Below are 230,686 nucleotides of genomic sequence, written 5' to 3'. Positions count from 1 at the left end.
GCATCTCCAACAGCGGCGAGTACATCCACAGCGCCCCGTGGTCGGTCGGCTCCCAGGGCAACTCCAACGTCAGCCACGGCTGCGTCAACGTGAGCCCGAGCAACGCCAAGTGGTTCCTCGACAACACCCTGATCGGGGACCCGATCATCATCACCGGCTCGCCTCGCCCGCTGGAACCCATGAACGGGTGGGGCCACTGGCAGGAGAGCTGGCGGCAGTGGCTCAAGTGGAGCAGCCTCAAGCACTTCAACACCGACGACGTCTGACCGGGGGCTGACCGGGGGGCGAACGGGGACTGACGGGGGGCGCCTGACGTCCCCCGGAGGCGCCGGGGGTGTGGGGTGAGCCCCTTTGTGGCCTCGGCACACGAAAGGCCCGCAGCGGCCTCCTGAGGGCTTCCTGGGGGCATCGTGCCAGCTCAGAGGCGTTTTCGGTACGGGCCGACGACGCGTGAGGCCGTGTGTAAGGCCGTATGTGAGGTCGTCGTCCGGCGACGTGCGGAGCCGTGTGTGAGACCGTCGTCCGGCGATATGCGAAGCCGTGCGTGAAACCGTAACCGGCACGACGCGCCAAGCCGTATGTGACCGTCGTCCGGCGACACGCGAAGCCACCACCCGGATCCGACGACGTGCGAGGTCGGCCTACAGGTCCGGTGACCCGCGAAGTCCGGTGACGCGCAAAACGGAGGGCCCGGACACCGTGCGGTGTCCGGGCCCTCCGGTGGCGTCAGCCGTGGCGGATCAGCGGGTCAGCGGGTCAGCGGGTCAGGGACTTGTCGTCCCCGGCCTTGCCGACCGCCGCGTGCTCCTCGTGCTCCCCGTGACCCGCGCCGATGGCGTCGTGGTCCTCGCCGTGGCCGTGACCGTGGCCCTCGTCGAGCGGGATCTTCTCGCCGCCGTACGCCGCGCTCATCCTGGCGCGGAGCCTGCCGAGCGGGCCGCGCATCCCCTTGGAGGGGATGTCGTCGCGGTTCTTCGGGCCCGCGTCGCCTCCGGAGACGATCGGTATCGCCTCCTTGCCCCGCATGTGGGCCTCGATGGCCTCGTGCGGCGGGACGTGGACCTCGATGTACTCGCCGTGCGGCAGCCGCTTGATCACACCGGACTCCACGCCGTGGCTGATGATCGCCGCGTCGCCGCGCTGCAGGCCCAGGCAGATCCGGTAGGTGATGATGTACGCCAGCACGGGACCGGCGATGATCAGGAACCGGCCCGCGTAGGTCGTCCAGTTCAGCGAGATGTGGAAGAACGCGGAGATCTCGTCGTTGGCGCCCAGCAGCCACAGGACACCGTAGAACGTGACCGCCGAGATGCCGATCGAGGTGCGGTGCGGGTTGTTGCGGGGACGCTCGGCGACGTGGTGCTCGCGGCGGTCCCCGGTGACCCACTGCTCGATGAACGGGTACAGCGCCAGGCCCGTCATGACGATGCCCATCGGCACCAGGGCCGGGATCAGCACGCTCATCGCGAGCGTGCCCCCCGCGCCGCCGAAGAGATTGATCTCCCAGGCGGGCATCAGGCGCAGCGAGCCTTCGAGGAAGCCCATGTAGAAGTCGGGCTGCGAGCCCGCCGAGATGTCGGCGGGGGTGTAGGGACCGAACAGCCAGATCGGGTTGATCTGGGCGAAGGTGCCCAGCAGCGCGATCACGCCGAAGGTGAACATGAAGTAGGCGCCGGCCTTGATCATGAAGGCCGGGTAGAACGGCGCGCCCACCACGTTCTCGTTCGTGCGGCCCTTGCCCGGCATCTGCGTGTGCTTCTGGACCCACATCAGGATCATGTGAGCCGAGATGAGCGCGAGCAGGATGCCCGGGATGAGCAGGATGTGCAGCGAGTAGAAGCGCGCGATGACGTCCTCGCCCGGATACTCGCCGCCGAAGAGGAAGAACGTGATCCAGGTGCCGACCAGCGGCAGCGAGATCGCCACGCCCTCGGTGATCCGCAGACCGGCGCCGGAGAGCAGGTCGTCGGGGAGGGAGTAACCGGTCAGGCCCTCGGCCAGCGCCAGCGTGAGCAGCAGCACGCCGATCAGCCAGTTGAGCTCGCGGGGCTTGCGGTAGGCGCCGGTGAAGAACACCCGCAGCGCGTGCACCATCATGCCGCCGATGAACAGCAGGGCCGCCCAGTGGTGCATCTGCCGCATGAGCAGGCCGCCGCGCACGTCGAAGCTGATGCTCAGCGACGAGGCGTACGCCTCGGACATGGTGACGCCCTGCAGCGGGCCGTACGAGCCGGCGTACTCGACGTGGCCCATGCCGGGCTTGAAGAAGAACGTCAGGAACGTACCGGTCAGCAGCAGGATGATGAACGAGTAGAGCGCGATCTCACCCAGCAGGAACGACCAGTGGTCGGGGAAGATCTTCCGCAGGTTGCGCCTCAGGAAGTTTCCCGCGCCGATGCGGTCGTCGACGAAGGCGCTCGCGCCCTCGACGGGCTTGGGAACGGTCTCGATGCTCATTACTGTTGGGCTCCGTTCTCACGGACCTCGGCCTCGGCGTCGCCGCGCTCCCAGAAGCTGGGACCGACAGGGACCGCGAAATCCGCCGTTGCGACGAGATATCCCTCACTGTCGACGGCGATCGGCAGCTGAGGCAGGGGCCTGGCCGCCGGGCCGAAGATGACCTTGGCGCCGTCGGCGGCGTCGAAGGTCGACTGGTGACACGGGCACAGGATGTGGTGGGTGGTCTGCTCGTACAGGGCCGCGGGGCAGCCGACGTGCGTGCAGATCTTGGAGTACGCCACGATCCCGTCGTGTGTCCAGTTCAGGTTAGTCCCGGATTTGAGCTCCTCGGGACGGAACTTGATCAGGATCAGTGTGGCCTTGGCCAGCGCGTTCAGGTCGTGCTCGTACCCCTCGGGCACCACGGAGAGGATGCCGCCGGGGGAGTTGAAGTCGGCGGCCCTGATCGGCGAGCCGCTTCCCTCGACGATGAGCTTGAGGGGCTTGCCGTCCTTGGTCTTCTCGCCCCAGACGGTGTGCCGCAGCTTGGCGGGGAAGTTCGTGTGGCTCGGGCCGAGGTCGCGCAGCAGGACCAGCGGGGCCAGGCCGAGCGGCGCGGCGGCGGCCAGCAGGGTGCGGCGCAGCAGCGGGCGCTTGGCGATGCCGCTCTCGTTCGCCCCCTGCAGGAAGGTCTCGGCCACGTAGGACCTGGTCTCGGGGTCGGAGGCCATCGTGTGGCGCTCCTGGACCAGGTTGTACTTCGGCATGACCAGGCGGACCCAGGTCGTCAGGCCCGCGGCCAGCCCGAGCAGGGCCAGCGTGAGCGTGCCGCCCAGCGCGAGGTTGGAGACCTGGGTCTTCTCGATGTCGCCGACCTGGAAGACGACGTACGACACCACGAAGCCGATGCCGCCCAGGAAGGCGACGAGGAAGCAGAGGGCGGCGTACCGCTCGCCCTTCCTCGCGGTCGCCTCGTCCTGCGGGACCACTCCGGGAACCTGGACGACGTCCGTCTTCCTCGGCTCCTCGCGGCCGAGGAGCGAGGTGCTCGTCGCCGGGGAGGGGGTGCCGATCACGCGCTTCGGCGCGCGCTCCTCCGGCTGTTCGATGTCGTGATTGTTGTCAGTCATTTGGCCTGTCGCCTCTTCGCGGTGATCCAGATGGCGGCCAGGGAGAGGAGGCTGAGCCCGACGACCCAGGCCACCAGACCCTCCGTGACCGGGCCGATGCGGCCGAGACCGGCGCCGCCCGGGTTGGGCTCCTCGCGCACGCCCACGATGTAGGCGATCATGTCCCGCTTCTGCTCGGGGGTGATCATGCTGTCGTTGAACACCGGCATCGCCTGCGGGCCGGTGATCATCGCCTCGTAGATCTGCCTGTCGGTGGCCTCGTGGAGCGGCGGTGCGTACTTGCCCTGGGTCAGGGCGCCGCCGGAGCCGACGAAGTTGTGGCACTGGATGCAGTTGGCGCGGAACAGCTCGCCGCCCTTGGACTTGTCGCCCTTGGAGGCGTCGACCTGCTCGGCGGTCGGGACGGTCGGGCCGCCGCCGAGCGACTGGATGTAGGCGCCGAGCTGCCGGACGGTGTCCTCGTTGACCCAGGGCGCCGGAGGCTTGCGCGGTGCCTGCGCGCTGGGGTTGGCCAGGGGCATGCGGCCGCTGCCGACCTGGAAGTCCACGGAGGCCGCGCCGACGCCGATCAGGGTCGGACCCTGGGCGGTGCCCTCGGCGTTGAGGCCGTGGCAGCTGGAGCAGCTCTGCTCGAAGAGTTTCTTGCCCTCGGCCACGTCGTCGGCCCTGCCGGACGCGATGGCGGCGTCGGCCTGCCGGCTGGGGGAGACCGCGAGCGCGACGGTGTAGACCCCGCCGATCAGGCCCAGGGCCAGGAGCAGGACGGCGTATCTCGCGAGGGGATGCCGCCGCCCAGCGGTGATCCTATTCACAGAGATCCCCGATTCCTTAGTGAATGCCATAGATGGTTACGAAAAGGCCAATCCAGACCACGTCCACGAAGTGCCAGTAGTAGGACACGACGATCGCGCTGGTCGCCTGCTCACGGGTGAAGCGCTTCGCGGCGTACGTGCGTCCCAGCATGAACAGGAACGCGATCAGTCCACCGGTCACGTGCAGGCCGTGAAAGCCCGTGGTCAGGTAGAACACGGAGTCGTACGCGGAGTGCGACAGCGTGTGCCCCTCGTGGACCAGCTGGCTGTACTCGTACAGCTGGCCGCCCACGAACACGGCGCCCATCAGGAAGCTGACGACGTACCAGAAGCGCAGCTTGGCGACCTGGCCCTTCTCCGCCGCCCACACGCCCAGCTGGCAGGTCACACTCGACAGGACCAGGATGATCGTGTTGGCCAGCGCGAACGGGATGTTCAGATGGGCCTCGGGCCAGGGCAGGCCCTGGCCGATGCTCACCGACCGGATGGTGAAGTACATCGCGAACAGCGCCGCGAAGAACATGAGCTCGGAGGACAGCCAGACAATCGTCCCCACGCTGACCAGGTCGGGTCTGCGGGACGAGTGCGCTGTCGTCGTCGTTGAAATTGCGGATGCTGTCGCCACGGGCAGCATTATTGCGGCTCTCCTGCTCGGGTCGCCGCACGACCCCCCGATAGCGGGTGCTCACGTCCCCCCAAAGTGGACGTATAGGGCAATTCGCTCGGGGCTGGCTCCGGCCTGGGTCTCCGGACCGGCTGACCGGTAGCATCCCAGGTGACCATACATCGACGAGGGATAGTGAGCGCGACCGTGAGCACCGACGACAAGATGAGGGTCCTCGTCTACAGCGACGACGCGAGCACCCGCGAGAAGGTGCGGCAGGCGATCGGCCGCCGCCCCGCAGGCGACGTGCCCCTCGTGGAGATCGTGGAGTGCGCCACCCACGCCAAGGTCGTCCAGCACTTCGACTCCGGCGAGATCGACGTCGCCGTGCTCGACGCCGAGGCCCAGCCCGCCGGTGGCATGGGCGTGGCCCGCCAGGCCAAGGACGAGGTCCACGACTGCCCGCCGATCTGCCTGCTGATCGCCCGCCGCGACGACCGCTGGCTGGCCGAGTGGTCGCGCGCCGAGGCCGTCGTGCCGCAGCCGATCGACCCGATCGTGCTCGCCGAGACCGTCGCCGACCTGATGCGCCGCCGCCTGTCCACCCGCCTGTCCGCCCGGTAGATTCCCCCGGAACCCCCCTGGAGACCTTCATGGACGCGCGCACCACCTGGCCCGCGCTGTTGTCCGCCCTGATCGCGGGCGAGCACCTGACGGCCGACGAGGCCGCCTGGGCGATGAACCAGATCATGTCCGGCTCCGCCACGTCCGCCCAGATCGCGGGCTTCGCGGTGGCGATGAGGGCGAAGGGCGAGACGGTCGCGGAGGTGACCGGCCTGGCGCGCACGATGCTGGAGCGGGCCACCCCGCTGTCGGTCGAGGGTCCCGTCGTCGACGTGGTCGGCACCGGCGGCGACCGGGCCCACACCGTCAACGTCTCCACCATGGCCGCGATCGTGGCCGCCGCGGCGGGCGCGAGGGTCGTCAAGCACGGCAACCGGGCCGCCTCCTCCTCCTGCGGCGCCGCCGACGTCCTGGAGCACCTCGGGATCGTGCTCGACCTGGCCCCGGCCGACACCGCCAGGGTCGCCGTCGAGGCCGGGATCGCCTTCTGCTTCGCGCCGGTCTACCACCCGGCGCTGCGCTTCGTGGGCCCCACGCGCAAGGAGCTCGGCGTCCCCACGATCTTCAACTTCCTCGGCCCGCTGACCAACCCGGCCAGGCCCGCGGCCCAGGCGATCGGCATCTTCGACACGGGGATGCTCTCCACCGTCGCGGGCGTCTTCGCCGAGCGCGGGGTCTCCGCGCTGGTCTTCAGGGGCGACGACGGGCTGGACGAGCTCACCATCGCCACGACCTCCACGGTCTGGGTGGTGCGCCAGGGCGCCCTGGAGAAGGTCGTCTTCGACCCGGCGGCCCTCGACATCCCCAGGGCGGCGCCCGACGCGCTGCGCGGCGGGGACGTGGTGTTCAACGCCCAGGCCGTCCGCGACCTGGTCGGCGGCAAGACGGGGCCGGTCCGCGACGCGGTGCTGCTGAACGCCGCCGCCGCGCTGGTCGCCCTCGACGGCGCGGGCGAGGGCGAGCGCGACGGTGCCGGTGACGACCTGAACGCCGCGATGGCCGTGGGCTACGAGCGCGCGACGAAGGCCGTCGACTCCGGCGCCGCCGCCGAGACCCTCGACCGCTGGATCGAGGTCAGCCGGGCACTGAAGTCGTCCTGACCTTCGCCGGGATTCCTTGACCGCCGGGGATCGAGGTCGGCCGGGCCCCGCGGGTGTCCCGGTCCTCGTCGGGGATCCTCGGCCGGATCGAGGTCGGCCGGGCCCGAAGGCGTCCTGACCTCAGTCGGGAAGCCGTTCCGGCGTCGGCGGTCCTCCTCTCGTGGGCGGACGCAAGATCAGCCCACGAGAGGATGCGTCACCCTCGGTAGCCGTTCTAGATTGCGCCCATGTGGCGTGCTGACCTCCTGCTGACCGAGCAGATGTTCCCCATCCTGCTGTCGTGCGCGGCGCTCCTGCTGTGCGCGGCCGTGGCGAGCCTGGTGTGGGAGCGCAGGCTCCTGCTGCTGAGGCTCAGGTCCCTGGAGGCCGGGTTCGCCGACCAGGGGGAGGCGCTGGCCGGTGCCCAGCTCGCCGAGCGGCGGGCGCGCATCGCCCGCGAGCTGCACGACGTCGTCGCCCACGGGATCAGCATGATGACGCTCGGGGTGGGCGCCGGACGGATGATCATGGACAAGGACCCGGAGCGGGCCAGGGAGACCCTGAGGGTGGCCGAGGAGTCGGGGCGCCAGGCGCTCGTCGAGCTCCAGCGCACCCTGGCGCTGCTCGACCTCGACGGTCTCTCCGCGGGCAGGACGCCCCAGCCCAGGCTGTCCGACCTCCGCGACCTGCTCGCCGAGGTGAGGGGGCGGGGCCTGCGGGTGGACGTGGTCGAGGACGGCAGGCCCGCCGAGGTCGGGCTCGCCCTCGAACTGGTGGCCTACCGCATCGTCCAGGAGGCGCTCGACAACACCGTGCGGCACTCCGGTGCCCGCTCGGCCCGCGTCACGCTGCGCTGGCGGCCGGGCTTCCTCGACGTTCTCGTACGGGACGACGGCAGGACCGTCCCCGCGGCGGCCGCGGGTCACGGCCTGCTCGGCATGCGCGAACGGGCCACCCTCTTCGGCGGGACGCTGGCGGCCGGAACCCTGCCCGGAGGGGGTTTCGAGGTGCGGGCACGGCTGCCCACCACGGGTGAGGCCGGCGGCCGTACCGGCGAGGGCGACGTCACCGCCACCTTCGCGCCGCGTCCGGGCTCCGCGGGCGCGGGTGAGGCGGCCCTCGTCGGATCCGCCGAGCCGCGTCCGGGCTCCGCGGGCGTGGGTGAGGGGGTCTCCGTCCGGCCCGCCGGGCCGCGCTCGGACGGGTGAGGGTCAGTCGGAGTCGCCGAGGCCGATCGAGAAGGCGGCCTCCAGGTCGTGCCGCGAGTAGGCGCGGAAGGCGACGTGGGTCTCGGTGTGCAGCACCCCGTCCACCTTGTTGATCCGGCCGGGGACGACCTCGGCGATCTGCTCGTAGGAGGGGACGCGGACCATGGCCATCAGGTCGTACTCCCCGGTTATGGAGTAGACCTCGCTCACCCCGTCGATCTCGGCGACCGTCTGGGCGACCTCGGAGATCCGGTCCACCTCGGCGTTGATGTGAACGATCGCGGTGACCACGAGCTTCCTCCTCGTTGAGTGCGTTGAGTGCGTTGAGTGCGGCATTCCGCCTCAGAAGCTATCAGCGCGGGCGTCAGCGCAGCGGGCGGCCCTCGCGCGCGCGACGCGGCTCGGCCGTCTGGTAGGCGCGGTCGATGCGGGCCTTGAGCCGTGCGGCGCCCGAGACGGGCAGGCTCCAGGTGCCCTCGACCTGCACCAGCCGCACCCCCGGGGACTCCAGCCAGCGCAGGACGCACTCGGTCTCCTCGGCGCTGGCCGCGTGGACCGGCCCGGGGCCAGGCGGCACCGTCTCCGCGGTGGCGGTCAGCGCCTCGACGAACGGGGTGGGGTGGGCGCCCTTCGGCATCACCCCGGCCGAGGCGAGCCGTCCGTACCGGATGACGTGGATCTCCCAGCCGCCGCCGGGCAGGGGGGCGGCGGCGACCATCTGGGAGATCGCGGTCAGCGACCGCAGCCGCTGCATGCGGGCCGAGGCGCGGACGTAGGAGGCGAGCCGGTCGCGGTCGGCCGCGGCCTCCTCGTAGCGCTGGTCGAGGGCGAGCCGCTCCATCCTGGCCTCGATCGCGGAGAAGACCGGGGCCGCGTCCAGCTCCATCGCCCGGCGGGCCGCCACGACGTGCACGGCGTACTCGCCGGGACCCTGGCGGCCCTCGCACGGCGCCCCGCACTTCCCGATCTCGGCGAGGGCGCAGGCGGAACGCCTGGTGCGCGGGGTGATCCGCTCGGTGCACTGCCGCAGCGGGACCGTCTCGTGCAGGGCCGTGCGGGCGTCCTCTGCGGCGCGGGTGCTGTTGAAAGGGCCCAGGTAGGAGGCGTCGTCGTCCTTGACCTCGCGGACGACCGACAGGCGGGGGAAGAACTCGTCGGTCAGCTTGAGCCAGAACATCTTCTCGGGGAAGCGCGACCTGCGGTTGTAACGGGGCTTGGCCGAGCCGATCAGCCGCAGCTCCCTGACCTCGGCCTCCAGCGAGGTCGCGCAGGCGATCGACCTGACCCGCGCGGCGACGCCGATCATCTCGCGGACGCGCGGCCTGGTCTCGCTCGCGGTGAAGTAACTGCGCACGCGGTTGCGCAGGTTGGTGCTCTTGCCGACGTAGAGGGGGTCGCCGCCCTCGTCCTCGAACACGTAGACGCCGGGACCCGCGGGCACCGAGTCGGCCAGGTGCCGCTTGCGGCGCTGCTCTGGGGTGGGCGCGCGGACGAAGCCCTTGAGCTCCTCCAGCGTGTGCACCCCGAAGGAGCCCGCCCGCTCCAGCAGGGCGTGCAGCACGTCGACGGTGGCCCGCGCGTCGGCGAGCGCCCGGTGGCAGGGCTCGGTGTGGCTGAAGATCCTGGCGAGCGTGGACAGCTTGCAGTTGGGCGCCTCGTCGCGGGTGAGCAGCTTGCGGGCCAGGTCGACGGTGTCGACCACCTGGTGGGCCGGAGGGGGATACCCGTGCGCGGCGCAGGCCGCCCTGACGAAGCCCAGGTCGAACCCCGCGTTGTGCGCCACCAGGGTGGAACCCGCCGCGAACTCCAGGAAGGACGGCAGCACCGACTCGATCCTCGGCGCCGCCACCACCATGCTGTCGGTGATGCCGGTCAGCACCGAGATGAACGGCGGGATCGGTGATCCGGGGTCGACCAGGGTGGCGAACTCGCCGAGCACCTCGCCGCCCCTGACCTTGACCGCCCCGATCTCGGTGATCGCGTGCTCGCCCGCCGAGACGCCGGTGGTCTCCAGGTCGAACACGACGAAGGTGATCTGGCTGAGCGGGGTGCCCAGCTCGTCGAGTGTTCCCTGCACGGCGTAGTCCACGATTCACGACCATAGAAGCCCCGACCGACATTTACCGCACCGGGCCCTCCCCGGCTTGGTGCGCGCCGCGCCGGGGGAACCCCCGCTTTCCCCGGGCCCGGGAGGGGCTCCGGAGGGCCTCGTTCCAGGGGGTTCGCGGGTCCTCGGGTCCTCGGTTCCGGGTGAGTTCGCGGAGGTCCCCGGGGGCTTCGAGCATCGGCGGGCTCGCGGGGGTCCCCGGACGTCCTCGGAGCTCCCCGGACGTCTCCGGACGTCTCCGGTGGGCTCGTCTCCGGTGGGCTCGCGAAGGTCTCCGAGGACCTCAGCCCCAGTGGCTCCCGTCCAGCATCCGTTCGAGGAGAGCCCGGTGCATCACCAGGTCGTCGGGGTCGTCGGGCATGGGCTTCTCGCCGAAGTGGATCTGGCGGTGCTCGACGCGGGCCATGATGATGCCGTGCCTGACGGCGGCGTACGTCTCGTAGAACTCCATGTCCCGAGGCTTGTATCCCGTTATTTCGTGGTACGTCTGGCAGACGTCCTCGCGCCGCAGGAAGTCGGGCATCCCCGGGCACTCCATGAACACGGTGATGTCCTGGAAGAAGGTGTGCAGGAAGATCATCCAGGAGATGTCCAGCTCCCGGGGGGCGATCGTGGCCATCTCCCAGTCGAGCACCGCCACCGGGGTGAAGTCGCGGTACATCACGTTCCCGATGCGGGCGTCACCCCAGTTCAGCACGTCGGGCCCCGGATCGGCCGGCCAGTGCTCGTCCAGCCAGCCGAACGCCCGTTCCAGCAGCGGGATGGGCATCGTCGAGCCGTGCGCCCACTCGTAGTAGGCCCGCTGGTTCTCGACGTGCCCGCGCAGCGCCGTCCCGCCCGTCCCGGGGATCTCCAGGGGGCGCAGCTCCTCGGCGGTGAACGGGGTGTCGTGCAGTCTGGCCAGGATCTCGACGCTGTTGCGCTGCAGCCGCTCGCGGTCGGCGGGGGAGGCGTCCAGCAGCCAGCTCCCGAAGGTGTAGGGCATCACGTCCGGCGGCACGTCGCCGGCGAGCCTCTCCATCACGAAGAACGGGGCGCCCAGCGGCCCGGGGTCGGGCTCGTACCACAGGGTCCTGGGCGCGAGCACTCCCGCGCGCTCCCTGACCAGCCGCATGACCTCGTACTGCCTGCCGAGGTCGTAGCCGGGGAAGACCGGCACCGCCTCGCTCGCCGGGGCCATCCTGGCGACGCACGGGACGTCGTGCCCGCCCTCGGCGGAGGTCCAGGAGGCGTCGAAGAGCAGGGTCTCGCTGGACATGCCGTTGCCCGAGGGGCGCGACAGCGGGGAGACCGCGACGGGGGACCCCACCCTCCCGGCGAGCCACGAGCGCATCCGCTCCCGTAACGCCCCGAGGTCGCGGGTCGATGTCCGCATGGTCTTCCCGGCCTGCCGGCCGGGCTCGTTCGTCGGCTCGTCCATCGCGCTCTCCCGGGTGGCGTGCGTCACAAGGTGATCCGCACAGTCGTAACCCAGCGGCAAGCGCTTGTCCATAAAGCGTTCACGACCTCGTCGGCCACCGGTCGATCCTCGGTCAGGTCGGGGTCAGGGTGCGGTAGCCGTACCCTTGACGTGAAGACCGATCCGAGTAGGGGCCGTGATGAGTTCAGCCGGAGAGGGCCTGTCTCGTCCGTTACCCGAGCAGGTCCGCTTACATGTCGTGGAGCTGGCCTCCCAGATTCTCGGTTCGATGCCCGCGGCCTCGGTTCCGCTGCCCCTGAAGGGGATCGCCAGGTTCGACCCCCGCAAGCGGGCCAGGCTGGGCGGGGCGCCGATCGCGGCGCAGCTGGAGACCGACAAGAAGTTCCGCGAGCTCGTCGCGGAGACGCTGACCGAGGGCTGGCCCGAGCTGATCGCGAGCCTCGCCGAGGGCACGGTCCCGCCGGCGGCCGAGCCCGTCATGGTGGCCGCGGCCGCCTACCTGACCCGGCCGCCCGGCTGGGCGGAGATGGTCGAGACGGCCCGCGCCGACCTGGAGCGGTCGGCCGCCGTGGCCGAGGGCTCCGCGCAGGAGCAGACGGTCTCCCGGCTGCGCGAGCAACTGGCCACCCAGAAGACGGCGGCCAAGGAGGAGTCCGAGCGGCTGCGCGAGCAGCTCAAGACCTCGCGCTCGGAGGTCTCCGACCTGCGCCGCAGGCTGCACGACGCCCGTGAGCGGACCAGGGCGGCCGAGGCGCGCGCCGCCGCCGCCCAGGAGGTGGCCGACGAGGCGCGCGCCGCCGCGCTCTCGGCCGGGAGCACGGTGGAGAGCGAGCTGCGCCGCCTGCGCGAGCGGCTGGCCGACGCCGAGCGGCAGCTGGAGTCGACGCGCAGGGCCGCCCGCGAGGGCCGCAGCGTGGAGGACACCAAGGTGCGCATGCTGCTCGACGCCCTGCAGGACGCCGCCGCCGGGCTGCGCAGGGAGCTCGCCCTGCCCTCGGGCATCCACCGCCCCGCCGACTCGGTGGCCTCGGTGGCGCCCGGCAGGCAGGGGGTCCAGGCGGTCCCCGCGCGGGCGCTCGCCGACGACGACCCCGCCCTGCTGGACCAGCTGCTCGCGCTGCCGCAGATCCACCTGATCGTCGACGGTTACAACGTGACCAAGACCGGTTACGGCACGTTCACCCTGGCCGACCAGCGCAGCCGCCTCCTCACCGGTCTCGGCGCGCTCTACGCGCAGACCCGCACCGAGCTGACCTGCGTCTTCGACGGCGCCGAGCTGAACGGCCCGGTGCCGGTGTCGGCACCCAGGGGGGTGCGCGTGATGTTCAGCGCCCCCAACCAGATCGCCGACGACCTGATCCGCCAGCTGGTCCGCGCCGAGCCCGCGGGGCGCGCGGTCGCGGTGGTCTCCTCGGACCGCGAGGTCGCCGAGTCGGTCCGCAGGATGGGCGCCAGGCCGGTTCCCTCGGTGCTTCTGCTCAGACGTCTGGGGCGCGCGTAAACCTTTCGTGGTCGCCGGGCATCGGATCACCCAGGAGGATTGATTCGATGAAGAAGATCATAACGCTCGCCCTCACCCTCGCGGTCCTGGCCGCCGGGGCGACCGTCACCACACCCGCGGCGGCCACGACGGCCGCCATCCCCAGGGGCTTCCTGCTGTACGAGAAGGACGCCGCCAAGAAGGACGACGACCCCGAGACCAATTGGAAGGTCGGCAACTCGGCGAGGGCCAGGCTGGCCGTGAACCCGTGCGACAGGAGCACGCTGGCCGCGACCGGCCGGGTGGCCGCGCGGACGGTGACCTTCACCGGCGTACCGGACTTCATGAAGGTCGAGCAGGTGATCCTGTACGGCTCGCGCGCCTCGGCCGTCTCGGCCGTCGCCCAGGTGCGCGCCGCCCTGACCAGGTGCGGGGCCAGGACCGACTCGGGCTCCTCCTACCGCTACGCCTCCTCGCGCCTGACCGGGGTCGGCGACGAGGCGCTGCGGATCTCCGGGCAGGTCTACTACGGCAGGAAGGCGGGGGTGGGCGGCGACCGGAGCGTGCTGGTCAGGAAGGGCAACGCCGTCCTGGTCTACCTCTGGGCGGGCGAGTACGCCAAGCCGACCAAGAGCGACTGGACCGTCCAGTTGCGCGACGCCAGGAAGATGACCGCCAAGATCTGCGACGTCGCCACCTGCGGGTAGCGCGATCGGGACTCGGGCCGGGCCGCCTCCCGTGACGGGGGCGGGCCGGGCCCGTCTCCCCCGGGGCCGGGTCCGGGTCAAGGTTTCCACCTGCGATTAAGGAGCAAACCCGGCAAAAAGGTGAGTCAATCATTACTTCTTCTGTACTATTCGCCGCAGGTCTGGTGCAGTCGGGAGGCGTTGACGTGGCCGTGGCGGGTTTGCCGGTTGGACTGATTCGGATGCCGGTGGCGGCCGGGCTCGCGCTCGCGTTGCTGATGCTGCCGGTGAGCGGAGCGTTCGCCGAGCCGAAGCCGACACTCGCCCAGGCCAAGAAGAAGCTGGAGAAGCTCAACGAGCAGGCCGACCAGGTCGTCGAGAAGTACAACCAGGCCTCGGAGAAGTGGAAGCGGGCCAGGAAGAAGTACCGCACGCTCAACGAGAACCTGACCCGCCAGAACGACCAGGTCGCCGGGCTGCGCAAGGAGCTCGTCACGATGGCCGTCAGCACCTACCAGGTCGGCGTGGTCAACGGCTGGGAAGGCATGATCTACCAGACCGACCCCGGCGCCCTGCTGAGCGGCCTGGCCGCCGCCGACCAGATGTCCACCTCCCGCGCCCAGTCCCTGAGCGCCTTCGACGAGGCCACCAAGGCGCTGCGGACCAGCCGGGACCAGGCCAAGGACGCGCTCGCCGAGGCCGACGAGACGCGTGACGACCTGGCCGAGGAGAAGACCAAGGCCGACAAGATGGTCAGGGCCCAGACGAAGATCCTGCGCGAGCTCAACGTCTTCAAGACGGGCAACCCCGAGAGCTCCGGGATCCAGTACAGCGGTTCCGCCTCGGGCAACGCCCGCGCCGCCCTGCAGTTCGCCTTCGCCCAGGTCGGCAAGCCCTACCAGTACGGTGGCACGGGCCCCGGCGGCTGGGACTGCTCCGGCCTGGTCCAGGGCGCCTGGCGCAGCGGGGGGGTCAGCCTCCCCCGCACGACCTGGGAGCAGTGGAGCTGGGGCGCGAGCCGCAAGGTCTCGCTGAGCGAGCTCCAGCCGGGCGACCTCATCTTCAGCGAGGGTCTCGGCCACGTCAGCATGTACGCGGGCAACGGCCAGATCGTGCACGCCCCGCAGACCGGCGACGTCGTCAAGGTCGTCCCGCTGTCCGCCTACGGCCGTCGCATCGTCGGAGCCGTCCGCCCCTGACCCCGTGTGGCGGGCCCCGGCCTTCCCGGGCCGTCCCGGCCCGCCTCGCGCCGGAGGGGCGCATCTCGCGAGGACGGGCTCTCCGCCCTTGAGCGCTTCCTGTCCTGCGAGCACGCGCGACGACCACGCCGAGCATCCGCGCACCGGGTACGGCACCTTCGGGTGGCTGCTCGAACCGATGCCCGACGCCGCCGGGTTCGAGATCACCGAGGTGGATTTCCGGCAGTCGATCTACGGCGCCTGCACGCGTGTCAGGCGCTGAGACCGCCCGGCCGGGTCGCCCTGGATCGGTCCATCCGCGAGGTTCAAACCTCGATCGGGAAGATGTGATGAATATTACAAAAATTGCTATTTGTCGGAGTGGTTCCGTTCGTGTGACGAGAGTCATATCTCAATAGCATAAATAGCCATTAAGCAGGGGTAACGGGAAGATCAATAGGACTGGCCGGGCATCCGATTTGGCGAATGCTTTGCCGAAAGTTGGAGATCGGGGTAACTTCTGGCGTCGCGACGTGCAAGCCACGCCGTCGCGGCGAATGTCGGTCTTCGGGCCGGTGTCCCTATAGAAATCCAATCGGCCGCCGTGCCCCCAGCCGGGGGCAGGGCTCATCACGGCGGCCCGCCGAATCCATGCAGCCAGGAGGCATGGAACCGGGGACCCAAAAGGCCCAGCACAGCGTGGCCAGGGGTGAATCGGCGCATTTGCGCCGTAGGGCATCTTCCAAGCCCGAACCCGTCAGCTAACCCGGTAGGCATCAGTGGAAGTCCCAAGGAGAAATCCTGTCTACCACCCCGCACAACCCCCGTCTGTCACGCCTTTTCCGCCTTTCCCTCGGCGGCATCGCCCTCACCCTGACCGCCTCAGCCGGAGCGGTCACCCTGGGGCCCACGGCGGCGCAGGCGGCGGCTGACGGCCCCCCGGAGATACTGGTCAACAGCGCGGCCGGTGTTTCCGAGAAGGCCGAGAGCACCACGAAGACCGCCCCTCAGGCCGGGACCGTGTCCAAGACCGTGTCCAAGACCAAGGCCAAGAGCAAGACCAGGGCGGCACTGCAGAAGGTCCGGGCCGGCAAGGCGGTCTCGGCGGCCAAGAAGCAGATCGGCGATCCGTACCGGTGGGGAGCCTCCGGCCCCGGAGCGTTCGACTGCTCGGGGCTCGTCCGATACGCCTGGCGGAAGGCGGGCGTGTCCCTTCCCAGGATCACGCACAGCCAGTACAGGTCGATCAGGAAGAAGGTCTCGTGGAGCAAGTTGCACCCCGGTGACCTGCTGTTCTTCAGTGGAAAGGGCCATGTCGGCATGTACGTCGGCAAGGGCAGGATGGTCCACTCACCGAGCAGCGGCAAGACGGTCCGTGTCGTGAGGCTGGCGGGCTACTACAGGTCCGCCTTCGCCGGAGCGGTACGGCCCGGGGCCTGAGCCCCGCCCGGAACCCGGGACCCGCGCGTGAGCCAAGGCTCCGTACGGGCCCGGGTTCCGTGCGTGAGTCCTGGGTTCCGGGCGTGAGTACGGCATCCGGGATCCGGGATCCGCGCGTGAGCACCTGTCCAAGCCCCGAGCGCCTGTCTGAGCACGGAAAAGCGGCCCCGGCCCTCCCGCGGGAGGGCCGGGGCCGTTCCATGTCGTTCGAGTACCATCGGCTCGTATGTCCGTCCCGAAAGGGCGCCGCGCCGTGCTCGCCGGGATGCTGGCGCTGATGAGCGCCGGTCCGTTCGCCGGGACGGGACCCCTCCTGGCCGGAGCCGCACCGCTCCCGCCCACCCCCGCCTCCCACCTCTCGTACGGCGCCAGGACGTCCCCTCGCGACCTGTGGCCGGGCGCCGCGGTCATCGTCGGGGGCGAGCACTCCCTCGTGGTCGGGCACGGCGTCCCCGCCGCCGTCCTGCGGGATCTGGCGGCGAGGGCCGACCGGGCCCGCGCGACGATCGCGGCGATCTGGGGGCCGGTCCCCGCGGTGATCCTCTTCCCCGCCACCGACGCCGAGGCCGCGACGCTCGCCGGGGCCGGGAGCACCCACGGACTGGCCGCGATGGCGATCGCGGACCGGGTGATCGTCCTGCCGTCGGGGTACGCCAGGCTCACCGAGACCGGCAGGGACGTGGTGATCACCCACGAGCTCGCCCACGTGGCCACCGGCGCGACCCGCGGCGGCCGGGTGCCGATGTGGCTGTCGGAGGGCTTCGCCGACTACGCGGGCTACCGCGACGCCGGGATCGCGGTGCGCACGGCCGCCGCCGAGCTGGCCGCCGAGGTGCGCTCGGGCGTCCTGCCCGCCAGGCTCCCCGGCCCGGCCGACTTCGCCCCCGGCGCGCCGAGGCTCGCGCAGGCGTACGAGGAGGCGTGGCTCGCCTGCAGGTTCGTCGCGGAGCGCTTCGGGGAGAAGGCGCTGGTGAGGCTCTACGGTAGCGATGTCGGGAGCACGCTCGGCCTGACGGTGGCCGAGTTCACCGGAGCCTGGCGCGACTACCTCAGGAAGGAACTCACGTGACGCTGAGCACGACGGACACGCCCTCGGGCGTGCGGTCGGCGGGGTGGGCGCTGGCCGTGCTGGGGGTGGTCACGCTGGCGGTCGTGGCGTTCACCACGCCCTGGAGGGCGCTGCCCGAGGGGGCCCCGGCCGTCGTTCCCGATCCGGCCCGCGACTTCACCGCCGAGCAGATCACCAGGTCCGAGACGTTCGACGCGCTGGTCAGCCTTCCCGGTTACCTGTCGCTCGGCCTGACGCTGCTCGTGGCGGGGGTGCTGGTGGCCACCCCGCTGGGCGCGCGGCTCGCCGACCGGCTGCCGGGGCCGTGGTGGCTGCGGGCGCTCCTCGGCGTGCTGGCGCTGTCGGTGGCCGTGGCGATCCTGCGGTGGCCCCTGGGGATGTGGTCGGAGGGCTACCTGCGCGAGTTCGGGCTGTCCACCCAGGCCTGGCCCGCCTGGGCGGCCGACCGGGCGAAGAGCACCGGCATCGGCACCGCGCTGAACGCGATCATGGTGCTGGCGGTGATCGCGCTGGCGCGGCGCTACCGGCGCTGGTGGATCCCCGCGGCGGGCGGGGCGTTCGTCCTGACCGTGGCCGCCTCCTTCGCCTACCCGGTGCTCATCGAGCCGGTCTTCAACGACTTCAGGCCGCTGGAGGCGGGGCGGCTTCGCGACGACCTGCTCGCCATGGCCGCCAGGGACGGCGTGCCGGTCGAGAACGTGCTCGTCGCCGACGCCTCCCGGCGGACCACCGCGCTCAACGCGTACGTCTCCGGATTCGGCGCGACCCGCAGGATCGTGGTCTACGACACGCTGCTCCGCGCCCCCGCCGACGAGGTGGAGCTGGTGGTCGCGCACGAGCTGGGCCACGCCAAGGCGGGCGACGTGCTGTCGGGCACGCTCGTCGGCGGCCTGGGCGCGGCGTTCGGGGCGTGCCTGCTCTACGCGGTGACCTCGGCGGGGGTCGTACGGCGCGGGACGGGGGTCACCTCGCTCGGCGACCCGAGGGCGGTGGGCCTGGTCATGGGGCTGCTGAGCCTGGCCACGGTCCTGTCGGGACCGGCCCAGAACCTGGTGAGCAGGCAGATCGAGGCCCGCGCGGACGTGCACGCGCTGGACCTGACCAGGGACCCGGCGACGTTCGTCGCCATGCAGAAACGACTGGCGGCTACCAATATTTCGGATTTATCCCCCGATCTGGTCGAATATGTACTTTATGCATCTCATCCCACGACGCCGCAGCGCATCGCCCTGGCACGTTCCTGGGCCGGGCTGAACGGTCTCCCCGAACCGTGAACCGCACGCTGGTCGTCACGAACGACTTCCCGCCCCGCGCCGGGGGGATCCAGTCGTTCGTGTACGGCCTCGTCGCCCGCCGCCCACCGGGCTCGGTCGTCGTCTACGCCCCCCGGTGGGCCGGCAGCGCGGCCTTCGACCTGCGCCAGCCGTACCCCGTCGTGCGGCACCCGACCTCGCTGATGCTGCCCACGCCCGCCGTCGCGCGCCGGGCCGCCGGGCTGGTCGCCGAGTTCGGGTGCGACACCGTGGTCTTCGGGGCGGCGGCGCCGCTCGGGCTGCTCGCGCCCAGGATGCGCGAGGCCGGGGCCCGTCGCGTCGTCATGGTCACCCACGGCCACGAGGCGGGCTGGGCCGGGATCCCGGCCGGACGCCGGGTGCTCGCCAGGATCGGGGCGGACGCCGACGTGGTCACCTACCTGGGAGAGTACACCCGGCGGCGGCTGGCCCGGGTGATGGCCGCGGACAAGCTGGTGCGGCTCGCGCCCGGCGTCGACACCGCGGTGTTCCACCCGGGGGCCGGAGAGGGACGGGTGCGCAAGGAACTCGGCCTGGGGGAGCGGCCGGTGGTGGTCTGCCTGTCCAGGCTGGTCCCGCGCAAGGGCCAGGACACGCTCCTGCGGGCCTGGCCCGGCGTGGTCGGGGAGGTGCCCGGCGCGGTGCTCCTGATCGTCGGCGGGGGCCCGTACCGCAGGACCCTGGAACGGCTGGCCCGGCCGATGGGCGGCTCGGTCAGGATCACCGGCCCGGTGCCCGAGGCGGAGCTGCCCGGCTACCTCGCCGCGGGCGACGTGTTCGCCATGCCGTGCCGCACCCGCCTGGGCGGCGTCGACGTGGAGGGGCTCGGCATCGTCTACCTGGAGGCCTCCGCCAGCGGCCTGCCAGTGGTGGCCGGTTCCTCGGGCGGCGCCCCCGACGCCGTGCTGAACGGGGAGACCGGCCTGGTCGTCGACGGCACCCGCCCCGACGAGGTCGCCGCGGCCCTGGCCGGCCTGCTCAAGGACCCGGCAGGGGCGCGGGCGATGGGGGAGCGCGGACGCGAGTGGGCGGCGCGCGAGTGGAGCTGGGACCTCGCCGCCTCCCGCTTCGCCCGCCTCCTGGAGCCCGCGGAGACTCCCTAGCCGTTCCCTAGCCGTACTGCCCGCACCGGTGTCGGTACGCGGGGCCGCAAGGCGACCGTGTGAAGGCCCGCGCGGGCTTCACACGGTTTCTGTAGCCCGTGGAGACTTCCGGCCGTTGTCTCTCGCGGAGGTGCGTGGAGGCCCGTGCGGGCTCAGGATGTCCGGAGCCCGTGGAGACTTCCCGGCCGCTGTCTCTCGCGGAACCGCGCGGAGGCCCGTGCGGGCTCCAGGGCGTCCGGGTCCGGAGCCCGCGAAGAACCCCCGTCGTGGCTCCAGCTGTGGAGGTCGTGGCTCTAGCTGTAGAGGGAGTCGACCTGCTTGGTGAAGTCGCGCATCACGATGTTGCGCTTGATCTTCAGGGTCGGGGTGAGGTGCCCGCTCTCCTCGCTGATGTCGATGTCGAGGACGGTGAACTTCTTGATCTGCTCGGCCTTGGAGACGAACCTGTTGGCGCCGTCCACCGCCTTCTGCACCTCGGCGACGATCGCCGGGTCGGAGCTGAGCTCGGCGAGGCCCGCCCCCGCCCTGCCGTTGGCGGTCTTCCACTGCTCAAGGGCCTCGACGTCGAGCGTGATGAGCGCCGCGACGAACGGCCTGTCGTCGCCGACCACCATCGCCTGGCTGATCAGCGGGTGGGCGCGGATGTGGTCCTCCATCGGGGCCGGGGCGACGTTCTTGCCCGCGGCGGTGACGATGATCTCCTTCTTGCGCCCGGTGATGCGGAGGTAGCCGTCGTTGTCGAGCTCGCCGATGTCGCCGGTGTGGAGCCAGCCGTCCGCGTCGATCGCCTCGGCGGTGGCCTCGTCGTTGTTCCAGTAGCCCTTGAAGACGTGGCGGCCCTTGACGAGCACCTCGCCGTCCTCGCCGATGCCGATGGTGACGCCGGGGAACGGCTTGCCGACGGTGCCGACCTTGTTGGCCCCCGGCATGTTGACCGAGGAGGGCGCGGAGGTCTCGGTGAGGCCCCACCCCTCCAGGGTCTCGATGCCCACGCCCCGGAAGAAGTGGCCGAGCCGCTCGCCGAGGGCGGAACCGCCGGACACCGCCGTCGTCAGCCTGCCGCCGGTCGCGGCGCGGATCTTGCCGTACACGAGCTTGTCGAACAGGGTGTGCTTGAGCCTGAGGCCCAGGCCCGCGCCGCCCGCCGCCTCCGCCCTGCTCCAGGCGACGGCGGTGTCGGCCGCGGCGTGGAAGATCTTCCCCTTGCCCTCGGCGGCCGCCTTCTGCTCGGCGCCGTTGTAGACCTTCTCGAACACGCGGGGCACGCCCAGCAGGAACGTGGGCTTGAAAGCCTGCAGGTCGGGGGCGACGTTCTTCATGTTGGGGGTGTGCGCGAGGATCGTGCCGGTCTCGATGAGCACGATCTCGATGATGCGGGCGAAGACGTGCGCGAGCGGCAGGAAGAGCAGCGCCGCCCTCTCGTCCACGCTGAACAGGCGCTCCAGCGGCCCGCGCGCGACGTTCCTCGCGGTGAACAGCAGGTTGTCGTGGGTCAGGCTGCAGCCCTTGGGCCTGCCGGTGGTGCCCGAGGTGTAGACGATGGTCGCCAGGTCGGCGACGCCGCGCCCGGCCCTGCGCTCGGCGAGCGTGTCGTCGGAGACCCCGGCGCCGAGCGTGGTGAGCTCGTCCAGGGCGCCGCCCTCGATGCGCCAGACGTTCTTGAGGCCCGGCAGGCCGGACGCGTCCTCGCGGATGGTCTCCTCGTGCGACTCCAGCTCGGCGAACACGGCCTTCGCGCCGCTGTCGGAGATGATCCAGGCGACCTGGTCGCCGGAGGAGGACTCGTAAATCGGCACGCCGACCGCCCCGGCGGTCCAGATCGCGTAGTCGATCACGGTCCACTCGTAGCGGGTGCGCGACATCAGGGCCACCCGGTCGCCGGGCTCCACCCCCGCCGCGATCAGGCCCTTCGCCACCCCGGCGACCTGGTCGCGGAACTCCCCGGCGGTGACGGCGGCCCAGTCGTCGCCGACCTTGCGCCGCAGGGCGACGACGTCGGGCTCCTCCTCGGCACGCCGGAACACCGTGTCGGTGAGGTTGGCGGAGGCGGGGACATCCACCAGCACGGGGACGCTGTACTCGCGCACGGGTCACTCCTGGAGACGCACGATCGATGGGCTGCCTGGAAGTTATCGCGATAAGTTACGCATGGGTAAATTCGTCACCCAGGCGTTATGAAGAGGGATTTCACCGTAGCAACTGTCGCCGCCTCGAACCGTCGGCCGCGCCGTGCGCATGCCTTGTCAGGTTCATCACGTATGGCCGTATTTATTGGTAGTTAGGATGTCTGGCATGCGGGTTCATGTCGTCAGCGATGTGCACGGAAGAGCCGACGCGCTGGCCCGCGCGGGAGACGGCGCCGACGCGCTGATCTGCCTGGGAGACCTGATCCTGTTCGTCGACTACGAGGACCACTCCCAGGGCATCTTCGCCGAGCTCTTCGGGGCCGAGCGGGCGGGGGAGTTCATCGCGCTGCGGACCGCCAAGCGGTTCGACGAGGCGCGGGCGATGTCATCCGCGCTGTGGGCCTCGCTGGAGGGCGACCCGCGCGACCACATCGAGCGCTCCGTCCGGCGGCAGTACGGCGAGATCTTCGGCGCGATGCCGACCCCCGCGTACATCACCTACGGCAACGTGGACCTGCCGCGCTACTGGCCCGAGTACGTCAGGGAGGGCCACCACGTGCTCGACGGCGAGACCGTGGAGATCGGCGGCCTGCGTTTCGGCTTCGTCGGGGGCGGGCTGCGCACCCAGTACCGGACGCCGTACGAGATCGACGACGAGGAGTTCGCCCGAAAGGTCGAGGCCGTCGGCGAGGTCGACGTGCTCTGCTGCCACATCCCTCCCGCGATCCCCGAGCTGCTCTACGACGTGGTCGCCCGGCGCTTCGAACGGGGCAGCGAGGCCACCCTGGAGGCGATCAGGCGGACCCAGCCGCGCTACGCCCTGTTCGGCCACGTGCACCAGCCCCTCGCCGCCCGCACCCGGGTCGGCAGGACCGAATGCCTCAACGTGGGGCACTTCCGGAACAGAGGCGTCCCCTACGTCCTGGAGTGGTAACCGCCGCGTCCCGTGAGCGGTAGCCGGTGACGGCCACGCGGTCCGGGCGGTACTTCTTCGACGGAGAGGCCTTCCGGCGGTGATCCTCCGGTGGTGCCGCTCCGGCGGGAGGGGCGGACGCGCGAGGTGTCCGCTTCGTGGCGCCGCTTCCTGTCACCGCGGTGACCGTGCCCGGCCACGCCGGGCGTACGCGGACGATCGTGAAGCAGTACGGTTGCCCCATGGCTGATCGCACCACCTCCAGCATCAAGATCGGCGCGGACCGGTCGACCATCATGACGGTCATCGCCGACTTCCCCTCCTACCCGGAGTGGGCCGGGCAGGTGAAGGCCGCGCGCGTCCTCTCCACGGGGGAGGACGGCCTGCCGGAAACGGTCCGGTTCGTCCTCGACGCGGGCGTGATCAGCGACGAATACACCCTCCGCTACACCTGGCACGGTGACGAGTCCGTCGGCTGGAGCATCGCCGAGGCGGGAAAGATGGTCTCCGGGCTCACCGGGAGTTATCGTCTTGCCGACGCGGGCAGCGGCACCGAGGTGACGTACGAGCTCGCCGTGGATCTCAAGGTGCCGATGATCGGCATGATCAAGCGGAAGGCGGAGAAGGTCATCATCGACACCGCCCTGAAGGGGCTGAAGAAGCGCGTCGAGACCCCATGAGGGAGCGGGGCGCGCGGCACGGCGCGGTCGCGGAGCGGAGCCCCGCGCCGTCCCGCCGGGAGACGGCGTGAGCAGGGTCCTGCTCTTCACCGGCAAGGGCGGCGTCGGCAAGACGACCGTCGCCGCCGCCACGGCCACGCTCGCCGCCCGGTCCGGGCTGAAGACCCTGGTGGTCTCCACCGACACCGCCCACTCGCTGGCCGACGCCCTCGGCGTGCGGGCCGGCGGGGAGCCCACGGAGATCGCGCCCGGCCTCTCCCTCCACCAGGTCGACACCCAGCGGGCGCTGGAACGCCAGTGGGGCGAGCTGCGCGACTACGCCAGGGGCGTCTTCGCCGAGCTCGGCCTCGACGAGGTGACCGCCGAGGAGATCACGGTGCTGCCCGGCGCCGAGGAGGTCATCGCGCTGCTGGAGCTGCGCGAGCAGGCGCGCACCGGGCTGTGGGACGTCATCGTCATCGACTGCGCCCCGACCGCGGAGACGCTCCGGCTGCTCGCCCTGCCCGAGGCCCTCGACTGGCACGTGAACCGGCTGCTGCCCATCGGCAGGCGGCTGCTGAGCACCCTCTCCCCGCTGGTACGCCGCCTGGCGCAGGTCAGCATGCCCGAGGACCACGTGATCGGCGCGGGCGAGCGGCTCCACCGGGGCCTGATGGAGGTGCGCGAGCTGCTCACCGGGCCCGGCGCGAGCGTCCGGCTGGTGCTCACCCCCGAGGCCGTCGTGCTCGCCGAGGCCCGCCGCACGCTCACCTCCCTCAGCCTGTACGGCTACCGGGTGGACGCGGTGATCGCCAACCGCGTCTTCCCCTCCGAGGGCGCCGACCCGTGGCGGCAGAAATGGGTACGGGCCCAGGCCCGGCACCTGGCCGAGGTCGAGGAGTCCTTCGCGCCGCTGCCCGTGCACCTCGTGCCGTACCTGGAGGCCGAGCCCGTCGGCCTCGACGCCCTCGCCGCGGTCGCCGAGGCCATGTACGGCGACGGCGACCCCTTCGCCCCGCCCTCCGTCGACCCGCCGCTGCGGATCACCGCCGAGGGCGAGCTGATCCTGGCCCTGCCGCTCGCGGACAAGGACGAGGTGGACCTGGCGCGCAAGGGCGACGAGCTGATCGTCAACGCCGGTTCCTACCGCCGGGTCCTCGCCCTGCCCGCGGCACTGGCCCGCAGGTCGGTGCGGGAGGCAGCGCTCCGAGACGGGTTTCTCCGGGTACGGTTCGAATCGGGAGGGCCTGATGACCGATAACACGAACGACGCAGAGAAGACCCCGAAGCCGCGAGCGCCGAGGAAGCCACGGAAGGCCGCCGGCGCCGTGACACCGCCGCCCGAGGCCGGAGGCGTCGAGAGCGCCGAGAACACCGGGGTCGCCGGAAGCGCCGAGGGCGTTGAGGGCACCGAAGGCACGGCGAAGGCTCAGAAGGGCCGGCGCACCGGGAAGGCGCCCCAGAAGGGGCGGAGCACGGCCCCGGCCGGGAGGTCCCCGAAGGGCGGGCGCACCGGATCGCCCGAGTCCGTCGAGTCCGTCGAGTCCGTGGTGCGGGTTGAGCGGCCGGAGAACGCGGGGGAGCCCGCGAAGACCGAGCGCGTCGAGAAGGTCGCGCGCCTGGAGGTCGTCGAGGTGGAGGCCGTGGCCGAGACCGCGCCTTCCGAGCAGGCCCCGAGCCCGGAGCAGGTCCCGGCTTCCGGGCAGCTCCCGGATTCCGAGCAGGTCTCAAGCCCTGAGCAGGTCTCAAGCCCTGAGCAGGTCACGGCTTCCGGGCAGGCCGCGCGTACCGAGAAGACCTCGGATTCCGCGCAGGCCGATCGTGACGCGCGGGCCGAGTGGTTCGAGCGCGCCGGCCGGGCGAGGCAGGAGAACCGGACCGGATGGACCCCGTGGGCCAGGCCCGGCGACCGCGCCGAGGCCGCGGGGCGCGAGAAGGACACCGCGGCAGGGAAGCAGGAACGGGCACGGGACGAGCGGGCACGTGACGAGCGCTCCCAGGGCGGCTCCCAGGGGGGCAAGGACCCGCTGGGCACCGCCGCCGAGGAGGCGTTCAAGCTCTTCGACACGCTGCAGCAGAAGGCGACCAGGGAACTGCGCAAGAACCTGATCAAGGGCACGATGACCGGGGTCGGCAGCGCGTTCTCCGGTGGTGGCCGAGGAAGAAGAGAGCGGGACGTGTGGGAGGAGGCGGTCTCGGAGCATGAGGAGTACATCTGCCGGGCCTGCCCCGTCTGCCGTGCGATAGCCGCGCAGCGCGAGTCGGGCGCCGGTGGTGCCGTCACCGACCATCTCATGCAGGCGGGCACCGAGCTGTTCGCCGCCTTCAAGTCGGCCGTCGACGGACTCGGCAAGCCCGCTCCCGCACAGCGGGAACGCGAGCGCGAGCGAGGAGACACCCCCGTGGAGCACATCGACCTGGGGTGAGCCCAGGGGGAGAGGAAGAATGGACAATGGCGCTGACCATCGGTGTGGACATTGGCGGTACGAAGGTCGCGGCGGGAGTCGTGGACGAGGACGGCCAGATCGTCGAGCATCTCTTGCGACCCACCCCGGCGGAGAACCCGGACCAGGTCGCCCACACGATCGGTGACGCGATCCTGGAGCTCTCCAAGGGCCGGGAGATCGAGGCCGTCGGTCTGGGGGCGGCCGGGTTCGTCGACGAGACCAGGTCCATTGTCCGGTTCGCCCCCAACCTCGCCTGGCGTGAGGAGCCCCTGCAGCGGAAGGTCTCCGACATGGTCGGCCTTCCCGTCGTGGTGGAGAACGACGCCAACGCGATGGCGTGGGGCGAGGCCAGGTTCGGTGCCGGTCGTGGCGAGACCCACCTGGTGTGCGTGACCGTCGGTACGGGCATCGGCGGCGGCATCGTGCTCGACGGCTCCCTCTACCGGGGTCGCTGGGGCATGGGCGCCGAGCTCGGCCACATGCAGGCGGTCCCCGAAGGGCGGCTGTGCGGGTGCGGCAACCTCGGCTGCTGGGAGCAGTACGCCAGCGGGAACGCCCTGGTCAGCGAGGCCAGGAGGATCGCCGAGGCCGAGCCGGACAAGGCCGTCAAGCTCCTGGAGATCGCCGGCGGAACGCCCGGCCAGATCGAGGGCCAGGAGGTCACCGAGGCCGCCAGGCAGGGCGATCCGGCCGCGCTGGCCGCGTTCTCCTCGATGGCCCGCTGGATCGGCCAGGGCCTGGCCGACCTCGCCGCCGTCCTCGACCCGGGCTGCTTCGTCCTCGGCGGCGGCGTCTCGCGTGCCGCCGACCTGTGGATCGACGAGACCCGCGAGTTCTACACCACCCACCTGAGCGGCCGGGGCCACCGTCCGCTGGCCGAGATCCGCTGCGCCGAACTCGGCGCCTCGGCGGGCCTGGTGGGCGCCGCTGACCTCGCCCGCAGGCGCTGACCGCTCCCGGTGCGTACGGCCGCCCGCACACCGGCTTGGTGCGGGCGGCCGGCGCGTCCGGCGGTGAATATGCCGATCGGGGCAGGTGGCTGGTATGTCCGGTGGTGCGCGGCTATCCTCGCGGCACGCGTCGCGAAGTGAGGTGGCCGTGGTGCTCAGGATCGCCAGCTACAACGTGCGCTCCATGAAGGACGACGTCCCGGCGCTGGAGCGGGTGGTCGCCGCGCTCCGCGCCGACGTGCTCTGCGTGCAGGAGGCGCCCCGCTTCCTGTGCTGGCGCCGCAGGCGACGGCGGCTGGCCGCCTTCGGCGGGCTGGCCGTGGCCGCGGGCCGCCGCAGGGGCGGGGTCGCCGTGCTGACCGGTCCCGGGGTGCGGCTGCTGCACGGCGAGGGCCGTCTCCTGGAGTCCTTCTTCCCCCTGGAACGGCGCGCCATCGCGATCGCCGTGGTGGAGGCGGACGGGCGGCGGGTCGCCGCCGGTTCCATCCACCTGGACCTCGACGAGACGGCCCGGCGCCGTCACGCGGACGAGGCGGTGCGGCTCCTGCGGGAGGTGGCCGACCGGTTCGGCGCGCTGCCGGTGCTGGCGGGAGACATCAACGAGCAGTCCGGCCAGCCGAGCTGGCAACACCTCGCCGAGCGGCTCACCGACTGCTATCCGGTCTCGCCGCGCGGCGACGGCTTCACCTTCCCCGCGAGGGGCCCGCACAAGCGGATCGACGCGATCTTCGCGGTCGAGGGCTTCTCCGTGGTCTCCTGCGGCGGGATCGACGCCGACCCCGCCGACCTGGTGGCCGCCACCGACCATCTGCCGGTGATCGCCGAACTGGACCATCCGGATCTTCCGGGGGAGGCGGGGGAGGCCGGGAAGCCGGGTGGACCGGCGTTTCCGTGACGAAGGAGAGGACGAAGCGGAGGACGTCTTCCCAGTTCGTGACAGGGGGTCTTTCCAGATCGTGGCGGTCAAGTGGGGAGACCGGCACACGGGGAGCGCATGAGCCCCGTACCATTTGAAACATGACCCGTCGCCTTCCGCGGCGTGCGCTGGTTCTCTGCGCGGGAGGCCTGCTCCTGCTGTCTCCGCAAACGTTCCCAGCCCACGCCGATCCCGTCAGCCCGCCCGCGGCCGAGGCCTGGCAGGCTCCGGTCAGCGCGGGCCTGAGCAGTGACGGATCGCTGTCCGACGTGGCCGGGGTCTCGGCCACGAGCGTGTGGGCGGTCGGCCAGCAGAGCGTCTGGGACGTCTGGCGGAGCCGCGGCGCGATCACCCACTGGGACGGCACCTCCTGGAACGAGGTCGGCATCCGCAACGACCCGACCGGTGCCGGGCCCCTGCGTTCCGTCGCGGCGGCCTCGGCGGCCGAGCTGTGGGCCGTCGGCGAGGGGCACGACGGCCTCCCCTACCTGGCGAGGGGAGACGGGGCGTCCTTCGACAGGGTCATCGTCGACAAGCTGCACTCGGGCGACTGGCTGAGCGGGGTGGCGGCCGTTCCCGGCCGGGTGGTCGCGGTCGGCCGCCGCGACAGGCGGCCCATGGTCGTCACCGGCGCCGGCTCGAAATGGAAGCTCACCCACCTGCCCGACCGGGGCACGCTGTACGGGGTGGCGCTGTCGGGCAGGAGCGACGGCTGGGCGGTGGGCGACACCGGTGGCAAACCGTTGATCATGAGGCAGTCCGGCGGGCGTTGGAAGACCTTCAAGGCCCCCGAGATCGCCGGCGGCTACCTGCGTGACGTTCACCTTGACGGCCCCAAGCGGGCCCTCGCCGTCGGCGGCGTCTACCGGGAGGCCGGAGAGATCGTCCCGCTGGTCCTGTCGTGGAACGGCAAGAAGTGGTCCCGGGTCTCCCTCCCCGCCGGTGACGTCCGCCTGTACGGGGTGACGGGTGACCGCAAGGGCCACTTCTGGATCTCCGGGGTCGACCTGGATCGCCCCGGCGAGGCGTTCCTGCTCCGGTACGACGGGCACGTGGTCAAGGCGTTGCGCGGTCCCGAGACCGCCGCCCCCCGGACGGTACGGCTCCAGTCGGCGGCTTACCTGCCGGGCACCGGCACCGTGTGGACCGTCGGCCACGTGGTCGACGCCTCCGGCAAGTACACCGACGTGATCGAGCGCTTCGGCACCTCGGAGCGCGCCAAGCCGTAGCCCGGGCCAGCGTGGCCGGGGGCTCGCTCGACCGGCCGCGACGGGGGTGACCCAAACGGGTGAGGCGACCGCGACCGCCCCCCGACCGTGACCGGGCACCCCGACCGGACCGGCCGGCCCGCTCAGATCGAACGACTCGCGCGGGTCGGTCGCCCCGTTCAGGTCGGACGAGCCGTTCAGATGACGGCGCCGTCGTCCCAGCCGGAGTCGTTGGGCGGGCCGTCGCCCATGCGGACCACCAGCGCCACGAAACCGCCGATGAAGGCGGCGACCGCGGTGAAGAGCATCCACCCCTGCAGGTTCCAGTTGAGCGCGGCGCTCAGCAGCAGGTAGGCGGGGCCGCCGAACAGCGCCAGCCATGCGATCTTGGTGGTGGCGTCTGTCTTGGGTAGCGGGGGCGGGGGTGGGGGCACATAATGCCCCTCTTCGTCCTCGTTGTCGGACTGTTCGGTGGCGGGTTCGGTGTCGTCCGCGGGGTCGTCCTCCCGCAGGAGGTCCTCCTCGTCCGACTGTTTGATCACCCGTCGCGGAGGCTCGGCCGGAAGGTTCTCGCTGTCCGGCCACGGCTGATTCGCCGAGTCACGCTCGGCGGTGTCGTTGAAGGACGCGACGATCTGACGCCAGACCTCGTCCTCATCGCTTTGAGGTGTCACCTAGCTGGGCCCGTTGTTCATCGGCCGATCACTTTCTCCCGGAGACCGCGCATCCCCCGCTCGCGATCAGTCTCTCTGCAAGGGTACAGACGCGTTCGAGGTGATGAACTCCAGGCTCCCCGCAAAGATCCGATCAGCATCGTTGTCAAGCGTCGCGACGTGATAGCTGTCGGCGAGTTCCACCACATTCAGATTCCCCCCGGTCAGCTTCTCACGCAGAATACGCACACTCCCCGGTTTCACAACATGATCCTGCGGACTATGGAAAACCAGGATGGGCTGGGTGATCTTACCCAGCTCCGATCGGGTCAACGACCACAGCCGCAAAAGGGTCGCCGCGGCCTTGACCGGCGTACGCGTGTAGCCGAGTTCAGTCGCGCCCTCCTTCTTGATGTCGCCGGCGACGCCGGGCACCGACGCGACCACGTACTTGAGCAGGGGCGCCAGCCTGAGCAGCGGCACGTCGTTGACGATCGACGGGTTGACGACCACCAGTCCCTTGATGCCGTCGCCGTGCACCTCGGCCAGCCGCAGCGCCATGCACCCGCCGAGCGACAGGCCCATGACGAAGACCTCGGCGCAGCTGCCGCGCAGGTCTGCCAGGGCCTTGTCCAGTTCGGCGTACCAGTCCTCCCAGCCGGTGCGGGCCATCTCCCGCCAGGTGGTGCCGTGGCCGGGAAGCCTCGGCAGCGCCACCGTCATGCCCGCCGCCGCCAGGTATTCGCCCCAGGGGCGCAACGACTGCGGCGACCCGGTGAATCCGTGGCAGAGCAGGACGCCGATCCGTCCCCCCGCATGGTGGTACGCCTCCGCACCGGGCATGACTGGCATCGCGGCTCCTAGTAAGGTTCGCCCGATCGTCGCACGACTGGGACGTGTTTTGCGAGAGGTCGATTTGGGTGGTTCGGTGGGGTAGGTGACCGGGATCGGAAGTGGGAGGATAACTCCAGGTCCACGCCTGACAACCGAAGGAGCATCGAGTGTTCTACTGGGTGGTGAAGGCCATCCTCTCGCCCTTACTCCATCTGATTTTCCGCCCCTGGGTGGAGGGCGTGGGGAACGTGCCGAAGCAAGGACCGGTGATCCTGGCCGGAAACCACCTGTCGTTCGCCGACCACTTCTTCGGCGCGCTGTTCCTGCGGCGCAAGGTGATCTCCCTCGGCAAGTCCGACTACTTCACCGGCCGCGGTCTCAAGGGGATGATGAGCAAGGCCTTCTTCAGCGGTGTCGGCACCGTCCCCATCGACCGCTCCGGGGGCAAGGCGAGCGAGGCTGCGCTGCGCACCGGCAAGCGCATCCTCGACGAGGGGCACGTGCTCGCCATCTACCCGGAGGGGACCCGCTCCCACGATGGCCGCCTCTACAAGGGCAAGACCGGTGTGGCCCGCCTGGCGCTTGAGTCGCGCGTGCCGGTCATCCCGTGGGCGATGGTGAACACCTTCGAGATGATGCCCCCGGGCAGCGTCCTTCCCAAGCTGGGCATCCGGCCGGGGGTGAAGTTCGGCAAGCCGCTCGACTTCACCCGCTACTACGGGATGGAGGAGGACCGCCTCGTCCTGCGCGCCGTCACCGACGAGATCATGTACGCGCTGATGGAGCTCTCCGGCCAGGAGTACGTCGACAAGTACGCCGCGAGTGCCAAGGTGGAGGCCGCCCGCGCCGCCAAGGAGGCGAAGGAGGCGGCCAGGCAGGCCGCCAAGGAGGCACGCAAGCGTCCCGACCGGGCGAAGCGGGATCACCGGGCGGAAGCGGATTCAGAGGACGAGTGAGACCGCCGGGCTGGGCGGGTGAGTGCGGTCAGAGGGCGAACGGCGTCGCGGGGCGAAGCGGGACCAGAGGACGTACAGGGTCAGGGGACGCGCGAGGTCAGAGGGTCGACTCGCGGATGACCAGCTCGGGCTGGAACATGATCTGCTGATGGGCGTGTGAGTCGGGATTGTCGCACTCGTCCAGCAGCAGCTCCGTGGCGACCCGGCCGAGCCGGTGGGTCGGCTGCCGGATGGAGCTGAGCGAGACCGTCGACGCCGAGGCGAAGTCGATGTCGTCGTAGCCGATGAGGGAGATGTCCCCGGGGACCCGTACGCCCGCCTGGAGCAGCCCGCGGAGCATGCCCAGGGCGAGCAGGTCGTTCGCGCAGAACACGGCGTCGGGCAGCCGCCCCTCGGCGATTAGCTTCTCCGCCGCCTGCTGCCCCGATCTGGCGTTCATCGCGTTCATCGCGATCTCCTCCAGCGTCTCCCCGGGGTCGCGGCCCGCCGCGGCCAGCGCCCGCTCGGCGCCGATCAGGCGGTCGGCGCACTGGCGGATGGTGAGGGGGCCGGTGACGTAGGCGATCCGTTCGGCGCCGGCGGACAGCAGGTGGGAGACCGCGAGCGAGCCGCCGGTGATGTCGTTGACCGCCACCGAGCACTGGTCGGCGCGTTCGGCGGGATGGTCCACCAGCACCACGCTGATGCCGCGCTCCTTGAGCTGGTCGAGCTTGGCCAGGTTCGCCCCGGCGGGCGTGATGAGCACCCCGCGGACCCGCTGCTCGGCGAAGACGAGCAGGTTGCGCTCCTCCTTGAGCCGGTCGCCTGAGGAGTTGCCCAGGATCACCGCGTACCCGCGCTCGCTGGCCACCTCCTCGACCCCGGCCGCCACGTCGGTGAAGAAGGGGTTGCCGATGTCGATCACCGAGAGGCCGACGGTGCGGCTGTGCCCGGCCCGCAGGCTGGAGGCGGAGCCGTGCCGGACGAACCCGAGCTCGCGGATGGCCTCCTCGACCCGGGAGCGGGTGGACTCGGCGACCTTCTCCGGGCGGTTGAGCACGTTGGACACCGTTCCGGGGGATACCCCGGCCCGTGCCGCGACTTCCTTTATGCTCACCGAACTCATGTGCATTGATTAAAACGTAACAACAAGTGTTCCGCCAGTCAGGGCCGGTACTTTCACCCTGCCTGACGGCTTTCGGCCCGCGATCTCGCGCGACGGCGTTGACAGTGTCGTACGTGTCACATAGCTTTTTCATCGCCGTTAAAACGTTTTTAAGAAGATCTCACCTCGGCGTGCCCCCGGGACTCCCACGAAGGCCCCGCCGGGTGTCGCGAGGGGTGACGGGTGAGCGAGTGAGCGGAGAGGTGTCATGACGTCGCCGGTTGAGGAACTGCTGCAGCGGTCGCACGCGCTGGGGGCCGATCCGCGGAACACGAACTTCGCGGGGGGCAACACCTCGGCCAAGGGGACGGCGGCCGATCCCGTGACCGGGTCTCCCGCCGAGGTGATGTGGGTCAAGGGGTCCGGGGGAGACCTGGGCACCCTGGCCGAGCGCGGCCTCGCGGTGCTGCGGCTGGACCGGCTCCGGGCGCTGGCGGGGGTGTACCCCGGGGTCGGGCGAGAGGACGAGATGGTCGCGGCGTTCGACTTCTGCGCCTTCGGCACCGGCGGCGCCGCGCCGTCCATCGACACCGCGATGCACGGCCTGGTGGACGCCGCGCACGTCGACCACCTGCACCCCGACGCGGGGATCGCGATCGCCACCGCCGCGGACGGTGAGGCGCTGACGGCGCGCGTCTTCGGGGACCGGGTGGTGTGGGTGCCCTGGCGGCGTCCCGGCTTCCAGCTGGGGCTGGACATCGCGGCGATCAAGAAGGACAACCCGTCGGCGATCGGGTGCGTCCTGGGCGGGCACGGCATCACCGCCTGGGGCGACACCTCGGCCGCCTGCGAGGCCAACTCGCTGGAGATCATCCGCACCGCGGAGGCGTACATCGCCGAGCACGGCCGGGCGGAGCCGTTCGGGCCGGTGCTCGCCGGGTACGAGCCGCCGGCGGAGGAGGCGCGGGCCGCGCGGGCGGCGGCGCTGTTCCCCGTGGTGCGCGGGCTCGCCTCCACCGACGCCCCGCAGGTCGGCCACTACACCGCCACCGGCGAGGTGCTGGACTTCCTGTCGCGCGAGCGCCACCCCGAGCTGGCCGCGCTGGGCACCTCGTGCCCCGACCACTTCCTGCGGACCAAGGTGGCCCCGCTGGTGGTGGACCTGCCCGCCGACGCCCCGATCGAGGACGTGGTCGCCCGGCTGCGGGAACTGCACGCCGCCTACCGCGAGGAGTACGCGGCCTACTACCGGCGGCACGCCGTGGAGGGGTCGCCCGCGATGCGGGGAGCGGACCCGGCGATCGTGCTGGTGCCGGGGGTGGGCATGTTCTCCTTCGGCAAGGACAAGCAGACCGCGCGGGTGGCCGGGGAGTTCTACGTCAACGCGATCAACGTGATGCGCGGGGCCGAGGCGCTCTCCTCGTACGCGCCGATCGAGGAGAGCGAGAAGTTCCGGATCGAGTACTGGGAGCTGGAGGAGGCCAAGCTGCGCCGGATGCCGGCCGCCCGCCCGCTGGCGACGCGGGTGGCCGTGGTGACCGGCGGCGGCTCCGGCATCGGGGCGGCGACCGCGCGCAGGCTGGCCGCCGAGGGCGCGTGCGTGCTGGTGGCCGACCGCGACCTCGGCGCCGCGCGGAAGGTGGCCGCCGAGCTGGGCGCGAAGGCGTACCGGCCGGAGGACGTCGCGGTCGCGGTGGAGGTGGACGTCACCGACGAGGCGCAGGTGGCCGCCGCGCTCCGGGCGGCGGTGCTGGCGTTCGGCGGGGTGGACCTGATCGTCAACAACGCGGGCCTGTCGCTGTCGCGCTCGCTGCTGGAGACCAGCGTCGCCGACTGGGACCTGCAGCACGACGTGATGGCGCGCGGGTCGTTCCTGGTCTCGCGGGAGAGCGCCCGGGTGATGATCCCCCAGGGGATGGGCGGGGAGATCGTGTACATCTCCTCCAAGAACGCGGTGTTCGCGGGACCGAACAACGTGGCCTACGGTGCCGCCAAGGCGGACCAGGCGCACCAGGTACGGCTGCTGGCGGCCGAGCTCGGCGCGTACGGGATCCGGGTCAACGGCGTCAACCCCGACGGGGTGGTGCGCGGGTCCGGAATCTTCGCCTCGGGGTGGGGGGCCAACCGCGCCGCGGTGTACGGGGTGGAGGAGGAGAAGCTGGGCGAGTACTACGCGCAGCGCACCCTGCTCAAGCGCGAGGTGCTGCCCGAGCACGTCGCGGGGGCCGTCTTCCAGCTGACCCAGCTCACCCAGACCACGGGGCTGCACGTCCCGGTCGACGCGGGCGTCGCGGCGGCCTTCCTGCGCTGACCCCGTCACTCGTCCCCGGTTCCCCTCGCGCGGTCCTGCCCCGCCGGGCGGGGGCCGGGGACCTCCCTGATTCCTGATTCTCGACTCCTGAGAGGGGCTCGCATGCAGCCGGCACCGGGGACCGGGCGCACCGGACAGCTTGAGCGGACCGAGCGGACCGAACTGACTGGGCGGACCGGGCGGTACGCCGCGGTCGACCTCGGAGCGTCGAGCGGCCGGGTGGTCGTCGCCGAGATCGGGCCGGACACCCTGGAACTGCGCGAGGTACACCGTTTCGCGAACGTGCCCGTCCGGGCCGGCGGCACGCTGTACTGGGACATCCTGCGCATCTACCGTGGGGTGCTGGACGGCCTGCGCGCGGCCGGTCCCGTCGACGGCATCGGGATCGACTCCTGGGCCGTCGACTACGGGCTGTTGGACGGTGACGGCGCGCTGCTCGGCAACCCCGTCCACTACCGCGACTCCCGCACCGAGCGGACGGCCAGCCAGGTCCCCTTCGAGGAGTTGTACGCCCGCACGGGCATCGCCCGCCAGCCGTTCAACACCATCCACCAGCTCGCCGCCGAGCCCCGGCTGGCCTCGGCCGCGACGCTGCTGCTCATTCCCGACCTGATCGCGTACTGGCTGACCGGGCAGGTCGGCGCGGAGCTGACCAACGCCTCCACCACCCAGCTGCTCGACGCCAGGACCCGTGAGTGGGACACCGTGCTGACGGGCGGGCTCGGGTCCTCGGCCGGGGTCCTGCCGCCGATCCGGCGTCCCGGCGAGGTGATCGGCCCGCTGGCGCCGGAGGTCGCGAGCGAGCTCGGGCTCTCCCCGGACACCCGGGTCGTCGCGGTCGGTTCCCACGACACCGCCTCCGCGGTGGCGGCGGTCCCCGCGGAGAGCGGGCGGTTCGCCTACATCTCCTGCGGCACCTGGTCGCTGGTCGGCGTCGAGCTGGACCAGCCCATGATCAGCGAGGAGGGGCGGCGGGCCAACTTCACCAACGAGGCGGGCATCGACGGCACCGTGCGCTACCTCCGCAACGTCACCGGGCTGTGGCTGCTGCAGGAGTGCATCCGCACCTGGGAGGCGGAGACGGCCCCGGCGGAGATCCCGCCCGGCGCGGAGCCGTCCACCGGGTCGCCCGCCGGGTCGCCCGCCGGGTCGCCCGCCGGGTCGCCTGGAGAACCGGTCGCCGGGGCTTCGCCCGCCGAGGCGCCGGGAGGGCGGGTCGACCTGGAGGAGCTGCTCCGGCAGGCCGCCCTGGAGGAGCCGTTCCGGTCGGTCGTGGACGCCGACGACCCGGTCTTCCACCCGCCCGGCGACATGCCAGGACGCATCGCCGACTTCTGCCGCCGTACCGGCCGGCCCGTGCCGGAGACCCGCGCCCGGATCGTCCGCTGCGTGATCGACTCCCTGGCGCTGGCGCACCGGGCGGCGGTCGAGGACGCCCGGCGGCTCACCGGGCAGGTGGTGGACACGATCCACATCGTCGGGGGAGGCTCGCGCAACGCGCTGCTCTGCCGGCTCACCGCCGACGCCTGCGGCCTCCCCGTGGTCGCGGGACCCGTCGAGGCCACCTCGATCGGCAACGTCCTGGTCCAGGCCAGAGCCGACGGGGTCGTCTCCGGACCCCTCACCGACCTGCGCGCCCTGGTCCGGCGTACCCAGCACCTGGAACGTTACGAGCCTCGCCCCGGCCCCGGGATTCCGCCCGCCGCGCCCGGCGCTCGAAGGTCGCCCGCTCCCGGCCGGCCGGCGCCGCCTCGGCCTCCGGCCGTCCCGCCCGCGCCGTGACAGCGGTTCAGGCCCGGACGACAGATCTCTGAGGCAGCACACCGGAGAGACGGTCCCGGCCCTGTCGGCGGAAGGCTGAAGGGGCTATTCCATCTCCGTGTCGTTCGAACCGTACTGATTGGCCAGGAGATGGTTCAGACGACGTAGCACGTCCATCTGGGCAGGATTATAGAGCTCTTGTAAGGCGTCGCTGACAGTTTGCTTGACAAAGCGCGCACTGTACGGCGTGCCGGAGTTCGTGACGCCGAGTCCGGGGTGCGCCGCGTACAACGCGTGCACGTAGGGGACCAGGCGCTCGGCCACGGTGGCGCGGGTCTGCTCATCGGCGTCGGCGGGGAGGTTGGTGAACCGCGCGGCGACGGGGTCGGAGACGGGTTCCTGCAGCATGTCCGCCCACGCCTGCAAGGTTTGTGGTCCGAGGACCCGGGTCAGGACGATGACGAACGAGCGGTCGGCGTTCGGCAGGTTCCCCACGGCGTTGGCCGCGGTGAAATCGGTCGACAGATCGGTCGGCGTGGACTGGCGCAGGATCAGGCCGAGTTCGATGCGGGCGCGTTGGAGCCGTTCGATGGTGGCCGCGAGTTCGGCGTCGAGGGTGCGCAGGGCGTCCTCGGGATGATCGTCGGCGTCACCCATGGCGGCGATCTGGGACAGCGAGAAACCCAGGTCCGCCAAGCGCTTGATGCGCAGTACCCGGACGAGATGGGCGACTCCGTACTGCTTGTAGCCGTTGGCACGCCGTTGCGGTTCTTCCAGCAGTCCGACCTCATGGTAGTGGCGTACCGCACGCAGGCTCGTGCCGGCGAGCTGGGCGATCTCGCGGGTGCTCCAGGCCACGTCCTTCTCCTCCGTCGGGTGGCGGTCTCGGCCGACGCCGTCGCGCCGGTGGGACATCGGTAAGACCATGCCGTGGCGGCATGCCCAATCCAGACCGTTATGCACCTTGACATGTGAGAGGGATCACGCCTGTAGGTCTTGAGTGTGCCGTTACGGCCGGGTGTTTCCTTGGCGCGATGCATTCGCCCACTCGGAATCGAACGGCTCCCACCGACAGGAGAACCGGTGTCCTTCTCGACCCGCCGATCATGGATGGCGGTAGGAGTTCTTCTGCCACTGATCACGCTGAGCGCGTGCTCTTCGCCAACCGAACAACAACAAAAAACGCAACCGGCGCAGCCGGCGGCGGAACTGGCCGACTTCTACGGCCAGAAGCTGGCCTTCGGCCCGTGCAAGGACTACGCCACCACCCCGGCCGACGCCAAGGTCTTCGCCGCCGGCAAGACTTCCGAGTGTGCCCGCCTGCGGGTGCCCCTGGACTACGACGACCCTGACGGCGAGACCGCCCAGATCGCGCTGCTGCGGGTTCCCGCGCGGGGGGCCTCGATGGGATCCCTGCTGCTCAACTCCGGCGGGCCGGGAGGGCCCGGCATGCGGTTCGCCGTTCTCACCGCCGGGGCGCTGGCGCGGAGCCCGATCACCGAGCGGTTCGACCTGGTCGGGTTCGACCCGCGCGGGGTGGCCGCGAGCGAGCCGGCCGTGGACTGCCTCACCGACGGGGAACTGCGCAGTGGTGAGCTGCCGTACGAGTTCATCGTCTCGGCGGGCGGCTACACGGAGGCCGACACCCGCCGGCTGGTCGAGCAATGCGCGAAACGCTCGGGCGGCGAACAGGCACTGGCCGCCATCTCCTCGCGTGACACGGTCCGCGACATGGACATCCTGCGTGCGGCACTCGGTGACAAGCAGCTGAACTTCTTCGGCCAGAGCTACGGAACCCGCATCGGGACCTTGTACGCGGAGGCGTTCCCGCGCAACGTGCGCGCCATGATCCTCGACGGCGCCGTCGAGCCGGGTCTCGGGCTCGTCGACCGGCGGTTGTCGCAGTACGCTGGTTTCCAGCGATCCTTCGATCAGATGGCCGCTGACTGCGCGAAGCGCCCGGACTGCCCGTTGGGCACCGACCCGTCCCAAGCCACCAAGGTCTTCCAGAAAAGCGTGCGTCCTCTGCTCAAGCGGCCGGTTCCGGCCGGCGACGGACGACGGCTCTCCTACGACGACGCGATCAACGCCCTCATCGGCGGGCTCTACGCCCGGGAGGCGTGGCCCGCGATCACCGCGGGGGTCGCCGAGGTCCGGGCCGGGCGGGGTGACAAGTTGCTGCGGTTGGGTGAGGCGTTCAGCCCGTCGGACGGCAGCGGAGGCAACTTCGCCGAGGCCAACTACGCCATCGCGTGCATGGACGAGGAGCGTCTGACCCCCCGTCAGGTCAACGAGTTCGAGGGCCGGATTCATCAGGTGGCGCCGTTCATGGACTCCGGCCGCGGCGTCGGCGGAGCGCGGGACGGGTGTGAGTTCTGGCCCGCCGAGCCGAAGCCCGCGTACCCCCTTCCCGGCCGGGTCGAGGGTGTCGCGCCGACGTTGACGATCTCCATCACCGGTGATCCGAGCACGCCCTACGACGCCGGCGTCAAGCTCGCCGAAGTCCTGGGCGGCAAGGTGCTCACCGTCGACGGTGAGCAGCACACGATCTTGTCGTCCGGCAAGAGCGCCTGCGTCAACGACGTCGCCGCCACGTATCTGACCACCTTGCGGACGCCGGCCGACGATTTCCGCTGCGCCCTGTGACCCGCCCGGCCGCCGCCCCGCGCACAGGGCGGCGGCCGGGCATCACCGTGACCACCGCGGCCGGCGCAGATCATCGTCACGACCCGAGACGACCTCGACCGGCCGGGACCGCCGGGCGTGACGGCGGTCCCGGCTCGCAGAACACATGGAGAAGCAACGCATGGCACCGCCCGACAGAACGACCGTTGAGCAATTGTTCGGTCCGTCTCGCCGTTCCGGCGTGTCCGTCCCGCCGGACGGTACCCCGGTGGTCCGCGTGCCACCTCAATCGGCGGCGCCGGCATGACCGATCCCGGGTCGGTGGACCGCGACCACATCGACGACGCCGGCGAGACAGCCCCGTCGGCGCGCGCCGCCGATCGGCGGCGGACACTGGTCGACCAGCTGGGCGGCCTGTCAGGGGTGGTGTACACGACCCTGCCGATCGTGGCCTTCGTGGCCGCCAACGTCCTGTTCACGCTCCCGGTCGCGATCGCGGTCGCCGTCGGGGTCGCCGCGTTGATCACCGGCTGGCGGCTACTGCGCAAGGAGCCGATACGCCCGGCGCTGTCGGGACTGCTCGGTGTCGCGGCCGCCGCGGGTGTCGCGGCCTGGACCGGATCGGCGGGCGGATTCTTCCTCATCGGCATCTGGGGCAGCCTGGGCGCGGCGCTGCTCACCGGTGTCTCCGTACTTGTGCGCCGGCCGCTGACCGGGTTCGTGTGGAACGCGTTGCACGGCGGCAGGCACAGGTGGCGGCGGTCCCGCCCGGTCCTGCGTGCGCACGACATGGCCACGTTGGCGCTGACCGCTGTTTTCGCCTCCCGGTTCCTCGTCCAACGCTGGCTCTACGATGCCGAGGCCACCGGTTGGCTGGCCTTCGCCAAGGTCGTCATGGGGATACCCCTGCTCGCACTGGCCCTGCTGGTTGTCATCTGGGCCTTCCGGCGCTCCACCAGGCAACTCACCGCGACGCCCTCCGGCGCCTGAGAATTCACGTGGAGCGAGGCCGGTTCGTTGCGGCGCCCGTATCGATCACCGTTCACCGGTCCGCCGCCGACCGGCCGGTGACCGACCAGTGGTGTGGCGAACACCTGGCGGTCACCTCGCAATCCCAAGGAAAAGCCGTGCCGAGTCCCATCGCGGTGAGCGTGCGGGAACGGGCGGCGTGACGAACGACGCGAGGAGTGTCGCGAGATGAACACCGCTTTGTATGACAACGCGATGCAAGTGGTTCCCGTCCTGCTGATCGCGCTTTTTCTCGACAGTCGCGGCACCGATCGGCAGACCGGCCATCGACCGCCCCGGTGGGAAAACGCGCAGGACAGACTGTTCGCCTTGCTCGGCGTCGTCGCGTTCGTGGTGTCGATGTTCGTCGTCGCCGGTGTCGTCGATGACAGCCGTGTCACAGCGGCGACCGTCATCGCCGCGCTCAGCGGCTGTATCGGCCTGCTGTTCGCGAGGATCTGGTTTCGCCTGATCCGCAACAGTGGCCAGGTCCGTGAATAGCGCCGGACCGCCATTCCGTCTCATCCGAGGTCGCTGTGTGGCGGTGTGTCGTGATCCGTGAGCGGTGAGGTCTCCGGTGCGCCGGATTCCCCGAAGCGTGCGGCGGGGAATCCGGCGTCCACGGATACGGCACGCGCGACGGCCGGTCGGGGCGTCAGGAGGCACCCGAGCCCGTGAGGTGGGCGCGGATCTGGCGGATGTGCTCCGGAGTGGTACGGCAGCAGCCGCCGACGAAGGCGGAGCCCGCGGCGGTCCACCCGGCCGCGGCCTCCCCGAACTCCACCGGGTCGGCCAGCCCGAGCCAGCGCCGGTTCGCGGAGTCCCAGACCTCGCCGGAGTTGGGGTAGACCATGGTGGGCTTGCCCTTGATCTGCGAGATCAGGCTCATCACGTGGCGCGGGGCCGTGCAGTTGACGCCGATCGCGATCACCTGGGGGTTCCCGGCGAACAGGCCGGCCGCCATCCTGAGCGGGGTGCCGTCGTTGATGTGCTCGCCGTCGCGGCAGGAGAAGCTCACCCACGCCCGCATCCCCGGCGTCTCGGCGAGCAGCCGCCTCAGCGCCCTGGCCTCGGTGTAGGACGGGATGGTCTCGCAGGCCATCAGGTCGGCCTCGCTGTCGGCCAGGATGTGCCAGCGGTCGCGGTGCCAGTCGGCCAGGCCGTCCTCGTCGAGGTCGTAGTCGCCGGTGTACTCGGCGCCGTTGGACAGGTAGGCGCCGTACGGGCCGACGCTGGCGGCCACGGTGCCCGAGCCGTGGGCGTCCCTGGCCTGGGCGGCCAGGTGCACGGAGAGCAGGATGAGGTCCTCGGCCTCGGTGGCGCTCAGGCCACGCCGCACGAAGGCGGGGATGCTCGCCTGGTAACTCGCCGTTATCGCCACCTCGGCTCCCGCGGCGAAGTAGTCGAGATGCGCCTGCCGGATCACGGAGGGGTTCTCCAGCAGGAGTTTCGCCGACCAGAGGTCGTCTCGCAGGTCCGCGCCCAGCTCCTCCAAATGGGTGGCCAGGCCGCCGTCCAGAATCACCATCCCGCTACTTTATGTGGAGCGGCCGGGGTTGGAACCCCGCTCTGCCCGCCCTTGGTCCCACTCTGTCCCATATCGGTCTCGCGGTATCTTCACCGCTGTCGTCCGAACCGGCTCGCCGCCGAGTAGTTGTCTACGAGGCTTCAGGACGGAGATCGTGGATGGACGACGGGTTCGAGGGTTACGTGGCGACGCGTTACGAGCGGCTCCGACATACGGCGTACCTGCTCACGGGGAACAGGGCGACCGCCGAGGATCTCGTGCAGACGGCGCTGGCCAAGGCGTGGGTGGCGTGGCGGCGGATCGAGGGCGACCCCGACCCGTACGTGCACCGGATCATCGTCAACACGCACGCCTCCTGGTGGCGCAGGAAGTGGCGCGCCGAGGTGCCCGCCGAGCACCTTCCCGAACGCGTCGATCCGCGGGACTTCACCGCCGAGTTCGGCAACCGCCAGGTGCTCCGGGAGGCGATCGGCGGCCTGTCGAGGCGGCAGCGCGCGGTCATCGTCCTGCACTACTTCGAGGAGCTCACCCTCGCGCAGTGCGCCGACGCGCTCGGCTGCTCCCTCGGCACGGTGAAGACCCAGCTGGGCCGGGCGCTGAGACGCCTTCGCGTCCATTCGGAGATGCAGACGACGGGAGCGAAGCGATGATCCACACCGAGGGCGAGTTGCGCGCGGCGCTGGCCGAGGACGTCTTCGAGGGCCCCCCCGACGTGCGGGAGATCGTACGGCGCGGCCGTCGCATCAGGCGGCGCAGGACCGTGGCGGGCGTGGCGGGTGTGGCGCTGGCGGTGGCCGCCGTGGCCGCGGTGGCCTTCCCGGTCCAGGGGTTTTGGAGGGACGCGGAACCGGTGAGGAAGGAGCCGCCGACGGCGGCGAGGATCTCACCGTCGTCCGCCCTGCCCCCCAAGAACGTCCTGGACGCTCCCCTGATCGCGTCGTACGGTTTCACGACCGTGCCCGAGGGCGCGACGGTCGCGTTCCGGCCGTTGAGCGTCTACACCTCGTACAGGGTCGTGTGCGCCGATCCGGAGGCGATGGTGGTGATCCGGGAGGCCGGCGGGGGCGGTTCGGCCGGTAGGTGCGGGGGGAGGAACGTGGACCATTTCTACGACGGGAGGACGGTGACCTCCGACTGGTTGGAGCGGCCCCAGTCTCTCAAGATCTGGATCCTGCCCGGTGACCTGCCGATCCGTTCTCTCGACGAACCGAACTCCTACGACGACTGCAAGGTGGCCAGGAAGGAGGTGGGTCTGTGTGACGGCGAGTACAGGATGTCGCAGTTGCTCTGGCCCGGGGTCGTCGAACGGGTGGCCGCCGAACTCGAACTGCGGCCGGGGCGGTGGGAGGTCGGGTTCTACGATCGAGCCGGCATGGCCGCGCCGCCGGAACCGACCCCGACGAAGACCGTCACCGTCGGCCCGGACGAACGAGCGGGCACGACGGCGCGGCCGGAGCCGACGGTGACGAGGACCGTCACCGTCGAACCGTGAAGAGGGTGAGACCATCCACCGGTGTCTTCAAAGTGAGTTCGCCGGGTCTTCGAAGGGAGTTCACCGGCGTCTTCGAAGGGATCGGGCCGGGGGTGGTCTCGTGACCGTTCCAACGGTCACGAGACCACCCCCGGCCCGGCTCAGGCCGCCACAGCTTCCCGGGGCGGGAGCGGGGAGGTCACCGCTTCCAGAACGGGCGCCGCCTGGCGGGGCCTGCCAAGGACTCCAGGACCTCCTCGGCCCGCCGCCACAGGGTGTCCACGTCCCCACCGGCCTGAAGCTCCCCGGCCAGGGCCGCCAGCTCCGCGTGGCCGCCGAGGTAGGCGACCAGGGCCGCGAGGCGGCTGCCCAGGTCCTCCAGCAGGCGCAGCCGCTCGGCGGCGGGCAGGGACGCGGCGGCGCGCAGCCGCTTCAGCTCCTCGGCGAGCTGCTCCCTCGGCGGGTCCTGCGGGCCGGCCGGGGGCCTGCCCTGCCTCGGGGGAGCCCCGGCCGGCACGGGACGCAGCATCCGGGCGCGGTCGTCGAAGCCTCCGGCCGCCGCGTCCTGCGGCAGGCCGCCGCCGATCGGGCTCGCCGCGAACTTCGGCGCGGCGCCGGGAGGAGCCATCCCGGGCGGGCCCATGGGCGGCGGCGGGCTCGCGGCCGCGCTCTCGAAGGACATCGAGGTCAGCATCATCGGCGCGGCGGCGGTGACCGGGCTCTCCCAGCCGCTGGGCAGCTCCACCGGCTGGATCACCCGGTGTCCCGGGCCGCCCTCGGCGACCACCTGCGTGTCGACCGCGACGAAGGCGGTGAACCGGCAGAGCACCCCGTACCTGAGCGAGGTCTCCACGATCTCGGCCTCCAGGGAACGGTCACCGGCCGCGTAGCGGTCCTCCAGGGCCCGCAGCCGCGCCCGTGCCCAGATCGCCCGTACGGCCGGATTGTCCACCACGGACGCGGCGACCCTCCGCTCCCACGGCGAGCCGTCGGCGGCCAGGCCCCGTACGGTCAGCGCTCCGGCCGCCGCGCCACGGTAGCGGCCGAGCACGGTGAGCGGGACGCCCGAGTAGATCGAGCCGACGTGGCTCACCGTCTCGGCGACCAGGTCGAGCCCGTCGGCCTTGAGGGAGAGGTCGGTGACGAGGGGGGAGCCGATGCGGCGGTGGATGTGTTCCATCGCCTCGTCCAGCCGGTCCTCGGACTCGACCAGCTCGCACCTGCCCCCGCCCAGCCCGGCGAGCCTGCCCAGGAAACCGGCGTTGACCGCCCTGTCGATGCCGACCGTGTGCACCCGCACCCCGGCGAGCGCGGCGCCGAGCCGCTCCAGGATCTGGTCCTCGTTGCCGACCTGCCCGTCGGTGACGAGGACCAGCACCCGGTCCCCGGCGGAGTCGGCGAGCAGCGCGGCGGCCCGCTCCAGCGGGGACAGCATCTCGGTGCCGCCACGCGCCTCCAGCCTGGCCAGGTGCTCCACGGCCCGGTAGCGGTTGCGGTCGGACGCCTCGGACAGTCCCTCGCCGAGCCCCTCCGGGTACTCCACGACGGTGTCGAAGGAGAGCACCGCGAACCGGTCGCCCGAGGTGAGCGTGTCGACGATGCGCGCGGCGGCGCGGCGGGCGGCCACCATCTTCCAGCCGGTCATGCTGCCCGAGCGGTCGAGCACCAGCACCACGTCCTTGGCAGCGGCCCCGGCGGGCGCCGGTCCGGGGACGACGGTCAGCGTGAACGTGCCCTCACCCTCGTTGTCCCCGTCCTTGTCGGGGGCGAGCGCGAGGGAGGTGGAGGTGTCGAAGGCCAGGCGCAGGATGAAGTCGCGGTCCAGCCGCTCACCCGGCTGGAGGCGGATCACGCTGCCCTCCTCCCGGACCACGTGCAGGCTGGAACGGACCTCGCGCAGCTCCAGCCCCGCCGGGTCGACCGAGACGGCGAGCGACAGGCGGACCGGGTTGGGGAAACCGGGCAGCAGCACCGGCGGGGTGATCCGGGAGGCGTCGGGGACCGCGTCGGTGTCCGGGGCCCAGCCGTCGCCCGCGCGCTCGCCGTCCAGCGGGGTGCCCGGGACGTAGCGGGGGGCGACGACCAGCGGGAAGCGGAAGGTGGCCGCGCCGTCCTCGTACGGGAGCGGCTGGTTCAGCGTGAGGCGCACGGTGACCCGCTCGCCCGGCACGATGTTGCCGACCCGCATGGTGAAGACGTCCGGCCGGTCCTCCTCGGCGATCGCGGCCCTCTTGCCCTGGGAGATCGCCTGGTCGTAGTCGGCCCTCGCCTGGCCGCGCTCCTTGAGCACGCCCTCGATGACCCGGCCGTCGGCCTCCATCCTGAAGGCGGTCACGGCGGCCCGGTCGGGCAGCGGGAAGACGTACGTCGCCTCAAGCGCCACGTCGTGCGGGTTGCGGAAGCCCTGGACCACCTCGACCCCGGCGCTCAGGCCGGACACGGCGGCGGTCACGTCCACGCTCTCCAGCGGCAGGTTGCCGCGCTCGGTGGCGAGCGCCCCCATCCCGGCGTCGGGGACGGGCAGGCACTCCTCCGGCGGCAGTGTGGTGATCGAAGTGGTCATGCGTGAGTTCCTTCCGGAGGTGTGAGGCCGCGTTCGCGGAGGAGCGACAGGAGCCCCTCCGAGGCGGCGGCGATCTCGGCGAGGTCGTCGGGTGAGGGGGCGGGGCCGCCCGTGTCGAGCACCAGCGTCACGCCGTTCGCCAGCCGTACGCCGTGGACGGGCACGGCTTGCGGGGCTTTCGAGGCTTCCGGCGCTTCCGGCACCGGAGAGGTTCTGGCGGGCGGGGTCCTTGGGGCGGGGAGGGCCCGTGGGATCGGCGGGGACGCGGCTTTACCGTATGAGGCTCTGCCGGACGAGACCGGAGGGGGCGGGGCCTCGCCGGACGGGGACGGCTTCGCCTTCGCCTCGGGCGGAGCGGGGACGGTGTCCGTTGAGAGACCGGTGTCTGTCGGGAGGACGGTGTCTGTCGGGGGACCGGTGTCCGTCAAGGGACTGGTATCCGTTGAGGCGATGGACGGCCCGGCCCAGAAGCGCGGGCGTGCCACCCGGGGAGCGCCGGATTCGGCCGGAGGGGCGGGCGGGTGCCCGGGGGCGTTTTCCGGTCCTGGAGAGTGCTCCGGCGCGGGTCCCGGTTCCGGTGAGGGCTCGGGGAGGCGGGCGATCGACTCCAGGGTCTGGTCGGTGGCCCCGGCCAGCTCGGCCTGGATCTCGGCGATGGTCCGGCCGTCGGACTGGCGCCGCTTGACGGCGACGATCTGGAGCAGGTGGCGCCTGCCGTACATGGCCACGCGGCCTCGGCGGGCCGACGGGGGGTCGAGGAGGCCGATCGTCGAATACCAGCGGATGAGGCGCTCGTTGGGCATGTCCCTGACCCGCCCGTTGAGCTGGGCGGTGGGGGTCAGCGCCGCGGACGCCCGCTCGGCCAGTTCGCCGATGGTCCATTCCATGCCTCGATAGTGACACTGTAATCATGACAGTGTCAATATTCTGCCTGGCATAGGGAGGCGCGGAGGTGGGTACGGACATTGCGTACCAAAGGGGAATTTAAGCTCGAAACAGGGGGAGGACGCTTCATGTCCGCGATCACCAGCCCGCTCAAGCCAGAAGACAAGAAGACCATCGCCGTCGTGCTCCAGGGGGCTCTCGTCGACCTGCTCGACCTGTCGCTCTTGACCAAGCAGGCCCACTGGAACGTGATCGGCCACAACTTCAGGTCGCTGCACCTGCAGCTCGACAAGATCGTCTCGTCGGCCAGGAAGCACGCGGACACCGTCGCCGAGCGCGCGGTGGCCCTCGGATGCAACCCTGACGGCAGGTCCTCCACGCTGGCGCAGAACACCGAGGTGCCGCAGCTGGAGAACGGCTACATCAACGACGGCAAAGTCGTCGCCGCCATGACGGACATCCTCGGGTCCATCGTCGGCCGGATGCGCGAGCGCATCGAGGCCGCCGAGAAGCCCGACCTGGTCACCCAGGACCTCCTGATTGAGATCACGCAGGACCTGGAGAAGCACCACTGGATGATCGAGGCCCAGCGCTAGATCGTCCTCCGAGGCGCCCCGGTCCGTGAGGGCCGGGGCGCCTTCCGTGTTCCCGGCCCTTGCCTCCGGCTGCCGGGGGCGTTGACGGCCATATATGTGTCGTGTAATTTAATGACACGACATAGAACTTCGTGAAAGGTCCCCCATGAACACTTCGGCAGATCCGATCAGGCGTGTATCCATCCTCAGCACCGGTTCGGTGGCCATCCGGCCGGAGCACGTCGGGCCGACGTGGAAGCACCTCTACTTCTGGCTGTTCACCTCGACACGGTGGACCGCCCCCCGGCCGATCAACGTCTACGTCATCGAGCATCGCGACGGCGTGGTGCTCTTCGACACCGGGCAGGACCGCGCGTCGGTGACCGATCCGGGCTACTTCCCCGGAGGGTTCAACGGGCTGATCTACTCACGTCTCGCGAAGTTCGCCGTCGAACCGGACGAGACGCTCACGGCCGGCCTGTCCAGGCTGGGGTACGCCGTCGACGACGTGGACACCGCGGTGATCTCCCACCTTCACCAGGACCACATCGGCGGGCTGCCGCTGCTCGGCCACGCCGACATCGTCGTCAGCCACGACGAGTGGGAGTCCCTGCGCAAGCCGCTGCCGGAGGCGCGTGGCCTGATGCCGTCGCACATCGACCTGCCGGGGCTCAACTGGAGGCGGATCACCCCCGAACCGCTCGCGGACCCGACGGTGGCGCCGTTCGACACCGGCCACGACCTGTTCGGGGACGGGAGCCTCCTGCTCCTGCCCACTCCGGGGCACACGCCCGGATCGCTCTCCCTGCTGATCCGCCGTCCCGGACACGCGCCGCTGCTGCTGGTCGGCGATCTCACCTACGACGTCGACCTGCTGGCCGCCGGTGAGCTGCCCGGCGTGGGCGACAAGAGGCAGATGCGCGACGCGGTGAGCAAGGTGAACGCCCTGCGGGCCACGATGCCCGGCCTGGAGGTCCTGGCGGCACACGACCCCGGGGCGGCCGGTCGCCTCGCCGAGACGCTCGGCCGCGTGCGGGTCGCGTGAAGAGCCTCCATCTGCTGGATGTCACCGAATTCCGCAAAGGAGTGAACGATGATCACCGACTTCTTCAGGTCCTTGAGAACGGAAAAGCACGTGAGATTCACCAACGCCCTGCGCGTCGAGCGTCCGGCCGGTGTGGTCTTCGACTACCTGGCGGACCTGCGAAACCTCCCCGCCTGGAACTACGCGATCAGCGAGACGCGACCGCTCACACCGGGCCGGACCGGTCCCGGAACCGTTTACGAGCAGTCCCGCACCCTTCCCCGTGTCATGCGGGAGCGCCTTGAGATCGTCGAGTACGAGCGCGACCGCCGCCTCGTGGTGGAAGGCGGCTTCGGCCTCTTCCAGGGACGCGCGATCTACACGCTTGAGGGGGCCGCGACCTCGACGGACCTGGTCAACGAGATCGAGCTCGAAGCGGGGGCGCTGGGCGCGCTGGGCGGCCTGCCGGCCCGGAGCATGGCCGGGGCCGTCGCGAAGAACCTCAATGTCCTGAAGGACATCCTTGAGGCCCCCGGCGCCGGGAACGGGACCACCGCGTGGTGACGGCCGCCGGAGGCGAGGCGCCCGCCGTTCGGGAGGCGAGGTCGCGGGCGGCCGTCACCGGACGGGCCGATGACACGTCATCTTCTGTCGTAACATGCACACGCGTGGACGTACGGAGTGGCACCCGCGGTGCGCTCCGCCGGAGGGTTTCCGCACGGTGCGGAGAAGGGATCCGCACGAATGAAGGACGCCGAGGAGTTCCGCTACCTTGTCCTGGCGGTGCAGCGAGAGGGCAACCGCCTGCTCGCCGCCGAGCTCCGCCCGCTCGGGCTCACGCCGTCCCAGGCGGAGGTGGTGAGCGTCCTCGACGATCGCGGCCCCCTCACCCTCTCCGGGCTCGGTGAACTGCTCGTCTGCGAGACGGGAGTCAATCCGAGCAGGTTGGTGGACCGGCTCGTGACCGCGGGGATCGTCGAACGGGTGACCGACGCGGGTGACAGACGGCACGTCACACTGACCCTCACGGCGGACGGCGCGCAGCTGGCCGAGCGTGTCCAGGAGGTCCAGGAGGGCCTGAACAACGCGCTTGAGGAAATGCTCGCCGGGCAGCCGGTCGCGTCCACGCTGACCACGCTCCGATCAGTGGCCTCGCGCTTCCCCGCCGGAGAGAAGGTACGCCGACGCAAGGAAGCCCCGGTCCGTTAGGTCTCCAGGGGCCGCTGCGACGTCCGATCCCACGAGCCGCCCCCGAGCCAGACAAGGTCGGAGTGAAGCCGCCGCGCGGCACTGTGCGCGCTCGTCCACCGGCCGAACCCGTGACCGTTCGCACCCACGGTCGCCGCCGTCCCACCCGGCAACGTCAGCCCGTAGGCCACCACCTCCGTGACGGCCTTTTCGCATCCCCCACGTACTCTTGGACCAGGGCGAACAGGCGCGGTGGCTCACCTGTCAGGACGGTCGTCTCCCCCTGGGCGCATCCCTGCTCTTTGTCGTGTGCGAGGTGCCCGCCGACGGCCTGATCGTGGCAGGCGGGCGGTTGGCCGAACTTGAAGGAACGTTCCATGGCAAGCGCTCTCTTTCTGCCTGGTGCCCGTGAAGGCCGCCCGATCTGAATTCGTTTCGATCGACTGCTGGAGGAGATGGTGCGTATGGCGCATCGTCGGTCTTGAGGTTTTCGAGCCTTCAGTCGTGGGAGAGGCGGCCCAGAGTTTTCTTGTGTGATCAGGGATCGGCCCGCCTGTTCTCTGGCCCACGACAGCTCTATAGTGTTCTAGAGCACCAAGGAAGTCAACGACTGATTCAGAGTGCACTAGAACAGGAGTCCCGAGATGGCTGACCATCCGCAGGCGATGGCGCCGTACAAGCGGATCGCCGCGCAGATCAGGGCCAGAATCGAGAGCGGGGAGATCGGGCCGGGTGACCGCATCCCGTCGATACGGGAGATCATGCGGGACGAAGGGGTGTCCACCGCGACCGCCACCCGGGTCGCGGCCGTGTTGAGGGCGGAAGGCTACGCGGAGTCGGTTCCGGGGATCGGCACCCTGGCCGCCCTGCCGAAGAAGATCGTGGCAGGCTCCGATCGCCTTCGAATGCTGCGGGCGAACGGAAGCGGCTACCGCGAGGGTGAGCGAGTCGAGATCTTGGGTGCCGACCTCGTCCCGGCATCTGAGCCGGTCGCGGACGCGCTGGAGGTCGAAGAGGGAGTCTCCGTCGTCCAGCGCCGTCGTGCCTACTACGACGACAGAGGGCTCGTGGCGCTGTCCACCTCGTGGCTTCCGGGTGAACTGAGCCAGGTGGTGCCCGAACTGCTGATCGCGGAACCGCTCCCGAGAATGACTTTTGGACTGGTCGAGGACAGGGCGGGACGGCGGGTCGTCCGGCGGCGTGACATCGTTGCCATCAGGCCGGTTCCCGAGGACATCGCCCAGGTTCTCGGCGTGGAAATCGGTCTATCGGCACTCACCATGACCAACCTCTACTGGGACCAGCACGACGAGGTGACCGAGTACGCGGTGGACTTTCTCGGCCCCGGTCGCGAGCTCTCTGCTGACTACTCCCTGGAATAGTCTTGGGGGTCATGACCGAACACAGCCGCTACCCCACGGACCAGTCCGACGCTCGCTGAGAACTTACTAACCAGTGTTGAGCGCTTAGCGTGCTGAGTGCCGCGCTCACGCTGGCGTTCCTGGTCGTCACACGCGCCCTCTGCCCGTTGACGTCAACGAGGGTCGATGCCAAGGGAAAAACCGCCTGCCTCTGGCAGGCGTCACCGCGCTGAGGCTCGTACGACTCTCGCTCGTCAAGATCCGCCGGATCCTGCCCCCGGCTGTCCATCTCGGCGGCCAACGCCGTCGATCGCATTTTGGCCCGCGGACTTCCGGCGGCTCCACCAGACTCGTGCCCTGATCAGTCACTGTCGGCGGCGCGGCGATCCCTCCCAGCAGAGATTATGAATGTAGTGCTGAGGAGTACTCACCGAACACTACTCATCCCATATCGCCGCATCGGGCTACGGTCACGTCCAGCGAAGTGGTGTATGAGTTGACCTTCGTGTGAGCCTGTTTCTGCAGGTTAAGCGGTAAGTGTCTGCGGGATCGGGTTCTGCTGCGGTGTGTCGCTGACGATGACGCGCATCCGGATTTTGGCCAGGACGTCCAGGCCCATGTAGCGGCGGGCCTCGGTCCACTCATCGCTCTGCTCGGCCAAAACCGCACCGACAAGACGGACGATCGAGGGCCGGTCGGGGAAGATGCCCACCACGTCGGTGCGGCGGCGGATCTCCTTGTTCAACCGCTCCTGAGGGTTGTTCGACCAGATCTGCCTCCAGACCTCTCGCGGGAAGGCGGCGAAGGCCAGGAGTTCGTCGCGGGCCGCGTCCAGACGCTCACACGCGGCCGGATACTTGGCCTCCAAGGCGTCGATCACCCAGGTGTGCTGGGTGCGCACCGCTTCGCTGGTGGGCTGGTCGAAGATGGTACGCATCAAGGTCGCCACCCACGGCTGCGCGCTCTTGGGCACCCGGGTCAGCAGATTACGCAGGTAATGCGTGCGACAACGCTGCCAGGACACGCCCGCCAGCGTCGCGCCGACCGCCGCCACCAGCCCGGCGTGGGCATCGGAGATGACCAGTTGAACGCCTGACAGGCCACGAGCGACCAGACTGCGCAGGAACGTCAGCCAGCCCGCGCCGTCCTCGGCCGAGGTCACCTCCACCCCCAAGATCTCCCGGGTGCCGTTGGCGTTGACCGCGGTGGCCACCAGCACGTGCACGTTTATGATCCGCCCGCCCTCGCGGACCTTCTGCGTCAACGTGTCCAGCCACACAAACGCATACGGTCCCGCGTCCAACGCGCGGGTGCGAAAGGTCTCCACCTGGGTGTCGAGAACCTTGGCCATCTGGCTGACCTGGCTTTTGGAGATGTGCTTGATGCCGAGTTGTTCGACCAGCTTGTCCACCCGCCGGGTGGAGACCCCCAGCAAGTAGGAGGTGGCCACCACGCTGATCAGGGCCTGTTCGGCCCGTCGCCTGCGCTCCAGCAGCCAATCGGGGAAGTAAGAACCCGAGCGCAGCTTCGGGATCGCGAGCTCCACGGTGCTGGCGCGGGTGTCCCACTCGCGGGAGCGGTATCCGTTGCGCCGGTTGGTGCGCTCGTCGCTGCGCATGCCGTACTCGGCGCCGCACACCCCGTCGGCCTCGGCCGCCATCAACGTCTCGGCCATGGTCTTCACCATGGATCGCAACAGATCCGGATCGCCCTGCCGGATCTGCTCCGCCAGCCACGCGGCTGGGTCCACACTGTCGGGTACGGCCATCGCTCTGTGCTCCTTCGTTCTTGGTTTAGCGACCTGAAGGATCACGCGATGGCCGTCCTCATTTCACGGCGCCACGCCCACTACCAGGGGAAACTCTTACACCACCTCCGTGAACGCAACCCTCGGCACGCCTGCAAATCGCTTGTTCGGAGAAAAGCTGGGCGTCTTATTCGTCGGCCTGGTTCGGCCGGTATGGCGCGCTCACTTCCGGTTCCGCACACCCTGGTGCTCACGGACCTCACCTTTCTCGTCACCGAAAAATATCTTTACTTAAATACGTAAAAATGTGATGATCATTCCGTTTTGTCGACTCTGTTCGAAAGGCTGGAGTGAACACATCACGAACACCGTCCGACTTATCCAGTCGGATGCATCGCTGGACTGTCCTGGTCGCGATTCTGACGCTTCCGCTCTCGCTGATGAGTGCCCCTGCGATCGCCCAGGATCCCCTACCCGCTACCCCTGCAACGTCGCCGCCCAGCGCACCCGCCACCCCCACCGGCAAAGCAATGGCGCAAGCCAAGAAAGACAACCGGCGTGTTGAGATCGAGTCGCTGCACTCGGAAAGCGCCACGTACTACGCCAATCCGGATGGCAAAACGCTCCGGATGGAGCTCAGCACCCAGCCGATCCGGGTCAAGAACGCCGACGGCAAGGGCTTCACGCCGATCGACACCACCCTCGTCGAGGTGGACGGCGCCATCAAACCCAAGGCTGCGCACGGCGATCTTGTCCTGTCCACTGGGCAGGACAAGACCCTGCTCAGGAGCCGGTCGGCCGACGCCACGGCGAAGATCAGCACACCGTCGGCCCTGCCCGAGCCTAGGCTGAAGGGCAACACCGCCACCTATCCCGACGCCTACGGCAAGGGCCGCGACCTGGTGGTGACCGCGAACCCGACCGGGTTCCGGCAGCAGATCACCATCGCCGAACGGCCCGTCGGCCCGGTTTCCTTCCGTGTGCCGGTGGAACTGCCGTCGGGTCTGTCGTTCAAGAAGAACACCGCGGGTCGGCCCATCATCGTGGGCAAGGACGGCAAGACGCTGACCGAGGTGCGGCCGACACTGCTGCAGGACGCCACGGCCGCCGACGCGAGCGCCCCGCTCGATGCGGGCAAGATCGGCAGGGCCGCCGTCACTCTCGCCGAGGACGGCAAGACCCTGGTCTTCACGCCGGATGCCGCGTTCTTGGCCGATGTAGCGACGACCTACCCGGTGACGATGGCCGCCGCGGCCTCTGACTGGTACGAAAGCCACACCGGCGTCGGCGCCGGCATGGACGTCTACATCAATGATGTCGACCTCAAGGAGGGCTGGGACACCTTCTCCGATCCCGAGGTCGTGGTCGGCAAATCCTATGCCAGCAGCGTCGCCAAGCGCTGGCGTGGTTACCTCAAGTTCCCCAACATCCCCGCCGAGTTCGCGGGCAGCAAGGTGGACAACGCCGACCTGCACCTGTGGAACCATCTGTCCAACACCTGCGGTACGACGGTCGGTTCCGGCATCACCGCGCGGCAGGTCACCTCCTCCTGGGATGACATGCTGCTGTCTTGGAACAGCCAGCCGTCTGTCATCGGTACGGGCGCGGACACCGAGTACGGCGCCTACAGCGATGACTGTAACTACGCCTGGAACCTGACCCACTCACTCAACGCCATTGTCCAGTCGTGGGTCAACGGTGCCACCAACCACGGCATCCAGCTCACCGCGGGTAACGAATCCGAATTGCGAAACTGGCGGCGCTACGCCTCGGAGGAGGCCGGCGGCTGCAGGACGTCGCCGCTGGAAGACTGCAAGTTCCAGCCCCACCCGCCCATCCTCACCGTCGACTTCAAAACAGCGCCCGTTGAGCCGCTTGGCGCTGTGGGGTGGTTCCAAGAGGGTGATCCGGGAATCGAATCGCGGGAGGACATCGAGCGGGTCAATGCCGATCCGGAAAGTGTTGGCGCAACCCTGGTGGAACCAACGGCGCTGTCCATCACCGATGATCAGGCGATCGAAGCTTACGAGCAATCAGAGGAGGTAGTGGAGGTCCCAGTTGAGGACGTCCTCAAGGACGACCCAAATGCGGACGAGCCAGCGCCTGAGCCTGAGCCTGATACCACATTGCCGCAGGTAATCTCAACCACGCCCAGAGGCGGGGCCACAGGCGTCTACACCAACTCCACCATTGAGATTACATTTAGTGAGGGTGTCACCGGGGCGGTGCTGGCACTCACGGATCCTTCCGGCACGGCAGTGGCTGGTACATCGGTGATGCGGGAGGCTGACAGCGCACTGGTCTTCACACCTACTCAGGCGTTAGCCCGGAGCACAACCTATTCGGCCCAGGTTACCGGGGCGGCGGACAGTTCCGGAAACGCTATGGCGGCACCGTATAGATGGTCCTTCGCCACAGGTGACTCCGCGCCGGTCGAGCACACAATCACGCTGCCGCTAGAGAGCGATCTCTATATCACCAGTGACCTTAATGGCAGTGATCAGGAAAATGTCCTGTGGGCTGGCCGTTACGAAACAGACGGGGACGCCTGGGATGAAGAGGCGTATCTGAAGTTCGACGCCACCCAGATCGCGGGCAAGACCATCAAGGAGGCGAATCTCCGGCTATGGAACAACTCTACCTATGGATGCGGCGATGCCACTTCTTCGATCAAAGCGCAACGCCTTACCGCCAACTGGAGCGCTACGACGATAAACTGGGACAACCGGCCTGACGCGACCGAGGAAGGGCAAGCATTCGCCGACGACGGTGCGGAATGCGAGAAGTACAATGCGCCTTGGGACTGGAACACGACCGAAATCGTCCAGGCGTGGGCTGTAGGACAGTTTAACCGAGGCCTTGTCCTCCGCGGCACAGACCAGTCGGCGGACGCACCGTTGTACGATCGCGGATTCCACTCCTCTGAAGCCTCTGTGGAGTCTTCGAGGCGACCGACCCTCACAGTCACCTACATCGGTGAAGATGGCCCTCTGCCAGGGGATGACACGATACCTCCGTCGGTGTTGGACGTAACACCACAGGATGGTGCCGAAAATGCACCGCTGGATACCCCCATCTCCGTACGTTTCAGCGAGCCGGTTGCCGAGGCGACGCTGACACTGACGGAAGCCTGGTTCGAAGGAGAAGTTTCTGGCCAGACGAGCTTCAATGCTGATCGGACTGTCCTGACATTCGTCCCTGATGAACCACTCACTGGCTTCTACTACGTCGCCGCACTGACTGGTGTCGAGGACAACGCTGGCAATGCGATGCCCGACTACAACTGGTCTTGGTTTTCGGTTGAATGGAGCAGCACCAGGGCTGGTGTCGATTCGTCGAGCACACAACCCAAAGTTGAGAATCTCCGGACACGTACACCCAAGACCGTGACCAATTCAACGCCTTCCTATCTCATGGCCAATGTACGCGGCTCGCGTCATCGTTCCCTTTCGGTTACCTTCGAGGCAGTTCAAGTTTCGGCTCCAGTGGCCGGTGCGCGTACACCTATATGGAGCGCTACTGTCAAGGGTGTGGCATCAGGAAATATCGCAAGCGTATCGATACCGACCGACAAACTCGCCCACGCCGAAGCGGTGCAATGGCGGGCACGCGCGACCGCGGGTGGCATCGCAGGACCATGGTCCGAGTGGGAAAGATTGGCGACAGTTCGCTCGTCTTCAAAATACGGTGCCACTGCGAACAGTGCCGTCTCCGCCTACCCGCCGGCCGATGATCCTCCTGCGCCGGCATCCAGTACCTTCGAACGTTTGACGCCACAAAAATGCGCCGAACGTAAGGAACTGGCAGGGAGAGGCATTGGGTGGATTTCTAACCACTTCTCTTGGTGCCAGATGGGCCGCGTAGAAGCCGCTGTCGACCAGGGAATGAAGTTTGCCCGGTACAGGGCCGATATCATGCTGATTGGTTATACGTTCAACGGGAAGGGAGACCGCAAGAAGCCGGGTGAAACATCGCGCGACCTGGTGGTAGAAGCTTATCTTTACAACCATGATGTTTATGACAGTACCGGTACTGTTAATCCGAGCGCCAGGACGATGGTGCTGAACATGAGTATCGGCAACTACCCTCGCTGTGAAAATGTAACCTCTTGGAACGGCCAAGCCGTTTCGAATCAGAAGTCCGCTCTTATCGGTTCCTGGGTGAATAACGGGCGCGCTACCTTCCGGTTCAAGTGCGATCCGCTTAAGGCATCGAACAAGCGGATCATCAGATGGTCAAAGGTGAACAGTGAGGGCAACACGCGCGAAGAGGTAGATAACAACGATCGCGTGTCTTACGGGACCTTCAGGGCCTGGGCTAATTTCCCGAACTGGCCTAGTACGCAGTACAAGTACGTGATGTCCAACAAGGATGTCCAGGGATTCAAGGGAAATACAATAAGATGTGACACTGCTTCGGGTACAAGATATTCGACCGGTGGCTGCATCTTCCATACAACCAAGGCTGCAATCAAGTGGAAATATACAGCGTCGGCGAAAAAACGGACGTTGTATATGAAGCAGGCTTATCAGCACTACTGGAACGCCTGTAAGGACCCGGCGGAAACGTATCCGAATAACCCAAACAAGATCATCAGAGGATGTGACGTGCTGGGGTCTGGCGACCCGGCTGAACGGAGATATATACAGAAAGTTTTCTCGACGGAGGCTGATGCAAATCACAATCAAACGGGAAGTTTTTGCGCCAGCATCTGGGGCGGGGACTACACTGAAGGCGGAAGGGACTGCGACGAATACCCGTTCGCTTCGACTCGCGAACAAACCAGGGGTCGAATAGATGGAGACTATTCCGTCTGTCCTATCCTGAAGACCCACAATTCTGACGCGGGCACGGCCCTTCAGGAATTTTATCAAAAAGACAGGGTGATCGCGGGGGATTACTTCACCAACAGATTTGGGGAGGCGGAAGATCCGCAGTCCAGAGAAGAGCTCTGTGGCGAACCATAGACCATAGAGTATGTAAGTGGTAAGGTGTGGGGCCGGTCGGCCCCACACCTTACCACTTAACAGGTGCAATATGAATGCGCGCGAATTACTTGCTCACTACGAATCCCTCCTCGTTGCGGAAGAGTGGATTCTATGGAATCCGGTGACCTGGACGGTTGTCGAACCGATGACTGTCCCTCAGTCCATTGAGCAGATTGGGGGAAAGATTTCGGGCGTACACGACTTTCACCTCGAAGAAATTCACTTAAAAGAGGGGATGGAGGTGGAAGATCCGGAAGCGCCTACGCTGTTTATCGACTCTTTTGAGGATAAATATTTTTTCTTCGATACCTACGATCTCACCGGTACGCAGGATCAGCTGATCCGTCTTCTAGGTGAGGATTTCTACATCTGGGGCCTGCACGTCAAGGCCGGAACAGAGCGGTACCGCTTCGTCCACACTGTGGACGGGCAGGTTCATATGAATTCGTCCGATATTCTTCGTGTCGGTAAATCGGAGAATGAGACAAGCCTTGCCGAGGGTTTGGTGGAAATTCGCTCCGCTTGGCGAGATAAGCCGAACTCTTTTGTGGTATCGGCGGCATTTTCCCTCATCTCCTTGTTGAGTGGTGCAGTTTTGGATGAGGGCTGGCTTAACGGTAGGCGGAACGCTTTCGTAACGGAAAATATAAGATATAAAGAATGAGAAGCGGTAGCCATTCATTCTTGGGCGACCTGTGCAACACGGTGGTTCTGAAGAACGGCGATGGCCTTGCAGAGGTGGCCGGCCTTGCTCGGGCTGCAACGTAGCTTGCGGAGGATCTTCCAGCCTTTCGGCTGAGCGTTCGCGCCTTCGCGGGGTTCGCGAAGGCGGGCGTAGGAGCGGTTGGTCTGCTTCTGAGAGGCGGGCTTGTCTCTGTCTCTGTACGAGGTGATGAGCGGATCTTCGGCCCCCTGATAGCCAGCGTGACGATCCCGGCCCGCTCCAGCTCACGCAAAATGTCCCAGATGAGGTCGGTCATGTCGGACGAGCAAGAGGGAGGAGTACGTGATGATCACCCCCGAGGAGCCGGCTGGTGTGGCCTGGCATATCAGAGCCAAGAGTGCCGACAGTAACGGTCAGTGTGTCGAGGCCGGTCCGTTGGCCGATGGCAGTGGGCGGGTGGCCGTACGGCGCAGCCGTCGTCCCGAGGCCGAGGTGATCGTCTACACCCGGGCCGAGTGGGAGGCGTTCGTCGGTGGGGTCAAGGGTGGCGAGTTCGACTTCCCCGCAGGGTGATTGTCTTCATCTTTAATCACTTACGCCTGGTGGGGTGTCGTCAGTATCGATTTGCGCTTGGCAGAGCTTCGAATGCCGACGAGGGCGGATGGCTCCGCGTGGATGAAGGCCAGCCCTTCTCCTCGGAGGCCGGGTGGTCAGTCGGCGATGGTCGGAGTAACCCGCCGGGTGCGCCGGTAGTACGACCAACCGGCGACCGGTAGCGCGATCATCCACACGAGCAGGACGGGCAGGCCGACGAACGCACCGGTCAGGGTGAACGGATCGTCCGGACTCGCCTCGGCGATGGCACGAGGGATCTGCGCGGGCAGGGTGAGCGAGTAACCCACCAGCAGGACCGAGCCCAGGACGGTCGGGGTGAGCGGAAACCAAGGTGGGACCCGGCGTCCGCCCAGCACGGGGATCCACCGGGGATAGACCAGTCCCCAGCCGCTGATCAGACCGAGTGACAGGATTCCACCGAGGACGGCGAGCAGCGTCAGCACCCCGAGGTACATGGCACCCGCGGGGATGCCCAGGACTCCGCCCTCCGGGAAGCCTTCCGTGCCGTGACCTCGGCCGTGATACCAGGCGTCGAAGCTCGCTTCATGGGCCAGGAACGGGATTCCGAGCATCCAGGGGATGTGCAACGGCACGAATCCGAGGATGGGAGCCGCCCACCCCGCCGTTCCGGCGACACGCGCCCAGCGGGGTGGCGGAGGAACTGCTGTTCGCGTCATGGCCGTAGGATCCACGGCGCCGCCTGTGATCAGACTGAGAGACGCTGATGAGTTTCTCAGCCTCGGTCAACCGAGTCACGCTCGGCAGGGCTTTGAACGCTGATGACGGCGGAGTGTGTCCGGGTGCCGACGGCGGCGAAGCCGGGGCGGCGAGATCGAAGGTCCGCGGATCGGTCTCGCCGGAGCGGAGGACGAGCTTGCGCGGATCGACCGGCGGAGCTCGCGGGCGATCGCCCTGGGCGTGCCGGGTCGCGTCGCCGATCCCGTCCACAGCGCCGTGCCCGCTCAACACCGCGTGTGACCGGCGGGCCGTCCACAGTGCCGTGCCCGTTCAGCGCCGCGTGTGACCGGCGGGCCGTCCACAGTGCCGTGCCCGTCCAGCGCCGCGCGTGACCGGCGGGCCGTCCGGGAGCCGCTGCGACGCCGACGCCGCGACGCGGTTCAGGCTATGAGCAGGCGGAGGCCGAGATCCGCCGCGTCGAGACCGGCGAGGTCGCTGTTGCGCTCGGCCCACCGGCCGGAGTCGAGGTCGTCGCCGAGGCTTCGCACCGCCCGCCGCTCAGTCTCCGGCCCGACCCTCGTCCACACCGACATCGCACGGCGCACGTGATCCTCCAGATACGCCGCCGGTCGGCGCCAGTACGCCTCGAACAGGCCGTCGGCACAGTCCCACGGGATGGGCACCGGCTCGGCGCGGGCGCCGATCGCGTCGGCCATCCCTGCGAGCGAGGGAAACTCCGCGAGGACGGCGGCGAACTCGGGCAGGTAGTCGCGGGTGAGCCAGAACCGGTCCTGCCATCCGGGCTCGTCGGTGTCGAACGTGAGCACCACCACGCGGTGGGCCACGCGCCGCATCTCGCGCAGCCCCGCTATCGGGTCCCCCCAGTGGTGGACGGTGGAGACGGCCATCGCGACGTCGAAGGACCGGTTTTCGAACGGCAGGCTCTCCGCGGCGGCGGCCACGCACGGCGCCGAGCCGGCAGGCCGCTGTCCCCGCATGACCGCCGACGGCTCCACCGCGGTCACGTCGCGATCGGCGGGCTCGTAGGAGCCGGTGCCGGCCCCGACGTTCAGCACCGTCCGCGCGTCCCCGAGCGCGTCCCAGATCTGCGTGGCGATCCGTGGCTCGGTACTCCGTGTCGCGGTGTAGGCGCCGCCGATCGCGTCGTACAGCCGTGCGCCGAGCATCTCCAGTTGCTCCTCCGGTGTCACCTTCAGTCCCTTCGCCCGTGCCTTGAGTTCCCTGTCGATGGCCGCCACCATGGCGTCGGCGCGATCACGCCGCTCCAGCAGCAGGCCGCGCAGCCGGCGCAGGTGCGCGACCGCGTCGGTGGACGGGTCGCCGACCAGTTCCGCGACCTCCCGCAGCCCGAAGCCCAACCGCCGATAGGCCAGCACCTCCCGCAGCCGCTCCACGTCGCCCGCCGAGTAGGCCCGGTACCCGGCCGCGGTCCGCGCCGACGGCCGAACGAGCCCGACCTCGTCGTAGTGATGCAGCGTACGGACGCTCACACCGGCCAGTTCGGCCACATGTCCCACGGTCCAGTGTTCCTCCACGGCACCGACTATGCCGCCTGACGCCACGTGAGGGTCAAGAACCCCGCTCACGGCGGCACGACCTCGGTGCGGGTCTCCGCGGGTCCCGTCATACCTCGGCGGTAATCGACGGGCGGCGTCCGGAACCGAGAGGCTTGCGGCATGAGTGATGGAACCCGTGACACCGTGGAAGAACTGTTGCGCCGGATGGCCGAGGGCGATCACGACCGTACGGCGGAGTTGTTCGCCGAGCCGGTCGACTGGGGGCTCGCCTGGCCCGCCGAGGGGCATCCGGCGGTGCCGTGGATTCGCCCCAGGTCCGGCCGGGCCGACGTGGCGGACCACTTCCGGTCGCTGGAGGCCCACCACGTGCCCGAGCTGAACGGCACGTCGGTGGCGCGGATCCTGGTCGACGGGGCGGACGCCGTCGTGCTGGGGGAGATCGCACAGACGGTACGGGACGGCGGGACCGCGTACACCTCACCGTTCGCGCTGCACCTCACCGTCGAGGACGGGCTCGTCACCCGCTTCCACATCTACGAGGACAGCCTCACGGTCGCACGGGCCCTCAGCGCTCGGGCGTGACCGCCAAGGGCCCCGTTTCGCCGATGCGATAACCGAGGAACGGGCTTACGTTCCGCGCCTCGACGAGCTTGGGCTCCCGACCGCGCGTTCGCGGAGCCGTAGGACGAGGGCTCACAGGAGATAGCGGGCCAGGTCGGCGATGGGGTGGGGGCCGGAGAGGAGGTCGCGCAGGGCGTCCAGGTGGGGGCCGCCGGGGGTGTGGTGGGCGGTGAGGCCGGTGTCGTGGACGGCCCGCTCCCAGTTCCCGTCGTCGTTCGCGGCCTCCTCCAGCCGCCGCAGCACGCTCGCCCCGTCCGTCTCCCCGGCCAGCAGCGTCAGCAGGTGCGGCCACTGGACGGCGAGCGCCGCGAGCTTGGCGACCTCGCCGTCCGAGGCGGGGGCCGCCCCGGCGAGGGCGCGGCGGTAGGTCAGGAACGAGTAGAAGCGGAACACGTTCACGTACCGCTTGATCTCGCGCGGGTTGAAGAACGTGAGGGCCGGGAGCACGAACTCGATCGCCCGGTAGGCGTTCTCGTCGCTGTAGAGGTCGTCGAAGACCCGGTCGGCGGCCTCGCGGGTCGCCGCGCAGAGGCCGCCGACGGCGTCGGAGCACTCGATGCCCAGGGCGTCCTGCGCGAGCCGCGCCGCCTCGTCGAGGGTCGTCGTGGTCGGGCGCAGCGCCCAGATGGCGTCCTGCAACCGGCTCACCTGCACCGGGTCCGGCGGTTCCGCCGCCCGCGATCCGGGGGCGGGCGTCTCCACCGGCGTTCGCGGGCCGAATCCCTGCAGCTCCATCGTCGCCCGCAGCCCGAGCCCCGGTGTCTCGACCGGTGTCCGTAACCTGGGCACCGGTGCCCGCAGTCCCGGCACGGCCGCTCCCGGTGGCGTGGTGGTGCCGGGGAGTCCCGGTGTGACCGCGCCGAGCGAGGAGGGCCGTGCGGGAGGCAGGGGACCGCGCGAACGCGGCCCGGCCGGATCCGGTGGCGGGTCGAGCCGTTCCAGGGCGGCTGGGAGACCCGCCGGACGCGGTCCGGCCGGATTCGGTGTCCGGGTGGTCTCTGGGTCCCGCGGTCGCGCGTTCCCCATGTCCGCGGGAACGGCGGAGGCGCCCGCGCGTACGTCGGGAACGGTCGCGGGCCGCGCGACGTCGGACACGCCCAGCAGGGCCCGTACGAAGGCGGGCAGCCGGTCGGCGTCGTCCAGCAGCGGCACGCTCAGCGGGAGCTGCACGATCTTCTCCAGGAACCGCCAGCCCAGCCCGGACCGCCCGCCGCCCGGCAGCGTCCCGGCCAGTTCCGGGTAGGCGGCCTCGACGTGCGCCACGACCACCTCCGGTTCCATGGCCAGCACGAACACGCAGTTGGGGAACTCCCCGGCGAGGAACAGGTTGATCGCCTCGATGACCTGCGCCACCGTTCCCGGCGAGCAGCGGTCCAGGTCGTCCACGAACACCACCAGCGGGCGCTCCCCGGTGGCGACGAGGTCGAGGACCTGCCGCATGTCGGTCTGCACCAGGTGCAGGAAACCGGTCCTGGACCGGTACCCGGGGGCGGGCGCGACCTCGTTGGCGAACCCGTCGGCCGCGCCGGGGCCGAGCAGGTCGGGCTGGGTGACCAGGCCGCGGAACGCGTTGTCCGCCGACTCCCCGAAGAACCGCGCCAGCCGTACGGCGCCCGCGCCCACCACCAGCGCGGACCCGGCGGAGCCGACGGCCGCCGCGGCGTTCCCCAGGAGGGCGCCGAGCGCGGGCAGCAGCGCGGCGGCGGCCAGCAGCGCCCCGGTGAGGACGACGGTGGCGACCAGGCCGAGGGCCACCGGCGCCAGGCGGGTCATCGCCAGGTGGTACGCGCGCCTGCGGACCGCCTCCCGGTCGATCCTGGACAGGTTCAGTTCCAGCCAGAACCGTTCCCGCTCGGCGCGGGGCAGCCGCCGGGTGACCTGGGTGATGATCTCGTGGGCCAGCCCGGCCCAGACCTGCTCGCCGCTCTGGTACATCCACGGGTTGAACCAGACCGTGGGCCGCCAGTCCGCCCGCCGCAACGGGAGCGGGCCCGGCTCGGCCCGCCCGGCGTTCTCCCTGGGGCGCCGTCCCGTCCTGGCGAGCACCTCGGCGTTGGTCAGCGTCCGCTCCGCGCGGGAGCCGGGCAGGTGGATCGGGGCGGGGTCGTCCCCGGCGGCACCGGGGTCCAGCAGGTCCTGGATCATCCGCATCAGCGAGGTCTTGCCCGCGCCCCAGGGGCCCTTGACGCCGATCGTGAGCGGGGGCCGGGTCTCGGGGTGGCGGACGAACGCGGCGATGGCCTCGGCGTAGACGCGGTGCCCGAGCTGGTCCTCGGTGGTCCACCGGTCGGCGGTGAGCCTGGCCCTGGGCCGTACCGTCCGCAGCCCGGCCCGGCGGCGGCGCAGCAGCGCCGAGGTCTGCGCCCGCTCGGCCGCCGACAGCCGCGAGTGGCCGAAGGTCCGCACGTCCGGGTGGACGAACGTGGTCGTCTCGCCCAGCAGGCCCCAGTGCCTCAGCTCGGCGGCGTCGCCGAGGATCTCGTCGATCGGCTCGTCCTCGTCGAGCAGGGCCGCCCTGCGCAGGATCTCCCTGGCGGGCTCGCTCAGGTGCAGCTCGTAGACGCGCCGGACGATCTCGACCCCGCAGGCGGGCGGGGCGTGGTCGCCGAGCCGCGCCAGGACGCGGGCGAAGGCGGCGTGCGGCACGGCGGCGGTGTCTCTCGCCGGGGTCAGCGCGACCCCCGCGACGGCCCCGTAAGAGATCAGGATGGGGGTCCGGGCGGCCGAGGCCGCCGCGTAGCGGGCGAGCGCGTAGGCGTGCAGGTCCCCGACGCTGACCGTCCCGTCACCGTCGAGGTCCGCGGCCCGCGTCGTGAGGCCCTCCGCGATGACGTCGGTCAGCGTGCGCACCGGGCCGGGTACGGTCTCGTCGAGCCGCAGCGTGAGGGTGAGGGCCGCCGCGGCCACCCTCGGCTCCCCGGCCACGGCGAGCTGCCTGACCGGCTCCGCGGAGCCGTCCAGGGCGCTCCAGCCGAAGTCGACGATCATCAGTACGGCGGCCGCCAGCGACTCGCCGACCTGCCGGCCGAACGCGCCGATCATCGACCCCAGCTGTCCCGAGGTCCAGCCGCCGTCGGCGGGCAGCCGGATCACCAGCAGGTCGCCCTCCCGCGCCGAGCGCAGCAGGTTCCACACGCGCTCGCCGTCCGCGTCCGCCCCCTCGCTGGTCTCGGCGTCGACGGTGAACCCCTCGGCGCGCAGCGCGCCCGCCAGCCGCGCGTCCGGCCGGGCGGCGGGGGTGCCCGCGTCCGGCGGGGTCGAGGGCGTTGGTGAGTGCGGGGACGAGGACAGGACGGGTGGTGGGGTCGAGGGGTGGGGAGTGGTCGGGGAAGAGTCGAGGAAGACGAGAGCTCGGCGGGTGCCCACGTGGGGCGTGGTCTCGAAGACTGGATTCGCGAACGCGAGTCCCTCGCTCAACGGTCCTCCCGATCTGACGGCGGTCATTCCACTGTGGACGCGTCAGACGGGACAGATGGCGATCTTGGCGATAGGTCGACCTGTTTTGACGGATGTTTGCTCGCCGGTTTCCGCAAAGTTTGCGACGGGGAACGCCGGAGGCGTCACCGGCCCCTTCCACCGCCGGCCGGCGCGCCTTCCCCGGTGACCTCCGTCGGCTCCTCCCGCCGCCGATCGACGAGCCTCCGTGACGACTTCCGTCAGTTCCCCCGCCGTCGGCAGACGAGTCTCCACGACGAGTTCGTCAGCCTCGCCCGCCGGCCGACGCGGCCTCCCTGACGACCTCCGTGAGCTCCTCGCGCAGCCCGGTGAAGAGCGGGTCGGTGCGGGGATGGTCGCCGTACGGGAGGCCGGAGCCGCGGTCGAGGACCACCCGGCCCGGCCTGCCGCTCAGCGCGAGCACGCGGGTGCCGAGGTAGACGGCCTCGTCCACGCTGTGGGTGATGAACACCACCGTCGTGCCCGCCCGCCGCCACAGCTCGCGGACCTCCTCCTGCATGCGTTCCCTCGTGAAGGCGTCCAGGGCGGCGAACGGCTCGTCCATCAGCAGCAGCGCGGGGCCGGGGGCGAGGGCGCGGGCGATCGCCGCGCGCTGCTGCATGCCCCCCGACAGCTCGTACGGCCTGGCCCTGGCGACGTCGGCCAGCCCGGTCAGCTCAAGCAGCTCGGCCACCCGCTCGCGCCGCGCGGCCCTGGGCAGGCCGCGCAGCCCGAAACCGACGTTCCCCTCGACCGAGAGCCAGGGGAAGAGCCGGTGCTGCTGGAACACGTACCCCCTGGCCGGGTCGGGGCCCGACACCGGCTCGCCGGAGGCCGTGATGGTTCCCGCCGATGGCGCGGTGAAGCCCGCCACCAGCCGCAGCAGCGTGCTCTTGCCGCACCCCGAGGGGCCCACGACCGTGACGAACTCCCCGGCGGCGATCTCCAGGTCGATCGGGCCGAGCGCGTCGACCGTCCCGGCGCGCCCCCGGTAGGAGTGCGCCACCCCGGCGAGCGCCAACGCCGTGTCCCGGGCTCCGGCCTCGCGAGGTTCCGTGCTCACGTCTCCCGTGGCCCCGGGGGCCGCACCCGCGCGGGCCGGGCCGGGACCCGTGCCCGCGCGGGTGGTCTCAGCTTCCGGCGAAGGCATCCGCGAGCTCCTGCGTGGCCAGGCCCTTCTGGAAGACGCTCAGCTCCGGTACGGCGTCCACCTTCTTCTGGCCCTTGAGGAACTCGGCGGAGCTGTGCAGGTTCTCGGCGAACTTGCCGGGGGCCGAGGGGGTGCCGAGATACTCGGCGGAACGCTGCTCCGTGGCGTCGAGGAGCACGAGCTGGCCGAGCTGGCGCCCGGCCTCCGCCGGGTCGAGGTTGAGCTGGCGGCCGATGGCCGCGGCGGCGGCGTCCTTGTCGCTCCTGGCCAGCTTGACCGCGCGGTCCTGCTGCTGGAGCCAGACGTGCAGCGCCTTCGGGTACTTCTTCGCGAAGTCGTCGCTCACCACCGCGAGGTCGGCGGTGAGCTTGCCCCGCTGGGCCAGCTCGCGGCTGGTGACCAGCGTCGTGCCGCCGTTCTTCTGCAGCTCGGCCAGGGTGGGCGTCCAGACGTAGGCGGCGTCGATGTCACCGCGCTGCCAGGCGGCCTGGATGTCCGGCGGCTCCATGTCGAGGATCTTCACGTCGGCCTCGGACAGCCCGGCCTCGGCGAGCGCGGCGAGCAGGCTGTAGTGGGTGGTCGAGGCGAAGGGGGCCGCGACCCGCTTGCCCGCGAGCCCCTTGACCCCGGTCACGCCGCCCCGGGCGACGAGCGCCTCGTTGTCCCCGATCACGTCGAAGATCCACGGCACCCGGTACGGGATGTCGAGGGGCGCCGACAGGCCCCGGGTGACCGGGCTGCTGCCCGCCAGCCCGATGTCCAGCGACCCGGCGATCATCGCGGTGTTCACGTCGCCGCCCGAGTCGAACTTGCTCCACGTGATCTTGGTGTTCGGCAGCGCCTTCTCCAGCCACTGCTGGTCCTTGACGATCAGGTCGCCGTTGGGAATGAGCTGGTAGCCGATGCGCAGGGTCGCCGGGGAGCCGTCGGCGGCGGGCTTGGCCTCCTCCGTACCGGACCCGCAGGCGGTCAGGGCGAGGGCGGCGGCGGTCAGGACGAGCGCGGCGCGCTTCACGGGTTCATGCGTTTCATGGGGGTCTTTCCTAGGTACGGCCGCGCCAGGGAACCAGGCGGCGGTCCAGCGTTTGCAGGAGGAAGTCGATGAGCAGGCCGGACAGGCCGATGACGATGATCCCGAGCACCACCACGTCCGTCTGGTTGTAGCGCTGGGCGTCGCGGACCATGCCGCCGATGCCGGGCACGCCGTTCACGGTCTCGGCGGCGACCACGGTGGTGTACGCGACGCCCACGGCCACCCGTACACCCGTGATGATCTCGGGCAGCGCGCTCGGCAGCACCACCCGCAGCGGCAGCTCGTGCCGTCGGGCGCCCAGCGAGCGGGCCGCGTTCAGGTAGTCCTCGTGCACCCCGCGCACGGCGTCGGCGGTGGCCACCGCGACCGGCGGGAGCGCGGCGAGCAGCAGGAGCCAGATCTTGGGCTCCTCGTCGATGCCGAACCAGATCACCAGCAGGCTGAGGTACGCCAGCGGCGGCAGGGTGCGGACGAACGTGACCAGCGGGCCCAGCAGCGCGCGCAGCGTCGGGACCATGCCGATCAGCAGCCCCAGCGCGATGCCGCCCGTCACCCCGTACAGGCAGCCGAGCAGGATGCGGCGCAGGCTGGTGAGCAGGTGCTCCTGGAGGGTGTAGCCGCTCACCCCCTCGACGGTGGTGCGCAGGAACTGGTCCCAGACCGCGACGGGCTCCGGCACGAAGACCGGCGGCCAGATCCCGGCCATCGCCACGGCCTGCCAGATCGCGACCAGCGCGACGATCGCCCCGGCCCGCAGTGCCAGTGCCCGCCAGAACCCCGACGCGGGTCGAAGATGGGAGAGGCCGGGACGGGAGGTGAGGACGCTCACGTGGCGAGCGCGGGGGCGGCCAGCAGGGGGAGGACGAAGTCGCCCACCCGCCAGGCCTCCTCCAGGTGCGGCCAGCCCGACAGGATGAACTCCGACAGGCCCAGCTCGGAGTATTCGCGGATACGCTCGGCGACCTCCGCGTAGCTGCCGACCAGCGCGGTGCCCGCGCCCTCCCTGACCAGCCCGACCCCCGCCCAGAGGTTGGGCGAGATCTCCAGCGCGTCCGCGGAACCGCCGTGGAGGTCGGCCATGCGGCGCTGCCCCACGGAGTCCATCCGGGCGAACCGCGCCTGGGCGGCGGCGATCCTGTCCGGGTCCATGCCGTCGAGCAGGCGCCGGGCGTGCGCCCAGGCCTCCTCGGAGGTGTCGCGGGCGATGACGTGGAGCCGGATGCCGAACCGCGGCTCGCGGCCCGCCTCGGCGGCGAGCTTGCGCACCCGGGCGATCCTCTCGGCGATCATCGCCGGGGGCTCGCCCCACATCAGGTAGACGTCCGCCCCGGCGGCGGCCACCCGCTCCGCGGCGGGGGAGGCGCCGCCGAAGTAGATGTCGGGGGTGTCGAGGAGCGGAGTGGCGAGCCCTCCCCCCGACACCCGGTAGTGGGCGCCCGTGTGGTCGAACGGCTCGCCCGCCCAGGTGCGCCTGAGCACCTCGATGAACTCGCCGGTGCGCTCGTAGCGGGCGTCGTGGTCGAGGAAGTCGCCGTAGGCGCGCTGCTCCCCGGGATCGCCGCCGGTGACCACGTTGAGCAGGAGCCTCCCCTCGCTGATCTCCTGGAGGGTCTGCGCCTGCTGGGCGAGCAGGGTGGGGAGGGTGAAGCCGGGCCGGAAGGCCACCAGCAGCTTGAGCCGCTCTGTCCGCGCCGCGACGGCGCTGCACGCCACCAGGGGGTCGGGACAGCCCGCCCCGACCGGGGTCAGCACCGCTTCGAAACCGGCCGCCTCGGCGGCGCGGGCCACCTGGGACAGGTAGTCGAGCGTCGCGGGCCTGGCCGCGGCGCCTCCCGCCGCGACGGTGGTCGTGGCGGGCCTGACGTGATGGCCGTCGCCGGTGGTCGGCAGGAACCAGTGCAAGCGCATCTTCGCCTCATAGGGCTCAAACGGAACGGGGTGGTGCCCCCGATAGTAACCACATAATACCTATCTATAAATAGGGAATTAGGGTGGGGGTGTGACGACTTCCCTGTCTGGTCCTGACCTGCGGTGATCCGCGGGAGCGGCCTCGGGTGGCCTGCGGGAGTCCGGCGGAAGAGGGGCTTCGGGGTCGTTGATCGGGTGTTCGGTTTCCGGCCGGAGTCCGCGGGGGCCGGGGTGGTCGGCCTGGTCCCTGGTCTCTGGTCGGCCTGGTCTCTGGTCGGCCTGGTTCCTGGCTCCTGGTCCTTGGTTCCCGGCCGGAGTCCGTGGAGGGTCGGGTTGGTCGGCCGGTGCTTTAGCTTTTGCCGGTGTTCGTGGGGGAGTGGTCGGCCAGGGGCCTGATGTCCGTGTGGGACGGTTCCTGGCTGAGGTCCGTGGAGGATGGGCTCCTGGTTTCCGGCCGGAGCCCGGAGGCTGGTTCAGGTGCCTGGTCCGGGTCCGGGTCCGGGGTCGGGTCCGGGGTCCGTGGAGGTCGACAGGTAGCCCGTGAGCAGGGCCTTGAGCTCGGCGGTCAGCTCCGCCGCGCGTTCCGGTGACCCCGCCGCGATCAATGGGAGCACGGCCCTGATGGTGGCCAGCATCATGGTGGCGACCAGCAGGCGCCGCTCCTCACCGAGATGGGGGGCGCGTACGGCGAGGACCTCGGCGATGCGCCGGGCGACACCCCGGTGGAGCCGCTCGGACGCCGCCGCCAGCCGGTCGCCCGTGGCGGAGCCGTGCAGCAGGGCCCAGTAGGCGGGGCGGGAGGCCTTGTAGGCGACGATCTCGTCCACTACCTGGTCGATCAGCTCGGCCGCGGGCATCCGGATGACGTCACCGGTGAGCCTGGCCTCCCAGTGCGCGCCCCGCCCCCCGGTGAACCGGTCGAGCAGGCCGTCCAGGATCTCCTCCTTGTTGCGGAAGAACTGGTACAGCGAGCCCGGGGACATCCCCGCCCGCTCGGCCACCGCGTTCGTGGTCATGTCGGCGTAACCGATCTCGGCGATCACCGTCTCGGCGGCGTCGAGGATCTCCTCCATCCGCTTGAGACCGCGAGCCTGCCGCTTGACTGTCCGCTGCCCGGTCGCGGGGTGTCTCTCAGGCATGCGTTGTCCCGTAGGCGTGCGTCGCCCCGCGGGCGTAAGTCGTCCCGTTGACAAATGCGAGCATTTACTTGTATTCCTATCCCGAGTCGCAAAATACGAGTAGTTTACCGACTTTCGGGGATGATCATGAAGACTGACCCGCGTCCGGTCGTGGCGCCTCCCGTACCGCCGCTGAGACGGCTCGGCCACCTCCTCGCGCGGCGCCGCCGCCCGGTGATGGTCCTCGCCCTGCTCGGCGCCGTCGTGCTGGCCGTGCTGGCGGCGGGTACGGTGTCCGGGCTCTCCCTGGCCAGGTACGAGGCGCCGGGCTCGGAGTCCGACCGGGCCCAGGCCGAGCTGGCCGCGCGCTTCGGCACCGGGAGCGCAGACCTGGTCCTGCTGGTCACCGCGAGGAACGGGACCGTCGACACCCCCGCCGTCGCGGCCTCCGGCCGGGCGCTCACCGCCCGGCTGGCGGCCTTCGAGGGCGTGGCCGAGACGGCCTCCTACTGGTCGCGGGGCAACCCCGCCACGCTGCGCAGCGAGGACGGCAGGCACGCGCTCGTGGTCGCCCGCATCCCCGGCGACGCCGACCGGGTCCGCTCCGAGATCCTGCCGAGGATCATTCCCGAGGTGCTGCGCGGCGACGCCGCGACCACCGTCAGGGCGGGCGGCGGCGAGGAGGTCTTCCGCCAGACCGTGCCACTGGCCAGGCAGGACTTCGTCCGCGCCGAGCTGGTGGTCGTCCCGCTCGTACTCGTGCTGCTCTGGGTCCACCTGCGGCGCGTCCTCGCCGCCGTGCTGCCGGTCCTGCTCGGCGTACTGGCCATGGTGATCGGGCTGGCGCTGCTGCGGATACCGCTCCTGTACGCCGACCTGTCGACGTTCGCGCTGAACCTCACCCTGGCCATGGGACTCGGCCTGGGCGTCGACTACTCGCTGTTCATGATCGCCCGCTTCCGGGAGGAGGTGGCGCTGGGCAGGGACAGGTACGAGGCGGTCGCCCGCGCCGTCGAGCGGGCCGGCCGTACGGTGATCTTCAGTGGGGTGACGGTCGCCGCCTCGCTGAGCGTGCTCCTGTTCATGCCCTTCGACTTCTTCCGCTCCTTCGCCTACGCGGGGATCGCGGTCGTCGCCGGGGGAGTGGCCGGTGCCGTGCTCGTGCTGCCCGCCATCCTCGCCGCCGTCGGCGACCGGGTGCTTTCACGCCGCCCGGCCGCGGCCGGAGGGACCTTCTGGCGCGGCCTGGCGGCCCGCGTCATGCGACGGCCGGTCGTCTACGGCGGGGTCGCGGCCGCGGTGCTCCTGCTGCTCGGCTCGCCCTTCCTCGGCCTGCGCTTCGGCGTCGCCGACGACCGCGTCCTGCCCGTGTCCGCGCCCGCCAGGCAGACCTCGGACGTGATCCGCGCGGAGTTCCCCGCCGAGGAGACCGACGCCCTCCAGATCGTCTCCACGGGCGCGGCCGGAGCCGCTCCCGGGGCCGTCTCCGGTTACGCCGCCGCGCTCTCCCGCCTTCCGGGCGTCGCCCAGGTCGACTCCGCCGCCGGGTCGTACGCGGCGGGTGCCCTGGTCTCCGCCGGAGACCCGTCGCGGTTCGCGGGCGCGGGAGGCACAGGGGGCACCTGGTTGTCGGTGGTCCCCTCCGCCGAGCTGATGGAGGGCGACCCCGTCCGGCTGGTCCACGACGTCAGGGCGCTGCGGGCGCCGTTCGAGGTGCTGGTCGGCGGTTATCCGGCCGAGCTGGCCGACTACCGGCAGGCCGTGATCGAGCGGCTGCCGACGCTGCTCGGGCTGATCCTGGCGATCACCTTCGCGGTGCTGTTCCTGATGACGGGCAGCGTGCTCATCCCGGTCAAGGCGACGGTGCTCAACCTGCTCAGCCTGTCGGTCATGTTCGGCGCCCTGGTCTGGGTCTACCAGGACGGCAATCTGTCAGGCCTGCTGGGCTTCACCCCCACGGGGACCCTCGACCCGAGCGTCCCGATCCTGATGTTCTGCGTCGCGTACGGGCTCTCGATGGACTACGAGGTCTTCCTGCTGTCACTGATCAAGGAGGAGTACGACCTGACCGGTGACACCTCGGGGGCCGTGGTGACCGGGCTCCAGCGCGGTGCCCCCCTCGTCACGGCGGCGGGCGGGATCCTGGCGGTGTCGTTCGCGGCCTACGGGACCGCGGAGGTGGTCTTCGTGCAGATGCTGGGCGTGGGGATGGCGGTGGCGATCCTCGTGGACGCGACCGTGATCCGCGCGATCCTCGTCCCAGCCGCCATGCGCCTGGCCGGTGAGGCCAACTGGTGGGCACCCGGCCCCCTGCGCCGCCTCCACGACCGCGTCGGCCTGTCGGGCTGAACCCTCGTACGGCCCACGGCCCACGGCCCACGGCCCACGGCCCACGGCCCACGGCCCACGGCCCACGGCCCACGGCCCACGGCCCACGGCCCACGGCCCACGGCCCACGGCCCACGGCCCACGGCTCATGGCTCATGGCTCACGGCCTGCCCGCACCCCGCCCACCGGGCGAGGTGCGGGCAGGGCCGGGAGAGACGGGCTCAGAGGTCGCGGGCCCAGATCTCCTCGACGAAGGCGCCGCCGGCCCCGCTGACGCCGTTGGACCCGTCGCCCCCGCCCCGCTCCTTCCCGACCAGCTCGAAGCCCGTCGCCTGGTAGATGCGCCTGGCGCCCACCAGCACGTCCCTGGTCCACAGCGTCATCCGCCGGTAGCCGGCCGCCCTGGCGAAGCGCACGCACTCGTCCACTAGCCGGGTGCCGATCCCCATGCCGCGCGTGGACGGCTCGACCAGCAGCATCCGCAGCTGCGCGGTCTCGTCGTCCTTGCGCACGCAGAAGACGCACCCGGCGCGCTCGCCGTCCACCTCGGCGATCCAGCCCGCCTCGCGCCGGGGATCGTGGCCGTCCACGTAGTTGGCCACGATCCTGGCCACCATCGCCTCGAAGTCCATCCCCCAGCCCTGCTCCTGGCTGTAGAGCGTGCCGTGCCGGTAGACCACCCAGCCGAGGTCGCCCGAGCGCGGCGGCCGGATGACGTACGGCCGGTCCGTCCTCGGCGCGCGGCCGAGGATCCCCTCGATCGTCGCCATGCTCGCGACCAGCCGCCCGCGATCCTCGTCGGTCACCCCGGCCAGCAGCTCGCGTACCTCCTCCGCCGCGCGCTCGTCGAAGCCCGCGAACCTGGTCTTGCCCTCTGCGGTGAGCTCGACCACCTGCCGCCGCGCGTCGGTGGCGGACCGCTCGCGCACCACGAGGCCGTCGCCCTCGAACCTGCCGAGCATCCGGCTGAGGTATCCGGCGTCGAGCCCGAGCAGCCGCCGCAGGTCGCCCGTCTCCATCCGGCCCGCGCGATCCAGCTCGAACAGCACCCGCACCTCGGTCAGCGAATAGGAGCTGTCGAGGACGCCCTGGTGGAGCAGGCCGATCAGCCTCGTGTAGAAGCGGTTGAAGGCTCGGACGTCCGCCACGTGTCTCTCCATGCTTGACAGCATCAACCAATTCGTTGACGAGGTCAATGAATTGGCCGACGTGGGCTCCTGTAGATCGGCGGCCAGCTGCGCTAACTTCGCACTTCGGCTGAGAACGGATGATGAGCGGGGGCGGCGCGTGCCGCGCCCATGGCGGGAGCATGATGGCTGAGGTCGCGTACATCGGTGGATACACCCCGGACACCAACGGGTCCGGGCCGGGGATCACCCTGGTCGAGCTGGGGAGCCTCGCGAGGCTCGGGGAGACGGCCGCCTCCGGCCCCTCCTTCCTCGCCGTCCACCCCACCCTCCCGGTCCTCTACGCGGTGGGGGAGAGCGAGCGCGGCACGGTCGGCGTCTTCGCCCGCGCCGGAGACGGCACGCTGAGCCCGCTCGCGCAGCGGCCCAGCGAGGGATCGGCCCCCTGCCATCTGGCGGTGGATCCCACCGGTACGCGTCTCGCGGTGGCCAACTACGGCGACGGCACGGTCAGCGTGCACGGCATCGACGGGTCCGGCCTCCTGACCGACGTGTGGATCTTCCCCTACCGCGAGGGCGCCCACGCCCACCAGGCCGTCTTCGGCCCCGACGGGGTGCTGTACGTGAGCGACCTGGGCTCCGACGAGGTCCGCCGCTACCTGGTCGGGGACGAGGTTGTCCCGCACCCCGCGGGCCCGGTGCGGCTCGCGTCCGGCATGGGCCCCCGGCACATGGCCTGGTCGGACGGCCACTGGTACGTGGCGGGGGAGCTGGACGGCACCGTGCGCGTCTACGAGGTCTCCGACGGTCTTGACGGCCCTGACGGCCCTGACGGCCCTGACGGCATCGATGGTCCCGACGCCTCCGACGCCTCCGACGCCTCGGGTGTCCCGGGTGTCGCGGGTGTCTCAGCCGTCTCCGGTGGGGAGTGGCGCGAGGTCGCCGTAGTCCCGGCCAGCGGGAGCGGGGGGCACAACCAGCCCTCGCACCTGGAGGTCCTCGGCGGGCTCGTCTACGTCGCCAACCGGGGGCCCGACACGATCGCGGTCTTCGCGGGTCCCGGGCTGGAGCCGGTGGCGGAGGTCCCCTGCGGCGGCACCTGGCCCCGGCACTTCGCCATCGCCGACGACCGCGTGTACGTGGCCAACCAGCGCTCGGACGGCATCGCCGTGCTCCCGCTCAAGGGCGGCGTGCCGCGGCCCGCGGAGGAGGTCTTCGCCGTCGGTACCCCCTCCTGCGTGCTGCCTCTCCTCTAGCCTCCCCGAGGGGCGGCCCATCCGCGGGGGTCTCTCCGGCGTACCCCCGCCCCGGCCTCACCGAGGGTGGTCCCGGAGGTCTCCGGCGTACCCCTGCCCTACCCTCTGTTGGAGGGCGGTCCCGGAGGCCTCCGCCGTGTTTCCGGTATGCGCGCCCGGCCGGACGCGGGGAACCGGGTCCGGCCGGCGGGGCTCACCCGTCGATCGCGGAAAACGACATGTTAGGACTACTCTCCTTGGTCTAGACCACTGGGCGCATCTGCGGGCAGAATGCGTTGCGTCGGTGGCGAAAACCCATCGCCGGACCGGCCGTGCCACTTAGTCTGGCCATCTTGTATCGAACTCATTACCGGAGGATGCCATGCGTATCGGAGTGCTCACCGGGGGCGGCGACTGCCCCGGCCTGAACGCCGTTATCCGCGCCGTCGTGCGCAAGGGAGTGGGCGTTCACGGACACGAGTTCGTCGGCTTCCGTGACGGCTGGCGTGGTCCCCTTGAGGGCGACACCATGCCGCTTGACATCGACGCCGTACGCGGAATCCTGCCGCGTGGCGGAACGATCCTTGGCTCTTCCAGGACCAACCCGATCAAGATCGAGGGTGGCGTTGAGAAGATCAAGGAAAACCTCGCGAAGGGCGGGGTCGACGCGCTGATCGCGATCGGCGGCGAGGACACCCTCGGTGTGGCCAAGCAGCTCTTCGACAAGGGCGTGAAGGTCGTCGGCGTGCCCAAGACGATCGACAACGACCTCAACGCGACCGACTACACCTTCGGCTTCGACACGGCCGTCAACATCGCCGTCGAGGCGATCGACCGCCTGCACACCACCGCCGAGTCCCACCACCGCGCGCTGATCTGCGAGGTCATGGGCCGCCACGCGGGCTGGATCGCCCTGCACGCCGGAATGGCGGGCGGCGCCAACGTCATCCTCATCCCGGAGAAGCCCTTCGACATCGACAAGGTCTGCGCCTACGTCGAGTCCCGCTTCAAGACGCGCTACGCGCCGATCATCGTCGTGGCCGAGGGCGCGCACCCGGTCGAGGGCCAGATGGCGCTGCAGGCGGGCGAGCTCGACGCCTTCGGCCACGTGCGGCTCGGCGGCATCGGCGAGAACCTCGCCAAGGAGATCGAGAAGCGCACCGGCAAGGAGGCCCGCACCACCGTGCTCGGCCACATCCAGCGCGGCGGCACCCCCACGGCCTTCGACCGGGTGCTCGCCACCCGGTTCGGCCTGCAGGCCATCGACGCGGTGCAGGAGGGCGACTTCGGCAAGATGGTCGCCCTGCAGGGCACCGACATCGTCAGGGTCGGCCTCGACGAGGCTACCAAGGAGCTGAAGACCGTGCCGGTCAGCCGCTACGAGGAGGCCGAGGTCTTCTTCGGCTGAGGGCTCCGCTCGGGGAGCCGAGGGCTCCGTGCGGGGAAGCCGAGGGAACTCACGGAGCCTCGCCCCCGGGCTTCGGCCGCCGTGCCTTCGCGGGGGCCGTCGAGGTCCTTCTCCCGGGAGCCACGGGGACGCCGCCAAGGCGCCTCCCCGCGGATCCCCGGCCCCCGGGTCCTCCGGACACGGGCGGGCGGCCGAGGCGGTCTCTCCAGGTCTCTGAGGCGTCTCCCCTCCCCGAAACGGCTCTCTGGACGCGGGCGAGCGTTCCGCCCGGGCGTCTCTCAGGGCGCGCGTCAAGTGTTCTGCAAGCGGCCTCCCCTAGCCTCCCCACAGGGCGGCCGCCCGCGATTCCCCTCCATGTACGGCTTGCGCCTTGACCAGGCACCAGCGGGGGCGCAAGCCGTACATCATCGCCCCCGGGAGTCGAAGAGCGACGGGCCCTTCGGCGCCGGGACCGGCGGTGGGGCGACCGGCTCCCGGAGCCGGTCCTCGTCGCGGCGGCTCTCCAGCTTGGCCAGCAGGGCGGCGTCGTTCTCCATCTCCCGCTGAGAGGGGGCCAGGATGACGGCGAGCAGCAGGCCGAGGGTGAGCAGGCTCACCAGGGCCAGTGTGGGCAGCATGAAGTCGACGCCCCGCGCCCCCTCGACCGGCGTCAGCGAGATCAGCGGCCGTACCTCAAGCGCGAACATGCCGGTGTAGTGCATGCCGCAGACGGCCAGGGCCATGATCAGCGCGGCGCCGCCGGTGGCGAGCGCGCCGCTCACCCGCAGGGTGAACCAGAGCGCCACCGTGGAGGCGGCGATCGCGATCAGCACCGAGAGCCCGACCAGCAGCGGGTCGTAGGAGACCCGCGCCGACATGTTCATCGCGAACATCCCGATGTAGTGCATCCCCGCCACGCCGAGGCCGGTGAGCACACCGCCCGACAGGAGGGAGAGCGGCCTCTCGCCCTGGTAGGAGACCAGGAACAGGCCCGCGCCCACGATGACGACGGCCAGGGCCGCCGAGCCGACCGTCAGCGGCACGTCGTAGCGGATCTGGCCACCGCCGACGGCGAAGCCCATCATGGCGACGAAGTGCATGACCCAGATGCCGGTGCCGCCGATGGAGAGCGCCCCGCCCGCCAGCCAGCGGACGCGGGCCGCGCCCCCCGTCGCGCGGGCCTTGGCGGTGAGCAGCAGGCCGAGCATGCATCCGACGCCCGACATGACGTAGGCCAGCACGGGGGTGAGCAGGCCATAGGAGAAGTGATCTACGTGGGACATGTTCCAGTTTCTCGTGAGAGGGAAATCAGGGGATTATTGCAGCTCGTGGCCTTTCCGGAGAAAGGCGCGGGCGGCCGGTGACGGGAATCGAGGATCCGTTCTGGCGAGCGGTCGCGGTTTTCCGCGTCGCATCCCTCGCGTACGCGGCGGTCCTGCTCATCCGCGCCGGGGGGTACGCCCACCCGATGACCGGCTGGACGGTGATCGGTGTCATGGCCCTGTGGACCGTGGCGACGATCTTCGCCTACTCCGTCGGGGAGCTCCGAGGACGGCCCCTGCTCGCCGCCGACATGCTCGTGACCGTGGGCTGCCTGCTCGCCACCCCGGCCGTGCAGGGCGTTTACCAGCAGGGCAGCCTGCCGATCACCGGCACCTGGATGGGCGGGGCGGTGCTCGCCTGGGCGGTGTACGGCGGGCGGCGGCTGGGGGCGGTGGCCGCGCTGATCGTCTCGCTGGCCGACCTGTGGCTGCGCGGTGTCCTCGGGGGTGACCTGGACATGCTGCCGATCAACGGCACCGTCCTGCTCTTCCTCGCCGGGGTGGTCGTCGGGCACGTGGCCCGGCTGGCCAAGAGGGCCGAGGAACGCATGCAGCAGGCGATCGAGCTGGAGGCGGCCGGGCGGGAGCGGGAACGGCTCGCCCGGGGCATCCACGACTCGGTGCTCCAGGTGCTCGCGCTGGTCCAGCGGCGCGGGCAGGAGATCGGCGGTGAGGCGGCCGAGCTGGGCAGGCTCGCGGGCGAGCAGGAGGCCGCGTTGCGCGAGCTGGTCAGGCTCAGGCCCGAGGCGTCCGCCCTCGGCACCGCCGACCTGTGCGTCCTGCTGCACAGGTACGGCTCGGCCACGGTCACCGTCTCGGCCCCGGCGACCCCGCTCACCCTGCCCGCGGCCACCGCGGCCGAGATGGCCGCCGCGGTCGGGGCCGCCCTGGACAACGTCGCCCGCCACTGCGGGGCGCGGGCGCCAGCCTGGGTCTTCGCCGAGGGCGAGGGCGGGCTGGTCACCGTGACCGTGCGGGACGAGGGGCCGGGCATCGCGCCCGGACGCCTGGAGGAGGCCGCCGCCGCCGGGCGGCTGGGCGTCGCGCAGTCGATCCGGGGCCGCATCGCCGACCTCGGCGGCACGGTCACCGTGATCTCCGAACCCGGCCGGGGCACCGAGATCGAGATGTCGGTGCCGGCCGGTTGAACCGTGCGGGCCGGTGAAGAAGGCCGGTCGGTTGAGCTGTGCAGGCCGGTGAAGAGGACTGGCCGGTTGAGCCGTGCCGACCGGTGAAGAAGACCGGCCGGTCGGGACAGAACGGCTCTAAGGTGGGCCAATGCGCGTGATGGTGGTGGACGACCACCCGATGTGGAGGGACGGGGTTGCCAGGGATCTGGCCGAGGCCGGGTACGAGGTCGTGGCGACGGTCGGGGAGGGGCGGCAGGCGGTCCGGGTGGCCGCCGCGGTCCGGCCCGAGCTGGTCGTGCTCGACCTGCAACTGCCCGACCTGCCGGGGGTCGAGGTGGCCAGGAGGCTGGCCGCGTCGGAGCCGCCGCCCCGGGTGCTGATGCTGTCGGCCAGCGGCGAGCAGGAGGACGTGCTGGAGGCCGTAAAAGCGGGCGCGTCCGGATATCTGCTGAAATCCGCGAGCAAGGAGGAGTTCCTCGACGCGGTCAGGCGCACCGCCGAGGGCGACGCGGTGTTCACCCCCGGCCTGGCGGGACTCGTCCTGGGGGAGTACCGCAGGCTGGCCGCCAGGCCCGCGCCCGAGGCGACCCCCCGGCTGACCGAGCGGGAGACCGAGGTGCTCCGCCTGGTCGCCAAGGGCCTGTCGTACAAGCAGATCGCCGAGCGGCTCGTGCTCTCCCACCGGACGGTGCAGAACCACGTCCAGAACACGTTGAACAAGCTCCAGCTCCACAATCGGGTGGAACTGGTCCGCTACGCGATCGAGCAGGGCCTCGACGAGTCGTAAGCGCGACTAAAGTGACAAGGTCGAGACGTTGTCTTTGCGTGAGCACGCGAGAGACTTGACCGTGGTTCCCCGATATCGGTTCCCTGGCGTCTCCGACTCCCCGTCCCCCTCGAAGTTCCACCGGAGGTCGCACCATGACCATGTCCGCCTTGGGCGAGCCCTGCGTTCTGCTCAAACTGGGCGAGGTCGTCCTCAAGGGCAACAACCGCGAGCTCTTCGAGCGCAGGTTGCAGGCCAACATCAAGGCCGCCCTGAAGGACGTCGGCGTCAAGGTCGACGTACGGCAGCGCCACGGTGTCATCGCGCTCTTCCTGCCGGACGGCAGTGGTGCGGAGATCGCCGACGCGGTCGCCGAGCGCGTCTCGTACGTCCCCGGCCTGGTCTGGGTCCACCGCGCCTGGCGGGTGGAGAAGGACCCCTCGGCGATCACCAAGGCCGCCATCGAGCTGCTGGCCGACCGCGACGACGTCAGGCGCGGCGTCTCCTTCGCGGTCCGCTCCCGCCGCCGCGACAAGCGCTTCCCGCTCACCTCGATGCAGCTGGACCGCTCGGTCGGCGGCGAGCTCAACGACATCTACGGCCTGCCCGTCGACCTGAAGCGCCCCGAGCTGGTCGTCTCCATCGAGGTCGACCGCGACGAGGCGTTCGTCTTCACCGGCGGGCAGCCGGGCCAGGGCGGGCTGCCGGTCGGCACCAGCGGCAGGGGCCTGGTGCTGATGTCCGGCGGCATCGACTCCCCGGTGGCCGCCTACCGGATGATGCGCCGTGGCCTGCGGGTCGACTTCCTGCACTTCTCCGGCATCCCCTTCACCACCTCGGAGTCCATCTACAAGGCGTACGCGCTGGTCAGGGCGCTCGACAAGTTCCAGGGCGGGTCCCGGCTGTGGGTCGTCCCCTTCGGCAAGGCCCAGCAGTCGATCAAGGCCTCGGGGCAGGACCGCCTCGCGATCATCACTCAGCGGCGCCTGATGCTGAAGACCGGCGAGGAGGTCGCCCGCCGCCTGCGCGCCGGGGCCCTGGTCACCGGCGACTCCCTGGGACAGGTCTCCTCGCAGACCCTGCAGAACATCACCGCCCAGGACGACGCCGTCGACATGCCGATCCTGCGTCCCCTCATCGGCCTCGACAAGACCGAGATCATGGCCGAGGCCCGCCGCATCGGCACCCTGGCGATCTCCGAGCTGCCCGACGAGGACTGCTGCACGCTCCTCGCCCCCCGCAAGGCCGAGACCGCCGCGAAGGTCGCCGACCTGAAGAAGATCGAGCGCCGCCTCGACGCCGAGGAGCTCGCCGTCCAGCTGGCCGGGTCCCTGCAGGAGTACAAGATCGACGCCTGACCCCCTCGGGCGTACCCGAGGGGCGAGACCGCAGGTCAGGCGGGGGCCAGGAGGTCACCGGCGGCGACCTTGCCCAGCAGCGGCGGGAACCGCTCCATCACCCGGGCGAGCTCGCCCAGGTCGCCGTCGACCAGCGCCTGCGGGCCGTCGCAGAGTGCCTGCTCGGGGTGCGGGTGGACATCGATGATCACTCCGTCGGCTCCGGCCGCGATGGCCGCGCGGGTGAGCGGCAGGACCAGGTCGCGGTGCCCGCCGGAGTGGGACGGGTCGACGATCACCGGCAGGTGCGACAGCCGCTGGGCGAGCGGCACCGCCGAGACGTCCAGGGTGTTGCGGGTGGCGGTCTCGAAGGTGCGGATGCCGCGCTCGCACAGCACGATGTCGAGGTTGCCGCGCTGGGCGACGTGCTCGGCGGCCATCAGCCACTCCTCGATGGTCGCGCTCATCCCGCGCTTGAGCATCACCGGCTTGCCGGAGGCGCCGACGGCCTGCAGCAGCGCGAAGTTCTGCGCGTTGCGGGTGCCGACCTGGAGCATGTCGGCGTAGGAGGCCACCAGCTCCACGTCGTCGGCGTCGACGACCTCGGTGACGACGGGCAGCCCGGTCTCCTCGCGCACGTCGGCGAGGATGCGCAGGCCCGCCTCGCCGAGCCCCTGGAAGGCGTACGGGGAGGTGCGGGGCTTGTAGGCGCCGCCGCGCAGCAGGGTGGCCCCGGCCGCCTTCGCCATCAGGGCGGCCCCCAGGGTCTGCTCCGGGGTCTCCACCGCGCACGGCCCGGCGATCAGGGTGACCGTGTCCGGGCCGATCGGCACGCCGCCGACCCGCACGGTGGACCGCTCGGGGTGGTTGTCCCGGCTCACCAGCTTGTACGGCGCGCTCACCCGGATCACGTCGGCCACCCCCGGCATCCCGCGCAGGTCAAGAGTGGCGAGCTGGGCGATGTCGCCCACCAGGCCGATGATCGTGCGGCTCACTCCCCGGCTGACGAACGCCTCGCCGCCCGCCGCGGCGATGATCTCCACGATCGCCTCGACGTTCTCCCGGGTGGCGCCGGGACCCATGACGATGACCATTTCTCTCCCTCTCGATCTCTCCATCGGCGTCCGCCGTTCGCGGCGGACACCGATGGTTCTCGTGGTTGTGGGGTTTTTGAAGAAGGCCGGAAAACGCGAAAGGCCCCGGGTCCGAAAACCGGACCCGGGGCCTTTCGTCCGCCAGGCTGTCAGCGCAGCATCTGGTGGCGAACGGTCCGACCTAAGGGTCCGTCGCCATACCAAAACCAGAACGTGGTGCGCATAGCGGCAAATGATAGCGCACGACGAGAACGCGCTCTCCCGTGACCCGGGGGCGGGACGGGGAAGGGTGCAATGCGGTGGCCACCGAGATGGCGGCGGACCGACGATGGCAGGATTACCCCGTGCCAGCGGGGAAACGGCGAGGGGAGTGACGGTGGAGCAGTCCGAACCGCCCGAGGAGCCTCGCCTGCCGCCGGGCCAGTACGTTCCCCGGGGCAGGCCGGTGATCCACTACGGCCGGGTCCCCACGTTCCGCCCGGCGACCTGGCAGTTGCACGTCATGGGGGCGACCGCCTCGGGCGATCAGCACCGCTTCACCTGGCCCCAGTTCTCCGAGCTGCCGCGTACCACGATCCTGGCCGACTTCCACTGCGTCACCAAGTTCTCGATCATGGGCAACGAGTGGAGCGGGGTGTCCACGGAGACGCTGATGAAGATCGCCCCGCCCGCGCCCGACGTGAAACACGTGATGATCTGGGGCGAGTACGGCTACAGCGCCAACGTCCGGATAGGCGACTTCGCCCGCTCCCAGACGATGTTCGCGCTGGAGTTCGACGAGAAGCCCATCTCCCCGGAACGCGGCTTCCCGGTGCGGATGATCGTCCCGCACCTGTACGCGTGGAAGAGCGTCAAGTGGGTCCGCGCCGTGGAGTACCTGCTGGAGGACAGGCGCGGCTTCTGGGAGGAGCGCGGCTACCACAACATCGCCGACCCCTGGCGCGAGCAGCGCTACTCCTATCAGGAGGAAGCGGGCGAAGGCCCACCGTGATCGGCGTTCGCCCCTGATCAGAGGGGCTGGTTGACTACGGTTTCCCGCATGTCGACGACCGGCTGGGTGCTGCTGTGCGCCTTCAGCACCCTCCTCGGATTCTTCCTCCCCCGCCCGCGCCGGCAGCACCCGGACCTTTCGGGCGGCCCGACGGACGAGGCCACCTTCCTCACCCTGCACATCGCGGCGATGGCGGCCCCCTCGCTGCGGGCCGGGCTCACCCGCGACTCCGCCCGCAAGGCGGTCCGCCACCTGCGCGCACTGCTGGGCACCAGCGCCATCGCGGTCGTCGACTCCGGCGGCCTGCTCGCGTGGGACGGCGCGGCGGGCTGCCACCGCGACCACGCGCCCGAGCACGCCCGTACGGTCCTCGCCTCCGCCCGCTCCCGCATGGTGGCCGGGGACGAGCTGGCCTGCGACACGCCGGGCTGCGACATCCGGGGCGGGGTCGTCGTGCCGCTCACCGTCGACGGGCGGGTGGTCGGGGCGCTCGCCGCGTACGACACCGTGGTGAGCGCGGCGCTGGTGCGGACCGTCACCGAGGTCGGCCGGTGGGTGTCGGGGCAGCTGGAGCTGGCCGAGGTCGACTCCTCGCGGCGGCGGACGATGGCGGCCGAGATGCGGGCGCTGCGCGCCCAGATGTCCCCGCACTTCGTCTACAACGCGCTCACCACCATCGCCTCCTTCGTCCGCACCGACCCCGACCGGGCGCGGGAGCTGCTGGTGGAGTTCGCCGACTTCAACCGGTACGCGCTGCGCCGGGCCCGCGACTTCACCACCCTCGCCGAGGAGGTGCACTGCGTGGACCGCTACCTGCTCCTGGAACGTGCCAGGTTCGGCGACCGGCTCCACGTCACCCTCCGGGTCGCGCCGGAGGTGCTGTCGCTCCCCGTCCCGTTCCTCTGCCTGCAGCCCCTGGTGGAGAACGCCGTCAGGCACGGGGTGGCCGCGGCGGGACGTCGAGGCGAGGTCCGGGTGGTGGTCAGCGACGCCGGTCCCGAGGCGCACATCAGCGTGCAGGACGACGGCCTGGGCATGCCTCCCGAGCGGGCCCGGCTGCTCCTCGACGGCGGCCCCCCGCGCGGGGGCTCACGCGAGGGCTCGTCCGGGGGCTCACACGGCGACGAGGAGGAGGGGATCGGGCTGGCCGGAGTGGACGTGCGGTTTCGCCAGATCTACGGCGAGGACTACGGCCTGGTCGTGGAGAGTGCCCCGAACGCGGGCACCACGGTGAGGCTCCGTGTGCCCAAGCTCCCCCGCCGATAGCTACTTGTAGTCAAACTATTACCTGAAGTCGCGATGAGGCTTGCGGCGGATGTGGTCGAGGAGGCAGCGTAGGGTCATGTTGCGAGTCCTGGCCGTTGACGACGAGGTCCCCGCTCTTGAGGAGATCGCCTATCTCCTCCGCCAGGACCCCCGGATCGAGCACGTCTCCACCGCCGTGGGCGGCGTCACCGCGCTCCAGGACATGGTCCAGATGATCGGCACGGGCGAGCGGCTGGACGGGGTCTTCCTCGACATCCGGATGCCCGGCCTCGACGGGCTCGACCTGGCCAGGCTCATCGCGGGCTTCCCCAACCCGCCCCGGCTGGTCTTCGTCACCGCCCACGAGGAGTGCGCGGTGCAGGCCTTCGAGCTGGAGGCGGTCGACTACCTGCTCAAACCGCTCAGGGCCGACCGGCTGGCCGAGGCGGTACGGCGCCTGGAGGCGATGACCCCCGCGGCGGCCGACCCGGTGCCCGAGGACGTCATCCCGGTCGAGCTCGCCGGGCGGACGAGGTTCGTGCCGCAGCAGGCCGTCTGGTTCGCCGAGGCGCAGGGCGACTACGTCCGGCTGCACACCGACGAGGGCAGCTACCTGGTCCGCATGCCGCTCGCCGCCCTGGAGCGGCGCTGGGCCGGGTCGGGGTTCATCAGGGTGCACCGCAGCACGCTCGTCTCGGTGCGGCACGTGAGCGAGCTGCGCTTCGACGGCGGCCGGGTGATGCTCAGGGTGGGCACCGAGACGCTCCCGGTCAGCCGCCGCCACACCCGCCAGGTGCGCGAGCGGCTCGTCCGCCAGTTCCGCGACCGTCCGGCGATCCCCGGGGTGGCCGTCCGGGGCAGATCCCTGCCCTCCGCGGCCCTGAGCTAGCCGCGTCCCTTCCCTTCCCTCCCGTTCCGTTTCCGTTTCCCGCCGGGGTGCGGGAGCCCTTCCCGAGGGGGCGAAGGCCTCTCCCGGCGGTGAGGGCTTCTTTTTTCCGTGTTCCTTGTCGTGCCGGTGGCCGCGTGTGGTCCCGGGTGATCCCGCGTGGGTCGTCCCGGGGTACGGAAGAGGGCTGAAGCTCCCTTGCCCCTCCATGGGCTCGTACGACTCGCCGTGCGGCGCATCTCGCCCGAGGCCGCCTCCGGTGCTCCCACGCCCCCGTGCGGCGATTCACGCCCGCGTGGACCCCGGCACGCCCGCCCCCGGGTCGCCGGTCGCGCTCCCGGGCGTCGCCCCGGACGGACGGCGTCGCGTGCTCGTCGCGGGCGCCCCGCCTGGGACGTCCACCTGCCGTCGCCGGATTCCCGGTCGTGGATTCCGTTCGCCGCACGCGTCTCACACGTCCCGCCGGTGTGCTCCCTTACCGGGGGTCCCGTGGGTCCCGGAAGCCCCTGATCGACCGTTCGTCGTCCGCCGGCGGCCGTTCGTCGTGCCGGTACTCTCCGCACATCGACAACTACTGACCGTTAATCGCGCTGGAGGGAAAGCGCCGCTCACTCGTCTGGACGCGCCTCTAGTGTTCCCTCATCGGAGAGCGAGACCCGCCGCGTCAGGGGGGGACAGAGCCGGAAGGCTCACGTAAGACCTGACGCGCGGACACCGGGTGACCGTCGACAGCCGACGACATCGGATCACCCGGCCGCCGGGTCCTTGGCCGGAAGGGGAGGGGCCGCCGATCTCCGATATGACGGGACGCCCGCGCTAGCCAGCGGGCCGGACCGTGATCCGGCCACACGGGGGCGGTCGGATCACGAGGACGGGCGTCCCGTCCGACCTCGCGGTCTCAGGGGACGCGGGCCCTGCCTGCCGGTGACCGCCGGCAGGCAGCCGGTCGCCGGATCAGGTGTCGCGGAGCTTCTTGAGCGCGTCGATGTCCTCGCGGTGCTTCTCGGCGCCGCCCGGGGTCTCGATGCAGAACGGCACCCCCGCCACCACGGGATGGCGCATCATCTCGGCGAAGGAGGCGGAGCCGATGTGGCCGGCGCCGATGTTCTCGTGCCGGTCCCTCCTGGAGCCGCTCGGGTCCTTGGAGTCGTTAGCGTGCACCAGCTTGAGCCGCCCCGGGGCGATCGCGTGCAGGGCGTCCAGGGTCTCCTTGACGCCCTCGGAGGTCGACAGGTCGTGCCCGGCGGAGAAGACGTGGCAGGTGTCGAAGCAGACGCCCGCCTTCGGGTGCCAGTCGAGGGCCTCCAGGTAGGGCTCCAGGTCCTGGACGGTCGCGCAGAGCACCCCGCCCTGCCCGGCCATCGACTCCAGCAGCAGGTCGGGCCCGTCGTCGGGGATCTCCTCCAGGAGCGGCAGGAGATGCTCGCGCAGCTGGCGCAAGGCGGCGTCACGAGGCTGGCTCACCGCCGACCCCGTGTGGACGACCACCCCCTTCGCGCCGATCGCGTGGCCGCGCAGCAGGTTGTGGCGCACGGTGGCCACCGACTTCTCCAGCGTCTCGGGGCTCGGGGAACCCATGTTGACGAGGTAGGAGGCGTGCACGAAGGAGAGCACGCCCGACTCGCGCAGCGCGGTGTCCTGGGCGGGGTCGCCCGCGGAGAGCGCCCAGCCACGGGGGTTGGTGACGAACACCTGGATCATCTCGGCGCCGATGTCCGCGGCGTACCGCAGCCCGCCCTTGGCGAGACCGCCGGTGACGGAGACGTGCCCGCCGATGGGGGAGGAGAGTGAAGTCATAGTGCCACCATTTTAGGCGTCACCCAGGACGTTCACCGGGCCCCGCCGATCGGCGTTTCTTATCGCCCGCCGTCGCTCACCTTCATCCGCCGTCGTCCGCCGTCGCTCGTCTTCATCCGCCGTCGTCCGCCGTCGGTGCTCGCCTCACTGGCTGTCGTCGCTCGCCTTCACCTGCCACGGTCGCCCGCTGTTGGCGATCGCCTTCGCCTGCCGTTCGGTGAGTTTGGAGCATGTTACGAAAATCCGGGGCAAATCATGGCTCACTTTGCGGTTCTTGGCGCTGGACCGCACGCGCCGGGGGTGTGTGTACTGCTCACATGCCTAACGTGAACTCCGCGCCGCCGGTCCCGGGGCCGGCCGCGTTCAACGCGCTGGGCGCCGAGGAGGCCGAGGCCGGGCTGCTGGCCTGCTGCGCCAGCCGGGCCTTCGCCCGGCAGGTGGCCGCGCTGCGCCCCTACCGCGATCTCGACCGGCTGGCCGAGGCGGCGGAGGCCGCCGTGCTGGCGCTTGACTGGTCCGGCGTCCGTGAGGCGCTGGCCGCCCACCCCCGGATCGGCGAGCCGCCCAGGGAGAATGGCCCGGCGGCGGGTCCCGAGCCGCCCGGCCACCCGGAAGGGCCCTCGGAAGAGCACCCGGAAAGGCCCCGGGAAAGGCACTCGGCGAGGGAGGCGGCCTGGTCGCGCGGGGAGCAGGCGGGGGTCGACACGGCCGGGCGGGAGGTCCTCGACCGGCTGGCGGAGGGTAACCTCGCCTACGAGCGGCGGTTCGGCCACGTCTACCTGATCTGCGCCACCGGCCTGTCGGCCGAGGAGATGCTGGCCCGTCTCACGGAGCGGCTCGGCAACGACGAGGACACCGAACGGGACGTCGTCAGGACCGAACTCGCGAAGATCACCCGGCTGCGGCTGGCGAAACTCCTGGGAGCCGCCCCATGAGCCTGTCCACCCACGTGCTGGACGCCGCCCTGGGCAGGCCCGCGGCGGGGGTCGCCGTACGCCTGGAACGGGACGGCGAGGTGCTCGCCGAGGGCGTCACCGACGCCGACGGGCGGATCGCGGGATGGACCTGCGGGAAGGGCGACCACCGCCTGGTCTTCGAGACCGGCGGCTACTTCGCCGCCCGCGAGGTGGACGCCTTCTACCCCCGGGTCTCGATCGACTTCACGGTGGCGGACCCGCGGGAGCACCACCACGTGCCCCTGCTGCTCAGCCCGTTCGCCTACTCGACGTATCGAGGGAGCTAAGCATGCCCGTCGTTCTCGGCCCCAACCGCTACGGCAAGGCGGAGACCCGTCTGGTCCGCGTCGTCAGGGACGGCGGCGTCCACCACATCAAGGACGTCACAGTCGGCTCGGCGCTGTCCGGCGACATGGAGGCGGTCCACCTCACCGGGGACAACGCCGCGGTCCTGCCGACCGACACGCAGAAGAACACCGTGTACGCCTTCGCCAGGAAGCACGGCGTGACGGAGATCGAGGACTTCGCGATCCTGCTGGCCCGCCACTACGTGGAGTCGCAGCCCACCGTCCACCACGCCCGCGTGGAGATCGAGGAGCACTTCTGGGACCGCGTCCCGGTGTCCGAGGACGTCGCGGGGGAGCGCGGGCGGCACTCCTTCGTCCGCTCCGGCCGGGAGACGCGCACCTGCGCCGTCCACCACGACCGGGACGGCACCACCACCGTGGTCTCCGGGCTGAGGGACCTGGTGGTGCTCAACTCGACCGACTCGGAGTTCTCCGGCTTCGTCGAGGACGAGTACACCACCCTGCCCCCCACCAAGGACCGCGTCCTCGCTACCGCCGTCTCGGCCCGCTGGCGGCACCTGCCAGGAGCGGCCGGGCATGGGACGGCGTACGGGGAGTCGTACGACGAGGTGCGCCGCCACCTGCTCGGGGCGTTCGCCGAGACTTACAGCCTTTCGCTGCAGCAGACGCTCTACGCGATGGGCGAGCGGGTCCTGAACGCCCGCGAGGAGGTCTGCGAGGTGCGCCTGGCGATGCCGAACAAGCACCACTTCCTGGTCGACCTCACCCCGTTCGGGCTGGACAACCCCAACGAGGTGTTCCACGCGGCCGACCGCCCCTACGGGCTGATCGAGGGCAGCGTGCTCCGCGACGACGCCCCCGACGCCCGCTTCGCCTGGGAATGACTGGGAGTGACGAGCATGGACTTCCTGCGACCCGCCACGTGGGCGGAGGCACTCGCCGCCAGGGCCGACCGGCCGGACGCGGTCCCCATCCAGGGCGGCACCGACATGATGGTCGAGCTCAACTTCGACGTGCGGCGGCCCGGCGCGCTGCTCGACCTGAACCGGGTCGCCGAGCTCGCCCGGTGGAGCGAGGAACCGGACGGCAGGCTCAGGGTCGGCGCGGGCGTGACGTACGCCCGGCTCATCGCCGAACTGGGCGACCGGCTGCCCGGCCTGGCCCAGGCCTCCCGCACGGTCGGCTCGCCGCAGATCCGCAACCGGGGCACCGTGGGAGGAAACCTCGGCGCGGCCTCGCCCGCGGGGGACAGCCACCCGCCGCTGCTGGCCGGGGACGCGGTCGTCGAGGTCGAGTCCGCGGCCAGGGGCGTACGGATGATCCCGGCCGCCGACTTCTACGTCGGGGTCAAGCGCAGCGCGCTGGAGGCCGACGAGCTGATCCGCGGGTTCTGGACGACCCCCGCAAGCGGCCCCCAGTACTTCTCCAAGGTCGGCACCCGCAACGCCATGGTGATCGCGGTCTGCTCGTTCGCGATCGCGCTGCACCCCGGCGAGCGCCGGGTCGGCACCGGCATCGGCTCGGCCGCCCCGACCCCCCGCCGCGCCGTCGCCGCCGAGGAGTTCCTCGCCGCCGAACTCGACTGGGAGGCGCGGCTCGACCCCGCGGTGCTCGGCCGTTTCGGGGAGCTGGCCGCCGAGGCCGCCTCGCCGATCGACGACGTGCGCGGCACCGCCGGCTACCGGCGCCACGCCATCGCGGTGATGGCGCGGCGCACCCTCACCTGGGCGTGGAACGAGTTCCGCTCAGGACACTTCGAGAGGAGGGCCGGCTGATGCGCGTCACCTTCACCGTCAACGGCCGCACGGAGACCGCCGACGACGTCTGGGAGGGCGAGAGCCTCCTGTACCTCCTGCGCGAGCGGGTCGGCCTGCCGGGTTCCAAGAACGCGTGCGAGCAGGGCGAGTGCGGCTCCTGCACGGTCTATCTCGACGGGATCCCCGTCTGCGCGTGCCTGGTCGCGGCCGGGCAGGCCGAGGGGCGCCAGGTCCGTACCGTCGAGGGGCTCGCCGACGGCGACCGGCTCGACCCGATCCAGGAGGCCTTCGTCGAGTGCGGCGCCGTCCAGTGCGGCTTCTGCACCCCCGGTCTCCTCGTCCAGGCCCACGACCTGATCGAACGGGTCGCGCGGCCGTCCGACGCGGAGATCCGCGAGGCCCTGGCGGGCAACCTGTGCCGGTGCACCGGCTACGAGAAGATCCTCGACGCCGTACGCCTCGCCGCGGCACGGAAGGCGGAGGCCCGGTGAGCCCCACCCTGATCGAGAACGTCCACATCGCCCCGGTCGTGGGCCCGGAGATCCCCTTGGGGCACATCCACGTCGAGGGCGACAGGATCGTGGCCGTGGGCGCGGGCCCCGCGCCGGACGTCCCGGGGGCGGACAGGATCGACGGCACCGGCTGCCTCGCCACCCCCGGCCTGGTCAACACCCACCACCACCTCTACCAGTGGGCCTCCCAGGGACTCGCCCAGGACGCCACCCTGTTCGAGTGGCTGGCGGCGCTCTACCAGGTGTGGGCCGCGATGGACGCCGAGGTCGTCAGGGGCGCGGCGGGCGCGGGGCTGGGCTATCTCACCCTCTCGGGCTGCACCACCTCCAGCGACCACCACTACATCTTCCCCAAGGGGCGCGGGGACCTGTTCGCCGCGGAGATCGAGGCGGCGCGGGAGATCGGCCTGCGCTTCCACCCCGCGCGAGGCTCGATGGACCGGGGAAGGTCGCAGGGCGGCCTGCCGCCGGACGTCGTGGTCGAACGGCTCGACGAGATCCTCGACGCGACGGCCGAGGCCGTCGACACCTACCACGACCCGTCCTTCTCCTCCATGCTCCGCGTCGCGGTCGCCCCCTGCTCGCCGTTCTCCGTCAGCGCCGAGCTGATGACCGAGGCCGCCGCGCTGGCCAGGTCCAAGGGGGTACGCCTGCACACCCACCTCGCCGAGACCCTCGACGAGGAGGAGCACTGCCTGCGGCAGGTCGGGCAGCGCCCGGTCGACTACATGGAGAAGCTCGGCTGGCTCGGCCCGGACGTGTGGTTCGCCCACGCCATCCACCTGAGTGACGGCGACATCGACGTCTTCGCCCAGACCGGTACGGGTTCGGCGCACTGCCCCAGCTCCAACGGCCGTCTCGGCGCCGGGATCGCCCGCGTCTCCGAGATGCTCCACCGGGGCGCGAACGTCGGCCTGGGGGTAGACGGCAGCGCCTCCGCCGAGCTGACCTCGCTCTCCGGCGAGATGCGGCAGGCGCTGCTGTTCCAGCGGGCCAGGTACGGGCCCACCGCGCTCACCGCCCGGCAGGCGCTGGAGATCGCCACCCTCGGCGGGGCGAGGAACCTGGGCCGCGAGGAGGAACTCGGCTCCCTGGAGGCGGGGAAGCTCGCCGACATCGCCCTCTGGCGTACCGGGGCCTTCGCCTCCGCGGTCGCCGACCCGGTCTGCGCGCTGGTCTTCGGCACCCGGCAACCCCCGCTGGCCCGGTTGCTGGTCGGCGGCCGGACCGTCGTCGAGGACGACGAGCTGCGTACCGTCGCCCAGGACGAGCTCGGCCGCGCGGGAGGCGAGGCGCACCGCCGCCTCATGCGCCTGGCGGCGGAGCAGGGCTTCGGGGTCTCGTGACCCTTCCCGCCGATGGCCCGGAGGCGTCGCCGGGGGAGAACCGGGCGTCCGGGGTGTCCGAGGGGTCCGGGGGAGTGACCGGACGTCCGGGATGTCCGGAAGGAGTGACCGAGCGTCCGGGGCGTCCGGGGCGGCCCAAAGGAGTGACCGGGGTGGCCGAGAGGGTGACCGAGAGGGTGACCGGGCGTCCGGGGTGTCCGGGGGCGGATGTCAAGATGGTGCTCCGTCTCACCGGGGTCCGGCATTCGCCTCCCGTCCGCTCGTACCGGCCGGGGACGCGTGCCGCCCATCCGTCACCAGGGAGCAGGGTTGTCTGAGTCGTCGGGACACGTCGTGATCGCCCCGGACAAGTTCAAGGGCTCGCTGACCGGCGCCGAGGTCGCCGCGCGGGTCGCGGCGGGCCTCGGGCCCGGCGTCGCCACGGTCGCGCTGCCGGTGGCCGACGGCGGTGACGGCACCGTGGACGCCGTCGTGGCCTGCGGGTTCACCCGCGTCGAGGTCGAGGTCACCGGTCCCGTCGGCGAACCGGTCCTCGCCTCCTACGCCTGGCGCGACGCCTCTCCCTCGGAGGGGGCCGCTCCGGGAGCGGACGTGCCGACGGCGGTCGTCGAGCTGGCCGAGGCGTCCGGCCTGCGGCGGCTGCCGGTCGCCTCCGGGCCCGCCGCCCCGGCCGGATCCCCCGCGCACGAGGGCGTCGAGCTGGCCCCGCTCACCGCGACCAGCCACGGCACCGGCGAGCTGATCGCCCACGCCGTACGGCGCGGGGCCCGGCGGGTCGTGCTCGGCCTCGGCGGCAGCGCCTGCACCGACGGCGGCACGGGCATGATGCGGGCGCTCGGCGTCCGCTTCCTGGACGCCGAGGGGCGGGAACTCCCCTTCGGGGGAGCGGCCCTCCGTGACCTGGAAAAAATCGACACATCCGGACTTATCCCGATTGACGGGGTCGAGTTCGTGGTCGCGGGCGACGTGGACAACCCGCTGCTCGGCCCGCACGGCGCCGCGGCCGTGTACGCACCGCAGAAGGGCGCGAGCCCCGACGACGTGAAGCTGCTCGACCGGGCCCTCGCCAGGCTCGCCGCCGTCGCCGCGCACACCCACGGCCTGGTCGGGGCCATCGAGCACGACGGCGTCGTCCGCTCGATGGGCGTGGCCGGGCAGCCGGGAGCGGGCGCCGCGGGGGGAGTGGGCTTCGCCGCGCTGGCCTTCCTGGCGGCCGACTTCCGCCCCGGCATCGACTATCTCCTGGAGCTGCTCGGCTTCCGCGACCGGCTTGAGGGCGCGCGCCTCGTCGTCACCGGTGAGGGCTCGCTCGACGAGCAGACGCTGCGCGGCAAGGCGCCCGCCGGGGTCGCGAGCGCCGCGGCCAAGGCGGGGGTCCCGGTCGTCGCGGTCTGCGGGCGCCGCGGTCTCGGGGACGAGGAGCTGAACGCGGCGGGCATCACGGCCGCCTACGCGCTCACCGACATCGAGCCCGACCCGGCCGTGTGCATGTCCCAGGCGGGCCCGCTGCTGGAACGGCTCGCCCGCAGGGTCGCGGAGAGGCACCTTTGACAGGCGAGGAACGGAGAGCGGATGAGCGCAGGGGCTGAGGACGTACCGGATCTGGTCATCAGGTCCCGCCGGGTCGTGCTGCCGGGGGGAGAGGGACCGGCGGTGGTCGCCGTACGGGACGGGAGGATCGTCGGGGTGCACGCCCACGACGCCGAGCCGGCCGCCGCCGAGCGGGTCGACCTCGGCGGCGTCGCGCTGCTGCCCGGCCTGGTCGACACGCACGTGCACGTCAACGAGCCCGGCCGCACCCACTGGGAGGGGTTCGCCTCCGCCACCCGGGCGGCCGCGGCGGGCGGGGTGACCACGATCGTGGACATGCCGCTCAACTCGCTGCCGCCGACCGTGAACGCGGACGCCCTGGCCGTGAAGAGGAAGGCCGCCGAGGGGCAGTGCGCGGTGGACGTCGCCTTCTGGGGCGGGGCGATCCCCGGTAACGCCGGGGACCTGCGGGCGCTGCACGAGGCGGGCGTACGCGGGTTCAAGTGCTTCCTGTCCCCGTCGGGCGTGGACGAGTTCCCGCCGCTGGACGCGGACGGGCTGCGGGCCGCCATGGTGGAGATCGCCTCCTTCGACGGCCTGCTCGTCGTCCACGCCGAGGACCCCGCGCTGCTCGCCGACCCCGAGGGGCCGGGATACCCGGAGTTCCTCGACTCCCGGCCGGGGGAGTCCGAACGCCGCGCCGTCGAACGCGTCGCCGAGCTGGCGGGGGAGACCGGGGTGCGGGCGCACATCCTGCACGTGTCGTCCGCGCTGTGCCTGGAACCGCTGGCGAAGGCCCGGCGGGAGGGGGTGCGTCTCACCGCGGAGACCTGCCCGCACTACCTCACGCTGATGGCCGAGGAGGTGCCCGAGGGCGCCACCCAGTTCAAGTGCTGCCCGCCGATCCGCTCCTCGGCCAACCGAGACGAGCTCTGGCGCGGTCTCGCCGACGGGGTGCTCGGCTACGTCGTCTCCGACCACTCGCCGTCCACCCCCGACCTGAAGGTGCCCGACTTCGCCGCCGCCTGGGGCGGGATCTCCTCCCTTCAGCTCGGCCTCACCGCCGTCTGGACCGAGGCGGCGCGGCGCGGGCACGGTCTGGGCGACGTCGCTCGCTGGATGGCGGGAAACCCGGCCGAGCTGGCGGGGCTGCGCGGCAAGGGCGCGATCGCGGTGGGCGCGGACGCCGACCTGGTCGCCTTCGACGCCGACGCCGTCCACACCGTGGACGTCTCCGCCCTGCACCACAAGAACCCGGTCACGCCCTACCACGGCAGGACGCTGGTGGGGGAGGTATGCACGACGTGGCTGCGCGGCCGGGTCGTGGGTAGGGATCCCCGGGGCACCCTCCTGTAGGGCCTTCAGACCCGGAGACCTCCGACCTCGGCGACCGAGCCCACTCCCCGCGAGAAAGGTTCTCTCCTTGACCGAACCCACGACCGATGTCCCGACCCGTCTCCCGGCCGGATTCCCGGCCGGGTTCACCGCGCTGCCCGACCTCGCCCTGCGCACCCTCGGCGGCTCGGTCGTCGCGGCCAACGACGAGTCCTTCGCCGAGAAGGAGAGCCTCATCAGGCCGGGCCGCCCCGGCTTCATGCCGCATACCTTCGGCGCCAAGGGCCAGGTCTACGACGGCTGGGAGACCCGCAGGCGCCGCGAACCCGGCCACGACTGGGCCCTGGTCAGGCTCGGCATGCCCGGCGTGGTCAGGGGCGTCGTGATCGACACCGCCTGGTTCAAGGGCAACTACCCGCCGTACGCCTCCGTCGAGGCCGCCGAGGTCGAGGGCTACCCCACGGCCGCCGAGCTGGAGACGGCCGACTGGGTGGAGATCGTCCCCAGGAGCGAGCTCAAGGGGGACGCCGAGCACCTCTTCGCGGTGTCCGGCGAGCGCCGCCACACGCACGTACGGCTGAACATGTTCCCCGACGGGGGCATCGCCCGCCTGCGGGTGCACGGCGAGGTCAGGCCCGACCTGTCCCTGTACGAGGGACTCGGCCTGGACCTGGCCGCCCTGGAGAACGGCGCGCTCGTCACCGCCTGCTCCAACGAGTTCTACTCCTCGCCCAACAACGCCATCTCACCCGGCCTCGCCCGCCACCAGGCCGAGGGCTGGGAGACCGCCCGCCGCCGCGACGACGGCAACGACTGGCTGGTGATCCGCCTGGCGGGCCCCGGCGTCGTCAGCCTCGCCGAGATCGACACCACCAACCTGGTGTTCAACGCCCCCGCCGAGGTCTCCGTCACGGGCACCGCGGACGGCACCGCCTGGTTCCCGCTGCTGCCCAGGACCCGCCTGCTGCCCGACACCCGGCACCGCTTCCGCGTCAGGGACGCGCCCGCGGCCACGTACGCCAGGGTGGACATCCACCCCGACGGCGGCCTGGCACGGATCCGCCTGCACGGCTTCCTCGCCGAGGGCCGACCCGCGCCGAGGGCCGACGCTGGTGCGGGTGTCAGTACCAGATGGTGACCTGGGTGCCGGGCGGGACCGCTTGGCCGCCCGCCGGAATCTGGGCCAGCACCCTGCCCTTGCCCAGGGCGCGCTTCATCTTCACGGTGACACCCGCGGCGCGCAGCTCGTCTCTCGCCGCCCGGTAGTCCTTGAACACGATGTTCGGGATCACGATGACGTTCTGGCCGCCGTCACCGGGCGGGGGCTCGCCCTCGCGTTCCCAGGGCCAGCGCCAGTCGCCGCCGCACTGCGACAGGGTGAGCCGGACCACCGCGCCCCTGTCGACCTCGGCCTTGGGCTGCGGGTCCTGGGCGATGACGGTGCACGGCTGGGCGGAGTCGGTCTGCTCGACGAACTCGGGAACGAACCCGGCCCCGCGCAGCACCTGGTCGGCCTGGTCGCGGGGCATGCCCCTGATGTCCGGCATGACCAGGCCCGCGCTCACGACCAGGTCGAGCCTGCTGTTCTCCTTGACCGGGTTTCCCACGGCGGGGATGGTCCGCATCACCTGGCCGCGCGGCACCGTCTCGCTGGCCTGCTTCCTGACGTCGTCGACGAGGAGGGACGACTCCGCCAGCTTGCTCCTGGCCTGCGGCTCGGTCATGCCCACCACGTTGGGCACCGCCACCCGCTTGGGACCGGCCGAGGCGATGAGGATCAGCTTGCTCTTCGGCTCGGCCTCGGTGCCCGCCACGGGCTCGGTGCGCAGCACGACGCCCTTGGGAACCTTCTCGTCGTGCTCGGCCTTGCCCGTCTCGACCGTGAAGCCGCGCTGCCTGGCCTCGCTGGTGGCGGCCGTCACGTTCTTGCCCACGAGGGTGGCGGGCACCACGATGGAGGTGTTCTGCGAGAACAGCCAGCCGGTCACCCCCACCGCGATCACCATGACCACGGCCAGCCCGATCAGAAACCAGCGGGCCCCCGCCCCCCTGCGCGCCCTCGGGGCGGCCTCGCGGCGGTCGTCGGCCGGGCCGGTGAGCAGGTCCGCGCGGGGCTGGATCAGCGTGTGGTTCGCCGGGGCGGGAGGCGCGGGCGCGGCCATCTCGTGGCCGTGCGGCGGGCCGACGGGGACGGACGGCACCGGGCCGCTCTCCCTGGGCAGCATCCGGTGCGCCTCGACGGCGGCGACCAGCAGCGCGGTGGCGTCCGCCGGACGGCTCGCGGGGTCGCGGGCCGTCGCCCTCGCCACCAGGGTGTCGAGCAGCGGGGGAGAGCCGGGAAGCAGCGCCGAGGGCACGGGCACCGTGTCGTGCACGTGCCGGTAGGCCACCGACATCGGGGTCTCGCCCTCGTACGGCTGGCGGCCGGTCAGGAGCTCGAACAGCATGATGCCGGCCGCGTAGACGTCGCTGCGGGCGTCGGCGCCCCCGGAGGTCACCTGCTCGGGCGACATGTAGCCGATGGTGCCGATCATGACACCGGTGCGCGTCTGGTTGCTCGCCTCGATCGCGCGGGCCAGGCCGAAGTCGACGACCTTGACCCGGCCGTCGTCGGCGAGCAGCACGTTCTCCGGCTTGACGTCGCGGTGGATGAGGCCGGACTGGTGGGCGGCGCCCAGCGCGGCGAGGACGGGGATCATGACTTCCAGCGCCTCGCGGGCGGGCAGCCTGCCCCGGGCACGGAGCACGTCGCGCAGGGTCCGCCCCGGCACGTACTCCATCGAGAGGTAGACGTTGTCACCGTCCGTGCCCTGGTCGAACACGTGCACCACGTTGGGGTGCGACAGGCTGGCCACCGACTTGGCCTCACCGATGAAGCGCCGCACGAAGGCGGGGTCCTCGGCGAGTGAGCGGTGCATCACCTTGACGGCGACCGTGCGGTCGAGCCGGACGTCCAGGGCCAGATAGACGGTCGCCATTCCGCCCCGGGCGATCCGGGACTCAACGCGGTAACGCCCGTCGAGGAGTTTCCCGACCAGGGGGTCCGTAAGCGTCGTGTCCACGAGGCCGAGTTTACGGGCGATTTGGCGCCGACAGGATGCCTGAATCCCAAACCGATGCCGAGACGTGGTGGTTTTCTATCGATGAACCGGGGGTGGGCCGTCGATCGAGGGGGAGGAGGCTTCCGCGTAGCGACGCCGGGGTATCCGCCCGGCCATACGTGCCGCCCGGCCTGCGAAGACGGCCGAGCGCATCGCCTGGGCCATCAGGTCGGGACGCTGTGCCCGGGTGACCGCGGTGGCCAGCAGAACCGCGTCGCAGCCCAGCTCCATGGCGAGCGCCGCGTCGCTGGCCGTGCCGATCCCGGCGTCCAGGATCACCGGCACGCTCGCGAACTCCACGATCAGCTCGATGTTGTGCGGGTTGCGGATGCCCAGCCCCGAGCCGATCGGCGCGCCCAGCGGCATCACCGCCGCGCAGCCCGCCTGCTCCAGCCTGCGCGCCAGCACGGGGTCGTCGCCGATGTAGGGCAGCACCGTGAACCCGTCGGCGACCAGCCGCTCCGCCGCGTCGAACGTCTCGATGGGGTCGGGCAGCAGGGTGCGCTCGTCGGCGATGACCTCCAGCTTGACCCAGTTCGTCTCCAGCGCCTCCCTGGCCAGTCTGGCGGTCAGCACGGCCTCGCCGGCGGTGAAGCAGCCCGCGGTGTTCGGCAGCACCTTGATGTCGCGGCGGCGCAGCACGTCGAGCACCGAGCCCCGCGCGGCCGGGTCGAGCCGCCGCATCGCGACCGTGGTCAGCTCGGTGCCCGAGGCGGCGAGCGCCTGGTCGAGGATCTCCAGGGACGGGGCGCCCCCGGTGCCCATGATGAGGCGGGAGGAGAACTTCTCGCCGCCGATGATCAGATCGTCGGTCGTGCCCATCGCGTACGCCGTGTCCATCGAGCCCGCTGTGTCCGCTGTGTTCGTCATCGCCGGTCAACCTCCCTGAACCGCGGTGAGCACCTCGACACGGTCGGCCTCCGCGAGCGCCGTCGACTCCCAGGCGCCGCGCGAGACGACCTCGTCGTTCACCGCGACGGCCACCCCGCTCCGCACGCCGGTCAGCCGCTGTACGGCCTGCGCGACGGTCGTCCCCGGGGGCAACTCGTGCGCGGCGCCGTTGATGGTCACGTTCATCGGTACTCCCGCGGTGTGTACTCCGTGTGCCCCGTGTGCCCCGTGTACTCCGTGTGCCCCGTGCGCTCCGCGTGCCCGGTGTACTCCGTGCGCTCCCGGAGGCGGTGTTCCCGCGGCGCGCGCTCCCGGGAGTCGTGTTCCCGGGGAGCGGGCTCCCGGGGAGCGAGGTCCTGCGGGGTGTGCTCCCGGGGGCGGTGCCCGGGAGGGGTGTGCTCCCGGAAGCGGAGGGGTGAGCAGATCTCGGAGAGCCCCGGGCCTGTCCCGCCCGTCCCGCCCGTCCCACCTGTCTCGCCCGCCTCGTTCACCTCGCCCCCCCCGTTCACACAGAGGTCGGCGGTGAGCGGCGCGAGCAGGACCCCGCCCCGGTGGTGCCCGGTGGCCAGGTGGAGACCCGGCACGATCGTGGGGCCGACCAGCGGCAGGTTGTCCGGGGTGCCGGGGCGCAGTCCCGCGGCCACCTCGGCCACCTCCAGCTCGGTCACCCCGGGGACGAGCTCCCGCGCGTCGCGCAGCAGTTCCCACAGCCCCCCGGCGGTGACGCGGGTGTCGAAGCCCATCTCCTCCTGGGTGGCGCCGAGGACCAGCTCGCCGTCGCCGCGCGGCACCAGGTAGACGTGCGAGCCGTGGACGACCCCGCGCACGCACCGCCGCAGGACCGGCGCGGGGGAGCGCAGCCGCATGATCTGGCCCTTGACGGGCCGCACCGGGGGCAGCGCCTCCGGGGGCACCCCCTCCATGGCGCCCGACCAGGCTCCGGTGGCGAGGACCACCAGGTCGGCGCCGACGGTCCCGCCGCCCGCCAGGCGTACTCCGGTGACCGTTCCCGAGGACGTGAGCAGCCCGGCCACCCGGGCGCGTACCAGAACGCCGCCCGCGCGCTCCAGGGCCGCCAGGAGTGCCGTGGTGACCCTCCGGGGGTCCACCCAGGCGTCGCCGCCCGCCAGCAGGCCGCCCCGGACGGCGGGGGCCAGCATGGGCTCCAGGCGGCGGCACTCGCGGCCGGTGAGCCGTTCGGCGGGCAGCCCCAGCCTGGCGGTGAAGGCGGCGAGGTCGTCCAGGGCGGCCAGGTCGTCGGAGCCGAAGGCGACGTCGAGCGTGCCGTCGGTGCGGTAGTCGAGATCGTGGCCGCTCGCGTCCGCCAGCTCGGCGGCGAAGGCGGGCCAGCGCTCCAGGGAGGCCAGGCCCAGCCGCAGCAGCGGCTCCTCGGTGTAGGTGACCTCGCTGACCGGGGCCAGCATGCCCGCCGCCGCGTGCGAGGCGCCGGAGGCCGGCGCGGGGTCGGCCACCGCCACCCTCAGGCCCCGGCGGGCGGCGCGCCACGCCACCGACAGGCCGATCACGCCCCCGCCGGCGACGAGAAGATCGAAATGGTCCGCCATACGTGCTCCGCTCCCTTCGCCGGCATGACCCGGATCAGGTTCGTGGCGGTCGAGGGCTCGCTCGCGGCCGTTCTCCCGGACCCCGCTCGCCCGTGCCGTGCCCGATCGCGCCCCGGGGCGCGTCTCCTCGCACATCACCAGCTCACAGGTCCCGCTACGGCCGCAGCCCTCCTCTCAGCCCGGTGCGTTCCGGGCTCCCGCGCGTCTTCACCCCCACCTTAAGGGTTCGGGCAACACACTTAGCGCGCCAGATGTGAGGTAAATCCCGTTTTCGTTATCAACGACCGTTGGTAGGAGTACGGGGTTCCCGCTTATGGTCGGGAAGTGTGAATCATGTCGTGGTGGTTGGCGCCGGTCTGGCCGGTGTGCGCAGCGTCGAGGCGTTACGAGCCCGTGGGTTCGGCGGCGAGATCACCTTGATCGGAGAGGAACGGCACCGGCCCTACGACCGCCCACCCCTGTCCAAGGGGGTGCTGCTCGGCGAGACCGACTCCACGGTCGTCGACTCCGACCTCGACGCCCTTGAGGTCGACTTCCGCGCGGGCGTGTCCGCCAAGGGGCTCCATCCCGGCGTGGTCGAGACCACCGAGGGCGAGCTGGCCTACGACGGCCTGGTCGTCGCCACCGGCGCCCGCCCGATCAGGCTGCGCGGCGACGGCCCCCAGCACGTGGTCCGTACCATCGACGACGCGCTCCAGCTGCGTTCGCTGCTCGGCGAGGGAACCACGGTCGCCGTGATCGGCGCGGGCTGGATCGGCGCCGAGGTGGCCACCGCCGCCCGCAGGGCGGGCTGCGCCGTGACCGTCGTCGAGGCCGCCGACACCCCGCTGGCCGCCGCGCTCGGCCAGGTCGGCGCGCACACCGTCCCCTGGTACGCCGAGGCGGGCGTCGACCTGCGCCTGGGCACGATGGTCGCCTCCGTCGACCACGGGGGGCTCACCCTGGCCGACGGCTCGGCGATCGAGGCCGACGTGGTCGTCACCGGCGTGGGCGTGCGGCCCGCGACCGAGTGGCTCGCCGGATCCGGCATCAGGCTCGACAACGGCGTGGTCACCGACGAGCACCTGCGCACCTCGCTGCCCGGCGTGGTCGCGGTGGGCGACTGCGCGGCCTGGTGGTCGCGCCGCTACGGCATCCGCCTCCGCGTCGAGCACTGGGACACCGCCCTGGGCGCCCCGGACGTCGCGGCGGCCACCCTCGTCGGCGACGCCGCGGTCTACGACCCGGTCCCCTACTTCTGGTCCGAGCAGTTCGGCCACATGGTCCAGTACGCGGGCCACCACGACGGCGCCCGCCTGATCCTGCGCGGGGACCCCGCGGCCGACGGGAAGCCCAGGTGGGCGATCTGCTGGGTGACCGACGACGACCGGCTCACCGCGGTGCTCTCCGTCAACCGGCCCCGCGACCTCGTCCAGGGGCGCCGCCTCATCGAGGGCGGCCAGCGCCTCGACGTCGATCGCCTCGCCGACCCTGCGATAGCGTTGCGCGATTGTACGGTGGCGTAACCTCGCCGCCGGGTGTTTGGCGAAGGGCTCGATGTGGTAGTGGTGGATTCGTGACGCTTTCTGTTGCGCAGATCGACCGGGAAACCGACCAGCTGGTGGGCGAGTGGCTCACCCTGACCGAGGTGGCCAGAAGGCTCAACCTGAGCGCCGGTCGCGCCAAGCAACTTCTCAAGGACCGCAAGCTCATCGGAGTGCGCAGGGGCGGCGGCGAGCCACAGGTCCCCGCCGCGTTCCTCGTCGAGGGAGACGTCGTCAAGGGCCTCCCGGGCACCCTCACGGTGCTCCTGGACGCCGGATACGACGACGTCGAGTCCCTTCGCTGGCTCTTCACCCCCGACGACACGCTGCCGGGATCGCCGGTCGACGCGATCGTGGCGGGCCGCCACACCGAGGTGAAGAGACGTGCCCAGGCCCTCGGTTTCTGACGCCCGCCTGTATCTCTGTACGGACGGGCGGCGGGACCGGGGAGACCTCGCGGAATTCCTCGACGCCGCCCTCGCGGGCGGGGTCGACATCGTGCAGCTGCGCGAGAAGGGTCTTGAGGCGCGCGAGGAGCTCGACCTCCTCGCCGCCTTCCGCGAGGCCTGCGACCGGCACGGCACCCTCCTGGCCGTGAACGACCGGGCCGACATCGCCTACGCGATCCGTCCCGACGTGCTCCACCTCGGCCAGGACGACCTGCCGGTGCGGGTCGCCCGCGACATGCTCGGCGACGACATCCTCATCGGGCGTTCCACTCACGCCCCCGAGGAGGCGTCCGCCGCGGCCGTCGAGCCCGGTGTCGACTACTTCTGCTGCGGCCCGATCTGGCCGACGCCCACCAAGCCCGGCAGGTTCGCCCCGGGCCCCGGCCTGCTCGGGCACGCCGCGGCCCTGGAGACCGGCCGGCCCTGGTTCGGCATCGGCGGCATCGACCTCGCCAACCTGGACGAGGTCATGTCGTACGGCGTGCGCCGGGTCGTGGTCGTGCGGGCGATCACCGAGGCCGACGACCCCAAGGCGGCGGCCGAGGAGTTCAAGCGGAGGCTGGCCGCCCCCGCTTGAAGGCCTGAGGGGCTGAGGGCCTGAGGGCTGAGGGCCTGAGGGCTGAGAGCCTGGGGGCTGAGAGCCTGGGGGCTCGACGCCCTTCCGCCCGGCGAGGACCGCGTCCCCGGCCGGGCGGGCCCGCCCGCTCGCGCGCCCGCCGACCGGCCTGTTCACGGGCCCGCCGTCAACGGCTCTGCCCGCGCGCCCGCAACCGGCCCGTTCGCGCGTCCTCGGCCGGTTTGTTCGCGGGCCTGCCGTCAGCAGGTCTGCCCGCGCCCCCGGCCGGTTCGCGGGCTCGCCGTCAGCAGGCCCGCTCGCCGCGCCCGCCGCCGACCGGCCTGTTCGCGGATCCGTCGCGGGCCGGCCGGACGGGCGTGGGGCGCGCGGTCAGGTCTGGCGGCCGGGTCCGGGGGTCAGGTCCGCCGGGAGGTGGCGGCCACCGCGAGGTCGGCCAGGGCCGCGCGGGCCTCGGGAAGGATCGGGGCGCCCTCCAGCGAGCCGAGGGCGTTCTCCAGATACCCCTTGATCAGGTCCTCGCACGCCACCAGGGCCCCGGTCTCCTCGATGATCCGGCGCAGCCGGTCGATCCCCGCCTCGTCCAGGCCGGGGTCGCCCAGCGTGGTGCGTACCACCTGGGCCTGGGACTCCGAGGCCGCGGCCAGGGTGCGGGCGATGAGCATGGTCCGCTTACCCTCGCGGAGATCGTCGCCGGCCGGTTTGCCGGTCTCGTCCGGGTCGCCGAACACGCCGAGGATGTCGTCGCGCAGCTGGAAGGCGATGCCCACGGACTGCCCGTACTCCTCGCAGAGCCGGTCGATCCACGGCTCCCTGCCCCGGGCGGCCAGCACCAGGCCGAGCCGGAGCGGCTGCTCCACGGAATACTTGCCGCTCTTGAACAGGGCGACGCGCAGCGCGCTGTCGAAGGTGCCCTCGCCGTGCGCCTGCTCCAGGAGATCGAAGTACTGCCCGCACATCAGCTCGGTGCGCATGTCGTCGTGGACCTTCTGCGCCGCCGCGAGCGAGTCGGCGGGCAGGCCGCTGTTCCGCCACATCTCACCGGACCAGATGAGCATCAGGTTGCCGAGCAGGATGGCCGCCCCCTCGCCGAACTGCTCGGCAGAGCCGTGCCAGCCCGCCTTCCTGTGCAACTCCTCGAACCTGCGGTGCGCCGAGGGCATGCCCCGGCGCAGGTCGCTGGCGTCCATCACGTCGTCGTGCACCAGGGCGCTGGCCTGGAGCAGCTCCAGCGAGGCCGCGGCGGCGAAGAGCGCGGGATCGTCACCCCCGCCCGCGCCACGCCAGCCCCAGTAGCAGAAGGCGGGTCGCAGCCTCTTGCCGCCCGCGAGGAAGTCCTCGGCCGCCGACACGAGCGGGGCCAGCTCCGGGGCGCTGACCTGCGGGCGCTGTCGTTCGACGAATCGCCGAAGGGAGCGGTCCACCTCGGACCGGATCGTGTCCAGCGCGGCTGCAGAAGTGATCATCGAATACCTCCAGTGTGGAGACCCTGGGCTTCAGCTCTGGGGGGAGAACACGGTACGTCGCCGCGCGTCCCGGCAGCGTGACCAGCGGTGATGACGCACCGACCACCGTACGCACGATCGACAAGATCCTCTCCGCCGGTCCGGCGGAGAGGTGGAACGCCTGTAGAGCCGATGTGACGCACGACACCTCCGGCTTCCTTGCGACTGGCGGTGAGGCAGGAAACCCAATCTATGAAAATTGGAATCCCCCGCCTTCGACGGCGGGAGGAGGTCAGGTAATGAGATTAACGGTCCAAGAGGACATTTCGATCTAGAGGGGTGGTTGTTTTGCACGGTAATTGACACAAGGGGGTTCTACGGGAGGCGAACAAGATCTGATCGGGCACCCGGGCGGCCGGGCAAGTATCCTTGCCCCATGGCTCTGGGTCGCGCATCAGTCCTCCCCGATCGTGTCGCCACCGTCCGCGAACTCCTCGCGGCCGGTGCCCGCTCGTTCTCCTTCGAGTTCTCCCCCCCGAAGACGGACGAGGGGGAGCGCCAGCTCTGGCGCGCCGTTCGCGAGCTGGAGTCGCTGCACCCCACCTTCGTGTCCGTCACCTACGGCGCCGGTGGCAGCACCCGCGACCGCACCGTCGACATCGTCGAGCGGCTCGCCCACGAGACCACGCTCACCCCGGTCGCCCACTTCACCGCCGTCAACCACTCGGTCCGCGAGCTGCGCCACCTGATCGGCCGCTTCGCGGGAGCGGGCGTGCGCAACATCCTCGCCGTGCGGGGCGACCCGCCCGGCGACGTGACGGGCGAGTGGGTGCCCCACCCCGAGGGCGTCACGTACGCCGAGGACCTGGTCAGGCTCATCCGCCAGTCCGGCGACTTCTGCGTGGGAGTGGCCGCCTTCCCGTACAAGCACCCCAGGTCGCGTTCGATCGAGGCCGACACCGAATACTTCGTGCGCAAGTGCCGGGCGGGCGCCGACTACGCGATCACCCAGATGTTCTTCCGCGCCGAGGACTACCTGCGGCTGCGCGACCGGGTGGCGGCCAGCGGCTGTGACACGCCGATCATCCCCGGGATCATGCCCGTCACGCAGATGAGCACCATCGCCAGGTCCGAGCAGCTCTCCGGCGCGCCGTTCCCGCCGGAGGTGGCCGCGAGGTTCGCCGCCGTCGCCGACGACCCGGCCGCCGTGCGCAGCCTCGGCATCGAGCACGCCGCCGAGCTCTGCCAGACCCTGCTCGACGAGGGCGCGCCCGGCATCCACTTCATCACCTTCAACCGCTCCAGCGCGACCCGCGAGGTCTTCCAGGCCCTCGACCACACACCGGAGATCGCCCCGCTGCCGGTCTGACACCGCCGTGCCGTGCCCCGGTTCCCGCCGGGGTACGGCACCCGGCGGTCCTGCCCGGCCTTGATCCGATGGTTTCGTCCCGGCCTGGCGTGCACGCGCCCGACCGGGTCCGGCCCGGCCGCGCGGCCCGTTCCTCGGGCGGGCGGCGGCGGGGACCCGAATCCCCGCCCGGTGGCTCAGCCCTCCAGCGGCAGGACGGTCCCGAGGATCGCGTAGCGCTCGTGCCCGCCGGGGAAGACGAACTGCGTGAGCAGGTCCACGAAGCCGATGCTCCGGTAGAGGTGCCGGGCCGCGGTGGGCCGGTCGCGGGTCGAGAGCACGGCGGTGCGCTCCAGGCGGCCCGCGCACATGCCCGCGATCATCGCCCGGCCGATGCCCTTCCCCTGGTAGTCGGGATGGACGTGGATCTCGGCGAGCTCCAGCGCGTCGCCCAGCCAGCCGCGGGCGCTGACCTCGCCGTGCCTCTCCACGAGGGCCCGCCTGACCACGTCGTGCCACCACTGGCCGGGAACCCCGTGGAAGCCGTAGGCGATGCCCACCGGCGTGCCGTCGGCGCGCTCGGCGAACAGGCAGGTGAAGGCGGGATGGGTGGCGTGGTTCCCCATGATGAGCCTGCGGCCGGCGATCTGGTCGGCGGGCGGGTTCATCGCCTCGGTGTAGACGTGGAGGACCGCGTCCAGCCGGAGCGTGAACTCGTCGGGGCCGATCCGTCGCAGTCCGATCACGCGTCGCACCCTAGCAGTGCGGACGTGACGCGGGTCGGCGTGCGGCGTGAGAGCGGTGCCAGGCCTTCGCCGCGAGGTTTCCCGGCCGGTCCCGCCCCTCTGCGGCCCCGGCCGCGAGAGGCCTGACCGGCCCCTCACGGCCCGTGCGAGGGCGTACGGGGCCGCACGGCACGCCGTGCCGTCACGGCGTCCCGTGGCCGGGGGGAGCCGTCATTCGACCTCTACGGGGATTCCGCCGGTGATGCGGACGAGCTCCTCGAAGGAGGTCGGGAAGACGGTGTGCGGGTGGCCGGCGGCGGCCCAGACGACCTCGTGCTTGCCCAGCCAGGTGTCGACCAGGGTCCTGACCGGCGCGGGGTGGCCGATCGGGGCGACGCCGCCGATGACCTGGCCGGTGGCCGCCCGTACGGAGGCGGGGTCGGCTCGCCGCACCTTCGTCACGCCGGCCGTCCTGGCGATCAGGTCGGTGTCGACCCGGTGGGCTCCGCTGGTCAGCACCAGGAGCGGCTCGCCGTCGGCGTCGAATATCAGGCTGTTGGCGATGGCGCCGACCTCGCAGCCGAGCTGCGCGGCCGCGGTGGCGGCGGTCGGGGTGGCCTCCGCGAAGATGACGATCTCGCCGGGAACGTCGTGCTCGCGCAGGACGGCGGCGACCTTCTCGATGTTCGGATGCAACTTTTCTGGCACGCGGCCACTCTAAACAGATTGACCGTTGATTGCCGCTTTATAACCGGCGGCCTGCACGGGGAACCCGTGCGCTATGGTCCCTTGACCCGATACATAGTGATATGAGGAGTTGATTGAAAGTGAGGGTTGGACAGCGGCAGGGAGTGGCCGCGCTGATGACGGCGGGGGCCGTGCTCCTCTCTTCCGCGGGCGTCACCCTTTCCGCGAGCGCCGCCGCGGCCCAGACCTCGGCTTCCCCTGCCGTCGCGGCCGTGACGGATGTCACGGCTGTCGCGGTGACGGGGGCGAGCCCGTTCGTCGCACCGGGCAAGACGCTCAAGCTCGGCGCGAAGGGCGCCACGGTGAAGGTGCTCCAGACCCGGCTGGCCGCGCTCGGCTACGCCCCGGGCAGGATCGACGGCCGCTACGGCGGGGCGACCCTGGCGGCGGTCTGGGCCTTCCAGAAGGTCAACGGCGTCACGCCGACCAGCACCGTGGCGCGCGGGACCTGGAACGCCCTGGAGGCCCCGGTGGCGCCGAAGGTGCTCGTCCCCAACGGGAAGCCGACCCGGGTGGAGGTCAACCTCGCCAAGCAGGTGATGGTCCTCTACGTCGGCGGTGTGGTGAAGCTGATCAGCCACACCTCCTCCGGCAGCGGCATCTCCTACTGCGAGACGGCCACCTGGGAGGGCAGGGCCCAGCGGTTCTGCGGTGACGCCCGCACACCGACGGGCGACTACAAGACCACCTGGCGCAGGGACGGCTGGCACAAGTCCTACCTGGGCCAGCTCTACAACCCGATCTTCTTCAACGGGGGCATCGCCTTCCACGGCGCGCTGTCGGTGCCGCTGGCGCCCGCCTCCCACGGCTGCGTACGGCTGCCCATGCACGTGGCGGAGGTCCTTCCCGGCCTGCTCGGTACGGGAGTGCCGGTGCACGTCCGAGGCAGGTTCGTGCGCTAGGACGGCTTCGTCCGGCAAGGCGGCTTCCAGGGCGATTTCGTCCGATAGTGGAGCTTCGTTTGATAGAGCGGCTTTATCCAGTAGGACGGTGAAGCGGGCGATCCGGCGGGCGTGACCCCGCCGGTCGTGAATCGGGCCCCGGGAGACGGTGATCTCCCGGGGCCCTTTCGCGTCCTCTCGCACATCGAGCTCCGGTGCTCTCGCGCGCCCCCTCGCGCATCGATCAATCAGAGCCCCTCCGTGTGCTCTCGCACATCGAACACCGGGACCCTCTCGTGTGCTCTTAGACACTCGAAGATCGAACTTTTGTTCGCCGTTTTACTTGACAGCATTAGTGATCGAATTTATGTTCGATGTGATGACACGGGGCTCGCGGCTCGTGTCCAAGGGCGGCCGATCGGGCCCTCGTCGTCGGCGGAGACGATCGGGCCAGGTCAGGACGGGCGGGGAGAGGGGAAGCTCCTCGTCCGGCCGTCCGGTGGATTTGTCGGTGGGGTCTGCGAGTGTGATAACCGCCGGCGAAAACGCCGGAGCCGCTCGCGACCAAGGAGGCTGAAGCACTATGACCCCTCGGCTCAGCGATTCCGGTGGGCCCCGGCTGTCCCCCACGGTGCGGGCGCACCTCACAGACGCACGCGACTGCCTCGAAGAGGCCGCCGCCGCCCGGACTTCCGCCGCGCGCTACGTCGCGGCCCACCTCGCCGCGCTCAGGGCGGCCGCTGCCGTCCTGGCGGCCCGTCCCCGTCCCATGGAGGGCCGCAGGAGGCGCAGGCTGCGCAGTGCCTGGGAGATGCTGCCCGAGGCCGAGCCCCGCCTGGCCGAGTGGGCCCCCTACTTCGAGACGAGCGCGGCCAAACGGGCCGCCGCCGAGGCGGGCCTGACCCGCACGGTGTCCTCGCGAGACGCGGAGGAGCTCATCTCCGAGGCGGAGCGTTTCGTCACCGCCGTGGAGAAGCTGCTCGGCGTGCCGAGCCAGCCCATGCTTCCCGGCCAGGTCCCCCTAGCCGGTTAGAGCCGGCGCGGCCACCCACCCGGGGTCGCCGCCCTGGCTCACCGGCGCCGTCCCCGTACGTCCTCGTGCCCACGGGTTCTCCCGAAAGGCGCGGGACGTACGGGGACGTTTTTCGCGTCATCCGTCCCTGCCCCGCCTGCCTTCGGGTTTCCCGTCCCCGCCTCATCTGTCCGCGCGCCGCTTGTCCTCAAGCCCTCGTCCTCGCGCCGCTCGTCTTCAGGCTGCCCGTCCTCACGCCCCTGTCCGTTCGAGTGGCGTCGGCCCCTACGCGGCCGTGGAGGTCTGGCGGGCGGCGCGGTGGCGCAGCAGGAGCATGGCGGCGTCGTCGCCCAGCGGTCTGCCCACGTGGCTGAGCAGGTCGGCGCGGAGGGCGTCCAGCGAGCCCTGGGGGTCGTCGCCGTCCAGCAGGTGCGCCCGCTCAAGCAGCGGGTAGAAATCGCCCGCCGCGTCGCGCGCCTCGATGACCCCGTCGGTGTAGAAGAGGACCTGGTCACCCGGTTCGAACGGGATGTGGTGCGGCTGCGGCTCGCTGGCCTTGAGGGCGCTCATGCCCAGCGGGAGCGCCTCGTCCGGCGGGTCGGCGAACCAGATCCCGCCCTCGGCGTCGAGCACCATGGGCGCCGGATGGCCGCAGTTGATGACGGTGATGGTGGAACCGCCGCTGATCTCGGCCAGCACGGCGGTCACGAACTGCTCGCCGGACAGCTCGCGGGTCAGGGCGTTCTCCAGACGCGCCACGACGCCCTGGAGCGTTTTCTCGTCGTGGGCCGCCTCCCGGAAGGCCCCGAGCACCACGGCGGCCGTCTCCACGGCCTCCAGGCCCTTTCCCTGAACGTCGCCCACGATGATCCGTACCCCGTGCGGGGTGGTGACGACCTCGTACAGGTCGCCGCCGATCCTGGCCTCGGCCGTGGCGGAGGTGTAGGAGACGGCGACGCCGATGCCCGGTCCCGCGCGGCGGGGCACCGGGCGCAGCAGCACCCGCTGGGCGGCCTCGGCCACCGAGCGCACGTCGGCGAGCTGGTGTTCGTGGCGCAGCCGCCCGGCGCTGGCCAGCACGCTGGCCACGGTGACGCCGAGGATGGCGATGAGGGTGATGTCGGTGCGGGGCATCCAGAGGATGTCGTTGTAGACGCCGAGCGCGAAGCACAGCACCAGGGCGACGACGCCGACCACCGTGGTGCGGGCCAGGCCGCACGCCACGCTGGCGAAGGCCGGGCCGAGGGCGAGCAGCGGCAGGAGGCCGGACGTGGGGCCCGAGCCGAAGTCGATCAGGGCCACCACGGCCATCACGACGAACGGCAGGAGTTTCAGGGTGTCCTGGGTCTTGGTGGTGCCGATCGAGGTCAGCAGCCGCAGGAAGGCGCGCGTCCTGGTCGACCCCAGCGACGTCATGACGGCGCGGAGACGGCCTTTCCGGCTGGATCGAGAGTGATCGAGCCGATCATCTCCCGGGGCCATGTCCACCACATCTCGCTAAACGCATGTTTGCCTTTTCCTACCACAGTGGCGGTGGCCCGGGGCGGGACGAAGGACACGTTCTGCTGAGAGAGCAGGAATCTCTGCGGGGTGGGCACGCCGGTTCCGGCGCACCCACGACCGGTCAGGGGTCGTCAGAAGGACTCGACGGCCCGGCGGGCCTCCGGGTCCAGGACGCCCCAGCTGATCAGCTCCTCGGTGAGCTCGCTGGGGGACTTGTCATAGATCACGGCGAGGGAGCGCAGGTCCTCCTGGCGGATGGACAGCACCTTGCCGTTGTAGTCGCCACGCTGGCTCTGGATGGTGGCCGCGTAACGGGCGAGCGCGCCCGCCTTCTCCTTGGGGAGCTGGGCGAGACGCTCAAGGTCGATCACAAGCTTCGGTGTCGGGCCCAGGGGGCTGGGAGCGGCACCTCCCGGCAGCAACTCCGAGACCGGCACCCCGTAGAAATCAGCCAGTTCGGCAAGCTTCTGCACGGTGACGGCACGGTCGCCACGCTCATAGGAGCCGACGACGACCGCCTTCCAGCGCCCGCGGGACTTCTCTTCGACTCCGTGCAGGGACAGGCCCTGCTGGGTGCGAATGGCGCGGAGTCGTGCACCCAGCGACTTGGCGTACTCAGACGGCATGGTGTGGCCCCCCGGCTCAGTTATGTGGTGCTCTCAACTTGATTGTGCTACCTCGCAACTTATGCCCCGTTCACCGGGTTGGCGCCCGGGGTAGGCACCTTCGGTGACCGATGCGTCGGGGTTCACCCGATAACGCCACGAGGTGTGGTTACGGACAGTGACGGTAAAGCTGTGGGCGCCTAAGGTCAAGCTGATTGGAAAAAAGATGTCGAATCCGGTCCGGTGGGGTCCGCCTCAAACGCCGCACTTGTCCTACTCCGCATCGCGAAACCGCCGGTTTTTCCGGGACTTCCGTATGTTTTCCGCCTCTTCTCCGGGATTCAGGGAGGACGTCGTCACCGGCCCCCGCGGCAGGCGTATGATCTTGAAAGACACGGCGGAGGGCGATACCCGGTGCGACGGTCCCGCGCGGCCGGAGGCGGGGATCGGGGCGCCCGCGTGCCGCGTCGGGGTCGGTGGATCGGGCGCCGGACGTCCGGTCAGCGGACGCCCCGGCCGAGACGTGAGTGGCGGTAGCCGTAGAGGAAGTAGACGAGCAGGCCGACCGCCATCCAGATCCCGAAGGCGAGCCAGGTGACGCCCGCCAGGCCGGCCATCACGACGAGGCAGAGGACCACCCCGAGGATCGGCGTGACGGGGAAGAACGGCGTCCTGAAGCCGCGGGGCAGGTCGGGGCGGGTACGTCGCAGGACGAGCACGCCCGCGTTGACGATCGCGAAGGCGAACAGGGTGCCGATGCTGGTCGCCTCGGCGAGCTGGCCCAGCGGGACGAACCCGGCGAGCACGGAGACGAAGGCGGCCACGATGAGGGTGTTGGCGACCGGCACCCGGCGGCGCGGGCTCACCCTCTCGAAGATCCTCGGGATCAGGCCGTCGCGCGCCATGGCGAACAGGATGCGGGTCTGGCCGTACAGCACGGTCAGGACCACGCTCGCGATGGCGATGGCCGCGCCGAAGGAGATGACGAGACCGGGCCAGGTCGCGCCCACGGCCTGCTTCGCGATCACGGCCAGGCCCGCCTCGGTGTTCTCCGGGTCGAAGTCCCGCCACGGCATGGCGCCGACGGCGGCCAGCGCGACCAGGACGTAGACGAGCGTGACGACGCCGAGGGACAGCATGATCGCCAGTGGGAGGTCGCGCCTGGGGTTCCTCGCCTCCTCCCCGGCGGTGGAGGCCGCGTCGAAGCCGATGTAGGAGAAGAACACCTGCGAGGCGGCGGCGGTGATGCCGGCGATCCCCATCGGCGCGAACGGCGCCAGGTTGCCCGAGTCGAACGCGGTGAACGCCACGACGCAGAAGAACGCCAGCACCACGATCTTGACGATGACGAAGACCGCGTTGGCGCCCGCGCTCTCCGAGGCGCCGCGCAGCAGCAGCCAGGTGGCGAGCAGGACGATCACGATCGCGGTCAGGTTGACCACGCCGCCCCGGTCGCCGGGGGAGTGCACGAGCGCCGCGGGGAACGTCCAGCCGAGCAGGTCCCGGAGGAAGACGTTGAGGTACTCGCCCCAGCCGACCGCCACGGCCGCCACCGAGACGGCGTACTCCAGCATCAGGCACCAGCCGCACACCCACGCCACCAGCTCGCCCAGGGTGGCGTACGCGTACGAGTACGACGACCCGGAGACGGGGATCGTGCCGGCCAGTTCCGCGTACGACAGCGCGGAGAACAGGGCGGTGACCGCGGCCAGCAGGAAGGCGACCAGCACCGCGGGGCCCGCCTTGGGCACGGCCTGGCCGAGGATCACGAAGATGCCGGTGCCGAGGGTGGCGCCGACGCTGAACAGGGTCAGCTGCCACAGGGTCATGGTCCTGCGCAGCTCGCCGCCCTCGCCGTGGCCGCCCTCGGCGACGATCTCCTCGGCGGGCTTGGTGCGGAACAACCGGTGTGCCGGCGACGTCATCCGTTCTCCCCCTCCACTGTGGCCCGTGTGGTGATGGTCCGCCCTGCCGGGAGGACGGACCAGACCTGTTTTCGGGGAGATCTCCGGGGATCTTCCGGGAGGCGCGGGGGCCGGGCTCTTCGGACGGCGGACGGAAGGGGAGGGGAGGGGACAGGGTCAGATGCCGTCGCGTTCGAGCGGGCAGCTCATGCAGCGCGGGCCGCCCCGGCCCCGGCCGAGCTCGCTGCCCCGGATCGTGATGACCTCGATCCCGTTCTCGCGCAGGTGGTTGTTGGTGGTGGTGTTGCGCTCGTAGGCCACCACCACGCCGGGACGCAGGGCCAGCACGTTGCAGCCGTCGTCCCACTGCTCCCGCTCGGAGGCGTACACGTCCTGCGTCGCGCTGAGGACCTTGATGTCGTCCAGCCCGATCGCCCGCGCGATGGCCCGGTGCATGTCCTCGGGGGGATGGTCGGTGATCTTGAGTTCCTTCTCGTTGTCGCCGGGCTCGACCGTGTAGGAGGGCAGCATGCCCAGCCCGGCGAACTTGGTGAAGACGCCGACGTCCACGTTGGTCATGACCGTGTCCAGGTGCATGAAGGCCCGCGCCTTCGGCATGTCCAGCGCGACGATCCTCGTCGCCGCCCCCCGCTTGAACAGGCTGCGCGCGAGCATCTCGACGGCCTGGGGCTGCGTGCGCTCGCTGATCCCCACCAGCACCGCGCCCCGGCCGATGACGAGCACGTCGCCGCCCTCGATGGTGGCGGGCGCCGCGGGGATGCCGGGCATCCAGACGTTGTAGCCGCCCTCGTCCGGCCGGTCGTAGCCGGACGCGAAGGCCGGGTGGTAGCGGTAGATCGCCTCCATGTTGACGGTCTCGCGGCGGCGGGCCTTCTTCCTCATCGCGTTGATCGAGACGCCGTCGTAGATCCAGCAGGAGGTGTCGCGGGTGAACAGGTGGTTGGGCAGCGGGGGCAGGACGAAGTCGTCCGGCTTGAGCGTGTGGAAGGCGAGGCTCTTGGGGTCGGTTCCCATCTCCACCATCTCGCGCTTGGTGATGCCGCCGGTGAGATAGCGCTGGAGCACGACGGAGTCCATCGAGTCCAGCGCGTTGCGGATCGCGTCGACGGCCATCGGGCCGAAGTAGCGCTCGTCGGCGACGCCGTCCAGGATGTGCTTGCGCGCCTCGGGGATCTCGACCGTCTCGCGGAGCAGGTCGGAGAGCATGTAGACGGTGACGCCCTGGTCGACCAGGAGCTTCTGCCACTCCTCGTGCTCCTCCACGGCGCGCTGCACCCACAGCACGTCGTCGAAGAGGAAGTCGTCCTTGTTCGACGGCGTGAGCCGTTTCAGGGCGAGTTCCGGCCTGTGCAGCAGGACCTGGTGGAGCCGGCCGACCTCGGAGTCGACGTGAAAGGCCATTTCTCTTCCTTCGCGGCTGGTACGGCTGGTGCCTCTGGTGCCTCCGGTGACGGGCGCGGCCCCGGTGACGAGGCCGTCGGGGCGCCCGCGTCCGGGGCGTGATCGTCGTGCTTCGGTCGGTACGGACGTGCTTCGGTCGGTACGGATGTAAAGCGCATACCCGGAAGAACCAAGGGGAAGTCAGTGAAGATCATGATATTTATTCACTTTTGAGAAGATTGCTGGGCAGGATCTTCGGCGTCCGGAGAGCGGACCCCTGCTTCGGGCGAGCCTTCGCCCGGCTGGTACCGTGAAGGCGTTGACTTCCTTTAAGACCCGTCCCGTGAGGCGGGAAAGGTGGTGTTTCTCCTTGGCCGAGGCCATTTCGCGTTCGCTCCCGCATGCGCCGGGCAACGCCGTTCTGGAGGGGCCCGACATCAACCGGGCCCTCATCCGCATCTCCCACGAGATCCTTGAGCGCACCAAGGGCGGCGAGAACGTCCTTCTCCTGGGCATCCCCACCCGCGGCGTCCACCTGGCCCGCCGCCTGGCCGCCCACATCAAGCAGTTCGAGGGCCGCACGGTGCCCGTCGGCTCCCTCGACGTCACCATGTACCGCGACGACCTCCGGCTGCGCCCCGCCCGCGCGCTGGGCCGCACCGAGCTGCCCGCCGACGGCATCGACGGCAGGGTGGTCGTCCTCGTCGACGACGTCCTCTACTCGGGCCGCACCGTCCGCGCCGCCCTCGACGCCCTCAACGACCTGGGCCGCCCGCAGGCCGTGCAGCTCGCCACCCTGGTCGACCGGGGGCACCGCGAGCTGCCCATCCGCCCCGACTACGTGGGCAAGAACCTGCCGACCTCCAAGTCGGAGAGCGTCAAGGTCTACCTGGAGGAGAACGACGGCCGCGACGCGGTCCTGCTGCTGAAGGAGGAGGACCGGTGAAGCGGCATCTCATCTCCGCGGCCGACCTGACCCGCGACGACGCCCTGCTCATCCTGGACACCGCCGACGAGCTGGCGAAGATCTCGGAACGTTCCATCAAGAAGCTCCCCACCCTGCGGGGCCGCACGGTGGTGAACCTCTTCTTCGAGGACTCCACCCGGACCAGGATCTCCTTCGAGGCCGCCGCCAAGCGCCTGTCGGCCGACGTCATCAACTTCTCCGCCAAGGGCTCCAGCGTCTCCAAGGGCGAGTCGCTCAAGGACACCGCGCTCACCCTGGAGGCGATGGGCGCCGACGCCGTCGTGATCCGCCACGGCGCCTCGGGCGCCCCGTACCGGCTGGCCGGCTGGGTGCGCGGCAGCGTCGTCAACGCCGGCGACGGCACCCACGAGCACCCCACCCAGGCCCTGCTCGACGCCTTCACCATGCGCCGCCGCCTCGGCTCGCTGGACGGCAGGAAGATCACCATCGTCGGCGACGTGCTGCACAGCCGGGTGGCCCGCTCCAACGTGCTGCTGCTGGCCACGCTCGGCGCCGAGGTGACCCTGGTCGCCCCGCCGACCCTGTTCCCGGTCCAGGTCGACTCCTGGCCGTGCGAGGTCTCGTACGACCTCGACGCGGTGTTGCCCAAGTCCGACGTGGTGATGATGCTGCGCGTGCAGCGCGAGCGGATGAACGCGGCGTTCTTCCCCACCGAGCGGGAGTACAGCCGCCGCTACGGGCTCGACCGCGACCGAGTCGCCAAGATGCCCGACCACGCCATCGTGATGCACCCCGGCCCGATGAACCGGGGCATGGAGATCGCGGCCGAGGTGGCCGACTCGCCGCGCTCGACGATCGTCGAACAGGTCGCCAACGGTGTGACCGCACGCATGGCCGTCCTTTATCTGCTGCTCGGCGGCGCCGACCTCGGGGGAGAGATCTGATGAACGACCGCATCGGGACCACGCGTGACGGCAGCGTCGACAGGGTCAGCAGCTTCGTCATCAGGGGCGCCAGGATCCTCGGCGGCGAGCCGGCCGACATCCTGATCCGCGACGGCCTCCTGGTGGAGATCGGCCAGGGGCTGACCGGCGGCGAGACCGTCGAGGCCGAGGGGCTGATCGCCCTGCCCGGCCTGGTCGACCTGCACACCCACCTGCGCGAGCCCGGCCGCGAGGACGCCGAGACCGTCGGCACCGGCACCCGCGCCGCCGCCCTCGGCGGCTACACCGCCGTGCACGCCATGGCCAACACCGAGCCGGTCGCCGACACCGCGGGCGTCGTCGAGCAGGTCTGGCGCCTGGGCCAGGAGGCGGGCCACTGCGACGTGCGGCCCGTCGGCGCCGTCACCGTCGGCCTGGGCGGCGAGCGCCTCGCCGAGCTCGGCGCGATGGCCGACTCCGCCGCGCGGGTCCGGGTCTTCTCCGACGACGGCAAATGCGTCTCCGACGCGGTGCTCATGCGCCGCGCCCTGGAGTACGTCAAGGCGTTCGACGGCGTCGTCGCCCAGCACGCCCAGGAGCCGCGCCTCACCGCGGGCGCGCAGATGAACGAGGGCGCGGTCTCCGGCAGGCTGGGCCTGACCGGGTGGCCCGCGGTCGCCGAGGAGGCGATCATCGCCCGCGACTGCCTGCTCGCCGCCCACGTCGGCTCGCGCCTGCACATCTGCCACGTCTCCACGGCCGGTTCCGTGGAGATCATCCGCTGGGCCAAGTCCAAGGGCTGGGACGTCACCGCCGAGGTGACCCCGCACCACCTGCTCCTCACCGACGACCTGGTCGAGGACTCCCCGGTCGGCTCCTACAACCCGATCTACAAGGTGAACCCGCCGCTGCGCACCCGCGCGGACGTCGAGGCGCTGCGCGAGGCCCTGGCCGACGGCACGATCGACTGCGTGGCCACCGACCACGCCCCGCACCCGGTCGAGGACAAGGAGACCGAGTGGGCCGCCGCGGCGATGGGCATGATCGGCCTGGAGACGGCGCTGGCCGTGGTCCAGGAGGCGATGGTCGACACGGGGCTGCTCGACTGGGCCGGTGTCGCCGAGCGCATGTCCCTCGCCCCGGCCAGGATCGGCAGGCTCCAGGGGCACGGGCGGCCGATCGAGGCCGGGGCCCCGGCCAACATCACCCTCTACGACCCGTCGGTGCGTGCCGCCGTCGACCCGGCGGGCTACGCTTCCAAGAGCCGCAACACGCCCTACGAGGGCCTGACGCTGCCCGGCCGCGTCGTGGCGACCTTCCTGCGCGGCAGGCCGACCGTCCTGGACGGAAAGCTCACGTGAGGGCCCCCGACCGCCGCCCCCGGGCGGCCGCTGCCACCCTCGCGGCCTCCGGGACCTCCGGGATCTCCGCGGGACGCGGGAGTGTCCCGCCCGGCGGGGGTACGGCGACCCAACATGCCGGATATTTCATACTTTGCGGAGCTGTAACCGAGATGATCGGGGTGTGTGAGTGACCGCAGTGCTAGTGCTGGAAGACGGCCGCGTCTTCCGCGGGACCCCCTACGGCGCCGAGGGCGAGACCTTCGGCGAGATGGTCTTCAACACCGGGATGACCGGCTACCAGGAGACGCTGACCGACCCGTCGTACCATCGCCAGATCGTCGCGATGACCGCGCCCCACATCGGGAACACCGGGGTCAACGACGAGGATCCGGAGTCGTCACGGGTGTGGGTCGCCGGATACGTGGTCCGCGAGCCCGCCAGGACGGCCTCGAACTGGCGCTCCAACCGTTCCCTGGACGACTACCTCAAGGAGCAGGGCGTCGTCGGCATCGCCATCACCGGCACCCGCGCCCTCACCCGCCACCTGCGCGAGCGGGGGGCGATGCGGGCCGGGGTCTTCTCCGGAAAGGCCCTGGCGCCGGTCGAGGAGCTGCTGGAGCGGGTGCTGGGCAGCCCCGCGATGGAGGGCGCCGACCTGGCGGGGGAGGTCTCCACCCCCAAGCCGTACGTCGTGCCCGCGATCGGTCCCAGGCGGTTCACCGTGGCCGCCGTCGACCTCGGCATCAAGGCGATGACGCCGCACCGGATGGCCGAGCGCGGCTGCGAGGTGCACGTGCTGCCCGCCTCCGTCACCGCCGGGGAGATCCTCGCGCTCGGCCCCGACGGGGTGTTCTTCTCCAACGGCCCCGGCGACCCCGCCACCGCCGACGGCCCGGTCGAGGCGCTTCGCGGCGTCCTCGACGCGGGCGTCCCGTTCTTCGGCATCTGCTTCGGCAACCAGCTCTTCGGGCGGGCGCTGGGGCTGGGCACCTACAAGCTGCGCTACGGCCACCGGGGCGTGAACCAGCCGGTGCAGCACCGGGGCACCGGCAAGGTGGAGATCTCCGCGCACAACCACGGCTTCGCCGTACGGGCGCCGCTGGAGGGCGTGTTCGACACGCCGTACGGACCGGCGGAGGTCAGCCACGTCAACCTCAACGACGACTGCGTCGAGGGGCTGCGGCTGCTGGACCGCCCGGCGTTCAGCGTCCAGTACCACCCCGAGGCCGCGGCGGGCCCGCACGACTCGGCCGGCCTGTTCGACGACTTCTGCGCGTTGATGGAACGCGGGCGGGGAACGGTCGGTGGGGTCAGCACGACCACGACCACGAGCACGGAGGGAAGCAAGGGTGCCTAAGCGCACGGACATCCAGTCGATCATGGTGATCGGCTCAGGGCCGATCGTGATCGGCCAGGCCTGCGAGTTCGACTACTCGGGCACCCAGGCCTGCCGCGTGCTGCGCGCCGAGGGCTTCCGCGTGATCCTCGTCAACAGCAACCCGGCGACGATCATGACCGACCCCGAGTTCGCCGACGCCACCTACGTCGAGCCCATCACCCCCGACATCGTCGAGAAGATCATCGCCAAGGAGCGGCCCGACGCGCTGCTGCCCACCCTGGGCGGGCAGACCGCGCTCAACACTGCGATCTCCCTGTACGAGGCCGGGGTCCTGGAGCGCTACGACGTCGAGCTGATCGGCGCCGACGTCGACGCCATCCAGGCGGGCGAGAACCGCGAGCTGTTCAAGGGCATCGTGGCCAAGGTCGCCGCCGAGCGCGGCCTCAACGCCGAGTCGGCGCGCTCGTTCGTCTGCCACACCATGGACGAGTGCGTGGCCGCCGCGGGCGAGCTGGGCTACCCGCTGGTGGTGCGGCCCTCCTTCACCATGGGCGGGGTCGGCTCCGGCTTCGCGCACGACGAGGAGGGGCTGCGCCGCATCGCCGGGGCGGGCCTCGACGCCTCTCCGACCACCGAGGTGCTCCTGGAGGAGTCCATCCTCGGCTGGAAGGAGTACGAGCTGGAGGTCATGCGCGACCGGGCCGACAACGTGGTGATCGTCTGCTCGATCGAGAACATCGACCCGATGGGCGTGCACACCGGCGACAGCGTCACCGTGGCCCCCGCGCTGACGCTGACCGACCGCGAGTACCAGAACATGCGCGACGTGGCCATCGCGGTCATCCGCGAGGTCGGCGTCGACACCGGCGGCTGCAACATCCAGTTCGCCGTCGACCCGCGCACCGGCCGCATGGTCGTCATCGAGATGAACCCCCGCGTCTCGCGCTCCTCGGCGCTCGCGTCCAAGGCCACCGGCTTCCCGATCGCGAAGATCGCCGCCAAGCTGGCCATCGGCTACACCCTGGACGAGATCCCCAACGACATCACGAAGGAGACCCCGGCGTCGTTCGAGCCCTCGCTCGACTACATCGTGGTCAAGGTGCCGAGGTTCGCGTTCGAGAAGTTCGCCGGGGCCGACCAGACCCTCACCACCCACATGAAGTCGGTCGGCGAGGCGATGGCGATCGGCAGGTCCTTCCCCGAGGCCCTGCAGAAGGCGCTGCGCTCGCTGGAGAAGAAGGGCGCCTCCTTCACCTGGGCCGGGGAGCCGGGCGCCAAGGACGAGCTCCTGGACGCCTGCCGGGTCCCGCACGACGGGCGCCTGTTCACCATGCAGCAGGCCATCCGCGCCGGGGCCACGATCGGGGAGCTGTCGGAGGCCACCTCCGTCGACCCCTGGTTCCTCGACCAGCTCGTCGAGATCGACGAGGTGGCCGCGGAGCTGCGCGACGCGCCGCAGCTCACCGCCGAGGTGCTGACCCGGGTCAAGCGGTACGGCTTCAGCGACGCGCAGATCGCCGAGCTGCGCGGCGTGACCGAGCCGAGGGTGCGCGACCTGCGCCACGCGCTCGGCGTCCGCCCGGTCTACAACACCGTCGACACCTGCGCCGCCGAGTTCGCCGCCCGGACCCCCTACCTGTACTCCACCTACGACGAGGAGACCGAGGTCCCCTACGGGGAGCGTCCCAAGGTCCTCATCCTCGGCTCCGGGCCCAACAGGATCGGCCAGGGCATCGAGTTCGACTACGCGTGCGTGCACGCCTCCTTCGAGCTGTCGGCCGCCGGGTACGAGACCGTCATGGTCAACTGCAACCCCGAGACGGTCTCCACCGACTACGACACCTCCGACCGCCTCTACTTCGAGCCGCTCACCCTGGAGGACGTGCTGGAGGTCGTCCACGCCGAGCAGCAGACCGGTCCCGTGGTGGGCGTCATCGTCCAGCTCGGCGGCCAGACCCCGCTCGGCCTGGCCCAGTCGCTCAAGGACGCGGGCGTCCCGATCGTCGGCACCTCGCCCGAGTCGATCCACCTCGCCGAGGAGCGCGGCGCGTTCGGCGGGGTCCTCGCCGAGGCGGGCCTGCCCGCGCCCAAGCACGGCGTCGCGGTGACCGAGGACGAGGCGCTCGCCATCGCCGCGGAGATCGGCTACCCGGTGCTGGTGCGCCCCTCCTACGTGCTGGGCGGCGCCGGGATGGCCATCGTCTACGACGACGACACCCTGATTTCCTACATGGCCAAGGCGGGCGCGGCCAGCGACCACCCGGTGCTGGTGGACAAGTTCCTCGACGAGGCCGTGGAGATCGACGTCGACGCCCTGTTCGACGGCGAGGAACTCTACCTCGGCGGCGTGATGGAGCACATCGAGGAGGCCGGGATCCACTCCGGCGACTCGGCGTGCTCGCTGCCCCCGATGACGCTGGGCGGCCACGACATCAAGCGCATCCGCGCCGCCACCGAGGCCATCGCCAGGGGAGTGGGCGTGCGCGGCCTGCTCAACGTGCAGTACGCCCTGTCCGCCAACATCCTGTACGTGCTGGAGGCCAACCCCCGCGCCAGCCGTACGGTCCCGTTCGTCTCCAAGGCCACGGCGGTGCCGCTGGCCAAGGCGGCGGCCAGGGTGATGATGGGCGCCACGGTGGCGGACCTGCGCGCCGAGGGCCTGCTGCCCGCGACCGGCGACGGCGGCACCATGCCGCTGGACGCGCCCATCGCGGTCAAGGAGGCCGTGCTGCCGTTCAACCGCTTCCGCGGCGTGGACATCGTGCTCAGCCCCGAGATGCGCTCCACCGGCGAGGTGATGGGCATCGACGAGTTCTTCGGCACCGCCTACGCCAAGTCGCAGGCCGCCGCGTACGGCTCGCTGCCCGTCAAGGGGCGGGCGTTCGTCTCGGTGGCCAACCGCGACAAACGCGCGATGATCTTCCCGGTGAAGGCGCTCGCCGACCTCGGGTTCGAGATCCTCGCCACCGAGGGCACCGCCGAAGTACTGCGCCGCAACGGCGTCCGTGCCAAGATCGTGCGCAAGCACAGCGAGGGGACCGGCCCCGAGGGCGAGCAGACCATCGTCCGGCGCATCCTGGACGGGGAGGTGGACCTCATCGTCAACACCCCGTTCGGCAGCCCCGGCCAGGCGGGGCCGCGCCTGGACGGCTACGAGATCCGCACCGCCGCCGTGCTGCGCGCCATCCCCTGCATCACCACCGTCCAGGGACTCGCCGCGGCCGTACAGGGCATCCAGGCGATCGTCCGCGGCGACATCGGCGTACGGTCCCTCCAGGAGCACGCGAAGCGTTTGCGGAGCGGCTGAGGAGCGGGGCCGGTGCCTTAGCGGAGGTGAGGGAGACGCCTGTTACTCCGGTGCAGGTGACGGGCACGGTGCTGACGACGCGCCGCGTCGACGCCTACCATGCGCTGACCGTGGTGGCGCCCGGCATCGCCGAGCGCTTCCGGCCCGGCCACTTCGTCGGGGTGGCCGTCGGCGGGGCGCGGACGTCGATGCTGACGCGCCGCGCCTTCTTCGTCCACGACGTCAAGCCCGACTACGGCGGCACGGTCGAGTTCGTCTTCTCCGTACGGGGTCCGGGCACGGCCTGGCTGGCCGAGCGCCGCGCCCGCGACACCCTCGACCTGGTGGGCCCGCTCGGCCGCCCGTTCCCGCTGCCCAGGGACCCGGTGACCTGCGTCCTGGTCGGCGCCGAGCACGGCTCGGCGACGCTGTTCACCGTGGCCGACGCCCTCCAGGGGCGCGGCTGCCGCGTCGACTTCGTCCTCGGCGGGGTCTCCGCCGACCGGGTGTTCGGCGCCCTGCGCGCCAGGAGGATGGGGGAGACCACCACGCTGACCACCGAGGACGGCTCCCTGGGCATGCGCGGCCGGGTGACCGACGTGCTGCCCGGGGTGATCGCCGACGTGCGGGCCGACGCCGTCTACGCCTGCGGCCCGATGCCGGTGCTGCGCGGCGTCACCGCGGTGGCGGTCGAGTTCGACATCCCCGTCCAGGTGGCCGTCGAGGAGGGCATGGCGTGCGGGATCGGCGTGTGCATGACGTGCGTGCTCCCGGTCATCGGCGACGACGGTGTAACCCGGATGGTGCGCTCGTGCGTCGAAGGACCGGTCTTCAGGGGCGAGCGCGTCCGCTTCGACGACGTCGGGACGATCCCGTTCGACGCGCTGGGAGCGCCCGGTGGGGGAACGCGGAATGCCGGTTGACATGCGGACGTACCTGGGGCACGTGGAGCTGGTCAACCCCGTCACCACGGCCGCCGGGTGCGCGGCGTCGGGCTCGGAGCTGGCCCAGTTCTTCGACCTCGCCAGGATCGGCGCGCTGACCACCCGGTCGATCACGATGGCCCCCAGGGCGGGCCGCCCGACCCCCAGGATGGCCGAGACGCCCTCGGGGATGCTCAACGCCGTCGGGCTCCAGGGGCCGGGCGTGGACGCCTTCCTGGAGCGCGAGCTGCCCTGGCTGGCCCAGCGGGGCGTACGGACCGTGGTGTCCATCGGCGGCGGCACCGTGGCCGAGTACACCGCGCTGGCCCGCAGGCTCACCGACGCGCCCGGGGTGACCGCCGTCGAGGTCAACCTGTCCTGCCCCAACATCGAGGACCGGGGCCGGGTCTTCGCCCGCGACGGCGCGGCCTCCGCCGAGGTGATCGCCTCGGTGCGCTCGGTCATGCGCTACGACGTGCCCGTGGTGGCCAAGCTCTCCCCGGACGTCGTGGACATCGTGAGCGTCGCCCGCGCGTGCGTGGACGGCGGCGCCGACGCGCTCTCGATGATCAACAACCCGCTCGGCATGAGCATCGACACCGAGGCCATGCGCCCCGCCCTCGCGGCCGTCACCGGCGGCCTGTCGGGACCGGCCATCCGGCCGCTGGCCGTACGCTGCGTGTGGCAGGTCCACGCGGCCCTGCCCAGCGTGCCCATCATCGGCATGGGCGGCGTGCTGACCGGCAGGGACGCCTTCGAGCTCATCCTGGCCGGCGCCTGCGTCGTCGCCGTGGGGACGGCGCTGTTCCACGACCCCTACGCCTGCCTGCGCATCCTCCGCGAGCTGGAGGAGCTCCTGGCGGCCCGGGGGTTCCACCGGCTGGCCGACGCGGTCGGACTGGCCCACCGCCCGCCGGGGGCGTCCTCCCGGCACCGGATAGATCTTGAGGAGAGTTCCCTGTGACGCCCGCACCCATCGCCGTCGCCCTGGACGCGCCAGACCTTGAGACCGCGGCCCGCTGGGCGAGCCTGGTGACCCCGCACGTCACCACCGTCAAGGTCGGGCTGGAACTCTATCTCCGCTACGGCCCCGACGTGATCGCCTCCGTCCGGGGCGCGAGCGGGGTGCGGATCTTCCTTGACCTGAAGCTCCACGACATCCCCAACACCGTCGCGGGCGCCGCCAGGGCCGTGGCCCGCCTCAAGCCCGCGATCCTGACCGTGCACGCCACCGGCGGCCCCGCGATGATCCGGGCGGCCGTGGACGCCATGCCCAACACCCAGATCGCGGCGGTGACGTTGCTCACCTCGCTCTCGGAGGCCGACCTGGAGCAGATGGGCGTCGGCGGGCCCTCGGAGGACGCCGTGCGCCGCCTGTCGGCCCTCGCCGTCGCCGCGGGCGCCCAGGCCCTCGTCTGCTCGCCGCGCGAGGTCGCCGCGGTGCGCGCCGAGGTCGGACCCGGCATCACCCTCATCACCCCCGGCGTCCGCCCGGCCGGCGCCGCGAGCCAGGACCAGGCAAGAGTAGCGACTCCCGAGCAGGCGCTGGCCGACGGGGCCGACCTTCTCGTGATCGGCCGCCCGATCACCGGCTCCGCCGACCCGGGCGCGACGGCCGCGGGCATCGCGGCCGCCCTCAGGCGCGTCTCCGCCTCCACGGGACGAGGCGTGTGACGCGATCCGGGAAACCGCCGTCGAACGTCGCGCCTGGCACGGTCCGGAGGGCCGCCGGGCATCGGGGGTGACGCGGCCCGGAGAGCCGTTGGGCGTCGCGGGTGACGCGGTCCGGAAACTCGTTGAGCGTCGTGCGTGACGCGCTCCGGAGGCCGTCGTACGCCGCGGGTGTCGCGGGTGTCGCGGCCCGGGGGGCCGCCGGGGCGCCGTGGGTGACGCGCCGAAAAACGGTCGGGCGCCGCTGACGGCACGGTCCGGAAAGCGGCCGGAGTCGTGGGGGGCGCGGTCCGGAAACCTGTCGGGTGTCACGCTCGGGGCGGTCCGGGAACCGGCCGGGGGCGTGGGCGAGGCGCCGGGAAGCCGCTGGGCGTCGCGGGTGGGGTAACGCCGGGAAGCACCCGGTTTCGCGTGTGGGGGGACCTCGGAGACCGCCGGGCGTCGCGGGTGGGGCAACCCCTGAAAACTCGGCGTTGAGGGCAGTTTCGTCGACACAGGGCGACGTGGCGATCACGGAAAGTCACGAAGTAGATTTTCTAGGGGGATAAAGTGGCCTTGACGTTGCTTGAAGCGCCATGACCAGCTAGTTTCCCTTCCCGTCCGAGTACATCGACAGGAAATTCGAGGTGACCCGGCGTGGCTCTTCCTCCCCTTACCCCTGAGCAGCGCGCCGCAGCCCTAGAGAAGGCTGCCAAGGCCCGCCGAGAGCGTGCCGAGGTGAAGAACCGCCTGAAGCACGGTGCGGTCTCTCTGGCTGAGGTGCTCAAAGACGGGCAGGCCGACGACGTCATCGGCAAGATGAAGGTTTCGGCCCTTCTCGAGTCGCTTCCCGGCGTGGGCAAGGTCCGCGCCAAGCAGCTCATGGAGCGGCTTGGAATCGCAGAGTCCCGCCGCGTGCGGGGCCTGGGTACGAACCAGCGAGCTTCGCTCGAGCGTGAGTTCGGCGGGGCCGAGAGCTAGTCTCGGTTCATACGACCACGCTCGCCCCGCACGGGGGACGGCATCACGGGGGGTTTGGAGTGACCGGAACGTCGTGGTCCGACGAAAGTCGGACCCCGGAGGCAACCGCCGAGGGCGGGGCCGGTCGCTTCACATCCCCAGCCGGAGGTCCGGAGGGGGCGCGAGCCTTCCCCGGCCTCTCGGCCGGTAAGCGCCTGACGGTCCTGTCCGGGCCGTCGGGCGTCGGCAAGTCCACGGTCGTCGCCGAGCTTCGGCGGGCACACCCCGAGGTGTGGCTGTCGGTCTCGGTGACCACCAGGAAACCCCGCCCGGGGGAGACCCACGGGATCGAATACTTCTTCGCCGACGACGAGGAGTTCGACCGCCTCGCCGCGTCAGGTGAGCTGCTGGAATGGGCCGAGTTCGCCGGCAACCGGTACGGAACCCCGCGCGGCCCCGTGCTGGAGAAGCTCGACGCCGGGGTGCCCACGCTGCTGGAGATCGACCTCCAGGGCGCCAGGCAGGTCCGCGCGACCATGCCCGAGGCGCTGCTGGTCTTCCTGGCCCCCCCGACCTGGGGAGAGCTGGAGAAGCGGCTGCGCGGCCGGGGCACCGAGCCCGAGGACGTCATCGCCCGCCGCCTCGCGGCCGGCCGGATCGAGATGGCGGCCGAGCAGGAATTCGACCTGACACTCGTCAACACGTCCGTCCAGGGCGTATGCCATCGGCTGATAGCCTTATTGGCTGATGCTCCCGAGGATTCGCGCCTCGGACGTTCACCTAGCTAGGGGAAATCACACGTGGCAACCAGCGCCGCCTACTCCGAAGGCATCACCAACCCGTCGATCGACGCCCTGCTCGACATCGTCGACAGCAAGTACAGTCTCGTGATCTTCGGCTCCAAGCGGGCGCGTCAGATCAACGCCTACTACTCCCAGCTCGGCGAGGGCCTGCTTGAGTACGTCGGCCCGCTCGTCGAGACCCACGCGCAGGAGAAGCCGCTGTCCATCGCGCTGCGCGAGGTCAGCGAGGGCCTGCTCACCTCCGAGCCGATCGAGGGCTGAACCACCCCGTGCGGGTCCCAGAAGAAGCCGGGTCCCCCGGCAGGCCCAGGGTCGTCCTCGGTGTGAGCGCGGGCATCGCCGCCTACAAGGCGTGCGAGCTGCTGCGCCTGTTCACCGAGTCGGGCCACGACGTGCGCGTGGTCCCGACCAGGGAGGCGCTCCGCTTCGTCGGCGAGCCGACCTGGGCCGCGCTGTCCGGCAACCCGGTCACGACCGACGTCTGGGAGTCCGTGCACGAGGTGCCGCACGTCCGCATCGGGCAGGGCGCCGACCTGGTGGTCGTCGCGCCGGCCACCGCCGACGTGCTCGCCAAGGCCGCCCACGGGCTGGCGGGCGACCTGCTGACCAACACCCTGCTCACCGCGCGCTGCCCGGTGGTTTTCGCCCCGGCGATGCACACCGAGATGTGGGAGCACCCCGCGACCCGCGCCAACGTGGCCACGCTCCGCGAGCGCGGCTCGATCGTCGTCGACCCCGCCGTGGGCCGCCTGACCGGCGCCGACACCGGCCCCGGCCGGCTGCCGGACCCGAAGGAGATCTTCGAGGTCTGCCGCCGGGTCGTCGCCGGACGCTCCGCCGACCTGGCGGGGCGCCGCCTGGTGATCTCCGCCGGGGGCACCCGCGAGGCCATCGACCCGGTCCGCTTCATCGGCAACCGCTCCTCTGGCCTGCAGGGCTACGCGCTGGCCCGTACGGCCGTCGCCCGCGGTGCCGAGGTCACCCTGGTGGCCGCCAACGTCGCCCTGCCCGACCCGGCGGGGGCGAGGGTCGTCCGGGTCGAGTCTGCCCTGGAGCTGCGCGCCGCCGTGCTCGACGCGGTGGAGGGCGCCGACGCCGTGGTCATGGCCGCCGCCGTCGCCGACTTCCGGCCCTCGGCGCGGAGCGGATCGAAGATCAAGAAGACCACCGACGAGCCTGACGCCATCCATCTCGTGAAAAATCCTGACATCTTGGCTGAGCTGGGTGAGCGGCGCCGCGAGGGTCTCAAGCCGTACCCGCGGGTGATCGCGGGATTCGCGGCCGAGACCGACGACGTGCTCGCCAACGGGCGGGCCAAGCTCGCCCGCAAGGGCTGCGACCTGCTCGTCGTCAACCAGGTCGGCGACGGCCTCGCCTTCGGCACGCCCGACAACGCGGCCGTGGTCCTGGTCGCGGGCGGGGAGCAGGTCGAGATCCCCCGCGGCCCCAAGGAGGCCCTCGCCGACACGGTCTGGGACCTCGTCGCCGCGCGCCTGGCCTGACCACTCACCGTAGGCCCGCTCCCGGCGGATCCCTCGCCCTCGGCCATATCCCGGCGGATCCCTCGCCCTCGGCCATATCCCGGTGGATCCTGACCACTCGCCGTAGGCCGGCTCCCGGCGGGCCCCTCGCCCTCGGCCGGATCCCGGTGGATCCCGGCCCCTTGCCGTCGGCCACCTCCCGGCGGATACTGCGTCCGAGATGACCTGCGTTGTCGCGGCTGGGAGGGGTTTCGATCATGCCGGTCGCCGCCGCCGTCAGGGCTCGATGCCGGGCGCTGCTTCCTCCGGGTGAGGAGATCCACTACGTCCTGCCCGCGCTGTCGGTGGGCACCCCGGTCATGGCGACCTTCCTCATCGTGGTCACCGACCGCACCATCTGCGTGATGTCCACCAAGTTCTTCGACCGCGACGCGCCGACCTCGGTGTACGCGACCCACTCCCGGCGTACCCGGCTCGGCCCGCTGGAGTTCTCCGCGGGCGCGGCCATCGAGCTCGGCGGCATGGTGTTCGAGATCGACGAGGAGTACGCCGCGGTGGTCGCCGCCGCCGACGCCGAGGTCTTCGCCCCGGAGACGCTTCCCCCCGACCCGCTGCCCGATCTGTGAGCCGGACACCGCCCCGGCGGGTCTTCGCTCGTGCCGTGATCGAGCCCCGCTCACGTCGCGGTCGCGCGCCGTTCCCGGTCCGGATCGAGGTGGGCCGGGGGCGCTTTCCCGTACACGATCTGAGACTTTAAGGTGGCATGATCTGAGACGATTTCACGGCTCCACATCAGGTGGGGCTAGAATTCGCCGGAGCGCTACTGGTGTCCGCCGACGCCAGAGCCCCCAGACGCCAGCAGCCGCTGCATGAGGAGCCACTGACTTGTCCCGTCGCCTTTTCACCTCCGAGTCGGTCACAGAGGGCCACCCGGACAAGATCGCCGACCAGATCAGTGACGCGATTCTCGACGCCATGCTCAAGGGTGACCCCAAGAGCCGTGTCGCGGTCGAGACGCTGATCACCACCGGTCAGGTCCACGTCGCCGGAGAGGTGACGACGGAGACCTACGTCGACATCCCCGGTCTCATCCGGGAGAAGATCCTCGAGATCGGTTACGACGCCTCGCACAAGGGCTTCGACGGCGCCTCCTGTGGCGTGTCGGTGTCCATCGGGGCGCAGTCGCCCGACATCGCCCAGGGTGTCGACGACGCCTACGAGAACCGCGAGGGCGAGGCCGGAGACGACCTCGACCGCCAGGGCGCCGGTGACCAGGGCCTGATGTTCGGCTACGCCTGCCGCGAGACCCCCGAGCTGATGCCGCTGCCGATCCAGCTGGCGCACCGCCTCGCCGAGCGCCTGTCGCAGGTCCGCAAGGACGGCACGGTTCCCTACCTGCGTCCCGACGGCAAGACCCAGGTCACCGTCGAGTACGACGGCGACACGCCCGTCCGGCTCGACACCGTGGTGGTCTCCACCCAGCACGCGGCCGAGATCGACCTCAAGGAGATGCTCGCTCCCGACATCAAGGAGCACGTGGTCGACCCGGTCCTGGCGGGCCTGGAGATCGCCACCGAGGGCTACCGCCTCCTGGTCAACCCGACCGGCCGCTTCGAGATCGGCGGCCCCATGGGCGACGCCGGCCTGACCGGTCGCAAGATCATCGTCGACACCTACGGCGGCATGTCCCGCCACGGTGGCGGCGCCTTCTCCGGCAAGGACCCGTCCAAGGTCGACCGCTCGGCCGCCTACGCCATGCGCTGGGTCGCCAAGAACATCGTGGCCGCCGGTCTGGCCGACCGCGCCGAGGTCCAGGTCGCCTACGCCATCGGCAAGGCCCACCCGGTCGGCGTGTTCGTCGAGACCTTCGGCACCGAGAAGACCGACGTCGAGAAGATCCAGCAGGCCGTGCTGGAGGTCTTCGACCTGCGCCCGGCCGCGATCATCCGCGACCTCGACCTGCTCCGCCCGATCTACTCGGGCACCTCCGCGTACGGTCACTTCGGCCGTGAGGGCTTCTCCTGGGAGTCCACCGACCGCTCCGGCGCCCTGCGCAGCGCCGCCGGTCTCTGACCCGCACCTGACCCGCACCGATTTTCCCGTACGGCCCCCGTGATCTCTTTTCACGGGGGCCGTACGCGTTCCCGGCCTGTCCCGCCCGGCTTTCCGGTCCTGTCCCGCCGGGCGGGATGCCGGATCACAGCCGCGGAGGCGTGTCGCCATCGGAAAGTGATATCACTTTCCTTTCCTTAATTGATATCGTTGCCGCATGAAGCAGCTCCTTCTCCGAATCGACGACGATCTTCATCAGCGCATAACGCGAAGGGCCCGCCGTACCGGCCGATCCATCAACGCGACCGCCGGGGAGATCCTCGCTCACGGCGTCTCCGACGAGGCGCTGGACGCCCGGGCGGAGCTTCGCGCGCGAGCGCGGAGGCTCGGGGTGCTCGCCGAACGGCCCCTCTCCCCTCCCGCTCCTCTCGTGACCGAAGCCGACCGGGAGCGTGCGCTCACGGCGACCGAGGGTGCCGGCCCGGTTCTCGACGACCTCTGGGCGGAGGACCGCTGACCCCGATGCTCACCTACGTCGACTCCTCGGTCCTGGCCTGCGCCTATCTCCGCGACGAACCCGGTCACGAGCGGGCCGGGGAACTCCTCGAGGATCCCGAGCACCTCCTGGTCACGAGCACCTTGACCGTCGTGGAGGTGACCGGCGTGCTGGTCCGCGCCTCCCGTGCCAGGAGGCTGCCGGAACTGGACACCAGGATCGCCGTACTGGCGGCAGATCTTGGGGAGAACGGCCCGGTCACGTTGCTGAGCGCTCCCCGCGACGCCGTGGAACGCCGGGCCGTGGAGATCGTTTACGCCCATGCCCTCCGCGCGCTCGACGCCATGCATCTCGCCACGGCCGAACTGGCGGCCGTACCGCTCTTGGAGGGCCCGGGAGACAAACTCGGCTTCGCCAGTCGCGACACCGCCCAGAGCGAGGCCGCCGCGGCACTTGGTTTCACTCCCGTTTGAAGGAGGGTTCCTCACCGGCGAATCGGGTTCACGGTGTGGCACAGTGCTCGGAGATTTCCGTGTGCCTGTCCGTGTCATCTCGCCGGTGGGGGCGCATCGCGGTTCCATCGGCCTTCGGCGCTTTTCCGGTGCAATCCATAACGCGTTTCACGCCGCACCGTTTCATGTCTGACCGGCCACGGACAGCCGGCCGCCGTCCCGAGATGCCGGTCTGCCGGGCTGTTCCGTGAAAACCCAGGTGACGGCGAGGGTCAGAGCCTGCCGGCCGCCGGGAACGGTCCGCGTGAAAAGGATCGGCATGACGTGCGGGGGCAAGAATCCCCCATTGAGGGAGGCCGGGCGAACGCTTCGAACATCGAGCAGCCGGCCGACGTATTCGGTGTGTCGACCGGCGGTTCGGGGCAACGAGGCCAATGGTCGTCTTCGTCGGCCGGAGAACGTCCGCCAACGGATCGGCGAAAGAGTGGTCTCGCGCCAGAACCGTCACCGAATCGATGTGGGACGACGGCTTCGGATTCCTGGAAGGACGTGATTCCCGCGTGGTGGCACAGGGGTCACATTTCAAAGGGATTCGTTCGCGTGCCGGCTTCGGGCTCCGCTGAGAGAACAGGTGGCCGCTTATTCGTCCTGTCGTGCGAGCCGTTGTGGATCGCCTTGAGGGCGAGGGGTGCCCTGGATCGTTCCGCTGGAGGTGGACCCGGAGCGGTACGCGCCTTGGGGGTGAGCCCGGGGTGCCGGGCTTTTGATCTTTTCGCTGTTCAGGGCTGCGCTCTCGACCTGACAACGTATTCAGGTTGGGCGCCCTAAGCGCTGCCTGAGCTCGGCACCGGCGTGGTCGTCTGGTCCGTCGCCAACGCCGAGGCCGACCGGGCCAAGCTCCACGCCGGCCTCGGGGCGGTCGCGGCGGCCCACGATCTCGCCGGGCGCGGAGCGGCGCCCTCCGGTCCCTCGCGCGAGGCCGCCGGCCCGCCTAGGGTCTGCCTCATGTCCTCACCGTCACCTCGCCTGCTGCTGCGCGACGCGCGGCTGGGTCCCGGCGGCCCGCTCCGCCACGTCCTGATCGTCGGCGGCCGGGTCGCGGAGGTGGCCGCGGAGCCGCCTCCCTGCGACGAGTCGGTCGACGTCGGCGGCGGCACCCTCCTGCCGGGCCTGTGGGACGCGCACGTGCACTCCGCGCAGTGGGCGCAGGCCCGGCGCAGGATCGACCTGACCCCGGCGCGGTCGGCGCGGGAGGCGGCCGACCTCGTCGCCCCGCGGGCGAGCGTGTCCGGGTTCACGGTCGGATACGGCTTCCGCGACGGCCTGTGGCCGGACACGCCGCACAAGTCGACGCTCCAGGCGGTGGCGCCCGGCCGCCCGATCGTCCTGGTCAGCAATGATCTGCACACCGCCTGGTTCAGCCCGGCCGCGCTGGCGGCGGTCGGCAGGGGCGAGCACCCGACGGGGGTGCTGCGCGAGCGCGACTGCTACGACGCGATGGCCGAGATGCCCCCGCCGCCCCTGGACGAGCTGGACCGCTGGGTGGCCGAGGCCACCACCGCCGCCGCGGCCAGGGGCGTCGTCGGCGTGCTGGACTTCGAGTTCGCCGACAACGTCACCGACTGGACCAGGCGGGTCCGGTCGGAGCGGATCGACGTCCGGGTCGGCTGCTCGATCCCGGTGAACCGGCTGGAGGAGGCGATCGGCCGCGGGCTGCGCACCGGCGAGCCCGTCGCCGGTACGGGGGGCCTGCTGGAGGTCGGGCCGGTCAAGACGTTCGTGGACGGGTCGCTGAACACCAGGACCGCCTACTGCGAGGACCCGTACCCCGGCGGCGACACGCGCGGGCTGCTGGAGACGGCGCCCGAGGAGCTGTACGGCGTGATGACCCTGGCCGCCGCGCACGGGATCGACCCGGCGGTGCACGCGATCGGCGACCTGGCGGTGGACATCGCGCTGGACGCGTTCGAGCGGACCGGCTGCCCGGGGAGGATCGAGCACGCGCAGCTGGTCCGCCCGGAGGACTTCGGGAGGTTCGCCAGGCCCGGCCTGGTCGCGGGCGTGCAGCCCGCCCACGCGCCCGACGACCGAGACGTGGCCGACCTGCACTGGTCCGGGCGGACCGGCAGGGCCTTCGCGTACGCCGACCTGCTGGCGGCCGGGGCCGTCATCGAGCTGGGCTCCGACGCCCCGGTCGCGCCGCTCGACCCGTGGGACGGGATCGCCTCGGCGGTGGCCAGGACCGACGACGAGCGGCCGCCGTGGCACCCGGAGCAGGCGATCCCGCTGCCGGCCGCGCTCGCGGCGGCGGCCAGGGGACGCGCCGGCGTGCGGCCCGGCGACCCCGCCGACCTGGTGATCACCGAGTACGACCCGGCCGGGCTGGACGGGGACGGCCTGCGCCGCATGCCGATCCTCGGCACCCTGCTCGGCGGCCGCTGGACCCACCGCCGCTCCATCTGATCCGGTGATCCCGTTGCCCGGGCTCATCGCCGTTCCCTTCGGCCCGCCCCACCGGCTCCCGGCAGCGATCTCGGCGTCGCCGCGAACGCGGCCCCGAAACTCTGCCTGATCCATCCGGCCGGTCCCCGGCGACGATCCCGCCGGGCCCGGCTCCCGTCCTTCCGGCCCGGGAGCGGCTCACCTTCCCCGCCGTCGTCTGGGCGGGTGCCCGGGTCTGGTAGGACAGGTGGGTGACCCACGCCAGCCCCTCGCCGGACGACGACGCCCTGCTGCCGCTCGACGCCGTCCGCGAGCGGCCCGCGCCCGGTGGTCCGGCGAGGGCGCGGGGCGCCGCCAGGACCGCGAGGGGCGCCGGGACCGGCAGGGTCGTCAGGGCGGCGGGGACCGCCAGGGCGGCCGGGGTGGCCGAGCCGGTCAAGGGGGTGCCGGAGCCGGCTGCCGAGCTGCCGGTCGCCCGGGTCGTCGTCGACACGCCGCTGCCGCACCTCGACCGGTTGTTCGACTATCTCGTCCCCGCGCCCCTGGACGCCACCGCCGTGCCCGGGACCCGGGTCCGCGTCAGGTTCGCGGGCAAGCTCGTCGACGGCTTCCTGCTCGAACGGGCCGAGGACACCGAGCACGAGGGCAAGCTGACCCGCCTGGAGCGGGTCGTCTCCGCCGAGCCCGTGCTCACCCCGGAGATCGTCGCGCTGGCCCGAGCCGTGGCCGACCACTACGCCGGGACCCTGGCCGACGTCCTGCGCCTGGCCGTCCCGCCCCGCCACGCCAGGGTCGAGGCCGAGACCCCCGCCACCGTCCCCCCCGGCCCGGCACAAACGGTGGGAACGGTGGGAACGGTGGGAACGGGGCCGGGGCCGTGGGCCGACTACCCGGAGGGGGAGGCGTTCCTGGCCGCCCTGGCGAAGGGGGGCTCCCCTCGCGCGGTGTGGACCGCCCTGCCGGGGACCGGGGAGAGCGGGCCGGGGTGGCCGGAGGCGGTCGCGGTTGCCGTACGGGAGACCCTGCGCGGTGGCAGGGGCGCCCTCGTGGTGCTTCCCGACGGGAAGGACGTGGCCCTGCTCGACGCGGCCCTGAGCGCCGTCCTGGAGCCCGGCGCGCACGTGGCGCTCACGGCCGACCTCGGGCCCGCCGAGCGCTACCGGCGGTGGCTGCGGGTGGCCAGGGGGCGGGCGCGGGTCGCGGCCGGGACCAGGGGCGCGGCGTTCGCCCCGGTCAGGGACCTCGGGCTCGCGGTCATCTGGGACGACGGCGACGACCTGCACTCCGAGCGGCTCGCCCCCTACCCGCACGCCAGGGAGGTCCTCGCCCTGCGCGCCCACCAGGCGCGGGCGGGCCTGCTCATCGGGGGGTACGCCCGCACGGCGGAGGCCACCCAGCTCATCGCGGCGGGCTGGGCCGGGCCCATCGCCGCGGCCCGTGCGACGGTCAGGACCAGGGCGCCGAGGGTCCGCCCGGCGGGGGAGGACTCGGAGCTGGCCAGGGACGAGGCCGCGAGGGCCGCCCGGCTGCCCAGCCTCGCCTGGCGGACCCTGCGCGCCGGGCTGGAGAGCGGCCCCGTGCTGGTGCAGGTCCCCCGGCGGGGCTACCTGCCCGCGCTGGCCTGCCAGAGCTGCCGGGCACCGGCCCGCTGCGGGCACTGCGGCGGCCCGTTCGCGCTGCGCGCCGGCCACGTGGCCCCGTACTGCCGCTGGTGCGGCCGGATCGCGGGCGAGTGGCGCTGCCCGTCCTGCGGCGGCGCCCGGGTGCGGGCCCTGGTGATCGGCGCCCGGCGCACCGCCGAGGAGCTGGGGCGGGCCTTCCCCTCGGTGCCGGTCAGGACGTCGGGCAGGGACGGGGTGCTCGCCACGGTCGGCGCGGGCCGTGCCCTGGTGGTGGCCACCCCGGGGGCCGAGCCGGTGCCCGAGGGGGGGTACGCCGCGGCGGTGCTGCTGGACGGCTGGGCGCTGCTCGGCCGGCCCGACCTGCGCGCCGCCGAGGAGACGCTGCGCCGGTGGATGAACGCGGCGGCCCTGCTGCGGCCCTCGGCGGAGCTGGTCGTGCTGGCCGACTCCTCGCTGGCCGCCGTACAGGCTCTGCTGCGCTGGGATCCGGTCACCCATGCCGAGAGGGAACTAGCTGACAGGACAGAACTCGGTTTCCCCCCGGCGGTGAAAATGGCGACGCTCACCGGATCCCCGGCCGCGGTGCGGGAAATGCTCGGCGAGATGATCCTTCCCCCGGAGGCACAGGTGCTCGGTCCCGTCCCCGTGGCCGCTCCCAAGGGGGATCAAGTGCGGGAACGCGCCATGGTGCGGATCGCGCGGGGCTCCGGATCGGCGCTGGCCGCGGTGCTGAAGGGGGCCGCCGGAGTACGCTCCGCGCGCAAGGCTCCGGAGGTGGTCAAGGTATGCATTGACCCTCTAGACGTGATTTGAGTTGTTTCCCCGATTCGCGGTGCTGGCAGTAAGCCGTTAATTTTCCCCTGTGTCGATCGAATGGGTGAATCGGGCCGTAGACGACCTGCGCGCGTGGGGGCGTGCGCACGGCCTTGACGTTGACGTGGACGAGGTGCGGCTGCTCTGCGACTACGCGAGCGACTATCTGGACGTGAACGAGCTGGGCGACTTCACCCCCGTCGCCTTCGAGGAGCTGCTGCTCAACATCTATCCGCGCAAGGTCATCGCCCCCCCGGAGAGCGCCCCGGAGACCGTCGCCGCCGCTCGCACCCTGGTCGACTTCCTGCTCGCCACCGAGGAGATCGGCGGCAAGATGGCGGTCAGGATGAGGAGCGTCCTCGACCGCATCGAGCCCGAGATGCCCATCGCCCTCGCCGACACCTCACGTTTCGGCATGGCCAAGAGCCTCTTCAGCGCGATGGGCGCCGACTCGCTGGAGCGGGCCACCGAGGGCACTGAAAGCGCGATCCTCTCCGTCTCTGCGGTGCAGGAGGAGCCCGCCGTCGAGCACTGCGACTGCCCCGGCTGCTCGCCGCTGCCCGCCGTGCGCCTGGCGCCCCGCGAGGCGCTCGCCGGGAACGCCCTGCGGGTGCCGCTGCTCACCGACGCGCGCAGGCTGGTCCAGTGGATGCTCGCCGGGGGCCGCACCCCGACCGTGAAGGGCAGGCTCAGGGTCCGCGACGCCGCCGAGGCGACCGCCCAGCTCTCGGTGGCCGACCCCGGCCTGCTGTGGGAGCTCGCGGTGCACACCGGCCTGGTCACGGTCGAGGGCACCGCCATCTTCGACGGCGAGGACTTCGACCCGCTCGACATCTGGGCCGCGACGGTCGAGTTCGTCGTCGAGAAGGACACCGGCGGCGCCGTGACGGGCGACGTCTCCCTCGACGAGGAGCTCTACGGCCTGTGCGACATGCTCTACCGCCTCCAGGCGCCCGTGCCGATCCCCCTCGTCAGGGAGTACCTGGAGGAGATCGGCCTCGTCGAGGAGGGCGAGATCGACATCCCCGAGGCCGTCAGGCGGCTCGCCTACTGCGGGATGGCCGAGCCGGGCGACGAGCTGCTGGAGCTCACCCCGCTGGCCCTGTGGGGGCTGCACGAGCTCTACACCGACCTGGGCATGGAGGCGCCCGAGGCGCCCGACCTGACCACCGCCGACGCGCCCGAGCTCATCGAGGGACTGCTCTCCGGCATGCCCGCCGAGATGGCCGAGGCCGACATCGGGGGCTGGCTGGAGAACAGGACCCCGGCGCAGGCGGTCACCGAGCTGCTCGGCTCCGTCTCCGGCGCGCCCTCGGTCGCGAGGGGCGTCGCGGTGACGATCGTCGACCGCCTCGGCCCCGACGCCGAGGAGGCGATACGCGCCTTCCTGGAGGAGCCGGAGCTGCGCCCGCACGCCATCCACTGGCTGAGCACGCGAGGGCTCGCGGCCCCCGCGCTCACCCAGGAGGAGGTGCTCTGGATGAGCGTGGACATGCTCGCCCTGGCCATGCCCGCCGCCGAGGAGGATCCGGAGACGTTCGCCGAGAACATGTCCGCCTCAGGCCCCCCGTCACACGTGATCGAGGAGATGTGGCGGGTCGACCATCCCGAGGTCGTCGACGTCCTTGAGCTGCTCGGACGCTCCCTGAGAGATCACGGAGCGGCCAAGGCGGCCCGCAAGGCGGCTTTCAAGGCACGTTCCCGCGCCATCGGCTGAGCCGTGTATGCGTGAGGCGCGAGTGCAGTAAGTTTCACGGGTGGCAAAGAGCGGGAACAGTGGGAACGTCTTCGACATCGGCGAACTGCGCAGGCTGGTCGACGAGCTGGGAACGGCACCACGCGAGCTGCGGGCGGTCGTCCTGGAGGAGTCCGTCACCGCCACGGGCCGCGCCTGTCCCCCGCGCGGCGACGCGCTGAGCTTCCCCCCCGTCGACCTCGCGGCCGACGCGGAGCTGGCCGCGTACGTGCCGCACGTGCCGCTGGTGATCGACGCCCAGCGCCTGGCCGCCTGGACCGGCGTCCGCCAGGTGACCCCCGAGGGCCTGCTGCCCGACCCGTTCGCTCCGTGCGCCGAGCTCGGCCTGCCGGGCCCCGGCCGGCTGCACCTGCTCTGGGTGGTCGCCGTCAACACCGGCATGCTCCGCATCTCCCGCGGCCAGGTGACGCCCGGCCCGCTCGTGCTCTCCCCCGACCTGCCGCCCCGGGCGCTGCTGGGGTTCTGGGACGGCGTGGTCATGGACGTCCTCGACCGCGCCGACGACGACCTGACCGGCTCTCCGGTGATCGACGACCACCTGGCCGAGATGCTCGCCACGCTGTACGCCGTACGCGAGGGGCTGTCCACCGCGACCCTGGTGAAGGGCGTCCTGCAGTCGCACCAGGTGGCCTGCGGGGCCCGCCAGGCGGAGATGCGGGTGCTGGCCCGCGAGCTCCCGGCCCGGCTGGAGACGGCCCTGTCGCTCCTGGGCTACTGCGGGCTCGTCGAGACCTCGCCGGAGGGCCGGCCCCGGCTCACCCCGCTCGGCATGTGGGCCGTCCGCCAGGACCTGATGCGGGAGGGCCACGACGCGCCGACGGGCGCCGAGGTCGCCGTCTTCACCGACCTCGGCGCGGCCGAGCTGGTCGAGGCGATCATGGAGGGCTCCGCCGCTCCCAGCGCCGTCACCGTGTGGCTGGAGTCCCGCCACCCCGAGGCCGCCGCCCGCGAGCTGGTCAAGGTCGCCGCCTCCGGCACGGCCGGCCGCCGCGGCGCCGCGGGCACGATCCTGGAGGAGCTCGGCCCCGAGGCCGAGGCCCCGCTCAGGGAGGCGCTCTCCGAGCCCGCCATGTGGCGCTACGCCGCCTCCTGGCTGCACATCCGCGACCTGCCCGCGCCCGCCCTCACGCCCGCCGACAACACCTGGCTCGCGGTCGACTCGCTCGCCTCGCTGCTGGAGCGCGGCGACGCCTCCGAGGCGATCTGCGAGTTCGACGCGCTGGAGCCCGGCGAGGACCTCGTTCGCGTGATCGAGGAGATGGCCCTGGTGGACCACCCCGACACCTTCGCCGTCCTGGACCTGCTGGGGTCCCGCCACGGCGACGCGGCGGTGGCCAAGTCCGCCCGCAAGGCCGCGATGAAGGCCCGCTCCCGCTGACCCGTTCCCGCCGACCCGCCCCCGGGCCTCCTCCCGGCGATGGCCAGGCCGGGAGGAGGCCCGTCCGCCCCTCACGGTGGCCCGTCCACCCCTCACGGTGGCCCTTCCGCCCCTCACGGTGGCCCTTCCGCCCCTCACGGTGGCCCGTCCGCCCCTCACAGTGGCTTGTCCGTCCCCTCCCGATGAAGGTCCGTCGTCCGTTCGCGTCCGCCTCCGTCCGCTCCCGGCGGCGGCCCGCCGGGCCCGTCCCCGCGCCCGCTCCGGGAGAAGGCCCCGTGCCGGTCCCCGAGAAGGCCCGGGGGAGGCCGCCGGCGCCCTTAGACTGGGGCAATCCCCTGGAGCGTGAGGAGATCCCTGTTGGCCATTCAGCCGATCCGCCTGTTCGGCGACCCGGTGCTGCGCACTCCGGCCGAGCCGGTCAAGGACTTCGACAAGGAGCTGCGCAAGCTCGTCAAAGACCTCACCGACACGATGATGGACGCGCCGGGAGCCGGTCTGGCGGCGCCGCAGATCGGAGTCGGCCTGCGGGTCTTCACCTACTACGTGGACGACCGGCTCGGGCACCTGATCAACCCCAACCTCGACCTGTCCGAGGACAAGGACGAGGAGGGGGAGGAGGGCTGCCTGTCGTTCCCCGGCCTGTCCTTCCCCACGCCCCGGTCGATCCGGGCCGTGGCGACCGGTTTCACCATGCACGGCGAGCCGGTGACCCTTGAGGGCACCGACCTGATGGCCCGCTGCTTCCAGCACGAGACCGACCACCTGGACGGCGTGCTGTTCATCGACCGGATGGACCTCAAGCAGCGCAAGCTCGCCATGAAGGCGATCCGCGAGGCCGACTGGAACGGGCTGTCGGCCCCCGCGTTCAAGATCTCCCCGCACGCCACCCAAGGGAAGGCTCTGTAGGAACCTTGCGCCTGGTCTTCGCCGGAACCCCGGACACCGCCCTGCCCTCGCTGCGGGCCCTGATCGACTCGCCTCGCCACGACGTCGTCGCCGTCGTCACGCGCCCGGACGCCCAGTCGGGCCGGGGCCGCAAGGTCCACCCGAGCCCCGTCGCCGAGCTCGCCGAGGAGGCGGGCATCGAGGTGCTCAGGCCGCCCAAGGCGGGCGACCCGGGCTTCCTCGACCGGCTCAGGGAGCTCGGCCCCGACTGCTGCCCGGTGGTCGCCTACGGCGCCCTCCTGCCGCAGGCCGCCCTCGACATCCCCCGGTACGGCTGGGTCAACCTGCACTTCTCGCTGCTGCCGGCCTGGCGTGGCGCGGCGCCGGTGCAGCACGCCGTGCTCCACGGCGACGCGATCACCGGCGCGGCCACCTTCCAGATCGTCAAGGAGCTGGACGCGGGCCCGGTCTACGGCGTGGTCACCGAGGAGATCCGTGCCGCCGACACCAGCGGGGAGCTGCTCGCCAGGCTCGCCGAGTCCGGTGCCGGGCTGCTCGCCGCCACCCTCGACGGGATCGAGGACGGCAAGCTGGAGGCCGTCCCGCAGCCCGCCGAGGGGGTGAGCCTCGCCCCGAAGATCGGCGTCGACGACGCCAGGGTCGACTGGGCCGCGCCCGCGATGCGGGTCGACCGCCTGATCCGTGCCTGCGCCCCCGCGCCGGGGGCGTGGACCGAGTTCCGCGGCCAGCGCGTCAAGATCGGTCCGGTGCGGCCGGTTCCCGACGCCTCCGGCCTGGCCCCCGGTCAGATCGCGGCGTCCAAGAACTCCGTCCTGGTGGGCACCGCCACCTACCCGGTCGAGCTGGGCGAGGTGCAGCCGCAGGGCAAGCGCCTGATGGGCGCGGGGGAGTGGGCCCGCGGCGTGCGGCCCACCGACGAGGATCGGCTGGCCTGAAGATCATGAGCAGTGGTAACGGCCGTAACGTCCCGCGCGGCGGGAATCGCGGCTCGGCGGGCCGCCCGCGCGGTGCCGGAGGCGGGGGCGGGGGAGGGCGCCCGCCCAAGCCGGTCCGCGACGAGGCGCGCAACGCCGCGTACGACCTGATGCGCGCCGTCGACGAGCGCGACGCCTACGCCAACCTGCTGATGCCCGCGCTGCTGCGCGACCGCCGCCTGTCGGGGCGCGACGCGGGGCTGGCCACCGAGCTGGCCTACGGCACCCTGCGCGGCCTCGGCACCTACGACGAGATCATCGCGGCCTGCAGCGACCGGGCGCCGGAGGACGTCGACCCGCCGCTGCTCGACGCCGTCCGCCTGGGCGTGCACCAGCTGCTCAAGACGCGGGTCCCCCCGCACGCCGCCGTCGGCACCACGGTCGACCTGGTGCGCCTGCGGGTGGGCATCGGCGCCTCCAAGTACGCCAACGCCGTGCTGCGCAAGGTCTCCACCCGCTCGCTGGAGCAGTGGATCCCGATCGTGGCGCCCGACCCGGCCGACGACCCGGTGGGGCACCTGGCGGTGGCGCACAGCCACCCGAGGTGGATCGTCGACGCCCTGCGTGACGCGGTGGGCGGCGACTTCGACGAGACGGCCGCCCTGCTCGCGGCCGACAACGAGCGTCCCAAGGTGACCCTGGTCGCCCGCCCCGGCCGCTCGTCGGTGAAGGAGCTCCTCGACGCGGGCGCGGAACCCGCCAGATACTCCCCGTACGCCGCCTACCTGCCCGAGGGCGACCCCGGGGCGGTCCTCGCCGTGGCCGAGTCGCGCGCGGCCGTCCAGGACGAGGCCAGCCAGCTCGTCGCGCTCGCCCTGACGCGGGTGCCGATGGAGGGCTCCGACTCCCGCTGGCTCGACCTGTGCGCGGGGCCCGGCGGCAAGGCGGGGCTGCTCGACGCCATCGCGACCCGCGGCGACGAGGCGGGCTTGGGCGGTCCAGGCGCCGGATCCGGAGCCGGCGAGCCCGTACCGGCCGCGGCGCCCGCCACGGTCGCGGGCGCGGTTCCGAGCGCGGTCCCGTCCAGGGGTTCCGGCCCGGGCGTGAGTCCTGGCGCGGTCCCGGCCGTGGGCTCCGGTCCGGCCGCGGGTTCCGGCCCGGGCGGCGGGCCGGTGGCCTTTCCCGGCGGGGCGCGGCTGCTCGCCGCCGAGCTGCAGTACCACCGGGCGCGGCTGGTGTGGCAGACGACCCGGCAGGCCGCGGTGATCACCGCGGACGGCACCGCGCCCGCCTGGCGGCCGGGGGCCTTCGACCGGGTGATGCTCGACGCCCCCTGCACCGGCCTGGGCGCGCTGCGCCGCCGCCCCGAGGCCCGCTGGCGCCGCGATCCCCGTAGCCTTCCCGAGCTGGGCAGGCTCCAGCGCGCCCTGCTCGACTCGGCGATCGACGCGGTCCGGCCCGGTGGCGTCGTCGCGTACGTGACCTGCTCGCCGCACCTGGCCGAGACCGTCACCGTGGTCGGCGACCTCCTGCGCCGCCGCGACGACGTCGAGGCGCTGGACGCCCGCGAGCACCTCCCCGAGGTGGAGGGGCTGGGAGAGGGGCCGTACGCGCGGTTCTGGCCGCACCGGCACGGCACCGACGCCATGTTCCTGGCCCTGCTGCGCCGCCGCTGAAGGAGGCGCCCGGGGGCATCGTCGCAGCTCAGGGCGTGCCACCTGGGCATATATGGCCACCGCGCGCTGTTCGACTGGATATAGCTGCTTCCGACGGGACGCGGGGGTGTCCAGATGTGCGGAATCTGTGGATGGGTGGACTTCGAGCGCGATCTCCGGCGGTCACGGGCCACCGCGCAGGCCATGACCGACACCATGGCCTGCCGGGGACCCGACGACGAGGGGCTGTGGCTCGCCCCGCACGCCGCGATGGGTCACCGGCGTCTGGCCATCATCGACATCGAGGGCGGGCGCCAGCCGATGGTCGCCGACGAGGACGGGCGGCCGCTCGCCGTCCTCACCTACAGCGGCGAGATCTACAACTTCGTCGAGCTGCGCGCGGAGCTGACCGCCCGCGGCCATCGCTTCCTCACCCAGAGTGACACCGAGGTCCTGCTGCGGGCCTATCTCGAATGGGGCGAGGGCTTCGCCGAGCGGCTGAACGGCATGTTCGCCTTCGGGATCTGGGACACCCGCCGCGAGGAGCTGCTGCTCGTCCGGGACCGGATGGGCATCAAGCCGCTCTACTACTACCCGCTGCCGGGTGGCGTGCTGTTCGGCTCCGAGCCCAAGGCGATCCTCGCCAACCCCGTCATCAGGACGCCCACGGTCGACGCGGACGGCCTGCGCGAGCTGATCGCCTTCGTCAAGACCCCGGAACGGGCCGTCTACCAGGGCATGTACGAGGTCCGCCCCGGCCACACCGTCCGGGTGACCCGCGACTTCCTGTGCCGCCGCCCCTACTGGCGCCTGGAGTCCCACGAGCACCCCGACGACCTCGCCACCACCGTCGGGACGGTACGCGAGCTGCTGGACGACATCGTCACCCGCCAGCTCATCTCGGACGTGCCGCTGTGCACCCTGCTCTCCGGCGGCCTCGACTCCAGCACCGTCACGGCGCTCGCCGCGCTCGGCCTGGAGGGGCAGGGGGCCGGGAGGGTCCGGTCGTTCTCCGTCGACTTCACCGGCTACAGCGAGAACTTCAAGCCCGACGAGATGCGCGACACTCCCGACACGCCGTACGTGCACGACGTCGTGCGGCACATCGGCGCCGACCACACCGACATCGTCCTGGACTCCTCCGACCTCATGGATCCCGCAGTGCGCGCCGCGGTCCTGAGGGCGCGTGACCTGCCGATCGGTATCGGCGACATGGACACCTCCCTCTACCTGCTGTTCCGCGCCATCCGGGGTCATTCCACGGTGGCGCTGTCCGGCGAGTCCGCCGACGAGGTCTTCGGCGGCTACCGGTGGTTCTTCGACCCCGAGGCGGTCTCCGCCGACACCTTCCCGTGGCTGGTGTCCCCCGGGTTCGGGCGGTTCGCCGGGGTGGGGGCCCTCCTCGACGAGGACCTGACCCACAAGCTGGACATTCCCGGCTACCGCGCGGACAGTTACCGGCAGGCGCTCGACGAGGTGCCCCGGCTGCCCGGTGAGGAGGGCCTGGAACGGCGCATGCGGGAGATCTCCTATCTGCACCTCACCCGGTTCGTGCAGATCCTGCTGGACCGCAAGGACCGGATGAGCATGGGCGTCGGGCTGGAGGTCCGGGTGCCGTTCTGCGACCACCGGCTGGTGGAGTACGTCTTCAACGCCCCCTGGGCGATGAAGACCTTCGACGGGCAGGAGAAGAGCCTGCTGCGCGCCGCCGCCGCGGACGTCCTGCCGCCCTCGGTCGTCGGGCGCCGCAAGAGCCCCTACCCCTCGACGCAGGACCCCTCCTACGAGGAGGCCGTCCGCGCCGAGGCCTCCCGGCTGCTCGCCGACGGGAACATGGCCGCCGCGTCGCTGATCGACCCGGAGAAGGTACGGGGCCTGATCGACCGCCCCGAGTCGGCCGGTGGCCCTTCGGGCACCCGGGCGTCGCTGGAGGGGCTGCTCCAGTTCAACGCCTGGCTGGAGAGGTACCGCGTCCGGGTCGACATCTGACCGCGCCCCGCGCCTTTGACCGGGCTCCCGCGTCCGGCGCGGGGGAGATCCCATCGGAAGGAGGTCGTCCCATGGCCGACCTGGGACTGCCCGAGCTGCTCATCATCGTGGCGGTGTTCGTCCTGCTGTTCGGTTCCGCGAAGCTGCCCGGCGTGGCCAGGTCGGTGGGCCGCTCCCTGCGGGTCTTCAAGACCGAGGTGAACAGGCCGGACGACGTGCCGCCGCCTCCCGGCGAGGCCGGCGAGGCCGGCGAGGCCGGCGGGACCGGCGGACCGGACGAGGGCTCCCGCCGCTAGAATCGGCCAATCATGGCCGTACAGATCTCGCCCAGCATCCTGTCCGCCGACTTCGCCCGCCTCGCCGAGGCGGCCGCGGCGGTCCCCAACGCCGACTGGCTGCACGTGGACGTCATGGACAACCACTTCGTGCCCAACCTGACCCTCGGGCTGCCGGTCGTCGAGTCCCTGCTCAAGGCGACCTCGACGCCGCTCGACTGCCACCTCATGATCGAAGACCCGGATCGCTGGGCCCCCTCGTACGCCGAGGCCGGGGCCGGGAGCGTCACCGTCCACGTGGAGGCGGCCAAGGCCCCGGTCCGCACGCTGCGCCAGATCCGCCGCGCGGGCGCCCGCGCCGGCCTGGCCCTGAATCCCGCCACCCCCGTCGAGCCGTACGAGGACCTGCTCGGCGAGCTCGACATGCTGCTGCTGATGACCGTCGACCCCGGTTTCGGCGGGCAGCGGTTCCTCGACATGGTGCTGCCCAAGATCCGCAGGACCCGCGAGCTCGTCGACCGGCACGGCGGCCAGGTGTGGCTCCAGGTGGACGGCGGCGTCTCCGACGCGACGATCGAGCGCTGCGCGGAGGCGGGCGCCGACGTCTTCGTGGCGGGCAACGCCGTCTACGGCGCCGAGGACCCGGCCCGCGCGGTCGACAACCTGCGCGCCCTGGCCACCAAGGGCTGACCAGGCCGCCAAGGATGACCGGGCCGCCAAGGATGACCGGGCCGTCAAGGGCTGACCGGGAGACCGGCCGATCGGGAGATCGGTCGTCCGACGGCGAGGGGCGGGCCCAGGCGGGCCCGCCCCTCGCCGTCCGAGAGTCACCGCGCCCCTATGGCCCGCCCGCCGTGATCTTCGGCGAGGGCCGGGGGAGGTGGAGCGGTCAGCCCTGCAGGGCCGGGTCCAGCACCACGTCCCGGCCGTGCACGGTCGGCTGCTCGGGGAAGTGGCAGGCGGTCAGGTGACCCTCCTTGTTCCCCTCCAGCCTGACCAGCGGGGGTTCCTCGGTCGCGCACTTGTCCTGGGCCTTCCAGCAGCGGGTGCGGAAGCGGCAGCCGGACGGCGGGTTGATCGGGGAGGGCACGTCCCCGGCGAGGCGGATGCGCTCGCGCGGCTCCGCGTCCTCCAGCACCTCGGGCACCGCCGACAGCAGCGCGTGGGTGTAGGGGTGGCGGGGGCGCTCGTACAGGGAGGCGCGGTCGGCGACCTCGACGATCTTGCCGAGATACATGACCGCGACCCGCTGGGAGAAGTGCCGCACGATCGCGAGGTCGTGCGCGATGAACAGGAACGCGATGCCCATGTCCCGCTGGAGCTGCTGGAGCAGGTTGACGACCTGGGCCTGGATGGAGACGTCGAGGGCGGAGACCGGCTCGTCCGCGATGATCAGCTTGGGGTTCAGGGAGAGCGCGCGGGCCACCCCGATGCGCTGCCGCTGGCCGCCGGAGAACTCGTGCGGGAAGCGGTTGAAGTGCTCGGGGTTGAGCCCGACGATCTCCAGGAGCTCCCGCACCCGGTTGTCCCTGCCGCCCGGGGGGTTGATGCCGTTGATCTCCATCGGGCCGCCGACGATGGTGCCCACCGTGTGCCGGGGGTTCAGCGACGAGTACGGGTCCTGGAAGATCATCTGGATCTCGGCCCGGATCGGCTTCAGCTCCCTGCGCTTGGCGTGGCCGATCTCCTGCCCGGCGTACTTGATGCTGCCCGCGGTGGGCTCCAGCAGCCTGGACGCCAGCCGCCCGGCGGTGGACTTGCCGCAGCCGGACTCGCCGACCAGGCCGAGCGTCTCACCGGCGTGCACGGTCAGGTCGATGCCGTCCACCGCGTGGACCTTGCCGACCTGGTGCTTGAAGATGACACCGCCCATCACCGGGAAGTGCTTCTTCAGGCCGGACAGCTCCAGCAGCGCCTCGCCGCGGGGTTCGCCGGTTGTCTCGCTCACTTTTGGATCTCCCTCTTCTGGGCGAGGGTCAGGTAGCACGCGTCGCCGTGGCCGCGGTGCGGGGACAGTTCGGGGCGCTCGGAGCGGCACAGCCCGGGACCGGCCAGCTCCATGAAGTCGCACCGGGGGTGGAAGGGGCAGCCGGGCGGGACGTTGATCAGGCTCGGCGGGGTGCCGCGGACCGGGCGGAGCGGGACGTCCACCGGGGCGGTCAGCCGGGGCATGGAGGCGAGCAGGCCCCAGGTGTAGGGGTGGCGGGGCTCGTGGAGGACCTCCCTGACGGTCCCGCGCTCGACCGCCCGCCCGGCGTACATCACCAGCACGTCGTGCGCGGTGTTGGCGACCACGCCGAGGTCGTGGGTGATCAGGATGATCGAGGCCCCCGTCTGGTCCTGGAGCTCCTTGAGCAGGTCCAGGATCTGGGCCTGCACGGTCACGTCCAGGGCGGTGGTGGGCTCGTCGGCGATCAGCAGGTCCGGGTCGCACACCAGGGCCATCGCGATCATCGCGCGCTGCCGCATGCCGCCGGAGAACTGGTGGGGATAGTCGTCCACCCTGGTCTTCGGCTGGGGGATGCCGACCCGCGTCAGCATCTCGATCGCCCGGTCCCTGGCCTCGGAACGGCTCGCGCCGGTGTGCTTGCGGTAGACCTCGGAGATCTGCTTTCCGATGGTGTGGTACGGCGAGAGCGAGGTCAGCGGGTCCTGGAAGATCATCGCGACCTTGTTGCCGCGGAGCTTCTCCATGGTGGACCGGGAGGCGCCGATCAGCTCCTCGCCGTCCAGCCGGATCTCCCCGCCGATCTTGGTGGTCTCCGGGTTGTGCAGGCCGAGCACGCTCAGGTTGGTCACCGACTTGCCCGAGCCGGACTCGCCGACGATGCCCAGCGTGGTGCCCTTCTCCACGTCGAAGGAGAGCCCGTCCACCGCGTGGACGACGCCGTCCTCGGTGTGGAAGTCGACGGTCAGGTCACGGACCGAGAGGAACGGAGTTGACACTTTCTTCAAGGCTCCTAGCTCAGCCGCACGCGGGGGTCGATGAAGGCGTACATGATGTCGACGACGATGTTGAAGACGACGATCGCGGCGGCCGCGACGAGCACCGTCGCCATCAGCATGGGCAGGTCGGAGTTGGTGACCGCCTTGACCGACAGCTGGCCGAGCCCCTGGAGGCCGAAGGTCTGCTCGGTGATGATCGCGCCGCCGATGAGCGCGCCGAGGTCCACACCGAAGATCGTGATGATGGGGGTGAGCGTGCCGCGCATCGCGAAGCGCATCACGACGCTGCGGCCGGACATGCCCTTGGCCCGCGCGGTACGGACGTAGTCCTCGCTGAGCTGCTCCACCATCGTCGAGCGGGTCATGCGGGTGTAGTTGGCGGTGAAGATGATCGCCAGCACCAGCCACGGCAGCAGCAGGCCGGTGGCCCAGCCGACGGGGTCCTGGGTGAACTCCACGTACTTGGGACGCCAGAAGATCTGGTTCTGGTAGACGAGGAAGTACAGGGCGAGGGTGCCGATGAAGTAGATCTGCACGGAGGCGCCGATGAGGGACGACACGCTGGCGATCTTGTCCAGCGGCTTGCCCTGCCGGAGCGCCGCGATGATGCCGGTCGCCACGCCGAAGGTGAGGAAGACGGCCGCGGCCCCGATGGTGAGCGAGATGGTCAGCGGGAGCCGGTCCAGGATCGTCTCGAACACCGGCGCGCGGTTGACGAAGGAGAAGCCGAGGCAGGGGGCGGGGCAGGCGCCCAGGCCCCCGTAGTCGCGGCCGACGAAGATTCCGGCCAGCCAGGCCACGAACTGGGCGAACAGGGGCTGATCCAGTCCCAGGTTGTGCCGCGCCTGCTCCAGCAGCTCCGGCGGGCAGACCTTGCCGCAGGCGAGTCTCGCCGGGTCGGCGGGCACGGCGAAGAAGAGGAAGAACGTGACCGCGGAGATGATCACGAGTGTGACCGCGGCGCCGAGCATGCGGCGAGTGATGAATGGAAGCATTGCCTGTTTTCCCGAGGTGGCTGGGACCGGTGGGGCCGGGGAGGCCCCTGGCCGTGGCCTCGCGGGGATGTCGTCATCCCCGCGAGGCCACGGCCGTCGGTTCTCCTACGGTTTCGTGAGCCGTTACTGCTTCACGAAGATGGTGTTGGGCGAGACGACCCACGACTGCGGGTCGATCTCGGCGCCACCGATCTTGGAGCCGTGGAGGGTGTTGGCGATCCGGTTCTCGGCGACGACCAGCGGGGTGATCGTCTCCTGGATCTTCTTGTCCAGCGCCATCCACGCCTTGTTCTGGGCGTCGATGTCGGTCAGGGCGGTGATCTCGTCCATCTCCTTGGTGACGGCCTCGTCCTTGAGGTGCGCGTAGTTGGGCGCACCGTCGGCGATCGGGCCGAAGATGACGGGCAGGACCGTCGTGCCGGACGGCCAGTCGGCGCCCCAGCCACCCCAGTAGAGGTCGAACTCGTTCTTCACCTTGCCGATGGAGTCGTAGTAGGTCTTACGGTCCAGGGGCTTGGCCACGACCTTGATGCCGGTCTTCTCCAGGGCATTCTTGATCACGACGGTGATCTGCTCCTGGAGCGGAGTCTGGTTGTAGGCGTAGACGATGGTCGGCGTCGGGTTGCTCGACTCGGCGAGCAGCTGCTTGGCCTTCTCGACGTCGCCCTCGGGCTTGGTCTCCTTGCCGAACAGGTCGTAGGACTCGTAGCCGACCGTGGTGTTCTCGTTCAGGATCGTGGTGGGCAGCGCCGCCGCGGCGGGGCCACCGTAGACCTGCTGGATCTGCTTCGACGGCCACGCGTGGTTGATGGCCTGGCGGATCTTGACGTCCTTCACCCGGTCAAGGTTGAAGTAGTAGTAGTTGCCGTACGGCGAGGGGCTCTTCATCAGGCGGGGAGCCAGGCTGGCGTCGCCGAGGACCTGCTGCAGGCGCTCCGGCGGGACGGTCGCGTAGAAGGTGAACGCGGTCTGGTCCGGGCCGGTGTCCGCGATCAGGCGGTCGGTGATCTGCAGGTTCTCCTGGCCGAACTCCAGGCGCCACTTGTCGGGGTAGGCGCCGCGGATCGGGTCGGTGGCCGGGTCCCAGTTCGGGTTGCGCTCCAGCTCCATCGACTTGTCGACGACGTGGCTCTTGATGATGTACGGGCCGCTGGAGACGGGGGTCTTGTCGTACGTCTCCTTGGTGTCCTTCTCCTTCGGCACGATGCCGTAGCCGCCCATGGCGAAGGCGTAGTTGGCGTCGGCGTGCGGGGTCTTGAACTTGTAGACGATCGTCTTGTCGTCCGGCGTCTCGATGTTCTCAAGGCGCTTGCCGTCGTACGGGCCCTGGTAGGCCTTCTTGTGGTCGACCTCGGTCAGCCACTGCTGGATGTAGGTCGGGCCCTGGGTGACGAACGAGGCGAACGTCCGCTCCATGCTCCACTTCACGTCCTCGGACGTGATCGGGGTGCCGTCCTGCCACTTCACGCCGTCCTTGAGGGTGAAGGTCCAGGTCTTGCCGCCCTCGGAGGAGGTGCCCGAGTCGGTGGCCAGGTCGCCGACCAGCTTGTAGTCGCCGGGGCCGACGCGCTTGTAGCCGGTCAGGGTACGGCCGATGAGCAGGCCGAAGTTCGACATCGTGTTGACGTAGACCTGGGCGGGGTCGAGGTGGCCGATGTCGTCACGGTCGATCATCGTGATGGTGCCGCCCTTGACGACGCCCTCGGGCTCGATCGCCGGGCCCTTGGAGTCGTCGGCCGTGCCGACGGTGATCGTCGGGGGCTTGTAGGACGGAGCGGCGGCGGGAGCGCCCTCGCTGGGCGCGCCGGACGCGCCGCTGGGGGCCGCGGGCGCGCCCTGGTTGCCCTGGGCGCAGGCACCGGTGAGTGCTAGCGCGCCGATGGCGAGTACGGCCATCGCTGACCGCGTACGGACTTTCATCTTTCTCCTATTTCCGATCTAGCGCTTGAGCTTGGGGTCGAAGGCATCGCGAACCGAGTCACCCAGGAGGTTGAACGCGATCACGAAGATCAGAAGGGCGACACCGGGGAAAATCAGATAGGTGATGTCGTTCTGATAGATCTCGGTGCCGCGGCGGAACATGCGGCCCCAGTCGGGGATGGGCTCGATCATGCCGACGCCCAGGAAGGAAAGCGCCGCCTCGGCCGTCACCAGCGCGGGCAGCAGCAGCGTCGACTGGATCAGGATCGGGGTCCAGAGGTTCGGCAGCAGTTCCTTGAAGACGATCCTGGCGGGGGAGGCGCCGGTGACCTTCGCGGCCTCGACGAACTCCCGCTCGCGCAGCGAGAGCACCTGGCCGCGCAGCAGGCGGGCGAGGCCGGCCCACTGGAACACCGTCAGCGCGATCACGAGGGTGACCGCCCGCAGCCAGATCGGCGTCTCCTCGTCCGGCCTGACGAACAGGTTCTCCACGACCGGCATGAACGCGATGATGAAGAGCACCGAGGGGAACGACAGGACGATGTCGATCAGGCGGCCGATGAAGTAGTCGGTCTTGCCTCCGGCGTACCCGGCGACGATGCCCATCACGATGCCGATCGCCGTCGCGATGATCGTCGCGGTCACCGCGATCGACAGGGAGGTCCTGATCCCGTAGACGAGCTGGGTGAACACGTCACGGCCGAGGCCGGGCTCGATGCCGAACCAGAACTCCGAGCTGATGCCGCCGTTGGGCAGGATCGGGTAGCCGTAGTCGTTCAGCAGGTTCGGCATGTCCTGGCCGTACAGGGCGTAGGGGTCCTTGCCGTACAGCCAGGAGATGACCGGCGCGAGGAGCGCGACCAGGAAGAAGAAGATCACCACTACCGCGGAGACGATGCCGGTACGGTCGCGCCGGAAGCGCAGCCACATCAGCTGCCCGGGTGAGCGGCCCACCGTCTCCGGTGTCTTCGCCGCCAGTGCCTCCCCGGTCGTGGTCGTGGCTGGTGCAGGGATGGTCATCGTGCGGGGGCTCCCAACGAGCATGACTGAGCGGGATCCCTGGAACCATTGCAAAACAGTCCATGACAATCAATGGGCTGGTCATTACTCATTTTTTTGTTGTATAACGTCCACCTGTTTGTGGCTGCAATTCCGTTGACGTGGATAGGGGGTGACGTGGGAGTATAGAGCTCCCGAAAGCCGGTTTTCACGGATTTGTGACACATTCATGACGTGGTCGTGACGGCTTTGTCCGAGTCTGACCTGGCTTGTGTCACAAGCCCGATACAGTGTTACAGACTCAACACACGGGGTGTGCGGTACCGCTTCGCGGGGTAACCCTCCCCTTGCCGCGAGGCCGGGAGGTGTAGAGCATGGATCACGGCCTGTTCGGACCCGATTCGGTGACCTGGAAGGTGATGGGCGAGCCGATCCTGCTCGTCGGGGGCTTCCGCGCGCTGCTCATGCAGGGCCTGCACCCCCGGGCGATGCGCGGGGTCGCGCAGAACTCATCGCTCATGGATTCTGCCGAGGCGTGGTCCCGTTTCGTGCGCACCACCGAGTTCGTCCGGGTGCGCACGTACGGCACGACCGAGGAGGTCGCCCGCGCCGGGGCCAGGGTGAGGAGGATCCACGCGAGCCTCACCGCCCTCGACCTCGACACCGGCGAGCGGTTCCGCCTCGACGACCCCGACGCGCTGCTCTGGGTCCACGTCGGCGAGGTCGACTCCTACCTGTCGGTCGCCCGGCGCGCCGGGGTGCGGCTGACGGACGAGGAGGCCGACAGGTTCGTCGCCGAGTGGCGCCGCGCGGCCGAGGTGGTCGGCCTGCGCGCCGAGGACGTGCCCGGCTCGGTCGGCGAGATGGACGACTACATCCGGGCCCGCCGTCCCGGCCTCTACTTCGTCCCCGAGGTGGCCCACCCGCTCCTGCGGTCGCTCAACGCGCCGCTCCCGGCCCGCCTCACCCCCCTCAAGCCGATGTTCCCCATGCTCACCGTGCTCGCCTTCGCGACCCTGCCGCGCTGGGCCCGCCGGCTGTACGGCCTGCCCGCGACCCCGCTGGGCGACCTGTGGGCGACGGCCTCGCTGCGGGCACTGCAGACCGGGATCGGCCTGGTGCCCGAGCCGGTCCGTTACTCCCCGGACGCGCGAAGGGCGCGCAGGGCGGTCGCCGGGCACGCGGCGTGACCACCGCGTAACCGCGGCGGCGTAACCATGGCGGTGTGAGCGCGGCGGTGTGATCGCGGTGATGTGAGCGAACGGCGTGACCACGGCGGCGTGAGCGCACCGAGTGCCCGGTTGTTCCACGGCGTGTCCACATCATGGAAGGTGTGCCGTCCGGTTTTCCGGACATGGCACACTGGTAGTGGTAGTGGAGGGTGAATCGTCCGCGGTGCGCCCTCCGCGAGAACGAGAGAAGCAGAGCAGCGTGCTCCGGGGTCGGTGAAATTCCGAGCCGGCGGTTACAGTCCGCGACCCGGTCGAAGCCATCGACCGGTTGACCTGGTGAAACTCCAGGACCGACGGTTAAAGTCCGGATGGGAGGAAGCGCGCGAGCGGAGAGTGTCTTCGGGCACCCTCCGCTGATCGGGTGTACGCACCCGTTGATCCCCCGGGGCCCGCCGTGGCAAGAAGCTACTGGCGAGTAGGAGACCTCGGGTGACTGATCCGGCGCGGACGCGCCAAGCGGTCGGGCGCGCCCCTCACGGGCGCGGCGCCGTCGGCCCCCACCATTTCTCACGTCGTGCGTGTTCCCCGTCCGGCCGTGCCCGGCCCGGACACGGCGACGTATCCCCCTTTTCCCACCTCTCCACCTTTTCCCGCCTTTTTTCCGGTGCGCCCCGCCCCCGCGTGTCCGGGTCCCGCACGTCCGGACCCCGTACGACCTTCCCGCGCCCGGTCGTCCGGGCGGTCCCCCAGAAGGAGCTGTGAATGTTCACCGGAATCGTCGAGGAACTGGGAGAGATCGCCGGGATCGAGCCGCTGAGCGACGCGGCCCGGCTGTCGATCCGCGGCAAGACGGTCACCGCGGACGCCGGGCACGGTGACTCGATCGCCGTCAACGGCGTCTGCCTGACCGTGGTGGACGTCGAGGGCGAGGTGTTCACCGCCGACGTGATGAAGGAGACCCTCGACCGCAGCTCCCTCGGCGCGCTGAGCCCCGGCTCCCCGGTCAACCTGGAGCGCGCGGTACGCGCCGACCAGCGGCTGGGCGGGCACATCGTGCAGGGCCACGTGGACGGGACGGGCGTCCTGCTGTCGCGGGAGCCCGCCGAGCACTGGGAGGTCGTCCGGATCTCCCTCCCGCCCGAGCTCGACCGCTACGTCGTCGAGAAGGGCTCGATCGCGGTCGACGGCATCAGCCTGACCGTGATGAGCGTGGGCTCCGGCGGCTTCGCGGTCAGCCTGATCCCCACCACCCTCGCCCTGACCACCCTCGGCGCGAAGCGGCCGGGCGACCCGGTGAACCTTGAGGTCGACGTGATCGCCAAGCACGTGGAGAAACTCGTCGGCGCGTACGCCCAGAACGCCGTGGCGCGGCAGGCAGAGCAGGTGGAGAGGCCGTGAACCGCGTCGGAACAGAACCTGACACCGCCGGGACCGGGAGCGCGCGGAGAGACCCGGCCGGAGCCGCCGGAACCATCGGCCGGATTCGCCGACCGGCTCAAGGAGGGCCGGTCGAGGGCCGTGCTCGTCACCAAGGAGACCCTGTGATCAAGCTGGACCCGGTCGAGCGGGCGATCGCCGACATCCGCGAGGGCAGGGCCGTCGTGGTCGTCGACGACGAGAACCGCGAGAACGAGGGCGACATCATCTTCGCCGCGTCCAAGGCCACCCCCGAACTGCTCGCCTTCACCATCCGGCACAGCAGCGGCGTGGTCTGCGTGCCGATGCGCGGCGAGGACCTCGACCGGCTCGGCCTGCCGCTGATGGTGTACGACAACAAGGAGCGCCTGCGCACCGCGTACACGATCAGCGTGGACGCCAGGGACGGGGTGAGCACCGGCATCTCCGCCGCCGACAGGGCCCGCACGATCCGCGCGCTGGCCGACTCGGCGACCGAACCGTCCGAGCTGGTCCGGCCGGGGCACGTCTTCCCGCTCCGCTACCGCGAGGGCGGCGTCCTGGCCAGGCGCGGCCACACCGAGGCGTCCGTGGACCTGGCCAGGCTCGCCGGGCTGAGCGAGGCGGGCGTGCTCGCCGAGGTCGTCAACGACGACGGCACCATGATGCGGCTGCCGGAGCTGCGCGACTTCTGCGACGAGCACGACCTGGCGCTCGTCTCGATCGAGCAGCTGGTGGAGTTCAGGCGCAGGACCGAGCGGATGGTGACCAGGGTCGCCGAGACGCGGCTGCCGAACAGGTACGGCGAGTGGCGGGCCTACGGCTTCGCGAGCGCGCTGGACGGCGGCGAGCACCTGGCCCTCGTCCTCGGCGACATCGAGGACGGCGAGAACGTCATGGTCCGGGCGCACTCCGAGTGCCTGACCGGCGACGTGCTCGGGTCGCTGCGGTGCGACTGCGGGGTGCAGCTCGACCACGCCATGTCGCGGATCGCGGAGGAGGGGCGGGGCGTGGTCGTCTACCTGCGCGGGCACGAGGGACGCGGGATCGGCCTGCTGGCCAAGCTGAAGGCGTACAGCCTCCAGGACGGCGGCAGCGACACCGTCGACGCCAACCTGGAGCTCGGGCTGCCGGTGGACGCCCGGGAGTTCTCCAACGCCGGGCAGATGCTCGCCGACCTGGGCGTGAAGTCGATCCGGCTGCTCACGAACAACCCGGCCAAGCTGCGCGGCATGGACGGCTACGGGATCAAGGTGCTCGGCCGCGAGCCCATGCCGGTGGCGATGAACCCGTACAACGAGAAATACCTGTCGGCCAAGCGCGACCGCCTCGGCCACGAGATCCCCAGGGAAGAAGAAGCATGAGCGGACGATCGGGCCGGGCGGAGCGGGGCGGACACGGGGTGATCGCGTGAGCGGGGACGGGCGGCCGGTGGCCGGGGCCGTCGAGGCGAGAGGGCTGACCGTCGGCGTCGTCGCGGCCCGCTGGCACGAGAAGATCACCGATCAGCTCGTGGCGCGGGCCGAGAAGGCGGGCAGCGACAGCGGTGCGGAGGTGACCGTGGTGCGGGTGGCCGGATCGCTGGAGATCCCGGTCGTGGCGCAGGTCCTGGCCAGGAAGTACGACGCGGTCGTCGCCCTCGGGGTCGTGATCCGCGGTGAGACCCCCCACTTCGACTACGTGTGCGACTCCGTCACCTCGGGCCTGACCCGGGTCTCCCTCGACGAGGAGGTCCCGGTCGGCAACGGCGTGCTGACCTGCGAGTCCCTCGACCAGGCCCTCGACAGGGCGGGGCTGCCCGGCAGCCACGAGGACAAGGGCTACGAGGCCACCGTCGCCGCCCTCGGGACGGCGCTGCTGCTGCGGGAACTCCGCTCCCGGACGAGTAGGTCCTGAGGCGGGGAGCGAGTACGGCCCGGTGTACCGGCCGGCGAGCCCGCCCGTGAGGCGCGTCGGTGCCGGGCCGGGCGTCGCCCACCCGGGCCGCGCCCCAAGACAGACGAATCCGCTCCCGCCGCCAGGACACGGGTACGACGAGGGGTGTTGAGGAGCCGTGTGTGACGAACGACCTCGACACCCTTCCGGCCGCACCGCGTGTCAAGATCGATGACCGGCTCACCGTGTCGGGATCGATGACCGGTTCGCCTCCACGAGCGGCCCGGCCCGCTGATGGTCGCGACGCGAACGAGCCGCCGGTAACGGGTCTGTACGGCATGTCGGGTGTCACCTAATCTTGGGGCGGATGATCAGGGAACGTTCCGCGTCACGTGAGGCCGGATGAAGAAGAACCCCCGGGCGACCTCGCCCCGCGCACTCGCCCCCGCGCCTCCCGAGACGAAACCGGTCGTACGCCCGTCCACACCGTCGACCGGCGCGGACGACGCGGACGACGCGACGGGTGTGGACGGCGCGACGGGTGCGGACGGCCGCACGGACGGTGTTTCCCCGGCCGCGCCGGACTGGGTCAAGTCGAAGCGCGATCTGCTGGCCCCGTCCGCCGCCTCCCGGGACGTTCCGCGGGACGCCGCTCCGGCCCCGTCGCTGACCTCGATGCTGTGGGACCTCGCGCAGGCACTGGAGGAGGGCCGGCTGGTCCCCCTGGAGGAGGCCTTCCCCGGGCAGCCGGAGAGGTTCCGCGAGCCCCCCGACCCCGGTTCCGACGGCTACGGGCTCCGGCTCATGGAGCTGAAGCGGTACTACGCGATGCTCGACGTGGCCGTGTGGCTGCCGGTGGTGCTCGCCGATCGGCCGCTGGACATCCCGGCCGTCGCGAGGTTCATGAAGTCGGCGACGAGCGTCGAGGACGCCCAGATGATCGCGGCGATGCTGGAGAAGACCGCCGCCGGGGCACCCGCCCGGCGGGAGGCCGCCATCGCCGAGGCGCAGCGGGCGGGGGAGCTCACGCTCGCCGAGCGGCGCGGCCTGCTCACGGACCTGCTCGGCGGGGGCCTGCCCGTGTCCGAGGCCGCGCACGCCGCACGCGTACGGATCCTGCGGGACACGCCGCTCGACCCGGAGTTCGAGAAGGTCGACGACCCGCTGCGCGCTCAGGCGCGCGCCGCCCTGGTGGCGGAGTTCTCCGGAGTCACCCGCCGATGGCCGGGGATGCCGGTGGAGGAACGCGCCGACGTCCTGGACAAGGCGGTGCGGCTCCACTGCGAGCGGCTGGGCATCCTGGAACGCCTGCCCCGGATCGTGCTCGGCGAGAGTTCCGTCGACGTCGGCGACGGCGAGCGGTCCGTGACCGATCTGGCGGCGTTCGTCGACGCCCGTCTGACGATCGAGATGAACACCCGGACCCCGATGTGGGAGTCGTTCCCGCTGGTCGTCGAGGCCCTCGTGCACGAGAACACGCACAACTACCAGGGCTGGCTGACAGGCGAGCTGCGGGCCGGCCGGCTCGATCCGGCGGACCCGCGGTACCTGCAGGCCGAGCTGTTCGCGGTCAACGTCGGCCGCGGGTACGTGCGCACCCGTCCCGGCGGCGGCGACCACCTGGCGTACCTGAACCAGCCCCTGGAACGGCAGGCGATGAAGGCCGGGCTGGAGGCCAGGTACGCGTTCACCGCCGCCCTCCAGCAGGAGGGACGGGCACTCTTCGAGGCGGCGCTCGCCGCCTCCCCCCGTCCGCCCGACGCGATGCTGCGGCGGTTGGGAACGGCTCTCGGGGGCGAGGTCGCGACCCCGATGGTCACCGCGATGGACCTCACCGCCCGGTACCTGGCGGCGCGGAACCCCGTCGAGCGCTTCAAGGTCGAGATCCTGCAGTGGATCGACGAGCGGCCCGGTTTCACGGATCGGGAGCTCGCGCCGGTCCGTGCCCTGCTCGACTCCAACCAGCGGGAGAGCCAGCTCAGGCGGATGTTCGATACCCAGGCCCCCGGCGCCGAGAGCGGCGCCTTCCAGCGGCTCAGGCTGGCCGCGGGGCGGCAGGACGGCCTCGCGGGCGATGCCGCCAAGGCGGCGCGGGCCGCCGCCGAGGACGCGGCCACGGCGGCGGCCCGCGCGCGAGACCTCGGCCAGGGGGTCACGGACGAGGCCGTCCAGTCGGCGGTCGCGGTCGCGCGGGCTCAGGCGGCTTCGGCCACCGAGCTCGCCGACGGCGCGGCGGTGGCCGCGGCGCTGGCCGCCGACGCCGCCGCCCGCGACGTCACCACCCACGTCGAGGCCGCCGCGAACGAGAGGGAGGCGGCGGGCGCGTCAGCCGAGGCGCGACTGTTCCGCGACGCCGCGGTCGCCACGGCCCGGGCCGGGCACGCGTACGCGGACCTCGCCCACGAGTTGATCGCGTACCTCGCTGTGACGACCCGCGCCGCCGGGGCGGCCAGGGCCGAGGTGTCGGCGCAGTCGCGGGCCGAGGCGGTGCGCGCGGCCGCGCGCGGCGCGAACGCGAGGAGCGAGGACCCACGATGACCACCCCCCGAAGGCCGGGATCGCAGCCGGCTCCCGTCCCTCTGCAGACGACCAAGCGCGAGAAGCTGCGCTCTCCGGCACCCCAGATCCCCCTGGAGGGGGCGGATCCCGATGCCACGCCCCGCCCGGGCAGCGTCCGGACGCGCGGCCCGCAGACGCAGGAGGAGGCGGCCGCCTTCGTCGACCGTGAGCGGGAGGGGCTGCCCGGCCTGTCCCTCGACCGGAAGTTCTCCCTGCTGAGCTCGATGGCGTCGGAACCCGATCCCGTCGGCCGGTACCCGGCGCAGCTGGGCGGCCTCTACCGGAGCATGAAGAGGCTCGACCCCGGCTTCGCGGAGGACGACAGGCTCAGGCAGTCGCTGGTCCTGGAGGCGGTCGCCGAGCGGTTGCCGGACGCGCCGCGCCGCTGGCGGAACGCCTCGACGAAGGAACGCGGGGACATCGTCCGCTCGATCCTCGAAGTCCAGTGCCAGGTGTTGGGGATGGGCCGGGACCGGATGCCCACGGTGGAGCTCCTGGGGGACGGGCCGGAGCCCATCCCCGGCAACAGCATGGGCCAGTACTTCGAGGCCGACGGAGTGCTCCAGCTCATCACGAAGGCGCCCGGCTGGGAGGAGTTCCACGAGGCGGTGAACACCGTGCTGCACGAGGGCACGCACAACTACCAGTACAGCCTGGTCGCCGATCTGGACGCGGGACGGCTGGCCGGTGACCCCAGGAAGAGGCAGGCGGAGGCGTTCAGGAGCAACTTCGCCGCGTACCTGAACGACGGCGACGGCGGTGACCGGGAGTCCTACCTGTCGCAACCGGTCGAACTGCACGCGATGGCGGTGGGAGACGACGCGCAGGTCTACTTCCTCGACCAGGCCCTCATGGCGGGCGTGGAGGTGTACGAGGCGCTGGAACAGGTGAATGAGACGCCGGAGGCCGGCCGGATACGGGAGGAACTGCACACGGCCATGAACGGGAAGTCGTCGTCGGCGATCTACCGGTTGACGGAGCGGGCACGACGGTACCTGCCGGACGTGGAGCCCCGCCCCTCCGAGCCGGAGCGGCGTCTTCACCTGGTCGAGCGGGCGGCGGGCCTCGGCAGTGACCCGGGCGCCACGTCCGCCGACCGGAACAGGATCATCCCTCTGGTCACCGACCCGTCGCTGAGCGACGACGCGCTCGGTGACGCGCTGGCCGAGCTGGGCGCGGAGATCCGCGCGCGAGGACTCGCGGCCCACCGGGACCGGCTCTCGGCCCGGTTCCTCGACGCGAACCACGCCGCCTTCTTCACCGACCTCGCCGCGTCCGTGCTCCGGGACCTGGGCGAGTTCGTCCCCGAGTTCCGGGAGACGGAACGCGTCGAGGCGGAGATCAACCGGATCAAGGAGGCGCCGTACTACTTGAACCCGGCCTGGCTGGCCGGGGAGGCCGCCGCGGTCGGCGACGACGCCGAGAACACGGCGGACCTCGCGCACGCGGCGATGGTGCGGGAACTGCGTGAGGCGGGACTGTCCGAAGAGGCGGAGGCGTGCGAACGCACCTACGCCGTCTACCGGCAGGCCAAGGAGAGAGAGCGCGCGGCCCTGACGGAGGTCGATCGCACGCGGCGGGCGCTCGGCGAGCTGATCGCGCGCCGCGGCCTGGTCACCGTCCCGACCTGACCGGACCCCCGCCACGGTCGGCGCCGCCCGCTCCGGTCCCGCCCCGCCGTGCCTGGTGATCGGCCCGGAGGGGTCGTGCGGTAGGTTTCCCTCGGCACCGTGACCAGCCGTCACAGCCGTTCCGACCGGTGGTTTTCCGAAGGATCGTGATCTGAGAGTGAGCCCGGAGAGCGTCTCCCCGCCCCCGCTGCCCGTCGTGTGGCGGCCCAGGAAGGGACGGATCGCGGCCTATGGCTTCGCGGGTCTGATCATGCTCGGCGCGGTGCTGATGGCGGTCTTCCTGTCCGAGCCGTTCACCCTGGCCGACAGGATCGCGATGATCGGGCTGGGCGGGGTGGTCGCCTGGGTCCTGCACCTGCTGGGACGGGTCCGGGTGGAGGCCGACGAGGAGGGGGTCACCGTCGTCAACCCGCTGCGGACGCACCGCTACGAGTGGCCCGAGGTGCTCGGGGTCACCCTCGTCGACCACGAGCCCTGGGCGAAGCTCGACTTCACCGACGGGGCCACGGTCGGCGCGATGGGCCTGCAGGGGTCGGAGAAGGACCGTACGGTCCGCCAGGTCCGCGAGCTCGCCGCCCTCATCAGGGAGCGTGGCGAGGCGTCGGAGACGCGCTGAGCCGCCGTACGAGGGCTCGGGGCCGCGATTCCCGGCCTTCCCCGGCCCTGCCGGGGACCACGCCGCCAAACGGGACCTCGGGACAGGCCGGGCCCGCCGAGGACCGTACGGGAGCCCAGGGCCTGGACCCCGTGCTCAGGTCTCCTCGGCGAACCGCTCGGCGTTGTCGGTCTCGCCCGCCACGAGCAGGGTGTCGCCGCTGTGGATCACCGTCTCGGAGGTGGCGTACGTGAACCTGCCGCCGGGTTTCTTGACCCCGACCACGGTGACCCCGTACTTGCTGCGGACGCCCAGGGAGCCCAGGCTCCTGCCGTCCGCCCACCGGGGCGCCATGGTCTTGATCATGGCGTAGTCCTCGTCGACCTCCACGTAGTCGAGCATCCGCCCGGTGACGAGGTGCGCGACCCGCTCGCCCATGTCGTGCTCGGGCTGCACCACGTGGTGCGCGCCGACCCGCTGCAGGATCCGGCTGTGCTGCAGGCTGATCGACTTGGCCCAGATGTCGGCCACCCCCAGGTCGGCCAGGATCGAGGTGGTCAGGATGCTCGCCTCGATGTCGGTCCCGATGCCGACCACGGCCCGGCCGAACTCGCCGATGCCCAGCTGGTCGAGCGCGTCGGGATCGGTGGAGTCGGCGCACACCACGTGGGTGAGCCGCCCGGAGAACTGCTGCACGTTCTTGGCGTCGCTGTCGACGCCGAGCACCTCGACGTCGCGGCCCACCAGCTCCACCGCGAGCGCGCCGCCGAACCGGCCGAGACCGATCACCACGACCGCGTCGCCGCGATCTCTCTTGTCAACCAACGAGGGGACGCTCCTCCGGGTATCGGAACCGACGGGTCTGGACGTGCAGCGCCAGCGCGGCGCCGAGGGTCACCGGGCCGAGTCGCCCGACGAACATCAGGAGGGTCAGGATCAGGTGCCCCAGGGTGCCGACGTCGGCGGTGATCCCGGTCGACAGCCCCACCGTGCCGAAGGCCGAGATCACCTCGAAGAGTACGCGGTCCAGCTTGAACGGGGTCACCGTCATCAACGCGAACGTGCCCGCGGCGACCGACGCCACGCTCAGCAGGGCGATCGTCAGCGCCTGCCGCTGCAGCTGCTCGGGAATGCGGCGGCGGCCCGCGGAGACGTCGGGCTCGCCGCGCAGCTCGGCGAGGATCACGAACCCGAGGAGCGCGAACGTCGTCACCTTGATGCCGCCGCCGGTGCTCGCGCTGCCCGCTCCGATGAACATCAGCACGTCGCTGATCAGCCAGGAGCTCTCGCTCATCTGGGAGGTGTCCACGGAGTTCAGGCCGCCGCTCCTGGTCATCGCGCTGTGGAAGAACCCGGCCATGATCCGCAGGCCGGGGGAGAGGCCGCCCATCGTGCCGGGGTTGTTCCACTCGGTGACGGTGACGGCCACCGCCCCGCCGAACAGCAGGACGGCGGTCATCCCCAGCGTGATCTTGGCGTGCAGCGTCCAGCGGGCCGGGCGGCGCCAGTTCTGCCGCAGCACGGCGTAGACGGGGAAGCCGAGACCTCCGGCGACCACCGCCAGGATGAGCGGGAGGCAGATCCACGGATCGGTGACGAACCTCATCATGCTGTCCGGCCAGAGTGCGAACCCGGCATTGGTGAATGCCGAGATCGCATGAAAAATCCCGTAATAGACGGCACGGCCGACCGGTTCCCCGTACCCGATCACGAAGCGGGCGGCGAGCACCGTGGCGGTCAGCGCCTCGGCGACCAGCGTGACCTTGGCGACCCCCACGATCACCCGCCGCACGTCGCCGGGGCCGAGGGTCTTGGTCTCGGCCTGGGTGTTGAGACGGGCGCGCAGGCCGAGCTTGCCGGAGACGACCACCGCGAGGATCGAGGAGAGCGTCATGATCCCGAAGCCGCCGATCTGCATCAGCACCAGGAGCACGATCTCGCCGAAGAACGACCAGTGCGCCGCGGTGTCGTGCACGGCGAGCCCGGTCACGCACACCGCGGAGGTGGCGGTGAACAGGGCCGACGTCCACGAGGCACTCTGGCTCCCCTCGACCGCGACCGGCAGCGACAGCAGCCCCGTACCGGTGAGGACCACCGCCAGGAACGCCACCACGACGACTCTGGACGGGGTGTTGATCTGGTCGAGCAGGTTCTTCACAGGGGGTGACAATACTTCTTCCCGGAAGGACGGCAGTATGTCCACCGGCTCACCGGCCGCCGAGACCCTCGTGAGCCACCCGCCGAGGCCCCGTGAGCCACCCGCCGAGGCTCCCGTGAGCGGCCCGCCGCGAGGCCGTCACCCGCGTGCCCGGCGTGCCCGGCGCGCCACCGGGTCCCCGGACGCCGCCGGATCCGGGGGCGATGTGATCACGCGAGGACCCGGCCGCCGGGCGTAGCCTGAGGTGGTGGTGAGGCGGACAATCGAGGCATCTGATGTGGAGTCGCCCGCGCAGCTGGCGGAGCTGCTCGACGAGCGGTCGTACCTGGCCGGTACGGGGCTCGTCACGGCGGCCTTCCTCGCGCTGCGGATGGGCCGCCCGCTGCTGCTCGAAGGCGAGGCGGGGGTCGGCAAGACCGAGCTGGCCAGGACCCTGGCCGAGGTGCTCGGGGCGCCGTTGATCCGCCTGCAGTGCTACGAGGGGCTCGACGCCTCCCAGGCCCTCTACGACTGGGACTTCGCCCGCCAGCTCCTGCACCTGAAGGCGGCGGAGGCGGGCGGTGTCACCGACGCCGCCCGGCTGGAGGGCGAGGTCTACGACCGCAGGTTCCTGATCGCCAGGCCGCTGCTGAAGGCGATCGAGACCCAGCCCGCGGTGCTGCTCATCGACGAGGTCGACCGGGCGGACGTGGAGTTCGAGGCGATCCTGCTGGAGGTGCTCTCGGACTTCGCGATCTCCGTCCCCGAGCTCGGCACCATCCGCGCCGCGAGGCCGCCGGTGGTCGTGCTCACCTCCAACCGCACCCGCGAGGTGCACGACGCGCTGAAGCGGCGCTGCCTCTACCACTGGCTGGAGCACCCCTCCTTCGACAGGGAGGTGGCGATCCTGCGCAGGCGGCTCCCCGAGTGCTCGGGAAACCTGGCCGCGCAGGTGGCCACGGCGACGGGACGGCTCCGCGAGGCCGATCTGATCAAGCCGCCGGGGATCGCCGAGACCCTCGACTGGACCGAGGCGCTCCTCGCCCTCGGCGCCCGCGAGCTCGACCCCGACCTGGCTGCCGCCTCGCTGGGCGCCCTGCTCAAGCACAGGGAGGACCACGAGACGGTGCTCGGGAACGGATTCTTCGGTGCGTCCCGGCGCTGACGGCCCGACCCCCGGGACGGTTCCCCCCGACGCGGGGGCCCCTTCCCGGACCGGCGCCGGGACCGGGGAGGACCTGGTGGCGGTCATGACCGGTTTCGCCAGGACCCTGCGCGCCGCCGGGGTGCCCGCCGACCACGAGCGCACCCAGAACCTGCTGCGCGCGCTCTCCCACCTGGACGCCTCCAGGCCCGGCGACGTCTACTGGGCGGGCCGCATCACGCTGTGCGCCTCGGCCGACGACCTGCCCCGCTACGACCGGGTCTTCCGGGCCTACTTCGGAGGACTGCGCGCGGGCCGCGCGAGGGCGGCGGCGATCACCGTCACCCGGCACACCACGGCGCGGCCGGGGGTACGCGCCGACCGGGGGGAGAGCGACGAGCCCCCGGCCCTCGCGGCGACCGCGAGCGCGACGGAGGTGCTGCGCACCCGCGACGTGGCCGGGATGACGGCCGCGGAGCTCGCCGAGGCGCACCGGCTGCTCGCCCTGCTGCGGGCGGGCAGGGAGCGGCGCGCGTCGCGGCGTTTCCGGCCCTCGCGCCGGGGGCGGCTGGACGGCAGGGCGACCATCCGCGAGACCCTGCGCAGGGGCGGGGAGACCGCCGGGCTGCGCTACCGCGCGCACCGGACCAGGCCCCGCGGGGTCGTGCTGCTGATCGACGTCAGCGGTTCCATGACCCCGTACGCGGACACGCTTCTCCGCCTCGCCCACGCGCTGGTCAGGTCGGAGCCGAGGGCCACGGAGGTGTTCAGCGCGGGCACCCGGCTCACCCGGCTCACCTCCGAGCTGCGCCACCGCGACCCGGCGACCGCGATGGCCGCCGTCTCCCGGGCCATCCCCGACTGGAGCGGCGGCACCCGCCTGGGGGAGGAGCTCCGGCGGTTCCTGGCGCTGAACGACGCGGCGGGAGCGGTGGTGGTGATCGCCTCCGACGGCTGGGAGCGCGGCGACGTCTCGCGGCTGGGGGCGGAGATGGCCCGGCTGTCCAGGACGGCCCACCGGGTGATCTGGGTGAACCCGCACAAGGGCAGGGAGGGCTACGAGCCGCTCACCGCCGGGATGCGGGCCGCGCTTCCCCACATCGACGACTTCGTGGCCGGGCACAGCCTGGCCGCGTTCGAGGAACTCGCGACGCTGCTGGGAGGCACGCATGCGTGACGTGTTGTCACAGATCCTGAGGTGGTGGGAGGCGGGGGAGACGTTCGGCCTCGCCACCGTGGTCGACACCTTCCGCAGCGCGCCCCGCCCGCCGGGGGCGTCCATGGCCGTGCTCGGCGACGAGGCCGAGGGCAGCGTCTCCGGCGGCTGCGTCGAGGGCGCCGTCTACGAGCTGGCCAGGGAGGTGGTCTCCTCGGGCGCGCCCGTCGTGCAGCGGTACGGAGTGAGCGACGACGAGGCCTTCTCCGTCGGCCTGACCTGCGGCGGCATCCTGGACATCCTCGTCGAGCCCGTCTCGAAGGAGACCTTCCCCGAGCTGGGGGAGGTCGCCGCCTCGGTGCTGCGGCGCGAGCCGGTGGCGGTGGCGACCGTCCTGTCGGGGCCGGGGGTGATCGGCACCCGCCGGGTCATCTGGCCGGACCGCTCCTCCGGCTCCCTGGGCGTGACCCGGCTGGACGACGCGGTGGACGACGACGTCAGGGGCATGCTGGCGCAGGGGCTGACGGGCGTGCGCAGGTACGGGGCCCGGGGGCAGCGGCGGCTCGACGAGCTGCCGGTCTTCGTGCAGTCCTTCGCGCCGCCGCCCCGGATGCTGGTCTTCGGCGCGATCGACTTCGCCGCCGCGGTCGCCAGGGTCGGCAAGTTCCTCGGCTACCACGTGGTCGTGTGCGACGCCCGGCCGGTCTTCACCACGGCCAAGCGCTTCCCCGAGGCCGACGAGGTGATCGTCAAGTGGCCGCACGACTATCTCACCTCGACCGTCGTGGACGAGCGGACCGCGATCTGCGTGCTCACCCACGACCCCAAGTTCGACGTCCCCCTCCTTGAGGTCGCCCTGCGCACCTCGGCGGGCTACGTCGGCGCGATGGGCTCGCGCCGCACGCACGAGGACCGGCTAGCCAGGCTCGCCCAGGCGGGGCTGGGGGAGGCCGAGCTGAAGCGGCTCCGCTCGCCGATCGGGCTTGACCTGGGCGCGCGTACGCCAGAGGAGACGGCGATCTCCATCGCCGCCGAACTGATCCAGCTGCGCTGGGGCGGTTCCGGCCGGCCGCTGACCGACGGTTCCGGCAGGATCCACGGCGAGGGACCGGGCGGCGCGTGAACGAGGAGACGGAGACCCCGCCGGGAATTCCAGCGGAAATCCCGCTTAAGGTCCCGGCGGGAGTTCCGGCGGAGGCCCCGGGCGGGGCCCGGCCGGGGACTTCCGCCGGGGGCGCCGGAGGGGGCACGGCAGGGGAGCCGGGGGGATTCGCCGGGGGGGCCGAGGAGGACACGGCAGGGGAGCCGGGGGGACCGGCGGGCGGGCGCCCGGAGAGCGCCGGGCTGCTGCTGGCCGCCGGGTCGGGCTCGCGGCTCGGCATTCCCAAGGCGCTGGTGGAGTTCCACGGGGAGCGGCTGGTGGACCGGGGCGTGAGGGCGCTCCACGACGGCGGCTGCCGTCCCGTGGTCGTGGTGCTCGGCGCGGCCTCCGTACAGGTGCGGGGAGCGGTGACCGTCCACAACCCGCGCTGGGACTCGGGGATGGGCTCCTCGCTCAGGGCGGGACTGGACGCGATCCCCGCGACCGCCGGGCACGTGGTGATCGCCCTGGTGGACCAGCCGTTCGTCGGCCCGCGGGCGGTGCGGCGGCTCGTCGACGCGGCGGCGGAGGGCGCCTCGGTCGCCGTCGCCACCTACGGCGGCGCGCGGCGGAATCCGGTGCTGATCGCCAGGGAGCACTTCGAGGAGGTCGCCCGGCTCGCGACCGGCGACGCCGGAGCCCGCCCGTTCCTGAGGGCCCACCCCGAACTGGTGGTCGCGGTCCCCTGCGACGACGTCGCCGACCCCGCCGACATCGACACCCCGGCCGACCTGTCCGCGCTCCGGGCCCGTCCGGACCCCGCCACCTGAGCCGCTCCGGGCCCGTCCGGACCCCGCCACCTGAGCGGCTCCGAGCCGGGTCTCTAGGCGGCCAGGCGGAGCGAGGCGACGGCGGCGCGGTGGTCGCTGCCCGCGGCCCGCTCGACGCCCGCCCTGGTGGCGACCATGCCCCGGTAGAGGATGTGGTCGGGCCGGGTGACGGGGAAGGACGCGGGCCAGGTGAAGCCGAATCCCGTACCGGCCTCCTGCTGGGCGTCCGACAGCGGCGGCACCAGGCCGGAGCGCTTGCGGTCGGTGGTGGCGGTGTTGAGGTCGCCGAGCAGCAGCAGGTGCTCGCTGTCGTCCTTGTCGATCATCCTGCGGGCGTAGGAGAGGGTCTCGTCGCGCTGGGCGGTCTGGCCGGGGCGGGCGGAGGCGAGGTGCATGACGTACACGGTCAGCCTGCCCTTGGGGGTGACGACCACCGCGCGCAGCGCCCGTGCCCAGTCGAGGCCGATGTCGGCCTTGCGGGACTCGGCGATCGGGAAGCGGCTCCACAGGCCGACCGTGGCGATCCGGTAGCGGTAGGGGAAGCGGTCGTTGAGGACCTTCGCCGCCGGGCCTCCGACGGTCAGCTCCTGCACCGCGACCAGGTCGCGGCCCTCGGAGACGGACCGGATGGCGTCGGCCGAGTCGGCGTTGGTCGCGCCGACGTTGAGCGTGGCGACGGACAGGTCGCTGGGACCGCCCGGCGGGCTGCGCAGCAGCGTCGGGCCGAACATGAGGCCCCACACGGTCGCCGGGACCAGCGCGGCGAGGATCACCTGCCACGAGCGGGTGGCCAGCGCGAGGACCAGCAGGACCGGCACGGCGACCCCGAGCCAGGGGAGCAGGCTCTCCAGCACGGGTGTGAAACCGCCCAGCTCAGGCAGGAGCCTGTGCCCCCCGAGAATCAGGGCAAGCGCTCCCGCCGTCACGATGATCGACTGCCTCAGCACACCGCTCCTCGTCCACCCTCCGGCGGTCATCCGCCCCCGGAACGTCCGCCCCTCCGGGTCCCCTACCCCGGAATGCGTAGGCTACCGGCCCGGCGGCGACGGCGCGGGGCTTGGTGCTTCGGCGGTGAGTCGATAACCTTTGTCGCCGAGACAACGGAACAACATTCGGTTTTGTCGGCACCGCGGAAGGACGATCTCACGATGCGCATCGGTATGGCCCTGAACTACTCGGGAGGCTTCAAGGAGACGGTGGCCGAGCTGGCCGACTACGAGAAGGCCGGTCTCGACATCGTCTTCGTCGCCGAGGCCTACAGCTTCGACGCGGTGAGCCAGCTGGGCTACATCGCCGCCAGGACCGAGAGGCTGCAGATCGCCTCCGGCATCCTGCCGATCTACTCCCGCACCCCCGCCCTGCTGGCCATGACCGCCGCGGGCCTGGACTACGTCTCCGACGGCCGCTTCACCCTCGGCCTGGGCGCCTCGGGCCCGCAGGTCATCGAGGGCTTCCACGGCGTCCCGTACACCGCGCCGCTCGGCCGCACCCGCGAGGTCATCGAGATCTGCCGCCAGGTCTGGCGGCGCGAGCGCCTGACCTACGAGGGCAGGCACTACACCGTCCCGCTCCCCGCCGGGGAGGGCACCGGCCTGGGCAAGCCGCTGAAGCTCATCAACCACCCGGTCCGCGAGCGCATCCCCGTCGTGATCGCCGCCATCGGGCCCAAGAACGTCGAGCTCTCCGCCGAGCTGGCCGAGGGCTGGGAGCCGATCTTCTACGTGCCGGAGAAGGCCGCCGACGTGTGGGGCCCCTCCCTGGCGGCGGGCAAGGCCAGGCGGGACCCTGCGCTGGGCGAGCTGGACGTGATCGCCCAGGCCTCGCTCGCCATCGGCGACGACGTCTCCGGCTGGCTGGAGCTGGGCCGCCCGATGGCGGCCCTCTACATCGGCGGCATGGGGGCCAAGGGCAAGAACTTCTACAACGACCTCGCCCGCAGGTACGGCTACGAGAAGGAGGCCGAGCAGATCCAGAACTTCTACCTGGACGGCAAGAAGGACGAGGCCGCCGCGCTCGTACCGCACGAGCTGCTGGAGAAGATGTCCCTGATCGGCCCCGAGGGGCACGTCCGCGAGCGCCTGCAGGCCATGCGCGAGTCGGGCGTCACGACGGTCAACGTCGCCCCGCTGGCCGGTACGCACGAGGAGCGCGTCCGGCTCATCGAGAAGGTCAGGGAACTCGCCGCCTGACCCGTCTCCCCGCCTGACCCGTCTCCCTGTCTCCCCGGCTTCCCGCCTCGCCGGTGGACGCCTTCCGGTCCACCGGTGGCCGGGCACGTGACCACGAGGAGCACGTAGGCGACCGGGCTGAGGAGGGCGACGGGACCGGGCGTGGCGCACTGGGGCGACATCCGGTCAAAGTGGTTAATAGCATGCGTGCCATGACCGCCACCCACACCCGTCGCCGCGCGAACCTCGCGGCCCTGCTGCCCGCTCACGAGGCGGACGCGATCCTGGTCACCGGCGGCGTGAACGTGCGCTATCTGACCGGGCTGGCCAGCTCCAACGCGGCCGTCCTGGTCAGGGCGGACGCCACCGCCACGCTGGCCACCGACTCCCGCTACACCGGGGCCGCCCGGCGCGTCTGCGCCGACATCGAGGTGATCGAGGAGTCCGACGTCGCCGGGGCCCTGCTGGCCCTGCCGCCGGGGAGCGGCCGGACGGGCATCGAGGCCGACCACATGTCCGTCACCGACTACTTCCGGCTGGGCGGGAAGCACCCCCGCCTGTCCAAGGTCGTCGAGTCGGTGCGCGTGGTCAAGGACGACGCCGAGCTCGACCTCATCCGTACCGCGTGCGAGCTCACCGACCGCGCCTTCGCCGAGGTCCTGCCCGGGCTGCGCCCCGGGCTCACCGAGAAGGAGGTCGCCAGGGCGCTGGAGCGCCGCATGATCGAGCTGGGCGCTGACGGGCTCGCCTTCGACTCGATCGTCGCGAGCGGGCCCAACGGCGCGATCCCGCACCACTCGCCCTCGGACCGGCCGCTGGAGCGCGGGGACCTGGTCACCATGGACTTCGGGGCCCTCTACCGTGGCTACCACGCCGACATGACCAGGACCGTGGCGATCGGGGAGCCCGCGGGATGGCAGCGCGAGCTGTACGACCTGGTCCGCGCCGCCCAGCGGGCCGGCCGCCTGGCCGCGAACGCCGGCGCCGCGCTCCACGAGGTGGACGCCGCCGCCCGGGACCTGATCGGGGAGGCGGGGTACGGGGAGTTCTTCAAGCACGGCCTCGGCCACGGCGTCGGGCTGCAGATCCACGAGGAGCCGTTCCTGTCCCCGAGAAAGCCGGGGGACGCCCCGGCGAGCCCGGAAGGCCTCCCCGAGCCGGAACGATCTTCACGAGAGCCGGAGCGCGACCATGAGCACGCTAGACTAGAGGATCGAGTTCCGGTAACCGTTGAACCTGGGGTTTACCTTCCCGGCAGGGGCGGCGTCCGCATCGAGGACACGCTCGTGGTGCGCGACGGCGGGCCGGAACTTCTCACACGGACGACCAAAGAGCTGCTCGTCCTTTAAGAGCGGCCGTACGCAGGAGAGACTAGTGGCGACGACGAACGACCTCAAGAACGGCCTGGTGCTCAAGCTCGACGGCGGTGAGCTCTGGGCCGTCGTGGAGTTCCAGCACGTCAAGCCCGGCAAGGGCGGCGCGTTCGTCCGCACCAAGCTCAAGAACGTGCTATCGGGCAAGGTCGTCGACAAGACCTTCAACGCGGGCGTCAAGGTCGAGGTGGCCAACGTCGACAAGCGCGAGATGCAGTTCTCCTACATGGACGGTGACGACTACGTCTTCATGGACACCGAGAACTACGACATGCTCCACGTCACCAGGGTGGCGGTCGGCGACTCGGCCAACTACCTGCTGGAGAACATGCTGGCCACCGTGGCGATCAACGAGGGCAACGTCCTCTACGTCGACCTGCCCGCGGCCGTCGAGCTGATCGTCGCCGAGACCGAGCCCGGCCTCCAGGGCGACCGCTCCACCGGCGGCACCAAGCCCGCCACGCTGGAGACCGGCGCCGAGATCAAGGTGCCGCTCTTCATCACCACCGGCGAGAAGGTCAAGGTCGACACCCGCACCGGCGATTATCTCGGCCGCGCCTGATGTCGGCACGAGGTAAGGCGCGCAGGCGCGCGCTGGACATCCTCTTCGAGGCCGAGGCGCGCGGTGAGGACCCGCTCAGCGTCCTCGCCGAGCGCCTCCAGCGGGCCGAGCCGCCCGTGAACGAGTACACCACGACGATCGTCGAGGGCGTGTGCAGGCACTCGGCGCGCATCGACGAGCTGATCACCACCTACTCCGAGGGCTGGACACTCGACCGCATGCCCGCGGTCGACCGCAACCTCCTGCGCGGCGGCACCTACGAGCTGCTGTGGATGCCCGACGTCCCCGAGGGTGTCGTCATCAGCGAGTGGGTCAGCCTGGCCTCCGAGCTGTCGACCGACGAGTCTCCGCAGTTCGTCAACGGCCTGATGGCCCGTTTCAAGCAGCTCAAGCCGTCCCTGGCGCTCTAGCCGCCACCCGGCCGACCTGGCCGCACCTGGCCGCACCTGGCCGTCACGCTCCAGCCGCCGCCACGGGGAGCCCGGGAGTCCCGGTCTCCCCGCCCGGCTCTCCCGGCCCCGCTCCACCCCGGCTCTCCCCGCCCCCGCCTCCTCCACCCCCGGCTCTCCCCGCCCCCGCCTCCTCCACCCCCGGCTCTCCCCGCCCCCGCCTCCTCCACCCCCGGCTCTCCCCGCCCCGGCGCGCCTCCGCCGCGGGCGCTCCCTTTCCGCCGGGCTTACCCGCGGCACTGGCCCCCTTTCCTCCCGGCTTGCCCGCGGGACCGGTCCGCGCCCGGAAAAAGACTCGATCAAGCGCGAGTATGGATGGTCCTTGGGCCGCGCCGGGGGACGCGCGACGTAGGCTGGGTTTGTCGTTGGACATTCAGGGCGAACACCCTGTCCTCCGGGCAAGAAGGAAAGCCTTCTCGCCTTGCCGGTTCAACCCGTTAGGGTTGGGGTGTCCCGCGGCAGCCAAGCGGGACCTGTGGTTTGAAACGCGGCAGGGCGTGCCGTGTCTGCGCGAGGAGGCTTCGGGGTGACCCGGGCCGTCGAACCGCGAACCGACAGACCCGACCGGCGGTCGGGTGCTGAAATCCGGGGCTCTGAGCCGCGGAGGACGTCAACGTACGAGGAGGCGATCTGAAGTTGCACGCCGTAGGCATCTCACGGCAGGCGGGCACTCCCGCGGTCCGCACGGCGGTCGTGTGGGACGTCCTGAGTGCCGTGCTGGCCGAGAGGGTGGCCGCGACAGGCCGTGAGCGGCTCGACATCGTCGACGCCGGAGGCGGCACCGGGGGTTTCGCCGTTCCCCTGGCCGACCTCGGGCACGCCGTGACGGTCGTCGATCCCAGCCCCGACTCGCTCGCCGCGCTGGAGCGCCGCGCGGCGGAGGCGGGGGTGGAGGTCCGGGCCCTGCAGGGCGACGCCGCGGACCTGGAGGAGCTGCTCCCGACCGGCGGCGCCGACCTGGTGCTCTGCCACAGCGTGCTTGAGTACGTGGAGGATCCGGCCGGCGCGGTGAGGGCGATGGCGGGCCTGCTGCGCGAGGGCGGCGTGATCAGCGTCCTCGCCGCCAACCCGCTCGCCGCCGCGCTCCACCGTTCCATCGCCGGCAGGTTCGACGAGGCCCGCCAGGTCCTGGACGACCCCGAGGGCCGCTGGGGCGACCGCGACCCCACGCCCAGGCGGTTCACCCGCGAGGCCCTGGAGCGGCTGCTCGCCGTGACGGGCTTCGCGCCCGGCGAGGTGCACGGCGTGCGGGTCTTCGCCGACCTGGTGCCCAGCAGGCTGCTCGACGGCGAGCCCGGAGCCGCCCGCGCCCTGGTCGCCCTGGAGCAGGCGGCGGCGGCGCACCCGGTGCTCCGCGACATCGCGACCCAACTGCACGTCCTTGGCCACCGGTGAACGCCGCGTCGAACGCCTGTTCCCGTAGGATGGCGGCGTGTCGAGAAAGCAGCAGATACCGCGTCCGGGTTCCGACCTGGGGGCGGACGACACCGGCTGCCCGATCCTCCACGTCGACATGGACGCCTTCTACGCGGGCGTCGAGCTGCGCGACCGTCCCGAGCTCCGCGGCACCCCCGTCATCATCGGCGCGCCCGGGGCGCGCGGGGTGGTGCTCAGCGCCACCTACGAGGCCCGGAGGTTCGGGGTGCACTCGGCCATGCCCATGACCCGGGCCAGGCGGCTCTGCCCCCAGGCGGTGATCATCCCGCCCAGCCGTGGCAAATACACGGAGGTCTCCCGGCGCGTCATGGAGATCTTCCAGACCTTCACCCCCGAGGTCGAGCCGATCGCCTCAGACGAGGCGTTCCTCGACGTCGGCGGGGCCCGCAAGCGTCTCGGCCCGCCGGCGGCGATCGCCCGGATGATCCGCGAGCAGGTCGAGCGCGAGCAGGGCATCACCTGCTCCGTCGGGGTCGCCAACAGCAAGTTCGTGGCGAAGCTCGCCTCCCAGCACTGCAAGCCCGACGGCCTGTTCGTGGTGCCCGCCGACCGGGTGGTCGACTTCCTGCACCCGCTCCCCGTGGCGGCCCTGTGGGGCGTCGGGGAGCGCACCGAGCGGTCGCTGGCCCGCCTCGGCATCAGGACCGTCGGAGACCTCGCCCGGGTCCCGGTGGACACGCTCCAGCGGGAGCTGGGCCAGGCGGCGGGCGCGCACCTGGCGGCGCTCGCCTGGGGGCGCGACGAGCGCCCGGTGACCCCCGACGTCCCCGACAAGAGCATCGGCGCCGAGGAGACTTTCGCCACAGACATCGCCGACCCCGCGGAGATCCGCAGGGAGCTGCTCCGGCTCTCCGAGCGGGTCGCCGCCAGGCTCAGGCGGAGCGGCAGCGTCGGCCGCACGGTCAGCGTCAAGCTCCGCCGGGCCGACTTCACCACCCTCACCCGGTCGCGGAGCCTGCGCGAGCCCACCGACGTCGCCAAGATCCTGTACGAGGTCTCCTGCGCCCTCTACACCGCCTCCGGCCTGGAGAACGTCCATCTGAGGCTGGTCGGCGTACGGGTGGAGAACCTCGGCCCGGCCGCCGGGGCGACCCGGCAGCTCGGCCTCGGGGAGCGTGAGACGGGCTGGCGGGAGGCCGAGCAGGCGATGGACAGGGCGGTCCGCAGATTCGGTCAGGATGCCGTCCTCCCGGCCTCCCTTGTTCGCCCTCCGTTTGATGGAATAGATCCATGATTACGCCTCCGGTTTGGACTACGTTGGACGTTTTCTTTCGTCTACGTCTACAGCCTCGTATTCTGGGGATAACCGACCGCGAGGTTCGGACACCCCGTGTCGTCCGTCACCGTCTTCCCCGTCCTGGGGCTGTCCTTGGGAGGCGCCGTGCCGCTCTCTGAGCACGAGCAGCGCTTGCTCGACCAGATCGAGCAGGCCCTCTACGCCGAGGACCCGAAGTGGGCCAATACCGTCAGGATCAGTGATCCCCGCAGCCACTACAGGCGCCGCCTGGTGAAGGCCTTCATCGGCTTCATCCTGGGTGTCGTCCTGCTGATGGTCGGCGTCGTGATCAACAACGTCCCGCTCGGCATCCCGCTCGGCGTCGGCGGTTTCGTGGTCATGCTCGCCGCATGTCTGTGGGGTCTGTCCAGCTGGAAGCGCATGAACGGTTTCGGCGAGGCCAACGCGGCCACGCCCGCCGATCAGCCGCGAGGCAAGGGAGGGCGCCGTGCCGGCTCCCGCCAGAGCTTCATGGAGCGGATGGAGGAACGCTGGCGCCGTCGCCACGACGAGCGCTAGCCCGGCGGGGCCCGCCGCCGTCCACGGCGGCCCTCCCCGACGGATCCCCCTGTGACGACGAGGGCCACTCCCGGTGCGGGAGCGGCCCATGTCATCTACGGGGTCGCCCTCGGGTGTCCCGGCTCCGTCGCTCCTCGGTCTTCGACGATCGAGACCCGCGCTCCCGGAGCCCGCGTCATTGAGAACCGGGGTCCGTCGTGCCGGGCCTCGACGGCTCCGGGGCAGGCTCTTGAACGATCTACCCGGGTCCGCCGCCCGATCCTGAAGGTTACTGTTCCGTACCTCCAGGCGGCCGAGGATCCCGGCCCGCGCCCCCGGCCGTCGTCCCCTCGGTGATCGGGACGCGGTCGTGCGTCCCGATCACCGAGGGGCGCTAGGCGCCCTTCCTGGCCGGCCTGCGGAACCGGATGTTCTCCAGACGGTCGAAACCGTCCAGCACCCGCCCGCCCAGCGCCCGCATCCGCAGGAGCGTGGAGGGCGGCAGCAGCACCGCCCTGATCCGCCTGCCGCGGGTCACGGTGGCCGCCAGCGCCCGCCGTACGCTCCGCATGTCCTCGCGGAGGGTGCCGATCTCGCCCGGGGTCCTGGCGTAGAGCGTCCGCTCCACCGCCGAGGCGATCCTCGCCAGCGCGGCGGCGGCCTCCGGCTCGAACCGGTACTGCTCCGCCAGCCGCCCGGCCAGCGCGCGCGGGCTCTCGCTCGCCTGCCGGGACATCCCGTAGTCGCACAGGGCGTCGTCGAGCTCGGCCCACGCGACCGTCACCGCCGGCTCCCCGCGGACCTCCCTGACGACCGCCCCCGCCGCCCCGGTCGCCCCGGCCGTCGCGGGAGAGCCGGTGCCGCCGGGATCCGGATCCCCGGCCCGCCGGGTGTAGGACCTGCCGCGGCGGACCCGCAGCTGCCAGCGGACCAGCGCGGGGACCAGCGCGACCAGCAGCGCGACCACGACCCCGATGCCGATCTTCGCGGCCAGCGGCATTCCCTCGTCCACCGGGGTCAGCGCGCCGCCGAACTCCCTGTCGAGGATCTCGTCGCGGCGGTCGTTCGCCGACCCGGTCGGCGAGTCGGAGCCGGTGGGGTCCGACGACGGCGCCGCGCTCGGCTCGTCGGGGGTGTCCGGCGCCACCTCGGGGATGGTGTACGACGGTATCGTCGCGCTGCCCTGACCCGCCCCGCCCGCCGGGGTGGGCTCGAAGCGGAGCCACCCGGTGCCCTCGAAGTACAGCTCGGGCCAGGCGTGCGAGTCGTGGGTGCGCACCTGCCACCCGTCGGAGGTGACGCTGCCCCCGGTGTAGCCGATGGCGACCCGGGAGGGGATGCCCAGGACGCGCGCCAGCACCGCCATGGAGGCGGCGAACTGCTCGCAGTAGCCGGTCCTGTTGCGGATCAGGAAGTCCGTCAGCGCCGGGCCGTTGTGCCCCTGGGTGGCCAGGCTGTAGGTGAACCCGCCGCTCTCGGTGAAGAACTCCTGCAGCTGCATCGCCTGCTCGTACGCGCTGGAACCCCGCTCGGTCTCGTCGAGGGCGAGCTGCCTGATCTCGTCCGGCAGGTTCTCCGGCAGCGTCAGGTACCGTTCCCTGATCGCCGTCGCGGGCGGGGCCGCGCTCTTCAGCCGTTCCGCCGTGGGCTCGGGCTCGGCGGTGACGGCCTGGTACGTCAGGCCCCCCGCGGTGTTCCGCGTGGAGAAGACCATGAGCGTGTCACGGTCGGGCCGCCAGTCGCCCGCCACCGTGACCTTGGACACCGGGTAGGGCAGGGGGAGGAAGCTCAGCCTCCTGACCTGGTCGCTCACCGTGACGGTGATGTTCGCGGGCGTGACGGGCACGCTCGCGCCCTGGCCCGGGGGCGAGGGCATCGGCGCGTCGGAGGTCCGGTCCTCGGGACGGCCCCTGGGCTCCGACATCGTCCACTGCTCGCCGTCGAAGATGTCGAGCGAGTACATCCTCAGGTAGCGAGGCGTGCTGTCGCTGGCCCGGTAGGTCAGGACGGTGGAGTTCTCCGGCAGCGACAGCTGGCCGCGCAGGTTGACCATGGGGTTCGGGATGCTGATCGAGTTGCCGCCGCCCCTGCCGTTGCCCACGCCGAAGCTGAACAGCGGGTTGGGCTCCATGGTGGGCAGCAGCGCGGGCAGCAGGACGGCGAGCGCGATCGCGGTGAAGCCGATGCGCCTGCCGGAGAGCCGCAGGGCCCCGCTGTCGGAGGGCGTGGGCCGGGTGACGGTGAAGGAGGACGTGCGGCGCACCAGCACCGCGCGGCCCCAGTGGCTGACCCGCTCCCGCCCGTCGGCGACGAGGACGCCCAGGTAGCCCAGGGCCCCGATGATGAACGCCGGCCAGCTGATCGGCTCGGCGACCACCGCCGCCGGGACCGTGAACAGCGCCAGCAGCGGCAGCCCGGTGAGGGCCGCCCTGCGCAGCCGCGCGGCCAGCAGGTCCACCAGGACGGCGATCAGGCCGACGCCCCCGCAGGTGAGCAGGACGATGCCGGTGCTGTCGGGCACCGGGGCGGCGAACCGCTGGATGTCGGCGAAGCCCGTCGTCAGCAGCTTGTCGAGCCTGGCGATCGAGTCCCAGGTGGGGACCACCCTCGCCCACGCCTCGTCCCCGGAGAAGGCCGCCGTCAGATAGACCCACACGGCCAGCACCTGCGCGGGCGGCGCCAGCCAGCCGGGCAGCGTGTAGTGGCCGGCCAGCACGCCGATCCCGGCCACGACCAGGATGACGCCCAGGCTCGACCAGAACCAGTCGCCGCCCTGGAAGAGCGGGTAGAGCGCGATCGCGACCGCTCCGGTGGCCACGCCCGACGCGATGGAAAGTCTCATGAGCCACCCCTGCTCGCCGCGAACCGTCCGCGTTGCGCGACGTCCTGCCACACGCTCGCGACGGAGGCGCCGGCGGGCAGCCGCACGACGCGCCAGCCCGTCCCGACGAACACCGACCGCGCCGCCTGGAACTCCTCGTCCTCGCCCAGCTCGGGATGCTCCCACGCCTCCACGTCCAGCATCACGGCCACGCCGGTCACGTTGCCGTGCCTGGCCCTGGACAGCTCCTGCGCCTGGTCGAGGTCCATCTTGCCGAGCACGGCCACGATCAGGCCGTCGCCGCCGCCCTGCCGCAGCGCGCCGACGCCGTACTCCAGCGAACGCGCCGTGCTGGCCCGTACGACGGCCAGGGTGTCCAGCAGCGACAGGCTGAGCCCGCTGTCGGTGAGGTGCTCGGCGCCCTGGTCGGTGACCAGGCGCAGGCCGAGACCCTCGTGGGCGAGGTGCACGCCGATGGAGGCCGCGGCCGAGACCGCCGCCTCGAACGACGAGCGCGGGCCCTCGCCCCGGTGGGCGTAGCGCCGGGTGTCCAGCAGCAGCGCGCCCCTGCTCTGCCACTGCTGTTCCTCGCGCCGCACCATCAGCTCGCCGTGCCTCGCGGTCGAGCGCCAGTGCACCCGCCGCAGGTCGTCGCCCTGCCGGTACTCGCGCGGCGCGACGTCGTCGTCCCCGGCCGCCGCCACGCTCCTCGTACGGCTGTCGCCCCCGCCCGTCCACTCGCCGGCCAGGCGGACGTGGGGCAGGGCGACCACCTGGGGCGTGACCATCAGCGTGTCGCTGATGGTGAACGACCTGGTCAGCTCGACCAGGCCGAAGGGGTCGCTGATCCGGATGGAGAGCGGCCCGATGCCGAACCGCCCGCGCAGGTCGGAGCGGACCCGGTAGTCGATCTCCCGGATCCCCTGCGCCTCCACCCGGTCCAGGACGAACCTGGGCCGGGCGCCGAGGGCGTAGGGAACGGTGTCCTCGATCATCAGCAGGCCGGTCGGCAGCCGGGTGACGTTCTCCAGCCGCAGGGTCACGGTGGCCTCGCTGCCCACCTCGGCCCTGGGCGGGTCCAGGCGCCGGGCGCAGCTCAGCCGGTATCGGGTGCGGGCGACCACCATGGCCGCCAGCAGCGGCAGCGAGACGATCAGCACGCCGATCCTGAGCAGGTCGTGCTCGCCGAGGATGAAGGCGCACAGCAGCGCCGCGACGCCGGACGCGAGGAAGGACCGGCCGCGGGCGGTGAGCGCCTTGAGGCCGGAGGTCACCGGGCCTGGGCCTCGGGCACGGGCACCCGGCGGACCAGGTCGGCGATCACCTGCTCGGGCGCGCGGCGCTGCCCCTGGGCCTCGATGCTGGGCAGCAGCCGGTGCGCCAGGACGGGGCCGCTCAGCTCCTGCAGGTCGTCGGGGATGACGTAGTCGCGGCCCGCGAGCGCGGCGTGCGCCCGCGCGGCCCTGACCAGCTGCAGGGTCGACCGGGGGGAGGCGCCCAGCCGCAGGTCGGGGGACTGGCGGGTGGCGGTCACCAGGTCGATCGCGTACTTCTTGATCGGCTGGGAGACGTAGACGCCGCGCACCGCCTCGATCAGCGCCTTCACCTGCTCGGTGGTGGCCACCGGCTCCAGCTTGTCCAGCGGGGAGGCGGCGCCGTGCACGTCGAGCATCTCCAGCTCCGCGGAGGGCGCGGGGTAGCCCATCGCGATCCGGGCGGTGAACCGGTCGCGCTGCGCCTCGGGAAGGGGGTAGGTGCCCTCCATCTCGATCGGGTTCTGCGTCGCGATCACCATGAACGGGGAGTCGAGCCGGTAGGTGGCGCCGTCGACGGTGACCTGATGCTCCTCCATGCACTCCAGCAACGCCGACTGGGTCTTCGGCGACGCCCGGTTGATCTCGTCACCCACCACGATGTTGGCGAAGACCGGGCCTGGCTTGAACTCGAACTCCCTGGTCTGCTGGTTGTAGGCGCTCACTCCTGTGATGTCGCTCGGCAGCAGGTCGGGGGTGAACTGCACGCGGCGCACCGGGCAGTCGATGGAGCGCGCCAGAGCCTTGGCGAGCATGGTCTTGCCGACTCCTGGCACGTCCTCGATGAGGAGGTGCCCCTCGGCGAGGAGTACGGTCAAGGTCAGGCGGACGACGTCGCTCTTGCCCTCGATCACCGATTCGATCGACTGGCGGATCCGGTGCGCGGTGACGACAAGATCATCGAGCTGTGGTGAGACGTCATGGGTTACTGCCACCAGGCCTCCATGAGGGTGCGGCGGTTGCGCGCCGGGGGGTTGCCGTTGCGGAATCTTTGCGATCCCGTTACTCATTCTGCTTACCGACACTACGGCGCCGTACGTTCCCCCGGCGACTTTATGTGGTCATCAGGGCTGATTCCGGGTAAACAGCCCTAGTGTCTGCGGCCGCTGTCGCGGTCCTGTACGGGTGGCGTGCCGATCCGGTGACGGGACGACGGATTCGCCTTCCATCATTCTTCACCGCCCTCCGGTTTATTTCATGATCTTTAGCCTATTCGGCGGCCTTACCCGACACGCCCAGGGCGTACGAGGGGCCGCTTACCCCCTCCACTCCGCACCACCCCATTTGAACTGGGGAAATGGCGGCGAAACCCGTCGTGAAGAGGCGTGGAATCAGTTGACGGTGGAGAGAAGTGGAGTATGGTGGTGCGCAGTGGAGGGCAGGGCTGCGACGCCTGGCGCTCCGCTGGGCACGGGAGGTGAGGCCGGTGTTCCTCGGCACCCACCACCCGCGTCTCGATGACAAGGGACGGCTGTTCCTGCCGGCGAAGTACCGCGAGGAGCTGGCGGAGGGTCTGGTGATCACCAAAGGCCAGGAGCGCTGCCTCTACGTCTTTCCCGTAGAGGAGTTCCAGCGCATAACCGAGGCTCTGCGCACCGCGCCGGTCACCGCCAAGGCTGTCCGTGACTACAGCCGTGTCCTCTTCGCCAGCGCCTCGGACGAGGTCGCCGACAAGCAGGGCCGGATCACCGTTCCACAGGCTCTGCGCGAGTACGCCAGCCTGCGCCGCGACTGCGTCGTCATCGGGGCCAACACCCGGCTGGAGATCTGGGCCGCGGACGCCTGGAGCGCCTATCTGGCCGACCAAGAGCAGGCTTTTGCCGATCTGTCGGAGGAGGTGCTGCCAGGGATTCTGTGACTCCACGGTCGACTCATCGGTAAAACGTCGTTCGGCGAGGTCTCCACCCGCAACCACATGCCCGTCAGCTGATGCACCTTCCCCGGTGTCAGGTGACGGGCGGGCACGCGGGTGCGGATGGGGACCTGGCCGGACGGCCCCGGGGGTGGGGGCCAGTTTCAAGACACCGGTGAGCGTCCGCCGCGCGTCCACGGGACGAGGCGGGAAAGAGGGGGGTTGCGCTTCATGCGCGCCGAGAACCACAACCATGATCTCCAGGCGCCTGGGGGTCACGTCCCCGTCATGCTCGACCGGGTGCTGGAGTTGCTCGCTCCGGCGCTGGCCCGCCCCGCTCCCGTCCTCGTCGACGCCAACCTCGGCCTCGGCGGCCACGCCGAGGCGCTGCTCGCCGCGCACCCCGCGCTCCACCTGATCGGGATCGACCGCGACCCCACCGCCATCGAGCGCTCCACCGCCAGGCTCGCCCCGTACGCCGGCCGGACCACGCTGGTCCGCGCGGTCTCCGACGAGCTTCCCGAGGTGCTGGCCGAGGCGGGGCACCCCCGCGTCGACGCCGCGCTGTTCGACCTGGGCGTCTCCTCCCCGCAGCTGGACGAGGCCGAGCGGGGTTTCGCCTACTCCTACGACGCGCCGCTGGACATGCGGATGGACCGCGACGAGGAGCTGACGGCCGAGGTCGTGGTCAACACCTACCCGGCCGCCGCGCTGATCCGGATCCTGCGGGATTACGGAGAAGAACGATTCGCCCCGCGTGTCGCGCACTTAATCATCAAGGAAAGGGCCAGAGAGGCCATAACGTCTACCAAGCGGCTTGCGGAGATCGTCAGGACGGCGATCCCGGCCGCTACTCGCAGGACCGGGGGAAACCCCGCCAAAAGGACTTTCCAGGCGTTGCGGATCGAGGTGAACGCGGAGTTGACGGCGCTGGAACGCGCGCTCCCGGCCGCGCTCGACGCATTGACGCTGGGCGGGCGCGTCGTCGTGCTCGCGTACCACTCCCTTGAGGACCGGCTGACGAAGCAGGTCATCACCGCGCGGACCAGGGAAACCGGCCCTCCCGGCCTGCCGGTCCCGCTGCCGGCTCACCAGCCGCGGTTCGCGCTCCTGACGAGGGGGGCCGAGCTTCCGAGCGAAGAGGAGGTGGCCCGCAACCCGCGGGCGGCCTCCGCCCGGTGTCGGGCGGCAGAGAGGATCCGTGAGGCAGTTGACGAGGAGTGAGACAGACGTCCGCCGCGCCGCGCCCAGCCGCGGCGCGCGCCCGGTGCGCGTCCCCCGCGCGGTGCCGCAGGGATACGGGACCAGGCCGGCCAGGCCCGCCGGGCCCGCGCCCGCCGTCGCTCCGGCCGCGAAGGTCACGGCCGCGGCCCCAGGGCCCGCGGCGCCCCGCCGCGCCCGGCCGCCGAGGGCTCCCTTCCTGCTGCTCGTGGTCGGCCTGCTCTGCGGCGGCCTGGTCAGCCTGCTGCTGCTGAACGCCGTGCTCGCCCAGGACTCCTTCAGGGCCAACGGGCTGCGCAAGGAGATCAGCGACCTGCGCGTCCAGAAGGAGAGCAAGAAGAGCGCCATCATGAAGCAGGAGATGCCCGAGGCGGTGGCGAGGAACAACGAGCTCCAGGGGCTGGGGTCCGACTGGGACACCCTGCGCGTCATCGACCCCGACAAGCCCGCCGTCGGGGTCGCCGGTGACGTCCGGACGCCCGCGGGGCAGGAGCGAGTGCCGGGCACGGGCCGGTGAGGGAGCCCGGCGGCCAGACCGGCGGCCAGGGTCCCGGACAGGGCCGGGGCGGTTCCGCCGGAGGGCCGGCCGGAGGTTCGGGCCGCCGCTCTCCCGGCGGTCCCGGCCGTACGGCCAGGCCCGGCGGTTCCCCGGACGTTCCCGGCAAGCCGGGCAGGCCGGGTTCCGGCGACGCCGGGCCCTCCGGTGCTTCCGGCGTGCCCGGCTCCCCGCGCAGGTCCCCGGGCTCGGGGAAACCCGGTTCCGGCGGTTCCGGCCGGGCGGGTTCCTCCGGCGGGGCCCGGGAGCCCGACGGGCCCGGCAGGTCCGGTTCCGGCCGTGCGGGTGCTCCCGACGGGCCGGGCTCCCCGGCCAGGCCGTCCGCCGGTTCCGGCAGGGCGGGCTCCGCCAGGGGGCAGGGGGGCGACGGGCCGGGCAGACCGGCCGCCTCCAGGGGACGGCCGTCCCCGGCCGACGGTCCCGGCAGGGGGCAGGGGGCCGGCAGGCCCGGCTCCGCGGGCAGGCCGTCCGCCCAGGGCGGCTCGGGCAGGGCGGGCTCGTCCGGCAGGCCACCGGCCTCGGAGGGCTCCGGCAGATCCGACAGAGACAGGTCCGACAGAGACAGATCTGACAAACACGATAAATACGACAAGTCGGCTAGGCCGGGCAGGCAGGGTTCCCCGGCGGGCCCGTCCGGCAGGTCCGGCTCCCCGGGCAGGCCGGGTCCCGCCGGCAGGTCCGGTTCCGGCGCGCGGCCGCCCGCGTCCGACGGGCCGGGCCGGGCGGGACGGCCGGACGCCAGGGGCGGTTCCACCGGTGCCCCCGGCTCCCCGGGCAGGACCTCCGCCCCCCGGACGGGCAGGCCGGGCGGCCCGGCGGGTCCCGAGACGCCGCGCAGGTCCCCGGGGCCCGAGGGGCCGCGCGGGCCGGTGCGGTCCTCGCGCTCCGAGGGCCCGCCGGACCCGCTGGGCTGGGTGCGGTCCGTGCCGAGGCGCGGGGGCGAGCGGCCGGGGGACCACGAGCACACCCGCACGGTGACGCGCGGCGGTGGCGGTGGTGTCGGTGGTGTCGGTAGTGGTGGCGGCAGGCCGCCGCGGCCTCCGGCGCGCCCGTCCGCGGTGCTGCGCCTGGGCAACCCCCGCAGGCGCATCGGCATCGGCCTGATGGCGATGACCTTCGTGCTGTCCATCTTCGCGGGGCGGCTCATCCAGCTCCAGGGCCTCGACTCGAAGGTCTACACGGCGGAGGCGGCCAAGCAGCGCGTGCAGGGCGAGAAGCTGCCCGCGAGGCGCGGGTCGATCACCGACGTCAACGGCCACGAGCTCGCGCTCACCCTGGAGGCCCGCGAGGTCTTCGTGGACCCGTCGGAGGTCTCCGCCGCGCAGCGCGACCGGGTGGCGACGATCCTGGCCAAGGAGCTGGGCACGCCCAAGGAGCCGATCGCCGCCAAGCTGGCCCAGAGCACCAGCCACTACCAGCAGCTCGCGGCGGCCGTCGACCCGGCGCTCGCCCAGCGGATCATGGCGTACGACCTCAAGGGGGTCGGCAGCAAGCACCGCTACCGGCGCGACTACCCGGGCGGTGACCTGGCGGGCACCCTGCTGGGGTTCGTCGGCACCGACGGCACCGGGCTGGCCGGTCTGGAGAGCACCTACGACAAGCTGCTCGCGGGCCGCGACGGCGAGCAGATCATCGAGACGGGGGCCAGGGGGCAGCGCATCCCGATGACCCGCAGCACCGTCCGGGCGCCCGTCGAGGGCAGGGACGTGCGGCTCACCATCGACCGCGACGTCCAGTGGGCCGCGCAGAAGGCGATCAGCGAGCAGGTCAAGGCGACCGGGGCGCGCACGGGCAGCGCCATCGTGATGGACACCCGGACCGGCCGGGTGCTCGCGATGGCCAACGCGCCCGAGCTCGACCTGAGGAACTGGATGAACGCCCCCGACACCGACCGGGTCAACCGGTCGGTCACGGACGTGTTCGAGCCGGGCAGCACCAACAAGGTCATCACCGCCGCGGCGGCCCTGGAGTCGGGGGCCGTGCGGCCGGACAGCCTGTTCACGGTCGCCGACGAGATCAGGTGCGCCGACCGGGTGCTGAAGGACTCCCATCCGCACCCCACCGAGCGCCTGACCTTCTCCGGCATCGTGGCGACCTCCAGCAACGTGGGCACGATCCTCGCCACCCAGAAGATCGGCGACGAGAGGCTCCACTCGATGCTCCAGCGCTTCGGGTTCGGCGCGAAGCCGGGCACCGGGCTGCCGGGGGAGGAGGCCGGGCTCCTGCCCGACTGGAAGAGCTGGTCGGGCAGCCAGCGCTGCACGATCGCGTACGGCCAGGGGGTCTCGGTGACGGCGCTGCAGACGGCCAGCGTCTACCAGACCATCGCCAACGGCGGGGTGCGCGTCACCCCGCAGGTCGTGGCGGGCACCACCGGGGATAACGGCGCGTTCACCCCGTCGCCGCCGGGTAAGCAGACCCGGGTGGTCGGCGAGCGTACGGCGCGGGAGGTCGCCACCATGCTGGAGGCCGCGGTGAGCGAGGAGGGCACCGGCAACCTCGCCGCGATCGACGGCTACCGGGTGGCGGGCAAGACGGGTACCGCGATGCGCTACGACACCAGATGTCAGGGCTACTGCGGATACACCGCGACGTTCGTCGGTTTCGCCCCCGCGGACAAGCCCCGGCTCGTCGTCCTGGCGGTGCTCCAGGACCCCCAGGAGGGCCACTACGGCGGGGAGATCGCCGCGCCGGTCTTCAAGCAGGTGATGACGTTCGCGTTGAAGAGCGGGAAGATCCCGCCGACCGGAACCAGGCCGTCCCCGGTGCGGATACGCGCCGGAGAGTGACGAGTGAAGGTACGCTCTCGCCGTGCATCCCCCGTCGTCAATGCGACCCTCAACCAGTTCGCCCCGTCCGCTCTCGGGGCTGGCGAGCCTCATCGGCGCGCCCTCGGGCACGTCGCGAGCCCCGCTGGCCGCGGTGTCCGGGATCACCATCGACTCGCGCCAGGTGTGCCGGGGAGATCTCTACGTCGCGCTGCCGGGGGCCACGGCCCACGGGGCCGACTTCTCCGCCCAGGCCCTCGCCGCGGGTGCCAGCGCGATCCTGACCGACGAGGCGGGCAGGCGGGCCGCGGTCGCGACCGGCCTGCCGGTCCTCGTCGTGCCCGATCCGCGCGCCCTGCTCGGGCAGGTCTCCGCCTGGGTGTACGGCAACCCGGTGGCGGACGTGATGGTCGTCGGGGTCACCGGCACCAGCGGCAAGTCCACCGTCTCCTTCATGCTGGAGGCCGGGCTGCGGGCCGCGGGGCACACTCCCGGGCTCGTCGGGGGCGTGGAGATCCACGTCGGTGAGCTGCGCCTCACGCCGAGGCTCACCACGCCGGAGGCGAGCGAGCTGCAGGGCCTGTTCGCCCTGATGCGCGAGCGGGGCGTCACCGCCGCCGCGATGGAGGTCTCCAGCCACGCGCTGGCGCTCGGCCGGGTCGACGGGGTGTTCTACGACGTCGCGCTGTTCACCAACCTGTCCCAGGACCACCTCGACTTCCACCGCGACCTCGACGACTACTTCGCGACGAAGGCCCGGCTGTTCACCCCCGAGATGAGCCGCGTGGGGGTCGTCAACATCGACGACGCCCACGGGCGGGAGCTCCGGGGCATCGCGAAGATCCCGATGACCACCTTCTCCGCCGAGGGCGCCGTCGAGGCCGACTGGCGGGCCGTGGACGTGCGCCTGGGCCCCGAGGGCAGCGCCTTCACGGTCGTGGGCCCCGGAGGCGTCGAGGAGGCCGCGTCGGTCGCGCTGCCCGGTCCCTTCAACGTGGCCAACGCGCTGGGCGCGATCGTCGCGCTGGTGGAGGCGGGTGTGCCGCTGCGGGCCGCGGTGGCGGGCGTCGGTACGCTGGCGGGGGTTCCCGGCCGGATGGAGCGGGTCCCCGGCGGCGAGGAGTTCCAGGCCATCGTCGACTACTCGCACAAGCCCGGCGCGGTCGAGTCGGTCCTGCGCTCGCTGCGCGAGGTCACCGAGGGCAGGCTCGTCATCGTGCTCGGCTGCGGAGGTGACCGTGACCGTGGTAAACGCCCAATGATGGGAGAAGCCGCCGCAAGGCTGGCAGATGTGGCTATTCTCACCAGCGACAACCCCCGCTCTGAGGACCCCCTGCGGATCCTCGCGGAGATGATGGACGGAGTTCTCGGCGTGTCCCAGGACGGGCGCGCACATGTGATCATTGAGCCGGACCGCGCCGCGGCCATCGACCTGGCCATCGGCCGGGCGGGTCTTGGTGACGTCGTCGTCGTGGCCGGCAAGGGCCACGAGCAGGGCCAGTACGTCGGCGACCAGGTGCTTCCTTTCGACGACAGGCAGGTCGTGGCCGACGCGATCGTCAGGCGCAGGGACCGCACCGGGCGCCGAAGCACGTATGGAGAGTAGGGAAGACGCATCATGATCCCGTTGCCGCTGGCCAGGATCGCCGAGATCACCTCGGGCGCCCTCGCGGGCATGGCCGACCCACGCGCGGTGGTGCGCGGCCCGGTCGTCACCGACTCCCGCGCCGTCGAACCGGGGTCGCTGTTCGTCGCGATCAAGGGCGAACGGGTCGACGGGCACGACTTCGCCGCCCAGGCCGTCGCGGCCGGGGCGGTCGCCGTGCTCGCCTCCCGGCCGGTCGACGCCCCCGCCGTCATCGTGGGCGACACCGTGGCCGCCATGACGGTCCTGGCCACCGCGGTCTGCGCGGCCCTGCCGGCGACCACGGTCATCGGCCTCACCGGCTCCGCGGGCAAGACCACCACCAAGGACCTGCTGGCCAGGCTCACCGCCAGGATCGGCCCGACGGTCGCCACGTCCGGCTCGTTCAACAACGAGATCGGCCACCCGCTGACCGTGCTGAGGTCCGGCGAGGACACCCGCTACCTGGTGCTGGAACTCGGCGCGAGGAGGGCGGGGCACATCACCCACCTGACCCGCGTCGCCCCGCCGAGGATCGGCGTGGTCCTCAACGTCGGCACCGCCCACCTGGGCGTCTTCGGCGGCAAGGACGAGATCGCCAGGGCCAAGGGCGAGCTGGTCGAGGCGCTGCCCGCCGAGGGCGTGGCCGTGCTCAACGCCGACGACCCGCTGGTGGCCGCGATGGCCGCGCGCACCGGCGCCCGCGTCACCTGGTACGGCCGGGCCGAGGGCGCGACCGTGCGGGCCGAGAACGTCACCGTCGACGAGCGGGGGCGCGCCTCCTTCACGCTGCGCACCCCCTCGGGCGCCGCCTCGGTCGGCCTGCGCCTGTACGGCGAGCACGCGGTGGAGAACGCGCTCGCCGCCGCCGCGGCCGCCTACGAGCTCGGCCTGCCGGTCGCCACCATCGCCGAGGAGCTGTCGGAGGCCGAGCCCCGCAGCCGCTGGCGGATGGAGGTCACCGACCGCGCGGACGGCGTGACCGTGATCAACGACGCCTACAACGCCAACCCCGACTCCATGCGGGCCGCCTTCGGCGCCCTGGACGCGCTCGCGGGCGACCGCCGCCGCTTCGCGGTCGTCGCCGCGCTGCGCGAGCTGGGCGACGAGAGCGCCGCGCTCAACGAGGGCCTGGGGCGCCTGGCCGGGGGCGCGGGCCTCGCGGGCCTGTTCGTCGTCGGCCCCGACGCGGACCCGGTCCTGGCCGGGGCCAGGGCCGCCGTACAGGCCGCGGGCCGCGCACCGGCGGCCTCCGGCGCGCACACCGGGGCGTACGGAGCGGGAGAGCCGCCGGGCGGCGGAGGCCCGGACGGCCGCCCCTCGCCCGTCGCGGCGTTCGGCGAGGGCTCCGGGACTGGCGGCGCGGCTCCGGCCGCCACCCGGGTCTCGCACGCCGCCGACGCGGCCCAGGCGGGCGCGGAGCTGGCGGCGATGCTGGCGCCCGGCGACGTCGTGCTGGTCAAGGGACCGCGCGCGGCGGGCCTCGAACGCGTGGCCGCGGCGCTGCTCGGGGGTGACCGCCGATGAGGGAGATCCTCGTCGCGGCCGCGGTCAGCCTGCTGCTGTCCATGCTGGGCACGCCGCTGGCGATCCGCCTGTTCTCCCGGCGCGGCTACGGGCAGAGCATCCGGGAGGAGGGACCCTCCGGCCACCACGACAAGCGCGGCACCCCCACCATGGGCGGAACCGTGATCGTGATCGCCGCGCTGGTCGGCTTCGCCTGCGCCCACCTGTACAGCTTCACGCCTCCCACGGTCTCCGCCGTCCTCGTGCTGTTCCTGATGACGGGACTGGGCGCGGTCGGCTTCCTCGACGACTTCATCAAGATCTACAAGCAGCGCAGCCTGGGCCTGCGCAGCGGCGCCAAGGCGCTGGGCCAGCTCGTCGTCGGCGCGGTCTTCGCGGTCCTGGTGACCCGCTTCCCCAACGCCTACCTGATCACCCCGGCCGAGACGCGCCTGTCGTTCCTGAGGGACTTCGGGCCCTCCATCGGCCTCATCGGGTTCACCATCTGGGTGCTGATCATGATCGTCGGGTTCTCCAACGCGGTGAACCTCACCGACGGCCTCGACGGCCTGGCCAGCGGCGCCACCGGCGTGGTGCTGGCCTCGTACGTGCTGATCGGCAACTGGCAGCTGCGCAACAGCTGCACCACCCAGCTCGGGCCCAACTGCTACTGGGTCCGCGACCCGCTGGACCTGGCCGTGGTCGCCGCCGCGGTGCTCGGCGCGCTGGTCGGGTTCCTGTGGTGGAACGCCCCGCCCGCGAAGATCTTCATGGGCGACACCGGCTCGCTCGCCCTGGGCGGCGTGCTCGCCGGGCTGGCCATCACCACCAGGACCCAGATCCTGCTGATCATCCTCGCCGGGATGTGCGTGCTCATCACCATGTCGGTGATCATCCAGGTCGGGTTCTTCAAGATGACCGGTAAACGGGTGTTCAGGATGGCCCCGCTCCAGCACCACTTCGAGCTGAAGGGCTGGGCCGAGACGACGATCGTGGTCCGCTTCTGGCTGATCGCCGCCCTGTGCGCCGCGGCCGGGCTGGGGATCTTCTACGTGGAATGGATGCCCAGGCTGTGACCGTACGGACGAGCGCGGCCGGGGAGGGCGCGTGATCTGCGTCGCGGGGCTGGGGGTCTCCGGCGTCGCCGTGGCCCGCACGATGGCCGGGCGCGGCGAGAAGGTCGTCGTCCTGGAGGGCCGCGACGGCGAGCGGGCCAGGGCGGTCGCCGCCGAGCTGACCGCGCTCGGCGTCGAGGTCCGCTTCGGCGAGCCCTCCGCGCCTCCCGAGGGCACCTCCATGGTCGTCACCACCGGCTGGCCGCCGCACCACCCGCTGCTCGCCGCCGCCTCGGCGGCCGGGATCGAGGTGATCGGCGAGGTCGAGCTGGCCTGGCGGCTCCGCCCCGAGGGCGCCGCCCCCTGGCTCGCGCTGACCGGCACCAACGGCAAGACCACCGCGGTGCGGATGCTCACCTCGATGCTCCTGGCCGCGGGCCACCGGGCGCTCGCCGTCGGCAACGTCGGCACCCCGGTGGTGGAGGCCGTCACCGGGCCCTCGGACGTGCTCGCGGTGGAGCTGTCCAGCTTCCAGCTGCACCGCGCGCCGGGCATCGCCCCGTACGCCGCCGCGGTGCTCAACGTGGCGCCCGACCACCTCGACTGGCACGGCTCCATGGAGGAGTACGCCCGCGTCAAGGGGGAGATCTTCGCCAGGGCCGGGACGGTCGTGCACAACGCCGACGACGAGTGGGCGGCCCGCCTCGCCGCGCCGTACGGGAGCACCGGGGTGGCGCGGAGCGTGGGCTTCACCCTCGGGGTGCCCCGGCCGGGCCAGCTGGGCGTGGTCGAGGACCTGCTGGTGGACCGGGCGTTCGTCGCCGACCCCGGGAGCAACGCCGAGGAGCTCGCCTCGCTCGCCGACGTCCGCCCGTTCGCCCCGCACAACGTGGCCAACGCGCTCGCCGCCGCCGCCCTGGCCAGGGCCTACGGGGTGCCCGCCGGCGCGGTGCGCCGGGGGCTGCTGGACTTCGTGCCCGACCCCCACCGGATCGCGCACGTGGCGAGGGTCGCCGAGGTCGACTACGTGGACGACTCCAAGGCCACCAACCCGCACGCCGCCGCCGCCTCGCTGGCCGCCTACCCGTCGATCGTCTGGGTCGCCGGAGGACAGCTCAAGGGCGCCGACGTCGGCGAGCTGGTACGCCGCGCCGCGCCCCGCCTGCGCGGCGCGGTGCTCCTGGGCGCCGACCGCGAGCGAATTCGCGAGGCTCTGGCGCGACACGCCGGGAATGTTCCGGTGGTGGAGGTCGCGGGGCAAGACACTGGGGTCATGGACCGTGTCGTCACCGAAGCCGCCAGGCTCGCCGCCCCCGGAGACACCGTGCTGCTGGCCCCGGCCGGCGCCTCTCTGGACATGTTCGCCGGTTACCCCGCCCGAGGGGAGGCGTTCGCCCGGGCCGTGCACCGTCTCGCCGAGGGGCACGACGGGGGAGCGGCGTGAGCGCGACCACCCAGGAGGGGGCGCCCGCTCACAAGCCGGCCCCCAAACCGGCCCACAAGGGAGCGCCCGCGCCCGCGCGTCCCGACGGGTTCCGAGAGCACCTGCTCGCCTTCCGCGAGCTGCTCAACCGGCCGCTGACCTCGTACTACCTGATCCTGGGATGCAGCGCGCTGCTGCTCACCCTCGGCCTGATGATGGTGCTGTCGGCCTCCAGCATCGAGGCGCTGCAGGAGACGGGCGACCCCTTCTACTGGTTCTTCAAGCAGTCGATCTCGGCGGCGCTCGGCCTCCCGCTGATGTGGATCTGCGCGCAGCTGCCGCCGAGGTTCTTCAGGCTCGCGGGCCTGCCGCTGATGGCGCTGTCGATCCTCGGGCTGGTGCTGGTGCTGTTCGTCGGCACCTCCCACCTCGGCGCCCAGCGCTGGATCGACCTCGGCCCCATCTACCTGCAGCCGTCCGAGCCCGCCAAGCTCGGGCTGATGCTCTGGGGCGCCGACCTGCTGGCCCGCAAGGCGCGCAACGGCACGATCGAGTGGCGCAGCCTGTTCATCCCGCTTATGCCGGGCACCGCCATCCTGGCCGTCATGGTCATGCTGGGCAGCGACCTGGGCACCACGCTGATGCTGATGCTGATCTTCCTGTCGCTGCTGTGGGTGGTGGGGGCGCCGCTGAAGCTGTTCGGCGGGATCCTCGCGGTCGCCGCGCTCGCGGCCATCGTCATGATCAGCACGGAGGGATACCGCTCGGACCGGATCACCGGCTGGCTCGACCCCTGGGGCAACGCCCAGGACACCGGCTACCAGGCCGTACAGGGGCAGATCGCGATGGGCAGCGGCGGCTGGTTCGGGCTGGGCCTGGGCTCCAGCAGGCAGAAGTGGAGCTGGATCCCGCACTCGGAGAGCGACTTCATCTTCTCCATCCTCGGGGAGGAGCTCGGCCTGATGGGCACGCTCGTCGTGGTGGCCCTGTTCGGGCTGCTCGGCTACGCGGGACTGCGGGTGGCGACCAGGGTCAAGGACCCGTTCGTCAGGCTCGCCTCCGCCGCCGCGGTCGCCTGGATCACCGGCCAGGCGATCGTCAACATCGGCGCGGTCATCGGCGTGCTGCCCATCACCGGCATCCCGTTGCCGCTGGTCTCCTACGGCGGATCGGCCCTGCTGCCCACCCTCGCCGCCCTCGGCATGCTCCTGTCGTTCGCCAAGCACGAACCCGGCGCCCGCGAGGCTCTCGCGGCCCATGGCCCCGGACCGGTGGCGCGGGGCCTAAGCTGGCTTGGCCTGGGTGGTCCGGCCGGGAGACGACGACCGGGCCGCGGAAGACGATAAGCGAAAGGACCGACATGAGGGTGGTCCTCGCCGGTGGCGGGACGGCCGGTCATATCGAACCGGCGCTGGCCCTGGCCGACGCGTTGCGCCAATTCGACCCCAACATCGGGATCACCTGCCTCGGCACCGAGCGCGGTCTGGAGACCAGGCTGGTGCCCGCCCGGGGATACGACCTGCAACTGGTGCCCGCGGTGCCGCTGCCCAGGGCCCTGACGCCCCAGCTGCTGAGCGTGCCCGGCCGCCTGGCGGGCGCCATCAACGCGGCCGCCGGCATCATGGACCAGGTCAAGGCCGACGTCCTGGTCGGCTTCGGCGGCTACGTGGCGACCCCCGCCTACCTCGCGGCGCGCCGGCGCGGCGTGCCGATCGTGGTGCACGAGGCCAACCCGCGCCCCGGCCTCGCCAACCGGCTGGGCGCGCGCCTCACGGAGCACGTGTTCACCGGCCACCCGGACACCCCCCTGAACCGCGCCGAGCACATCGGGATCCCGCTCCGCAGGGAGATCGTCAACCTGGACCGGCTGTCCATGGGCGACAAGGCCCGGTCCTGGTTCGGCCTGGAGGCCGACCTGCCCACGCTGCTGGTCACCGGCGGCTCCCAGGGGGCCCGCTCGCTCAACCGGGCGGCCCTCGCCGCCGCCCCGGCGCTGCGCAGGGCCGGGGTGCAGGTGCTGCACGTCATCGGCCCGAAGAACACCCCGGAGGAGGAGCCGCCGCCGGGTGACCCGCAGTACGTCGTGCTGCAGTACGTCGACCGGATGGACCTCGCCTACGCGGCGGCCGACTTCGCCCTGTGCCGCAGCGGCGCGATGACCTGCGCCGAGCTGACGGCGGTGGGCCTGCCGGCCGCGTACATCCCGCTGCCGCACGGCAACGGCGAGCAGCGGCTCAACGCCACCCCGATCGTGCAGGGCGGCGGCGGTCTGATGATCGACGACGCGGACCTGTCGGCGGAGTGGATCGTCCGGAGCGTGCTGCCCATCCTGTCCGACCCCGAGCGCGTGGTCAGCATGTCCGAGGCGGCCTCCAGGATGGGCAGGAAGGACGCCGACGTGACGCTGGCACGCAGGGTGTTGCAGATCGCGGCGCTGGGGAGGGGCTGAATGGGCACCGAAGAGACCACGGCGGGAATCGCGACAGGGATCACAGCGGGGATCGCGGAGCGGATCCGGCGCGGCGGGCGCGACGAGCGCGGGGCCGCCGGTGGCGGACGAGGACCGGGCGCGGAGCGGACGCGCCCGGGCGGCGAACGAGGAGGGGTGGGCGGCCGATGAGCCTGGTCAAGCTGGTGGATCCGGTCGCGGCCGGTGACCTGGGACGGGTCCATTTCATCGGGATCGGCGGTTCCGGCATGTCCGGGATCGCGCGCATCCTGCTCAAGCGGGGCGTGCCGGTCTCCGGCAGCGACGCGCGGGGCTCGGACATGGTGACGGAGCTGCGGGACCTGGGGGCGAGGGTCAACATCGGCCACGCCGCCTCGCACATCAAGCACGTCGACACCGTCGTGGTCTCCACCGCGATCCGCGACTCCAACCCCGAGCTGGGCGAGGCGCTCCGCCAGGGCCTGCGGGTCATCCCCAGGGCCGCGGCGCTCGCCTCCGTCATGGCGGGCAAGACCGGCGTCGCGCTCGCCGGCACCCACGGCAAGACCACCACGACCTCGATGCTCACCGTGGCGCTGCAGAAGTGCGGCACCGACCCCTCGTACTGCGTGGGCGGGCAGCTGGTGACGACGGGCCTGGGCGCCGACGAGGGCTCGGGCGGGGTGTTCGTCGCCGAGGCCGACGAGAGCGACGGCTCCTTCCTGATGCTCGCCCCCGACATCGCCGTGGTGACCAACGTCGAGCCCGACCACCTGGACAACTACGGCGATCCGCGCGCGGTCCACGACAGCTTCGCCAGGTTCGTCGAGCGCGTCACCGGCACCATGGTGATCTGCGCCGACGACCCCGGCTCCGCCGCGCTGATCCCGATCGCCCGCGCCCGCGGGCTGAAGGTGGTCACGTACGGCGAGGCGGAGGACGCCGACCTGCGGGTGAGCGGGATCGTTCCCGAGGGGCTGGGCATCACCTTCACGATCGCGGGGCGCGGCGAGGTCAGGCTCGCGGTGCCCGGCCGCCACAACGCGCTCAACGCCGCCTCCGCCATCGCGGTGGCGGAGGAGCTGGGCGTCTCCTTCGACGAGATCCGCGACGGGCTGGCGGCCTTCACCGGCGCCAAGCGCCGCTTCGAGGCGAAGGGGGAGGCGGGCGGGGTGGCGGTCTTCGACAGCTACGCCCACCACCCGACCGAGCTCGCCGCCGACCTGCGCGCGGCACGTGACGTGGTGGCGTCCTTCTCCGGCGACGGCAGGGTCATCGCGGTCTTCCAGCCGCACCTGTACTCGCGCACGAGGTTCTTCGCCGACGAGTTCGGCGCCGCGCTCGGGCTGGCCGACGAGGCCATCGTCCTGGACGTCTACGGCGCCCGCGAGGACCCCGAGCCCGGCGTGTCGGGGGCGCTGGTGGCCGGCAAGGTGCCGCTGCCCGCGGAGCGGGTGGCCTACGCCCCCCACCGTGACGGCGTGCCCGCCCTGGTCGCGGGCCGGGCCAGGCCCGGCGACATCGTCCTGACCATGGGCGCGGGCGACGTGACGGAGCTCGGCCCCAGGATCGTGGCGGAGCTGGCCGCGCGGTGACCCACGTCGGCGGGCGCGGGGCGCCCGAGGGGGAGTGGCGATGAACGGGGTGTGGCGGTCGGCCTTCCTCGCCCTGCTCACCGTGGGGGTCGTGGGCATCGCCGCGTGGCTGGTGTTCTTCTCCCCGGTGCTCGGGGTGCGGGAGATCCAGGTGGCCGGCAACGCGGGCCTGTCCGCGGAGCAGATCCGGCGGGCGGCCGAGGTGGCCGCGGACATGCCCCTCGCCACCGTCGACGTGGCCGAGGTCGAGGGCAGGATCGGCAGGATCCCGCAGGTCGAGTCGGTGACGGTGAGCCGCGCCTGGCCGGGCACCCTGCGCGTCGAGGTCGTGGAGCGCTCGCCGGTGGCGGTGGTGCCGGTCGGCGAGAGGTCCGCGCTGATGGACCGCCACGGGATGGTCAGCGAGGTCAAGGACGTCGCGCCCCCGGCGCTGCCCGTGCTGCGGGTGTCGCGCCCCGGGCCCGCGGATCCGGCGACCGTGGCGGCGCTCACCGTCCTCACCGCGCTGCCGGACAATCTCGCCCGCAAGGTCGCGGAGGTGCTCGCGCCGTCGGCGGAGACGGTCTCGCTCCGCCTCAAGGACGGCCGCGCGGTCGTGTGGGGCGGCGGCGACCGTCCGGACGACAAGGCGCGGATCCTTGTTACGCTGCTCAAGCGCCCGGCCGACACCTATGACGTCAGTTCGCCTGACGTCGTGACGGTCAGGTGATCTCATCGGATGGCGGGCGTTCCCGGAGCGTTCCCGGAAAAGGGCGGCCCGCGACACGCTGAACGCGCTGCGGCGCGGTTAGTTGACCCGCCAGGAGCGCAACTCCTACTGTCCGTATCACTCCTCAGGTTGACATAAAGCTAAATCTCAACTTGAGGGTGAGGGTTTTGGAAACGACGGCACGGGCCCCGTGCCGCATGAAATTGCAAGTCAACGAGCGGAAAGGCCCCTCGTCGTGGCAGCACCGCAGAACTACCTCGCGGTCATCAAGGTTGTAGGAATCGGCGGAGGCGGAGTCAACGCCGTCAACCGGATGATCGAGGAGGGACTCAAGGGCGTCGAGTTCATCGCCATCAATACCGACGCCCAGGCGCTGCTGATGAGTGACGCCGACGTCAAGCTCGACGTCGGGCGCGAGCTCACCCGCGGCCTCGGCGCGGGGGCCAACCCCGAAGTCGGGCGCAAGGCGGCCGAGGACCACCGCGAGGAGATCGAGGAGGTCCTCAAGGGGGCCGACATGGTTTTCGTCACGGCCGGTGAGGGCGGCGGCACGGGCACCGGTGGCGCCCCGGTGGTGGCCAACATCGCCCGTACGCTCGGCGCGCTGACCATCGGTGTGGTGACCCGGCCCTTCAGCTTCGAGGGACGGCGCCGGGCGATGCAGGCGGACGCCGGCATCGAGACCCTCCGCGAGGAGGTCGACACCCTCATCGTGATCCCGAACGACCGGCTGCTGTCGATCTCCGACCGGCAGGTGAGCGTGCTGGACGCCTTCAAGGCGGCCGACCAGGTGCTGCTCTCCGGCGTCCAGGGCATCACCGACCTGATCACCACGCCCGGCCTGATCAACCTCGACTTCGCCGACGTGAAGTCGGTCATGTCCGGGGCGGGCTCCGCCCTGATGGGCATCGGCCACGCCCGCGGCGACGACCGCTCGGTCGCGGCGGCCGAGATGGCCGTCTCCAGCCCGCTGCTGGAGGCCAGCATCGACGGCGCGCACGGCGTGCTGCTGTCGATCGCGGGTGGCTCCGACCTGGGTCTGTTCGAGATCAACGAGGCGGCCCAGCTCGTCTCCACCGCCGCCGCGCCGGACGCCAACATCATCTTCGGCACGGTCATCGACGACGCCCTCGGCGACGAGGTGCGCGTCACCGTGATCGCGGCCGGGTTCGACGAGCCCGCTCCCGAGCCCAAGCCGCTCCCGCAGCCGGCCGCGCGCCCGCAGTCCGTCTCGCGCCCGGCCCAGCCGCCCTCCTCGGCGGCCCCGTCGGTCCGCCCGCTGGCGCCCACGGTCAAGGCCGAGCCCCGTCCGGAGCCCCGCCCCGAGCCCAGGGTGGAGCACGCGCCGCCCCCGCCGATGCGGCCGGTCTCCAGCCCGCAGTCCTCCCAGGCGGAGCCGGCGCCCCAGCCGCAGCAGATCTACCCGGTCCAGCAGGCGCAGCCGCAGGCGGAGCACGCCGAGCCGCACCGGATGGAGGAGCCGCACTCCCCGCCGCTGTCGATCCCGCGCCCGGCTCCCGAGCCCTCGCAGCCGACGCCGATCTCGGCCAGGGCCACCGACCCGGCCAGGCGCCGGCCGGTGATCTTCGAGGAGCAAGAAGAGGAGCTGGACGTCCCCGACTTCCTGAAGTGACATCTCTCACGGCGGGGGCGGTGACGGACCGCCCGGCCGTGCCGGGAAGAATGGGCTCCGCCGGTTTGCCAGTGTCCGAGCGGCGGAGATGTGACGGAAACAACACGACGTGACGAGATCGCGGCCGGGCTGGCCCGGGTCGAGGCGCAGATCGCCGAAGCCTGCCGGGCCGCCGGCCGTCACCGCGAGGAGCTGACCCTCATCGCGGTGAGCAAGACCTACCCCGCCTCCGACGTGCGGTTCCTCGCCGAACTCGGGATCACCGACGTCGGGGAGAACCGCGACCAGGAGGCCGCGGCCAAGGCGCGCGAATGCGCCGGGCTCGGTCTCCGCTGGCACTTCGTCGGCCAGCTGCAGACCAACAAGGTCCGCTCGGTGGCCGGCTACGCGGACGTCGTCCACTCGGTCGACCGCCCGCGCCTGGTCACCGCGCTCAGCAGGGAGGCGCTCGCGGCGGGACGCCCGGTCACCTGCCTGGTTCAGGTCGCGCTCGACGGAGACCCCGCGCGGGGCGGGGCGAGACCCGAGGAGGTCGAGGCCCTGGCCGACGCCGTCGCCGGGGCCGAGGGCCTCGAACTGGGCGGGGTGATGGCGGTCGCGCCGCTGGGCGAGGAGGCGGGCGGGGCGTTCGCGAGACTGCGGGAGATCTCGCGGTCGGTGCGGAAAACCCACCCGGGCGCCGGTGTCATCTCGGCGGGAATGAGCGGGGACATGTCCCAGGCGATCGCCAACGGCGCGACACACCTGCGTGTTGGTACGGCGTTGCTCGGTCGCAGGAAGCCCTTCGTCAGGTAATGTCCCTTCAAGTGGACCTTGGCGTCCGCGTATCCGGACAGCGGTCGAACGGTGGTGAGCTCAAGGCGGTCAGGCCGGCCCCCTCGGGCACATCTGAAGTAAGACGGAGGAAGAAGTAGCGATGGCCGGCGCGATGCGCAAGATGGCGGTCTACCTCGGTCTTGTTGAGGACGACCGCTACGAGAGATACGACAGCTACCCCGACGACGAGTACGAGGAGTTCGACGACGCGCGCCGCGAGGGCGACGAGCGCCCTGGCACGGTCCACGACCTCCAGGACGACACCGACCCCGGCGTGCCCGCTCCGAGGCCCGCGACGGCCCTCCTGGAGCGCCGTACGACCGATCTGGCGCGCATCACCACGCTTCACCCCCGCACGTACAACGAGGCGCGGACCATCGGCGAGCACTTCCGCGACGGCACCCCGGTCATCATGAACCTGACCGAGATGGTTGACAGCGACGCCAAGCGGCTGGTCGATTTCGCGGCAGGTCTCGTCTTTGGCCTACACGGCAGCATCGAACGTGTTACCAACAAGGTGTTCCTGTTGTCCCCAGCCAATGTCGAGGTGACCGCCGAGGACAAGGCCCGAATCGCGGAACGCGGATTCTTCAACCAGAGCTAGAGTTCCACCATGAACAGTGACCGGCCCGACAGGTCCCGACAGGACAGAGGACGGCAGAGCGGAGTGGAGGCGGGTACGGACCGTGGGGATCGTTAGCGGGATCTTGGTCTTCGTCCTGTCCATCTATCTCATCCTGCTGATCGGCAGAATGATCTTTGAGACGGTGCAGGCGTTCGCACGTCAGTGGCGCCCCACCGGCATCGTCCTGGTGCTGGCGGAAGCCGTGTACACGGTGACCGATCCGCCTCTCAAGTTCCTCCGCCGTTTCATTCCACCACTCCGGTTGGGTACGGTGGCCTTTGACCTAAGCTTCACAGTGCTGTTCATTGTGGTCTTGGTCTTGATCCAACTCGTGTCCGCGCTTCGTTGATCGGGTACCGTCCCCCCGGACAGACTCCAAGCGCGCCAAGGAGACCGAAATGCCGCTGACGCCCGCCGACGTGCGGAACAAGCAATTCAGTACGACCCGACTCAGGCCGGGTTACGACGAGGAAGAGGTAGACGCCTTCCTCGATGAGGTCGAGTCCGAGTTGGACCGTCTCATACAGGAGAACGAGGAGCTCCGCGCCAAGCTGGCGGAGTGCCTGCGGGGCAAGGTCCCCGGCGGTATGGGCATGGCCATGGCGCCCGCCCCCATCGCCGAGCCCAAGCCCGAGATGATGATGCAGCAGCCGGAGCCGATGCGCGCTCCCGAGCCGGTGCAGCATCAGCAGCCCGTTCCCGTCGGAATGGGAATGCCTCCGGCCGAGGACAACATGGACACCGCGGCCCGGGTGCTCGCCCTCGCGCAGCAGACCGCCGACCAGGCCATCGCCGACGCCCGCCGGGAGGCGGACGAGACGGTGACCCGTGCGCGCCGCGAGGCCGACGACATCCTCGGCAAGGCACGTCGCCAGGCCGAGCAGGTCATCGGTGACGCGCGTGCGCGGGCGGAGACGCTGGAACGCGACGCGCAGGAGCGGCACCGTCAGGCCATGGGCTCCCTGGTGCAGACCCGTGACGAGCTGGAGCGCAAGGTCGAGGAGCTTCGCAGCTTCGAGCGCGAGTACCGCAGCCGTCTGAAGCTGTACCTGGAGAACCAGCTCGCCGAGCTGAACGTGGCAGCCGAGGGCAGTGGCGGATTCCCGATCGTGAGCGGGCCTCCGGCCATGTCCCACGCGGTGGCTCAGGGCGGTCAGCCGACCCTCCAGAGCGCGCCCAACCCGTTCGGCGGCGATCCCTCGCAGCATTCCGGCGCCTTCCAGGGCGTTGACGGTCCTCACAACGACCGCCGCTAAGGTGTCGGGTCATCCTCTTGACCCGCATCCGGGAGTCTCTCTGTGATCCTCATCAGCGCCGGTTTGGTACTCACGGCCATCGTCCTGCTCATCGCGGGGTTCGTGCTGGCCAAGCCGTTTCTGGTCATCTGGTCGATCGCGGTCAGCATGTTGTCCGCAGTCTTCCTGGTGATCGGGGCGTTGCTGCGCCGCCACGAGTTGTTCCCCGGCGGGGACGCCGGGGCCGCTCAGCCCCTTCCTCCGAAGGGACCGATGCCGGCCGGGCCGCTCCCCGCGCCGCACGGCATGACGGCTCAGTCACACGGCATGCCGGTCCAGCCGCACGGTATGCAGGCCCAGATGCCGAACCAGCCCTCCGCGCCACAGCAGATGATGGTGCGGCACGGGATGCAGCAGGTGCCCGCCGCTCCGACCCAGCCGCGACGCGGCCAGGTGGCCGCGCCGGCCACCGCCGCCGCGGCGAGGCGGGGCGCCCTGGACCCCGAGGCGATCGTGCTGGTCATCCCCGGCCGCAAGCGCTACCACGTCGCGGGATGCCGCCAGCTGGCCGGCAGGGATCATGAGGAGCTCACCTACGAGGAGGCTCGGGAGGAGGGCTTCACGCCCTGCACCACGTGCCTGCCCGCGGACCCCGCCTCCGGTGCCTCCGGCACCTTCGGAACCTCTGAGACCTCCGGAACCCAGGCGCGGGAGACCTCGGCCGGGGTACGCACGTCCGAGGCGCCGCCGAACGTCTCCCACGAGTCCGGCTCCCCCGGTGACGCCCGCGAGCCCGGCCCCCAGGAGGCCACCGCCCGCTTCACCGCCCCGTACCGCCCCGCGCGACCCCCCGCGCAGTCCACGGCCCCGTCCGGCGGGCAGCAGTCCCCCGGAGCGCGGCCCGAGTCCCAGCGGTCCGAGTCTCGACAGCCCGAGTCCCAGCGGCCCGACCACCAGCGGTCCGAGTCTCAGAGGCTTGAGTCCCAGCGGCCTGAGTCTCAGCGACCCGGGGCCGAGGCCTCGCAGGCCCGTTTCGAGACTTCGCAGACCAGGGCTGAGTCCCCAGGGTCCCCGACTTCTCCGGCGTCCCCGATCTCTCCTGTCCCTCCGGCCGCCGGACGCGACGCCGCGCCCGCTACCAGGCCGGAAGCCTCCGGGACCGGGCGCGAGAGCACCGCGTCCCGCCAGGAGGCCCGGCGCTCCCCGCAGGAGCAGGAGGCCAGGCGGTCCTCGCAGGAGCCCGTCGTCCCGGTCGCCCGGCCCTACATCCAGTCTCCCGAGCCGCAGGCGCGGCCCCAGGAGCCCACGAGCTCCTCGGCCCGTCCGGCGGAGCAGCCGACCCGCCCGGCCGGGATCCAGCTGCCGAGGATCCCCGAGATCCCGCACGCCGCGTCCGAGGCCACCAGCTGGTTCAGCCGCGACGTGGTCGCGGGGGCCTCCGAGCGGGAGGGCCAGAAGGCCTCCGCCGGATCCTCGGACGACTCCGCCAAGCCCGAGCCCGGAAAGGCCGAGTCCGCGAAGGCAGGGCCGGAGGCAGGCTCCCGGTCCGCCGGGAGCGAGCCCGCCGCCCCAGGCTCCTCCAGGACGCCCTCCACGACCGCCTCCGCGAGCCGGGCCGAGGCGCCTGAGACCGCCCAGCCCGAGACCTCCGAGCCCGAGGCCTCAGTGGCCGCGCCCGCGAAGCCCGGGTCCACCGGACCCGGGCATACCGAGGCCGAGCCCACCAGGCCCACCAGGCTCGCCGGGCCCGCCACGACCGGGCCGGTCGTGAAGACGGAGCCCGCGAAGGCCGAGACCGCCAAGAGCGGGCCGGCCAAGGCGGGTGCCGCCACCGAGCCCGCGAAGCCCGAGCCCGCCGGGGGGAAGGCCCACGCCGAGGCCGCGCCCGCGGGCAAGACCTCCTCCGGGAAAGCGGAAGCGGAAGCCTCCACGAAGGCGGAAACCACGACCGCCGCCGGGCGGGACGCCTCCCCGGAGCCCTCGGGTCCCGGGAGAGAGGCCACCGCCGATGGCGGCGCCCCCGAGCCGGTGGAGCCGGCCGAGACCGCACCCGGGCGCGCCGGGCGGCAGGTAGCGGCCGACTCCACCTCCGCGAAGCCCGAGTCCAAGACCAGCGTGGCCGGGGCACCCACCACCGGCTCCTCCCGCGATGACCGTGACGCCCCCGACGACCGCGGCGCCTCCGAAGACCGTGGCGACGACACCTCGCCCGCCGTCAAGGACCGGCCGCGTCCCGCGTCCCAGGAGCGGGATGCGGACGGCGAGACGGTCACGGTCATCGAGGGCACCCGCCGCTTCCACGACTCCGACTGCCCGCTCGTCAAGGGCGCCAGCGTGGGTGGCAGCGGCATCGAGACCACGTCCCGGGCCGAGGCCGAGAAGGCCGGTCTGAGCAACTGCCCGATCTGCCGGCTCGACCGCCGGACGTGAGCCGGCCGGGCATCGAGCCGGTCACATTCGAGCCGTTGAGCCGTTCGCGTATCGGCCCGTCAACGTCGTGAACAAGAAGTCGTGAATCAGGACGGCCGGGGTCCCGGGGATGTCACCTCCGGGACCCCGGCCGTGTCCGATCTCGCAGCCTTCTCAGCCTTCCCAGGATTCCCAGCCTTTCCAGGATTCCCCGGCCGCTTCGAACGGGTCTGACCGGTCTCGACGGCCGGACCCGTTCGGACCAGGTCAGACCGTCGTCGTCGCGCGGCGGAGCTGGAAGGTCAGGCCCAGCTCGGCGTCGCTGTGGGCGGGGAGGTCGTCGGCGCCGCCCTCGGTGAGGGAGACGGCGAGGACCTCGTCGGCCACCGACCGACCCTGGGTCCGCAGGGCCTCGGCCAGGTCGGCGTCGCCGGTGGACCACCACACGTCGATCCGGTCGGTGATCGACAGGCCGGTGGACTTGCGGGTGTCCTGGAGCAGGCGGATGACGTCGCGGATCAGGCCCGAGCGGCGCAGCTCGTCGGTGATGGTCAGGTCGAGGGCGATCGTCTCACCGGCTCCGGCCTCCACCGCCCAGCCGGACCTGGGCTGTTCGGTGACGATCACGTCGTCGGCGCCGAGCTCCACGGTGCCCAGCTCTCCCGCCTCCACCGGGACCGGCGAGCCGGTACGGAGCGCGCGGGCGAGCTCGGCGGGGTCGGCGGCGGTGACCGCCGAGGCGACCAGCTTGGTCCGCGAGCCGAACCGCTTGCCCAGCGCCCGGAAGTTCGGCTTCACGGTGAAGGACACCAGGTCGGCCCCGATCCCGGACAGGTCCTCCAGGTCCTTCACGTTGAGCTCGTCGGCGATGAGCTCGCGCAGCTCAGGGGAGAGCGCGGCCCAGCCGGGGGCGCCGACCAGGGCGCGGCCGAGCGGCTGGCGGGTCTTGACCCCGCTGGAGGCGCGGGCCGAGCGGCCCAGCTCCACCAGGCGGCGGACCAGCGCCATCCGCTCGGACAGCTCCGTGTCCAGCAGCTCGCCGTTGACCTCGGGCCAGCCGGCCAGGTGGACCGAGGAGGGGGCGCTCGTGTCGCGGAGCACGTCCCAGACGTAGTCGGTGGTGAACGGCACCACCGGCGCCATCAGCCGGGTGACGGTCTCCAGGCACTCGTACAGCGTGGCGAACGCGGCGGGGTCGCCGGTCCAGAAGCGGCGCCGGGAGCGGCGCACGTACCAGTTGGAGAGGTCGTCGAGGAACTCGGCGAGGCGCCGTCCGACGCGGGCGGTGTCGAAGACGTCCAGCGACGCGGTGACCTCGGCCACGGTCCGGTGCAGCTCGGCGAGGGCCCAGCGGTCGATCAGCGGGCGCTCGTCGTACGCGGGCGCCTCGGCGAGCCTGGACGGCGACCAGGACTCGGTGTTGGCGTACAGGGTGAAGAACGACGTGGTGTTCCAGTAGGTGAGCAGGACCTTGCGGACGATCTCCTCAAGGGCGCCGTGTCCCACCCTGCGGGCCGCCCACGGCGAGCCGGAGCAGGCCATGTACCAGCGCAGCGCGTCGGCGCCGTGCTGGTCCATCAGCGGCATCGGCTTGAGCACGTTGCCCAGGTGCTTGCTCATCTTGCGGCCGTCCTCGGCGAGGATGAGGCCGAGGCAGAGCACGTTCTCGTACGAGGACCTGCCGAAGACGAGCGTGCCGACCGCCATGAGCGAGTAGAACCAGCCGCGGGTCTGGTCGGTGGCCTCGCAGATGAACTGCGCGGGGTAGGCCTTCTCCAGCATCTCCTCGTTCAGGTACGGGGCACCCCACTGGGCGAACGGCATCGAGCCGGAGTCGTACCAGGCGTCGATCACGTCGGGCACCCGGCGCGCCTCGTTACCGCAGGTGGGGCAGGGCAGCGTGACGTCGTCCACGTAGGGGCGGTGCGGGTCGAGCGCGGAGACGTCCCGGCCGGACAGGCGGCCCAGCTCGTCCAGCGAGCCGACGCAGGTGACGTGCGACTCGTCGGCCGTGCAGACCCACAGGGGCAGCGGGGTGCCCCAGTAACGCGAGCGCGACAGCGACCAGTCGACGTTGTTGCGCAGCCACTCGCCGAACCGGCCCCACTTGATCGTCTCGGGGTACCAGCTGGTCTTCTCGTTCTCGGCGAGGAGCTGGTCCTTGATCGCGGTGGTGCGGATGTACCAGGCGGGGAGGGCGTAGTAGAGCAGCGCGGTGTGGCAGCGCCAGCAGTGCGGGTAGCTGTGCTCGAAGTGGGCGCCCCGGTAGAGCAGGCCGCGCTCGCGCAGGTCGGCCGTGAGCCCCTCGTCGGCGTCCTTGAAGAACTCGCCGCCGACCTGGGGCACGCTGTCGAGGAACCGGCCGTCGGGGCCGATCGGGTTGACCACGGGCAGCCCGTAGCGCTTGCAGGTCGTCATGTCGTCGGCGCCGAAGGCGGGCGCCTGGTGGACCAGGCCGGTGCCGTCCTCGGTGGTGACGTAGTAGCCGAGCACCACGTAGTGCGCGCCGGGGATGTCGACCAGCTCGAACGGCCGCGTGTAGGTGGTGTGTTCCAGGTCGGCGCCCTGGAAGGCGGCGAGCACCTCGGCGCCCTCGCCCAGCGCGGCGGCCAGCAGCGGCTCGGCCACCACGAGGACCTCGTCGGACCCGGCGGGGCGGGCCGCGACGTAGGTCACGTCGGGGTGCACGGCCACGGCGGTGTTGGAGACCAGGGTCCACGGCGTGGTGGTCCAGATCAGCAGCGAGGCGCCGAGGTCGGCGAGCGGCCCCGAGGTCGCGGGCATGCGGACGTAGACCGACGGGCTGGTGACGGTCTCGTAGCCGCCCGGCTGGCCCAGCTCGTGGTCGGACAGGCCGGTGCCGCAGCGGGGGCAGTACGGGGTGATGCGGAAGTCGCGGGTGAGCAGGTCCTTGTCGAAGATGACCTTGAGCGACCACCAGACGGACTCGACGTAGGCCGGGTCCATCGTGCGGTAGGCCTGGGACAGGTCGATCCAGTACCCCATCCGCTCGGTCATCTCCTCGAAGGCGTCCACGTGCTTCAGCACGGACTCGCGGCACCGGTCGTTGAACTCGGCGATGCCGTACGCCTCGATCTCCTTCTTGCCGGAGAGCCCGAGTTCCTTCTCGACGGCGACCTCGACGGGCAGCCCGTGGCAGTCCCAGCCCGCCTTGCGGGGCACGTTGAAGCCGCGCATCGACTTGTAGCGGGGGAAGAGGTCCTTGAAGACGCGGGCCTCGACGTGGTGGACGCCGGGCATGCCGTTGGCGGTGGGCGGGCCCTCGTAGAAGACCCAGTTGGGGCCGCCGGAGTTCTGCTCGACCGAGCGCTCGAAGATCTTGCCGTCCCGCCAGCGGTCGAGAACCTCGTGCTCAAGCGCGGGAAGATCGACCTGCGCCGGGAGAGAACGGAAATAGGCGGACATGATGGGCTGGACCTCCACGCTGGAACGGCTGTGGCGTGGAGGGACGAGGCCGTTCGGGCCCCGCGGTACCACCCTCCTTGACCTTCGCGGGAACGCGGAAGGCCCTCTTCCTTCGGTCTGCTGCCGGGTCTACTGGGCCGCCGCGGGCCTCCGGGAGGGTCGCGCGGCCGTTCTTCCGGCGGCTCCGGGGTGATCGTGCCTTCGCGCCTCGCCCCGGGCTCGCACCGTCCCCGGGTCGCTCGTGCGAGGTGATGCGGAGGTTGCTGTCCCCATCGACGCCTTGCAGGCTCACACGATAACGTACCCGCCCCCCGGAAGCTTCCCCGTATTGAGGTTCGCTGGGCGGAATCAGGGGGAAGCGACCGGATGTTACGGGAGTGGTAAAGATTGCGGCGGGTCGTTTGCCGTTCTGTTATGGGAGACCTAAGCTGCCCGCACCGTTTACCACATTGGAGACGGTCCATCGAGCAAGGAGGCCGCCATGGCCGCGACCGTGCGCGCAGACAACAGCGCGGTGGCGCCGTCCCAGGACGGCGCCGTCGTCACCTGGTCGGCCGAGGAGCTCAGGGAGGTCCGGGGGAAGCTGGCCGCGGAGATCCACGAGCTCACCGCGGAGATCGCCAAGGCCGAGACGGAGATCGCGTCCAGCGACGTCACCGACGGTGCGGGAGACGATCAGGCCGACGCCGGAGCCCGGACGTATGAACGCGAGCGCGAAATCGCCCTTACCCTGAACTCGCGCGACCTGGTCGCGCAGAACGAGCGAGCGATCGCCCGGATCGACGCGGGGACCTACGGAGTGTGCGAATCGTGCCATCAGCCGATCGGAAAGGAGCGCCTGCAGGCGTTTCCGAGGGCGACGCTGTGCGTGGCCTGCAAGCAGCGGGAGGAGCGCCGCTGACCGGCGACATCGAGGAGGGGGCGGCCCCGGCCGCCCCGCTCCCGAAGCGGCGGCGGATCGCCGTGCTCGCGACGATCGTCCCCATCGTCTACGCCCTCGACCTCGCCACGAAGACCCTCGTGCTGAGGACCCTGGAGGGCAGGGAGCCGCTCGTGGTCATCCCGGACCTCCTCCAGTTCCGGGTGATCTTCAACTCGGGGGCCGCCTTCAGCCTCGGCACCGGGATGACGATCGTCTTCACCTGTGTCGCGGCCGCCGTCGTGGTGGCGATCCTGCGCACCGCGCGCAACCTGCGCAGCCTGCCCTGGGCGATCACGCTGAGCCTGCTGCTCGGCGGCGCGCTCGGCAACCTCACCGACCGGATCTTCCGCTGGCCCTCGGGCTTCGGCCCCGGCAGGCCCTCGCCGCTCCAGGGGCACGTGGTCGACTTCATCGAGACCTTCCCCGGCCACTTCCCGGTCTGGAACATCGCCGACTCGTCGATCGTCTGCGGCGGCGTCCTCGCCGTCATCCTCGCCTGGCGGGGCTACCAGATCGACGGCACGCGCGACACGGGAGCCGCGAAGTCCACGCGGGACACGCAGGACACCAAGACCACGCAGGACACGAAGGAGAACAGCGATGGCTGACCGGCGAAGCCTCCCCGTCCCCGACGGGCTGGAGGGCGAGCGCCTCGACGCCGCCCTGTCACGCCTGTTCGGCCTCTCCCGCACGCGAGCGGCCGAGCTGATCGTCGCCGGCGACGTGCTGGTCGACGGCTCGACCGCGATCAAGTCCGACCGGGTCCACGGCGGCGCGTGGCTGGAGGTCACCCTCCCGCCGCCGCCCACCACGCCGATGCCGGTGGCCGAGCCGGTGCCGGGCATGCACATCGTGTACGAGGACGACGACATCGTCGTCGTCAACAAGCCCATCGGCGTGGCCGCCCACCCGACCACCGGCTGGACCGGGCCCACCGTGATCGGCGGCCTGCTGGGCACCGGCCACCGGGTGGCCACCAGCGGCGCGGCCGAGCGCCAGGGCATCGTGCACCGGCTGGACGCCAACACCACCGGCGCGATGGTCGTCGCCAAGAGCGAGCACGCGTACTCCCACCTGAAGCGGGCCTTCAAGGAGCGCACGGTCGACAAGCGCTACCACGCGCTGGTCCAGGGTCACCCCGACCCGCACCGCGGCACCGTGGACGCGCCGATCGACCGCCACCCCGTCGGGGACGGCCGCTGGGCGGTCGTGGCCGGGGGCAAGGACTCGGTCACCCACTACGACACGATCGAGGCGTTCCGCGCGGCGTCGCTGCTGGACATCAAGCTGGAGACGGGCCGCACCCACCAGATCCGGGTCCACATGTCGGCGCTGCGCCACCCGTGCGTCGGCGACATGCTGTACGGGGCCGACCCCACCCTGGCCGCGCGCCTGGGAGTGAGCCGACAGTGGCTGCACGCGGTCTCGCTGGCCTTCGAGCACCCCTCCACCGGCGAGTGGGTCTCCTTCGGCACCGCCTACCCCGACGACCTGGCCCGCGCCCTGGAGATCGTCGCCGCCGAGTCCTAGCGCGGCCCGCCGCTCACCCGGGTCGGCCGGGTGGTCCTGTCAGGCTTTCCCGGCTCCGCCGCCGGGCATCCCCTCGTCGTGGCCGGTCCAGCAGGTCCGGCAGGTCCAGCAGGTTCAGTCGGTTTAGCCGGCCCGCACTGTCTCCGCCCCGGCTTCCGCTCCGGCCCTCGCCGCAGTGCCCTCGCCGCCCTCGCCGCCCCCGGCGCCTCCGGCGTTCGCGTCGAGCGCGGCCGTCCCGGCGCCCGGATCGACCTGGTCGGGCGAGTCGCCCTGCTGCCCCTCACCCGGCGCGTTGTCCTGGCCGGAGCCCTCGTCGCCCCCGGAACCCCCGCCGCCGTCACCCTGCTCCTCGTCCGGTGCCTGGTCGGCGGGGTCCTGCTCCGGCTCCTCAGGCTCCTGCGACGGTGCGCCCGTCGGCCTGGACGAGGGCCTGCCCGTGGGCCTGTCCCGCGGGGCCTCGCCGTTGCCCGACCTCTCCGGCGCCGGGCGCTCCGGGGTCCCGCCGTCGCCGCCGCGCGTGGGGTCGTTCCGCGCCGGTACCTTCGCCTGCTCGGGGTCGCCGGAGGGCTTCTCCTCGGGCGCCACGCTCGACGAGGTCGGCGGGTCCTTGGGGCCCTGGGACGGGGAGTTGGCGGCGACCCACGCCAGCCCTCCCGCGGTCACGGCGACGGCGAGCGCCGCCGCGACCAGGGCGGCCATCGCCGGGCGCCGCCGCCTCGGGGAGGCGAAATCCGGGTCCTGCCCGGGTTCGGGACCGGACCAGGTCGACGCGGGCGGCACAGGCGGCACGGGCGGCACGGGCCCGGCCGGGGTGGTGGGAGCGCCCTCGGAGATCCCGGCGGCCACGGGGATCACCGGGGACGGCCCGGTCGACCACCCGCCCCGCGCCTGGGCCGGCTGCTCGACGGGCAGCTCCGCGGGCATCTCGATGGGCATGGTCGGCTGCGGCGCGGTCCCGTTCACCAGCGAGGTCAGCTGGATCTGCACCTCGCGGGCGGACATGCGCCGCGCGGGATCCTTGTGCAGCAGGCCGTAGATCACCGGGGCGAGCGGCCCCGCGAACCGCATCGGCGACGGCTCCTGGTGCATGACGGCGCTGAGCGTCGCCAGCGGGTGGGCCCGCTCGAAGGGGGAGCGGCCCTCGACGGCCACGTGGAGCGTCACGCCGAGCGACCACAGGTCGGAGGCGAACTCGGCCGGCCCGCCGCTCGCCCGCTCCGGCGCGATGAACGCCGGGGTGCCGATGAGCGAACCGGTCCTGGTGATCGACGAGTCGCCCTCCAGGACGGCGATGCCGAAGTCGGTGAGCACGGCCCGCCCGTCCGCGGCGATCAGCACGTTGTCCGGCTTCACGTCGCGGTGCAGGACGCCCGCGTGGTGGGCGGCGAGCAGCGCGCCCAGCACCTCCAGCCCGATCCGCGCCACCCGCATCGGCGGCAGCGGCCCGTCCTCCCTGATCACCGCCCCGAGCGTGCGGGAGTCGACCAGCTGCATGACGATCCAGGGACGCCCGTACTCCTCGATCACGTCGTAGACCGTCGCCACCCCCGGGTGGCCGATCCGGCCGGCGGCACGGGCCTCCCTGAGGGTCCGTACGGTGAAGACCTCGCGTTCGGGCTCGGTGAGGTCGGGGGAGGGGATGACCTCCTTGACCGCGACCTCGCGGCCCAGCACCTCGTCGCGGGCTCTCCAGACCGTTCCCATGCCTCCTCGGCCGATGCGTTCGAGCAGGCGGTAGCGGGCTCCGATGATCCCCTGAGAATCGGTCATGTGGTGGCGAGTACCCCGGATTTACGCTGGCATTCAGAAAAGTTTACGCAGACCAGCGTATATGTCCCCGCTCGCTCATGAACGCGTCCACGAATCCGGTACTGTGCTCACCGGCCGCGAACCGGGGGTGTGCGAGCAGCTCGCGCAGCAGCGGGATGGTGGTGGCCACCCCGGGACCCTCCACCGCGAACTCGGCGAGCGCGCGATCGGCCCTGGCGACGGCCTCCCGCCGGGTGGGCGCCCAGACGACCAGTTTCGCGATCAACGAGTCGTAGTCCGGCGGTATCGCGTCGCCCTGGGCGAACCCGGAGTCGACCCGCACCCCGGGCCCGCCGGGCGGCCGGAAGACCGTCAGGCGGCCGGGGGCGGGCCGGAACCCCGCCGAGGGATCCTCGGCGTTCACCCGGCACTCGATGGCCGCGCCGGTGAGGCGGACCTGCTCCTGGGTGAAGGACAGGCGCTCGCCCGCGGCCACCCGGATCTGCTCCCTGACCAGGTCGACGCCGGTGAGCATCTCGGTGACCGGGTGCTCGACCTGGATGCGGGCGTTGATCTCCATGAAGGTCGCCTCCCCGCCCGGGGCGACCAGGAACTCCATCGTCCCCGCGCCGGTGTAGCCGACGTGCCGCGCCCCGGCCACCGCGTACTCGCCGAGCCGCCCACGCACCTCCTCGGGCAACGCGGGGGAGGGCGCCTCCTCGACGAGCTTCTGGTTGCGCCGCTGCAGCGAGCAGTCGCGCTCTCCCAGGTGTACGACGTTCCCGGCGGAGTCCCCCAGCAGCTGCACCTCCACGTGGCGGGCGACGGGCACGAACCGCTCGATGTAGACGTCGCCGTCGCCGAACATCTGCCGGGCGAACGCGGTGGTGCGCCGGTGGACGTCGCGCAGCTCGGCCCGGTCGCGCGCCACCTCGATGCCTCGCCCGCCGCCGCCCGCCGCGGCCTTCACGATGACCGGGTAGCCGATCTCGGCGCCGATCCGCTCGGCCTCGGCCGCCGAGGGTACGGCGCCGTCGCTGCCGGGCAGGACGGGCAGCCCGGCCTCGGCCATCAGGGAGCGCACCCGCGCCTTGTCGCCGACGCACTCCATGACCTCGGGGGAGGGCCCGATGAAGGTGATCCCGTTGTCCGCGCAGATCCTGGCGAAATCGGCGTCCTCCGACAGGAAGCCGTAGCCCGGGTGGATCGCCTCCGCCCCGGTCTGCAGGGCCGCCTCGACGACGGCGGGCACGGACAGGTAGCTGCGCCGGGCCGGGGCCGGGCCGATGTGGACGGCCCGGTCGGCGTAGGCCGTGAACCGGGCGTCACGGTCGGCGGTGGAGTACACGGCGACGGTCTCTATGCCCATCTCGCGGCAGGTCCTGGCCACGCGCAGCGCGATCTCGCCCCGGTTGGCGATGAGTATCCTCGCGAAGCTCATGCGTCGTCCGTCCGCAGCCGTACCAGGACCTGCCCGTACTCCACCGGCTCGCCGTTCCCCGCGACGACCTCGACGACCTCGCCCGCGTGTCCGGCGACGACCGGGTTCATCAGCTTCATGGCCTCGACGATGCCGATCGTCTGACCGGCGTCCACCTGATCGCCCGGCTGCACGAAGGGCGGGGCCCCCGGCTCTGCGGCGACGTAGAAGGTGCCGACCAGGGGAGAGGTCACCGCGTGCGACGAGGAGTGCTCCCGCGTCGCGCCGAGGGGGCCGGTCTCCGCCGGTCGCGCGTCCTGCCCGGTGGCTCCTGTTTGTCTGGTGGCCGCCCGTTCGACGGCGGCGACGGGCCACGGGGGCGGCGCGGCGGGCTGCGGGAAGGCCCAGGTCACCTCCAGGGCGCACTCGCCCAGGCGCAGGGAGATGGCCGCCACCGGGCCGGGAACGGTCCTGACGAGGTTGCCGACCTCCTCGCGCAGCAGCCGCATCGCCGCGTGAGCGTCCTCCCCGGAGCCGGAGCCGGAACCGGGGCCGGAACCGGGGCTCACGGCGGTCTCGGGGGCCGGTCTCCCGGTCGTCTCCGGGGCTGGTCTCACGGCGGTCTCCGGAGTCGGCCTCCCGGTCGTCTCGGGGGTCGGTTCCTCGGTGGTCCGCTCATCCACCTTCGATCACTCCCAGCCCGCGGAACCTCTCGTGGCGGTGCTTGCGCAGCTCGTCGCCGCTCAGCCCGGACAGTTCGCGCAGCGACTCCAGGACGGCCGCCCCGAGCGCCTCCATCGCCGCCGCCGGATCCTCCTGCGCCCCGCCCGGCGGCTCCGGTACGACCCCGTCGACGACGCCGAGCCGCAGCAGTTCCGGCGCGGTGATCCGCAGGGACTCGGCCAGCTCGGGGGCGTGCGAGGGGTCGCCGTACAGGATCGTCGAGCAGCTCTCCGGGCTGATCACCGAGTAGACGGCGTGGCGCAGCATCAGCACCCGGTTGGCCACCGCGAGGGCGAGCGCCCCGCCGCTGCCGCCCTCGCCGACCACGGTCGCGACCACCGGGACCGACAGCTCCGACATGCCGGCGATGCACTCCGCGATCGCCCACGACTGGCCGCGCTCCTCGGCCCCGACGCCCGGGGCGGCGCCCTGGGTGTCGACGAGGGTCACCACCGGCAGGCCGAGCCGGTCGGCGAGCCCCATCAGCCGCAGCGCCTTGCGGTACCCCTCGGGGTGGGCGAGGCCGAAGTTCCTGGCGACCAGCTCCCTGGTGTCGTGGCCCTTCTGGTGGCCGATGACCATCACGGGCGTCCCGTCGATCAGGCCGGTGCCGCCGACGATCGCCGGATCGTCGCCGTGCGTGCGGTCCCCGTGGAGCTCCACGAAGTCCGAGCACAGGTGCCAGATGTAGTCGAGGGCGGTCGGGCGCCGGGTGTCGCGGGCCAGCCGCACGGTCTCCTGGGCGGTCGGCGCGCCGGACAGCTCGCCCGGATCGCGGATCACCGCCGAGGGCCCGCCTGGCGGCCCCTGGGCGTGTCCGGGAGAAGCGGCCCGGCCGGTCGTGGACAGCAGCCGGGCGAGCAGGGGCCGCAGGCCGTCGCGGGGCTCGACCCGGTCGAGCATGCCGCGCCCGGCGAGATACTCGGCGCTCTGGAATCCCCGGGGGAGCTTCTCCCGGGTCGCCGAGGCGATCACGCGCGGCCCGGCGAAGCCGACGAGCGCGCCGCGCTCGGCGATCAGCACGTCCCCGAGGGTGGCGAACGAGGCGGTGACCCCGCCGAAGGTGGGGTCGGTCAGCACGCAGACACTGAGCACGCCCGCGCGCCGCAGCCGCCGCATCGCCTGGGCGGTCTTGCCCATCTGCATCAGGGACAGGCCGCCCTCCTGCACGCGGGCGCCGCCGGAGGCGACGGCGAGGACGAGCGGGACGCGCTCGTCCAGCGCCCGCTCGCAGGCACGGGTGACGGCCTCGCCGACGGCCGAGCCCATGCTGCCGCCCAGGAAGGAGAAGTCCATGACGGCGACGACCACGCGGTGGCCGCCGACGGTGGCGGTGCCGTGGAGGACGGCGTCGTCCAGGCCGGTGCGCCCCCGTGCCTGGGCCAGGCGCTCGGCGTAGGGCCGGGAGTCGGTGAAGCCCAGCGGATCGACGCCGCGCACCTGCGGGGTGGCGGCGCGGAAGGAGCCGTCGTCCACCAGGGTGCGCAGCCGCTCGACGGCGTTCAGCCGGTGGTGGTGACCGCACTCGGGGCAGACGCGTCGCGTACGGGCCAGGCGGGGGGCGTACACGATGGCGGCGCAGCCGGGGCAGCGCGCCCACGGTACGGGCTCGGCGGCCGGTGCCGGTGCCGGTGCCGCTGCCATGGCCGGTGCGGTGGCCGGCCGGGCCGAGGGTGCTGTGGCCGGTGCGGCGGGTGCGGTGGGTGCGGTGGCGGGTGAGATCGTCACAGGGCGCGCTCCTCGGGGGTCCAGTGGTAGAACCGCCGCGCCATCGCGTCGGCGGGGCCGCGCCAGGTGTCCGGGTCGTACGGCCTGACGTGCGGGTCGAGGTCCGCGCTCAGCCGCAGGAAGTCCTCCCGCTCGCGGGCGAGGGCCATCGTCTCGGCGGCGGATCCCTCGAACTCGACATGGTGGAAATAGAGGTCCCGGTAGAGGAAGAGGTCGCGGCGCCTTACCCCGAGCGCGCGGGGGAGCTCGCCCGCGTCGGACTCGCCGAAGAGGCGGGAGACCTCGCCGGAACCGCCGGGAGCGAGGCGGGCGACGATCAGGATCTGGTCGGGCACGGGCACTCCTCGGTGGCCGGTCGATCGGGTCCGTCCCACCGTAGGAACCCGTCCCGGCCGGTGTCGCCCGCCGCCGGCGTGAACCCGTCACTCCTCCGGGAAGGGGACCGTCTCCTTCCCGGAGGGGAGACGGCCGCCTTCGGGCGCCGGAGTCGGGTCAGCCCCGGGGGGTGGCCGCGACCAGGCCGTTCTCGTACGCGAAGATCACGATCTGCACCCGGTCGCGCACGCCGAGCTTCTGGTAGAGGTGCTGGACGTGTGACTTGATCGTGCTGTCGCCGAGCACGAGCGCGCGTGCGATCTCGTCGTTGCCGTAGCCGCGTACGAGCAGCTGGAACACCTCGCGTTCGCGCTCGGTGAGCTGGTCGAGCACGGCGGTCGGCGCGGCCGAGAGCACCGGGCGCCTGGCGAACTCGTCGATGAGCTTGCGCGTCACCGAGGGCGAGAGCAGGGCGTCGCCCTCGGCGGCCTCGCGCACGGCGTCCACCAGCCGTTCGGTGGGCGTGTGCTTGAGGATGAAGCCGCTCGCCCCGCTGCGCAGCGCCTCGAACACGTGCTCGTCCTGGTCGTAGATGGTCAGGATGACGACCTTCGCGGGATAGTCGGCACCCAGCTTGCAGATCTCCCTGGTGGCGGTGATGCCGTCCATGCGAGGCATGTTGATGTCCATCAGCACGACGTCCGGGCGGAGCGTCTTGACCGACTGCACCGCCTGCACCCCGTGCGGTGCCTCGCCGACCACCACGATGTCCGGTACCCCGTCGAAGACGGCGTGCAGGCCACTGCGGATCAGCGGCTGGTCGTCGGCGATCAGGACGCGGATCTTCCGCATGGCTCGTCCTCTCTGGAGATGGCGGGAGTCACCGGGATGACGGCCCGGGTGACGAACCCGCCCCCGGTCAGCGGTCCTGACTCCAGGTGACCTCCCTGCTCGGCGACGCGTTCCGACAGGCCCCGCAGCCCCGTGCCGCCGCCGCCCCGCCTGCGGGGGAGGGGCATGGCCACCGCCATCCCGCCGGACGAGCGCGTCTCGTTGACCACCGAGACGCTCAGCTTCTCGCCGAAGCAGACCTCCAGGTGGACCGGGCCGGTGTTGTGCTTGAGCGCGTTCGTCAGGGCCTCCTGGGCGACGCGGAACGCCGTCCCGGCGACCTCGGGCGGCACGTGGCGTTCGGCGGCGACGTTGCGCAGCCGTACGGCCAGGTCGGGAAAGGGAAAGCGCCCGGCGAGCTCGGTCAGCCTGGTGGACAGGAGCACGCCGTCGTCGTGGCGCCGCGGCTCCTCCTCCGGGGGGAGGTCACGCCGCCCCCTCGGGGGAGGCGGGTCGTGCCGCAGGTCGGTCAGGGTCCCTCGCAGGTCGGTCAGGGTCGCCTGGACCGTCTCCTCGATGATCTGGGCCACCTGGTGGGCCGTCGCGGGTGACCCGGTCAGCCGCCGGGCCTGGAGGGCGATCACGGTCAGGCCGTGGCCCACCCCGTCGTGCAGGTTGCGGGCGATCCGGCGCCGCTCGCGCAGTGCGGCGGCGTTCTCGCGCCTGGCCAGTATGGACTTGGTGTGCCTGCGGGTGCCGAGTGTGGACGACGTGACGGCCAGAAGCGCCGCTACCGTCGAGCACAGCAGGTCGGTCCAGCTCAGCTCCGAGACGAGATAGCCGAGGAAGGTGCTCATCGAACCCACCCCGTTGGGGTCCGCTGAGATCGGCTACTCGTTAAACATGAGAGGTGCTTGCTTCCTTGGGTTGTTTTGCCCCGTCGTTCCCCCATGAAAGGTGAGCGTAGTCAGAAAAAGTGACTATATCAAGCAAATCATATGGGCTGTCACAGACTTCATTAAGATTCTATTCTTTGACTATTGAGGGCGTCTACCGGCCACCTGCCTTCTTCCTGCTGTCGGCACGTCGCGGGACTTAACGGCCTTCCGTCAGCGCGCACCACCAGTGCCGGTGTCGTCCGGCCGTTCTATGGGTTCTCACAGGGGCGGCTAAGGAATCCCTAAGGGGTAACGGGATAAATCGTATTATCTGTGAACGCTCGATGTGTGGGTGAAATTCGCGAATCGCGGCGTCCGCAATTCCGGCCGGCAAGGATTCAGGTCGAGCGTAAAGCAAATGGTTGCTTGGGATCGTACGCCCCCGGTCCCGCGCGGCCAGCGACGGGGGAGCTCCGGTGAGGAGCGGCGGGCTCCCGCCCGAGGCGGAGAGGGCCCCTCCGCCGGGGGAGCGCAGGTCCGGCCGCGTGGCGGAAGACAGCCCGGCCCCCGGCCAACAGGCTGGTCGCAGCAGGCGGCGGACGGCCGCCCCGACCCAAGGAAGCCCGATGCAGCGCTACGCGATCACCTTCCAGATCAGGCCCGGTGCGGAGGCGGCGGTGCGGGAACTGCTGTCGAGCTACGCTCCCCCCGAGTGGGAGACCTCCGACGGCACCCGGCTGCTGAGCACCTCGATCTTCATGAAGGGCACCACGGTCATCCGGGTCATCGAGATCGACGGCAACCTGCCGAGCGTGATGGCCCACCTGTCCAGGCAGCCGAGCATCCAGAGGCTGGAGCGCGAGCTGGACGGCTACCTCGCGGTCCCGCGCGACATGGGCAGCCCCGACGGCGCGCGGTCCTTCTTCCTGTCCTCCCTGATGGACCACGTGACCACCCGGGTCGCGGAGCCGGTCCGATGACCGCCCCCGTCCTCGTCGTCACCGGCGCCACCGGGCGGCTCGCCGAGGCCGTGATCGAGCTGCTCGGCTCCAGGGGGGACCGGCTGCTGCTCACCGGCCGCGACAAGGACCGCGTCGCCCTGCTGGAGCGGAGGTACGGCGTCCCCGGCCGCGTCGAGACGCTGGCCACGGACGTCTCCGACCCCGAGGGCGCCCGCCTGGCCGCCGAGGAGGCGGTCAGGCGCTTCGGCCGGCTCGACGGGCTGGTCCACCTGGCCGGCGGCTTCCTGGCCGGGCCGTTCTTCCTGATGGACACCGGCGGCTACGAGCGGATGCTGCGCGACAACTTCCTGTCGGCCGTCACCGCCACCCAGGCCGTCCTGCCGTACCTGACCGAGGGCGCGCGGCTGGTCTACTTCAGCACCCCGCTCGCCGACGAGCCGCTGCCCGCGCTGTCGGCGTACGCGGCGGCGAAGGCGGCCCTGGTCGCCTGGGTCCGCTCCATCGCGCACGAGGTGAAACGGAGCGGCGTCCACGCCAACACGGTCGTCATGACCATGGCCGACACCCCGGACAAGCGCCGGGAACGCCCGCGGATGAACTTCGACCACACCGTCACCCCCGACCTGGTCGCCAGGGTCGTCGCCTTCCTGACCAGCGAGGCCGCGGACGGCCTGTACGGGAGCTGCGTGCCGGTGCTGGGCAGGTTCGAGTTCACCTCCGAACTCGGCGGCGGGCCGCCGCCCGGGGTGGCCGGGACGGGAGGCCCCCGGTGAGGGCCCGGATCGTCTTCCTGATCAGGGTGCCCGCCGAGCGGCGGGAGGACTTCCTCGCCGCCTACGAGAGGATCCGGTACCAGGTGTCCGGCGGCGTACCCGGGCACCTCAAGGACCAGGTCTGCCAGTCGGTCACCGACCCCGAGCAGTGGCTGATCACCAGCGAGTGGCGCCGGGTGGCCGACTTCCTCGCCTGGGAGGCCACCGAGGAGCACCGCGAGCTCGTCCGGCCGATGCGGGAGTGCGTGACAGAGGCCCGTTCCCTGCGCTTCCTGATCCGGGCGGAGACGGAGGCGGGCGCGCCGGCCGGGGACGAGGCGTTTTCCGGGGAGAGAGCACCGGCGGAAGCGTCAGCGGAAGCAGCGCCGGGGGAGAAAGCACCGGCGAGGGCGGAAGCGTCGGCGAGGGCGGACGCAGCGGCGGGGGATGAAGCGGGCATCTCGCTCGACGTGGAGGTGGAGCCCGCCGTGGCGGCCGTCGCGCGGGGACCCGCGTGAGAGTGGTCGTCGTCGGGGGCGGCATCGGCGGGCTGACCGCCGCGCTGGCGCTGCGGGCCGCGGGAGCCGAGGTCAGCGTGCACGAACGCGCCCCAGGGCCGAGCGCGGCACGGGCCGGACACGGACTGGTGCTCTGGCACAACGCCGTGCTCGCGCTGCGCGAGCTCGGGCTGGAGCCCGGGGTTCGAAAGATCGGTCACGAGCTGGACCGGCACCTGTTCAGGGACGCGCACGGCCGCCGGATCGCGGAGTGGTCCATGGCGCGCATGGCCGGCCCCCTCGGCGCGCCCGTTCACAGCGTCGGCCGCCCCGAACTGCACGACCTCCTCACCGGCCAGGTGGGGGACGACCTCGTGACGGGCTCCCGGTTCACCGGCCTCACCGTGACGGGCGAGCGTGTCGTCGCCCGCTTCGACGACGGCCGCGAGGAACGGGCGGACCTGCTCGTCGGCGCGGACGGGCTGCGCTCGGCCGTACGCGCCGCGCTGCTCCCCGGCGACCCGCCGCCCCGCTACGCCGGGTTCACCGCCTTCCAGGGGGTGATCCGGCTGCCGGGGTCCGGGGTGCCCGCGCGCACCTTCCTCAGCACGTGGGGCCGCGGCCGGTGGTTCGTCTGCTACCGGCTCACCGGCGACCACGTCTACTGGGACGGGGTGCTCGGCGACCGGGTCGTCCCGAGGCTCGGGGTGAGCGCCCTCGACCTGCTGGCCGGGGAGTTCGCCGGCTGGCCCGACCCGATCCCCGGCCTGATCGCGGCCACCGGGGCGGACGACGTCACCCCGGTGCACGTCTTCGACCGGCCCCCGCTGCGGAGCTGGAGCCACGGCCCGGTGACGCTGCTGGGGGACGCGGCCCACCCCATGACGTTCAACCTCGGCCAGGGCGCGGGCCAGGCGATCGAGGACGCCCTCGTGCTGGCCGACGAGCTCACCCTCACCGGCGGCGACGTGCCGCGGGCACTGGCCGGCTACGAGGCCCGGCGGGTGGGCCGCACCACCCGGATGGTCCGGCGGTCGCGCGCCAACGGCGAGCTCACCCGCTGGCGGCACCCGGTCGCCTGCGCGGCGCGCGACGCGTTCATGCGCCTGACCTTCGACCGGCTGGTCTACCGCGAGACCTACCGGCTCACCATGGCCGTCGACTTCACCGGCTTGAACGGCTTGAACGGCCGCACCGACCTGACCGGCCTCACAGGAGACAGGAGCGAGGAATGCCCCGACCCGCCGGAGAACCCGGCCTGCCCACCGGCGTGAGCCGCACCGCGGTGGTGATCGCCCAGGCGAGGGAGGCGGAGAGCGCGCGGCCCGACCGGCTCTTCGACGACCCGCTGGCGGGCCCGCTCGCCGGCGCCGCGGGGCGGATCGCCGGGATCAGCGAGGCGGGCCGCCGTGCCGGGGAGCACTTCGTCCTGCGCACCCGCTTCTTCGACGACCGGCTGCGCGAGGCCGTGGCGGCCGGGGCGCGGCAGGTGGTCCTGCTCGCCGCGGGCCTGGACACCCGCGCGTTCCGGCTGGACTGGCCCGAGGGCACCCGCCTGTTCGAGGTCGACCTGCCGGGCCTGGTCTCCTTCAAGGAGAGGGAACTGGCCGGCCGGGGGGCCCGGCCCACCTGCGATCGTACGGTCGTCCCCGCCGACCTGAGCGGGGACTGGTCGTCGCCGCTGCTGGCCGCCGGTCTCGACCCGGACGAGCCGATCGCCTGGCTGATCGAGGGCGTGCTGATGTACCTCACGCCGCGGGACGGCGCGCGCGTCCTCGGCCGGGTCTCCGAGCTGTCCGCCCCCGGCAGCAGGCTCGCCGTCGAGCACGTCAACCGGGCGTACGCCGAGCTGCCGCAGATGCGTCCCGCGATGAGCAGGCTCACCTCCACCCAGGCCGCCTGGCGGTCCGCCGTGGAGGACCCGGAGGCGTGGCTCGCCGGGTACGGCTGGCGCGCCTCGGTGACCCACCAGGCCGACCTCGCCCGGGAACTGGGCCGTCCCGTCCCCGCGATGGCGGACCCGAGGGCGGTCGGCCCGGCCCGGATCTGGCTCGTCGACGCCCTGCGCGACGACGGCCGCCACCCGGGGCCACCGGCCCGGACCTCCCACGACACCGGCAGACACCTCCGCGTCGTCGACCCGTACTCCAGAGACACGCACCCGCACCTTCGTGACACCGACCCGTACTCCAGAGACGTAGACCCGCACCTCCGCAATACCGACCCGCACCCCGGAGACACCGACCGACGACAAGGAACGACGACGATGCCATTCACCGACGAGAACGTGCGCGAACTGCTGCTCGCCGTGGGCCTGGACCCCGGCACCGGGGACGACGCCCTGGAGCGCAGCTTCGACGAGCTGGACCTCGACTCGCTGGCCCGGGTGGAGATCGCCACCCGGATCCAGGACCGGTTCGGCGTGGACGTGGAGGAACAGCTGACGGCCGAGGCCACGCCGTCCCTGATGAGAGAACTCGTGACCGAGCGGCTGGCCGCGACCGGCGCCTGAGGGGAGAACGCACATCATGATCGGACACACCGACAACGCGATCGAGATCGACGCGCCCATCGGATTCGTCTGGGACCAGACGAACGACGTCCAGGCCTGGCCGGAGCTCTTCTCCGAGTACGCCAAGGTGGAGGTCCTCGCCGGGTCGGACGACTCGGTGACCTTCCGGCTCACCATGCACCCCGACGAGCGGGACCGCGTCTGGTCCTGGGTCTCGGAGCGCTCCTGGGACCGCGACACCTGGACGGTCCGGGCGCGCCGGGTGGAGACCGGGCCGTTCGAGTTCATGAACATCACCTGGGTCTACGAGGAGCTCGGCCCCGACCGCACCCGCATGCGCTGGGTGCAGGACTTCCACATGAGGCCCGAGGCCCCGGTCGACACCCGGGGGATGACCGACCGGATCAACGCCGGCTCGGCGATCCAGATGTCGCTGATCAAGGAGAGGGTGGAGCGGCGCCGCCGCCGCGTCGTGGGCTTCCACGACGTGCCGTCCAACACCAGGCGCGGCGGCGACCTGCGCACCCTGGTCTCCCCGGCGACCTGCGGCTCCTCGTCGGGCTTCTGCGGTGCCGTACGGCTGGCACCGGGCGAGGGCGTCTCCGAGCACTACCACCCCTACTCCGAGGAGTACGTGTTCGTCGCGACCGGGACGCTCAGGGTGGACCTCGACGGCGAGCCGCTCACCGTCGGCGCCGAGCAGGCGCTGCTCGTCCCCCGCCACGTCAGGCACCGCCTCACCAATGTCGGCGAGGACGACGCGCTCGTGGTCTTCCAGCTCAGCCCGCTCGCCCCGAGACCCGAACTCGGGCACGTGGACACCGAGCCCCACCCGGAGAGGGGGGGAACGTGAGACGGGTCGTCGTCACCGGCGTCGGGGTGATCGCCCCGGGCGGGGTGGGCCGGGAGGAGTTCTGGAACCGGATCGTGGACGGCAAGCCGGCCGTCCGCCGGATCACCGCCTTCGACCCGTCCCCGTTCCGCTCCCAGATCGCGGCCGAGGTCGACTTCGACCCGGCCGCCCACGGGCTCACCCCGCGCGAGGTCCGGCGGATGGACCGCTTCACCCAGCTCGCCGTCGCCTGCGCCGACGAGGCGCTGGCCGACTCCGGCCTCGACCTCGGCGCGGCCGACCCCGAGCGGGCCGGGGTCAGCCTCGGCTCGGCGGTGGGGGCCACCATCACCCTGGAGGAGGAGTACGTGGTCGCCAGCGACCGCGGCAGGGACTGGGAGGTGGACCACCGCCACCTCAAGCCGTTCCTCTACCAGGCGCTGGTGCCCTCCAGTGCGGCGGCCGAGCTCGCGGTCCGGTTCGGCGCGAACGGCCCGGCCGCCGTCGTCTCGACCGGCTGCACCTCCGGGATCGACGCGATCGGCCGGGCCTACCGGCTCATCCAGGACGGCGAGGCGGACATGATGATCACGGGGGCGTCGGACGCGCCGATCTCCCCGATCACCGTGGCGTGCTTCGACGCCATCCGCGCCACCAGCCCGAGCAACGGCGAGCCCGAGACGGCCTCGCGGCCCTTCGACGCCGGACGCAAGGGCTTCGTCCTCGGCGAGGGCGCGGCGGTGCTGGTGGTGGAGGAGCTGGAGCACGCCCGCAGGCGCGGCGCCCGCGTCTACTGCGAGGTCACCGGCTACGCCGCGCGGGCCAACGGTTTCCACATGACCGGGCTGCGGCCGGACGGCTACGAGCTGGGCGAGGCCATCGGCGACGCGCTCGGCCAGGCCGCGCTCAACCCCGAGGACATCGGCTACGTCAACGCCCACGGGTCCGGGACCAAGCAGAACGACCTGCACGAGACGTCCGCCTACAAGCGGAGCCTCGGCGACCACGCCCGGCGGGTGCCGATCAGCTCGATCAAGTCGGTGATCGGCCACTCGCTCGGCGCGATCGGCTCGATCGAGATGGCCGCCTGCGCCCTGGTGCTGCAGCGGGGGGTGGTCCCGCCCACGGCCAACCTGACCGTCCCCGACCCCGAGTGCGACCTGGACTACACGCCCCTGGTCGCACGCGAGGTGTCCGCCGGGCACGCGCTCTCCGCGGGCAGCGGCTTCGGCGGCTTCCAGTCCGCGATGATCTTCTCCGAGCCGGGGGCGGGCCGATGAGCGGCCGTTCCCTGAGCGGGGGAGGGCCGATGAGCGACCGTTCTCCGAGCCGGGGTGGGCCGATGGGCGACCGCAGAGCCGTGATCACCGGGATCGGGGTGGTCGCCCCGACGGGGGTCGGCGTGGCCGAGCACTGGGAGGGGTCCCTGAGCGGGCGGAGCCGGATCGGCCCGGTGACGTCGTTCGACGCCACCGGGGCGCCGATCGGGCTGGCGGGGGAGGTCACCGGCTTCGACGAGCGCGAGTTCGTCGACAGCAGGCTGCTGGTGCAGACCGACCGGTGGACCTGGTTCGCCCTCGCCGCCACCGGGCTCGCCTTCGCCGACGCCGCCCTCGATCCCGCGAGGGAGGACCCGTTCGACCTGTCGGTGGTGACCGCGGGGGGCTCCGGCGGGAACGCGTTCGGGCAGCGGGAGATCCAGGCGCTGTGGAGCAGGGGCCCGCGGGCGGTGAGCGCCTACCAGTCCATCGGCTGGTTCTACGCCGCCAGCAGTGGCCAGCTGTCCATCAGGCACCAGCTCAAAGGCGCCTGCGGGGTGCTGGTCGCGGACGCGGCCGGGGCGATCGACGCGCTCGCCGAGGCGGCCCGGCTGATCCGCCGGGGTACCGAGGTCGTCGTGACCGGGGGCACCGAGGCGCCGCTGTCGCCGTACGCGCTGGCCTGCCAGGCCGGTGAGGCGACGGCCGGACGCGGGAGCGACCCGGCCACGGCCTACCGTCCCTTCGCTCCCGGCGCGGGCGGCCACGTCCCCGGCGAGGGAGGCGCGATGCTCGTCGTGGAGGACCGGCACAGCGCCTTCGGCAGGTGCGCCCCGACGGTCTACGCCGAGATCGCCGGGACCGCGTCCACCCACGACGCCCACCACGTGAGCGACCCGGCCCCCGGCCACCGCCAGTACGCCAGGGCCATGCGCGAGGCGATCGCCCGCGCCGGGCTCGGCCCCGACGACGTCGGGGTGGTCTTCGCCGACGGTGCCGGTGACCCGGTGAGGGACGCCCGGGAGGTGGCGGCGCTGCGGGAGGTGTTCGGCGGCCGCCGCGTGCCGGTCACGGTGCCCAAGACGATGACCGGCCGCCTGTGTTCGGGCGGCGCGGCCCTCGACGTCGCGTGGGCGGCCCTGTCCCTGGCCGGTGGGGTGATCCCGCCGACCGTCGGCACCACCGCTCCCGAGGGCGTGGACCTGGTCACCGAGGCCAGGGCCGTGGACGGGCTGTCGGCCGCGCTGGTCGTGGCCCGAGGCTCGGGCGGCTTCAACTCCGCGGCGGTACTGACCGCCGTCTGACAACCCGGGAAACACGAACGGCCACCGCCTCCTTGGGCGGTGGCCGTCTCGCCGTTCGGCGGATCCGGGACGTCGCCCTTGTCGGACCCCAGAGCTCGTCGTCCGGTCCCCGGCCCAGGGCGGTGGGGAGAAACGCGAACGGCCACCGCCTTCCTGGGGCGGTGGCCGTCTCTCTGCCCGCGGGACCCTGGACCGGTTCCGGGAACCTAGACCGGTTCGGGGATCCTGACCGGCTCGGGGTTCTCCCCTCTCAAGGGGGAGGGCTCCACCCGCAGGAGCCGCGCCGTCCAGACGGGCAGCCACCAGTTCCAGCGGCCCATCATCGCGACCACCGCCGGGACGAGGACGCCGCGGATCAGGGTGGCGTCCAGGAAGATGCCCAGGGCGAGGCCGCTGGCGAACACCTTCACGTCCAGCTCGGGGGTCATGGCCAGCGCGGTGAAGGAGATGAACAGGATCAGCGCCGCCGAGGTGACCAGCCGCCCGGTGCGGCCCACGCCCTCGATCACCGCGTGCTCCGTGCTGCCCGACCTGTCGTACTCCTCACGCATCCTGGCCAGGATGAACACCTCGTAGTCCATGCTCAGGCCGTACAGGAAGGCGAAGACGGTGAGCGGCACGAACTCGCCGATCGAGCCGGTGGGCTGGATGTCCAGCAGCTCCCTCGTCCCCCAGCCGAACTGCCACAGCAGCACCATCGCGCCGATCACCGCGCCCAGCGAGAGCAGGTTGAGGACGATCGCCTTCAGCGGGAGCAGCAGCGAGCGGAACGCCCGCGCCAGCATGACGAACGTGACCAGCGCGATCAGGCCGAGCATCCAGGGGAACGCCCCGTAGGCGCGCTCCTGGAAGTCCATGCTCTGCGCCGCGTTGCCGCCGACCCGCGCGCCGGCCGGTGCCGCCTCGCGCACCCGCTTGATGGTCGCCTCGCCCTCCGGGGTGCCGTTCTCCGCGGCAGGGAGCACGGTGACGACGGCGGTGCCGCCTCGGCGCCAGGACGGGCCGCCGGGGGCGAGCACCGCCGACACGCCCTCCACGCCCCGCAACCTCTCGGCGGCCTGGACGGGGTCGCCGGTCACCAGGACGTCGAACGGGGTGATCGAGCCGGCCGGGACGCCCGCCTGGCGCAGCGCGGACAGCCCCTCGTGGCCGGGCCCCGAGGTCAGCAGGTTCCTGCTCTCCGGCAGGCCGAGGTTGACGCCCAGGGCGGTCACCGTTAGCGCGGCCAGCACCCCGCCGGTGAGCAGGGCGGCGGGCCGGCGCAGCCGTACCACGCCGCGCGCCCACGCCGACCAGGCCCGCCCGGCCCGCGCCTCGCGCCGGAAGGGGGGCTCGGCCCGGCCGTCGCGGGCGCGCCTGCGGTCGAGCCGCCGCCCGGTGAGGGCGAGCAGCACCGGCAGCACGGTCAGCGTCGTGGCCACGCTCACCGCCGCGATGATCATCCCGGCGAGGCCGAGGCTGCGCAGGAACGGCACCGGCAGCACCACCATGGTCACCAGGCCGATCGCGACCGCGACGCCGCTGAACAGCACCGCCCGCCCCGCGCCCGCCATGGCCCGGTGCACGGCCTCGTCGCCGCGGTGCCCGCCCGCCCGCTCCTCCCGCCAGCGGGCGACCAGCAGCAGCGAGTAGTCGACCGCGATGCCCAGGCCCAGCAGCGGCATGGTGGTGAGGGCCACGTCGTGCACGGTCGTCACCAGCGTCAGCAGCAGGATCACGATGAACGACACGAAGATGGACAGGACCGCGATGAGCAGCGGTACGAAGGCGAGCGCCGAGCGGAACACCAGCAGCAGGACGAGCACCGCGGCGATCACCCCGATGCCGATCTTGGCGGGCACGTCCACGCCGCCCGCGTCCACGCTCGGCGCGAGGGTGTCCAGCCCCGTCACGTGGACGCTCGCGCCCGGCGGCAGCGCCGGGGTCATCGCCTCGACGATGACCGGGCTCTCGTTCGGCGTCTCGCCGAGACCGCCGCCCGGCGGGCTGCCGTCGGAGTAGGTGCCGGGGAAGACCAGCCCGAACGTGGTCCGGCCGTCGGTGCCGACCAGCCGGGGGTCGCCGGTGCTCGCGTACGAGACCACGCGGGCCTGGGGAAGCCTGGCGGAGACGGCGGCGAAGGCGCGGCCGATCGCCTCCTTCCGCTCGTCGGCCCGCGTTCCCTCGGGAAGCACGACGACCGGGACGAACGGCCGCTGATAACCGCCATTCCCGTAAATTCTGACAATTTCCTGATTGGCATCGAAAGCGGGCATTCCTGGATGTGAGTATTCCTCGGAGAGCCGCTGAATCGCGATCGGCGTCGCGCCCATACCCACCAGGAATCCCAGCACGGCCAGCAGGGCGACCAGCCCTTTGCGTCGCAGTACGAAAACCGAGATTCTCTCCATGTCACCCAGTGCAACAAAAAGATCTTCGATGTCCGTGTGCCCGCTCTTAGAGCGGTCTGTGAATCACTCTTCACAGAGTTCTCTATGGTCTTTCGAAGATTTTCTGAGTGAGACTTGTCAGGTGAGCCGCATACTGGTGGTAGACGACGAGCCATATCTCGCCGATCTGGTCGCGACCGCCCTCCGCTACGAGGGGTTCGAGACGGCGATCGCCGAGACCGGTGCCGCGGCGGTGTCGCTGGCCGAGACCTTCGCTCCCGACCTGATCGTCCTCGACGTGATGTTGCCCGACGTGCTCGGCACGGAGGTCTGCCACCGGATCAGGATGACGGGCTCCGAGGTCCCGGTGGTCTTCCTCACCGCGCTCGACGCCACCGAGGACAAGATCGGCGGGCTGACCGTGGGAGGTGACGACTACGTCACCAAGCCGTTCAGCCTGGAGGAGCTGATCGCCAGGATCCGCGCCGTGCTGCGCAGGACCCGGCGGACCGGCGCCGAGGGCGGCAGGGTGACCTTCGCCGACCTGGTCATCGAGGAGGACGCCCACGAGGTGTGGCGCGACGGCCGGCGCGTCGACCTCACCCCGACGGAGTTCAAGCTGCTGCGCTTCCTGGTGGCCAACGCGGGCAAGGTCGTTTCCAAGCGGCAGATCCTCGACCACGTGTGGGAGTACGACTTCGGCGGCAACGACGGGGTCGTGCAGACCTACATCAGCTACCTGCGCCGCAAGGTCGACGCGTCGCACCCGCCGCTCATCCACACCGTTCCCAGGGTGGGATACGTCGTACGCCTGCCGAGGGAAGACTGATGTCGCTGCGGACCCGCCTCGTGCTCACCGTCGTGGGCCTGGTCGCCCTCGCCCTCGGGACGGCGGCGGGGGCGACGTTCGGCGCGCTGCAGGACTGGCGCGGCCACGGCAGCGCCCGGCTGCTCGCCCTGACCACCCCCGAGGCGCTGGTCGCCGCCTCCGACGAGCTGACCGAACGCGTCGCCCTGGTCATGATCGGCTCCTCGGTGTTCGCGCTCGCCTGCCTCACCCTGCTCGCCACCCACCTGATCCGCCGGGGGCTGCGCCCGCTTGACCGCATCGTCGAGACCGCGGCGGCCATCGGCGAGGGCAACCTGGAACGCCGCGTCGAGGCGGCGCCCGCCACCGGGGAGGTGGGCCGCCTGGGCCACGCGCTCAACCAGATGCTCGCCCAGATCGAGGAGGCGTTCCGCGAACGGGAGGCGTCCGAGGACCGGCTGCGCCGTTTCGTCGCCGACGCCTCCCACGAGCTGCGCACCCCGATCGCCTCCGTCCGCGGCTACGCCGAGCTGTTCCGGCGCGGCGCGGCCACCCGGCCCGAGGACCTCGCCAAGGCCATGCGCAGGATCGAGGCCGAGGCCACCCGGATGGGCTCCCTGGTCGACGAGATGCTGCTGCTGGCCCGCCTCGACCAGGGCCGTCCCCTGGAGCGTTCCCCGGTGGAGCTGACCTCGCTCGCCGCCGACGCGGTGGCCGACACCCTCGCCATCGAGCCGCTCAGGCCGCTCTCGCTGGAGTGCGAGGGGCCCGTCGAGGTGCCCGGAGACGCCGCCAGGATCCGCCAGATCGTCGGCAACCTGCTGGCCAACGTGCTCAGCCACACCCCCGAGGGGACCCCGGCGGTCGTCAGGATCCGGGTGGACGACGAACACGCCGTGGTCGAGGTGGCCGACGAGGGGCCGGGTCTCACCGCCGAGCAGGGCGCACTCGTCTTCGAGCGTTTCCACCGGGCCGGTCATCCCCGCGACGGCGCCCGCCAGGGGGGCGCGGGCCTCGGGCTGTCCATCGTCGCCGCCGTCGCCGCCGCGCACGGCGGCGACGCCACGGTGACCTCGCGCCCCGGCGCCGGCGCCACCTTCCGCGTACGGTTCCCGCGCGGCACGGGCGCCCCCGGCACCTGCCCCGCCCCTGACACGGCACGAGGCGACGACCCCGGCCCGGCCCGGAGCGAGGCCCGGCGCTGACATTTCCGCCCGGCCCGGAACGCGGCCCCGCGCTGACGTTTCCCGCCCGGCCCGGAGCGAGGCCCGGCGCTGACGTTCCCGCCCGGACCGGAGCGGACGCTCCAGGCTCAGGAGGTGGGGTGGCGGTGACGTTTCCGGCCCGGCCCGAGCGTGGCGCGGTGCCGACGACCTCAGCTCAGGAGGTGGCGCAGCGCGGCGGTGACGACGGCCGCCGCCGCGAGGACCACCAGGAACGGGGCGCGCAGCATCAGTGCCACGACGGCGGCACCCATCCCCGCGGTGCGCGGCCAGTCGAGGTGCAGCGCCTGCCCGTCACCGAAGGTCTGCACCGCGATCAGCGCCGCCAGCAGGGCCACCGGGACCAGCGTCGCGAAACGCTGCACCCCGGGGTGGTCGAGGACGCGGCGCGGGGCCGACAGCCCGGCGAGCTTCAGCGCGTAACAGGCGGCGCAGGTGGCGGCTATGGCCCACCAGACGGTCACTTCGGCCTCCTCAGGATCACTGTGAGCACGGTCACTTGGGCCTCCTCAGGATCACCGCGAGCACGGCCACGGACGCGAGCAGCACGGGCACGCCCGGCGGGGTGAACGGGGTCGCGGCCAGCGCGACCGCCGCGCCGCAGCCCGCGATCAGGCGCAGCGAGCGGGCCTCGGCGCCGCTCCCGGTGAGCCGGGGCCACAGGATGGCGAGGAACGTCGCGGGGCCGACCGCGTCCAGGCCGAACACCGCGGGGTCGGCCACCCAGGAGGTGCCCAGCGCGCCGGCCAGGGTAGTGGCGTTCCACGTCAGATAGAGGGTGGCGAAGGTGACCAGGAACGCCGTCCTGGTCGACTCCTCGTCCGGCTGGGCCAGGGCGACCGCCGTCGTCTCGTCGATCACCCCCTGGGCCGCCAGCGGCCTGCGCCAGCCCCGGATGTCGAGCACCCCGGCCATCCGGAGGCCGTACAGGCTGTTGCGGGCGCCCAGCAGCATCGCGCCGGCCGTGCCCGCGACCAGGTTGCCGCCGCCCGCGACGACGCCGACCAGGGCGAACTGCGAGGCGCCGGTGAAGGCGAACAGGCTCAGCACGCACGCCTGCGCGACGCTGAGCCCCGCGGTGACCGCCGCGGCGCCGAAGGCCACCCCCGACAGGCCGACGGCGATCCCCACGCCCAGTCCGTCCCTGATCGCGGAGGAACGAGTGGTTGTTTCCATGGCAGGTGAGCTTATGTCCGGTTTTAAACCCCGGTCTTGTACGTTCCTGCACGCTGGTACGCGGCCGGCGGCACGCCCACCGTCCGGGTGAAGTGCCTGTTCAGGTGGGCCTGGTCGGTGAACCCCACGTCCCCGGCGACCTGCGCGGGAGGCGTGCCGGACTGGAGCAGCCGCCGGGCCCGGATGATCCGCAGCGTGTTCAGGTAGGCGTGCGGGGGAAGCCCGGTGGCCGCCTTGAAGGCCCTGATCAGGGTGAAGGGCTTCGCGTCCACCGCCCGCGCCAGGTCCTCGATCGTGGGCGGGTCGACGAGCCGCTCGTGCAGGATCTCCCGGGCGCGCCGCACCGCGGGGTCGACGTCCCAGCGCGGCGTGTCCGCGGGACGGCGGGAGGCGTGCCGGCTGAGCAGGGCGGCGAAGGCCGTGCGGGCCAGCGTCGAGGAGGCGAGGTCGTCGCCCCCCTCCGCGGCGTCGTGCGCGGCCCGCAGCAGCGCGACGGTGGGCTGGTGGTAGGTGACGGTCTCGGGGAAGCAGGGCGTGCCGTGCCCGGCCATCAGCTCGGCGGCGATCCCGGAGACGAACTCGACCGATGGGTACAGCACCCGGTAGGACCACCCGCCCGGGACGCCCGCGTAACCGTCGTGCGCCTCCTCGGGGTTGAGCGTGCTCAGGCTGCCCGGCCCCGCGCGGTGGACGGTGCCCCGGTAGGCGAACTCCTCCACCCCCGACAGGACCATCGCGATCGCGTAGCTGTCGTGCACGTGCGGCGGGAAACGGTGGGTCACGTATCTGGCCTTGAGGAGTTCCACCCCCGGCAGGGCCGGAGTACGCCAGAAACGCGCCCTCTCCAGGCCGCTCATGTGCCGCTCATGGCCGGAAGGTCCTGGTGAACGTGTCGAAGAACGAGCGGTCCCAGCCGGCCGCAGGGCTCTCCCAGTAGATCGCGTACGGCTTGTCGGCGACGGTGCGGAAGCCCCGGTCCAGGACGCGGGTGCGGACCCCGTTCCTGAGGTAGGTGAACTCCC

Annotated in this window: 199 protein-coding genes and 2 riboswitches (2 of these 201 running past the window's edge); of the genes, 136 read left to right on the top strand and 63 right to left on the bottom strand. The window is 71.6% G+C overall.

The window, feature by feature from the left end; genetic code table 11:
* Positions 1-266, top strand: partial view of a L,D-transpeptidase gene (locus ACSC1Q_RS03010; protein ID WP_436757069.1) — the 3' end only. It extends 970 nt beyond the left edge of the window; 266 of the gene's 1,236 nt are visible here — the last part of the coding sequence; its start codon lies off the left edge, out of view; it ends in the stop codon at positions 264-266.
* 490 nt (positions 267-756) lie between these two features.
* On the opposite strand, the gene qcrB is transcribed toward ACSC1Q_RS03010, so the two are convergent.
* The 4 genes from qcrB to ctaE are packed head-to-tail and all read right to left on the bottom strand — an operon-like array spanning position 757 to position 5,015.
* On the bottom strand, positions 757-2,457 hold the full coding sequence (qcrB, locus tag ACSC1Q_RS03005) for a cytochrome bc1 complex cytochrome b subunit (RefSeq protein WP_436757068.1): 1,701 nt from the start codon (positions 2,455-2,457) through the stop codon (positions 757-759).
* Positions 2,457-3,569 (bottom strand): cytochrome bc1 complex Rieske iron-sulfur subunit, encoded by a 1,113-nt coding sequence (gene qcrA, locus ACSC1Q_RS03000; RefSeq protein ID WP_436757067.1) that lies wholly within the window; start codon positions 3,567-3,569, stop codon positions 2,457-2,459. The genes qcrB and qcrA overlap by 1 nt, the downstream gene beginning before the upstream one ends.
* Positions 3,566-4,381, bottom strand: coding sequence for a cytochrome bc1 complex diheme cytochrome c subunit (gene qcrC, locus ACSC1Q_RS02995; protein WP_436757066.1), 816 nt, complete (start codon positions 4,379-4,381; stop codon positions 3,566-3,568). The genes qcrA and qcrC overlap by 4 nt, the downstream gene beginning before the upstream one ends.
* 16 nt (positions 4,382-4,397) lie before the next feature.
* Complete coding sequence (ctaE, locus tag ACSC1Q_RS02990) at positions 4,398-5,015, bottom strand: aa3-type cytochrome oxidase subunit III (RefSeq protein ID WP_362873241.1); 618 nt, start codon at positions 5,013-5,015, stop codon at positions 4,398-4,400.
* Between the two features lie 195 nt (positions 5,016-5,210).
* Here ctaE and ACSC1Q_RS02985 point away from each other — a divergent pair, with 195 nt between their 5' ends.
* From ACSC1Q_RS02985 to ACSC1Q_RS02975, 3 genes are all read left to right on the top strand, one after another.
* Positions 5,211-5,609, top strand: a complete 399-nt coding sequence (locus ACSC1Q_RS02985) for a DNA-binding transcriptional response regulator (protein WP_350970846.1) — start codon at positions 5,211-5,213, stop codon at positions 5,607-5,609.
* Positions 5,610-5,638: 29 nt separating this feature from the next.
* Positions 5,639-6,709, top strand: coding sequence for an anthranilate phosphoribosyltransferase (trpD, locus tag ACSC1Q_RS02980; RefSeq protein WP_436757065.1), 1,071 nt, complete (start codon positions 5,639-5,641; stop codon positions 6,707-6,709).
* A gap of 227 nt (positions 6,710-6,936) precedes the next feature.
* Positions 6,937-7,896 carry a sensor histidine kinase gene (locus ACSC1Q_RS02975; RefSeq protein ID WP_436757064.1) on the top strand — a complete coding sequence of 320 codons (960 nt, stop codon included), beginning with the start codon at positions 6,937-6,939 and terminating at the stop codon, positions 7,894-7,896.
* Positions 7,897-7,899: 3 nt separating this feature from the next.
* Here the strand turns inward: ACSC1Q_RS02975 and ACSC1Q_RS02970 are convergent, their stop codons facing one another.
* The 3 genes from ACSC1Q_RS02970 to ACSC1Q_RS02960 all read right to left on the bottom strand — a co-directional run bounded on the left by ACSC1Q_RS02970 (position 7,900) and on the right by ACSC1Q_RS02960 (position 11,450).
* Entirely contained in the window at positions 7,900-8,187 is a 288-nt protein-coding gene (locus tag ACSC1Q_RS02970; RefSeq protein ID WP_436757063.1) for an Lrp/AsnC family transcriptional regulator, read from the bottom strand.
* A 73-nt stretch (positions 8,188-8,260) separates the two neighbouring features.
* Entirely contained in the window at positions 8,261-9,985 is a 1,725-nt protein-coding gene (locus ACSC1Q_RS02965; protein ID WP_436757062.1) for a DEDD exonuclease domain-containing protein, read from the bottom strand.
* Between the two features lie 301 nt (positions 9,986-10,286).
* The gene (locus ACSC1Q_RS02960; protein ID WP_436757061.1) at positions 10,287-11,450 is read right to left on the bottom strand and encodes a phosphotransferase family protein; all 1,164 of its coding nucleotides are present in this window, start codon (positions 11,448-11,450) and stop codon (positions 10,287-10,289) included.
* A 241-nt stretch (positions 11,451-11,691) separates the two neighbouring features.
* On the opposite strand from ACSC1Q_RS02960, the gene ACSC1Q_RS02955 reads away from it, so the two are divergent.
* The 8 genes from ACSC1Q_RS02955 to ACSC1Q_RS02920 all read left to right on the top strand — a co-directional run bounded on the left by ACSC1Q_RS02955 (position 11,692) and on the right by ACSC1Q_RS02920 (position 19,671).
* Complete coding sequence (locus ACSC1Q_RS02955) at positions 11,692-12,924, top strand: NYN domain-containing protein (RefSeq protein WP_436757060.1); 1,233 nt, start codon at positions 11,692-11,694, stop codon at positions 12,922-12,924.
* A gap of 47 nt (positions 12,925-12,971) precedes the next feature.
* Positions 12,972-13,610 (top strand): hypothetical protein, encoded by a 639-nt coding sequence (locus ACSC1Q_RS02950; RefSeq protein WP_436757059.1) that lies wholly within the window; start codon positions 12,972-12,974, stop codon positions 13,608-13,610.
* Between the two features lie 221 nt (positions 13,611-13,831).
* The gene (locus ACSC1Q_RS02945; protein ID WP_436757058.1) at positions 13,832-14,788 is read left to right on the top strand and encodes a C40 family peptidase; all 957 of its coding nucleotides are present in this window, start codon (positions 13,832-13,834) and stop codon (positions 14,786-14,788) included.
* A gap of 88 nt (positions 14,789-14,876) precedes the next feature.
* A complete protein-coding gene (locus tag ACSC1Q_RS02940) occupies positions 14,877-15,050 on the top strand; it encodes a hypothetical protein (RefSeq protein ID WP_436757057.1) in 174 nt (57 codons plus the stop codon).
* 348 nt (positions 15,051-15,398) lie between these two features.
* Positions 15,399-15,558: riboswitch (cyclic di-AMP (ydaO/yuaA leader) on the top strand.
* 229 nt (positions 15,559-15,787) lie between these two features.
* Positions 15,788-16,207: a C40 family peptidase gene (locus ACSC1Q_RS02935; RefSeq protein ID WP_436757056.1), complete on the top strand. Its 420-nt coding sequence runs from the start codon at positions 15,788-15,790 to the stop codon at positions 16,205-16,207.
* Positions 16,208-16,433: 226 nt separating this feature from the next.
* Positions 16,434-17,276: a hypothetical protein gene (locus ACSC1Q_RS02930; RefSeq protein ID WP_436757055.1), complete on the top strand. Its 843-nt coding sequence runs from the start codon at positions 16,434-16,436 to the stop codon at positions 17,274-17,276.
* On the top strand, positions 17,273-18,550 hold the full coding sequence (locus ACSC1Q_RS02925) for a M48 family metallopeptidase (RefSeq protein ID WP_436757054.1): 1,278 nt from the start codon (positions 17,273-17,275) through the stop codon (positions 18,548-18,550). Before ACSC1Q_RS02930 ends, ACSC1Q_RS02925 begins: the two co-directional genes overlap by 4 nt.
* On the top strand, positions 18,547-19,671 hold the full coding sequence (locus ACSC1Q_RS02920) for a glycosyltransferase family 4 protein (protein ID WP_436757053.1): 1,125 nt from the start codon (positions 18,547-18,549) through the stop codon (positions 19,669-19,671). The genes ACSC1Q_RS02925 and ACSC1Q_RS02920 overlap by 4 nt, the downstream gene beginning before the upstream one ends.
* Before the next feature lie 293 nt (positions 19,672-19,964).
* On the opposite strand, the gene ACSC1Q_RS02915 is transcribed toward ACSC1Q_RS02920, so the two are convergent.
* A complete protein-coding gene (locus tag ACSC1Q_RS02915) occupies positions 19,965-21,758 on the bottom strand; it encodes an AMP-dependent synthetase/ligase (protein ID WP_436757052.1) in 1,794 nt (597 codons plus the stop codon).
* 205 nt (positions 21,759-21,963) lie between these two features.
* On the opposite strand from ACSC1Q_RS02915, the gene ACSC1Q_RS02910 reads away from it, so the two are divergent.
* From ACSC1Q_RS02910 to ACSC1Q_RS02880, 7 genes are all read left to right on the top strand, one after another.
* The gene (locus ACSC1Q_RS02910; RefSeq protein ID WP_436757051.1) at positions 21,964-22,731 is read left to right on the top strand and encodes a metallophosphoesterase family protein; all 768 of its coding nucleotides are present in this window, start codon (positions 21,964-21,966) and stop codon (positions 22,729-22,731) included.
* A gap of 221 nt (positions 22,732-22,952) precedes the next feature.
* A complete protein-coding gene (locus tag ACSC1Q_RS02905; RefSeq protein ID WP_436757050.1) occupies positions 22,953-23,390 on the top strand; it encodes an SRPBCC family protein in 438 nt (145 codons plus the stop codon).
* Between the two features lie 67 nt (positions 23,391-23,457).
* On the top strand, positions 23,458-24,630 hold the full coding sequence (locus ACSC1Q_RS02900) for an ArsA family ATPase (protein WP_436757049.1): 1,173 nt from the start codon (positions 23,458-23,460) through the stop codon (positions 24,628-24,630).
* Positions 24,620-25,795 (top strand): hypothetical protein, encoded by a 1,176-nt coding sequence (locus tag ACSC1Q_RS02895; RefSeq protein ID WP_436757048.1) that lies wholly within the window; start codon positions 24,620-24,622, stop codon positions 25,793-25,795. Before ACSC1Q_RS02900 ends, ACSC1Q_RS02895 begins: the two co-directional genes overlap by 11 nt.
* Positions 25,796-25,821: 26 nt before the next feature.
* Positions 25,822-26,766, top strand: coding sequence for an ROK family glucokinase (locus ACSC1Q_RS02890; protein ID WP_436757047.1), 945 nt, complete (start codon positions 25,822-25,824; stop codon positions 26,764-26,766).
* A 151-nt stretch (positions 26,767-26,917) separates the two neighbouring features.
* Positions 26,918-27,661, top strand: coding sequence for an endonuclease/exonuclease/phosphatase family protein (locus ACSC1Q_RS02885; protein WP_436757046.1), 744 nt, complete (start codon positions 26,918-26,920; stop codon positions 27,659-27,661).
* A gap of 122 nt (positions 27,662-27,783) precedes the next feature.
* Positions 27,784-28,911 carry a hypothetical protein gene (locus tag ACSC1Q_RS02880; RefSeq protein WP_436757045.1) on the top strand — a complete coding sequence of 376 codons (1,128 nt, stop codon included), beginning with the start codon at positions 27,784-27,786 and terminating at the stop codon, positions 28,909-28,911.
* Between the two features lie 176 nt (positions 28,912-29,087).
* On the opposite strand, the gene ACSC1Q_RS02875 is transcribed toward ACSC1Q_RS02880, so the two are convergent.
* Complete coding sequence (locus ACSC1Q_RS02875; RefSeq protein WP_436757044.1) at positions 29,088-29,564, bottom strand: hypothetical protein; 477 nt, start codon at positions 29,562-29,564, stop codon at positions 29,088-29,090.
* Positions 29,565-29,630: 66 nt separating this feature from the next.
* Complete coding sequence (locus tag ACSC1Q_RS02870) at positions 29,631-30,395, bottom strand: alpha/beta hydrolase (protein ID WP_436757043.1); 765 nt, start codon at positions 30,393-30,395, stop codon at positions 29,631-29,633.
* 149 nt (positions 30,396-30,544) lie between these two features.
* Between ACSC1Q_RS02870 and ACSC1Q_RS02865 the strand changes: the two genes are divergently transcribed.
* Entirely contained in the window at positions 30,545-31,333 is a 789-nt protein-coding gene (locus tag ACSC1Q_RS02865; protein ID WP_436757042.1) for a lysophospholipid acyltransferase family protein, read from the top strand.
* A gap of 97 nt (positions 31,334-31,430) precedes the next feature.
* Here the strand turns inward: ACSC1Q_RS02865 and ACSC1Q_RS02860 are convergent, their stop codons facing one another.
* The gene (locus ACSC1Q_RS02860; protein WP_436757041.1) at positions 31,431-32,438 is read right to left on the bottom strand and encodes a LacI family DNA-binding transcriptional regulator; all 1,008 of its coding nucleotides are present in this window, start codon (positions 32,436-32,438) and stop codon (positions 31,431-31,433) included.
* Between the two features lie 247 nt (positions 32,439-32,685).
* On the opposite strand from ACSC1Q_RS02860, the gene ACSC1Q_RS02855 reads away from it, so the two are divergent.
* Positions 32,686-34,728, top strand: a complete 2,043-nt coding sequence (locus ACSC1Q_RS02855) for a bifunctional aldolase/short-chain dehydrogenase (protein WP_436757040.1) — start codon at positions 32,686-32,688, stop codon at positions 34,726-34,728.
* 102 nt (positions 34,729-34,830) lie between these two features.
* A complete protein-coding gene (locus ACSC1Q_RS02850) occupies positions 34,831-36,510 on the top strand; it encodes a rhamnulokinase (protein WP_436757039.1) in 1,680 nt (559 codons plus the stop codon).
* Positions 36,511-36,594: 84 nt separating this feature from the next.
* Here ACSC1Q_RS02850 and ACSC1Q_RS02845 read toward each other — a convergent pair whose 3' ends face one another.
* Entirely contained in the window at positions 36,595-37,404 is an 810-nt protein-coding gene (locus ACSC1Q_RS02845; RefSeq protein ID WP_436757038.1) for a helix-turn-helix domain-containing protein, read from the bottom strand.
* Between the two features lie 168 nt (positions 37,405-37,572).
* On the opposite strand from ACSC1Q_RS02845, the gene ACSC1Q_RS02840 reads away from it, so the two are divergent.
* The 3 genes from ACSC1Q_RS02840 (at position 37,573) to ACSC1Q_RS02830 (ending at position 40,623) form a co-directional block, all read left to right on the top strand.
* Positions 37,573-39,135, top strand: a complete 1,563-nt coding sequence (locus ACSC1Q_RS02840) for an alpha/beta hydrolase (protein ID WP_436757037.1) — start codon at positions 37,573-37,575, stop codon at positions 39,133-39,135.
* A gap of 282 nt (positions 39,136-39,417) precedes the next feature.
* On the top strand, positions 39,418-40,104 hold the full coding sequence (locus ACSC1Q_RS02835) for a DUF3159 domain-containing protein (protein ID WP_436757036.1): 687 nt from the start codon (positions 39,418-39,420) through the stop codon (positions 40,102-40,104).
* 207 nt (positions 40,105-40,311) lie between these two features.
* Complete coding sequence (locus tag ACSC1Q_RS02830) at positions 40,312-40,623, top strand: hypothetical protein (RefSeq protein WP_436757035.1); 312 nt, start codon at positions 40,312-40,314, stop codon at positions 40,621-40,623.
* A 154-nt stretch (positions 40,624-40,777) separates the two neighbouring features.
* On the opposite strand, the gene mmuM is transcribed toward ACSC1Q_RS02830, so the two are convergent.
* A complete protein-coding gene (gene mmuM / locus ACSC1Q_RS02825) occupies positions 40,778-41,650 on the bottom strand; it encodes a homocysteine S-methyltransferase (RefSeq protein ID WP_436757034.1) in 873 nt (290 codons plus the stop codon).
* Between the two features lie 158 nt (positions 41,651-41,808).
* Here mmuM and ACSC1Q_RS02820 point away from each other — a divergent pair, with 158 nt between their 5' ends.
* Positions 41,809-42,300 carry a SigE family RNA polymerase sigma factor gene (locus ACSC1Q_RS02820; RefSeq protein WP_436757033.1) on the top strand — a complete coding sequence of 164 codons (492 nt, stop codon included), beginning with the start codon at positions 41,809-41,811 and terminating at the stop codon, positions 42,298-42,300.
* A complete protein-coding gene (locus tag ACSC1Q_RS02815; protein ID WP_436757032.1) occupies positions 42,297-43,142 on the top strand; it encodes a hypothetical protein in 846 nt (281 codons plus the stop codon). Before ACSC1Q_RS02820 ends, ACSC1Q_RS02815 begins: the two co-directional genes overlap by 4 nt.
* A gap of 178 nt (positions 43,143-43,320) precedes the next feature.
* Here ACSC1Q_RS02815 and ACSC1Q_RS02810 read toward each other — a convergent pair whose 3' ends face one another.
* Both ACSC1Q_RS02810 and ACSC1Q_RS02805 read right to left on the bottom strand, forming a co-directional pair.
* Complete coding sequence (locus tag ACSC1Q_RS02810) at positions 43,321-45,684, bottom strand: VIT domain-containing protein (protein ID WP_436757031.1); 2,364 nt, start codon at positions 45,682-45,684, stop codon at positions 43,321-43,323.
* Positions 45,681-46,571, bottom strand: a complete 891-nt coding sequence (locus tag ACSC1Q_RS02805) for a helix-turn-helix domain-containing protein (RefSeq protein WP_436757030.1) — start codon at positions 46,569-46,571, stop codon at positions 45,681-45,683. Before ACSC1Q_RS02805 ends, ACSC1Q_RS02810 begins: the two co-directional genes overlap by 4 nt.
* Positions 46,572-46,697: 126 nt before the next feature.
* Between ACSC1Q_RS02805 and ACSC1Q_RS02800 the strand changes: the two genes are divergently transcribed.
* The 5 genes from ACSC1Q_RS02800 (at position 46,698) to ACSC1Q_RS02780 (ending at position 50,738) form a co-directional block, all read left to right on the top strand.
* Positions 46,698-47,165: a Dps family protein gene (locus ACSC1Q_RS02800; RefSeq protein WP_436757029.1), complete on the top strand. Its 468-nt coding sequence runs from the start codon at positions 46,698-46,700 to the stop codon at positions 47,163-47,165.
* A gap of 145 nt (positions 47,166-47,310) precedes the next feature.
* Entirely contained in the window at positions 47,311-48,189 is an 879-nt protein-coding gene (locus ACSC1Q_RS02795; protein WP_436757028.1) for an N-acyl homoserine lactonase family protein, read from the top strand.
* 90 nt (positions 48,190-48,279) lie between these two features.
* A complete protein-coding gene (locus tag ACSC1Q_RS02790; protein ID WP_436757027.1) occupies positions 48,280-48,732 on the top strand; it encodes an SRPBCC family protein in 453 nt (150 codons plus the stop codon).
* A 180-nt stretch (positions 48,733-48,912) separates the two neighbouring features.
* A complete protein-coding gene (locus ACSC1Q_RS02785; RefSeq protein WP_436757026.1) occupies positions 48,913-49,377 on the top strand; it encodes a MarR family winged helix-turn-helix transcriptional regulator in 465 nt (154 codons plus the stop codon).
* Between the two features lie 623 nt (positions 49,378-50,000).
* Positions 50,001-50,738, top strand: coding sequence for a GntR family transcriptional regulator (locus ACSC1Q_RS02780; protein ID WP_436757025.1), 738 nt, complete (start codon positions 50,001-50,003; stop codon positions 50,736-50,738).
* A gap of 505 nt (positions 50,739-51,243) precedes the next feature.
* On the opposite strand, the gene ACSC1Q_RS02775 is transcribed toward ACSC1Q_RS02780, so the two are convergent.
* The gene (locus ACSC1Q_RS02775; protein ID WP_436757024.1) at positions 51,244-52,485 is read right to left on the bottom strand and encodes an IS256 family transposase; all 1,242 of its coding nucleotides are present in this window, start codon (positions 52,483-52,485) and stop codon (positions 51,244-51,246) included.
* A gap of 368 nt (positions 52,486-52,853) precedes the next feature.
* Between ACSC1Q_RS02775 and ACSC1Q_RS02770 the strand changes: the two genes are divergently transcribed.
* From ACSC1Q_RS02770 to ACSC1Q_RS02760, 3 genes are all read left to right on the top strand, one after another.
* Positions 52,854-57,431, top strand: a complete 4,578-nt coding sequence (locus tag ACSC1Q_RS02770) for a DNRLRE domain-containing protein (protein WP_436757023.1) — start codon at positions 52,854-52,856, stop codon at positions 57,429-57,431.
* A gap of 70 nt (positions 57,432-57,501) precedes the next feature.
* Positions 57,502-58,116, top strand: coding sequence for a hypothetical protein (locus tag ACSC1Q_RS02765; protein WP_436757022.1), 615 nt, complete (start codon positions 57,502-57,504; stop codon positions 58,114-58,116).
* A 345-nt stretch (positions 58,117-58,461) separates the two neighbouring features.
* On the top strand, positions 58,462-58,689 hold the full coding sequence (locus ACSC1Q_RS02760) for a DUF397 domain-containing protein (RefSeq protein WP_436757021.1): 228 nt from the start codon (positions 58,462-58,464) through the stop codon (positions 58,687-58,689).
* A gap of 137 nt (positions 58,690-58,826) precedes the next feature.
* On the opposite strand, the gene ACSC1Q_RS02755 is transcribed toward ACSC1Q_RS02760, so the two are convergent.
* Positions 58,827-59,324, bottom strand: a complete 498-nt coding sequence (locus ACSC1Q_RS02755; protein ID WP_436757020.1) for a hypothetical protein — start codon at positions 59,322-59,324, stop codon at positions 58,827-58,829.
* 525 nt (positions 59,325-59,849) lie between these two features.
* Complete coding sequence (locus ACSC1Q_RS02750) at positions 59,850-60,965, bottom strand: MerR family transcriptional regulator (RefSeq protein WP_436757019.1); 1,116 nt, start codon at positions 60,963-60,965, stop codon at positions 59,850-59,852.
* 141 nt (positions 60,966-61,106) lie between these two features.
* Between ACSC1Q_RS02750 and ACSC1Q_RS02745 the strand changes: the two genes are divergently transcribed.
* Positions 61,107-61,529, top strand: coding sequence for a nuclear transport factor 2 family protein (locus ACSC1Q_RS02745; RefSeq protein ID WP_436757018.1), 423 nt, complete (start codon positions 61,107-61,109; stop codon positions 61,527-61,529).
* 111 nt (positions 61,530-61,640) lie between these two features.
* On the opposite strand, the gene ACSC1Q_RS02740 is transcribed toward ACSC1Q_RS02745, so the two are convergent.
* From ACSC1Q_RS02740 to ACSC1Q_RS02715, 6 genes are all read right to left on the bottom strand, one after another.
* A complete protein-coding gene (locus ACSC1Q_RS02740; RefSeq protein ID WP_436757017.1) occupies positions 61,641-64,985 on the bottom strand; it encodes a P-loop NTPase fold protein in 3,345 nt (1,114 codons plus the stop codon).
* Between the two features lie 283 nt (positions 64,986-65,268).
* The gene (locus tag ACSC1Q_RS02735) at positions 65,269-66,066 is read right to left on the bottom strand and encodes an ABC transporter ATP-binding protein (RefSeq protein WP_436757016.1); all 798 of its coding nucleotides are present in this window, start codon (positions 66,064-66,066) and stop codon (positions 65,269-65,271) included.
* A 67-nt stretch (positions 66,067-66,133) separates the two neighbouring features.
* The gene (locus tag ACSC1Q_RS02730; protein ID WP_436757015.1) at positions 66,134-67,168 is read right to left on the bottom strand and encodes a taurine ABC transporter substrate-binding protein; all 1,035 of its coding nucleotides are present in this window, start codon (positions 67,166-67,168) and stop codon (positions 66,134-66,136) included.
* A gap of 28 nt (positions 67,169-67,196) precedes the next feature.
* A complete protein-coding gene (locus tag ACSC1Q_RS02725; protein ID WP_436757014.1) occupies positions 67,197-68,015 on the bottom strand; it encodes an ABC transporter permease in 819 nt (272 codons plus the stop codon).
* On the bottom strand, positions 68,012-69,094 hold the full coding sequence (locus ACSC1Q_RS02720) for an LLM class flavin-dependent oxidoreductase (protein WP_436757013.1): 1,083 nt from the start codon (positions 69,092-69,094) through the stop codon (positions 68,012-68,014). Before ACSC1Q_RS02720 ends, ACSC1Q_RS02725 begins: the two co-directional genes overlap by 4 nt.
* A gap of 473 nt (positions 69,095-69,567) precedes the next feature.
* A complete protein-coding gene (locus ACSC1Q_RS02715) occupies positions 69,568-70,233 on the bottom strand; it encodes a TetR/AcrR family transcriptional regulator (protein WP_436757012.1) in 666 nt (221 codons plus the stop codon).
* 126 nt (positions 70,234-70,359) lie between these two features.
* On the opposite strand from ACSC1Q_RS02715, the gene ACSC1Q_RS02710 reads away from it, so the two are divergent.
* Positions 70,360-72,561 (top strand): MMPL family transporter, encoded by a 2,202-nt coding sequence (locus ACSC1Q_RS02710; RefSeq protein ID WP_436757011.1) that lies wholly within the window; start codon positions 70,360-70,362, stop codon positions 72,559-72,561.
* Between the two features lie 200 nt (positions 72,562-72,761).
* On the opposite strand, the gene ACSC1Q_RS02705 is transcribed toward ACSC1Q_RS02710, so the two are convergent.
* A complete protein-coding gene (locus ACSC1Q_RS02705) occupies positions 72,762-73,688 on the bottom strand; it encodes a bifunctional helix-turn-helix transcriptional regulator/GNAT family N-acetyltransferase (RefSeq protein ID WP_436757010.1) in 927 nt (308 codons plus the stop codon).
* Between the two features lie 164 nt (positions 73,689-73,852).
* On the opposite strand from ACSC1Q_RS02705, the gene ACSC1Q_RS02700 reads away from it, so the two are divergent.
* Positions 73,853-74,923, top strand: coding sequence for a lactonase family protein (locus ACSC1Q_RS02700; protein ID WP_436757009.1), 1,071 nt, complete (start codon positions 73,853-73,855; stop codon positions 74,921-74,923).
* Between the two features lie 361 nt (positions 74,924-75,284).
* Entirely contained in the window at positions 75,285-76,310 is a 1,026-nt protein-coding gene (locus ACSC1Q_RS02695; protein ID WP_436757008.1) for a 6-phosphofructokinase, read from the top strand.
* Positions 76,311-76,714: 404 nt separating this feature from the next.
* On the opposite strand, the gene ACSC1Q_RS02690 is transcribed toward ACSC1Q_RS02695, so the two are convergent.
* Positions 76,715-77,572 carry an MHYT domain-containing protein gene (locus ACSC1Q_RS02690; protein ID WP_436757007.1) on the bottom strand — a complete coding sequence of 286 codons (858 nt, stop codon included), beginning with the start codon at positions 77,570-77,572 and terminating at the stop codon, positions 76,715-76,717.
* A gap of 77 nt (positions 77,573-77,649) precedes the next feature.
* On the opposite strand from ACSC1Q_RS02690, the gene macS reads away from it, so the two are divergent.
* The 3 genes from macS to thiI all read left to right on the top strand — a co-directional run bounded on the left by macS (position 77,650) and on the right by thiI (position 80,865).
* Positions 77,650-78,759, top strand: coding sequence for a MacS family sensor histidine kinase (gene macS / locus ACSC1Q_RS02685; protein WP_436757006.1), 1,110 nt, complete (start codon positions 77,650-77,652; stop codon positions 78,757-78,759).
* Between the two features lie 139 nt (positions 78,760-78,898).
* Positions 78,899-79,528: a response regulator gene (locus ACSC1Q_RS02680; RefSeq protein WP_362677920.1), complete on the top strand. Its 630-nt coding sequence runs from the start codon at positions 78,899-78,901 to the stop codon at positions 79,526-79,528.
* 134 nt (positions 79,529-79,662) lie between these two features.
* On the top strand, positions 79,663-80,865 hold the full coding sequence (thiI, locus tag ACSC1Q_RS02675) for a tRNA uracil 4-sulfurtransferase ThiI (protein WP_350974084.1): 1,203 nt from the start codon (positions 79,663-79,665) through the stop codon (positions 80,863-80,865).
* A 35-nt stretch (positions 80,866-80,900) separates the two neighbouring features.
* Here thiI and aroF read toward each other — a convergent pair whose 3' ends face one another.
* Complete coding sequence (gene aroF / locus ACSC1Q_RS02670; RefSeq protein WP_436757005.1) at positions 80,901-81,938, bottom strand: 3-deoxy-7-phosphoheptulonate synthase; 1,038 nt, start codon at positions 81,936-81,938, stop codon at positions 80,901-80,903.
* A gap of 328 nt (positions 81,939-82,266) precedes the next feature.
* On the opposite strand from aroF, the gene ACSC1Q_RS02665 reads away from it, so the two are divergent.
* From ACSC1Q_RS02665 to ACSC1Q_RS02655, 3 genes are all read left to right on the top strand, one after another.
* Positions 82,267-82,929: a molybdopterin-dependent oxidoreductase gene (locus ACSC1Q_RS02665; protein WP_436757004.1), complete on the top strand. Its 663-nt coding sequence runs from the start codon at positions 82,267-82,269 to the stop codon at positions 82,927-82,929.
* Between the two features lie 48 nt (positions 82,930-82,977).
* The gene (locus ACSC1Q_RS02660; RefSeq protein WP_436757003.1) at positions 82,978-84,195 is read left to right on the top strand and encodes a histidine kinase; all 1,218 of its coding nucleotides are present in this window, start codon (positions 82,978-82,980) and stop codon (positions 84,193-84,195) included.
* Positions 84,196-84,271: 76 nt separating this feature from the next.
* Positions 84,272-85,063, top strand: coding sequence for a LytR/AlgR family response regulator transcription factor (locus ACSC1Q_RS02655; RefSeq protein ID WP_436757002.1), 792 nt, complete (start codon positions 84,272-84,274; stop codon positions 85,061-85,063).
* Positions 85,064-86,014: 951 nt separating this feature from the next.
* On the opposite strand, the gene ACSC1Q_RS02650 is transcribed toward ACSC1Q_RS02655, so the two are convergent.
* The gene (locus tag ACSC1Q_RS02650; RefSeq protein ID WP_436757001.1) at positions 86,015-86,857 is read right to left on the bottom strand and encodes a deoxyribonuclease IV; all 843 of its coding nucleotides are present in this window, start codon (positions 86,855-86,857) and stop codon (positions 86,015-86,017) included.
* 317 nt (positions 86,858-87,174) lie between these two features.
* Between ACSC1Q_RS02650 and ACSC1Q_RS02645 the strand changes: the two genes are divergently transcribed.
* From ACSC1Q_RS02645 to alc, 9 genes are all read left to right on the top strand, one after another.
* Positions 87,175-87,792, top strand: coding sequence for a 2-oxo-4-hydroxy-4-carboxy-5-ureidoimidazoline decarboxylase (locus ACSC1Q_RS02645; RefSeq protein ID WP_436757000.1), 618 nt, complete (start codon positions 87,175-87,177; stop codon positions 87,790-87,792).
* Entirely contained in the window at positions 87,789-88,100 is a 312-nt protein-coding gene (gene uraH, locus ACSC1Q_RS02640) for a hydroxyisourate hydrolase (RefSeq protein ID WP_436756999.1), read from the top strand. Before ACSC1Q_RS02645 ends, uraH begins: the two co-directional genes overlap by 4 nt.
* Positions 88,101-88,102: 2 nt before the next feature.
* Positions 88,103-89,005 carry a factor-independent urate hydroxylase gene (gene pucL, locus ACSC1Q_RS02635; protein ID WP_436756998.1) on the top strand — a complete coding sequence of 301 codons (903 nt, stop codon included), beginning with the start codon at positions 88,103-88,105 and terminating at the stop codon, positions 89,003-89,005.
* 15 nt (positions 89,006-89,020) lie between these two features.
* Positions 89,021-89,896 (top strand): FAD binding domain-containing protein, encoded by an 876-nt coding sequence (locus ACSC1Q_RS02630; protein ID WP_436756997.1) that lies wholly within the window; start codon positions 89,021-89,023, stop codon positions 89,894-89,896.
* Positions 89,896-90,369, top strand: a complete 474-nt coding sequence (locus tag ACSC1Q_RS02625) for a (2Fe-2S)-binding protein (RefSeq protein ID WP_436756996.1) — start codon at positions 89,896-89,898, stop codon at positions 90,367-90,369. Before ACSC1Q_RS02630 ends, ACSC1Q_RS02625 begins: the two co-directional genes overlap by 1 nt.
* Positions 90,366-91,736, top strand: coding sequence for an 8-oxoguanine deaminase (locus ACSC1Q_RS02620; protein ID WP_436756995.1), 1,371 nt, complete (start codon positions 90,366-90,368; stop codon positions 91,734-91,736). Before ACSC1Q_RS02625 ends, ACSC1Q_RS02620 begins: the two co-directional genes overlap by 4 nt.
* A gap of 309 nt (positions 91,737-92,045) precedes the next feature.
* Positions 92,046-93,287 carry a glycerate kinase gene (locus ACSC1Q_RS02615; protein ID WP_436756994.1) on the top strand — a complete coding sequence of 414 codons (1,242 nt, stop codon included), beginning with the start codon at positions 92,046-92,048 and terminating at the stop codon, positions 93,285-93,287.
* Between the two features lie 21 nt (positions 93,288-93,308).
* Entirely contained in the window at positions 93,309-94,622 is a 1,314-nt protein-coding gene (gene allB / locus ACSC1Q_RS02610; protein ID WP_436756993.1) for an allantoinase AllB, read from the top strand.
* Positions 94,623-94,689: 67 nt separating this feature from the next.
* Positions 94,690-95,739 carry an allantoicase gene (gene alc / locus ACSC1Q_RS02605; protein ID WP_436756992.1) on the top strand — a complete coding sequence of 350 codons (1,050 nt, stop codon included), beginning with the start codon at positions 94,690-94,692 and terminating at the stop codon, positions 95,737-95,739.
* Here alc and pknB read toward each other — a convergent pair.
* From pknB to thiO, 4 genes are all read right to left on the bottom strand, one after another.
* Positions 95,723-97,663, bottom strand: a complete 1,941-nt coding sequence (pknB, locus tag ACSC1Q_RS02600) for a Stk1 family PASTA domain-containing Ser/Thr kinase (protein ID WP_436756991.1) — start codon at positions 97,661-97,663, stop codon at positions 95,723-95,725. The genes alc and pknB overlap by 17 nt on opposite strands.
* A gap of 75 nt (positions 97,664-97,738) precedes the next feature.
* Positions 97,739-98,542 (bottom strand): thiazole synthase, encoded by an 804-nt coding sequence (locus ACSC1Q_RS02595; protein ID WP_436757239.1) that lies wholly within the window; start codon positions 98,540-98,542, stop codon positions 97,739-97,741.
* Positions 98,543-98,578: 36 nt separating this feature from the next.
* Positions 98,579-98,779, bottom strand: a complete 201-nt coding sequence (gene thiS, locus ACSC1Q_RS02590; protein WP_436756990.1) for a sulfur carrier protein ThiS — start codon at positions 98,777-98,779, stop codon at positions 98,579-98,581.
* Entirely contained in the window at positions 98,776-100,158 is a 1,383-nt protein-coding gene (gene thiO / locus ACSC1Q_RS02585) for a glycine oxidase ThiO (RefSeq protein WP_436756989.1), read from the bottom strand. Before thiO ends, thiS begins: the two co-directional genes overlap by 4 nt.
* Before the next feature lie 326 nt (positions 100,159-100,484).
* On the opposite strand from thiO, the gene ACSC1Q_RS02580 reads away from it, so the two are divergent.
* From ACSC1Q_RS02580 to thiE, 3 genes are read left to right on the top strand one after another with little or no spacing between them, the layout of a single operon-like run.
* Positions 100,485-101,663 (top strand): NAD(P)/FAD-dependent oxidoreductase, encoded by a 1,179-nt coding sequence (locus ACSC1Q_RS02580; RefSeq protein WP_436756988.1) that lies wholly within the window; start codon positions 100,485-100,487, stop codon positions 101,661-101,663.
* 50 nt (positions 101,664-101,713) lie between these two features.
* Positions 101,714-102,088, top strand: a complete 375-nt coding sequence (locus ACSC1Q_RS02575) for an Rv2175c family DNA-binding protein (protein WP_344745006.1) — start codon at positions 101,714-101,716, stop codon at positions 102,086-102,088.
* Positions 102,066-102,707, top strand: coding sequence for a thiamine phosphate synthase (gene thiE / locus ACSC1Q_RS02570; RefSeq protein ID WP_436756987.1), 642 nt, complete (start codon positions 102,066-102,068; stop codon positions 102,705-102,707). The genes ACSC1Q_RS02575 and thiE overlap by 23 nt, the downstream gene beginning before the upstream one ends.
* Before the next feature lie 395 nt (positions 102,708-103,102).
* Here thiE and ACSC1Q_RS02565 read toward each other — a convergent pair whose 3' ends face one another.
* On the bottom strand, positions 103,103-104,170 hold the full coding sequence (locus ACSC1Q_RS02565) for a polyprenyl synthetase family protein (RefSeq protein WP_436756986.1): 1,068 nt from the start codon (positions 104,168-104,170) through the stop codon (positions 103,103-103,105).
* A 415-nt stretch (positions 104,171-104,585) separates the two neighbouring features.
* Here ACSC1Q_RS02565 and metF point away from each other — a divergent pair, with 415 nt between their 5' ends.
* Positions 104,586-105,518, top strand: a complete 933-nt coding sequence (gene metF / locus ACSC1Q_RS02560) for a methylenetetrahydrofolate reductase [NAD(P)H] (protein ID WP_436756985.1) — start codon at positions 104,586-104,588, stop codon at positions 105,516-105,518.
* A 176-nt stretch (positions 105,519-105,694) separates the two neighbouring features.
* On the opposite strand, the gene ACSC1Q_RS02555 is transcribed toward metF, so the two are convergent.
* Both ACSC1Q_RS02555 and ACSC1Q_RS02550 read right to left on the bottom strand, forming a co-directional pair.
* Complete coding sequence (locus tag ACSC1Q_RS02555) at positions 105,695-106,243, bottom strand: GNAT family N-acetyltransferase (protein ID WP_436756984.1); 549 nt, start codon at positions 106,241-106,243, stop codon at positions 105,695-105,697.
* A gap of 210 nt (positions 106,244-106,453) precedes the next feature.
* Positions 106,454-106,930: a YbaK/EbsC family protein gene (locus tag ACSC1Q_RS02550; RefSeq protein ID WP_436756983.1), complete on the bottom strand. Its 477-nt coding sequence runs from the start codon at positions 106,928-106,930 to the stop codon at positions 106,454-106,456.
* 119 nt (positions 106,931-107,049) lie between these two features.
* On the opposite strand from ACSC1Q_RS02550, the gene ACSC1Q_RS02545 reads away from it, so the two are divergent.
* Together ACSC1Q_RS02545 and ACSC1Q_RS02540 are read left to right on the top strand one after the other, a co-directional pair.
* The gene (locus ACSC1Q_RS02545) at positions 107,050-107,871 is read left to right on the top strand and encodes a L,D-transpeptidase family protein (RefSeq protein WP_436756982.1); all 822 of its coding nucleotides are present in this window, start codon (positions 107,050-107,052) and stop codon (positions 107,869-107,871) included.
* A gap of 562 nt (positions 107,872-108,433) precedes the next feature.
* The gene (locus ACSC1Q_RS02540) at positions 108,434-108,883 is read left to right on the top strand and encodes an SAV_6107 family HEPN domain-containing protein (protein ID WP_350974051.1); all 450 of its coding nucleotides are present in this window, start codon (positions 108,434-108,436) and stop codon (positions 108,881-108,883) included.
* 264 nt (positions 108,884-109,147) lie between these two features.
* Here the strand turns inward: ACSC1Q_RS02540 and ACSC1Q_RS02535 are convergent, their stop codons facing one another.
* The 4 genes from ACSC1Q_RS02535 to ACSC1Q_RS02520 all read right to left on the bottom strand — a co-directional run bounded on the left by ACSC1Q_RS02535 (position 109,148) and on the right by ACSC1Q_RS02520 (position 114,296).
* On the bottom strand, positions 109,148-110,278 hold the full coding sequence (locus ACSC1Q_RS02535) for a PP2C family protein-serine/threonine phosphatase (RefSeq protein WP_436756981.1): 1,131 nt from the start codon (positions 110,276-110,278) through the stop codon (positions 109,148-109,150).
* Between the two features lie 218 nt (positions 110,279-110,496).
* On the bottom strand, positions 110,497-110,991 hold the full coding sequence (gene bldD / locus ACSC1Q_RS02530; RefSeq protein WP_329424589.1) for a transcriptional regulator BldD: 495 nt from the start codon (positions 110,989-110,991) through the stop codon (positions 110,497-110,499).
* Positions 110,992-111,470: 479 nt separating this feature from the next.
* On the bottom strand, positions 111,471-112,895 hold the full coding sequence (locus ACSC1Q_RS02525) for an amino acid permease (RefSeq protein ID WP_436756980.1): 1,425 nt from the start codon (positions 112,893-112,895) through the stop codon (positions 111,471-111,473).
* Between the two features lie 156 nt (positions 112,896-113,051).
* Positions 113,052-114,296 carry an arginine deiminase gene (locus ACSC1Q_RS02520; protein ID WP_436756979.1) on the bottom strand — a complete coding sequence of 415 codons (1,245 nt, stop codon included), beginning with the start codon at positions 114,294-114,296 and terminating at the stop codon, positions 113,052-113,054.
* A gap of 349 nt (positions 114,297-114,645) precedes the next feature.
* Here ACSC1Q_RS02520 and pyrR point away from each other — a divergent pair, with 349 nt between their 5' ends.
* The 26 genes from pyrR to rpe all read left to right on the top strand — a co-directional run bounded on the left by pyrR (position 114,646) and on the right by rpe (position 145,351).
* A complete protein-coding gene (gene pyrR / locus ACSC1Q_RS02515; RefSeq protein ID WP_436756978.1) occupies positions 114,646-115,221 on the top strand; it encodes a bifunctional pyr operon transcriptional regulator/uracil phosphoribosyltransferase PyrR in 576 nt (191 codons plus the stop codon).
* On the top strand, positions 115,218-116,147 hold the full coding sequence (locus tag ACSC1Q_RS02510) for an aspartate carbamoyltransferase catalytic subunit (protein ID WP_436756977.1): 930 nt from the start codon (positions 115,218-115,220) through the stop codon (positions 116,145-116,147). The genes pyrR and ACSC1Q_RS02510 overlap by 4 nt, the downstream gene beginning before the upstream one ends.
* On the top strand, positions 116,147-117,487 hold the full coding sequence (locus ACSC1Q_RS02505) for a dihydroorotase (RefSeq protein ID WP_436756976.1): 1,341 nt from the start codon (positions 116,147-116,149) through the stop codon (positions 117,485-117,487). The genes ACSC1Q_RS02510 and ACSC1Q_RS02505 overlap by 1 nt, the downstream gene beginning before the upstream one ends.
* A gap of 169 nt (positions 117,488-117,656) precedes the next feature.
* Positions 117,657-118,826, top strand: a complete 1,170-nt coding sequence (gene carA, locus ACSC1Q_RS02500; protein ID WP_436756975.1) for a glutamine-hydrolyzing carbamoyl-phosphate synthase small subunit — start codon at positions 117,657-117,659, stop codon at positions 118,824-118,826.
* Entirely contained in the window at positions 118,819-122,115 is a 3,297-nt protein-coding gene (carB, locus tag ACSC1Q_RS02495) for a carbamoyl-phosphate synthase large subunit (protein ID WP_436756974.1), read from the top strand. Before carA ends, carB begins: the two co-directional genes overlap by 8 nt.
* A 26-nt stretch (positions 122,116-122,141) precedes the next feature.
* On the top strand, positions 122,142-123,017 hold the full coding sequence (locus ACSC1Q_RS02490) for a dihydroorotate dehydrogenase electron transfer subunit (protein WP_436756973.1): 876 nt from the start codon (positions 122,142-122,144) through the stop codon (positions 123,015-123,017).
* Complete coding sequence (locus ACSC1Q_RS02485; protein ID WP_344749601.1) at positions 123,007-123,981, top strand: dihydroorotate dehydrogenase; 975 nt, start codon at positions 123,007-123,009, stop codon at positions 123,979-123,981. The genes ACSC1Q_RS02490 and ACSC1Q_RS02485 overlap by 11 nt, the downstream gene beginning before the upstream one ends.
* On the top strand, positions 123,978-124,691 hold the full coding sequence (gene pyrF, locus ACSC1Q_RS02480; protein WP_436756972.1) for an orotidine-5'-phosphate decarboxylase: 714 nt from the start codon (positions 123,978-123,980) through the stop codon (positions 124,689-124,691). The genes ACSC1Q_RS02485 and pyrF overlap by 4 nt, the downstream gene beginning before the upstream one ends.
* Positions 124,692-125,324: 633 nt before the next feature.
* A complete protein-coding gene (mihF, locus tag ACSC1Q_RS02475; RefSeq protein ID WP_030909986.1) occupies positions 125,325-125,648 on the top strand; it encodes an integration host factor, actinobacterial type in 324 nt (107 codons plus the stop codon).
* Between the two features lie 194 nt (positions 125,649-125,842).
* On the top strand, positions 125,843-126,415 hold the full coding sequence (gene gmk, locus ACSC1Q_RS02470) for a guanylate kinase (RefSeq protein WP_436757238.1): 573 nt from the start codon (positions 125,843-125,845) through the stop codon (positions 126,413-126,415).
* A gap of 12 nt (positions 126,416-126,427) precedes the next feature.
* On the top strand, positions 126,428-126,691 hold the full coding sequence (rpoZ, locus tag ACSC1Q_RS02465; RefSeq protein ID WP_030909981.1) for a DNA-directed RNA polymerase subunit omega: 264 nt from the start codon (positions 126,428-126,430) through the stop codon (positions 126,689-126,691).
* Between the two features lie 8 nt (positions 126,692-126,699).
* On the top strand, positions 126,700-127,932 hold the full coding sequence (gene coaBC, locus ACSC1Q_RS02460; RefSeq protein WP_436756971.1) for a bifunctional phosphopantothenoylcysteine decarboxylase/phosphopantothenate--cysteine ligase CoaBC: 1,233 nt from the start codon (positions 126,700-126,702) through the stop codon (positions 127,930-127,932).
* A 236-nt stretch (positions 127,933-128,168) separates the two neighbouring features.
* Positions 128,169-128,537: a hypothetical protein gene (locus tag ACSC1Q_RS02455; protein ID WP_350974026.1), complete on the top strand. Its 369-nt coding sequence runs from the start codon at positions 128,169-128,171 to the stop codon at positions 128,535-128,537.
* 259 nt (positions 128,538-128,796) lie between these two features.
* Positions 128,797-129,984 carry a methionine adenosyltransferase gene (gene metK, locus ACSC1Q_RS02450; protein ID WP_436756970.1) on the top strand — a complete coding sequence of 396 codons (1,188 nt, stop codon included), beginning with the start codon at positions 128,797-128,799 and terminating at the stop codon, positions 129,982-129,984.
* Between the two features lie 196 nt (positions 129,985-130,180).
* On the top strand, positions 130,181-130,480 hold the full coding sequence (locus ACSC1Q_RS02445; RefSeq protein WP_436756969.1) for a FitA-like ribbon-helix-helix domain-containing protein: 300 nt from the start codon (positions 130,181-130,183) through the stop codon (positions 130,478-130,480).
* Between the two features lie 5 nt (positions 130,481-130,485).
* Positions 130,486-130,932, top strand: coding sequence for a type II toxin-antitoxin system VapC family toxin (locus ACSC1Q_RS02440; protein WP_436756968.1), 447 nt, complete (start codon positions 130,486-130,488; stop codon positions 130,930-130,932).
* 831 nt (positions 130,933-131,763) lie between these two features.
* Positions 131,764-133,374 carry an amidohydrolase gene (locus tag ACSC1Q_RS02435; RefSeq protein WP_436756967.1) on the top strand — a complete coding sequence of 537 codons (1,611 nt, stop codon included), beginning with the start codon at positions 131,764-131,766 and terminating at the stop codon, positions 133,372-133,374.
* A 230-nt stretch (positions 133,375-133,604) separates the two neighbouring features.
* Positions 133,605-135,788, top strand: coding sequence for a primosomal protein N' (locus ACSC1Q_RS02430; RefSeq protein WP_436756966.1), 2,184 nt, complete (start codon positions 133,605-133,607; stop codon positions 135,786-135,788).
* Positions 135,789-135,852: 64 nt separating this feature from the next.
* Positions 135,853-137,505, top strand: a complete 1,653-nt coding sequence (locus ACSC1Q_RS02425) for a hypothetical protein (protein ID WP_436756965.1) — start codon at positions 135,853-135,855, stop codon at positions 137,503-137,505.
* Between the two features lie 40 nt (positions 137,506-137,545).
* Positions 137,546-138,922: a hypothetical protein gene (locus ACSC1Q_RS02420; protein WP_436756964.1), complete on the top strand. Its 1,377-nt coding sequence runs from the start codon at positions 137,546-137,548 to the stop codon at positions 138,920-138,922.
* A gap of 357 nt (positions 138,923-139,279) precedes the next feature.
* On the top strand, positions 139,280-139,828 hold the full coding sequence (def, locus tag ACSC1Q_RS02415) for a peptide deformylase (RefSeq protein WP_436756963.1): 549 nt from the start codon (positions 139,280-139,282) through the stop codon (positions 139,826-139,828).
* A 5-nt stretch (positions 139,829-139,833) separates the two neighbouring features.
* The gene (gene fmt / locus ACSC1Q_RS02410; RefSeq protein WP_436756962.1) at positions 139,834-140,763 is read left to right on the top strand and encodes a methionyl-tRNA formyltransferase; all 930 of its coding nucleotides are present in this window, start codon (positions 139,834-139,836) and stop codon (positions 140,761-140,763) included.
* A gap of 5 nt (positions 140,764-140,768) precedes the next feature.
* Positions 140,769-142,418 carry an RsmB/NOP family class I SAM-dependent RNA methyltransferase gene (locus tag ACSC1Q_RS02405; protein ID WP_436756961.1) on the top strand — a complete coding sequence of 550 codons (1,650 nt, stop codon included), beginning with the start codon at positions 140,769-140,771 and terminating at the stop codon, positions 142,416-142,418.
* Positions 142,419-142,532: 114 nt separating this feature from the next.
* Positions 142,533-144,386, top strand: a complete 1,854-nt coding sequence (gene asnB / locus ACSC1Q_RS02400; protein WP_436756960.1) for an asparagine synthase (glutamine-hydrolyzing) — start codon at positions 142,533-142,535, stop codon at positions 144,384-144,386.
* A gap of 71 nt (positions 144,387-144,457) precedes the next feature.
* The gene (locus ACSC1Q_RS02395) at positions 144,458-144,682 is read left to right on the top strand and encodes a twin-arginine translocase TatA/TatE family subunit (RefSeq protein WP_436756959.1); all 225 of its coding nucleotides are present in this window, start codon (positions 144,458-144,460) and stop codon (positions 144,680-144,682) included.
* A 12-nt stretch (positions 144,683-144,694) separates the two neighbouring features.
* Positions 144,695-145,351, top strand: a complete 657-nt coding sequence (rpe, locus tag ACSC1Q_RS02390) for a ribulose-phosphate 3-epimerase (RefSeq protein WP_436756958.1) — start codon at positions 144,695-144,697, stop codon at positions 145,349-145,351.
* Between the two features lie 199 nt (positions 145,352-145,550).
* Here rpe and ACSC1Q_RS02385 read toward each other — a convergent pair whose 3' ends face one another.
* From ACSC1Q_RS02385 to ACSC1Q_RS02365, 5 genes are all read right to left on the bottom strand, one after another.
* Positions 145,551-146,609, bottom strand: a complete 1,059-nt coding sequence (locus ACSC1Q_RS02385) for an ABC transporter ATP-binding protein (RefSeq protein WP_436756957.1) — start codon at positions 146,607-146,609, stop codon at positions 145,551-145,553.
* Positions 146,606-147,607 carry an ABC transporter ATP-binding protein gene (locus ACSC1Q_RS02380; RefSeq protein WP_436756956.1) on the bottom strand — a complete coding sequence of 334 codons (1,002 nt, stop codon included), beginning with the start codon at positions 147,605-147,607 and terminating at the stop codon, positions 146,606-146,608. The genes ACSC1Q_RS02385 and ACSC1Q_RS02380 overlap by 4 nt, the downstream gene beginning before the upstream one ends.
* A gap of 14 nt (positions 147,608-147,621) precedes the next feature.
* Positions 147,622-148,602, bottom strand: coding sequence for an ABC transporter permease (locus ACSC1Q_RS02375; RefSeq protein ID WP_436756955.1), 981 nt, complete (start codon positions 148,600-148,602; stop codon positions 147,622-147,624).
* Positions 148,603-148,725: 123 nt separating this feature from the next.
* Entirely contained in the window at positions 148,726-150,522 is a 1,797-nt protein-coding gene (locus ACSC1Q_RS02370) for an ABC transporter substrate-binding protein (protein WP_436756954.1), read from the bottom strand.
* An 18-nt stretch (positions 150,523-150,540) separates the two neighbouring features.
* Positions 150,541-151,542, bottom strand: a complete 1,002-nt coding sequence (locus ACSC1Q_RS02365; protein ID WP_436756953.1) for an ABC transporter permease — start codon at positions 151,540-151,542, stop codon at positions 150,541-150,543.
* A gap of 353 nt (positions 151,543-151,895) precedes the next feature.
* Here ACSC1Q_RS02365 and ACSC1Q_RS02360 point away from each other — a divergent pair, with 353 nt between their 5' ends.
* The 8 genes from ACSC1Q_RS02360 to ACSC1Q_RS02325 all read left to right on the top strand — a co-directional run bounded on the left by ACSC1Q_RS02360 (position 151,896) and on the right by ACSC1Q_RS02325 (position 160,769).
* Entirely contained in the window at positions 151,896-152,711 is an 816-nt protein-coding gene (locus ACSC1Q_RS02360) for an oxygenase MpaB family protein (RefSeq protein ID WP_436756952.1), read from the top strand.
* 237 nt (positions 152,712-152,948) lie between these two features.
* A riboswitch (FMN riboswitch) is annotated at positions 152,949-153,079 on the top strand.
* 376 nt (positions 153,080-153,455) lie between these two features.
* The gene (locus ACSC1Q_RS02355; RefSeq protein ID WP_436756951.1) at positions 153,456-154,091 is read left to right on the top strand and encodes a riboflavin synthase; all 636 of its coding nucleotides are present in this window, start codon (positions 153,456-153,458) and stop codon (positions 154,089-154,091) included.
* Between the two features lie 143 nt (positions 154,092-154,234).
* Positions 154,235-155,452 carry a bifunctional 3,4-dihydroxy-2-butanone-4-phosphate synthase/GTP cyclohydrolase II gene (locus ACSC1Q_RS02350; protein ID WP_436756950.1) on the top strand — a complete coding sequence of 406 codons (1,218 nt, stop codon included), beginning with the start codon at positions 154,235-154,237 and terminating at the stop codon, positions 155,450-155,452.
* A 46-nt stretch (positions 155,453-155,498) separates the two neighbouring features.
* A complete protein-coding gene (gene ribH / locus ACSC1Q_RS02345) occupies positions 155,499-155,984 on the top strand; it encodes a 6,7-dimethyl-8-ribityllumazine synthase (protein ID WP_436756949.1) in 486 nt (161 codons plus the stop codon).
* Positions 155,985-156,145: 161 nt separating this feature from the next.
* The gene (locus ACSC1Q_RS02340) at positions 156,146-156,319 is read left to right on the top strand and encodes a hypothetical protein (protein ID WP_436756948.1); all 174 of its coding nucleotides are present in this window, start codon (positions 156,146-156,148) and stop codon (positions 156,317-156,319) included.
* Positions 156,320-156,365: 46 nt separating this feature from the next.
* The gene (locus tag ACSC1Q_RS02335; protein ID WP_436756947.1) at positions 156,366-158,501 is read left to right on the top strand and encodes a hypothetical protein; all 2,136 of its coding nucleotides are present in this window, start codon (positions 156,366-156,368) and stop codon (positions 158,499-158,501) included.
* Entirely contained in the window at positions 158,498-160,153 is a 1,656-nt protein-coding gene (locus ACSC1Q_RS02330; protein WP_436756946.1) for a hypothetical protein, read from the top strand. The genes ACSC1Q_RS02335 and ACSC1Q_RS02330 overlap by 4 nt, the downstream gene beginning before the upstream one ends.
* Positions 160,154-160,310: 157 nt before the next feature.
* Positions 160,311-160,769, top strand: a complete 459-nt coding sequence (locus ACSC1Q_RS02325) for a PH domain-containing protein (protein WP_436756945.1) — start codon at positions 160,311-160,313, stop codon at positions 160,767-160,769.
* 135 nt (positions 160,770-160,904) lie between these two features.
* Here ACSC1Q_RS02325 and ACSC1Q_RS02320 read toward each other — a convergent pair whose 3' ends face one another.
* Both ACSC1Q_RS02320 and ACSC1Q_RS02315 read right to left on the bottom strand, forming a co-directional pair.
* Complete coding sequence (locus ACSC1Q_RS02320) at positions 160,905-161,573, bottom strand: potassium channel family protein (protein ID WP_436756944.1); 669 nt, start codon at positions 161,571-161,573, stop codon at positions 160,905-160,907.
* The gene (locus ACSC1Q_RS02315) at positions 161,566-162,906 is read right to left on the bottom strand and encodes a TrkH family potassium uptake protein (protein ID WP_436756943.1); all 1,341 of its coding nucleotides are present in this window, start codon (positions 162,904-162,906) and stop codon (positions 161,566-161,568) included. Before ACSC1Q_RS02315 ends, ACSC1Q_RS02320 begins: the two co-directional genes overlap by 8 nt.
* Before the next feature lie 247 nt (positions 162,907-163,153).
* On the opposite strand from ACSC1Q_RS02315, the gene ACSC1Q_RS02310 reads away from it, so the two are divergent.
* From ACSC1Q_RS02310 to ACSC1Q_RS02295, 4 genes are all read left to right on the top strand, one after another.
* Positions 163,154-164,050 (top strand): AAA family ATPase, encoded by an 897-nt coding sequence (locus tag ACSC1Q_RS02310; protein ID WP_436756942.1) that lies wholly within the window; start codon positions 163,154-163,156, stop codon positions 164,048-164,050.
* A complete protein-coding gene (locus tag ACSC1Q_RS02305; protein ID WP_436756941.1) occupies positions 164,034-165,206 on the top strand; it encodes a vWA domain-containing protein in 1,173 nt (390 codons plus the stop codon). Before ACSC1Q_RS02310 ends, ACSC1Q_RS02305 begins: the two co-directional genes overlap by 17 nt.
* Complete coding sequence (locus tag ACSC1Q_RS02300; RefSeq protein WP_436756940.1) at positions 165,199-166,308, top strand: XdhC family protein; 1,110 nt, start codon at positions 165,199-165,201, stop codon at positions 166,306-166,308. The genes ACSC1Q_RS02305 and ACSC1Q_RS02300 overlap by 8 nt, the downstream gene beginning before the upstream one ends.
* Before the next feature lie 221 nt (positions 166,309-166,529).
* A complete protein-coding gene (locus ACSC1Q_RS02295; RefSeq protein WP_436757237.1) occupies positions 166,530-167,096 on the top strand; it encodes a nucleotidyltransferase family protein in 567 nt (188 codons plus the stop codon).
* Between the two features lie 53 nt (positions 167,097-167,149).
* Here ACSC1Q_RS02295 and ACSC1Q_RS02290 read toward each other — a convergent pair whose 3' ends face one another.
* Positions 167,150-168,043, bottom strand: a complete 894-nt coding sequence (locus tag ACSC1Q_RS02290) for an endonuclease/exonuclease/phosphatase family protein (protein WP_436756939.1) — start codon at positions 168,041-168,043, stop codon at positions 167,150-167,152.
* A 201-nt stretch (positions 168,044-168,244) separates the two neighbouring features.
* Here ACSC1Q_RS02290 and ACSC1Q_RS02285 point away from each other — a divergent pair, with 201 nt between their 5' ends.
* The 7 genes from ACSC1Q_RS02285 (at position 168,245) to ACSC1Q_RS02255 (ending at position 174,880) form a co-directional block, all read left to right on the top strand.
* Entirely contained in the window at positions 168,245-169,285 is a 1,041-nt protein-coding gene (locus ACSC1Q_RS02285; protein ID WP_436756938.1) for an LLM class F420-dependent oxidoreductase, read from the top strand.
* Positions 169,286-169,476: 191 nt separating this feature from the next.
* Positions 169,477-170,613, top strand: a complete 1,137-nt coding sequence (locus ACSC1Q_RS02280) for a M24 family metallopeptidase (protein ID WP_436756937.1) — start codon at positions 169,477-169,479, stop codon at positions 170,611-170,613.
* Positions 170,614-170,638: 25 nt separating this feature from the next.
* Positions 170,639-171,199, top strand: coding sequence for an elongation factor P (gene efp / locus ACSC1Q_RS02275; RefSeq protein WP_344747378.1), 561 nt, complete (start codon positions 170,639-170,641; stop codon positions 171,197-171,199).
* Positions 171,199-171,609, top strand: coding sequence for a transcription antitermination factor NusB (nusB, locus tag ACSC1Q_RS02270; RefSeq protein WP_436756936.1), 411 nt, complete (start codon positions 171,199-171,201; stop codon positions 171,607-171,609). Before efp ends, nusB begins: the two co-directional genes overlap by 1 nt.
* A gap of 675 nt (positions 171,610-172,284) precedes the next feature.
* On the top strand, positions 172,285-173,043 hold the full coding sequence (locus tag ACSC1Q_RS02265; RefSeq protein WP_436756935.1) for a class I SAM-dependent methyltransferase: 759 nt from the start codon (positions 172,285-172,287) through the stop codon (positions 173,041-173,043).
* Between the two features lie 37 nt (positions 173,044-173,080).
* On the top strand, positions 173,081-174,319 hold the full coding sequence (locus tag ACSC1Q_RS02260) for a DNA polymerase IV (RefSeq protein WP_436756934.1): 1,239 nt from the start codon (positions 173,081-173,083) through the stop codon (positions 174,317-174,319).
* A 147-nt stretch (positions 174,320-174,466) separates the two neighbouring features.
* Entirely contained in the window at positions 174,467-174,880 is a 414-nt protein-coding gene (locus tag ACSC1Q_RS02255; protein WP_344747391.1) for an SCO2097 family morphological protein, read from the top strand.
* A 373-nt stretch (positions 174,881-175,253) separates the two neighbouring features.
* On the opposite strand, the gene ACSC1Q_RS02250 is transcribed toward ACSC1Q_RS02255, so the two are convergent.
* From ACSC1Q_RS02250 to ACSC1Q_RS02240, 3 genes are read right to left on the bottom strand one after another with little or no spacing between them, the layout of a single operon-like run.
* Positions 175,254-177,701 carry a transglutaminase TgpA family protein gene (locus ACSC1Q_RS02250; RefSeq protein WP_436756933.1) on the bottom strand — a complete coding sequence of 816 codons (2,448 nt, stop codon included), beginning with the start codon at positions 177,699-177,701 and terminating at the stop codon, positions 175,254-175,256.
* Positions 177,698-178,954, bottom strand: a complete 1,257-nt coding sequence (locus tag ACSC1Q_RS02245) for a DUF58 domain-containing protein (protein WP_436756932.1) — start codon at positions 178,952-178,954, stop codon at positions 177,698-177,700. Before ACSC1Q_RS02245 ends, ACSC1Q_RS02250 begins: the two co-directional genes overlap by 4 nt.
* Positions 178,951-179,928 (bottom strand): AAA family ATPase, encoded by a 978-nt coding sequence (locus ACSC1Q_RS02240; protein WP_436756931.1) that lies wholly within the window; start codon positions 179,926-179,928, stop codon positions 178,951-178,953. Before ACSC1Q_RS02240 ends, ACSC1Q_RS02245 begins: the two co-directional genes overlap by 4 nt.
* A 491-nt stretch (positions 179,929-180,419) precedes the next feature.
* Between ACSC1Q_RS02240 and mraZ the strand changes: the two genes are divergently transcribed.
* The 18 genes from mraZ to ACSC1Q_RS02150 all read left to right on the top strand — a co-directional run bounded on the left by mraZ (position 180,420) and on the right by ACSC1Q_RS02150 (position 202,469).
* Positions 180,420-180,851, top strand: a complete 432-nt coding sequence (mraZ, locus tag ACSC1Q_RS02235) for a division/cell wall cluster transcriptional repressor MraZ (protein ID WP_344747384.1) — start codon at positions 180,420-180,422, stop codon at positions 180,849-180,851.
* Between the two features lie 225 nt (positions 180,852-181,076).
* Complete coding sequence (gene rsmH, locus ACSC1Q_RS02230; RefSeq protein ID WP_436756930.1) at positions 181,077-182,069, top strand: 16S rRNA (cytosine(1402)-N(4))-methyltransferase RsmH; 993 nt, start codon at positions 181,077-181,079, stop codon at positions 182,067-182,069.
* Complete coding sequence (locus ACSC1Q_RS02225) at positions 182,047-182,583, top strand: hypothetical protein (protein ID WP_436756929.1); 537 nt, start codon at positions 182,047-182,049, stop codon at positions 182,581-182,583. The genes rsmH and ACSC1Q_RS02225 overlap by 23 nt, the downstream gene beginning before the upstream one ends.
* Positions 182,584-183,680: 1,097 nt before the next feature.
* Positions 183,681-185,411, top strand: a complete 1,731-nt coding sequence (locus ACSC1Q_RS43350; RefSeq protein ID WP_495573942.1) for a peptidoglycan D,D-transpeptidase FtsI family protein — start codon at positions 183,681-183,683, stop codon at positions 185,409-185,411.
* A gap of 40 nt (positions 185,412-185,451) precedes the next feature.
* Positions 185,452-186,996, top strand: coding sequence for a UDP-N-acetylmuramoyl-L-alanyl-D-glutamate--2,6-diaminopimelate ligase (locus tag ACSC1Q_RS02215; protein ID WP_436756927.1), 1,545 nt, complete (start codon positions 185,452-185,454; stop codon positions 186,994-186,996).
* A gap of 12 nt (positions 186,997-187,008) precedes the next feature.
* Positions 187,009-188,541 carry a UDP-N-acetylmuramoyl-tripeptide--D-alanyl-D-alanine ligase gene (locus ACSC1Q_RS02210; RefSeq protein WP_436756926.1) on the top strand — a complete coding sequence of 511 codons (1,533 nt, stop codon included), beginning with the start codon at positions 187,009-187,011 and terminating at the stop codon, positions 188,539-188,541.
* Positions 188,538-189,596 (top strand): phospho-N-acetylmuramoyl-pentapeptide-transferase, encoded by a 1,059-nt coding sequence (gene mraY, locus ACSC1Q_RS02205; protein ID WP_436756925.1) that lies wholly within the window; start codon positions 188,538-188,540, stop codon positions 189,594-189,596. Before ACSC1Q_RS02210 ends, mraY begins: the two co-directional genes overlap by 4 nt.
* A gap of 31 nt (positions 189,597-189,627) precedes the next feature.
* Positions 189,628-191,019, top strand: coding sequence for a UDP-N-acetylmuramoyl-L-alanine--D-glutamate ligase (gene murD / locus ACSC1Q_RS02200; RefSeq protein ID WP_436756924.1), 1,392 nt, complete (start codon positions 189,628-189,630; stop codon positions 191,017-191,019).
* On the top strand, positions 191,016-192,344 hold the full coding sequence (ftsW, locus tag ACSC1Q_RS02195) for a putative lipid II flippase FtsW (RefSeq protein ID WP_436756923.1): 1,329 nt from the start codon (positions 191,016-191,018) through the stop codon (positions 192,342-192,344). Before murD ends, ftsW begins: the two co-directional genes overlap by 4 nt.
* A 14-nt stretch (positions 192,345-192,358) precedes the next feature.
* Positions 192,359-193,447: an undecaprenyldiphospho-muramoylpentapeptide beta-N-acetylglucosaminyltransferase gene (murG, locus tag ACSC1Q_RS02190; protein ID WP_436756922.1), complete on the top strand. Its 1,089-nt coding sequence runs from the start codon at positions 192,359-192,361 to the stop codon at positions 193,445-193,447.
* 167 nt (positions 193,448-193,614) lie between these two features.
* Positions 193,615-195,021 (top strand): UDP-N-acetylmuramate--L-alanine ligase, encoded by a 1,407-nt coding sequence (gene murC / locus ACSC1Q_RS02185; protein WP_436756921.1) that lies wholly within the window; start codon positions 193,615-193,617, stop codon positions 195,019-195,021.
* Between the two features lie 40 nt (positions 195,022-195,061).
* On the top strand, positions 195,062-195,730 hold the full coding sequence (locus ACSC1Q_RS02180) for a cell division protein FtsQ/DivIB (RefSeq protein WP_436756920.1): 669 nt from the start codon (positions 195,062-195,064) through the stop codon (positions 195,728-195,730).
* 235 nt (positions 195,731-195,965) lie between these two features.
* Positions 195,966-197,363 carry a cell division protein FtsZ gene (gene ftsZ / locus ACSC1Q_RS02175; RefSeq protein WP_436756919.1) on the top strand — a complete coding sequence of 466 codons (1,398 nt, stop codon included), beginning with the start codon at positions 195,966-195,968 and terminating at the stop codon, positions 197,361-197,363.
* Between the two features lie 90 nt (positions 197,364-197,453).
* Complete coding sequence (locus tag ACSC1Q_RS02170; protein WP_436756918.1) at positions 197,454-198,158, top strand: YggS family pyridoxal phosphate-dependent enzyme; 705 nt, start codon at positions 197,454-197,456, stop codon at positions 198,156-198,158.
* A 121-nt stretch (positions 198,159-198,279) separates the two neighbouring features.
* The gene (locus ACSC1Q_RS02165) at positions 198,280-198,783 is read left to right on the top strand and encodes a cell division protein SepF (RefSeq protein WP_329093101.1); all 504 of its coding nucleotides are present in this window, start codon (positions 198,280-198,282) and stop codon (positions 198,781-198,783) included.
* Positions 198,784-198,865: 82 nt separating this feature from the next.
* Entirely contained in the window at positions 198,866-199,153 is a 288-nt protein-coding gene (locus ACSC1Q_RS02160) for a YggT family protein (protein ID WP_344748313.1), read from the top strand.
* A 49-nt stretch (positions 199,154-199,202) separates the two neighbouring features.
* Entirely contained in the window at positions 199,203-200,060 is an 858-nt protein-coding gene (locus tag ACSC1Q_RS02155) for a DivIVA domain-containing protein (protein ID WP_350973933.1), read from the top strand.
* Positions 200,061-200,102: 42 nt separating this feature from the next.
* A complete protein-coding gene (locus ACSC1Q_RS02150) occupies positions 200,103-202,469 on the top strand; it encodes a hypothetical protein (protein ID WP_436756917.1) in 2,367 nt (788 codons plus the stop codon).
* Positions 202,470-202,715: 246 nt separating this feature from the next.
* Here the strand turns inward: ACSC1Q_RS02150 and ileS are convergent, their stop codons facing one another.
* On the bottom strand, positions 202,716-205,874 hold the full coding sequence (gene ileS / locus ACSC1Q_RS02145; RefSeq protein WP_436756916.1) for an isoleucine--tRNA ligase: 3,159 nt from the start codon (positions 205,872-205,874) through the stop codon (positions 202,716-202,718).
* Positions 205,875-206,355: 481 nt separating this feature from the next.
* Here ileS and ACSC1Q_RS02140 point away from each other — a divergent pair, with 481 nt between their 5' ends.
* The 3 genes from ACSC1Q_RS02140 to ACSC1Q_RS02130 are packed head-to-tail and all read left to right on the top strand — an operon-like array spanning position 206,356 to position 208,326.
* Entirely contained in the window at positions 206,356-206,775 is a 420-nt protein-coding gene (locus tag ACSC1Q_RS02140; protein WP_436756915.1) for a TraR/DksA family transcriptional regulator, read from the top strand.
* Complete coding sequence (locus tag ACSC1Q_RS02135; RefSeq protein WP_436756914.1) at positions 206,739-207,404, top strand: signal peptidase II; 666 nt, start codon at positions 206,739-206,741, stop codon at positions 207,402-207,404. The genes ACSC1Q_RS02140 and ACSC1Q_RS02135 overlap by 37 nt, the downstream gene beginning before the upstream one ends.
* A complete protein-coding gene (locus ACSC1Q_RS02130; protein ID WP_350967116.1) occupies positions 207,397-208,326 on the top strand; it encodes an RluA family pseudouridine synthase in 930 nt (309 codons plus the stop codon). Before ACSC1Q_RS02135 ends, ACSC1Q_RS02130 begins: the two co-directional genes overlap by 8 nt.
* Positions 208,327-208,449: 123 nt before the next feature.
* On the opposite strand, the gene ACSC1Q_RS02125 is transcribed toward ACSC1Q_RS02130, so the two are convergent.
* From ACSC1Q_RS02125 to ACSC1Q_RS02095, 7 genes are all read right to left on the bottom strand, one after another.
* Entirely contained in the window at positions 208,450-210,096 is a 1,647-nt protein-coding gene (locus ACSC1Q_RS02125) for a serine/threonine-protein kinase (protein ID WP_436756913.1), read from the bottom strand.
* Between the two features lie 43 nt (positions 210,097-210,139).
* Positions 210,140-211,516, bottom strand: a complete 1,377-nt coding sequence (locus tag ACSC1Q_RS02120) for an acetyl-CoA carboxylase biotin carboxylase subunit (RefSeq protein ID WP_436756912.1) — start codon at positions 211,514-211,516, stop codon at positions 210,140-210,142.
* The gene (locus ACSC1Q_RS02115; RefSeq protein ID WP_436756911.1) at positions 211,513-212,112 is read right to left on the bottom strand and encodes an acetyl-CoA carboxylase biotin carboxyl carrier protein; all 600 of its coding nucleotides are present in this window, start codon (positions 212,110-212,112) and stop codon (positions 211,513-211,515) included. The genes ACSC1Q_RS02120 and ACSC1Q_RS02115 overlap by 4 nt, the downstream gene beginning before the upstream one ends.
* A gap of 58 nt (positions 212,113-212,170) precedes the next feature.
* The gene (locus ACSC1Q_RS02110) at positions 212,171-213,946 is read right to left on the bottom strand and encodes an acetyl-CoA carboxylase carboxyltransferase subunit alpha (protein WP_436756910.1); all 1,776 of its coding nucleotides are present in this window, start codon (positions 213,944-213,946) and stop codon (positions 212,171-212,173) included.
* Positions 213,943-214,281 (bottom strand): TcmI family type II polyketide cyclase, encoded by a 339-nt coding sequence (locus ACSC1Q_RS02105; protein ID WP_436756909.1) that lies wholly within the window; start codon positions 214,279-214,281, stop codon positions 213,943-213,945. Before ACSC1Q_RS02105 ends, ACSC1Q_RS02110 begins: the two co-directional genes overlap by 4 nt.
* 157 nt (positions 214,282-214,438) lie before the next feature.
* Positions 214,439-215,113 (bottom strand): response regulator, encoded by a 675-nt coding sequence (locus tag ACSC1Q_RS02100; RefSeq protein ID WP_436756908.1) that lies wholly within the window; start codon positions 215,111-215,113, stop codon positions 214,439-214,441.
* Entirely contained in the window at positions 215,092-215,949 is an 858-nt protein-coding gene (locus ACSC1Q_RS02095; protein ID WP_436756907.1) for a sensor histidine kinase, read from the bottom strand. Before ACSC1Q_RS02095 ends, ACSC1Q_RS02100 begins: the two co-directional genes overlap by 22 nt.
* A gap of 647 nt (positions 215,950-216,596) precedes the next feature.
* Here ACSC1Q_RS02095 and ACSC1Q_RS02090 point away from each other — a divergent pair.
* From ACSC1Q_RS02090 to ACSC1Q_RS02055, 8 genes are read left to right on the top strand one after another with little or no spacing between them, the layout of a single operon-like run.
* Positions 216,597-216,950 (top strand): SchA/CurD-like domain-containing protein, encoded by a 354-nt coding sequence (locus ACSC1Q_RS02090; RefSeq protein ID WP_436756906.1) that lies wholly within the window; start codon positions 216,597-216,599, stop codon positions 216,948-216,950.
* On the top strand, positions 216,947-217,705 hold the full coding sequence (locus ACSC1Q_RS02085; protein WP_436756905.1) for an SDR family NAD(P)-dependent oxidoreductase: 759 nt from the start codon (positions 216,947-216,949) through the stop codon (positions 217,703-217,705). The genes ACSC1Q_RS02090 and ACSC1Q_RS02085 overlap by 4 nt, the downstream gene beginning before the upstream one ends.
* Entirely contained in the window at positions 217,702-218,202 is a 501-nt protein-coding gene (locus ACSC1Q_RS02080; RefSeq protein WP_436756904.1) for an antibiotic biosynthesis monooxygenase family protein, read from the top strand. The genes ACSC1Q_RS02085 and ACSC1Q_RS02080 overlap by 4 nt, the downstream gene beginning before the upstream one ends.
* Positions 218,199-219,455, top strand: coding sequence for an FAD-dependent monooxygenase (locus ACSC1Q_RS02075; protein WP_436756903.1), 1,257 nt, complete (start codon positions 218,199-218,201; stop codon positions 219,453-219,455). Before ACSC1Q_RS02080 ends, ACSC1Q_RS02075 begins: the two co-directional genes overlap by 4 nt.
* On the top strand, positions 219,413-220,693 hold the full coding sequence (locus ACSC1Q_RS02070) for an SAM-dependent methyltransferase (RefSeq protein ID WP_436756902.1): 1,281 nt from the start codon (positions 219,413-219,415) through the stop codon (positions 220,691-220,693). The genes ACSC1Q_RS02075 and ACSC1Q_RS02070 overlap by 43 nt, the downstream gene beginning before the upstream one ends.
* A gap of 16 nt (positions 220,694-220,709) precedes the next feature.
* Positions 220,710-221,546, top strand: coding sequence for a cupin domain-containing protein (locus tag ACSC1Q_RS02065; protein WP_436756901.1), 837 nt, complete (start codon positions 220,710-220,712; stop codon positions 221,544-221,546).
* A complete protein-coding gene (locus ACSC1Q_RS02060) occupies positions 221,543-222,805 on the top strand; it encodes a beta-ketoacyl-[acyl-carrier-protein] synthase family protein (RefSeq protein ID WP_436756900.1) in 1,263 nt (420 codons plus the stop codon). The genes ACSC1Q_RS02065 and ACSC1Q_RS02060 overlap by 4 nt, the downstream gene beginning before the upstream one ends.
* Positions 222,806-222,834: 29 nt before the next feature.
* Positions 222,835-224,088, top strand: coding sequence for a beta-ketoacyl synthase N-terminal-like domain-containing protein (locus ACSC1Q_RS02055; RefSeq protein ID WP_436756899.1), 1,254 nt, complete (start codon positions 222,835-222,837; stop codon positions 224,086-224,088).
* Positions 224,089-224,294: 206 nt separating this feature from the next.
* On the opposite strand, the gene ACSC1Q_RS02050 is transcribed toward ACSC1Q_RS02055, so the two are convergent.
* Positions 224,295-226,478 carry an MMPL family transporter gene (locus ACSC1Q_RS02050; protein ID WP_436756898.1) on the bottom strand — a complete coding sequence of 728 codons (2,184 nt, stop codon included), beginning with the start codon at positions 226,476-226,478 and terminating at the stop codon, positions 224,295-224,297.
* Positions 226,479-226,599: 121 nt separating this feature from the next.
* Between ACSC1Q_RS02050 and ACSC1Q_RS02045 the strand changes: the two genes are divergently transcribed.
* Together ACSC1Q_RS02045 and ACSC1Q_RS02040 are read left to right on the top strand one after the other, a co-directional pair.
* The gene (locus tag ACSC1Q_RS02045; RefSeq protein WP_350967133.1) at positions 226,600-227,286 is read left to right on the top strand and encodes a response regulator transcription factor; all 687 of its coding nucleotides are present in this window, start codon (positions 226,600-226,602) and stop codon (positions 227,284-227,286) included.
* Positions 227,286-228,470: a sensor histidine kinase gene (locus ACSC1Q_RS02040; protein WP_436756897.1), complete on the top strand. Its 1,185-nt coding sequence runs from the start codon at positions 227,286-227,288 to the stop codon at positions 228,468-228,470. Before ACSC1Q_RS02045 ends, ACSC1Q_RS02040 begins: the two co-directional genes overlap by 1 nt.
* A 170-nt stretch (positions 228,471-228,640) precedes the next feature.
* Here the strand turns inward: ACSC1Q_RS02040 and ACSC1Q_RS02035 are convergent, their stop codons facing one another.
* The 4 genes in view from ACSC1Q_RS02035 to ACSC1Q_RS02020 are tightly spaced (at most 31 nt apart) and all read right to left on the bottom strand, a layout consistent with a single transcriptional unit that may run on beyond the window.
* Complete coding sequence (locus ACSC1Q_RS02035) at positions 228,641-228,952, bottom strand: AzlD domain-containing protein (RefSeq protein WP_436756896.1); 312 nt, start codon at positions 228,950-228,952, stop codon at positions 228,641-228,643.
* 31 nt (positions 228,953-228,983) lie between these two features.
* On the bottom strand, positions 228,984-229,664 hold the full coding sequence (locus ACSC1Q_RS02030) for an AzlC family ABC transporter permease (RefSeq protein ID WP_436756895.1): 681 nt from the start codon (positions 229,662-229,664) through the stop codon (positions 228,984-228,986).
* Positions 229,665-229,687: 23 nt separating this feature from the next.
* Positions 229,688-230,521 (bottom strand): AraC family ligand binding domain-containing protein, encoded by an 834-nt coding sequence (locus ACSC1Q_RS02025; RefSeq protein WP_436756894.1) that lies wholly within the window; start codon positions 230,519-230,521, stop codon positions 229,688-229,690.
* 7 nt (positions 230,522-230,528) lie between these two features.
* On the bottom strand, positions 230,529-230,686 hold the end of the coding sequence (locus tag ACSC1Q_RS02020; protein ID WP_436756893.1) for a serine/threonine-protein kinase. 1,762 nt of this gene lie beyond the right edge of the window; 158 of the gene's 1,920 nt are visible here — the last part of the coding sequence; the start codon falls outside the window, past its right edge; its stop codon occupies positions 230,529-230,531.

The organism is Streptosporangium heterodermiicola (genome assembly GCF_051390675.1).
Lineage (GTDB): Bacteria > Actinomycetota > Actinomycetes > Streptosporangiales > Streptosporangiaceae > Streptosporangium.
The sequence above is the reverse complement of the archived record's forward strand: the minus strand, read 5'-3'. Positions and strand labels throughout refer to the sequence as shown.

Bases quoted from the DNA above. Each gene is read 5' to 3' on its own strand.
- qcrB (WP_436757068.1), bottom strand. From the start codon at position 2,457: ATGAGCATCGAGACCGTTCCCAAGCCCGTCGAGGGCGCGAGCGCCTTC.
- qcrA (WP_436757067.1), bottom strand. From the start codon at position 3,569: ATGACTGACAACAATCACGACATCGAACAGCCGGAGGAGCGCGCGCCG.
- ctaE (WP_362873241.1), bottom strand. From the start codon at position 5,015: ATGCTGCCCGTGGCGACAGCATCCGCAATTTCAACGACGACGACAGCG.
- ACSC1Q_RS02985 (WP_350970846.1), top strand. From the start codon at position 5,211: ATGAGGGTCCTCGTCTACAGCGACGACGCGAGCACCCGCGAGAAGGTG.
- trpD (WP_436757065.1), top strand. From the start codon at position 5,639: ATGGACGCGCGCACCACCTGGCCCGCGCTGTTGTCCGCCCTGATCGCG.
- ACSC1Q_RS02975 (WP_436757064.1), top strand. From the start codon at position 6,937: ATGTGGCGTGCTGACCTCCTGCTGACCGAGCAGATGTTCCCCATCCTG.
- ACSC1Q_RS02955 (WP_436757060.1), top strand. From the start codon at position 11,692: ATGCCCGCGGCCTCGGTTCCGCTGCCCCTGAAGGGGATCGCCAGGTTC.
- ACSC1Q_RS02950 (WP_436757059.1), top strand. From the start codon at position 12,972: ATGAAGAAGATCATAACGCTCGCCCTCACCCTCGCGGTCCTGGCCGCC.
- ACSC1Q_RS02945 (WP_436757058.1), top strand. From the start codon at position 13,832: ATGCCGGTGGCGGCCGGGCTCGCGCTCGCGTTGCTGATGCTGCCGGTG.
- ACSC1Q_RS02930 (WP_436757055.1), top strand. From the start codon at position 16,434: ATGTCCGTCCCGAAAGGGCGCCGCGCCGTGCTCGCCGGGATGCTGGCG.
- ACSC1Q_RS02910 (WP_436757051.1), top strand. From the start codon at position 21,964: ATGCGGGTTCATGTCGTCAGCGATGTGCACGGAAGAGCCGACGCGCTG.
- ACSC1Q_RS02905 (WP_436757050.1), top strand. From the start codon at position 22,953: ATGGCTGATCGCACCACCTCCAGCATCAAGATCGGCGCGGACCGGTCG.
- ACSC1Q_RS02895 (WP_436757048.1), top strand. From the start codon at position 24,620: ATGACCGATAACACGAACGACGCAGAGAAGACCCCGAAGCCGCGAGCG.
- ACSC1Q_RS02890 (WP_436757047.1), top strand. From the start codon at position 25,822: ATGGCGCTGACCATCGGTGTGGACATTGGCGGTACGAAGGTCGCGGCG.
- ACSC1Q_RS02880 (WP_436757045.1), top strand. From the start codon at position 27,784: ATGACCCGTCGCCTTCCGCGGCGTGCGCTGGTTCTCTGCGCGGGAGGC.
- ACSC1Q_RS02870 (WP_436757043.1), bottom strand. From the start codon at position 30,395: ATGCCAGTCATGCCCGGTGCGGAGGCGTACCACCATGCGGGGGGACGG.
- ACSC1Q_RS02860 (WP_436757041.1), bottom strand. From the start codon at position 32,438: ATGAGTTCGGTGAGCATAAAGGAAGTCGCGGCACGGGCCGGGGTATCC.
- ACSC1Q_RS02855 (WP_436757040.1), top strand. From the start codon at position 32,686: ATGACGTCGCCGGTTGAGGAACTGCTGCAGCGGTCGCACGCGCTGGGG.
- ACSC1Q_RS02850 (WP_436757039.1), top strand. From the start codon at position 34,831: ATGCAGCCGGCACCGGGGACCGGGCGCACCGGACAGCTTGAGCGGACC.
- ACSC1Q_RS02845 (WP_436757038.1), bottom strand. From the start codon at position 37,404: ATGTCCCACCGGCGCGACGGCGTCGGCCGAGACCGCCACCCGACGGAG.
- ACSC1Q_RS02835 (WP_436757036.1), top strand. From the start codon at position 39,418: ATGACCGATCCCGGGTCGGTGGACCGCGACCACATCGACGACGCCGGC.
- ACSC1Q_RS02830 (WP_436757035.1), top strand. From the start codon at position 40,312: ATGAACACCGCTTTGTATGACAACGCGATGCAAGTGGTTCCCGTCCTG.
- mmuM (WP_436757034.1), bottom strand. From the start codon at position 41,650: ATGGTGATTCTGGACGGCGGCCTGGCCACCCATTTGGAGGAGCTGGGC.
- ACSC1Q_RS02820 (WP_436757033.1), top strand. From the start codon at position 41,809: ATGGACGACGGGTTCGAGGGTTACGTGGCGACGCGTTACGAGCGGCTC.
- ACSC1Q_RS02815 (WP_436757032.1), top strand. From the start codon at position 42,297: ATGATCCACACCGAGGGCGAGTTGCGCGCGGCGCTGGCCGAGGACGTC.
- ACSC1Q_RS02810 (WP_436757031.1), bottom strand. From the start codon at position 45,684: ATGACCACTTCGATCACCACACTGCCGCCGGAGGAGTGCCTGCCCGTC.
- ACSC1Q_RS02805 (WP_436757030.1), bottom strand. From the start codon at position 46,571: ATGGAATGGACCATCGGCGAACTGGCCGAGCGGGCGTCCGCGGCGCTG.
- ACSC1Q_RS02800 (WP_436757029.1), top strand. From the start codon at position 46,698: ATGTCCGCGATCACCAGCCCGCTCAAGCCAGAAGACAAGAAGACCATC.
- ACSC1Q_RS02795 (WP_436757028.1), top strand. From the start codon at position 47,311: ATGAACACTTCGGCAGATCCGATCAGGCGTGTATCCATCCTCAGCACC.
- ACSC1Q_RS02785 (WP_436757026.1), top strand. From the start codon at position 48,913: ATGAAGGACGCCGAGGAGTTCCGCTACCTTGTCCTGGCGGTGCAGCGA.
- ACSC1Q_RS02780 (WP_436757025.1), top strand. From the start codon at position 50,001: ATGGCTGACCATCCGCAGGCGATGGCGCCGTACAAGCGGATCGCCGCG.
- ACSC1Q_RS02775 (WP_436757024.1), bottom strand. From the start codon at position 52,485: ATGGCCGTACCCGACAGTGTGGACCCAGCCGCGTGGCTGGCGGAGCAG.
- ACSC1Q_RS02770 (WP_436757023.1), top strand. From the start codon at position 52,854: ATGCATCGCTGGACTGTCCTGGTCGCGATTCTGACGCTTCCGCTCTCG.
- ACSC1Q_RS02765 (WP_436757022.1), top strand. From the start codon at position 57,502: ATGAATGCGCGCGAATTACTTGCTCACTACGAATCCCTCCTCGTTGCG.
- ACSC1Q_RS02760 (WP_436757021.1), top strand. From the start codon at position 58,462: ATGATCACCCCCGAGGAGCCGGCTGGTGTGGCCTGGCATATCAGAGCC.
- ACSC1Q_RS02745 (WP_436757018.1), top strand. From the start codon at position 61,107: ATGAGTGATGGAACCCGTGACACCGTGGAAGAACTGTTGCGCCGGATG.
- ACSC1Q_RS02720 (WP_436757013.1), bottom strand. From the start codon at position 69,094: ATGCGCTTGCACTGGTTCCTGCCGACCACCGGCGACGGCCATCACGTC.
- ACSC1Q_RS02715 (WP_436757012.1), bottom strand. From the start codon at position 70,233: ATGCCTGAGAGACACCCCGCGACCGGGCAGCGGACAGTCAAGCGGCAG.
- ACSC1Q_RS02710 (WP_436757011.1), top strand. From the start codon at position 70,360: ATGAAGACTGACCCGCGTCCGGTCGTGGCGCCTCCCGTACCGCCGCTG.
- ACSC1Q_RS02700 (WP_436757009.1), top strand. From the start codon at position 73,853: ATGGCTGAGGTCGCGTACATCGGTGGATACACCCCGGACACCAACGGG.
- ACSC1Q_RS02695 (WP_436757008.1), top strand. From the start codon at position 75,285: ATGCGTATCGGAGTGCTCACCGGGGGCGGCGACTGCCCCGGCCTGAAC.
- ACSC1Q_RS02690 (WP_436757007.1), bottom strand. From the start codon at position 77,572: ATGTCCCACGTAGATCACTTCTCCTATGGCCTGCTCACCCCCGTGCTG.
- ACSC1Q_RS02680 (WP_362677920.1), top strand. From the start codon at position 78,899: ATGGTGGTGGACGACCACCCGATGTGGAGGGACGGGGTTGCCAGGGAT.
- thiI (WP_350974084.1), top strand. From the start codon at position 79,663: ATGACCATGTCCGCCTTGGGCGAGCCCTGCGTTCTGCTCAAACTGGGC.
- aroF (WP_436757005.1), bottom strand. From the start codon at position 81,938: ATGGTCATCGTCATGGGTCCCGGCGCCACCCGGGAGAACGTCGAGGCG.
- ACSC1Q_RS02665 (WP_436757004.1), top strand. From the start codon at position 82,267: ATGGCAGGATTACCCCGTGCCAGCGGGGAAACGGCGAGGGGAGTGACG.
- ACSC1Q_RS02660 (WP_436757003.1), top strand. From the start codon at position 82,978: ATGTCGACGACCGGCTGGGTGCTGCTGTGCGCCTTCAGCACCCTCCTC.
- ACSC1Q_RS02655 (WP_436757002.1), top strand. From the start codon at position 84,272: ATGTTGCGAGTCCTGGCCGTTGACGACGAGGTCCCCGCTCTTGAGGAG.
- ACSC1Q_RS02650 (WP_436757001.1), bottom strand. From the start codon at position 86,857: ATGACTTCACTCTCCTCCCCCATCGGCGGGCACGTCTCCGTCACCGGC.
- ACSC1Q_RS02645 (WP_436757000.1), top strand. From the start codon at position 87,175: ATGCCTAACGTGAACTCCGCGCCGCCGGTCCCGGGGCCGGCCGCGTTC.
- uraH (WP_436756999.1), top strand. From the start codon at position 87,789: ATGAGCCTGTCCACCCACGTGCTGGACGCCGCCCTGGGCAGGCCCGCG.
- pucL (WP_436756998.1), top strand. From the start codon at position 88,103: ATGCCCGTCGTTCTCGGCCCCAACCGCTACGGCAAGGCGGAGACCCGT.
- ACSC1Q_RS02630 (WP_436756997.1), top strand. From the start codon at position 89,021: ATGGACTTCCTGCGACCCGCCACGTGGGCGGAGGCACTCGCCGCCAGG.
- ACSC1Q_RS02625 (WP_436756996.1), top strand. From the start codon at position 89,896: ATGCGCGTCACCTTCACCGTCAACGGCCGCACGGAGACCGCCGACGAC.
- allB (WP_436756993.1), top strand. From the start codon at position 93,309: ATGAGCGCAGGGGCTGAGGACGTACCGGATCTGGTCATCAGGTCCCGC.
- ACSC1Q_RS02595 (WP_436757239.1), bottom strand. From the start codon at position 98,542: ATGGACACGGCGTACGCGATGGGCACGACCGACGATCTGATCATCGGC.
- thiS (WP_436756990.1), bottom strand. From the start codon at position 98,779: ATGAACGTGACCATCAACGGCGCCGCGCACGAGTTGCCCCCGGGGACG.
- thiO (WP_436756989.1), bottom strand. From the start codon at position 100,158: ATGGCGGACCATTTCGATCTTCTCGTCGCCGGCGGGGGCGTGATCGGC.
- ACSC1Q_RS02565 (WP_436756986.1), bottom strand. From the start codon at position 104,170: ATGATCACTTCTGCAGCCGCGCTGGACACGATCCGGTCCGAGGTGGAC.
- metF (WP_436756985.1), top strand. From the start codon at position 104,586: ATGGCTCTGGGTCGCGCATCAGTCCTCCCCGATCGTGTCGCCACCGTC.
- ACSC1Q_RS02540 (WP_350974051.1), top strand. From the start codon at position 108,434: ATGACCCCTCGGCTCAGCGATTCCGGTGGGCCCCGGCTGTCCCCCACG.
- ACSC1Q_RS02535 (WP_436756981.1), bottom strand. From the start codon at position 110,278: ATGACGTCGCTGGGGTCGACCAGGACGCGCGCCTTCCTGCGGCTGCTG.
- bldD (WP_329424589.1), bottom strand. From the start codon at position 110,991: ATGCCGTCTGAGTACGCCAAGTCGCTGGGTGCACGACTCCGCGCCATT.
- ACSC1Q_RS02525 (WP_436756980.1), bottom strand. From the start codon at position 112,895: ATGACGTCGCCGGCACACCGGTTGTTCCGCACCAAGCCCGCCGAGGAG.
- ACSC1Q_RS02520 (WP_436756979.1), bottom strand. From the start codon at position 114,296: ATGGCCTTTCACGTCGACTCCGAGGTCGGCCGGCTCCACCAGGTCCTG.
- ACSC1Q_RS02505 (WP_436756976.1), top strand. From the start codon at position 116,147: ATGAACGACCGCATCGGGACCACGCGTGACGGCAGCGTCGACAGGGTC.
- ACSC1Q_RS02485 (WP_344749601.1), top strand. From the start codon at position 123,007: ATGCCGGTTGACATGCGGACGTACCTGGGGCACGTGGAGCTGGTCAAC.
- ACSC1Q_RS02455 (WP_350974026.1), top strand. From the start codon at position 128,169: ATGCCGGTCGCCGCCGCCGTCAGGGCTCGATGCCGGGCGCTGCTTCCT.
- ACSC1Q_RS02445 (WP_436756969.1), top strand. From the start codon at position 130,181: ATGAAGCAGCTCCTTCTCCGAATCGACGACGATCTTCATCAGCGCATA.
- ACSC1Q_RS02440 (WP_436756968.1), top strand. From the start codon at position 130,486: ATGCTCACCTACGTCGACTCCTCGGTCCTGGCCTGCGCCTATCTCCGC.
- ACSC1Q_RS02405 (WP_436756961.1), top strand. From the start codon at position 140,769: ATGAGCAGTGGTAACGGCCGTAACGTCCCGCGCGGCGGGAATCGCGGC.
- asnB (WP_436756960.1), top strand. From the start codon at position 142,533: ATGTGCGGAATCTGTGGATGGGTGGACTTCGAGCGCGATCTCCGGCGG.
- ACSC1Q_RS02395 (WP_436756959.1), top strand. From the start codon at position 144,458: ATGGCCGACCTGGGACTGCCCGAGCTGCTCATCATCGTGGCGGTGTTC.
- rpe (WP_436756958.1), top strand. From the start codon at position 144,695: ATGGCCGTACAGATCTCGCCCAGCATCCTGTCCGCCGACTTCGCCCGC.
- ACSC1Q_RS02375 (WP_436756955.1), bottom strand. From the start codon at position 148,602: ATGCTTCCATTCATCACTCGCCGCATGCTCGGCGCCGCGGTCACACTC.
- ACSC1Q_RS02370 (WP_436756954.1), bottom strand. From the start codon at position 150,522: ATGAAAGTCCGTACGCGGTCAGCGATGGCCGTACTCGCCATCGGCGCG.
- ACSC1Q_RS02365 (WP_436756953.1), bottom strand. From the start codon at position 151,542: ATGACCATCCCTGCACCAGCCACGACCACGACCGGGGAGGCACTGGCG.
- ACSC1Q_RS02360 (WP_436756952.1), top strand. From the start codon at position 151,896: ATGGATCACGGCCTGTTCGGACCCGATTCGGTGACCTGGAAGGTGATG.
- ACSC1Q_RS02355 (WP_436756951.1), top strand. From the start codon at position 153,456: ATGTTCACCGGAATCGTCGAGGAACTGGGAGAGATCGCCGGGATCGAG.
- ACSC1Q_RS02335 (WP_436756947.1), top strand. From the start codon at position 156,366: ATGAAGAAGAACCCCCGGGCGACCTCGCCCCGCGCACTCGCCCCCGCG.
- ACSC1Q_RS02330 (WP_436756946.1), top strand. From the start codon at position 158,498: ATGACCACCCCCCGAAGGCCGGGATCGCAGCCGGCTCCCGTCCCTCTG.
- ACSC1Q_RS02300 (WP_436756940.1), top strand. From the start codon at position 165,199: ATGCGTGACGTGTTGTCACAGATCCTGAGGTGGTGGGAGGCGGGGGAG.
- ACSC1Q_RS02285 (WP_436756938.1), top strand. From the start codon at position 168,245: ATGCGCATCGGTATGGCCCTGAACTACTCGGGAGGCTTCAAGGAGACG.
- ACSC1Q_RS02280 (WP_436756937.1), top strand. From the start codon at position 169,477: ATGACCGCCACCCACACCCGTCGCCGCGCGAACCTCGCGGCCCTGCTG.
- nusB (WP_436756936.1), top strand. From the start codon at position 171,199: ATGTCGGCACGAGGTAAGGCGCGCAGGCGCGCGCTGGACATCCTCTTC.
- ACSC1Q_RS02250 (WP_436756933.1), bottom strand. From the start codon at position 177,701: ATGAGACTTTCCATCGCGTCGGGCGTGGCCACCGGAGCGGTCGCGATC.
- rsmH (WP_436756930.1), top strand. From the start codon at position 181,077: ATGCGCGCCGAGAACCACAACCATGATCTCCAGGCGCCTGGGGGTCAC.
- ACSC1Q_RS02215 (WP_436756927.1), top strand. From the start codon at position 185,452: ATGCGACCCTCAACCAGTTCGCCCCGTCCGCTCTCGGGGCTGGCGAGC.
- ACSC1Q_RS02210 (WP_436756926.1), top strand. From the start codon at position 187,009: ATGATCCCGTTGCCGCTGGCCAGGATCGCCGAGATCACCTCGGGCGCC.
- mraY (WP_436756925.1), top strand. From the start codon at position 188,538: ATGAGGGAGATCCTCGTCGCGGCCGCGGTCAGCCTGCTGCTGTCCATG.
- murG (WP_436756922.1), top strand. From the start codon at position 192,359: ATGAGGGTGGTCCTCGCCGGTGGCGGGACGGCCGGTCATATCGAACCG.
- murC (WP_436756921.1), top strand. From the start codon at position 193,615: ATGAGCCTGGTCAAGCTGGTGGATCCGGTCGCGGCCGGTGACCTGGGA.
- ACSC1Q_RS02180 (WP_436756920.1), top strand. From the start codon at position 195,062: ATGAACGGGGTGTGGCGGTCGGCCTTCCTCGCCCTGCTCACCGTGGGG.
- ACSC1Q_RS02165 (WP_329093101.1), top strand. From the start codon at position 198,280: ATGGCCGGCGCGATGCGCAAGATGGCGGTCTACCTCGGTCTTGTTGAG.
- ACSC1Q_RS02155 (WP_350973933.1), top strand. From the start codon at position 199,203: ATGCCGCTGACGCCCGCCGACGTGCGGAACAAGCAATTCAGTACGACC.
- ileS (WP_436756916.1), bottom strand. From the start codon at position 205,874: ATGTCCGCCTATTTCCGTTCTCTCCCGGCGCAGGTCGATCTTCCCGCG.
- ACSC1Q_RS02140 (WP_436756915.1), top strand. From the start codon at position 206,356: ATGGCCGCGACCGTGCGCGCAGACAACAGCGCGGTGGCGCCGTCCCAG.
- ACSC1Q_RS02130 (WP_350967116.1), top strand. From the start codon at position 207,397: ATGGCTGACCGGCGAAGCCTCCCCGTCCCCGACGGGCTGGAGGGCGAG.
- ACSC1Q_RS02125 (WP_436756913.1), bottom strand. From the start codon at position 210,096: ATGACCGATTCTCAGGGGATCATCGGAGCCCGCTACCGCCTGCTCGAA.
- ACSC1Q_RS02120 (WP_436756912.1), bottom strand. From the start codon at position 211,516: ATGAGCTTCGCGAGGATACTCATCGCCAACCGGGGCGAGATCGCGCTG.
- ACSC1Q_RS02100 (WP_436756908.1), bottom strand. From the start codon at position 215,113: ATGCGGAAGATCCGCGTCCTGATCGCCGACGACCAGCCGCTGATCCGC.
- ACSC1Q_RS02095 (WP_436756907.1), bottom strand. From the start codon at position 215,949: ATGAGCACCTTCCTCGGCTATCTCGTCTCGGAGCTGAGCTGGACCGAC.
- ACSC1Q_RS02090 (WP_436756906.1), top strand. From the start codon at position 216,597: ATGCAGCGCTACGCGATCACCTTCCAGATCAGGCCCGGTGCGGAGGCG.
- ACSC1Q_RS02085 (WP_436756905.1), top strand. From the start codon at position 216,947: ATGACCGCCCCCGTCCTCGTCGTCACCGGCGCCACCGGGCGGCTCGCC.
- ACSC1Q_RS02070 (WP_436756902.1), top strand. From the start codon at position 219,413: ATGCCCCGACCCGCCGGAGAACCCGGCCTGCCCACCGGCGTGAGCCGC.
- ACSC1Q_RS02065 (WP_436756901.1), top strand. From the start codon at position 220,710: ATGATCGGACACACCGACAACGCGATCGAGATCGACGCGCCCATCGGA.
- ACSC1Q_RS02055 (WP_436756899.1), top strand. From the start codon at position 222,835: ATGAGCGACCGTTCTCCGAGCCGGGGTGGGCCGATGGGCGACCGCAGA.
- ACSC1Q_RS02050 (WP_436756898.1), bottom strand. From the start codon at position 226,478: ATGGAGAGAATCTCGGTTTTCGTACTGCGACGCAAAGGGCTGGTCGCC.
- ACSC1Q_RS02040 (WP_436756897.1), top strand. From the start codon at position 227,286: ATGTCGCTGCGGACCCGCCTCGTGCTCACCGTCGTGGGCCTGGTCGCC.
- ACSC1Q_RS02030 (WP_436756895.1), bottom strand. From the start codon at position 229,664: ATGGAAACAACCACTCGTTCCTCCGCGATCAGGGACGGACTGGGCGTG.
- ACSC1Q_RS02025 (WP_436756894.1), bottom strand. From the start codon at position 230,521: ATGAGCGGCCTGGAGAGGGCGCGTTTCTGGCGTACTCCGGCCCTGCCG.